This window comes from Enterobacter sp. MGH 24, from assembly GCF_000493015.1.
Classification (GTDB): domain Bacteria; phylum Pseudomonadota; class Gammaproteobacteria; order Enterobacterales; family Enterobacteriaceae; genus Enterobacter.
In genome coordinates this window covers 4000387-4231072 of the sequence record NZ_KI535657.1, presented here as the reverse complement: position 1 = coordinate 4231072, position 230686 = coordinate 4000387, and the positions used below count along the sequence as shown (strand labels likewise).

Genomic DNA, 230686 nt, shown 5'->3' with positions numbered 1-230686 from the left:
GCGGTAATGGCGCTGGCGGAGGATTATCTCTCCCGTCGCCAGTACGGCCTGCGGTTTCGCAATCTGGACACCGGCAACTGGTATCCGGAAATGCTGGAAAACGTCTCCCCGGATTTTGTCTGGGCGAATGATTCCGAGACGGTTTACTACGTCAAAAAGCACGCGTCGACGCTGCTGCCTTACCAGGTGTGGCGACACACCGTGGGAACGGACTCCGCTGACGACGAGCTGGTTTATGAAGAGAAAGACGAAACGTTTTATGTCAGCCTGCATAAAACCTCCTCACGCCACTATGTGATTATCTTCCTTTCCAGCGCGACGACCTCGGAAGTTCTGCTGCTGGATGCCGAATTGCCCGATGCCCAGCCGCTCTGTTTCCTGCCGCGCCGCAAGGATCACGAGTACAGCCTGGATCACTTCCAGCACAGCTTTTATTTGCGCTCCAATCGCGAGGGCAAAAACTTTGGTCTCTATAAAACCAAAGTGCGCGATGAGCGCAAGTGGGAGGTGCTTATCCCCGCGCGGGATCAGGTGATGCTCGAAGGATTCACCCTGTTTACCGACTGGCTGGTGGTGGAAGAGCGTCAGCGCGGGCTGACCAGTATCCGGCAAATCAACCGTAAAACCCGGGAGGTGGTGGGGATTGCGTTCGACGACCCGGCCTATGTGACGTGGATTGGTTTCAACCCTGAACCCGAATCGTCGCGGTTGCGCTACGGCTATTCATCTATGACCACACCGGACACCCTGTTTGAGCTGGATATGGATACCGGGCAGCGTCAGGTGATTAAACAGACCGAGGTAAAAGGGTTTGAGTCCGAAAACTACCGCAGCGAGCACCTGTGGGTTACCGCGCGTGATGGCGTCGAGGTGCCGGTCTCTCTCGTTTACCATCGGGCGCATTTCCAGAAAGGCAAAAATCCGATCCTGGTGTACGGCTACGGCTCGTATGGCTCAAGCATGGACGCCGATTTCAGCAGCAGCCGATTAAGCCTGCTCGATCGCGGTTTTGTTTTCGCCATCGCCCATATTCGCGGCGGTGGTGAACTGGGACAGCACTGGTATGAGGACGGTAAATTCCTGAAAAAGAAAAACACCTTTAATGACTACCTCGACGTCTGCGATGCGCTGATTGAGCAGGGCTACGGGGATCCGCAGCTTTGCTTTGGGATGGGCGGCAGCGCGGGCGGAATGCTGATGGGGGCGGTGATTAACCAGCGTCCCGACCGCTTTAAGGGGATTGTCGCGCAGGTTCCGTTTGTCGATGTGGTCACGACCATGCTCGACGAATCCATTCCGCTTACCACCGGAGAGTTTGAAGAGTGGGGGAATCCGCAGGACGAGACATACTACCGCTATATGAAAGCGTACAGCCCGTACGATAACGTGGAGGCGAAAGCCTATCCCCACATGCTGGTCACCACCGGTTTGCATGACTCTCAGGTGCAGTACTGGGAGCCGGCAAAATGGGTGGCAAAACTGCGGGAGCTGAAAACCGACGACAATCTGCTGCTGCTGTGTACCGATATGGATTCCGGACACGGGGGGAAATCGGGTCGATTTAAGTCGTACGAAGGGGTTGCCCTCGAATATGCCTTCCTGATAGGCCTGGCGCAGGACACGCTGCCAGGCCGTGCGGAGCGTTAAGCGTCGCCCAGATAATGTTTCAGGGTTAAGCGCAGTTCCGGGCTCATTCTGTCGAGGTTGTTGTATAGCCAGCGCAAATAGCCCGGGTCTTTATCCGCCACCTCGGACACCGGTTTACCGCGATATTTTCCAAAGGTAAATGTGGTCAGCAGCGCGGGACGGCCGGTGATTGTCGCCATATCATCCGGCGTCCAGCCAGAGATATTCATAATATCAATCAGTAACGCGGCGGTGATATAGCAGTCATACAGGGCGCGGTGATGGTGAAGCCCCTCGGGGGTACGGACGTTGAGCTTACGGGACTTGTACAGCGCCATATTACTGTATTTAATCCCCGGCCACAGCCGACGCGCCAGCTTCATGGTACAAATCCACTCGCCCGGCATTTCAGGCAGCACCCGGCGGTCAAAACTGGCGTTATGCGCGACGTACCATGGGCTACCGTAGTAATGCGGAATGATCTCTTCGATCCACGGCTTATCTGCCACCATCGATTCGGTAATGCGATGGATAGCCATCGCCTGAGGGCTGATGGGGCGATCGGGACGCACCAGATGGCTCATTGGGTTGACGATCTTTCCGTCAACGACATCGACAGAGGCCACTTCTACAATTCCGCCCTGAAGATCGCAAGTTTCGGTATCGATGACGCGCAGCATTGAAAACTCCTGAGCTTAAAACGCCTAGCCTAAAGGAATGATATCGCCTTGCCAACCCTCTCCGCCGAGCGTACCGGTCACCAGAAGCTCGCCCGTATCCGCGCGCACGATCAGCTGGCCTTTTTCATCCCACAGTGCGCTACCGCCGCAGGCGTTTGCCATCAGCACCGCAATCGCATATTTATGCGCGAAGCGCTGCAGGGTACTGATGGACTGCCGCCAGCGGTTATCCCTTACTGACTGGCAGCTGGTAACAAGCGTTGCTCGGGGATCGAGATTGGGGGAATCGGCATGCGCATCAATGATGGTAAGGTGTTTATCCCCCGGCATCAGGCTGGCTCCGTGGCCTTGCGGGTAGCGTAAGATGCGGTGGCGAGCGGGCGTAAACAGCGCGAGGCCCTTCTGGCGCTGTCCATTCCGCTCCAGGGGGATCCCGGCAATAACGGTAATCCGGTAAAAATGTGCCGCGTTAAGCAGCGGTTCCAGCTGCGCGTCATCGGGTGGGGGAGGTAGCGTCGGTGCGGCTGAGCCCGTTAATGAGAGTTCAGGGAAGACCAGTAAATCACACCGTTGCCGTGCTGCTTCGGCGATGAAGCGCAGGTGGTGCGTAACATGGTCATCTACAGTCTGATGCAGCCCGCCATACTGGGCTGCCGCTATATTCCAATGTGACATCGTGACTTCCTTATACACTGAGTCGCAGAGATTTAAGAATACACCTAAATTAATCAGGGTTTTCTTATCCTGCCAGATTCCGCGTAAGGAAGTGTAACGACTCGTTAAGCTTATTTAACTTTTGGCTCGTACGGTAAACGGGAAAGGTTAACCGAGGCGAGACGGTGGGCAATTAATCTTTCGCGAAACCAGTCGCGCAGATGGGCGGGTTGTTCCCGTTCAACAACTTCAGCCACGATGGGCATGTTGTAACGCTCTTTAAACGCGACGCCAGCGGCAGCGAGATCGACATTCACTTTATCCATTTCGTCCTGCGGAAGGGCGGCCAGATTGATCTTCATTACCATCTCCTTTTTATGCGGCGGCAACGTTACCGCGAATGCACGATGATGACAAGCGGAGGCAGGATGATCCTCGACTCGTTTATTATACAGCGTTATTCTTTAGCATACAGACATAACAAAAAGGAATGATTGTGATGGGTTTCTCCGCCTCCCGCGCGGTATGCGCACTGGTTTTTGTGGCCTCGACAATGATGACGCCCTCCGTGATGGCACATGCACATCTTAAACAGCAGACCCCGCCAGCAGACAGCGTGGTGACCGCACCGCAGGCGCTAACGCTGAATTTTTCGGAAGGTATCGAACCTGGTTTTAGCGGCGTGGTGGTAACGGATGCGCAAAAGCAGGTCATCAAAACGGGCACCGCTACGCGAGACGAAAAGAATAAGGCTCAGCTCACCGTTCCGCTGGAACAAACGCTGGGGTCCGGAACTTACCAGGTGGACTGGCATGTGGTCTCCGTAGACGGCCATAAAACCAAAGGCAGCTATCATTTTAGCGTGAAATAGCATGCTGGCGCTGTGTTATATCGGGGTACGCTTTATCCATTTTGGGGCGCTGATGCTGGTTTTTGGCAATGCGCTTTACAGCGTCTGGTTTGCGCCTTCTTCTCTCCACCGTCTGATGTCCCGGCGATTCCAGTCGCAGCAGAAAGTGGCGGCCTTAGTGGGCCTGGCGGCAGCACTTCTGATGTATATGCTGCAGGGCGGATTAATGGGTGACGGCTGGGGAGATGTGTTTGCTCCGCAGATCTGGTTCAGCGTGATGGGGACCCGGTTTGGTGGCGTCTGGCTGTGGCAAATGATCCTCGCGGCGATGATGGTCGGTGCGGCATGGCTTGCGCCGCTGAAAGGTTCGCGGCTGCTGCTGCTCGCAATGGGCCAGCTTATCCTGCTGGCTGGGGTAGGGCACGCGGCGATGAACGACGATCCGATGGGGGCGTTGCAGCGTCTTAATTATGCTTTTCACCTGATCTGTGCCGCAACCTGGCTTGGTGGATTATTGCCTCTGCTGTTCTGCATGCGTCTGGCGAAAGGGCGGTGGCAGAATGCCGCTATCTTTACCATGATGCGCTTCTCACGCGTGGGGCATTACGCCGTCGCGGGAGTCCTGCTCACCGGCGTGATAAATACGCTCATGATACTGGGCGTCCATATTCCCTGGCAGGCTGGCTACGTGCGGTTTTTGTTGTTCAAATGTGCGCTGGTGGCGTTGATGGTGGTAATTGCGCTGGCAAATCGGTATTTTCTGGTGCCACGGTTTCGTCCGGAGACCGGGCGAGCACAACAGATTTTTATCAGGATGACACAGGCAGAAGTGGTGCTGGGAGCGCTGGTACTGGCAACGGTCAGTCTGTTCGCCACCTGGGAACCCTTCTGACAAGGTTAAATATCATATGAAAAAGACAGTACTTTCTCTCCTGTTACTGGCCTGCACCGGGAGTTCGCTTGCCGCGCCGCAGGTTATCACCGTCAGCCGTTTTGAAGTGGGTAAGGACAAATGGGCGTTCAATCGCGAAGAGGTGATGCTGACCTGCCGTCCGGGTCATGCGCTTTACGCGATCAACCCGAGCACGCTGGTGCAATACCCGTTAAATGATACCGCCGAGCAGCAGGTGGCCAGCGGCAAGAGCAGCGGCCAGCCGATTAGCGTGATTCAGATCGATGACCCTGCCCATCCGGGGCAGAAAATGAGCCTGGCACCGTTTATCGAGCGTGCCGACAAGCTCTGCTAACGTTCAGGTTTCCAATAAAAAACCGCAGATGCTTGCGAAAGCACTGCGGTTTTTCAGTTTTAATGATGCTCAGACGCTTTTTTTCAGGCCACTTTTGCTGTGGACTGGAAAACCTGGCGTCGTCATCTATTCTTAAAAGGCAAGGCGACTTAGCCTGCATTAATGCCAACTTTTAGCGCACGGCTCTCTCCCAAGAGCCATTTCCCTGGACCGAATACAGGAATCGTATTCGGTCTCTTTTTATCTGTATGTTTTTCAAAGCGTTGTTCAGTGATGACTCGAAATCACCCGCAACTTTCTCGAACTTTCCATATCCTGTCTAAACCATAACATACTCAGGACCGCGTGCGTCCAGGGTTTTTTGGGATCTTTGTTAAAATTTTGTGGCCGAGCGTACGCCTTCTATGAGCAAGAGGGCAACCCGTAAGTTAAATAATGAACGCGCTGAATTTATCTTTGTGGCGGACAATGTACTCCGGGAAGTTTTCAACCGTCAGCTCTTGCTTGATTAACGTCCTGTCGCGTCCCCAGATATCTTCCGCATTTTTAATGACCTTCATGATGTGTTCCGGGTTGTTAAACTCAGGAAGATCGTATTCAGTATGGGAAATGGTAGACATTTTTTCGGAGATGCGCTCAGGTGTCATCACCCATGAGAAATGCCAGCCACCATTTTCGATGATGCTGTTGTTAACCTTGAACCAGTTCCATTTTAGCCACGACCAGTTTTTGACGCTTCGGGTGCGTTTAAGATTCCTGAATGATTCAGGTTCACCGCCAAAGAAATTAACGAGATTTTTATATTGGGTCGCTCTCGGTAATTTACATTTTCTTGGCGTGTTGTCAGTATTAAAAACCTGCAGGTTAAACTGATAATTGTAGAAATTCTGATAAATAGTGGTGCAGAGTTTTTTGGGATTTATTGATGCGACCACCTGAGGTGAAAATATCTCGTCCACATCGGAAATTAAAATTAAATCATCATCGTTGGCCTGCGTTAAACCCTGCATGATGGCATTCCTCTGCGCGGCTTCATTTGCCCACGCATCTACCACCATTCCCTCTGGCAGTCCCGGAATCACCTCCCGAGCAGGATGTGATCCTTCCGCAGCTTTCGTAATCGGTTCTTTGTCATGAACAACGTAGATAATTTTATCTTTAAATTGACTATATTTATTTACGTCAAAGTGCAGCTGTCTCTTTTTACCGGTAAAGGTATGCGTTGACTCAACGATAACGAAGCGATCGACTACGTCCGCTAGCGTGTTAAGCCTGATTTCGAGAAGCATATCTTCATCGTAATATAAGAAGCAGTCATAAATCATTACCGAAGTCCCTCATTTTTGCGCCTACATTGCGCTTTTCCCAACGCATTCGTCAGTTTCATTTTGCACAATGCTAACTGAGCGCCCTCGCCCTGTGCAATAGTGCACTGCTTTATCATTCCTCTTTTAAACAGAATGGATCCACTATGCAGTGAGCGAAAACGCCAGCAAGGCTTAAAAGTGGGACTTAACGGACGCCTCTATTTCATCGAGCAGCGCAAAGCGACGGCGATATTCGGCTCGTTTTTTACTGGCAATCTCTTCCAGGGATTTACGCTCCATCTGAAGCGGCAGCTGCCAGCAGAAGGCCGAGAGCTTTTTGCCGTCCAGCGATCCCCAAAATTCATCGTAGCTGGCGTGGAAATGGCGGCCTTTGCTCAGGCGATATCGCAACGCGCGGAAAACGTGTCCCTCATCGCTGACGGCAAAAATAGCCCGGACAGATGATTGCGCGGCAAGCTGGAAGAGGACTTCCATCAACACCCGTTTAGGGAACAGGCCGTGGCAGGCGCGGGTGGCTTGTTTAATGACGTCTCGCGATACGCAGCGACGGGGTCCCTGAAGCCCGCCGATGACCATGACCTGCTGGCCATTGCTGCGCGCGACGCTGAAGGTCAGGCTGGCCAGCAGCGTATCCTCGTTGTCGCGAAGCCACAAGGTGCTTTCGCCTTCGCGTTCGGCTTTCCCCGCAGAGGAAGCATTGACCGTATAGGTTACACCGTCTTTAGCATGGAACTGCGCAACGGTTTGCTCCTGCGGGCTGGTCAGAGCCTGAGCGAGACCGCTCTCTTTCAGGCTATCAATCCAGTAATAATGGCTAACGATTGCGTCGGCGCGATCGTTAGCCGTCAGGCCACGCATCAGATACTGCCGGTGGGTCTTGCTGGGTAACGTGATCTGTGAGGCAAGGAGCCTGTCGAAATCGTCGCGCCCGGAAAGGGCTTCCAGCATGCGATGGGTAGAGGACCAGAACAGAAGCGATCGGAAAAGGAACTTCAGGCGATATTCGCGCTTGCGCCAGATTGGCCCCGGCACGCGTTTGCCGTTCACCAGCTCGGAAATAATATTTGTGCGATGCGGATAAAAAACATCGTTATGCAGGTGCGTATTAGACACGTGAAGACCCCTCTTTTTTTTCTACCCTTATTGTAAGGAGCCATGAAAAAGGGATTAATAGCGCGAGGATCTTTATTTCTGTTTGGTTTACCGTTTGTTTGACTTCGTGATGTCCGCGCCTGTCAGTTGGCTTTTCCACGGCGGCTATACTGTTAAAAGGAGGTCCTATGTATCAGCGAATTGAAGGTGGAATGTGGCGTCACGTCTGGGTTGTCAGCGATATACATGGGTGTTACCAGAGGCTTATGGATGAGCTTAAACGCCGTCACTTTAACCCGTATGAGGATTTGCTTATATCCGTTGGGGATATGATCGATCGTGGTCCTGACAGCGTGAAATGCCTTCAGCTCATTCATGAAAAATGGTTCCGTGCCGTGCGGGGAAACCATGAGCAAATGGCTCTCGACAGTCTGGATAATAACGATTTTTCTCTCTGGACGATAAATGGCGGAATGTGGTTTGCCCATCTTGAACGCGACCAGCAACAGCTTGCGCGGGAGTTGCTTAACGACTGTCGCCATTTACCGCATATTATTGAGATTACCTGTGCTAACGGTCTGAATGTGATAGCCCATGCCGATTATCCAGCAGCAGAATATCTCTGGCAAAAACCGGTCAGCACTCATCGCGTTTTATGGGACCGCGATCGGTTGATGGGATTCATGGTAGGCAAAGGGCAGGGCATCAGCGGCGCGGATCATTTCTGGTTTGGACATACGCCCGTCGACAGAAGGTATGATTTTGATAATCTGCACTACATAGATACGGGGGCGGTTTTTGACGGTTACTTTACGCTGGTGCAGCTGCAGTAATAAATAACCCGCCTTCGGGCGGGTTCTCTTTAGGTCAGGCAAGACGCATGACCCAGGCATCGGTTTTACTATCGTAATGCTCACGGTAAAGGACAGAATGTTCGCCATCAAGTATTGCCGGGACGCTGGTGTCTGCGTCCCATGCATCAAGCTGCATGCACAAATCCGGGTCGGATTTGCAGGGAATACTTAACGTTCGATCGCCTTGCGCTTCGCCGCGCAGCTCTGCGTCGTCGATCTCAAAAGCGCCAATACGCACGCTGGTTTTCGTCATAGTGCTCTCCGGGTCGGTTGTCAAAATCTGGTATGACCAGTGCGATCACCCATTTTTGATCGTAGACAAGGAGAGCAAAATCGCCAGTAAAAAAATGCGCTTTTTTCAGTCCGTGCGATCGTTACCGGTAAAGAGTCGGCCGTCCCGAACCAGCTCGCGCGGATAGCTGTTTTTCAGCCTTGAGCCGACCTTTTTTGCCAGTCCCAGCGGGTATCCCTGATACGTCACTATCATTTCATCACCTGATGGCGTGCTGTCCGGATAGACATCGCGACCACGGTACCACTCTTCGGCTTCCTGATGCGTCAGAGCAAAGGTATTCTCCCGTCCGGCAAGGGCGATAACGGCCTCATGCTGCCAGCGATAGCCTTTATTATGGGCTTCCGCCAGGCGGATCCCGATTCGCGAAAAACGGACCTTTCCGATGAGCGGCTCGATCTCAGCCGGGAAGAGCCATATCTCTTTATCACGCATCCAGAGACGCAGGCTCTCATCCCAGACTAGCCCAACCTTTTTGGCCGCGGCTTCAAGCTGTGCTGCATCGCGACCTTTAAGGGGAGCAAACGGGAAGTTGCCGACCTTGAATTTAGGTGCGGGCAGGGGAGCAACCGCCTGCGTTTTACGCAGACGGGCCACAAAGAACCCTTCGCAGTCGTAAATCTGCGGGAACACGTGGAGGAAACCCTCGGGGGTGACCGCCTCCTGTGCCGAGGCAAATAGATCGTTAAGCGGCAGGAATTTGACTGCGTCCGGGTAGTTCGCTTTCAGCCACAGACAGACGTCTTCGTTTTCATCGCGGTTTAGGGTGCACGTTGAATAGACCAGCGTGCCGCCAGGGCGCAAGGCGTGAAATGCGCTCTCGATCAGCTCTCGCTGCGTGGCGGCGATCTCAAGGTTGCTTTCCACGGACCAGTTTTTTAACGCATCGGGATCTTTACGCACCACCCCTTCACCGGAGCAGGGGGCGTCCAGCAGAATGGCATCAAAGGCTTCCGGTAGGGCGGCGCCAAACACGCGTCCGTCGAAGTGCGTCAGGGCGACGTTATGAATGCCGCAGCGGCTGATGTTGGCATGCAACACCTTCACGCGGCTGGCGGAAAACTCGTTGGCGAGGATTGCTCCCTGGTTACCCATCCTGGCGGCAATTTGCGTGGTTTTCGAGCCGGGCGCCGCGGCAACATCCATCACGCGCTCAGGCGCATTGCCATCGGCAAACAGGGCGGCAACCGGGAGCATTGAGCTCGCTTCCTGAATATAGAACAGACCGCTCAGATGTTCAGCGGTACTGCCCAGCGGCACGGCGTCTTCATCATCGCGTTCGATCCAGAACCCCTCCGCACACCACGGGACTGGCGTCAGCTGCCAGCCGTAAGGCGCGACCAGCGTCAGAAAATCTTCGACGCTGATTTTCAGCGTATTGACGCGAATACTCCGGCGCAGCGGGCGCTGGCAGGCGGCAATAAAATCGTCTAAAGACAGGTGAGAAGGAAGCGCCTCGCGCATCTGCGCCAGGAATTGTTCAGGAAGAAATACGGAGTTTTGAGCCACGGGCACACCACAGGGAAAAGTTCAGGTGCGCAGTGTAACATAAAGGCTCCGGTGCGTTGACACCGGAGCCTCTCGGATTAACGCGGCAGGGCGGTTCCCCATTCGCGCCACTCTTTCGGTTCGCTTTCGAGCAGCAGGAAGTGTTTACCCGGCTGCGCTTTTGGCGCCAGCGGCGTGCCCGGCGGCGTGGCAAACGCGATACCGCCGCGAATGAACTGGTTGAAGGTGCCGGTTTTCACCACGCCTCCCGTCAGGCCGAAGTCCAGCGAATAGCCGGATGCCAGCCAGAATACCGAGTTATTACGAACCAGATGCTGGTAGCGTTCGCTGATGCGTAACGCCACCATCACGCGGTCGGAGAGCGTACCGAGCGTCAGGCCCGTGACCGTACCCACCTCAATGCCGCGGAACAGGACCGGAGTACCGATGTTCAGCGAGCCCGCTTCCGGCACTTCCACCACGATACTCAGGCCGCCAAGGTAGCGCGAGTCGGTGATCGTGGCCTCCTGCAGCTCGAAATCACGACGGGCATTGCCCTGGCCTGGCTCAACGTTGATGTACGGCTGCAAAATGGTGTCGAGATGCTCAACGCCCGCGGCCGAGATCTGCGGTGTAACCACCGAGAAGCGCGAACCCATGCGGGCGAAGGTCTGCATATATTCCGGGTAAAGCACGGCGGTAGCCTGCACCTCGTTACGCGAGGTAATCAGCGTTAGCTTCTGGATCTGCCCGATATCAATTCCCAGGTAGCGGATTGGCATACCTTCCGCCAGCTTACCGGCATCAAACGCGTGCAGGGTAATCTGTCCTCCCACGGCGCGTGCGGCGGTTTCGGACGGGAAGAGAATACGCTTATCGCCTTTACGCAGATTCGCCCCCGCGCCGCTGAGGTTATCGAAGCTAATCGCCCCGCGCAGCGCGCGTGAGAGCGGGGAGGCCTGTACGGTCAGCCCGTTACCGTTAAGCTGAACTTTCGCGCCGCCTTCGGCCCAGAAGACGCTGTTTGGCGTCAGCAGCTTGCGATACTCCGGCTTGATATGCAGTTCGATATCAAACGCGTCCGCACGCGGGCGAACGGTGATCACTTCCCCGACTTCAAACTTGCGATACAGCACTACGGATCCCGCCTGTACGTCCGGCAGCGTCTCGGCGCTCAGCGTCAGCGTGGTGGTAGGCAGATCGCTCAGGCTGTTTTCAATCGCTTTCTCCAGGTTGGCATACAGCGGATAGCTGTCGCGCACGGGGCCTTTATCGCCGGGCAAAATACGGATACCGCCGTTAACCCATTCGCTGGCGCTGGCGCCGAGGAACTCCACGCCGTCCAGACCCACCTTCACGTCGACGCGACTGTTCACCACGAATTTACTGTCGCTATGCACCAGGTCGCTGTACTGCGGATCGATGGCGACCGAGAACGTCACGCCATCCGCAGAGAGCGTACGTTCCAGCACCTGTCCGACCTGCACACCGTGTAAAATTAACGGCTGTCCGGCTTCGATACCGTAGCTTTCTGGCGCCTTCAGCCTGACGGTTACCACGCCCGGTTTTTGCAGCAGGGCTTTATCTGCCGGAGCAATCACAAAGCTATTGCTGGGTTGTCCTTCACCGGGGATCAGCTCAAACGTATTGCCGGTCAACAGCGTGCTGAGGCTGGCATCGTTCAGAGAAAGCTTTGGACTGCGCATTTCGATGCGCGTTTTCTCGCGCAGGAGATCGACCACACTCGGATCGACCGTCATTTCGCCGGTAACCGAGCCACCCGGGTTGAGCGTCATTTTGGTGAGCTGGCCAACCTGCAACCCCTGATACATCAGCGGCGTCGAACCGGCTTTTAGCCCCTTAGCATCGGGCAGGGCGAGTTTGACGATCACGCCGCGCTGGCTGTGCGCCAGGTCAGCGTAGAGCCCGAACGTGTCATCAGCGGTGGCAGGGCTTGAGTTTTCAGGGGAATCAAAGGCAATGGCGCCATTCACCAGCGCGGCCAGACTCTCCAGCTTCACTTTTGCACCGCTCAGGCTGAGGTCTGCATCCACGCCGGAGACGTTCCAGAAGCGGCTGCCTTTTTTCACCAGGTTAGTGAAGCGACGCTCGATCAGAACATCAATGGTGACGCCCTGTTTATTCGGGTTGATCGCGTAATCGTACACGCGGCCAACCGGGATTTTACGGAAATAGACCAACGAACCGCTGTTCAGAGAGCCGAGATCCGGGGCCTGGAGATGGATCATCAAATCGCCGTTATTAAGACGATACTTTGGCTGGGTATCCAGGGCGACAAAATGATCCTGCGGCTCGCCTTTGCCCGGCATCATGCCAATATAGTTACCACCCACGAGCGCATCCAGCCCGGACACGCCGGCCAGAGAGGCTTTCGGCGTCACCAGCCAGAACTGCGTTTCGCTGCGCAGGGCATCCTGCATGTCAGATTTAATACTGACCCGCACCTGAATCTTGTTCAGCCCTTTTCCCAGGGAGATGTCCTGAACCGTACCCACTTCAACCCCCTGGAAGCGAACGGGCGTTCGCCCGGCGACGATGCCGTCGGCGGTCTGGAAATCAATGGTGACGGTACTCCCGCGATCTTCATAGCTCGTCCAGATAAGCCAGCCTGCAATCATCAGGGCGATGACGGGCAGCAACCAGAATGGCGAAATGCGGCGTTTTGTTTTAATTCTCGCTTCAGTCGGCGAAGCGGGGGTTTCCTGACTCATGTGCATCCCAAAGTAAGCGGCTATCCAGCCATTCCACAGCAAGAATAGTCAATATCACCGCAGAGCCGAAATAAAAAGCCGCGGGTCCCATTGTAAAAGCAAGTAGCTGATCGCGATTGATGAGCGACATCATCAGCGAAATCACAAACAGATCTAACATTGACCAGCGGCCAATCCAGGTAACAAATCGCAGAAGCAGAATACGGGTACGTAAGCCTTGTTCACACTTCAAATGAATGCTGATAAGCAGGGTAATCATCACCACCACTTTGGTAAAGGGAACCAGGATACTGGCAATAAAGACGATCGCCGCCACCCCGACGTTACTGTGTGCAAGGGAGATAATCCCGGAGAGGATAGTATCCTCCTGACGCCCGCCATTCACGTAAATGATAGATATCGGCAGCATATTGGCTGGGATCAGAAACACCAGGGAGGCGATGAGCGCGGCCCAGCATTTTTGCAGGCTATTGTTGCGCCGCAGCCTTAATGGAATATGGCACCTTGGGCAGCGGCCACGCGCGTCGGGCAACCCGGTATAGTGGCATCCCAGACAGACGCGGAGATTTTCATCAGGACGCGTGGCGGGACGCTGAGGGTAAAATCGCTCCCAGAGCTGTTCAACGTTCAGGTGGATCAGCGTCAGGATGCTCAGCAATACCAGGCAAATGAAAGCAAAGAGTCCGATGCCGGGCTGCAAAAAGGCATAGTCTTGTACCTTTATTGACGCAACGCCTACGCCCACCAGATAAATATCCAGCATCACCCACTCTTTGAGCTTATCCAGCATCAGCAGCACCGGGCGAAGGTTCATGCCAAGAATATTGCCAAACCAAAGATAGGCAATAGCGGCGACCAGCACCAGCGGCGCGCCAACGGTGCAGAACAGCACCATGGCAGCGGTGATGGGATCGCCCTGGCGGGTCATCTGCCAGATCCCCTGCAGCACGTTGGCGTCAATACGCACGCCAAGCAGGTAGAGTTTCAGCAGCGGTTCGCTCCAGGCGAAGGGCATCAGCAGCAGCATGGTGACGGCCATGGCGGCGAGGCGGGTTAACGACCAGTCGCGACCGTCACGAATTTTGGCATCGCAGCGGGGACAAAAGGCACTTTGGTGCGATTTCATCTTCGGCAACATAAAAAGCGTATCGCACTGGGGGCAACGCTGATAATGTGCACGTGGCAAAGCTTCGCTTACCGTATGGACAGTTATCTTTCTTGTCGGCGTAATTTTGGTTGTTTTTAAGGCCATCAGCTGCGCACAAATAAGTATTGTTGAAAGTTATAATAACTCATGAACGGATTCATCTTGAGCATGAGCGCATTTAATGCTTATTTTAATAGGCTATGCGGTAAATTTGTAAGACAACTAAGTGATTGAATAATGAACAAAACAGAATTCTACGCGGATCTGAACCGCGATTTTAAGGCATTGATGGCGGGTGAGACCAGCTTCTTAGCCACTCTGGCAAATACTAGCGCATTGCTGTTTGAACGTCTCTCTGACGTGAACTGGGCCGGCTTTTACCTTCTGGAAGGTGAAACGCTGGTGCTCGGCCCGTTCCAGGGCAAACTGGCCTGCGTGCGTATTCCGGTAGGGCGCGGCGTATGCGGTACGGCGGTGGCCGAGAATCAGGTCCAGCGCGTTGAAGATGTTCATGCGTTTGACGGGCACATTGCCTGTGATGCCGCCAGTAACTCTGAAATCGTTCTGCCGCTGGTGGTCAAAAATCAGATTATTGGCGTTCTGGATATCGACAGTACGGTCTTCAGTCGCTTTACAACCGAGGACGAACAGGGGCTGCGCGAGCTGGTGGCGAATCTGGAAAACGTACTCGCTGCAACCGATTATCAAAAATTCTTTGCGAGCGTCGCAGGATAATCAACGGATAACGTAGCATTTACTGATAGCGTCATTATAATGACGCCTGTTCATGCCTGCGCTTGTTGGCAACGTCCGTTGTAATCAGGAAATTTCATGGAAAATCAACCTAAGTTGAATAGCAGTAAAGAAGTTATCGCATTTCTGGCCGAGCGTTTCCCGCAGTGCTTCAGCGCGGAAGGTGAAGCTCGTCCCCTGAAAGTCGGTATTTTTCAGGATCTGGTGGCACGCGTTGAGGGGGAAATGAACCTCAGCAAAACTCAGCTGCGTTCCGCCTTACGTCTTTATACTTCGAGCTGGCGTTACCTGTACGGTATCAAAGCTGGCGCGACCCGCGTGGATCTCGACGGCAACCCGTGTGGTGAGCTGGACGAGCAGCATGTTGAGCACGCGCGCAAGCAGCTTGAAGAAGCCAAAGCACGCGTTCAGGCACAACGTGCAGAACAGCAGGCGAAAAAACGCGAAGCCGCAGCGGCAAACGGCCAGGAAGAAGCGCCTCGTCGTGAGCGTAAACCACGCCCTGCGCCGCGCCGTCACGATAATAACGATCGCAAACCGCGTGCAGACAAACCAGCAGCAAAAGCCCCGCGAGCCCCTCGTGAAGAGCCGCGCCATACCCCAGTTTCTGACATCAACGCCCTGAGCGTAGGTCAGGCGCTGAAGGTAAAAGCGGGTAACAATGCTATGGACGCCACCGTACTGGAAATCACCAAAGATGGCGTTCGTGTACAGCTGACTTCTGGTATGTCAATGATTGTACGCGCAGAACACTTGTTGTTCTGAAACGGAGGCCAAGCCTGGCATGAACACTTTTTTTAAGCTCACCGCGCTGGCGGGCCTGTTTGCCATAACAGGTCACGCTTTTGCAGTGGACGATATCACGCGTGTTGATCAAATTCCGGTACTCAAGGAAGAGACGCAGCATGCGACGGTGAGCGAGCGCGTGACCTCACGTTTTACCCGCTCGCACTATCGTCAGTTCGATCTCGATCAGGCCTTTTCGGCCAAAATCTTTGACCGCTATCTGAACTTGCTGGATTACAGCCATAACGTTTTGCTCGCCAGCGATGTCGAGCAGTTCGCTAAGCGCAAATCCGAGGTGGGTGATGAGTTGCGTTCAGGCAAGCTGGATCTGTTCTACGATCTCTATAACCTGTCGCAAAAGCGCCGTTTTGAACGCTATCAGTACGCGCTGAAAGTGCTGGAACGTCCGATGGACTTCACCGGCACTGACACCTTTAACCTGGATCGCAGTAAAGCACCCTGGCCGAAAGATGAAGCCGAGTTGAATGCGCTGTGGGACGGTAAAGTTAAATACGACGAACTGAGCCTCAAGCTGACCGGCAAAGACGAAAAAGAGATCCGTGACACGCTGACGCGTCGTTACAAATTCGCCATTCGTCGTCTGGCGCAGACCAACAGTGAGGATGTCTTCTCGCTGGCCATGACGGCCTTTGCTCACGAAATCGATCCGCACACCAACTATCTCTCTCCACGCAACACCGAACAGTTCAATACCGAGATGAGCCTGTCTCTGGAAGGTATCGGCGCGGTGCTGCAGATGGACGATGATTACACGGTGATCAATTCGATGGTCGCGGGTGGCCCTGCATCCAAAAGCAAAGCGATTAGCGTTGGCGATCGTATTGTGGGTGTAGGACAAACTGGCCAGAACATGGTCGACGTGATCGGCTGGCGTCTCGATGACGTGGTTGCGCTGATCAAAGGTCCGAAAGGCAGCAAGGTTCGTCTGGAAATTCTACCTGCCGGTAAAGGCACTAAAACCCGTATCGTTACCCTGACCCGCGAGCGTATCCGTCTGGAAGACCGCGCGGTGAAAATGTCGGTGAAAACCGTGGGTAAAGAGAAGGTCGGTGTCCTGGATATTCCTGGCTTCTACGTAGGGCTGACTGACGATGTGAAAGTTCAGCTGCAGAAGCTTGAGAAGCAGAACGTCAGCAGCATTATCATCGACCTGCGCAGTAACGGCGGCGGGGCGCTGACGGAAGCGGTTTCACTCTCTGGTTTGTTCATTCCATCGGGTCCTGTGGTTCAGGTGCGGGATAACAACGGCAAAGTGCGTGAAGATGCCGACAACGACGGGGTGGTCTACTATAAAGGCCCGCTGGTGGTCCTGGTTGACCGCTTCAGTGCTTCCGCGTCTGAAATCTTTGCCGCTGCAATGCAGGACTATGGCCGCGCGCTGATCGTCGGTGAGCCAACCTTCGGGAAAGGCACCGTACAGCAGTATCGCTCTCTGAATCGCATTTACGATCAGATGCTGCGTCCGGAATGGCCTGCACTGGGCTCGGTTCAGTACACCATTCAGAAATTCTACCGCGTGAACGGCGGCAGTACGCAGCGTAAGGGCGTAACGCCGGACATCATCATGCCGACAGGCACGGAAGAGACGGAAACCGGCGAGAAGTTTGAAGATAACGCGTTGCCGTGGGACAGCATCAATGCCGCGACCTACGTGAAAGCGGGTGATATGACGCAATTTGGTCCTGAACTGCTGAAAGCGCATAACGACCGCATCGCGAAAGATCCGGAGTTCCAGTACATCATGAAGGACATTGCCCGGTTCAATGCTCTGAAGGATAAGCGGAATATTGTTTCTCTGAACTACGCTCAGCGTGAGAAAGAGAACAACGAAGACGATGCAACCCGCCTGGCGCGTATCAACGATCGCTTCAAGCGAGAAGGTAAGCCTCTGCTCAAGAAACTGGACGATCTGCCAAAAGATTACCAGGAGCCGGATCCGTATCTGGACGAGACGGTGCATATCGCTCTTGACCTGGCGAATCAGGAAAAAGAGAAACCTGCCGTACAGCCCGCTCCGGCAAAATAATCTCCCAACAGGCACAAGAAATTGTGCCTGTTTCTTTTTGTTCTTCATCCTTCCGTCAGCCAGATTTCCAATTGTGTAAAGTTGTGTCTTTCTGGTGACTTACGCCCGCCGGATGCTTGAAAATAGCCGCAATACCCATACGATGTGGGTAATCGCATAGTGCGTTTTGTTAAACTGAGGTAAAAAGAAAATTATGATGCGAATCGCGCTCTTCCTGCTCACCAACCTGGCGGTCATGGTGGTTTTCGGGCTCGTGCTAAGCCTGACGGGAATTCAGTCGAGCAGCGTTCAGGGTCTGTTGATTATGGCGCTGCTGTTTGGTTTTGGTGGCTCGTTCATCTCCCTGCTGATGTCAAAGTGGATGGCGCTGAAATCGGTGGGTGGTGAGGTTATTGAACAGCCTCGTAACGATATGGAACAGTGGCTGATGAATACGGTGGCTCAGCAATCCCGCCAGGCCGGGATCGCCATGCCGCAGGTGGCGATTTATCATGCCCCGGACATCAACGCTTTCGCCACGGGCGCCCGTCGTGATGCGTCACTGGTTGCCGTCAGCACCGGGTTGCTGCAGAACATGAGCCGTGACGAAGCCGAAGCGGTTATTGCCCATGAAATCAGCCATATCGCCAACGGTGACATGGTGACCATGACCCTGATTCAGGGTGTGGTGAACACCTTCGTGATCTTCATCTCCCGTATTCTGGCGCAGATTGCGGCAGGCTTTATGGGCGGCAACCGAGACGAAGGTGAAGAGAGCAACGGCAACCCGCTGATCTACTTTGCCGTTTCGATGGTTCTGGAACTGGTATTCGGTATTCTGGCCAGCATCATCACCATGTGGTTCTCCCGCCACCGTGAATTCCACGCGGATGCTGGCTCGGCGAAACTGGTTGGTCGTGAGAAGATGATTGCTGCGCTGCAGCGTCTGAAAACCAGCTACGAGCCGCAGGAAGCGAACAGCATGATGGCCTTCTGCATTAACGGTAAATCCAAATCGCTGAGCGAGCTGTTTATGTCTCACCCGCCGCTGGATAAACGTATCGAAGCGCTGCGCAGTGGGGAATACCTGAAGTAACGCAAAGAACCTTAGTAAGCCGGGCAGGAGAACACTCCGCCCGGCTTTTTTTATGCCTGAGCTTTGGGCTGGGTCACCCGCAGGCCGCTGACGACCGCCGCGAGGGAGGCAAGGGCTCCCGCGGTGAGAAGCGCAACATGGTTGCCGTTTTGTCCGGCGAGGTTAAACATCAGGGCAACCAGTGCAGCACCGGTGCTTTGACCCAGAAGGCGCGCGGTCCCCAGCATGCCGCTGGCACCTCCGCTGCGATGACGCGGCGCGGAGGTGATGATGGTGTGGTTGTTAGGGGACTGGAACAGGCCAAAACCTGCGCCGCACAGAATCATGCGCCAGATGATGTCCAGATCGGTTGGCGATGACGGTAGCAGAGCCAGCGCAAATAGGCCTGTTGCCATCACCGCCAGCCCCAACGCTCCCAATAAACCGGCATGGACGCGTTCAATCAGATAGCCTGCCAACGGTGCCATTACCATTGTTGCCAGCGGCCAGGGGGTTAACAGCAGGCCAGTCTCCACTTCTGAACGGCCTATCACGCTCTGCAGAAAGAAGGGCAGAGAAACCAGGGCCAGCATCTGTGCGCAAAATGAGCAGACTGACGTGCACATGGAGAGGGAAAAGAGGGGAATACGCAGCAGATCGACCGGCAGTAAAGGCACCGGGAGAGTGAGCTGGCGGCGAACAAAGAAAAAGCCGATCGCCAGCAGGGCGATAATCTCCGCGCCGGTAAGCATCAGAGACTGCCCTTGTGCAAAGCCGCTCAGCGCCGTAATCAGCAGGCCAAAAGTCAGGGCATTCATCACCGCACTCGCCACGTCGAAGCGCGGCATAGTGCTTTTGGGACCGTTAGCGGGGAGAAAGCGCAGGGCGAAGAATATAGCGACGATACCGAGCGGCACGTTAATGGCGAACAGCCATTGCCATGACGCAACGGAAAGGATCGCTGCTGCAATGGTGGGTCCCGCGGCGGAAGAGACGGCGACAATAAACGAGTTTATCCCCATGCCGCGCCCCAGATGACGCTGCGGATAAATTAAGCGGATCAACGCCGTGTTTACGCTCATCAGTGCCGCGCCGCCAAAACCCTGCGCAATGCGGGCGAGCGTCAGGGTATGCAGTGAATCTGAAAGGGCGCATAACAAGGACGTGAAGGTGAAAACCACCAGACCGCACTGATACACGCGACGGTAACCGAACATATCGCCCAGGAAAGAGAACGAGAGCAGGGAAACCACAATCGCTATCTGATAGGCGTTAACAATCCATATTGAACTGGCGGGAGAGGCGTGCAGATCGCTGGCGATGGTTGGCAGAGCAACGTTCGCGATTGCGCCGTCAAGGACGGCCATTGAGATGCCGATAATGATGGTCGCTATAGCGCCATACCGCTGGGGTAACGGCAGGCCATCGGAAAGGGTCTTTTCCATTAGGATTTAAAAAGCTCAGCGTGAAATTATTCTCAGGGTAACTATTTTAGCATTGTTACAGCCGCGATATGTCGCAGATTTGTCACGAAGTAAACGCGGATTGATTGCAGGTGACATGACGGGAACTTATAATAAAAACCGGTTCTGATTTTTATAAAACACTCTCTATGAGGTGGTAAATGGCTATTGCGGATTTGGATAAACAGCCAGATTCTGTTTCTTCCGTGCTGAAGGTGTTTGGCATCTTACAGGCGCTGGGAGAAGAGCGTGAAATAGGTATTACAGAGTTGTCGCAGCGCGTGATGATGTCAAAAAGCACCGTTTATCGTTTTTTGCAAACCATGAAGTCGCTGGGCTACGTTGCCCAGGAAGGCGAATCTGAAAAATACTCTCTGACGCTGAAGTTGTTTGAGCTGGGTGCCCGCGCGCTACAAAATGTTGACCTGATCCGCAGCGCCGATATTCAGATGCGTGAAATCTCCCGACTGACCAAAGAGACCATCCATCTCGGTGCACTGGATGAGGACAGCATTGTTTACATCCATAAAATCGACTCCATGTACAATCTGCGCATGTATTCGCGCATTGGGCGTCGCAACCCCCTCTACAGTACCGCGATTGGTAAGGTTTTGCTGGCGTGGCGCGATCGTGAGGAAGTGAAGCAGATCCTCGAAGGCGTGGAATACAAGCAAAGTACTGCACGAACCATTACCAGCACTGACGCGCTGCTAACGGTGCTCGACCACGTTCGCGAGCAAGGGTATGGCGAAGATAACGAAGAGCAGGAAGAGGGGCTGCGCTGTATCGGCGTTCCGGTGTTTGACCGCTTTGGCGTCGTGATTGCGGGTTTAAGTATCTCCTTCCCAACCTTGCGCTTCTCCGAAGAGCGTCTGCATGAGTATGTAGCTATTCTGCACACTGCCGCACGCAAGATTTCTGAACAGATGGGCTATCACGACTACCCGTTCTAATCTCTGCTTGCATAAAAAACGCCGCAACAGATGCGGCGTTTTTGTCAGTGTCATTTACCCGGCTGATTAGCCATTATCAATCACGACGGATGTTTTACGCAGTACGGGGCAGTTCGTTAAACCAATAAACCCGCTGTCAGAATGCAGGTATTGCGCACTGCTCAATCCTTGTGCGGTTACATATTTACACTTAATGCCTAACCCAGCTGCGTTCTCGGTGCTTCCCACAAGCACACCATAACCCGTCAGCAGAAGGCCAATCCAGAGGATAGCCAGTGCAATAATTGTTCGAATGATTAAGCGCATCATTACCTCTTTTATCGTTGTTATCATAATGCTAGCGTAAACGGTTTACGCGATGAGACAAGTGCAGGATTCTGAAAAAGCGCGATGGAGGCACAGTTAGTCCTTGTTTAAGATAAGCGTGATAACCTCATTGCATCAGGTCTTTAGACGGAGTGTGGAGTGAAAAAAATACGCTGGGTAATTCTGATTATCGTGCTGATAGCGTGCGTGGTGTTATGGACGCAGACGATCAATGTGATGTGCGATCAGGATGTACAGTTTTTTAGCGGCGTTTGCGCAATCAATAAGTTTATTCCGTGGTAACACGCATTTTTTCTCAAGGTGATTTCCTTCCTTCGCGCCAGTGGTAAAATAGACGTTTTTATTGAGGTGGTGAAATGGGTGAGTTACTGAATTCAGGGCTGCTGAATATAGCATCCCTGATGATTTCTTTGGTTATTCTGCTTGTGGGACTGGTCATCTGGTTTTTCGTGAACCGCGCCAGTTCCCGTACTAACGAGCAGATCGAACTGCTGGAAGCGCTGCTCGATCAGCAAAAACGTCAGAATGCATTGCTACGCCGTTTGTGTGAGGCTAACGAACCGGAAGAGAAAGACGCGCCGAAAAACGCGGTCGCTGAAGATAACAAAGACGAAGAAGACTTTATCCGCCTGGTGGCTGAGCGTTAATCTTTTTGTCCTGGGAGGTGGCTGTGGTCTGGAAAAATCCCTGGTATGACCCCTCCCTGAAACATCACACCCCGAACGGTTTTCGTAATACCGCTCCTGTCGGACATCAACCGGGCGACCTTGACCGTTGGCGTAAAGCGCGTAAAGAGGCCGGTTTACCGAAGCCGCCCGCGCTGGGTTATGAAGACTTTATGCACCGGTGGTGGCAACCGGTTGAGCTTACGCAACCTCATGAAGATGGGGTGTGGTGGCTCGGACACGCGAGCGTGTTGCTGCAGCTGGACGGCAATATTCTCCTTACCGATCCGGTGTTTTCACGGCGCGCTTCTCCGCTCCCTTTCCTGGGTCCACAGCGTAGAACGCCTCCCGCGCTGTCAGTCGAACAACTTCATCAGCTTGATGCGGTCGTCATCTCCCATAATCATTACGATCATCTTGATGATGCGACCATTCGCCGTATCCTCAAACGCTTTCCCGACGTCAGTTTTTTTGTTCCGCTGGGGCTTGCCGACTGGTTTCGCCGTCGGGGAGCAAAACGCGTGGTTGAGCTCGACTGGTGGCAGAGCTTCACCTGGCAGGGGATGACGCTGACCGCCGTACCGGCACAGCACTGGAGTATGCGCACACCATGGAACCGCAATCGCTCATTGTGGTGCGGCTGGGTTATGGAGGGGCGACATCATCGTTTCTGGTTCAGCGGTGACACGGGGTATTCGCCCGAGCTGCTGTTGATACCTGAACGTCTGGGCCATATTGATGCTGCTGCGTTACCGATTGGTGCCTACGCCCCGCGATGGTTCATGGCTGTCCATCATATGGATCCGCAATCTGCGGTGGCATTGTGGCAGCAGTTGGGCTGTCCTCTGGCGTTTCCCATTCACTGGGGCGTGTTTGAACTGGCAGATGAAGCCCTGGATGAACCTGTGCGGGAGTTAACTGATGCGCTAGACAATTTAGCACCAGTTAATCATTCTTTCAGGATACTGAAAATTGGTGAATATTTATCCTTATAAACGAAGCGATAAAATCGTGCATATATTCTGTATGTAAACCCGTGCAGGAATGTTTTATTTTAATCGAAACGTTTTGCTTGCCTTCTTTTGATGCAGAGTCATAAAAATTTCATTATTTTGGTGCATAACACTGTTTATTAACTGGTGCATTTTAATACAGTTGGAGGCGGGTTATTAACGGTGTTTTTTCTCTGAAACAATTTGGTCGCGTTACAATGATTTAAGCATAAGTTTTCACAAATTGTTCTAACTCAATCAAGACGTAAGATTTCTTTAGCCGGTTGCTGGACGCTTCGTAATGAATGAGCTATGTTAAAAAAGTCTTAGATTACAGCGGTTGTGAAGGTAACGCTGGGTCTTTGTTACGCAGCAGAGCTGTCTGTACGTGATGCGCATAATTGTGCAAAACTTGACAGGCACTGTTCGAATTTGTGCGGCGGATCGAGACATGTTTAAAAATGGCTTGCCATATTAAACATAGTGTGTGATAACACGTTTTGGGTCAAACGAGGTACAGTTCTGTTTATGTGTGGCATTTTCAGTAAAGAAGTCCTGAGTAAACACGTTGTCGTTGAATACCGCTTCTCTGCCGAACCTTATATTAGTGCCTCATGCAGTAATGTCTCAGTTTTATCTCAGTTAATGCCTGCGGGCTAAGAAAACACTCTAAGGAATTTTGCAAAATGGCAAAGATTAAAGGTCAAGTTAAGTGGTTCAACGAGTCTAAAGGTTTTGGTTTCATTACTCCTGCTGACGGCAGCAAAGATGTGTTCGTACACTTCTCTGCAATCCAGGGTAACGGCTTCAAAACTCTGGCTGAAGGCCAGAACGTTGAGTTCGAAATTCAGGACGGCCAGAAAGGCCCAGCTGCAGTTAACGTAACTGCTATCTGATCGAACCGCTGCTGACTGAAGCGCTTAGCACTTCAATCTCAGACATAAAGCCTCGCATAACGCGGGGCTTTTTTATGCCCCTTATCTTTCAAAATATTACGATCTGCGGCCTTGTTAGTAACTTGTTGCAAAGCTGCGAGGTTAGTAGCACTGTTTTGCCTCCCTAAACCCCTCTTTTCCCGTTAAATCAGGGCGTTGTTTAACAGCCCTGGGGTTCAGGTGAAGAAGAAATTGATAGCAGCAACTGGAAATTTCACGCCGGCGCGTTTTGTGCTGCTCTGTTTAGCTATTTTTTGTAGTCTGGCTTTTTTGCTGGGCCGCGTTGCCTGGCTACAAATCATCAAGCCTGACAATCTGGTAAAGCAGGAAGATATGCGCTCCCTCCGCCAGCTGGCGATTGATGCGCCGCGCGGCATGATAATGGATCGCGAAGGTCGTCCCCTGGCCGTGAGCGTGCCTGTCCGGGCCGTATGGGCCGATCCTAAAACGGTGCTGGCAAAAGGGGGCGTTGGCGTTGACGAACGCTGGCAGGCGCTGGCAAATGCGCTGCATCTCTCCCTGGGTACTCTCTCGGCGCGAATCAACGCTAACCCGCAGGGCCGTTTTATTTATCTTGCCCGTCAGGTCGATCCTGCACAGGCAAAGTGGATCGATAAACTGAATCTGCCCGGCATCAACTTACGTGATGAGTCCCGCCGCTTTTATCCTGCAGGCCATGTGGCAGCGAATCTTATTGGCTTCACCAATATTGACGGGCAGGGCATTGAAGGCGTGGAAAAGAGCTTCAACGCGCAGCTGACCGGCAAAGCGGGAGTGCGGCAGGTAAGGGAAGACCGCTACGGACGCGTGGTTGAAAACCTGACGGAAGTGGCGCCCGCACCGGCGCATAACATTCAGTTAAGTATCGACGAGCGTCTGCAAACCATCACCGAAGATGCGCTCGATAATGCCGTGGCCTGGAACAAGGCCGAGTCCGGGGCATCGGTCTTAATTAATATCCCAACCGGGGAAATCCTCGCCATGGCGAGCTATCCGGACTTCAACCCCAATAACCGGGAAGGCGCGACGATAAATGATTTTCGCAACCGTGCGATCAGCGATACGTTCGAACCCGGTTCGACCGTCAAGCCGCTGGTGCTGATGACGGCCCTGCAGCAGGGGCTGGTCCAGCCGGACAGCGTGATTGACACCCACCCGTATACCCTTGACGGGCATCGTATCCGGGATGTGGGCTACTATCCTGAACTGACGATGACCGGGATCCTGCAAAAATCGAGCGACACCGGCGTGTCCCGACTGTCCCTGGCAATGCCTGTGCAGCATCTTATTGATACCTATCGAAACTTTGGATTTGGCACCAATACGGGGCTTGGCTTAACGGGCGAGAGCGCGGGGCTGTTGCCAAATCGTAAATACTGGAGCCAGCTCGATCGCGCGACCTTTGCCTTCGGCTACGGGCTGATGGTGACGCCGCTTCAGCTGGCGCACGTCTACGCCACGATTGGCGGCTTCGGTCTTGAACGTCCCCTTTCCATCACCCGTATCGATCCCCCGGTCATCGGGCACCGCGTCATGCCGGAAGAGATTGCGCACGAGGTGGAGCACATGATGGAGAGCGTTGCGCTGCCCGGCGGTGGGGGCGTTAAGGCCGCCGTTCGTGACTACCGGGTGGCGGTGAAAACCGGTACGGCGAAGAAAATTGACGATAGCGGGAAGTACGTCGATAAATACGTCGCGTATACTGCCGGCGTTGCGCCTGCCAGCGATCCGCGCTTTGCCCTGGTGGTGGTCATTAACGAGCCGCAGAATGGCGCCTACTACGGCGGTGCCGTTTCCGCGCCTGTCTTCAGCGAGATTATGGGCAACGTGCTGCGTCTGGAGAATGTGAAACCTGACGGCTTACCGGCGGGCTCCGATCACCTTATCGTTATGCGTTAACCGGGCGTTTATAACCAGGGCGAATAGCGGTACACTTCGCCCTTTGAATATGCTCCGGAGTCACCATGTCCTTCAGCTGTCCCCTTTGCCACGCCCCCCTGACACACTCAGATAAAAGTTATACCTGTCCGCAGGGGCACCAGTTTGATATGGCAAAAGAAGGCTACGTGAATCTTCTGCCGGTGCAGCATAAGCGCTCCCGCGATCCCGGCGACAGTGCAGAGATGATGCAGGCGCGTCGCGCGTTTCTGGATGCCGGGCACTATCTGCCGCTGCGGGAGACCGTCGCGCAGCGGCTGAATGACATTCTGCCGGTTTCTGCCACCGCCATGCTTGATATCGGCTGCGGGGAAGGGTACTACACCGCACGGTTTGCCGGGATTGCCCGTGAGAAGGGCGCGCAGACATTCGGTCTGGACGTGTCGAAAGTGGCCATTCGAGCGGCTGCAAGGCGTTACGCGGACGTGACGTTCTGCGTGGCATCCAGCCACCGTCTGCCGTTTGACGATGCCAGTATGGACGCTGTTATCCGCATTTACGCGCCCTGCAAGGCGGAAGAGCTGGCTCGCGTGGTGAAGCCGGGTGGATGGGTCGTCACCGTGACGCCGGGCCCGCGTCATCTGATGGAGCTGAAAGGGCTGATCTACGACGAAGTGCGTCTCCATGCCCCTCATTCTGAACAGCTGGCCGGTTTTAGCCTGAAGCAGGAGCAAAGCGTGGCGTATGAAATGACGCTGAAAGGGGAAGAGGCCACCGCGCTGCTGCAGATGACGCCGTTCGCGTGGCGGGCAAAACCGGAAGTATGGGAAGCGCTAGCTGCACGCTCAACATTTCGCTGCCAGACGGATTTCAGTATCCATGTCTGGCAGCGCGAAGATTAACCGGAGAAGTGTGCCCAGAGGATCTGGGCGCCAATGCCAATCAACACAATTCCCCCCAGGATCTCGGCGCGTTTACCCAGCAGCGGGCCGATAAACCGTCCGACCATCATGCCTAGCGTGGACATAATCAGCGTTGCACAGCCGATGGCCAGCGCGGTGGCGATAATATTAACCTGCAGGAAAGCCAGACCGACACCGACGGCCATCGCATCAAGGCTGGTGGCAATGGCCGTGGTGACCAGCAGCCAGAACCCGTGGCGATGCTGAGGCTCCTCGTCTTCTTCATCGCCGCCGCGAAAACCTTCAATCACCATTCGACCACCGAGAAAGACCAGCAGTACGAAGGCAATCCAGTGGTTCCACTCCAGCACGAACTGGCTGGCGAGCATGCCAAGTCCCCAGCCGATAAGCGGCGTCAGCGTTTCGATAGCACCAAAAATGAGGCCGGTACGCAAGGCTTCTGAGAACTTAGGTTTGTGTAGCGTGGCGCCTTTTCCGATGGAAGCCGCAAATGCGTCCATGGACATGCCAAAAGCGAGGAGGATCGTAGCAGAGATATTCATAACAGCGTCCAGACCGGGGATATCCATATGACACATCACTGCCCCCAGTAAACAGCAGTTGATGTATCTATGGTCTCGCCTGATCGCACCGCACATAAGATGTGCTGTCAGCGATCCGTACGTGCCACGTTTTTCAACGAGTATGTTGACACGTACATTTCCTGCGAACAGGAAATCGGCTACTCCCCAACGACGGGCGCAACCTTAACATATTTTTAGAATATAAAACAACAATGAAGAGGCATTATTTAAAATGCTTGTTGATAACGATTTTCATTTGTCTTTAAGCGTAAAGATATCGTTAACAAATAGAGAACAAATTAATGAAGGGGATATAGCTTTGGCTATATTTCTTGCGCAAGATAAACGCAGTATATAGCCATTGCTATATATATAACTTATTGAGTTTTAACAAGTAACTTGTATATCTTTTCCAGGTCGTCAATATTCTTCACCCGAATAAGCAGGCGACGTTGTTCTAATTGCATTACCAGCACACCGTCTTCGGATAAATTCATCTCTTTAATACGGTTATATTCTATCCACACATTGGCAAAGAAAAATCCGCGGGATTTAAAAATGATTTTCGGCGTGCGGATCCAGAACAGATAAACAGCCATTAATGCCAGCGCACATAATAACCATGTGGTTAATATTGCACCATGGCCGGTGACGTTATTGTAAATAAGAATGGCGATGAGACCCGCGAAGATAAACGCATCCACGCGCCCGCGCCGCAGTAGGGGAAGGGAGAGCAGCGTCTCGCCGTGGCGGCGGGGCATGATGAACTCGTCATAGATAGCGTAAGCCAGAAGGGCAGCAATAAATAAAACCAGTACGATGTCCGTGACAGTCATTCATCCTCCAGATAAAAAAAACCGGGGGCAAGCCCCCGGCCTATAGCATTGAAACTTACAGACCCAGCAGGCCGACAGCATAGCCCGCGATACCGATGACGAAGAAGCCAACGATAATCCACAGCGGGTTAACTTTCTTACGCAGCAGCCACATGCAGGCGAAGGTCAACAGCAGCGGTACCAGGCCAGGCATCAGCTGGTCCAGAATCGTCTGCACGGTGGTGACGCGAGTCTGACCATCCTGCCCGGTGATGGTTGATACCACCAGCGGGATGTTCACGTGCGTCCACTTGTTAACCAGCGCTCCCATGACAAACAGGCCGAGGATTGACGCCCCCTCAGTCAGTTTCTGCAGGAAGCCGCCGCCCATGTCCTTAACGATATCCACCCCTTTACGGTAGCCGTAGGCCACACCGTAATAACGGGTCAGCAGACGCACGGCGTTAAACAGGATGAAGAACAGCAGCGGGCCAAGCAGGCTGCCGCTCATTGCGATACCGGCACCCAGCGCCGCGAAGACCGGACGCACGGTACCCCAGAAGATAGGGTCACCAACGCCGGCCAGCGGCCCCATCAGGCCGACTTTGATACCGTTGATAGCACCATCGTCAATTTCTGCGCCGTTCGCACGCTGTTCTTCCATCGCCAGCGTTACGCCCAGTACGGGGGCCGCAACGTAAGGATGGGTGTTAAAGAATTCCAGGTGACGCTTGATCGCCTGACGGCGCGCCTCGTTGTTTTCCGGGTACAGGCGTTTGATTGCCGGTACCATGGAGAAGCAGAAGCCCAGCGCCTGCATACGTTCGAAGTTCCATGAACCCTGAAACAGGTTAGAACGGATGAACACGCCACGAATATCACCCGGAGTGAGTTTTTTCTCGGTGGTAGTTTTTGTCATATCAACCATTTCGCTCACCTGTTAGTCCAGTTCGTTATCGAGATCGTTGTTACCAGCAGCCTGCGCTGGGGCACCCGCGACGCGGTTATATTTCGGGCTGAGCTGGATGTAGAGAATCGCCATTACCGCACCAATCACACCCAGTGCAACCAGGTTAAAGTTGGTGAAGGCAGCGGTCACGAAGCCGAGGTAGAAGAATGGCATCAGGTAGCCTGCGCGCATCATGTTGATGACCATCGCATAACCGACAACCACGATCATACCGCCCGCGATGTTCAGACCGCCGGTGACCACTTCTGGAATGGCGTTCAGCATGCTCTGCACTTCACTGGTACCGACAGAGATCGCAACGATTACGGCCGGGATCGCGATACGCATCGCCTGCAGGAACAGGGATGAAACGTGGATCCACGACAGTGCCGTGAGGTTGCCGTTTTCGGCTGCCTTATCCGCCGCGTGCTGGAAGGCCACGGTGATAGTACGAACGATGATGGTCAGAACCTGGCCTGCTGCTGCCAGCGGGATCGCCAGGGCGATACCGGCACCGATACTCTGGTGACCGGCTATAACCAGAACGGTCGAGATGATAGAGGCCAGCGCGGCATCGGGCGCAACCGCCGCGCCGATGTTCATCCAGCCCAGGGCGATCATTTCCAGGGTACCACCGATGATGATACCGGTTTTCATGTCACCCAGGACGGCCCCAATCAGCGTACAGGCCACCAGAGGGCGGTGGAACTGAAATTCATCAAGTACGGATTCCATACCCGCAATACATGCGACGACGAACACCAGCACAATCTGAAGAGTGGTAATCTCCATTGCACTTCTCCTATTACTTAAACTTTATATGAGAACCGGCGCGGGCTTATTTCCCAACTTTGCCGATCAAATCCATCATTTTCAGTTTCTGATCCGTGGAAACCTTACGGGCTTCCAGCTCAATACCGCGCGCATTCAGCTTGTTGAATGCCTCGATATCTTTCGCATCGACTGAAATGGCGTTGTTGACCTGCGTTTTGCCCTGACGGAATGCCATACCACCAATGTTCACGGAGGTGATTTTCACGCCGCCTTCAACAATGCGCTCAACGTCTGTCGGGTTAGTGAACAGGAGCATCACGCGTTCACCCGCGTATTTCGGGTTGTTGTAAACGCGGATCATCTTGGCGACATCCACGACGTGCGCGGTAACGCCAGGAGGAGCAACCTGAGTCAGAAGGGTTTTACGTACGGTATCGGCGGCAACTTCGTCGCTGACCACGATAATGCGTCGAACGTTGGTCTCTTTGGTCCAGCGCGTTGCAACCTGACCGTGGATTAAGCGGTCATCAATACGCGCAAGGCCGATAACCATGTAATCGTTCGGGCCCATGGGTTTTGCCGGTGCTGCCGCTTTTGGTGCCACTGCAGGCGCAGGGGCAGGTTTTTCAACCGGCTGCGCTTTCAGGGCTTTTACCCCTTCGCGACCGGTTTCAACGGCCAGTGCCACCAGCTCATCGAACGACGGATTGTCGTCGCGCGCCATGAAGGTTTCCACCAGCATGGGAATATTCACCCCGGCGACAACTTCATAGTGCTCTTTATCGACGACAATGCGGCTGGCGGCATTGAACGGGCTGCCGCCCCATGTATCAACGAGAAACAGCACGCCTTTGCTGGTATCCAGCTTCGCGAGTTGAGCGTTGTACTTCTCTATCAGCGTCTCGGCATTTTCACCGGGAACGAAATCGATCCAGCCGACGTTTTCCTGCTCGCCCAACAGCATCTCTGCCGTTTTGAGTAGCTGCTCAGCAGCCCAACCATGTGTGCCTATGACAATAGCAATGGTCACTTGCTACCTCCTTTTATTATCATTAATACGCCTGCCAGGCAGTCGTACTGAGAATCGTATTGGCGAACCGAATCGATTCAGATAAGGGTTAGAGTTCAAAAAAACTAAGACTTCCGCGAATTATTTTAGATAGTGAAAAAATAATTTATGTGATGAAGATCCGTAATTTAGCCATGCGCTACAGATTTATCTGTAGAGTAAAGCCGCTGTGTTACAGAACTTTGCAAAGGAACGTAAATCTTTGCTAAAAACACAGTGTCTCTGATATGTTTAGCCTCCGTTTAATTGTTCAGGAGTATAGGGCTACAGCCCACTATATGGACCGTCACCGACGTCAGTCATCTGCCAGGCCATTTCGCGCCTTATTCACCGGCGATCCTCGCCACGTACCGACTCTGTTTACCTCTGTTTTGCCCACGTTGAGTGGGGCACCGTTTCGTCATTCCTTTAGCAGGAGCTTGTCATGGAATTCTTAATGGACCCGTCAATCTGGGTGGGATTGCTCACGCTGGTGGTGCTGGAGATTGTTCTCGGCATTGATAACCTGGTGTTTATCGCCATCCTTGCGGACAAACTGCCGCCAAAACAGCGTGATAAAGCGCGTCTGATTGGTCTCTCGCTGGCGCTGGTTATGCGACTGGCGCTGCTCTCCGTCATCTCCTGGATGGTCACGCTGACCAAACCGCTGTTCTCCGTCATGGATTACACCTTCTCCGGGCGTGATTTAATCATGCTGATCGGGGGGATATTCCTGCTTTTCAAAGCGACGACAGAGCTACATGAGCGGCTGGAAAACCGTCAGCACGATGATGGGCACGGTAAAGGCTATGCCAGCTTCTGGGTGGTAGTGCTGCAGATCGTGGTGCTTGATGCGGTCTTCTCGCTGGATGCTGTGATCACGGCGGTCGGCATGGTGAATCATCTGCCGGTAATGATGGCGGCTGTGGTTATTGCGATGGCGGTCATGCTGCTGGCCTCGAAGCCGCTGACGCGCTTCGTCAACCAGCATCCGACGGTGGTCGTGCTATGTCTGAGCTTCCTGCTGATGATTGGTCTGAGCCTCGTGGCGGAAGGGTTTGGCTTCCATATTCCGAAAGGCTACCTGTACGCCGCGATTGGCTTCTCGATCCTGATCGAGCTGTTCAACCAGATTGCGCGCCGTAACTTTATTAAGCAGCAGTCGAATCAGCCGCTGCGCGCCCGTACCGCAGATGCCATTCTGCGCCTGATGGGCGGTCGTCGTCAGGTGAACGTCCAGTCTGATTCCGACAACCATAACCCGGTTCCGGTCCCGGAAGGGGCATTTGTGGAACAAGAGCGCTACATGATCAACGGCGTGCTCTCCCTGGCCTCCCGTTCGCTGCGCGGCATCATGACGCCGCGCGGGGAAATTAGCTGGGTCGATGCTAACCTGAGCGTGGATGAAATTCGCCAGCAGCTGCTCTCTTCACCGCACAGCCTGTTCCCGGTGTGTCGCGGTGAGCTGGATGAAATCATCGGCGTCGTGCGGGCGAAAGAGATGCTGGTGGCCCTGGAAGAGGGCGTCAACGTGGAAGCCGTTGCCGCCGCGTCGCCTGCGATTGTCGTGCCGGAAACGCTGGATCCTATCAACCTGCTCGGGGTGCTGCGTCGCGCTCGCGGTAGCTTTGTTATCGTCACTAACGAGTTTGGCGTGGTGCAGGGGCTGGTCACGCCGCTGGACGTGCTGGAAGCGATTGCCGGTGAATTCCCGGATGCCGACGAAACGCCAGAGATTGTTGCCGACGGTGATGGATGGCTGGTTAAAGGTACCACCGACCTGCACGCGCTCTCGCACACGCTGGGGCTGGAAAATGTGATCAACGATGAAGAAGACATCGCGACCGTTGCCGGTCTGGTGATCGCCGTTAACGGACAAATCCCGCGCGTCGGAGATGTGATCGAGCTGGCGCCGCTGCACATTACGATCGTTGAAGCCAACGACTATCGCGTTGATATGGTTCGCATTGTTAAAGAACAATCTGCCCACGACGAAGATGAATAAGCCGGCTTAGCGCAGCGGCATTAAGGGCACGATGTGCCCGTTATGATGCGCTGGCGGGGATGCGCTTCCCGCCAGCCACTTCGGAAAATCCCGTAGCGGCATGGGCCGCGCATAGAAAAACCCCTGCAGGACATGCACGCCATGGCGGCGCAAGTAGCGCGCCTGCTCCTCTGTCTCGACCCCCTCAGCAACCAGTTCAATATTCAGCCGCTGACCCAGCGCAATAATCATATCCGTCACCGTGGAGTTCACGGCGTCGGTACCAATGGCGGTGGTAAACGACTGGTCGATTTTCAGCACGTCCGGGTGCAGCTTTTCAAGCCAGGAGAGGGAGCTGTTCCCGGTACCAAAATCGTCGATGGCCAGCTTCACCCCTTTGCGATGCAGTTCGCGCACGATGCGATAATCCGCATCCAGCAGCGCATCCCGTTCCGTGAGTTCAATCACCAACTGCTGGCGCGGACAGGCGCTGAACCAGAGGCGGTTCAGGTCCTGTATCAATACCGCGTGACGGAAATGGCTGGCAGCGACGTTAATACCGATGTGAAAACCGGCGCTGGCGGGGAAGTAGCCTATCTGGCGCACCGTTTCGGCGATGACGTAGCGGGTCAGGGGGACAATCTGGTTATGCTCTTCTGCCAGCGGGATAAACACCTCCGGGGTGATCCACCCCTGACGCGGATTGTTCCAGCGCAGCAGGATCTCCACGCCGGTGCACGCCTGGGTGCGGGCATTCACCAGCGGCTGGCAGAAAAGCTCAAATTCCCGCGCCGCAATGCCCATATCGATCTCCCACGTAAAGCTCATCCGGTTTGCCGTTGCCAGCCAGGCGAGATAGCCCAGCAGCAGGCTGAGCATCAGACCCAGGGGCAACTGGGCTGGCAGGCTTTTTAAGGCTAACTCTCCAGGGCCTGGCCCGCTGACCGTAATGGTGAAAGGATTTCGGGTTGATGACTGCTGGAAAAGAGAGCCCTCCTCATCAAACGTCAGGCTGTCACTGACGCGTTGTCCATAGCGCAGAAAGCGATCCCCCACGGTTAGCGCTACGTCATTAATAAGCGGGCGCTGGGGCTCGAGGATCATTTTGGCGATCAGATCGATATTGATGATCTCAATAACGCCAGCTTCACCGTCCTGAGAGACGGGATACCACTGGATCAATATCGGGCTACCTTTAAGCAGCCACTGGTCGGTCGATAAAATCAGCTTCGCCGTGCTGGCGGGTAATTCTTTCAGGAAGTCACGTACGGGCACGTTGCGGCTCCCGAAAATACTCGAGCAGTACAGGATACCCTCGTTAATCAGGGCGATGGAGCGCACCGTCTGCAAAATAGCGGCCTGCTTTCGCAGCGCCAGGTGCGCCTGCGGGCAGGGCTGCCCTACCAGGGGCTGCAGCACGCTGCGGCGGTTCTCTAAAGACAGCAGGACGTTATCAAGGGCGCGAACGGTGTGGCTGGTAAAATCGAGGATCCGCTGTTGGTTAACATTGCGCTGTGAAATAAAGCGAATGCCTAACGTCAGGATGAGCGTGAGGAGCGCAACCGTGACACAGACGATAACGCGTTTTCGGCGATAGTTTTTAATGATCGTTTGTGCAGTTTGCATGAACGGTCGCCTGATAAGCCACCAGCCACAAAAGCCGGACGCAACAGTGAAAGTGTAGTGGGGAAAGCAGCAGGAGACGAGGAAGAAGAGGGAAATTCGCCCATCCGTTGCAGATGGGCGAAAGGCAGTATTAGTCGCACTGCACCTTAATGGCCAGGCCACCGCGGGACGTCTCGCGGTATTTCGCGTTCATGTCCTTGCCGGTTTCGTACATGGTTTCAATCACCTTATCCAGCGATACGCGAGGTTCGCTGGTACGGCGCATCGCCATACGTGAGGCGTTGATGGCTTTCACCGAGGCAATCGCGTTACGCTCGATGCACGGCACCTGCACCTGGCCCGCAACCGGGTCACAGGTCAGACCGAGGTTGTGTTCCATTCCGATTTCGGCCGCCACGCAGACCTGCTCAGGGCTTGCGCCAAGCAGCTCTGCCAGACCCGCCGCCGCCATGGAACAGGCAACGCCGACTTCACCCTGACAGCCCACTTCAGCACCGGAGATGGAGGCGTTCATTTTGTAAAGCGCACCGATGGCACCTGCCGCCAGGAAATAGCGGATATAGATGTCCGGCGTCACGGGCTCAATAAAGTGATCGTAGTAGGCCAGCACTGCCGGAACGATACCGCAGGCACCGTTGGTTGGCGCCGTCACGACGCGGCCACCGGCGGCGTTCTCTTCGTTAACCGCCAGGGCAAACATGTTTACCCAGTCAACCACGTTCATCGGGTCGTTGGAGAACTTGTCCGTGGTCACCAGCATACGGCGCAGGGCAGAGGCACGGCGCGGTACGCGCAGTGGACCCGGCAGAACGCCTTCGGTATTCATCCCGCGATCGATACAGGCGCGCATGGTTTGCCAGACGTTCGCAAAATAGTCTTCAATCTCTTTTTTGCTGTGCAGGGCCAGTTCGTTCTGCATCACCATACCGGACAGGGAAAGACCGGTCTCTTTGCAGTAGCCCAGCATCTCGGTAGCCGATTTGAACGGGTACGGTACGTTGACGTCGCCGACGCTGTCTTTGCCGAAATGCTCCTCATCCACGATGAAGCCACCGCCGATGGAGTAGTACGTTTTGCTGTAAATCTCTTTTTCACCGCTATAAGCGTGAATGGTCATGCCGTTTTCATGCAGCGGCAGGTTGTCGCTACGGAAACGCATGCCGTCATCCTGCGGGAAATCGACTTCCTGCTGGCCGTTTGCCAGCAGCAGGCGGCCGCGTGTTTCCACGTCGCGGATGAATGCCGGGATGGCATCAATATCTACGGTATCCGGCATATTGCCTGCCAGACCCATAATAATGGCGATATCGGTGTGGTGGCCTTTACCCGTTAATGACAGCGAGCCGTAAACATCCACGGCGACACGGGTAACGCTTTCCAGTAATCCTTTTTCGACCAGATCATCGACGAACTGTTTACCGGCCTTCATCGGGCCAACAGTATGGGAAGACGAAGGGCCAATTCCCACTTTGAACATGTCGAATATACTAATCACTTTCACACTCCTGACAGGGTTACCGGGGTTCCAGTAACGATGTTATAACTGCGCATAGTGTAAGAGGGAACACCGACCTCGGCTTAACTATTCACATGAATTAAACTAATGGTTAACGATGGGTTTTGCTAATAGCGCGACGCAGATCGCAAACCTGGCAGAAGAGGGCGGAATGTAAAGTATAGTCAAGGCTTCAGGCCGATTTGCAACGCCAGCTCACGAATAATGCCCGCCGTCATGCCCCAGACAAAATAATGCTGATACCAGGACAACCAGACCCGATGGTCATGCCCGCGACGCTGAATATCCAGCGGGTGATAACGACTCAACCGAAGGGCCTCTTCCAGCGGCATTTCAAACACCGCCGAGACTTCATCGACGCTGGCGTGATACTGAAGATCGGGGGGAATAATGCCGACCACCGGGGTGACCTGAAAACCGGTGACGCTGTCAACGGGCGGCAGCACGCCGATGACCTCCACAACCTCCGGCGGAATGGCAACCTCTTCCTGCGCTTCCCGCAGCGCGGCGGCAATCAGCGAGGCGTCGGAGCTGTCTACGGCGCCCCCCGGAAAGGCGACCTGACCCGCGTGCTTGCGTAAATGGGGAGAACGCTGGGTGAGCAGCAGGCCCGGCTGCGCGCGACGCACGACCGGGATCAGCACGGCCGCCTGTCGCTGATTCAGCGCCTCGCGGTTGACCTGCGGTCGTAATAGCTGAAAGCGAGATAAAAAGTCATCCAGCGTCAGGTTCTCTTTTTCCACCCGTGATTACTCCAGTTGTTTCAGGATACGGTTAACTTTATCAAAGGTTTCCTGATATTCCGCATCGACCTGGCTATCGGCAACAATGCCGCCCCCGGCCGAACAGTAAAGATTTCCGTTGCAGGCGGTCAGCGTGCGAATGGTAATGCTGGTATCCAGCGTGCCGCACAGGCTGATATAGCCGATGCTGCCGCACCAGGCGTTGCGGCGGTGCGGCTCCAGCTCATCAATGATCTCCATCGCCCGTACCTTTGGCGCGCCGGTGATGGAGCCGCCCGGAAACGCCGCGCGCAGAAGATCGCAGGCCGTGCGTGATGCCGGCAGCGTCGCGGTGATGGTACTGACCAGATGATGCACCGCCGGGAAAGGCTCGACGACAAACAGTTCCGGCACGCGCACGCTGCCCGGAACGGCCACCCGGCCGATGTCGTTACGCATCAGATCGACAATCATCAGGTTCTCGGCACGGTCTTTCGGCGAGGTGGCCAGCTTTTCCGCCTGAAGGCGATCGGCGTCGGGATCGACAAGACGCGGCAGGGTGCCTTTGATCGGACGGGTTTGAATCGTGCCCTCGGCCAGATGGATAAAGCGCTCGGGTGACAGGCTGAGTATGGCCCCCCGTTCCAGACGGACAAACGCGCTGAACGGCGCCTTGTTGCTGGCATTAAGACGGGTAAACGCCTGCCACTCATCTCCCCGGTATGTCGCCTGGAAGCGCTGGGCGAGGTTAACCTGGTAGCAGTCACCGCTTTGCAGATACGCCTGAACGCGCGTGAATTTTTCGGCATACTCCGCCGCGCTCATATTTGAGCGCCAGCCGGAGGTCAGCGTGAACGTCTGTGCCGGTGCAGGCTGCTGCGCCTCAAGCCATGCCAGGCGCGCCTGCACGTTATGATGGCTCAGCAGGGAAACCGTTTTTTTCTGGTGATCAACGATTAACGCCCAGTCATACAGACCCACGGCCATGTCTGGCAGGGAAATATCAGCCTGCGCATGCTCCGGCAGCGTTTCGAAACGGCGACCCAGATCGTAACCAAACAGGCCCAGCGCGCCCCCCTGAAAGGGGAGGTCCGGGTTTGGCGTGGCAGATAAGCCCAGCGCGTTAATGGCGTGCTGAAGCTGCACCAGCGGATCGTCCGTTAACGACAGGTCATCGGTTGTCAGCGTCTTTAGCGGATCGGCCACCAGGATATCGAAGCGGCTATAGGGATGGTCCGCATGGCCGGAATGCAGCAGCATCGCAAACGGAAGATGGCTCAGGCGGGCAAACCAGAATTCAGCGGCGTCTGCACGCCAGGGCAAGGTAATAACAGTAGGGAAGCGCTTGTTCATGTGTGGCATACTACCGGGCAGCGTGAAATAATTAGCGCGAATAATTTAGCAGGAGTTGACAATGTTTGCAGGTTTACCTTCTCTGAGCCATGAACAGCAGCAGAAAGCGGTTGAGCGAATTCAGGAACTGATGTCCCAGGGGATGAGCAGCGGACAGGCGATTACCGTAGTCGCTCAGGAGATTCGCGCCAGTCATTCCGGCGAGCGGATTGTGGCGCGATTCGAAGATGAAGATGAAGATCCAGAAGAGTAATCGGGCTTACACCGCCGCGATAATTTTGATCTCAACCTTATACTCCGGTTTCATCAGCGTGGCCTGTACGGTGCAGCGTACAGGCGCGTGACCCGCCACTACCCACGCATCCCAGGCTTTGTTCATCGCCGCGAAATCGTCTTTGTTTGCCAGGAAAATCGTCGCATCCAGAATGCGGGATTTGTCGCTGCCCTGTTTTTCCAGCACCGCATCAATCTGCGCCAGGGTATTTGCCGTCTGCTCGAACGCATCCGCGTCCAGGTTAGCGGGTACGCCGGTGTAGTACAGCGTCTGGTTATGGATCACCACATCAGACCAGCGGGCTTCGGCATCAATGCGCACAATTGTCATAAACGTTTCCTCGTTATTTTTCGTCGTCAGGCGGCAAGACTGCCATATTGTTCTCCTGTCGTCACTATTTGGGGTGGCACAGGAGTGGATGGGCTGACATAATCCCTGTGCAAAAATACAGTGAGAGAGCACCGTGGCAGACGATTTTTCCCCTGAAGGTCAATTAGCGCAGGCTATCCCCGGCTTTAAACCCCGTGAGCCGCAGCGACAGATGGCGCACGCCGTGGCACGCGCCATCGATAAGGCTCAGCCGCTGGTGGTCGAAGCCGGAACCGGCACGGGTAAAACGTATGCTTACCTTGCTCCGGCGCTGCGTGCGAAAAAGAAGGTGATTATTTCCACCGGCTCGAAGGCGCTGCAGGATCAGCTCTACAGCCGAGATTTACCCACGGTGGCGAAAGCGCTGAAATACAAGGGGCGTCTGGCCCTGCTGAAGGGGCGCTCTAACTATCTCTGTCTGGAACGTCTTGAGCAGCAGGCGCTGGCGGGCGGCGATCTGCCGGTACAAACCCTGAGCGACGTCATTATCCTTCGCGCCTGGGCGAACCAGACCGAAGAGGGGGATATCAGCACCTGCGCGAGCGTGCCGGAAGATTCCCCGGCCTGGCCGCTGGTGACCAGCACCAACGACAACTGCCTCGGCAGCGACTGTCCGCTGTATAAAGACTGCTTTGTGGTGAAAGCGCGCAAAACGGCGATGGACGCGGATGTGGTGGTGGTGAACCACCATCTGTTCCTCGCGGATATGGTCGTCAAGGATAGCGGTTTCGGCGAGCTGATCCCGGAGGCGGACGTGATGATCTTCGACGAAGCCCACCAGCTTCCGGACATCGCCAGCCAGTATTTCGGCCAGTCGCTTTCCAGCCGCCAGCTGCAGGATCTGGCGAAAGATTTCACCATCGCTTACCGGACCGAACTCAAAGATACCCAGCAGCTGCAGAAATGCGCTGACCGTCTGGCCCAAAGCGCGCAGGATTTCCGCTTACAGCTCGGCGAACCGGGCTATCGCGGTAACCTGCGCGAGCTGCTGGCGGACAAAAACATCCAGCGCGCGCTGCTGCTGCTCGATGACGCCCTCGAACTCTGCTACGACGTGGCGAAACTGTCCCTCGGCCGTTCCGCGCTGCTGGATGCGGCCTTCGAACGCGCCACGCTCTATCGCGGGCGTCTCAAACGGCTGAAAGAGATTAACCAGCCGGGGTTCAGCTACTGGTACGAGTGCACCTCGCGGCACTTCACGCTGGCGCTCACGCCGCTGACGGTGGCGGATAAGTTTAAAGAGGTAATGGCGGAAAAACCGGGAAGCTGGATCTTCACCTCGGCAACCCTGTCGGTAAATGACGATCTGCATCACTTTACGGAACGTCTCGGCATCGAGGAGGCGGAATCGCTGCTCCTGCCCAGCCCGTTCGATTACGAAAAACAGGCGCTGCTGTGCGTGCCGCGCAATCTTCCGCTGCCGAACCAGCCGGGTGCGGCGCGCCATCTGGCCGCGATGTTAAAACCGATGATCGAGGCCAACAACGGCCGCTGCTTTATGCTCTGCACCTCTCACGCCATGATGCGTGACCTCGCTGAGCAGTTCCGCGCCACCATGACCTTACCGGTGCTGCTGCAGGGAGAAACCAGCAAAGGCCAGCTATTACAGCAGTTTGTCAGCGCCGGTAATGCCCTGCTGGTGGCGACCAGCAGCTTCTGGGAAGGGGTCGACGTGCGGGGCGATACGCTCTCGCTGGTGATCATTGATAAGCTGCCGTTTACCTCTCCGGACGATCCGCTGCTGAAGGCGCGCATGGAAGACTGCCGCCTGCGCGGAGGGGATCCGTTTGACGAGGTACAGCTGCCGGACGCGGTGATTACCCTCAAGCAGGGGGTAGGGCGATTGATCCGCGACGTTACCGATCGCGGGGTGCTGGTCATTTGCGATAACCGGCTGGTGATGCGTCCCTACGGCGCAACCTTCCTCGCCAGCCTGCCGCCCGCGCCGCGGACGCGGGACATAAAACGCGCGGTGCGCTTCCTGGCAAACCCAACGGCGGAGTAATTTACCCCGGAGTGTGCTAAGATGCGCGCCATTTTGTGACTGACCCTTGCGAGAGCGCGACGACCCATGCGAATTCTGGCTATAGATACCGCAACAGAGGCATGCTCTGTTGCTCTGTTGAACAGCGATGCTGTTACTGCTCATTTCGAAGAGTGCCCACGGGAACACACCCAGCGCATTCTGCCCCTGGTAAAAGAGATCTTAACCCGTAGCGACACCTCGTTAACCGACCTCGACGCGCTGGCCTTTGGCCGCGGCCCCGGCAGCTTTACGGGCGTACGCATTGGAATTGGCATTGCGCAGGGGCTGGCCCTGGGCGCCGAACTGCCGATGATCGGCGTCTCTACCCTCGCCACCATGGCGCAGGGCGCATGGCGCATGACCGGGGCAACGCGCGTCCTGGCCGCGATTGACGCCCGCATGGGCGAAGTCTACTGGGCCGAATATACCCGCGACGAGCAGGGCGTGTGGCACGGTGAAGAGACGGAAGCCGTGCTTAAGCCAGAAGCGGTCACTGAACGACTGCAACAGCTCTCCGGCGAATGGGCGACCGTCGGCACCGGCTGGCCGGCGTGGCCTGATATGGCGAGCGGTACCGGGGTGACGCTGGTGGACGGCAACATGCTGCTGCCGGCTGCGGAAGATATGCTTCCGATTGCCTGCCAGCTGTTCGCAGCAGGAAAAACCGTTGCCGTTGAACACGCGGAGCCGGTTTATTTGCGAAACACCGTCGCGTGGAAGAAACTTCCGGGCCGCGAGTGAATCTCAGTAACAGGAACTGAGAAAAAGGAGTCGCATCATGGCGGTTCAGACTAAAGTAGTACGCCTTATTATGGCAGGCGCCGTTGCCATAGCATTGAGCGGATGCGTTTCCGTTCCTGATGCGATTAAGGGCACCAGCCCGACGCCACAGCAGGATCTGGTTCGGGTGATGAATGCGCCTGAGCTATACGTCGGCCAGGAAGCGCGTTTTGGCGGTAAGGTGGTCGACGTGCAAAACCAGCAGGGGAAAACCCGCCTGGAGATCGCAACCGTTCCGCTGGACAGCGGCGCGCGGCCGGTACTGGGTGAGGCCTCCCGGGGACGTATCTATGCGGACGTCAGTGGTTTCCTCGATCCGGTCGATTTTCGCGGACAGCTGGTGACCGTCGTCGGGCCGATTACCGGTGCCGTGCAGGGAAAAATCGGCAGCACGCCGTATAAATTTATGACCATGCAGGTCAACGGGTATAAACGCTGGCGGCTGGCACAGCAGGTGATCATGCCGCCTCAGCCGATGGATCCGTGGATGTGGGGTCCACATCCTTATCGTTACGGCTACCCGGGCTGGGGTTGGTATAACCCGGGTCCTGCACAGGTTCAGACGATCGTTACTGAGTAACTTGTTGTTATTTTTATAAAAGAGACAGCGGCTCAGCCGCTGTCTCTGTTTTTTTACGGATAAAACGAAAAAAAAGAGTGACGCGCTTCGCAACCTTAAATCTGAACAATTAATAAACTGGTACGCTGAGTTAATATAATGTTAACAAACTGTTTATTATCGGGGTTGTGATGACGACGAACACTCATTTCAGAGGTGATGCATTGAAGAAGGTTTGGCTTAACCGTTATCCCGCAGATGTTCCTGCTGAGATCAATCCTGACCGTTATCAATCCCTGGTGGAATTATTTGAACACTCGGTAAGGCGCTACGCCGACCAGCCTGCGTTTGTGAACATGGGCGAGGTCATGACGTTCCGTAAGCTTGAGGAGCGTAGCCGGGCATTTGCGGCATATCTTCAGGAAGGGCTGGGGCTGCAAAAAGGGGACCGCGTCGCGCTGATGATGCCGAACCTGCTGCAATACCCGGTGGCGTTGTTCGGTATCCTGCGAGCCGGGATGATTGTCGTCAACGTCAACCCCTTGTATACCCCGCGCGAGCTGGAGCACCAGCTGAACGACAGCGGCGCGGCCGCGATTGTCATTGTGTCCAACTTCGCCCATACGCTGGAAAAAGTGGTCGACAAAACCCAGGTTAAACACGTCATCCTGACGCGCATGGGGGATCAACTCTCCACTGCTAAAGGCACGCTGGTTAACTTTGTCGTCAAATATGTCAAACGTCTGGTGCCAAAATACCACCTGCCGGACGCCATCTCCTTCCGCCGCGCGCTGCACGCGGGCTACCGTATGCAGTATGTGAAACCCGACGTGGTGGCGGAAGATCTTGCGTTTCTGCAATACACAGGCGGGACCACCGGCGTCGCCAAAGGGGCCATGCTTACCCACCGTAATATGCTGGCAAACCTTGAACAGGTGAACGCCACTTACGGGCCGCTGCTGCATCCGGGCAAAGAGGTGGTGATCACCGCGCTTCCGCTGTATCACATCTTTGCCCTGACCATGAACTGCCTGCTGTTTATTGAGCTGGGTGGTCAGAACATCCTCATCACCAACCCGCGCGATATCCCGGGCCTGGTGAAAGAGCTGGCGAAATATCCGTTCACCGCCATGACCGGGGTAAACACCCTGTTTAACGCGCTGCTTAATAACAAAGAGTTCCAGCAGCTGGATTTTTCCACGCTGCATCTTTCTGCGGGCGGCGGCATGCCGGTTCAGCAGGCGGTCGCCGAGCGCTGGGTGAAGCTCACCGGTCAGTATTTGCTGGAGGGCTACGGCCTGACGGAATGTGCTCCGCTGGTCAGCGTTAACCCGCATGATATCGACTATCACAGTGGAAGCATTGGTTTGCCGGTTCCTTCCACCGAGGCCAAACTGGTCGATGATAACGATAACGAAGTCGCGCCGGGCGAGCCGGGTGAGCTGTGCGTTAAAGGCCCTCAGGTAATGCTGGGCTACTGGCAGCGTCCCGATGCGACCGACGAAATCATCAAAGACGGCTGGCTGCACACCGGTGATATTGCGGTAATGGATGACGAGGGCTTCCTGCGCATCGTCGATCGTAAGAAAGACATGATCCTGGTCTCCGGCTTCAACGTCTATCCGAACGAAATCGAAGACGTGGTCATGCAGCACAGCGGCGTACTCGAAGTGGCAGCAGTCGGTGTGCCTTCCGGCAGCAGCGGTGAAGCGGTGAAGATATTTGTGGTCAAGAAAGATCCTTCCCTGACCGAGGACGCGCTGGTAACGTTTTGTCGTCGTCAGTTGACGGGCTACAAGGTGCCGAAGCTGGTGGAATTCCGCGACGAGCTGCCGAAATCCAACGTAGGGAAGATATTACGACGAGAATTACGTGACGAAGCCCGTGGCAAAGTAGACAATAAGGCCTGAGCTTCACGCTAATCGCCCAGACGCCGGTTAAGCCGGCGTTTTTTATGGGCGCAAACAAAAGAGAACCCGTTTTGAATTACCAGATGATCACGACCAACGACGAGCTGGCTTCGCTGTGCGAAGTGACGCGCGACTTTCCTGCCATTGCCCTGGATACCGAGTTTGTCCGGACCCGGACCTATTATCCGCAGCTGGGTTTGATTCAGATGTACGACGGTAAACACGTGTCGCTGATTGATCCTCTCGGCATTACCGACTGGACGCCGATGCGTGACCTGCTGCTCGATACCGCCGTGACGAAATACCTGCACGCAGGCAGTGAAGATCTGGAAGTCTTTCTGAACACCTTTGGCATCATGCCCCAGCCGCTGATTGACACGCAGATCCTCGCGGCATTCAGCAATCGTCCGCTCTCGTGGGGCTTTGCCGCCATGGTGGAGGAGTATACGGGCCTGGCGCTGGATAAAAGCGAATCCCGTACCGACTGGCTGGCGCGTCCGCTTACCGAGCGTCAGCTGGAGTATGCGGCAGCTGACGTGTTTTATCTGCTGCCAATTGCCGGACAGCTGATGAAAGAGGCAGAAGCCTCCGGCTGGCTCTCTGCGGCGCTGGACGAGTGTCGTATGACCCAGCAGCGCCGCCAGGAAGTGGTCGACCCGAAAGAGGCCTGGCGCGATATCAGCAACGCCTGGCAGCTGCGTACGCGTCAGCTGGCGTGCCTGCAGCTGTTGGCGGACTGGCGTCTGCGTAAAGCGCGCGAGCGCGATCTGGCCGTTAACTTCGTGGTTCGCGAAGAGCATCTCTGGGCGGTCGCGCGCTATATGCCGGGCAGCCTCGGCGAGCTGGACAGCATTGGGCTTTCGGGCAGCGAGATCCGTTTCCACGGCAAAACCCTGCTGGCGCTGGTCGCAAAAGCGCAGGAGCTGCCGGAAGATGCGCTGCCGGAACCGCTGCTGAACCTGATGGATATGCCGGGCTATCGCAAAGCGTTTAAGGATATCAAAGCGCTGGTGCAGGACGTTGCAGCGGAAAGCAAGCTGAGCGCGGAGCTGCTCGCTTCACGTCGTCAGATAAACCAGCTGCTGAACTGGCACTGGAAGCTGAAGCCGCAGAATGGCGTGCCGGAAATGATGGCGGGATGGCGCGGGAAATTGATGGCCGATCGCCTGAATACGCTGCTGGAAGGTTATCCGCGATAAAAAAATATGCCGGGCGATTTACCCGGCATATTCCCCCGGTGGCGCTGCGCTTACCGGGGCTACGAAATCACAAACCTACGGACGCGACTCTTCCGCTTCCGGGAGCGTCACGTTCAGCTCCAGAATCGAAATATCCCCGTCTTTTTGTTCCAGCTGCACCGTGACCATCTCCGGGTCAATCTGCACATACTTACAGATCACTTCCAGGATGTCCTTACGCAGCTGCGGCAGGTAGTGAGGCTCGGCGTCGCTACGACGACGCTCCGCAACGATAATTTGCAGACGTTCTTTTGCGATGTTGGCGGTGTTCTTTTTCCGCGAGAGAAAAAAGTCCAGTAATGCCATAACTTATCCTCCGAACAGGCGTTTGAGGAAACCTTTCTTCTCTTCTTCAATGAAGCGGAAAGGACGTTCTTCTCCCAGCAGACGGTCAACGGTATCGGCGTAAGCTTTACCTGCATCTGCCATTGTATCAAGAATCACTGGCTCACCCTGGTTAGAGGCGCGTAACACGGACTGATCTTCCGGGATAACGCCAACCAGCTTAATGCGCAGGATCTCCAGCACGTCTTCCATGCTCAGCATGTCACCTTTGTTCACGCGGCCCGGATTGTAGCGGGTGAGCAGCAGGTGTTCTTTAATCGGGTCTTCGCCATTTTCCGCACGACGGGATTTAGAGGCGAGGATCCCCAGAATGCGGTCTGAGTCACGCACGGATGAAACTTCAGGGTTGGTGGTGATGATCGCTTCATCAGCGAAGTAGAGCGCCATCAGGGCACCGGTTTCGATGCCGGCAGGGGAGTCGCAGACAATGAAGTCGAAATCCATTTTTTTCAGATCGTCGAGCACCTTTTCCACCCCTTCACGGGTCAGGGCGTCTTTGTCACGCGTCTGAGAGGCCGGAAGAATGTAGAGGTTCTCGGTGCGCTTGTCTTTAATCATCGCCTGGTTCAGCGTGGCATCGCCCTGAATGACGTTCACGAAGTCATACACGACGCGACGCTCACATCCCATGATGAGGTCGAGGTTACGCAGACCGATATCGAAGTCGATAACGATGGTTTTCTTTCCCTTCTGGGCCAAACCAGTAGCGATGGCCGCGCTGGAGGTGGTCTTGCCAACGCCTCCTTTACCCGAAGTAACAACAATAATGCGTGCCATAGAAATTCCTTGTTAAAAAGGGATCAATTCAACGGTTGAACGGTCAACGCGTCGTCTGCCAGAAGCAGGCGAGCCGCTTTGCCATAAAATTCGGCTGGGATCTTATCGCTCAGCCAATATTCACCTGCGATGGACACCAGTTCCGCCGTCAGGTGAGTACAAAATATTTGCGCATCTCGATCGCCACTTGCACCTGCGAGCGCACGTCCACGCATCATACCGTATACGTGAATATTGCCATCTGCAATCAGCTCAGCGCCAGCACTGACGTGGCTTGTAACAATCAGATCACAGTTTGGTGCATAAATGCGCTGACCGGAACGAACCGGCACATCAATCATTCGCGTTTTTGTGACGGTAGTAACGTTTTGCACCGCAGGAGGGGGCGTTTGCACGGCTACGGGTGCCGCACGTGGGGCTTTTTCTTTGCCCTCACTTAGAAGAGGCAGCCCCGCACGTTCAATTTCCGCTTTCAGCTCAGTATCTTTGCAGCCGCTGATGCCCACAATACGCAGTCCGGTCGAGGAGACGGCCTGCTGGAGACGTTTCCAGTTAACCGGAGCCTCAAGGCCGCTGACGTTGATAACAACAGGGGCGTGCTTCAGAAAGGCGGGAGCCTGGGCGATTTTGTCTTCTAACGCCTGACGAATAACCTCGGGTTTTGCATCATGCAAATGTACCACTGATAAGGTGAAGCTACTGCCTTTAAGCTCGATGGGCGTGTTTGACATCCTGGCCTTACTCAATTTGCTATTAACCGCAACCACTCGCTGCGATATTCCGAAGAGTATCAGGCATGTTATAGTCAGGAGTATATTGAGGCAAGCAACCACCCATTAATTCAGAGTAAAAACATGTTTTGTGTGATCTACAGAAGTACAAGCCGTGACCAGACCTATCTTTATGTCGAAAAGAAAGACGATTTTTCACGCGTGCCTGAAGAATTAATGAAGAACTTTGGCCGACCACAGCTGGCGATGCTGCTGCCGCTTGATGGTCGTAAGAAACTGGTTAATGCCGATCTGGAAAAAGTGAAAACGGCGTTAGCCGAGCAGGGCTATTATTTACAGCTTCCACCGCCGCCCGAGAATTTATTAAAACAGCATCTTGAGGCGACCGGAAAAAAATAGTCTCAGCTGTTTTCGGGCATAACACATCAACCGTTTAGGGGTCGACCATGTATCAACATCATAACTGGCAAGGTGCATTACTGGATTATCCCGTCAGCAAAGTGGTTTGCGTGGGCAGCAACTATGCAAAACATATTCAGGAGATGGGCAGCGCGACGCCAGAAGAGCCGGTCCTGTTTATTAAGCCTGAAACGGCGCTTTGCGATATCCGCCAGCCGCTGGCGCTGCCGCAGGGGCTGGGCTCGGTGCATCACGAAGTTGAACTCGCCGTGCTGATCGGCGCGACGCTGCGCCAGGCCTCAGAAGCACATGTTCAGAAAGCGATTGCCGGTTACGGCGTGGCGCTGGATCTCACGCTGCGTGACGTGCAGGGCAAAATGAAGAAAGCAGGGCAGCCGTGGGAAAAGGCCAAAGGCTTCGATAATTCCTGCCCCATCTCGGCGTTTGTACCGGTGAGCGAATTTACCGGCGATCCGCAGGACACCCCGCTTAGCCTGAAGGTTAACGGCGAGATCCGCCAGCAGGGCACCACCGCGGACATGATCCACAAGATTGTGCCCCTGATCACCTACATGAGCCGCTTCTTTACCCTGAAACCGGGTGATGTGATCCTGACCGGAACCCCAGAGGGTGTTGGCCCGCTACTCAGCGGTGACGAGCTTGAGGTCGGTTTTAACGGCCTGTCGCTGAAAACCCGCGTGCTGTAACCCCATCTTGCCGCCTGAAGAGGGCGGCAAAACTTGCAACAACGTGCCAGACTCGTTATAAGGTGCGCTTTCTTTTGACGTGTGGACATCCTGATGAACGACATCCCTTTCTGGCAAAGCAAAACTCTCGACGACATGACTGACGCGGAATGGGAATCATTGTGCGACGGCTGCGGGCAGTGCTGCCTGCACAAGCTGATGGATGAGGACTCCGACGAGATCTATTTCACCAACGTCGCCTGCAAGCAGCTGAACATCAAAACCTGCCAGTGCCGCAACTACGAACGCCGCTTCGAGTACGAGCCGGACTGCATCAAATTAACCCGTGAAAATTTGCCGACCTTTGAGTGGTTACCGCACACCTGCGCGTATCGCCTGCTGGCGGAAGGAAAAGATCTGCCGAAATGGCATCCGCTGCTGACCGGCTCTAAAGCGGCTATGCACGGCGAACGCATTTCCGTGCGCCATATTGCGGTGAAAGAGTCTGAAGTGCGGGACTGGGAAGACCACATCATGAATCACCCTAATCGGTGATAATAAAAAACCCGCCTTGGCGGGTTTTTTATTATGCGCTGTTGTGTCGGGTGGCGCTGCGCTTACCCGACCTACAAAACCGTAGGCCCGCGCAAGCGAAGCGCCGCCGGGCAACTTAGCGCCCGAACAGATCGCGTTTCTTCGGTTTGAACGGCTGGGCAATCAGCACCAGCAGCGCCACGACGAAGTAGGCGGCAAAAATACCCACCAGCCACTGCGGCATCTCCAGCGTCAGGAATTCCCACTGACGTACGGAGCAGTCACCGGATGCGACAAACACCTGCGGCAGCCATTTGTCCAGCGGCAGCCAGCTCGGGAAGCGGGCGGCGAAATCACAGGTCATAAACGGTGACGGATGCAATTGCATCATGGTGTGCTGCCAGGAGAGTTCAAGCCCTTTCCAGGCGCTGTAGATCCAGATGGCAATACCGGCATAGCGAAGCGGCGATTTTGGGGCAATCGCGCCGACCAGGCCCGCCCCCATAATGCCGAACAGCGCGCAGCGTTCATAAATACAAAGCACGCAAGGCTTGAGTCCCATTACGTGCTGGAACCACAGCGCGACCATTTCCAGCGCAAAGGCGGTCAGGGCCATTAACAACCACGCTCCGCGACCGCGGGAGCACTGGTTTAAAAATCTCAACATAATCATTTCCCTGGAACATGCTTAGAAAGCGCAGTGTAAACGAATTCGTTTTTCGCGCCACCTGTACCTGACGAATTAAAACGTAATTGGATGTTTATCGTGCGAAAAGGCAAACGGGCAGCGAACTGCCCGAGATGCATAGTTTACTGCGCCGCAAGTATACCCGCTTGTATCAACCATTGCGTACAGGGAATGAGGGTAATTTTGACGCAAAGCAATCCCACGATCGTGAGCACCAGCGTGTAGGGCAGCGCCATCCACACCATCCTGCCATAAGAAAGACGTATGAGCGGCGCGAGGGCGGAGGTCAGCAGAAACAGGAAGGCGGCCTGGCCATTTGGCGTCGCCACCGACGGCAGGTTGGTGCCGGTATTGATCGCCACGGCGAGCAGCTCAAACTGTCCGGCGCTGATAACGCCTTGCTCCATGGCGGCTTTGGCCTCGTTGATGTAGACCGTCCCAACGAAGACGTTATCTGAGATCGACGAGAGCAGGCCGTTAAACAGGTAAAACAGCGAGAGCTGAGCATCCGGTGACGCCTGTAATACAAAGGCTATAATCGGCGCGAACAGATGCTGGTCGATAATCACCGCCACGACGGCAAAGAACACCGCCAGCAGGGCGGTAAACGGCAGGGCTTCGGTAAACGCTTTGCCGATGGCATGTTCGTCCGTCACGCCGGTAAAGGTGGTGGCGAGAATAATGACCGACAGGCCAATCAGCCCCACTTCGGCAAGATGGAGCGCCAGCGCCGCGATAAGCCAGATGCCGATGATCCCCTGAGCAAACAGCCGTAGCGTCTCCTGGCGCGTGCGCTGGCTTCGGCTCTGCAGATCGAATTTATGCAGTTCCTGACGTACCGGCTCCGGCAGCTGCGCCCCGTAGCCGAAGAGGCGAAACTTCTCCACCAGCAGACAGGTCGCCAGACCGCAGATCAGCACCGGTACGCTCACCGGCGCCATTCTCAGGAAGAACTCACCGAAGTGCCAGCCCGCCGCTTTGGCAATGATCAGGTTTTGCGGCTCGCCCACCATGGTCATCACGCCGCCCAGGGCGGTGCCGACGCCGGCATGCATCATCAGGCTGCGCAGAAACGCGCGGAACTGTTCCAGCACGTCACGGTTATGCGCCTCAACGTGGCTGTCATCCTGCAGGTCCTCATTTGGGCGAGAGGAGGCCACGCGGTGATAAATTCCGTAAAACCCAACCGCTACGCTTATCACCACCGCGACGACCGTCAGCGCATCCAGGAAGGCCGACAGGAAGGCGGCGGCAAGGCAAAACGCCAGCGAGAGGAACATTTTCGACGGAATGCTGAGCAGCAGGCGCGTGAAGATAAACAGCAGCAGCTGTTTCATGAAGTAAATGCCCGCCACCATAAAGATCAGCAGCAGAAGCACTTCGAGATTAGACGCCAGCTCGGCTTTGACATGCTCGGCGCTGGTCATACCGATGACGACGGCTTCAAACGCCAGTAAACCGCCCGGCAGCAGGGGATAACATTTCAGCGCCATGGCCAGGGTGAAGATAAATTCCGCCACCAGCAGCCAGCCGGCGATAAAGGGATTCACGCTAAAAATGATGGGATTAACGACCAGGAAAACCAGCAGTACCAGTTTGTACCAGTCCGGAGACTGGCCTAAAAAATTGCGCCACAGTGCGCGCCCAAAAGAAATTTCCACAACAGACGTCCTTCCCGTCAAGTAAGACAAAACATTAGTATACGCAAAAATCGCGGCCTGGAGGCGGATAAGGCTGCATTGTAAATTTCACAAAAATGAAACGGCGATCCCTCTTTTCTCTCTTTGCCGCGCTACCTGCCACTGCGTGCCTCTGGTATGATGAGTCCAATTTGCTAAAGCTGTGTAATGGAAATCTCACTATGGTCATTAAGGCGCAGAGCCCGGCGGGTTTCGCGGAAGAGTACATCATTGAAAGCATCTGGAATAATCGTTTCCCTGCGGGGTCCATTCTTCCGGCTGAACGCGAACTCTCTGAACTGATTGGCGTCACTCGCACCACGCTGCGTGAAGTGCTCCAGCGGCTGGCGCGCGATGGCTGGCTGACGATCCAGCACGGTAAGCCGACGAAAGTGAACAACTTCTGGGAAACGTCCGGGCTGAACATTCTTGAAACGCTGGCGCGTCTCGATCATGAAAGCGTACCGCAGCTCATTGATAACCTGCTCTCTGTTCGCACCAACATCGCGACGATCTTTATTCGTACCGCTTTCCGTCAGCATCCGGAGGACGCACTTGCGGTGCTGGCCAGCGCGAACGAGGTGGAAGATCATGCGGATGCTTTTGCCACCCTCGATTACAACGTGTTTCGCGGCCTGGCGTTTGCCTCCGGCAACCCGGTGTACGGCCTGATCCTCAACGGTATGAAAGGGCTTTACACCCGCATCGGCCGCCACTACTTTGCCAATCCGGAAGCGCGTAGCCTGGCGCTGGGCTTCTACCATAAGCTGAGCAAGCTCTGTACCGAAGGTCTGCACGATCAGGTTTATGAGACGGTGCGCCGCTACGGTCACGATTCCGGTGAAATCTGGCACCGTATGCAGAAAACGCTGCCGGGTGATTTAGCGATTCAGACCCGCTAAAAGAAAAAACCTCTCATATGAGAGGTTTTTTTTCGTCGGGTGGCGGCTGCGCCTTACCCGACCTACGGGTTTTGTAGGCCCGGTAAGCGTAGCGCCACCGGGCAAAAAAAGCTGCACTACAGCGTATTCAACCGCGCCGGGCAGCGTTCCAGCAGCTCGACGCTGCCGTCTTCATTCTGCTGCTCCAGCTGCACGTCGAAACCCCACAGGCGATGCACATGCTTCAGCACCTCTTTACGCCCTTTATCCAGCGGCGCGCGGTTGTGCGGGATATAGCGCAGCGTCAGGGAGCGGTCACCGCGCAAATCGACGTTCCACACCTGAATATTCGGCTCAAGATTGCTCAGGTTGTACTGGGAAGAGAGGCGAGAGCGGATCTCACGGTACCCCTCTTCGTTATGGATCGCGGAAATCTCCAGATAGTTGTTGCGGTCGTCGTCCAGCACGGTGAAGAAGCGGAAGTCACGCATGATCTTCGGCGACATAAACTGGCTGATGAAGCTCTCATCCTTAAAGTCGCGCATCGCAAAGTGCAGCGTTTCCAGCCAGTCAGAACCGGCGATATCCGGGAACCAGTACTTGTCTTCTTCCGTCGGCGACTGGCAGATACGCTTAATGTCCTGGAACATGGCAAAACCAAGCGCATACGGGTTAATCCCGCTGTACCACGGGCTGTTGTAGGGCGGCTGGAACACCACGTTGGTATGGCTGTGGAGAAATTCCATCATGAACCGCTCGGTCACTTTCCCCTCGTCGTACAGATGGTTGAGGATGGTGTAGTGCCAGAAGGTCGCCCAGCCTTCGTTCATCACCTGCGTCTGCTTTTGCGGGTAAAAATACTGGCTCACCTTGCGCACGATGCGCAGGATCTCACGCTGCCACGGCTCCAGCAGCGGGGCGTTCTTCTCCATAAAATAGAGCAGGTTTTCCTGCGGCTCGGACGGATAGCGACGCGCTTCGGCGATCGTTTTTTCCTCCTCACGCTTCGGCAGGGTACGCCACAGCATGTTCACCTGGCTTTGCAGGTACTCTTCGCGGCTCTTCTGCCGGGCCTTCTCCTCCTGCAGGGAGATTTTCTGCGGGCGTTTATAGCGGTCTACGCCGTAGTTCATCAGTGCATGGCAGGAGTCGAGCAGTTTTTCCACTTCGTCCACGCCGTAGCGCTCTTCGCAGTCGGTAATGTATTTACGGGCGAAGATCAGGTAATCGACGATGGAGCTGGCATCCGTCCAGCTGCGGAACAGGTAGTTATTCTTGAAAAAGGAGTTGTGCCCGTAACAGGCATGCGCCATCACCAGCGCCTGCATGGTAATGGTGTTCTCTTCCATTAAATAGGCAATGCACGGATTGGAGTTAATGACAATCTCATACGCCAGCCCCTGCTGGCCGTGCTTATACAGCCGCTCGGTTTCAATAAATTTTTTACCAAACGACCAGTGCGGATAGTTGATCGGCATCCCGACGCTGGAGTAGGCATCCATCATCTGTTCGGACGTAATGACTTCAATCTGATGGGGATAGGTATCCAGACGATACAGCTTTGCGACCCGGTCGATTTCGGCGAGGTAAACATCCAGCAGCTCGAAGGTCCAGTCGGGTCCATCGCTCAGACGTGTGTTGTCCTTGTTCAGGGAATCAATAGTAGCCATTAGCGCGCCCTCGTTGTGGGTGCTCTCTCTGTCTGGAGAGCCTCCTTTCAAGCATAGATCAACGTGTTAAAAAGCGTGCTGGGGCAGAAATTTTTTCTTTGCGATTTCGCGTTTTTGATACGGCAAAAAAACGGTATGTCTCAGCATATTATGCTGGTTAAAAATAACGCGCAGCAGGAGATCCCAAATTAGCACTATCCCCTGATGCTGGGGGATGTGTGAGGTAAGTCACCATAAAAAAGTCGTATGTTGAATAATATTTTCAACTAGGTTATCAATCTGTAATTAGAAGATTGTTCTTTTGCACATAATGGAGTGGCTATGCGTGTTGTCATACTGGGAAGTGGTGTCGTTGGGGTAACCAGCGCCTGGTATTTAAGTCAGGCGGGACATGACGTAACCGTTATCGATCGTGAATCCGGTCCCGCGCTTGAAACCAGCGCGGCGAACGCCGGACAAATCTCTCCGGGGTATGCGGCGCCGTGGGCTGCGCCGGGCGTTCCGCTGAAAGCGATTAAATGGATGTTCCAGCGCCATGCGCCGCTGGCTATCAGCCTTGACGGCACGCAGTTCCAGCTGAAGTGGATGTGGCAGATGCTGCGCAACTGCGACACCCGCCACTACATGGAGAACAAAGGGCGCATGGTGCGCCTGGCGGAGTACAGCCGCGACTGCCTGAAAGCGCTGCGCGCGTCGACGGGTATTGAGTATGAAGGTCGTCAGGGCGGGACGCTGCAGCTGTTCCGCACCGCGCAACAGTACGAAAATGCCACCCGCGATATCGCCGTACTGGAAGATGCTGGCGTACCGTACCAGCTGCTGGAAGCCAGCCAGTTAGGCCAGGTTGAACCGGCGCTGGCGGAAGTGGCGCATAAGCTGACGGGTGGCCTGCGCCTGCCGAATGACGAAACCGGCGACTGCCAGCTCTTTACGCAACGTCTGGCGCAAATGTGCGAGCAGGCGGGGGTGAAGTTCCGCTTCAACACCGCTGTCGACAAGCTGCTGTCGGAAGGGGAAAAAATTTACGGCGTGAAGTGCGGCGACGAGGTGATCAAAGCCGATGCCTACGTGATGGCGTTTGGTTCGTACTCCACCGCCATGCTGAAAGGCATTCTCGACATTCCGGTCTACCCGCTGAAGGGCTACTCGCTGACCATTCCGGTGAAAGAAGAGAGCGGCGCGCCGGTGTCGACCATTCTGGATGAGACCTACAAAATTGCCATTACCCGCTTCGATAACCGTATTCGCGTGGGCGGCATGGCGGAGATTGTCGGCTTCAACACCGAACTGCTGCAGCCGCGTCGTGAAACGCTGGAGATGGTGGTGGGCGATCTCTTCCCGCGCGGCGGCTTTGTTGAGCAGGCGACGTTCTGGACCGGCCTGCGCCCAATGACGCCAGACGGCACGCCGATTGTCGGACGCACGCCGTATAAAAACCTGTGGACCAATACCGGACACGGCACGCTCGGCTGGACGATGGCCTGCGGATCGGGCCAACTGCTGAGCGACCTGATTTCCGGGCGCACGCCGGCAATTCCGTTTGACGATTTAAGCGCCGCGCGCTATCAATCGGGGTTTACGCCTTCGCGTCCACAGCATCTGCACGGCGCGCATAACTAAGGAGCTGTCATGTCCCGTCCTGTTCTGGCCCAGCTGAACCTGCAGGCCCTGAAGGATAATCTGCAAATTGTTCGTCGGGCGGCACCGGGTTCGCGCGTCTGGTCGGTGGTAAAAGCGAATGCCTACGGCCACGGTATCGATCGTATCTGGAGCGCGCTGAGCGCGACCGACGGCTTTGCGCTCCTGAATCTGGAAGAGGCCATTCTGCTGCGCGAGCGCGGCTGGAAAGGGCCCATCCTGCTGCTGGAGGGCTTCTTCCACGCGGACGATCTGCCGCTGCTGGACAAGTACCGTCTGACCACCAGCGTTCACAGCAACTGGCAGATTAAGGCGCTTCAGGATGCGAAGCTCCATGCTCCGCTGGATATCTACCTCAAGGTGAACAGCGGCATGAACCGCCTGGGCTTCCAGCCTGAGCGGGTGCATACGGTCTGGCAGCAGCTGCGCGCCCTGAAGAACGTGGGTGAAATGACGCTGATGGCGCATTTTGCCGATGCGGAAAAACCGGACGGTATTGCCGATGCAATGGTCCGGATCGAGCAGGCGGCAGAAGGGCTGGATTGCCCGCGCTCGCTGTCGAACTCGGCGGCCACGCTGTGGCATCCCGAGGCGCACTACAACTGGGTGCGTCCGGGGATCGTTCTGTACGGTGCGTCTCCCTCGGGCCAGTGGCAGGACATCGCCAACAGCGGCCTGAAGCCGGTCATGACCCTGCGCAGTGAAATCATTGGCGTGCAGACGCTGAAGGCCGGTGACGCGGTGGGCTACGGCAGCCGCTACCGGGCAAAGGGCGAGCAGCGGATTGGCATCGTGGCGGGCGGTTATGCCGACGGCTACCCGCGCATCGCACCGACCGGCACGCCGGTGTGGGTGGATGGGGTGCGCACGGGAACGGTGGGCACCGTATCAATGGATATGCTGGCCGTTGACCTGACGCCATGCCCGCAGGCAGGGATCGGTTCACCGGTCGAGCTGTGGGGTAACGAAATTAAGATTGATGACGTCGCTGCCGCGGCGGGCACGGTGGGGTACGAATTGATGTGCGCGCTGGCACCGAGAGTGCCGGTTGTGACGGTGTAACGAATGGTTGTGTCGGGTGGCGGCTTCGCCTTACCCGACCTACAAACCCTCGAACGTAGGCCGGGTAAGGCGAAGCCGCCACCCGGCAAAAAACCGCTACTCGGTTTCCTCTTCCATCGGCCTGACGCCGACTTTTCTGACCGCGTTATCTTCTTTCTCCGCAACCGTCCAGATCATCCCGGCGAACTCCACCTGGTCGCCGACGACGGGGGCAGCCCCCAGCAGTTGCTGAATGATTTCCCCTAACGTTTGCTGCTTGTCGCGGTACTCCAGCCCTTCATCCAGGCCGTAAATCAGTGCCACATCGGCAAACTTGGCGCTGGCTTCCAGAATAAAATCGCCGAAGAAACGCTGGTCCAGCGCCACCGGAGGCGACTGGCTGAACAGCTTGCCCAGCGCGGGCAGGTCGCGCTCGCGGCCAATGACGCAGAGAATATCCCCTTCGCGCAGGCGGGTGCTGCCGGTAGGGTGCAGCAGGACATTATCGCGGAAAAGGGCGGCAATGCGCGTTTCGGCCGGCATGTGCAAATCGCGCAGCGAGGCCCCCACGCACCATTTGTCGGCGCTCAGCTGATAGACGAACTGTTCCCACGGGTTCTCCGGATGAATGTCGAGCCCCACGCGGGAGACCGGCCAGCCCACGGGAGGCACCACCACTTTGGCTTTTTTCGCCGCCCACCCGAGCGAGGTGCCCTGGAACAGCAGCGAAATCAGCACCACGAAGAACGCCACGTTAAAGAACAGCCGCGCGTTATCCAGACCGGCCATCATCGGGAAAACCGCAAGGATAATCGGCACCGCGCCGCGCAGGCCCACCCAGCTGATAAACACCCGCTCGCGCAGGTTGAAGCCGCGAAACGGCAGCAAACCTGCAAATACCGACAGCGGACGGGCGAAAAAGATCATCCACGCGGACAGCAGCAGCGCCGGAACGGCGATCGGCAGCAGGTCCGATGGCGTGACCAGCAGGCCCAGCACCAGAAACATGCCGATCTGCGCCAGCCAGGCCAGACCGTCGAAGTTCTGCAAGATGGCATGGCGGTTGCGAATAGGCCGGTTGCCCATCAGGAACCCGCAGAGGTAGACAGCGAGAATGCCGCTGCCGTCCAGCGCGGTGGTGACGGCAAAAATCAGAATGCCGCCGCTCAGCGCCAGCAGGGGGTAAAGCCCCGCGGGCAGCGAGATGCGGTTGATCATCTGCTGTAACAGGTATCCCCCCGCCAGGCCGATAACAATCCCCAGCCCGAACTGCTGCAGGATATGCCAGACGAACATCCAGCTCAGGCCCGTCTCGTGTTGCTGGATCATCTCAATCAGGGTGATGGTGAGGAACACCGCCATCGGATCGTTACTGCCGGATTCAATCTCAAGCGTCGAGCCGACGCGTTCGTTAAGCCCTTTTCCGCCGAGCAGGGAAAACACCGCTGCCGCATCGGTTGAACCCACGATGGCGCCAATCAGCAAACCTTCCATGATATTGAGATGGAAAAGCCACGCGGCCATCATTCCGGTGAGGCCAGAGGTAATCAACACGCCGACCGTGGCGAGCGACAGCGCAGGCCCTAAGGCCACGCGGAAGGAGCTCGCCTGGGTGCGCATCCCGCCGTCCAGCAGGATCACCGCCAGCGCGAGGTTACTCACCATGTAGGCGAAGGGGTAGTTATCGAATGGGATACCGCCAATGCCATCAATGCCGGCCAGCATGCCGATGGCGAGGAAAATGACAAGAATAGGTATGCCGAGACGCGATGAAAATGAACTTAATAAAATACTGCTGGTTACAAGGACGGAACCCAAAATGAAAAGGCTGATTATCGCTGCGGCATCCAATGTTCTCTTACTCCCACCTCAATGTTAACGCTGTTACTAAAACCCTAACATATTAACAACGGCAACAGCGTTTTATTAAGGGGGTATAACGGCTTTTTTATGCCTTTATGACAGGATGACCGCTGATGGTCAGCCGACTGCCGGAATCATTGTGGAGCAGGGAAGCATGCGCCCCCAGCGCCAGGGTCACGGTCTGCTGCTCATGGCCGAAATCGAGACCGGTGATGACCGGAATATCTAGCCGCGAGCGAACGAAGTCGACCATAGTCTCCAGGGAGTAACCCGCGTCATAGTCATTCGGGGCAGAGCCGCTGAAGCTGCCCAGCACAATCGCGGACTGGCGTTCAAGAATACCGGCATGATAAAGCTGCAAGAGCATGCGTTCGACGCGGAACGGATGTTCGTTGATGTCTTCCAGCACCAGAATGCCGTCCTCGATTTGCGGCATCCACGGCGTGCCGATGAGCGAGACCAGCATCGCCAGATTGCCGCCCCAGAGCTGGCCTTCACACTCCCAGTGCGGTCCATTGCCTTGCCACTCCACGCTGTAGGTGGAATTGCGCAGCGCGCGCCAGAAATGCTCTACGGTAAACGCATCCAGCTCCGGCGCGCCGAAGTTACCGGCCAGCATCGGACCGCTGAAGGTGATGACGTTATGCAGGGCCAGCAGCCCGAGCTGGATGACGGTGAAATCGCTGTGGCCGCAGATCAGCAGCGGATCCTGCTGCTGGCGCAGCGCCAGCCCCTGCCAGTCAATGCTCTCCAGCAGCCGGCTCGCACCGTATCCGCCGCGCACCGCAAGCACAATCCGGTTTTCGCCCGTCAGGTTCACCAGGCTATTGATATCATTCAGCCTCTGCGCTTCGGTACCGGCAAAACGCTGCTGGCGGCGGGGGATAATTGTCTGATTTTCTACCCGATGACCCGACTCCAGCAAACGCTGAACGCCCCGCTGCGCCGCGTCCTGGTTAATGCAGTAGCCCGACGGCGCGATGAGATGAAACTGAGACATGGCAATTCCTTGCTGAATGAGAAACTAATTGTCTATATCATGCCGCTTAAACGCCGCCTGCTTCAAGAGGCGGCGCACCGCGATGACCGGCTATAAGGATAGATGACGTGAAATTGAGATGGTTTGCTTTTTTGATTGTGTTGCTCGCTGGCTGTAGTTCAAAACATGATTATCAAAACCCACCCTGGAACCCGGAAGTACCGGTGAAACGGGCCATGCAGTGGATGCCGATCAGTGAACAAGCCGGGAAGGCCTGGGGCGTCAGTCCGCGCCTTATTACGGCGATTATTGCGGTGGAGTCCGGCGGTAATCCTGCGCTTGTCAGTAAGTCCAACGCGGTGGGCCTGATGCAGCTTAAAGCGTCAACGGCGGGGAGAGAGGTTTACCGCTATATGGGCTGGAGCGGTCAGCCGTCGACCAGCGAGCTGAAGAATCCGGAACGCAATATTTCAATGGGCACGGCCTATCTGAGCATTATGGAGCACGGCGTGCTGAAGGGCATTAAGGATCCGGAGGTGATGCAGTACGCGCTGGTGGTGTCTTACGTTAACGGTGCCGGCGCGTTGCTCAGAACCTTCTCCTCTGACCGCAAAGAGGCGATAGAAGAGATCAACGGCCTGGACAAAGATGAATTCTTTGAGCATGTGGCGAAAAATCACCCGGCACCACAGGCACCTCGTTATATCTGGAAAGTACAGAAAGCGATGGATGCCATGTAATGCCGCAGACGGGCGGCGGTCACGCTGCCCGATTTTCCTTACAGAACTTTATTTGCGCGTTCGCGCGCTTCCCGCTCCAGCGAATAGATGATGCGCTGCAGCTCACGCTCTGCACCGGGCCCGACGTTCAGGAAACGGAAGCTCAGGCGCGGCGTGGTGATGGTTTCATTTTTGCTGTCCACAACGGTACGGTCGCTGATGGCAATCAGCTGTGCATCGAAATAAAAGCGACCCCAGCCACCCATATCCAGCTCAATTTGCGAAAACCGCATGCCCTCGACCAGTCCGTCGGGTTTCGGCGTATCCATCAGTGCGCCCATGCCGCCCAGCGACAGGTCGAAGAGGCGGAAGCGGATCTCTTTTTTGTCCGGCATTTTGGCCTTACAAAAATAGGCGGGATGGAGCGGGGCGCTGATGCGGAAATATTCACGACGCTGGACAAACCAGAGATTGGTGGGAAGCGGGGTAGCAAAAGCAGGGAGTCCCTGGAATTCTCTCATTTCCAGCCGCGACAGGACAAACTCCACTTTGGCACCCTGCGTTTCGGCCATCACCGCGACATTTTCCGCTTTCAGCGCCGCGCGGTTTTCATACTCCTGACTGCCTAAATCAATCACCAGCCGCTCCTGCGAGGCGTCAAGGATCTTGCTGATGAACTGATTATTCGACCAGCTGATGCGCAGCGGCACTTCACCTTTTTGCAGGTCGCGTAATACCCCTAATACAGCCAGCGGATTTTGCTTGAGGAACTGCTCACTGTAATGACTCACGCCGGATGGCTCCTTGATTGATGACAGACTGTCTTAGCGTTATCGGCAATCTGCAATGAAACTTAATACAAACCGGTGAGTTTTTTTTGCCTCTTTACGCAAAGATAAGTCGGTGAGATGAAAATGGTTTTTCGGCGATGACCTATACTTACGTTAGCTGTGCAGAAGGTTTTCTGCGCACGCGTTAAACCTGCAAGAGGGCATCGCTATGGGTATCATCGCCTGGATTATCTTTGGTCTTATTGCCGGGGCTATCGCTAAACTGATCATGCCGGGAAACGATGGCGGCGGCTTTATTTTGACCTGTGTACTCGGGGTCGTTGGTGCGGTTGTGGGCGGCTGGCTGGCGACGATGTTTGGTTTTGGAGGCAACATAAGTGGTTTCGACCTGCACAGTTTTCTGGTCGCTGTCGTGGGTGCCATTGTGGTGCTGGGCATATTCAGGTTGCTGCGACGAGCATAAATTGACGTAAACGGCTCTCTGCGGAGGGCCGTTTTTTTGCCTGAGTATTGATTTGTTAATCTAAATGATAATAATTGTCGTTCCGTATTGCATCTCACAACAAGACGACATTATGAATAGCTCACGCTTTACGCTTTGCGCCCTGGCAGGCGCCGTCACGCTGGCATTGCAGGGCCCGGCATTCGCCGAAGAATCCACCATCGTCGTCACGGGCTCAGAGCAGGGCAACGCGCTGCCGGCCTGGACGAACAGCGCCACGAAATCGGCCGTTGCTGAAAGTAAAACGCCGCAGGTCATCACGACCCTCTCTGCGCCGGAAATTGAAAAGCGCCATGCGAATTCCGTGAATGAAATCCTGCGCTATGCACCGGGCGTCTCAGCCGAGGTGAGGGGGAATACCTCCTACATGAGCGAATATAAAATTCGTGGCTTTACCGTCGACCAGGAGTTCTATAACGGGCTGCAGCTGCCCTATAACGTCACCGGCAATACCAAAGCGCGTATCGATCCGCTGTTGATTGACAGCGTGGATATCCTGAAAGGCCCGTCATCGGTTCTTTACGGCGGCGGTTCGCCGGGCGGGCTGGTGAATATTCAAAGTAAAAAACCGCAGCGGGAAGCCCGAACCGAGGTCGGCGTTAACACCGGAAACCGTAATCTGAAAGAGGGCTATCTTGATTCAACCGGGCAGATAGCCGACAGCGACTGGAACTACCGACTGCTGGGCAAAGCCACGGAAAACGACGATCAGCCCCACACCACCCGGTATGAAAACTACCTTGTTGCGCCGTCCGTCACCTGGCAACCGGACAGCAAAACCCACCTCACCCTGGACGCGCTGGCGCAAAACACCCCGAGCCTGACGCCGTCTAACCCGCTGCCGCTCGCCTACCTGCGCTCTAAATATGCGGGCAAGCGCGATTACGCAGGAGACGAATGGAGCGGGTTTAAGCAGCGTCAGTGGATGCTGGGCTACAGCTTTGAACATGAGTTTGACAGCGGCTGGGGCTTTAATCAGAAAGCGCGCTATTTCGACGTCGATACCCACCAGCGCAGCGTCTACGCGACAGGGACGGGAAGCGAGGTGTATCAGCTCAACCGCTTTGCTTACACCACCGATGAAGATCTTAAGAGCTTCAACATCGACAACCAGGTGACCAAAACCGTTGCGCTGGGCGACTGGAAACACCATCTGCTGGCCGGGTTTGACTACCAGAAGCTGAACTCCCACTTCCACTATCGCTACGCGTCAGCCACGCCGGGCATTGATATGCGCCATCCTGACTATTCGCAGATCCAGGAAAGCGCGCTGGGGCTCTATACCGCCCAGAAAAACCGTCTCAGCTACCAGCAAAACGGCTATTACCTGCAGGACCAAGTGGAATTTGGCGGCCTCAACCTGCTGGGCAGCCTGCGCTACGATGATTACCGCTCCGTCACCACCAACTACCTGCAAAACGGCGATAAAGCCTGGGTATCGCAGGATCGCGTCACCAAACGCCTGGGTACGCTTTACGCCTTCGATAACGGGATTTCGCCGTTTATCAGCTATTCAGAAGGTTTTGCGCCGGTGTCACCGCAGGGAACGCTAGTGGCGAAAGACGTTAAGCCGACTACCAGCAAGCAGGTGGAAGGCGGGGTGAAATATCTGCTGGCCGACTACGCCACCACCTTTACCGCCTCGGTGTTTAACATCCGTCAGAAAAATGTCGTCACCTCCGATCCGGGCTTCCTGAACTATCGTCAGACCGGCGAAGTGGAATCTAAAGGGGCAGAGCTGTCCGCCATCAGCCGTCCGACGGACAACCTGACGCTGATTGCCAACTATGCCTACACCCACGCGATCAACAGGGAAGATGACAAGTACAAAGGTAAACGTCCTACGCAGGTCCCTGAGAATGCCTTCAACCTCTGGGGGGATTACACCTTTGAGAACACGCCGCTGAAAGGACTGATGCTGGGAGCGGGCGCACGCTACACCGGGCCGATGGAAATCTCTCCGGCAAACGATGCGGGAAAACTGGGCGGCACTACGCAGTACGATCTGGCGGCTTCCTACCGGATGGGCGAAATCCTGCCTTCGCTGGCAGGGCTGACGCTTAAGGCCAGTGCGCAGAACATCACCAATAAAGAGACGTTGACCTGCTACGACGCGACCAACTGCTGGATCGGGCGTGACAGGACGTATCAGCTAGGGGCGAGTTACAGTTTCTAAGTAACTCCCTGTGGGTTCAAAATGTAGGCCGGGTAAGGCGAAGCCGCCACCCGGCAATACTCCCTTACTGCGCCGCCGCTTTCACCGGCGCAGCCTCATCATTCGCCGCAGGCTGATTCTCCGGCACGCTGTCGCACGGTTTCGCTTTCGGGCAGACCCGATCCAGCATCTTGAGCGTCACGCCGTTACTCCAGCCGAAGCCGTCCTGCAGCGGATACTCGCCGCCGCCGCCGCCCGTACCGGTGGTCGACACGTCGTACTTCTCGACCAGTTTCTTTTCCCGGTCATAAGTATGCTGAACGTTCTTCAGGAAGCGCCAGGTCACATCCATCGAGACCTTCTCCTGGCCGTAATTCTGCAGCCCTTCCGCCGCCACCCACTGCAGCGGGGCCCAGCCGTTTGGCGCATCCCACTGCTGGCCGCTGTTGACGGTGGTGGTCGAAATACCGCCCGGTTTCAACAGGCGCGACGAGGTTGCCGCGGCGACTTTATCGGCACGATCCTGCGCCGCTGCCTTCACGTAAAGCGGGAACAGGGCTGCCGCCGTGAGCTGATTGCGTACCTTCTTGCTCTTCAGATCGTAATCCGCGTACCAGCCTTCTTTATCATTCCACAGGTGGCTCTCGATGGCTTTCTGACGCGCCGTTGCCAGCGCCTCATATTTGGTTGCGCTGGCGGTGTCGCCACTCTCCTGGCTTGCTCGCGCCAGCAGTTTTTCCATCCTGAACATCAGGGCGTTCAGGTCCACGGGGACAATGCTGGTGGTCCGGATGGTGCCAAGCTTTTGCGGGTCGTCCATCCAGCGGGAGCTAAAGTCCCAGCCTGAGGCGGCAGCGGAACGCAAATCGCGGTAGATCTCGGTTGCAGGTCGGTTAGGGTTACTTTTGGCGGTATTCACATCGTCAAGCCAGGACTCCGGGCGCGGGGTATCGCGGTCGTCCCAGTAGCGGTTGAGGATAGCGCCGTCATCCAGCTTCACCACGCGCTTGTTAGCCTGCCCCGGCTGAAGGGCGTCGACGCCGTCCATCCAGTAGGCATACTCTTTCTCCATCTGCGGACGATACTTCTTCAGCGCATCGCTGTCGTGCGTGGCCAGCAGTTCCACCATCAGCGAGAAGAACGGCGGCTGGGATCGGCTCAGGTAATAGCTGCGGTTGCCGTTGGGAATGTGGCCGAAGGTGTCAATCTCATAGGCAAAGTTATCCACCATGTCGCTGATTTTGTCCCAGTGATTGCTCTCTGCCAGGCCCAGCATGGTGAAATAGCTGTCCCAGTAGTAGACCTCGCGGAAACGTCCGCCGGGCACAACGTAAGGTTTGGGTAACGGCAGCAGGGAATCCCATTTATTGCTGGCTTTGTCCGTGGTGCGCGTCAGTACGGGCCAGAGATCGTCAATGTGCTCACGTAAACTTTGTCCAGCAGGCGGAACATATTTTTCCCCTTCCGCAGGGAGCGTAAAGTTCATCTCGACAAAGTGGCGTAAGTCAAAGCTGGACTGCGTGTGCTGCATCCGATAGTCCGCCAGAATCATCAGCGGGTCGCTTTTGGGGACGGCATCTGCGAAGGTTTTCTGATCGGGGAACAGTTTGGCGCTTTGCACATCATTAAACAGAGGGCCCAGCAAAATATCGGGTGAGGTGGTCTGGGCCGTGGGGCTATCGTCGGCATAGCCGAATGTCGTTACGCCGAGCAGCGCGCCTCCTAATGCAAGGGGCAAGAACGCGGGGCGTAGTGTACGAGGTCTTATCATTAGTTCGTCTCCTGTCTTCACTAAACAGCGTAACCGCTGTTGTCAATCACCTGAAAACCTTAGACGAATATTGCCCGCTTCGCGTTAAATATTGCTGGCCAGTCAGACCTCTTCCGGCGTCTGGCTGGCTTCCCGCAGCGTGCCCGGCGCATGTCCAATAATGCGCTTAAATGCCCGGCTAAATGCCGCCAGAGAGCCGTACCCCAGCCGCAGCGCGACGGTTTCAATCGGCTGATTTTCGTGGCGAATGTACTGAATAGCCAGCCGCATTCTCAGCTCGCTGAGATATTTTGCCGGGGTGGTTCCCGTCGCGGCCAGAAACCGTTCGGCAAACACGGAACGTGAGGTGCCCGCTTCTTTTGCCAGGTCCGCCACGCTCCAGTTCATGCCGGGCTGCTGGTGCATAGCGTAGATGGCCCGGCTCAGGCGCGGGTCGCGCAGAACCTGCACCCAGCCGGTGGCTTTACCACAGCCGCCTTCAACCCATCCGCGCACGATTAACGCCGCCACCACGTCGGCCAGGCGCGCAAGGATCCCGGCGTACCCGGCCTGACGTGCCACCGATTCCCGCTCCATCGCCGCCAGCAGCGGGTGGATCTCCGGCCAGGTGGACATCAACCGGCTGACCATCATCACTTCCGGCATCGCCTTGATCAGCGGCTGCATCCCGCCCAGCTCAAAATCCATGAACCCGCTAAAGATGATGGTGTTCTCGCTTTCCGGGCAGGGCTCGCAGGTGATGGCACACACCGAGCTGCAGATGGGCTCGCTGGGAAAGGCATTGATGGGCGTAATGGTTGCCTGCTCGTCGGAGAGCAGGGCATGGGAATTACCGCCTGGAATAAACAGGGCGTCCCCGCTGCTCAGTTCGAACGTCGCGCCGCTTTCCATTCGCAACAGGGCGCTGCCGTGGCTCACAAAATGAAACTGCGCTTTACCGGGCGCCTGATGAAACGCAACGCCAAACGGCGAGCTGGCTTCAATCCGTCGGTATTTCACCCCTGAAAGGCGCATGCCGCGTAAAAGTTCGCTGATCAAATCGGGTGACTGTACGGTCATGGCGCAACTCCGGACGAATAATCAATAAGTGGAGATTATATGTCATAGATCGTCCAGGGTGAACCTTCTATGCTTTTGCGACAGTTGTCACTTTTTTATAACGGGAGAAAAACAGATGAATTCATGTGTCGCGGCGAGCGAGGCGGTAGCGCCTGCAAAACCCGCCTGGCGGGCCGTCTATTCACTGGGGCTGGGGGTGTTTGGTTTGATTACGGCAGAGTTTCTGCCCGCCAGTCTGTTAACGCCGATGGCCGCGAGCCTGGGCGTGAGTGAGGGAATGGCGGGACAGGCCGTCACCGCCACCGCGCTGGTGGCGCTGGTGACCGGACTGCTGATTACCCCAGCGACCAAAAGTATCGACCGCCGCTGGGTGCTGATGTTTTTCTCGGTGCTGCAAATTATCTCCAGCCTGCTGGTGGCCTTTGCGCCGACGCTGCACGTGTTGCTGATGGGGCGTCTGCTGCTGGGGGTAGCCATCGGGGGATTCTGGGCGATGTCGACGGCGACCACGATGCGTCTGGTTCCTGCGGATAAAGTGCCGAAGGCGCTGGCGGTGATCTTCTCCAGCGTATCGATTGCCACGGTGGTCGCGGCACCGCTCGGCAGCTATCTGGGCAGCCTGATCGGCTGGCGCAACGTCTTTGTTCTCTGCATTCTGCCGAGCATGCTGGCGCTGCTGTGGCAGCTCTGGGTACTGCCGTCCATGAAGCCCGAGAGCAGCGGCAGCCTGAGTACGCTGTTCCGCGTGCTGCGTCGTCCGGGGATGATCGGCGGCATGCTGGCAACCATCCTGATCTTCAGCGGCCATTTCGCCTTCTTTACCTACCTGCGCCCGTTCCTGGAAACGGTGGGTCAGGCGAGCGTTGAGACCATTTCGCTGATCCTGCTCGGCTTTGGGCTGGCCAACTTTGTCGGCACCTCCGTTGCCGGGCATCTGCTGGCACGCAATTTGCGCCTGACGCTGGCGCTGGTGCCGTTCGCGATGGGCGTTCTCGCGCTCACGATGGTGGCGTTTGGTCATCTGGCGATGCTGGACGGGTTCCTGGTTGCGCTGTGGGGCTTTGCATTTGGTCTGGTTCCGGTGGGCTGGTCAACATGGCTTGCTACCACCGTTCCGGATGAAGCGGAAAGTGCAGGCGGGCTGCTGGTGGCCTCAATTCAGCTGGCCATCAGTGCCGGTGCGGCAGGTGGCGGCGCGGTATTTGATCTCAATGGCGCCAGCGGCGTATTTGCGGGAAGCGGTTTCCTGCTGGTGATGGCGATGGTGATTGTGTTTATGGGTGTGAAAGTAAAAGCGGAGTGAATTATTTGCCGGGTGAACGCATGCGCCACCCGGCTTCAGGCTTACAGTCCTTTCTTATCCATCCACACCGCCAGATCCACCAGGCGGCTAGAGAAGCCCCACTCGTTGTCGTACTACGCCAGGATCTTCACCATGTTCCCGTCAATCACCAGCGTCGCGCCGCCGCAGATGGAGGCAATACGCCGCGCATGGGACGCAGCAGGATGCAGCCAGTCTACCACGGCGGTGCTCTCCAGCTCATTCATGCTGCGTGGATCACCTGATGGGGCTGCGTGGTGGCGATGATGATGCGGTAACACGCCTGAGGCAGACCTTCCGGGTGCAGCCGGTTGGCTTGCATCAGAATGTCGGCTATACCGGCGGCTTCAAACAGCATACTACCGTCAGGAACGATAATCAGGATTTCTTCATGTCCTGAAAAGTAGCGTCATTACAAAATAAGTCATGAGGAAACAGTTGCGTAAACGCAATTTCTGGTTCCAGTTGTTCGCTTTAAGTAAGTAAGAGGATTGTTATAGAATAGGCAGTGTTTAGAAGAGGGGGCTGTTAAGCCCCAATGACAGATTATGCTACCGTATCAAGGATCTCCCTTAAGAAATCAGAGAAGTTATCAAACGAACCAAATAACTTTTCTGTACCTACATTGTCTCTAATTTGATACACATTTTCCTTGAGATCATATGTGAAAAAAGAAATGTTATCCTGACCAATAACAACGCGTTCAGATAAATCAGTATTAACAAAGATGTCATTATTTCTAAAGTTATCGTTGTAAAGGAAAATATTATTGACAGGTACATTATTCTCTTCAAGCTGAAGTGCAAAACTATAAAGTATTACCCCATCGAACTCAAAGCCATCCATTTTATTCAAAAAATAAAAATAATCCGGTTGCTTTTTCAAAAAAAACAAAATGTCATTATTTATATCCTCAAGAACGGGCGGTAAATCAGTGCTTGAAGAATTAGCTTTGGTCATTGATTCCAAAAAATTAGTGCTAACTGGCGGATAGATTCTATATCCATAATCTTCCATGAGTTTAGAAAGCTCATTCACCATCATGTCTATAACATTTTCCATAATATCACCCTCACTTTGGATAAATTGTACCTTGAGGTTTAACCCATGGGACTATTCTACTTTCACCGACAATCATGTCTCTTGTCATATTAAATTGATAATTAGTCAATGCTTGGTGATATGGATCATTTTTCATTAGTATTAAGTTATGAAAAGTATTTGTGCCGCTATCATCTAAAGGTAGCTTATGATGTACTTGCCATCCATCTGGATTTCTACCGATACTCATCCGTTCAAGCATTTCGGGGGGGGAATTTATTCATTGCCTCAGGGGTATTAGATAGATCTTTAAGAAAAGACTTCTTTACCGTGCCATTGAACTCCTTTCTTAATATTGCAGTTTCTTCTGCCGTTCTTTTAACATAATTAATTTGGGTTACTTCAACATTCTGTAGTAATACAGAATCCCCTCGAACTTTTCCTACAAATTTAGTTATATCTTGAACATCACCAAGCTTAATAGGTCGTTTAGATAACAGAATTGATGCCACTGCAATAGCTGTACCTGCTGTTTGTTCATTCAATACTTGATCATAACCCTGTACAGCTTCACTACCTAATTGTTCTGCTGTTTTCCTGAATCCTTCAATGTTTCCATTATAAATCCCGCCAGCGGCTAATAAACGTCCTGCTGCTTTGTTATTGATGGTTTTAGCTGATTGAGCATGTTGTATAGGGGCGTTTGAATAATGAGTTTTTTGTGTAGGTGCTGGTTTCCTGCCCGGATGATCATTTAAACACTTTTTGTATGCTTCCCTAACTTCCATTTCAAACCATGAATGCCAATGTTCCATAAAACAATCATAAACAAGATCACCGTTTTCATCAAAATAAAATGGATGCTTAAAATAATCCCATTGTTCAGATTCATCTATTCCAATAAACCAGCCAATGTCTATATTATGCTGCGTATGATCATAGGCACCGTCGTACATACCATTACATTTACGATCATACTTAGCTGAAAAGGGGTTGATAAATCCATTCTTTCTATTTGGCATTTGCTGGAGGCTAAAATAAGAATAGTTGTCAGAATCAAGATCGTAGTAAATTCTTGTTCTTTCAAAAGCGACTTCTGGCCTCAGTATGTATTGAAAATCTTCGGGGTTAAGCTCTCTTGCTGCATCCCATATCATTATCAATCTGAAATCGTGCATGTAGATCCCTCACAATATAAAAGGTTTATGTTACCACCAAATATTACATAATTAATAATTTATGCAGTGAATAGTTCTTGAAAATTCATTCATTGGATTGATGTGAAACGCAAGCTATAAGTAATTATAAAAGAATTCAATATAATGGAAGAGCATAAAAAAACAATAACGGAAAAGATGATTATCTACTTCTAAATTTCTCCGAGCATGGAGCTGCAAAAGTGTAGCGCTATTCGGCACAGTTATTTAAATATTCTATGACACTATCCTTTACCCCCGCAGTGGCGCGATCAAGCCTCAACGCGGGTTCTTTATTGGAACCTGGTTTTTCTAAAATTGATTTGCTGTAATACATAGCATATCCCTGTGGTATCCAGGGCTTGTCATGGTTTTTGTCACCGCCTAAAGACAGTGACCGTACCCGCACTTTTAAAAAAGTAAAATAAAGAAGAACCACTAATTTATTATCTAAATAAATCGGTGCTGTTATATAATTGATACGATGAATTTAAAGACGTTGAATAGAATTAAGATTATCTTGAATTATATATTCTGCGAGGGGTGGGGAGATATTACTTAATGAAGACAAAATTTGTAGGCCGGGTAAGCGCAAGCGCCACCCGGCATCACGGTAAAACTTACAGCCCTTTCTTATCCATAAATACCGCCAAATCCACCAGGCGGTTAGAGAAGCCCCACTCGTTGTCGTACCACGCCAGGATCTTCACCATATTACCGCCAATCACCAGCGTGGAAAGCCCGTCGATAATCGAGGAGCGCGGGTCGCCCTGGTAATCGCTGGAGACCAGCGGTTCATCGCTATAGCCCAGAATACCTTTCAGGGGCCCGTTGGCGGCCGCGTTGCGGAACGCGTTATTCACCTCTTCGGCGGTTACGTTACGGCTCAGCGTTACCGTTAAATCCACAATCGACACCACCGGCACCGGCACGCGCAGGGAGTACCCGGTCAGTTTGCCGTCCAGAGAGGGGATCACTTTCCCCAGCGCTTTTGCCGCGCCGCTGGAGTAAGGCACAATCGACAGCGCCGCCGCGCGCGCGCCGCGCAGATCTTTCTCCGGCTGGTCGTGCAGCGCCTGGCTGTTGGTGTAGGCGTGGGTGGTATTCATCAGGCCATGCTCAATCCCGAACTGCTGATGCAGCACCTGAGCGGCCGGTGCCAGACCGTTCGTGGTGCAGCTCCCGTTACTCACCACCGCGTGTCGGGCGGGATCGTACTGCTCGTGATTAACCCCCATCACAATCGTCAGGTCATCGTTCTTCCCGGGGGCGGAAATGATGACGCGCTTAGCGCCGCCGTGGGTGATATGTACCGCCGCTTTTTCCCGTTCGGTAAAGAAGCCGGTGGCCTCAATCACCACGTCAACGCTAACATCGCGCCACGGGATATTCGCCGGATCGCGTTCGCTAAATACGGCGATCCGCTGCCCGTCTACCTGCAGCGCGCCGTCTGCCGCTTCAACGGGTGCGGGCAGCTTGCCCAGAAGGGAATCATGCTTCAGCAGGTGGGCGAGGGTTTTACTGTCCGTCAGATCGTTAATGGCCACAATCTGCAGATCCGGGTTACCCAGCGCCGCGCGCAGGAAATTACGTCCGATACGGCCGAAACCGTTAATACCGACCTTAACCATGGTGCACTCCTTATCTTTCGTTGTCTGGAGTCACTGTAGGCGTCAGGGAGAATGGCGTAAATGACAAAAAAGGATCAGATTACGCCATCTTGCGGCAGTGGAATCGCTGGCGGTACTCGCCGGGCGTGAGGTGAAGCTGTTTCTCGAACACGCGTCGCAAATTAATACTGGTACCAAACCCGCTTTGCTCGGCAATGCGCTCAAGGGAATCGCTGGTCTGCTCAAGCAGCTGGCGAGCGGCGGCCAGACGCGCTTCGGTCACGTAGCGGGCAGGGGAGACGCCGGTTTCACGGGTAAACACGCGGGTAAAATTACGCGGGCTCATCGCTGCTTTCTCGGCCAGATTTTCCACGCACAGGTCGGCGGTGAGGTTCTGCAGGATCCAGGCTTGCAGCTCGCTTAACGGACCGGATGTGCCGGGCTGCTGCAGGCTGTAACGGCTGAACTGCAGCTGACCGCCGGGACGGCGCAGATACATCACCATATCCTGCGCCACGTCGCGGGCGAGGGTAAATCCGTAGTCGTCTTCCACCAGCGCCAGTGTCAGATCGAACCCGGAGCTCACGCCGCCGGAGGTCCAGATGGGGCCATCCTGAATATACAGCGGACCGCCTTCGACGTGGATAGCCGGATACTGGCTTTGCATCGTCTCCAGCAGCCGCCAGTGGGTGGTCGCACGGCGACCGTCCAGCAAGCCGGTCTGGGCCAGCAGCATCGCGCCGCCGCAGATAGAGGCTACCCGGCGGGCATGCGGCGCAGCGAGGTGCAGCCAGTCAACCACCGCCGTGCTCTCCTGCTCGTTCATGCCGCGTCCGGTGATGATAATGGTGTCCAGCGGTTCACGCGGATCCAGCTCCGGCAGGCGATAGTCCGCCAGCAGATTCAGGCCGGACTGGCCGTGGATCACCTGGTGAGGCTGCGTGGTGGCGATGATAATCCGGTAGCGCGGCTGCGCAAGCCCTTCCGGATGCAGCCGGTTGGCCTGCATCAGAATGTCGGCGATACCGGCGGCTTCAAACAGCATGCCGCCGTCGGGAACAATAATCAGGATCTTCTTCATGTCCTGAAAAGTACCTTTATCACAGAATAAGTCAAGCGACGCGTGCGTCCCACGTTTCTGGCAAAGCAATGCGATTTAAGTTCTTTGTTATTTCGGGCGTTATCCCCGATCGTCAGAGAATTATCTCTGGCGAAACGGCGTCTGAAGGAATGAGTCAACGAAGCACCCTCTATTTACATCCGCAACAACGCGAACACATCCGCCATCTTGCATCGGGTTTTTTATGGCGAAGCGAATTGCCCACGTGGCTGTTGATTATCACTATTTATGCCGGCTGGTTTGCCACGCTGGCGTTCTGGCAAACGCTCGGCCTGCTGCCCGCCACGCTGCTGCTGATCGGGTTCACCGCCTGGTACATGTCCCTGCAGCATGAGCTGATCCACGGGCACCCCACGCGTTTTGCCTGGCTTAACCAGCTGTTCGGCACGCTCCCGCTGGCGGTCTGGTATCCATATGGCCTGTATCGGGACTCCCATCTTGCCCATCATCGCCACCATAGCCTGACACATCCGGTGGATGACCCGGAGTCGTACTATTTTACCGACGAGAGCTGGGCGCGATTTTCGCCGTGGCAGAAACGCGCGATCCGCGCCCGGAATACCTTCGCCGGGCGGCTGATGCTGGCGCCGCTGCTGGATATCCTGCAGACGCTGGGCAGCGCCGCGGCGGCGTTTCGTCACCTTCACCTGCGGGCAATGGCGATGTGGCTGGTTCACGCATTGCTGCTGGTGGCACTCTTCGCCTGGATGACGCATGCCGGTTTTTCACCCGTCTGGTTCGTGCTGGCGGTCAGCTATCCGGCGCTGGCGCTGACCAAGGTCCGATCGTTTTTCGAACATCGGGCGGCGGACGATCCGCTGGCGCGCTCCGTTATTAATGAGGCGGGGCTGTTCTGGCGGGTGCTGTTTTTGAATCTCAACTACCATTCAGTACATCACGATCTGCCGGGCGTTCCCTGGTACGGGCTGAAGGCGATCTACGAGCAAAACCGGGAGGCGTACCAGCAGCGAAACCACGGTTTTCTCGTCAGGGGCTACGGTGAATGGCTGCGTCAGTTCTGGGTCAGACCCGTCGACGTCACCGTTCACCCCACAAAACGACAGGGAGAAGGGTATGAGTAAGCTGCTGGCATTTCCCATGTATGCCGTGGATCGCGCCGATACGCGCGCGCTCTGGCTGGCGGTAAAGGGGCTGCTGGCCGCGCGCGGTGTGTCCGTCGATCGCGATCCCGGCTGGCCGGAGTCCGATCTGCTGACCCACTGGCAGCACCCTGCGCTTATCCTTAGCCAGACCTGCGGTTATCCGCTGGTCACGCAGCTCCCGGACGTGCAGGTGGTCGGCTGTTTTCACTACACGGCACCGGGCTGCGAAGGGAGCCTGTACCGCAGCTTTCTGGCGGTGCGCGAGGAGGATCGGCACCTCACGCTGGCGGATTTTCGCGGACGTCGCGCGGTCTGTAATTCACCGGACTCGCAGTCCGGCTACAATGCGCTGCGAAAAAAAGTGGCTCCCCTGTTGAGTGGCGGTCCATTTTTCGCGCAAACGTCCTTTAGCGGCAGCCATCGCCAGTCGCTGATTGATGTGAAACGCGGTGCAGGGGATATCGCAGCCATCGACTGCGTGACCTGGGCACTGCTGCAGCGCCATGAGCCTGAACAGCTTGCGGGGCTGGCGGTCATTGACCGTACCCCGCTGACGCCGGGACTGCCGCTGATTACCTCGCATGACACCTCACCCGAAACGCTTAACGCCATTCGCGATGCGCTCCGCGCGCTGGTGAGTTCACCGGAATATCGGGAGATTTGCGACGCGGTGCTGATCGGCGGTTTTAGCGTGGTGACGCGCGAGGCCTACGCTTCACTGTCCGCGTGATAAATCTCCTGCGCGTCGGTAAAACAGCGCAGCGCCAGCGAGGAGACGGGCTTTTGCCTGCGCATAATCAGTCCGACGGGAGCCTCAATGTTCGCGTCGGCGATGGGGACAATCCTGAAATTGCCGTTCAGTGCCTCCAGCCCGTTGTTCAGCGGCATGACGGCGCAGCACACGCCGCTCTGAACGGCCTGAATGATCTGGAACGTGGAGTCGCTCTCGAAAACGGAGGTAGGTTGGATGCCGGCCGCGTTAAAACTGGCCTCCATATGCGCCCGGTAGTGCATCCCCTTGGTCAGAAACCCCAGCGGAAAATCCGTCAGATCGTGCCAGGTCAGCGTGGCCTGGCCGAGCTGGAAGTGGCGGACGTCGTGCAGCAGGCCCATCTTCGTGGTTGGCAGCTGAATAATGTCAAAGAGGCCGGTGTCGATGCTGTTGAGGTAGCAAATTCCCAGCTCAAGCTGGTTGCGGCTGACGCCGTCGGCAATCTGCGCTGAGGACATGGAATAGAGGCTATAGGTCAGCTCCGGGTATTTTTGCGTCAGCAGGCGAATAAAAATCATCGGATCCACGCTCGCCAGCGGCACCATCCCCAGACGTAATTCGCCTACCACCTGGCCTTTGCACAGCGCGGCTTCCGCCTGCAGCCCGTCGTGCGCGGCCAGCAGGGCGCGGGCCCACGCGAGGATGCGTTCACCCTCCGGCGTAAACCCTTCAAAGCGCTGTCCGCGGACAATCAGCACCAGCCCCAGCTCCTCTTCCAGGCTGCGGATGCGCATGGAGAGGGTCGGCTGGGTAACGTTGCACTGCGAGGCCGCTTTACTAAAGTGCCGGGTCTCGTCGAGTGCGATTAAATATTTTAACTGTTTAATATCCATCATATTCTCTGCGCGAGCAGCCTTACAGCATGCGGATCTCTTTTGAGCGCAGGGTGATGCGAACCGGAACGGATTTATACGACGGCGTTCCGCTGTCCTTGTCCAGATAGTCGAGCGGTACCAGCACGTTGGCCTCCGGGTAGTAGGCGCCGACGGTGCCCGGCGCGATGTTGTACGCCACCACGGTGATATCTTCCAGACGCTGAACGCTGTCGGGGAGGGCGGTTTCGATATCCACGCGGTCGCCGTGTTCCAGGCCTGACTGCGCCATATCGTCTTCGTTCATAAACAGCACGTCGCGGCGGCCAAACACGCCGCGGTAGCGGTCGTCCAGGGCGTAAATGGTGGTGTTGTACTGGTCGTGGCTGCGCAGGGTGATCAGGCGCAGAACGTGCTCACCTTCGCCGCTGGCGTTCTCGTGAACACCGTCGAACACCGAGAACATCGCTTTCCCCGTCGCCGTTGGCCAGATACGCTGCGTTGGCGGCAGCGGCATGCGGAAGCCGCCGGGAACGCGGATCCGCGCGTTGTAGTTCTCAAAGCCCGGAATGGTCTGCTCGATTAGATCGCGGATACGGTCGTAATCCTCAACCAGCGTCAGCCAGTCCACGCGGGTTTCCGGCAGCGTGGCTTTCGCCATGCCGGCGACGATAGCGGGTTCTGAACGGAGTAACGGCGAGGCGGGCTTCAACTTGCCGGATGAGGCATGCACCATCGACATGGAGTCTTCGACGGTAATGGACTGACGGCCGGTGGCCTGGAGATCCAGCTCCGTACGGCCGAGGCACGGAAAAATAAAGGTCTCTTTGCCCACCAGCAGATGGGTACGGTTGAGCTTGGTCCCGACGTGCACGCTCAAATCCAGGTTACCCATCGCCGGAAAACCCCGCTCGTGATCGGGCATCGCGACGGCAAAATTACCGCCGAGGCAGATGAGCGCTTTCGCACGGCCGTCGATCATCGCCTGCGTGGCCTGCACCGCATCGTGTCCGTGGTGAGACGGCGGCTCAAAGCCGAATACGTCCTTCAGACGGTTCAGGAAGGCCGGCGTGGGTTTCTCGCTAATGCCGACGGTACGGTTCCCCTGCACGTTTGAGTGGCCGCGCAGGGGACATATTCCCGCGCCGGGCTTGCCGATATTCCCGCGCAGCAGCAGCAGGTCAGCAATCAGGCGGACGTTCGCCGTGCCTTTATTGTGCTGGGTAATGCCCATCCCGTAGGTAATGATGGTGGCATTTGATTTCGCATAGGCGTCGGCCACCTTCCCGAGCGCCGCCCGGTTCAGGCCCGACTCGCGCTCGATCTCGTCCCAGCGGGTTTGCGCGATATCGGCGGCGAAGTCCTCAATGCCATGGGTGTGTTCGGCAATAAACGCGCGATCGAGCACGTCACCGCGTTCGGCCTCCATTTCCAGCAGGTGTTTAGCAATCCCTTTCAGCGCGGCGGCATCGCCCCCGGCCTTCACCTGGAAATAGGTCGAGGCGATATCCGTTGAGCCGTAGGTCGCCATTTCAATCACGCTTTGCGGGTCGGCGAAACGTTCGAGGGCGCGCTCGCGCAGCGGGTTAAAGACGATAATCGGCACGTTGCGGCGGGCCAGCTCATGGAGAGTACCCATCATTCGCGGATGGTTGGTGCCGGGGTTGTGGCCGATGGAGATCACCAGCTCGGTCTTATCGAAGTCGTCCAGCGAGACGGTGCCTTTCCCGATGCCAATCGAACGGGGCAAACCGACGCTGGTGGCCTCGTGACACATATTGGAGCAGTCGGGGAAGTTATTGGTACCGTATTCGCGAGCGAACAGCTGGAACAGATACGCCGCTTCGTTAGAGGCGCGTCCGGAGGTATAAAACTCGACCTGGTCCGGTTCGAGCCCGCGCAATACTTCGCCGATGCGTCGAAATGCCTCGTCCCAGTCGACGGGGCGGAAGGTATCGCTTGCCTGGTCATAGCGCAGAGGATGCGTGAGTCGACCGTAGCCTTCCAGCTCAAAGTCTGATTTTGCCAGCAGCGAGGAGACGCTGTTTTCTGCCAGAAACGCGGGGGTAAAGCGTTTGCTGGTCGCTTCCCAGGTTACCGCTTTGGCGCCGTTCTCGCAGAACTGGAACGTTGATTTGTGTTCTTTATCGGGCCACGCGCAGCCCGGGCAGTCAAAACCGTCAGGCTGGTTTGTGCGCAGCAGCGTCGCGGGGGCATCAAAGGTATCCATCTGGGTACGTACCGCGATGGCCGTGGCTTTTAACGCGCCCCAGCCTCCGGCAGGACCATCATAGTGTCTGATACCGGGCACTGCGCGTCTTTTACTGTTCATACCAACTCCTGATTCGTTCGGTCTTACGGCGCCTGAGCCAATAAATCCCTGAAGAAAACAATAAGCGAAAGCAATGACGGCCGGAGGGAGGCACCCATACGGCATAGCAAAATGCCTTATCTTAAATTGTTTTTATTACAGTGATTTATGATCTATGACGGGTAAATATTTAAAGAAATTATAACGAAATTTTATCATTTTAATAATAAATCTTATCTATCACACGGTAGGTGGGGTAGATGGTGGCAAGCACGGAAGAATGTAGCACCCGTTAAACTTCGAATGAAGCTTACGAGCGGCGAAAAAGACAATATCCGCGCCTGGCAGGCGGTCTGGCGCATTGGGCAACGCAAGAGTGACAGGAATGTTTACTCAGGCTTAATGATTAATGGATGTAATTTATGTCCTGGAAGGTAATTATCACAACGTGAAATATAAAGTTATTTTGTGGCGTGAAATTAACGCCGGGCTGCGTAAGTGAAATATTCCCATTTTGACTATTCATTACGACGACTATTAAAGATAACCTGTTAGTGCAACAAATAATTCATCGTTGATATATTCTGCTGACCTCACCAATACGCGAATTCTACTAATTATGGTAGTGGCGATAATAGCGTTATTGCGTTAATGAAAGTGGTTCTCTTTTGTGTTTTATGCTTTTAAAACAGCGTGTTATATCTTGTTGGGGCGGGGGAATAAGAAGGTGTAGGCCGTGTCGGCTTTTTTCATCAGATTAATCCTATAATTTTCCGAATGCTTCATTTACCATCAGTTGCGCAGCGGTAAATATTGAATTGATACGAAGCTCATGTAAACTTGTTTACCGTTTGTCAAAATATGTCAGGAAGACGCTGGGCCTTATTCTGAAGGGCTCGTGCGGTAGCTATGCCCTTAAAATAGTAACGCCCCGAAAATATCCTGGCTATTTTAACAATAGCACTTAAGTCAAACTTCACTCCCTTATCTTCATCATCGAAATATCGCTACGGAAAAGCATATGAAAATGCGCGTACTGTTTTCACTTCTGTTTGTAATGGCGGTGGCGGGCTGTAAAGCGCCGCAGAAACCTGTGATCAACGACGATACGATCGAGACCAGCCAGGTCAACGGCGTGACCTTAACCCACCGTCACGCCGTTACGCCGCCGGCGGAGTTCAACCCGGTCAACGAGCCGTACCGTGCCATGTATCCGGCCTCCCTGATGAGCCGTCCTGACTTCGGCGGCAAAGTTATCCGTAATCTCGACACCGGGAAAACGTACGTGGTGCTGGGTCAGGTTGAACACTACTGGATGGCGCTTGCCGATGAAGGTAACGATCAGCTGATTGGTTACGTCCCGATGCGCGCCGTGATCAAGGCCGACCAGTATGACGCCGCCGTGCGTAAACAGGCCATTCGTCCGAAGGCGCGTAAAAAAGCGACCTGTGTCGATGTCGATGGCAACAGCAAAGCCTGCAAAGACAGCGCTAACGGTACCTGGATCCTGAACTAAACGGCTTTCATGAGCGCATTTTTATGAATCATAAAAATTTTCATAAGCTGTGGTTATTCTTTTACGCGGTGGTTTTCGCCCTCGTCAGTGGTTGTACGTCGTCTTCACACAGCGACCCCTCCCGCTACAATCTGCAGTTTCAGGCTCATCCACAAATCAATGAATCTGCGCCGCTTAAGGTTCGGGTGCTGCTGCTGAAATCCGATGCGGATTTCATGTCCAGCGACTTCTACTCCCTGCAGAACAACGCGTCAGCCACGCTTGGCGCGAATCTGCTGAACAGCGACGTGTTCTTCCTGATGCCGGGACAGCTGTCCAAAACCCTCAGCGGGCAAAGCTCTCCGGAGGCCCGCTACATCGGCGTGATGGCGGAGTATCAGGTGCTGGATGGCAAAAAATGGCGCGTTTCACTCCCTCTGCCCGTGCCTGGCGAAAATCATATCTACCAGTTCTGGAAAGGGTCCGCAGATGAACTTCAGGCCAACGTTTTTCTCGACGTGAACGGCATTCGGGTCATCAGCCAGTAACGCGCTTTAACACAGGAAACACATCATCATGACGAAAGCAGAAAAGGTCGTCTGGACCGAAGGCATGTTCCTGCGTCCACACCATTTTCAGCGGACTGAAAGCTATCTGCTCAACCATGTTCGTGAATGGGGCGCGCTACAGCGATCGTATCTCTGGGGCTTTCTTGACGTTGAACTGGATGAAGCGATGCTTCGTCAGGGATGCATTGCCCTGAGCTACTGCAGCGGCTTGCTGCCGGACGGCACCTTTTTCCAGGTGCGTAACGGGCGCAACGGTCCTGCACCGCTGAAAATTCCTGACAATCTCACCAACGAAAAGGTGGTGCTCGCACTGCCGGTCCGTCGTGGCGAGAGAGAAGAGGTGATTTTTAGCGAAGAGCCGGCCTCGCTGGCGCGCTTCATCGCTTTCGAGCAAGAGGTGGAAGATGACAACGCCATGTCGGTGGGGGATGCCACCGTCCAGTTTGGCCGTCTGCGTCTGACCCTGATGCTGGAAAAAGACCTCACGGCAGAATGGACCGCTATCGGCGTGGCGTTTGTGACGGAGAAACGTAACGACAACCACGTGCGGCTCGACAACAGCTACATCCCGCCGATGCTCAACGCCAACAACAGCCCGCAGATCTACAGCATGATCAACGATCTGCACGGTCTGCTGGTGCAGCGCAGCCAGCAGATTGGCGGCCGTTTGCGCCAGCCCGGCCGCTTTAACACCTCCGAACTGATTGAGTTCACGCTGCTGTCGCTGGTTAACCGTCATCTGGGCGAGGTGTCTCATTTAAAAACCCTCCCGCTGCTGCATCCGGAAACGCTCTGGCGCAGCTGGCTGCCGTTTGCCACCGAGCTCGCCACCTGGACGTCGCAGCGTAACGCTGAGAGCGTGCTGCCGATTTACGATCATGACGATCTGGCAAACTGCTTTAGCAAGCTGATGCTGATGCTGCGCCAGGGGCTGTCGCTGGTGATGGAAGACCACGCGATCCAGCTGCCGCTTAACGAACGCTCTCACGGCCTGAACATCGCCACGGTGCCTGAAACCAGCATGGTACGTGAGTTCGGCTTCGTGCTGGCGGTCAAAGCCAATGTGCCAGGCGAACACCTGCAAACCCATTTCCCGGCGCAGATGAAGGTCGCGCCGGTCTCGAAAATCCGCGATCTGGTTCAGCTTCAGCTGCCGGGCATTATGCTGCGCGCCATGCCCGTTGCGCCGCCGCAGATCCCGTGGCATGCCGGCTACAGCTACTTTGAACTGGAGAAGGGCAGCGAGCTCTGGCACGAGATGGATAAGTCCGGCGCATTCGCCCTGCATCTTGCAGGGGAGTTCCCGGGGCTGGATATGGAGTTTTGGGCCATCCGTAGCCCGACAGAATAATAAAGCGAGCGCTTAATATGCAGGAACGACAGGACACCGGCAGCGATGCCGGGTTTACCGGAGCCAGTAGTAACAATCAGCTGGTGGCGGCCGCCAATCCGCTGCTCAATGCGATTCCGCAGATCCGTCATTCGGTCTCCCATGACGATCAGGTGGCGTTACGCCAGCGCCTGATCGATGAGATTCGCCGTTTCGAAGTCCGCTGCCAGCAGGCGGGGCTGCCTTACGAAGTGATCGTCGGGGCGCGTTACTGCCTGTGTACGGCGCTCGATGAGGCGGCCGCGCTCACCCCCTGGGGCAGCAGCGGCGTCTGGTCAAGCAACGGTCTGCTGGTGACGTTCCACAACGAAACCTGGGGCGGCGAGAAGTTCTTCCAGCTGCTGGCGCGCCTGTCGCAGAACCCGCGCGAGCACATTCTGCTGCTGGAGATGATCAACTACTGCCTGCTGCTGGGCTTCGAAGGACGCTATCGGGTGCTGGATAATGGCCGCACCCAGCTTGAAACCATCAAGCAACGCCTGTGGCAGATGATCCGCGGGGTGCGCGGCAGCTATCCGCCACCGCTTTCTCCCCATCCGGAAGATCGTCCGGTGCTGCGCAAGCTCTGGCGGCCGATGGTTCCCCTGTGGGCCTGCGTGGCGCTGGCCGGGTTTATCGCCTGTCTGTTTTATATCGTACTTAACTGGCGTCTTGGCGATAACACCAGCCCGGTGCTGGCGAAGATTTATCAGTCTCAGCTGCCGGAAACCACTATTCAGCAACCGGCCCGTCAGCTACCGGCGGTGCTGAACCTGCGCGGCTTCCTGAAGCCTGAAATCGAGGCTGGCCTGGTCGCGGTGAAAGACGAAGCGGATCGCAGCGTCGTTATCCTGAAGGGCGACGGGCTGTTTGCCTCTGCCTCTACCGTCGTGCGCGACCGCTATGAACCGGTCATCAACCGCATTGCGCAGGCGATGAATAACGTCAGCGGCAAAATTCTGGTGGTGGGCTACAGCGACAACGTGCCAATTCGCAGCGCGCGCTTTGCCTCTAACTATGAACTCTCTCTGGAACGCGCCCGCTCGGTACAGAAAATGCTGCAGGGAAGCCTCTCTCAGCCTGGCCGCGTGAAAGCGGAAGGGCGGGGCGAGATTAACCCGGTGGCACCGAACACGACGCCTGAAAATCGCGCCCGTAACCGCCGTGTGGAAATTACTCTGCTGGTGTCGCCTGAAAACACTCAGGCCGAGCTGAACGGATTGCCGCAAGGAAACTAAGGAATGCTGACTACACTTCTTTCCATTTTGACCAACCGCATTCTGTGGAGCTTCCTCGGCGTAACGGCGCTTGCGGCGGTGATCTGGATGATTGGTCCCCTGTTGTCCATCGTGGACACCCGACCGCTTGAGTCTGAACAGAACCGTATTATCAGCATCGCCGTGGTCTATCTGCTCTGGGCACAGGGCCACATTCTGCCGCGCCTGTACAATGCCTGGCTGAACCGCAAGCTGATGGACAAGCTCAAAGAGAATACCGCCAGCCCGGAAGCCGCAGATCCGCAGAAGCGGCTGAACAGCGAGGAGCAGATCCTCGCCAGCCGCTTTGATGAAGCCGCGCAGATGCTTAAAAAAGCGCACTTCAGCAAAGCGGGCCAGGGCGCCCAGTGGACGCAGCGCTTCAGCACGCAATATCTCTATCAGCTGCCGTGGTACGTCATTATCGGCGCGCCGGGATCCGGTAAAACCACGGCGCTGGTTAACTCCGGGCTGCAGTTCCCGCTGGCCGATCGCTTCGGTAAAACCGCGCTGCGGGGCATCGGCGGCACGCGCAACTGCGACTGGTGGTTCACTAACGAGGCGGTGCTGCTGGACACGGCGGGCCGCTATACCACCCAGGAAAGCGAGCAGGTGCAGGACGCCGGCGAATGGCTGGAGTTCATGGGGTTACTGCGTAAGTATCGCCGCCGCCAGCCGATCAACGGCGTCATCATCACCATCAGCATTTCAGACCTGCTCACCCAGTCCGCCGAGGCGTCCCGCCAGCAGGCGGTGAACCTGCGCCAGCGTCTGTCCGAGCTGCATGAACAGCTGGGTATCCGCTTCCCGGTGTACGTGATGGTGACCAAGGCCGACCTGCTTAAAGGCTTCCGCGCCTGGTTTGCCGACTACGATAAAGCGCAGCGCGACCAGATCTGGGGCTTTACGCTGCCGTGGGAGCAAACAAAACACGCCGATTACGACCTGATGGGCAACTTCCAGCAGGAGTTTTCTCTGCTCCAGCAGCGCCTCGACGCCGGGCTGCCGGAAACCATGCTGAAAGAGCACGACGCGAAAACCCGCGCCGAAGCGTATCTCTTCCCGCAGGAGTTCGCCGCGCTGCGTCCACTGCTGGCGGACTACCTGAGCACGGTCTTCGCCCGCTCTAACTTCGAAACCGAATTCTCTCCGCGCGGGATCTACTTCGCCAGCGGGACGCAGGAAGGCATGCCGTTCGACCGCGTAATGGGCGAACTGAACCGCGCGCTGTCGCTGCCGGAAGGGGGAGAGGCGGATAACTGGGATTCGGTCAGCAAAGAAGCGCCTATTCCGGGCGCTAAAGGTCAGAGTTTCTTCATTAAGAACTTGCTGCAAAACGTCATCTTCCAGGAAGCCGGGATCGCGGGTGAAAACCGCTGGTGGGAACTGCGCAACCGGGCGGTGATCTGGTCCGGCTACGCGGCGCTGCTGGCCCTGCTGGCGATCCTCGGCGGGCTGTGGCTGACCAGCTATGCCAAAAACAAGGCCTATCTGGAAGAGGTGGATGCGAAGGTGCCGCTGATCGACCAGCAGAGCAAGGCGTTGCAGAACCAGACCCAGCGTGACCTGTTCGATCTGCTGCCGCTGCTGAACGGTCTGGTTGACCTGCCGAAAAGCGACGCGTTTGATGTGAAGGATCCGCCCGTAACCCGCCGTATGGGGCTCTATCGCGGGGATGACGTCAGCGATGCCTCGCAGTCTCTGTACCAGAAAGCGCTGGATCAGATGCTGCTGCCTGCCGTCGCCATGCACATTACCACCTGGCTTCGTAACGACAACGGTAGCGATGTGGAATACAGCTATGAAGCGCTGAAAGCCTATCAGATGCTGTATCAGCCGAAGCACTACGACGGTAAATTCCTGCATTCGTGGGTGATGCTCAACCTGCAGCGCAACCTGCCGCAGAACGTCACGAAGGCGCAGCTGGAGCAGCTTGAATGGCACCTGACGCAGCTTCTGGAGCCGAAAATTCAGGCCTCGCCGTATGCCCAGGATGAATCGCTGGTTGCCCGCGAAAGAGCGTTGATCGGCCAGCAGCCGCTCTCCACGCGCGTGTACGGTCGTCTCAAGCGCCTGCTGGAACATGATGACAACCTGAAGCCGGTCTCCCTTTCCGACCTGGGCGGACCGCAGAGCGAGCTGGTGTTTTCCCGCAAAAGCGGCAAGCCGGTGAGCGAAGGCGTGCCGGGGCTGTATACCCCGGACGGTTACTGGAAAAGCTTTAACGGCCAGATTGACAGCGTAACCACCGCCCTGCACGAGGACGACGCCTGGGTGCTGGGGGCTGCTACGGCGCAGGAGGATAAACAGCAGATCGATAACGCCGTGCGCCAGCTCTACATGCGCGACTTTATCGCTAACTGGGATCGCTTCCTCGCCGACATTCAGCTCAATAACAGCGCCGATCTTTCCCAGCGCATCAACACCGCGCGCCTGCTCTCCGGCGCAAACTCGCCGCTGCGCCGTCTGGTGCAGAACCTGAGCCAGGTCCTGACGCTGTCACGCAATACGCCAGCCCCGGAAGATGCGGATAAAGCGCAGGCGCAGAGCAACCGCGCCACCCGTACGCTGGAGGCGCTGTTCAGCAACAATGACGCTGCGCCGACGCAGGCCGCCGTGATCACCCAGGCGCCGGAGCAGCTGGTCACCGACCACTATGCGCCGATGATCGAGCTGGCGCAGCCGCTGGAGAAGGGCGGGAAGACCATCGTGTTTGATGATTTTCTCAAGCAGGTGGATGAGCTCTATCGCTACCTGACCGCCGTCCAGGACGCCGCCAACAGCGGCATGCCGGCACCGGGCGGCGAGGCGATCAGCCGTCTGCAGGCCAGCGCCGGTCGTCTGCCGGGCGGTCTGCAAACTATGTTCAGCAATATGGCGGTGGGCGCCAGCAGCGATACCCAGCGCCGTGACCTGGAAAACGTGCGTAAGCGGATTAACGTTGAGGTGGGCGGTTTCTGCCGTCAGGCGATTGCCGGTCGCTACCCGCTGGTGCGCAGCGCCAGCACCGAGGTCACCCCAGACGATCTCGCGCGTATGTTTGCGCCAGGGACCGGTCTGATGGACGCTTTCTTCCGCGACAATCTGACCAATAAAGTGGATACCACGCAGGCAAACTGGCGCTTTATGCCGGGCATCGACGGTAAAACGCTGCCGGGAAGTGAAGGACTGCTGAGACCGTTCCAGCAGGCCCAGTCGATTCGCGACGCCTTCTTTGCTAATGGCGCAACCACGCCGTCCTTCAAGGTGACGGTACGCACCGTGCGAATGGATAACACCATTCTGAACCTGACGCTGGACGTTGACGGCCAGCTGCTGCGCTACAGCCACGGTCCGCAGGCCGTACAGATCATGAACTGGCCGGGGCCGGGCGGCACCAACCAGGTACGCATGCAGCTGGGGCTGGCTAACGGCAGCACGGCGACGCTGGTCACCAACGGCGCCTGGGCGCTCAACCGCTTCTTCGATAAAGCGAGCACCAGCCCGGGCGCGGGGAGCCTGAGCCGTCAGGCCACCTTCAACGTCGACGGACATCAGGTCACGCTGGAGTTTGCGCCAAACAGCATTCGTAACCCGTTCCAGCTTCCCCGTTTCTCATGCCCATAACCGCAAGGACAGCCGTATGACGAATACCCCTGCGATGAACCGCTACAGCTGGTATGGCAAATTACCCAGCGCCGGAGATTTTTTGCAGCGTCGCTTTCCTGACACTTTACAGCGCCAGTGGTCACACTGGTTCCAGGTTGGTCTGCTGGCCTGGCAGCAGGAAGAGCAGCGCAGCGGCGAGCGCCAGTTTCACAAAGCGCCAGTGTGGAATTTTGTGGTACCGCCGATGCTGGGCAGCCAGATGATCCAGATGGGCTGTCTGCTGCCTGGCCGCGACAGCGTTGGCCGACAATACCCGGTTTGCCTTCAGCTGAGCTTCACCCCGTCAGAGTGGTCGACCAGCCTGCTCAGCCAGGCCGAAAGCTGGTATCAGCAGATTGGGCGCCTGGGGCTGCACGCGGTGCGCAACAGTTTTTCCGCCTCGCAGCTCGATGAGATGCTGATGACCATTCCGGCGCCGCAGCCCATCGAGCCGCAAAAGCGTTCCGACATCCTTGATGTAATTGGCTATGACGAGGACGGCCAGAGCACGCTGGGCTGGCCTCAGGCGGCGGAGTGTTTTGATCCGCTGCGTCAGACCAGCTACTGGTGGACCAACCGCTGCGACGGCTACCCGCTGTACACCCACGTGCACAGCGGTAACTTTACCGGGCAGCTTTTCACCCTGCTGTTCGACCCGGCAGGGGGCGCCCGTCCGGGGCGTCACGGTCTCTATCCGCCCATGTTTGATTAAGCAGGGATCTCATGAATATTGAAGAATTTCTTGCGCCAATAAGCCCCGAAAAACCCTGCGGCGAAAACCTGGAGTACGACGCCGACTTCCAGATCATGAATCAGGCCAGTCAGGGGAAAGCGGAACAGCAGTTTGGCGACACCATTATCCCGGCAGAGCCTGCTGACTGGAACACGGTAGAAAAATACGCCACCAGCCTGCTGACCCGCACCAAAGACCTTCGCGTACTGCTGGCGTTAACCCATGCCTGGACGCGCCGCCGCGGGCTTGCGGGCTACGCGGACGGATTATTGCTGGTGCAGGAGGCGATCGCCCGTTACTGGGAGCCGCTCTATCCGCTGCTGGAAGAGTATGGCGAAACCGACCCGTTCTATCGCATTAACGCTCTGGCAGGGCTGAGCGATAAATCTGACCTCACCGTCGCCGTGCGAAACGCCTCGCTTCTGCGTTCCAACGGCGATGAAATTTCGCTCCGGGATGCCCAGGCCCTGCTGGACGGCAGCAAGACGGAATGTCCGGACTATCCCGGCGGCCGTCCTCGGCTGATTGACGAGCTGGCCCGCGGCGACCAGCCGGGAACCGCAGCGGTTATCGTAATCAACGAACGTCTGCTGGCGATTCGCGAACTGCTCACCGGGCATCTCGGTGAAAGCGGCGTGCCCGAGATGGAACAGCTGCTGAAAACCGTGGGGCTGGTGGCCAGCGCCTGTCAGGTGACCGACATCAGCAAGCTGCTGCCGAACCGCGAGGCGCAGGCAGAACCACAGGCCGAGCAGCAGTCGGCGGCAGCGCAGCCCGTTCAGCCGGTCACCGACTGGCGCAGCGTGCAGGTCACCAGCCGCGCCGACGCGCAGCTGATGCTGGAAAAAGCGAAGCAGTATTTTGCGCAGTACGAACCGAGCCACCCCGCACCGCTGATGATTGAACGGGTGCAGCGGCTGTCAGAACTTAACTTTATGGACATTATTCGCGACCTGGCGCCAGACGGCGTTAACCAACTTGAAAACATCTTTGGGCGCCGCGAATAACGCGTCCAGGCATTATGACGACAGGCATGGAGCCTGCCGTTTCACCTTCACCGCGCATCTTTGATGGAGAACATCATGGCAATGAGTAACAGTGGGCAGAAATTCATCGCACGTAACCGTGCCCCCCGCGTGCAGATCGAGTACGACGTAGAGATCTACGGTGCAGAACGTAAGATTCAGCTGCCGTTTGTGATGGGCGTCATGGCCGATCTGGTCGGCAAACCGGTTGAAAACCTGCCGGCCGTCGACGAGCGTAAATTCCTCGAAATCGACATCGACAACTTTGACGAACGCATGAAGGCGCTGAAGCCGCGCGTGGCGTTCCAGGTGGATAACACCCTGACCGGCGAAGGTAAGCTCAACGTCGATCTGACCTTTGACAGCATGGACGACTTCCTGCCGGATGCGGTGGCCCGCAAGGTTGAGCCGCTGAACAAGCTGCTGGAGGCGCGTACCCAGCTTTCCAACCTGCTGACCTATATGGACGGCAAAAACGGTGCGGAAGAGCTGATCGCTAAAATTCTGCAGGATCCGACGCTGCTCAAATCCCTGAGCCAGTTGCCGAAAAATGACGAAAGTGCGAAAGGTAGCGAGGAATAATCAATGAGCAACCAGACTCAACAACATGAGCAGCAGGCGGGTCAGGCGTTCAGCCAGGATGAATTCAGCGCGCTGCTGAACAAAGAGTTCCGCCCGAAAACCGATCAGGCGCGTTCAGCCGTAGAGAGCGCGGTCAAAACCCTGGCGCAGCAGGCGCTGGAAAATACCGTCACCTTCTCCAACGACACCTACCGCACCATTCAGAACCTGATCGCCGGTATTGACGAGCAGCTGTCGCAGCAGGTGAACCAGATCATTCACCACGACGAGTTTCAGAAGCTGGAGAGCGCCTGGCGTGGTCTGAGCTACCTGGTGAACAACACTGAAACTGACGAGATGCTGAAGATCCGCTTTATGAGCATCTCCAAGCAGGAGCTGGGCCGCACCCTGAAGCGCTTCAAGGGCGTGGGCTGGGACCAGAGCCCGATCTTCAAGAAAATCTACGAGCAGGAGTACGGTCAGTTCGGCGGCGAGCCGTTTGGCTGCATCGTGGGCGACTACTACTTCGACCACAGCCCGCAGGACGTTGAGCTGCTGGGTGAAATGGCGCGCATCGGCTCTGCGGCGCACTGTCCGTTTATCACCGGTACCGCACCGGGCGTGATGCAGATGGAGTCATGGCAGGAGCTGGCTAACCCGCGCGACCTGACCAAGATCTTCCAGAACACCGAATACGCGGCCTGGCGTTCACTGCGTGAATCCGAAGATGCCCGCTATCTGGGTCTGGTGATGCCGCGCTTCCTGTCGCGTCTGCCGTACGGCATTCGCACCAACCCGGTGGACAGCTTTGACTTTGAAGAGCAGACCGACGGCGCGAACCACAACAGCTACTCCTGGGCGAACGCTGCGTATGCGATGGCCGCCAACATCAACCGCTCCTTCAAAGAGTACGGCTGGTGCACCTCGATTCGCGGCGTGGAGTCCGGCGGGGCGGTGGAAAACCTGCCGTGCCACACCTTCCCGAGCGATGACGGCGGCGTGGACATGAAATGCCCGACCGAGATCGCCATTAGCGATCGTCGTGAAGCCGAGCTGGCGAAAAACGGCTTTATGCCGCTGGTTCACCGCAAAAACTCCGACTTTGCCGCCTTCATCGGCGCGCAGTCGCTGCAAAAACCGGCGGAGTATCACGACCCGGATGCGACCGCCAACGCGCGTCTGGCCTCTCGCCTGCCGTACCTGTTCGCCTGCTGCCGTTTTGCCCACTACCTGAAGTGCATCGTGCGCGACAAAATCGGCTCCTTCCGCGAGCGCGAAGAGATGGAGCGCTGGCTGAACGACTGGGTGATGAACTACGTGGACGGTGACCCGGCTAACTCCTCTCAGGAGACCAAGTCCCGCAAACCGCTGGCGGCTGCGGAAGTGCAGGTGCAGGAGATTGAAGATAACCCGGGCTACTACGCCGCGAAGTTCTTCCTGCGTCCACACTACCAGCTGGAAGGTCTGACCGTTTCCCTGCGTCTGGTTTCTAAACTGCCGTCGCTGAAGACGAAAGACGCGTAATTAAGGCTCATGCACAGACGGCCCCCTTTCCAGATGATTGGCATAATGCTGACAAAGTGCATTTTGTGAGTTTCGCCCGGCGGGGCTACGCTTGCACGGGCCTACAATACAACGTGCAATATATTAATATCGTTGCACAATGTAGGCCGGGTAAGCAAAGCGCCACCCGGCAATAAAGACGGCTAAATTGTTTATGACCGGGGTTGTCATCAATTTCATGACTGTATTAATTCAAAAAAGAACTCCTGATAATGCTGGTCCTGACAGGTTCCAGAATAACGCTCGGTAGTAAAAGACTTCACATTCTTTCCGTTTATTCAGGGGGAATGTAAGACTGTCAAATGACACGGGTCATTTGATGTGAGGCAGAGGTAAAATATGGACGGTTTTATTCAGCCCCATGCTTTCCTGTTTGCCATATAAGGGCTTTTTCGAAAGCAATATTGTTCATCCACGAAGAGTAGATATTATGGCTATTGATATGTTTCTGAAGGTCGAGGGTGTTACGGGCGAATCTAAAGATTCTAACCACACCGGCTGGACTGATATTACCTCCTTCTCCTGGGGCGCTTCCCAGCCGGGTAATATGAGCGTTGGCGGTGGCGGCGGTGCCGGTAAAGTAAACTTTAACGACCTGCACGTTAACGCGCTGATCGACAAATCCACCACCGCTATCCTGAAACACTGCGCAAGCGGTAAACACCTGACTAAGGTTGAACTGTCCGTTTGTAAAGCCGGCGGCCAGCAGGTGGAATATACCCGTATCACGCTGGAAGATGTGCTGGTCACTTCTGTTCAGTACACCGGTGCCGACAATGGCGATACCGTTGGTGTGACCTATGCCTTCCAGGCTGCGAAAGTGAAACAGCAGTACTGGGAGCAGACCACTGCTGGTGGTAAAGGTGCTGAAAGCAGCGCTGGCTGGAACATCAAAGAGAACAAAGAAGCATAATATTAGTGGGCCCGAAAGGGCTCACTTTATCCTGAGCATCTTACCAAGGAGAACTTGATGTCTCATATGCGTCCTGCTTTTGGTGCCGCCTGGAACCGATTCAGAGAAGTGAACGTAAACGTAGAACAGGTTGGCAAGTTATTGGGTGGAAAAGTTCAGCATAATATCGACGCCGGTATTTTTAAAAATGCCTGTCCAATTCGTATGAGCTACGTTTTAAATTACTGCGGCATTCCGGTTCCTTCTAATAGCAAATATGCAACAGTGACCGGAAACGATAAAAAACGCTATATGTTCCGCGTTAAAGATATGATTGCATTTCTACCTACGGTACTGGGCAATGCCGATATGTCTGTCTCTTCTCCCACTCCTGCGCAATTTGCAGGCAAACAAGGCATTATCATCTTTACCGGGCACGGCTGGAGCGACGCAACCGGGCATGTCACACTCTGGAATGGAAATATTTGCTCTGATGATTGCCATTTTCTGGGCTCACCGGGTAATGGTTCGTTTATTCCGACCAACGCAACATTCTGGAGCCTGAAATGAAACGTTTATTAATGCTGGTATTGGCTATAAATGCCTCTGCTGTTTATGCCCAAACCCTGCCTGATGTCAGCACTTTTTCTCAGCAACAAATCTTTGAAAACTGGGTGCAAAATCGATGCATCAGTAAGATTGCGGACAGTAAAAGTCTGAAAGACGATGCAGAGGCCAGCGCGGCCGCATGGCTGGAAGCAAGCAATCTCCCTGCTGAGAATTTTGAAAAAGCTGACAAGGTGATTGTTTCTTTACTGCAAGAGAAAGTAGGCGGTACTGAACCGGGTCAATATCAAGTTTTAAAGTGCAGCTTAATCGCCAACAGCGACGCGATGCGTCCGCTCAAAACCGCAAAATAGAAGCCATGGAATCAGGCCCCAAACGCCGCCGTTCTCGCCCCGAGAGCGGCAGCGTTTGAGCGCTAATCATACCAGCAGGAATACGCCATGCGATTCACGATTATTTCTACGAAACCCGGTCATCAGCCGCCGCAAAGCAGCTGTGATTTTTACGCCCCGGGCGGCACCATTGGGCGCGGTACGGATAACAATCTGGTGTTGCCGGATAATGACCGCACCATCTCTCGGCTGCAGGCCATTGTTCACGTGGACGCCCAGGGCGAATGCCGCGTGACCAACCGTGGCAGCGTCACCCGCGTGGTATTAAATGATATTCCGCTGGAGCGAGGGCGTCAGGTTGAGCTGCAGGACGGCGACATTCTCGGTATTGATGATTACCGCATCGAAGTGACCGAACTGATCCACGACACCCAGCCCGTGAGCCGTATGGCCGCCAGCATGCATCAACAGGCGCGTCCGGCAGCCGCGCCTGCGGCCGCTCCACAACCGAAACCTGCGAGTGCCGCACCGCGCGGGAAAGCCGAGCCGACCGCCGTGCCAACGGAGATCTGGGATAGCCTGATGCAGGAGTTCTCCATCTCCGACAGCATCTCCAGCAACCGTACAAAACCGCAGCCTGCTGCATCGCACGACCCATTCTCCCAGCCTGCGGCCCCGGAGCGTAACGCTGAAGATCCGCTGGCGATGTTCAACGACAGCGATCCAAAGCTCGAGCGTAAGAATGTTGACCCGGACACGCTGTTCAGCGACGAAGCTTTGTTCAAAAAAGAGAGTATTTTTGACGACGTCACCCCGTCAACGCTGGTGCCGCCGGGCGAGAATACCCCCGTCAAGCCAGAAGACGAGGCGACGGACGAGCTCGATCCGCTGGCCCTGTTTGGCGGTAAGGCCAGCGCGCCAGCCGCGCGTAATGACGACCCGCTCGGGCTGATGGGCGGCGCGCCATTAACCCATCCGGAAGACATGATTGACGAAAAGCCTGCGCCAGTGCCGGAACCTGAGCAGGAAGAGGACGTGCTGGCCGATTCTCCGCTGTTCGCCCCCGAGCCGCAGGAAGAACCGCGTGCTGAAGAAGAGCCCGCGCGACCGGATTACGCAGGCTTCACCATGCCAACGCCGCAGGCCGTTGCGCGCAGCAGCGCTCAGGCCCCGAAGGGCCGCCTGCGCATCGACCCGGTCAATAACGCCGCCGCCCCAACCGCCACGGCGAACAGCGGTGAGAAGGGCGACGTATTGCAGGGCGAGCTGCTGGAGGCGCTGCTGGAAGGCATGGGCCTGAGTGAAATGCAGCCCGTCCCGCAGTTTGACCGGGAAAATATGCGTCAGCTGGGGCAAATCCTCGGCATGTTCTCTCAGGGGACCGTGGCGCTGCTCTCCTCGCGCTCCATCCTCAAGCGTGGCGTAAAAGCCGATATGACCATGGTGCTGGACGATGCCAACAACCCGTTCAAGCTGCTGCCGACCGGTAAAACCGTGCTGATCCAGATGTTCGGCACCCCGATGCCAGGCTTTATGCCGCCAACAAAATCCGTGCGCGACGCGCTGATCGATCTGCAGGCGCACCAGCTGGGCATGATCTCCGGTATCCGCGCCATTATTGCCGCGATGCTGCAATCCTTTAACCCGGAACAGCTGGAAGAGCAGGCGAAGCAGAACGGGATGACCTCTCGTCTGGCGCTGCCGGGCAGCCGCAAAGCCGCCCTGTGGGACTATTTTGTTCGCAGCTATGGCGAGACGGCTGGCGAGATTGAGGATGACTTCCACACCCTCTTCGGCGAGGCGTTCCTTCATGCGTATGACATGGAGGTGAATCAGTACAAAGACTCACAGAGCGGATCGGAAGACAAATGAATATCGCAACGGCTTCTCTCTCCCGCCAGGGGACGCGCGCCAGCAACCAGGATCAGACGGGAGAAACCATAGGGGAACGTTCGGCCTGCTTTGTCGTCTGCGACGGCATCGCGGGCCTGCCGGGCGGTGAGGTGGCTGCAGAACTGGCCCGCAACAGCATTATCTCCCGCTTCGATGGCGACAAACACCTTAATGCGCAGCATATCCGCGACTACGTGCAGACGGCGAACCGCACCATCCTCAGCGAACAGCAGGCCGTGCAGGACTATCGCCGGATGGGCACGACGCTGGTCAGCCTGTTCATTGACCGTGATTACGGGCTGGCCTACTGGGCGCACGCCGGAGACAGCCGCCTGTACCTGTTTCGCCGGGGATGGCTGTGGCATGTGACCACCGACCACAGCCTGGTGCAGCAGATGAAAGACGCCGGGCACCAGACCGACGATCTCAACAGCAACCTGCTGTACCTCGCGCTGGGGATTGAAAACGGCGGGCCGGAAGCGAGCTACAGCGACGTGGTGCAGGTTGAAGACGGCGATGCATTCTTACTTTGTACCGACGGGTTCTGGCACGGCGTCAGCGAAGAGCAAATGAAGCAGTCGCTGCATATGGTCAATACGCCGCAGGAGTGGCTGACCTTAATGAACCAAATCATTCAAAAGAATGGCGAACAGGAGGGGAATGCTCAGGATAACTATACTGCCCTGGCGGTATGGATGGGCAACCCTCAGGACACCACTTTGCTGCACACCCTCTCTGATGCAGCACAATTTCTTCCCTGCGGAACTGATTAGACACACAAGGAACGATATGAAACTTTGGCTATCGGGTTTGGCACTTCTGGCGGTCACCTCCACCGCGCAGGCTGAGAATTTCCGCATCGTGCAGTCTCCTGCGCAGAAGCTGGATATCTGGATCGACAACATCAAAGACAACACGCCGCAGAGCTGGTGTAAGCCTGAGGTGGCGCTGCGTATTGTGGCGAACGGCAAGAAAGACGTCTCCGTGCTGGAGAACTTTGTGCCGCGTCTTGGCTCCCTGCTGGAACACCAGTGCAGCAAAGTGAATAAGCTTAGCTGGACGCTCAACGATCCGGCGGGTACCACGCTGGCGCAGGGCACTGCAGGCAAAGCGCAGGACTGGGCGCTGGTGGTGAAGCAGGAGGAGGCCGCGCCTGCTGCGACCGTCACCGCAACTCCAGCCAGCGGCGCGTTACTGCCGCCGGACCAGAACGTGGCTTCCCGCACGGTTGCCGCTGACCGCACGCCGTGGCAGGAATTTACCCTGCAGGACGGCTGCCATCTTCGCACCTTCTGGGAAGGGGGCGCTTCCGCTCCGGCGCTCTTTATTCCGGATTCTGACACCACCCGCTGCGGTAACGGCAGCTGGCTGAGCGGACACACCGTTGTTTCGCAGTCCCGCAACGGTGAACAGAAAGAGATGGCGGTGACCTACATCCATGGCTTCCCGGTGACGGGGCTGAATCAAAGCGCCGATCCTGAAAACGCGCTGATCACCTCCGTCAACAAAGAGCGCATGGTATTCAGCACGCCAAACAGCGACCAGAGCTGGATGATCCTGCCTTACGATAACGCCCTGAACAGCTGGAAAAGCAACGGTACCGTAGCGGTGGAGATTTCCCGTGAAATCGCCAGCGATGACGCAAAACTGCAGGCGCGTATCGCGGCGGTGAAAAAAACGTGGAGCGCCTGGGTCGCACCCGGCACGCCGCTGAATATCGTTCTGATTGATACCCTGCGTCCTCAGCTGCGCGATCCGGCCGTCGGCGCATGGCGCGCGGCGAATTAAGGAGTGGCTATGAATACGCTCTATCAACACCTGGCGGGCGAGTCGCTCAACGACGCCCTGGCGCGCCTTGAAGCTGAAATCAAAGCCCGTCCGGCGGATGCCGACCTTCGCGCCGCGTTCGTGCAGTTTTTAACCCTCAGCGGCAACTGGACGCGTGCGCTGACCCAGCTGAAAAGCTGGCTGGCGCTCAAGCCCCAGGCGAAGCCCACCGTCACGCTGCTGGAGCAATCCATTCAGGGCGAGCTGCAGCGCGCGCAGGTGATGGCGGGACAGGCGCGTCCGTCCATGCCTGAAACCCAGTGGCCGTGGCTGACTGCCCTGGCCGCGGCGCTGGGCGAGGAGGGCGAGCGCGCGCAGGCGCTGCGTCTTGAAGCCCTTGAACAGGCTCACGCAAACCCAGGCCGCATCGCCCTCGAAAACGAGGAGACGCAGGCCTTTGACTGGCTGATGGATGGCGATGCCCGTCTCGGCCCGGTCTGCGAAACCATCGTCAACGGCCGCTATTTCTGGCTGCCGTTTAGCGCTATCGCGGAGATCCGTTTCCAGGCCCCTGCCAGCGTGACCGATCTGGTCTGGCGTCACGCGCTGGTGCGCCTGACCGACGGAACGGAGCAGGTGTGTCAGATCCCGGCGCGTTATCCGTTTGCTGCCGATGCCCCTGATGCGCTTAAATTGGGCCGCGTCACCGAATGGCAGCCGCTCGACGAAGACGGCACCCTTTACGAAGGTGTGGGCCAGAAAGCCTGGCTGAGCGAGGAAAGCGAAAGCCCGCTGCTGTCCTTAAGCCTCGTGACGTTTGCGACGGATGGAGCCGATGAGTAATCCCGCTGGCGAAGGCGATCTGCTGCGCAGCGGCTGGCAAGCCCGCAGCAAGCAGGAGAAGGTGGGGGCGCGCGACAAAATGCAGCCCTCGCTGCTGGATCGCCTCACCGATAATGACCCGGAAAAAAAACGCGAGTCGGCCAACAGCAATCTGATTACCCACGCCGCCCTGCGCCGCAACGTGCTGCGCGATCTGCAGTGGCTGTTTAACACCATTAACCACGATGCCTCCGGCGATTTGAGCGCCTTGCCGCACGTGAACCGCTCGGTGGTCAACTTCGGCGTCGCGCCGCTGGCCGGGAAAAGAATGTCGGATATCGAATGGCACGATATTCAGCGCAAGCTCACCGAGGCCATCATCAATTTCGAACCGCGCATTTTGCCGCAGGGGCTGCAGGTCCGCTGCGTCTCGGATACCTCCTCGCTGGATCTGCACAACGTGCTCTCCATCGAGATCAAAGGGCGTTTATGGTGTGTGCCGTACCCGCTGGAGTTTCTGTTTCGTACCGATGTCGATCTGGAAAACGGCCATTTTGAACTGAAAGATGCGGGGTAATCATGGAAAGTAAACTGCTCGAATATTACAACCGCGAGCTGGCCTACCTGCGCGAAATGGGGGCCGAGTTTGCCGAACGCTACCCAAAAGTCGCCGGACGGCTGGGCATGCGCGGCATCGAAGTAGCGGACCCGTATACCGAACGTCTGATGGAGGGCTTCGCCTTCCTGACCTCCCGCGTGCAGATGAAAATGGACGCGGAGTTTCCGCGCTTCTCCCAGCGTCTGCTGGAGATGATTGCGCCTAACTATCTTGCGCCCACGCCGTCGATGGCGATCGCGGAGATTGAGCCGGACAGCAGCCGGGGCGACCTGAGCAAGGGCTTCATTGTGCCGCGCGGCACCATGATGGACAGCCTGGCGCTGAAAAAAACCGGCGTGACCTGCAGCTATACCACGGCGCACGAGGTCAACCTGCTGCCGCTGAAAATCGACAAGGTCGAGCTGGGCGGCGTGCCCGCCGATCTGCCGCTGGCGCAGCTGGGGCTGAGCCAGCGTGGGATCGGCAGCGCCTTGCGGATCCGCATCGCCTGCGACGGCCCGCAAAACCTCGGGCACCTGGATTTCGACCGTCTGGAATTTTTCCTCGGCGGTCCTGACATTGAAGCGCTGAAGCTGCTGGAGCTGGTGATGGAGCACCACGCCGGGATCGTCTGTCAGACGGTCAGCCAGCAGCCGCAGCGACAGCTGCTGGCGTCTGACGCGCTGCGCCAGGAGGGCTTTGAGCCAGACCAGGCGCTGCTCCCGGACGATCTGCGCAACTTTGACGGCTACCGCCTGCTGCAGGAGTATTTCGCGTTTCCGGCCCGCTTCCGCTTCATTAGCCTGAGCGGCCTGAGCACGCTCATCCAGCGCTGTGAAGGCGAAAAAGCCTTCGACATCTTTATTCTGCTGGATAAATCGGACGAACAGCTGGAGCGCGTGGTCGATGCCAGCCATCTGGCGCTGCACTGCACGCCGGTCATCAACCTGTTCCCTAAGGTCGCGGCGCGTCAGAAGCTGAACGAAGGCCAGCATGAATACCATCTGGTGGTGGATAACATCCGTCCGCTGGATTATGAAATTTATGCGGTCAAAAAAATCTATGGCAGCGCCGACGGCCAGCGTGATGACCAGACGTTTCGTCCGTTCTGGAGCACCTGGAGCGGCGATGCGGGCAACTACGGGGCCTATTTTTCCCTGCGCCGCGAACAGCGCGTGCTGTCCGAGCACGCCCTGCGCTACGGCACCCGTACCGGTTACATCGGCTCAGAGGTGTTTGTCTCGCTGGTAGATGAACAGCACGCCCCCTGGCAGGAAAACCTGCGCTATATCTCTGCCGAGGTGCTGTGCACCAGCCGCGACCTGCCGCTGATGCTGCAGCAGGAGCTCGGGCAGTTCATTATGGCCGATTCCATGCCGGTGAAATCTCTCACGCTGCGCAAAGGCCCGACGCCGCCGCGTCCCGCGCTGGCAGAAGGGTTCAGCACCTGGCGGCTCATCAGCCAGCTGCAGATGAACTACCTCAGCCTGATGGACAGCGAAAACGAAGACGGTGCGGCCGCGCTGCGCCAGCTGTTAGGGCTGTACGCCAACCTGGCAGAAACGCCCGTTGCGCGTCAGGTGGAGGGGGTACGCCACTGCGTGCTGGAGCCGGTTCACCGCCGCGTGCCTGAACCCGGCCCGGTTGTTTTCGCCCGCGGGATCGGCATTACCCTGACGGTCGATGAGCGAGCCTTTTCCGGCGCCAGTCCGTGGCTCTTCGGCAGCGTGATGGAGCGTCTCTTTGCCCGTCTGGTGTCCATCAACAGCTTTACGGAGTTCACCCTGAAAAGTCAGCAGCGCGGCGAGATTGGCTACTGGGCGCCGCGGATGGGTAAAAGGGCGCTGATATGAGTGAGGCTGCCACTGCACCGCTGCGCGTGCATCGTCTGACCCGGCTGCCGGATACGTTCTGGAGCGGCGTCCGCGAGACGCCCTGGCGCTACGATCTGTTTCAGCTGTTAAGGCGCATCGATGCCCAGGGCAGCGAGCGCTACCCGCTGGGACGCGCGCCGCTGCCGAAATTCGAACCGCTGCGCATCGGCCAGCAGCCGTCGATGAGTTTTGCACCGTCGACGCTGGCTCAGGTCCGCCAGCGGGAGGAGAGCGGGCTGCATGAGGTGTCTATCCTCAGCTTCGGCCTGTTTGGCCCGAACGGCCCGCTGCCGGTCCACATGACCGAATACGCCCGCGAGCGTATTTATCATCATCAGGACACCAGCCTGAGCGCGTTTGCCGACCTGTTCCATCATCGCCTGGCGCTGCTGTTTTACCGCGCCTGGGCGGATGCGCAGCCGGCTGTCTCTCTGGATCGCGCCGATAACCGGCGCTTTGAGGGCTACCTGGCCTCGCTGATTGGGATGGGGCAGCCGGGTCAGATGAACAAAGGCAGCCTGAGCCCGCATGCCCGCTTTACCCACGCCGGACACCTGACCCGTCACGGGCGGGATCCGGAGGGCCTGGAGAAGATCCTGCGCAACTATTTTAAAGCACCGGTCAAACTGGTGAGCAACGTACCGCAGTGGATGCCGCTTTCCACGCGCGAGCAGGCGCAGCTTGGCGCAGGACGCCGCATGCCGCGCATGGGTGAGTCCGCTTTTCTCGGCGTTGCGGTGCGAGACGTGCAGCACAAGTTTCGCATCGAAATTGGCCCGCTGAGCGCGGAGGAGTACAACCGTTTTCTGCCGGGGGAAGCGTGGGTCACCGAGCTGCGCGACTGGGTGCGTCAGTACGCCGGGGTGGAGTTTGAATGGGAAACGCGGGTTATCCTGCGTGAAGACGCGGTGCAGGGCACCACGCTCGGCAGCAATGGGCGGTTAGGCTACAACACCTGGCTGGGCCTTCAGCCGCGGCCTGTCCCGCGTGGCGAACTGGTGTATCGCGCAGAGCGGTAATCCTTCCGTATACCGAATCATTGTTAATGGAAACTAACATGTCAGAAATTAGCCGTGCCGTGCTTTTCGGCAAACTGGATACGCTGTTATTTACCTCTCTGGAAAGCGCGACTGCGTTCTGCAAGCTGCGCGGCAACCCCTATGTTGAGCTGGTGCACTGGCTGCATCAGCTGATGCAGCAGCAGGATGGCGATCTGCAGCAGGTCATCCGCCACTTTGCCCTCGATGAACAGCAGCTGACGCGCGATATTGTTGCGGCACTGGATGTCCTTCCACGGGGTGCCAGTTCCGTTTCCGATCTCTCCGAGCATATCGACAGCGCCGTGGAGCGCGCCTGGGTCTTCGGCTCGCTGAAGTTTGGCGTCAGCCGTATTCGCGGCGGCCATTTGCTGATCGGCATGCTGAAAACCTGGAATCTGGCCAACGTGCTGAAAAGCATTTCGGCGCAGTTTACCCGCCTTAACGTCGAGGTGCTGATTGAGCAGTTCGACGCGATTTGCGCCAACAGCAAAGAGACCCAGCAGGCCGCTGCCGCCGTCGACGCACCGGCGGGTGCGGTACCGGCGGCGCAGGGGACGCTGGCCCAGTACGGCCAGGACCTGACCGCCCGCGCCCGCGAAGGGAAGATTGACCCGGTTGTCGGGCGCGACGAGGAGATCCGCCAGATGGTGGATATCCTGATGCGCCGCCGCCAGAACAACCCGCTGTTGACCGGGGAAGCCGGGGTCGGCAAAACGGCGGTGGTGGAAGGGCTGGCGCTGCGTATCGCCGACGGCGACGTCCCGGAGCCGCTGCAAAATATTCAGCTGTGGCTGCTGGATATCGGCATGCTGCAGGCTGGCGCAGGCATGAAAGGCGAGTTTGAGGCCCGTCTGCAGGCGCTCATTAATGAAGTCCAGTCCAGCGCCACGCCAATCATTCTGTTTATCGATGAGATCCACACCCTGATTGGCGCAGGCGGCCAGCAGGGGACCGGCGATGCGGCGAACCTGCTGAAGCCTGCGCTGGCGCGCGGACAGCTGCGCACCATTGGGGCTACCACCTGGGCGGAATACAAAAAATACATCGAGAAAGACCCGGCGCTGACCCGTCGTTTCCAGACGGTGCAGGTGCACGAGCCGGACGAAGCGAAAGCCATTCTGATGCTGCGCAGCACCGTGTCGCCGCTTGAGACGCACCACCAGGTGCTGCTGCTCGACGAAGCGGTCAGCGCGGCGGTGAAGCTGTCGCATCGCTACATTCCGGCGCGTCAGCTGCCGGATAAAGCCGTTGCGCTGCTCGACACCGCCTGCGCCCGCGTCGCGGTCAGCCAGAGCGCGCCGCCTGCGCAGCTGGAAGACTGCCTGCGCCACCTTGCCGCGCTGGACGTGGAAATTGAGATCGCTGAACGCGAAGCGCGCGTCGGCGCCGGTGATGCCGATCGCGTGACGGCCTTAATCGCCGAACGCGACGCGTATGAAACAAAACGCGAAGCCCTGTCCCGGCGCTGGGAAGAAGAGCGCAGCCTGGTGCAGGAGATTATTCGCCTGCGCGCGGCGCTGTTCGCGGCGGGCGATGAAGATAGCGCTGAGCTGCGCGCCCAGCTGGCGGAACAGCAGCAGGCGCTGAACGCCTTACAGGGTGATGAACCGCTGCTGTTTGCGGCGGTGGATGAAAACGTGGTCGCCGCCGTGGTCTCTGACTGGACCGGGATCCCGCTGGGCCGGATGGTAAAAAACGAGATCGACGCGGTGCTCAACCTCGCCGACACGCTGAACCAGCGCGTTATCGGCCAGCGTCACGGTCTGGATCTCATTGCCCGCCGGGTGAAAACCTCGCGAGCGAAGCTGGACGACCCGAACAAACCGGTGGGCGTCTTTATGCTGTGCGGCCCGTCCGGGGTCGGTAAAACCGAAACCGCGCTGGCGCTGGCGGAATCCCTGTACGGCGGCGAGCAGAACGTTATCACCATTAACATGAGCGAGTTCCAGGAAGCGCACACCGTTTCCACCTTAAAAGGTGCGCCTCCGGGATACGTAGGGTATGGTGAAGGCGGCGTGTTAACCGAGGCCGTTCGCCGCCGTCCGTACAGCGTGGTGCTGCTGGACGAAATTGAAAAAGCGCACCCGGACGTTCACGAGATCTTCTTCCAGGTCTTCGACAAAGGCTGGATGGAAGACGGCGAGGGGCGACACATTGATTTCCGTAACACCATAATTATTCTGACCTCCAACGTTGGCACCGACCTTATCAGCGCCATGTGCGCCGATCCGGAGCTGATGCCGGAGCCGGACGCCCTGAGCGGCGCCCTGCGCCAGCCGCTGCTGGAGGTGTTCCCACCGGCGCTGCTGGGCCGTCTGCTGGTGGTGCCGTACTACCCGCTCAGCGACGAGATGCTGGGGCAGATAGTTCGCCTGCAGCTTAAGCGCATCCAGCGTCGTCTGGAAGAGAATCACAGCATCATTTCTGAGTTTGACGACAGCGTAGTGGAACAGATTGTTCAGCGCTGTACCGAGGTGGAGTCCGGCGGCCGCATGGTGGACGCTATTCTGACTAACACCTTGCTGCCTCAGATGAGCCAGATCTTACTTACCGCCAGCCGCAGCGACGAGCAGTACCGACGTCTGCACGTCACCTGCGAGCAGGGCGAGTTTCACTGTCAGTTTGCCGCGTAATAATCATCAAGAGAACTGTAAAAGATGACGGATAATGATAACAATCGGACTGTCCCAAACGCGCTCCCGGTCGGGTACCGCTTCAACGAGTTTGAAATCAAAGAGGTGATCGGCGGCGGCGGTTTTGGCATCGTCTATCGCGCGTGGGATCACCAGCTCGAACGCACTATCGCTATCAAAGAATTTATGCCTTCCTCGCTCGCCGTGCGCGGCGACGACATGACCCTGGTGCTGCGCAGCGAGCGCTTTGGCAAAGCGTTTTCCGCCGGTCTCAACAGCTTTATTCAGGAAGCCCGTCTGCTGGCGCGCTTTAACCACCCGAACCTGCTGCACGTCCTGCGTTTCTGGGTGCAAAACGACACGGCCTACATGGGGACGCTGTTCTACAGCGGAACCACGCTTTCGCGCCTGCGCGAAGAAAAGCCGGAGCTGATCAACGAAGCCTGGATCCGCCGCACGCTGCCGATGCTGTTTGGCGCGATCAAGACCATTCACGACGAAGGCTACCTGCACCGCGATATTTCTCTGGATAACATTCAGATCCAGGATAACGGCCTGCCGGTACTGCTCGATTTTGGCTCTGCGCGCCGCACCATCGGTAACCTCTCTGACGAAACGGAAACCATGCTGCGCCCGGGCTTTGCGCCGATTGAGCAGTACACCGACGACAACGAAAGCGAGCAGGGTCCGTGGACGGATATTTACGCCCTGGGCGCCGTGCTCCGTACCCTGATTGTGGGGTCGCCGCCGCCGGTCAGCGTGGTGCGCTCCATTCAGGACACCTGTAAACCGCTGGTCGAGCTGATGCCGCAGGGCTATTCCATTCCGCTGCTTCAGGCCATCGACCGCGCGCTGGCGCTGCACATGGAGGACCGTCCGCAGTCAATCGACGAGTTCGCCGCGCTGATAGAGATGCCGGTCGCCGGTATCAACGACGTGCTGACGGCGAAAAAGCCCGGCACGATGCTGGTTCCGGTTGAAGACGAGAAACCGGCTTCACTGCTCGACTGGCGCCGCTACAAGATCCCGGGCATGGTTGCCGCGGGCCTTCTGGTGGGTGTTGTCGCCGGGGCGATGCTGTTCAGCGGCGGTAATGATGCTCCTGAGCAGGCTGCACAAGCACCGGCAGAGACGCGTCCGACTGAAACCGTCGCGAACGCGCCGGACGCGAAGCCGGAAACGGTGAAGGTTAACGAGCAGGCGACGGCGGAACAGACTCCACCGCCTGTCGAGGCCAGCCCCGTTGCGTTGGTCTATATCCGCATCCTCGAAGGCGAAACGCTGAAAGTGAACGGCGAGCCAAAAGCGCTGCGCCCGGCGACCAACGGCTATGCATCGCTCAAGCTGCCAGCCGGTGAAGTGAAGATTGAACTACAGGGCAACGGAAGAACGCGTGGCCAGACGCTGGATATCACCAAGCCGGGCACCTGGCTGGTGAATCCGTAAATACGATAAACAGGGATCCTTATGGAAGTGTACGATCTTCGAAGCCAAAGGCTTCGTCCAAAGGAATTCGAAAAGATTGTCTCTCCTGTTTATGCACGGAGCGATATAGGGCGTGAATTTGTCGTTGTGCGCGGAGCATCAAATCCGTTTCACAGCATCGATGGATTGACGTTACGACATCGCTTCGAATTTAACCCTAACGCGGTGTTTGATCCGCTTTACGCGCAGAATCTTAATAAGATTGAACGCTTAATTGATTCAGGCGAAGTTGTGTTAATCGATCGTCGCCAACGAACGAAAGCCATCTACCCCTTTTATATCTCTGAATCAGGAGAGTTATTTTGTGTAGATGAGGCTATGTATCGTCCGGCTTTTGTAAACTATGTCCTCGAAAGATACCGACATAATGTTGCGCTGTTTGGAAAACCCGCGCCAACGAGAGATGCTTTTGTCCCCTCCACGGCTAAATATGGCCCGGGATACTGGAAGACGGTAGATAATGATTATCATGGCACGAAAAATGTCGTGATTATGGCGATTAACCGGCTGACGAGTATGGGGGATGAGGGGCGAGTATTTGGTTCTGATGGTAAAGATTATATGAATACCTCGCGGGACAAAATCCAACACTGGACTCCTTTACCCGGCGATTTAGATGGCGATTCGCGCGCATTATTATCTGAAAAGTCGGTCATCAGGCGATTTGGGGAGCAGCGATCGATTTATCAAAAGTATCAGGAAGGGGATGATGCCTGGGCTGTAAGCGGTAAATCCTGGCAATGGATACCTGGAGTCAGAGAAGAGGATTATGAATTTAAAAAGTAAATTATGGTATTTCTGGGGATGCATGGATGTACTGGCTCTTTTGCTTTATTGTGTAAATTCGCTTCGCCAAGACAGGATTCCCTTCATTTCAGATATAATCGCGTTCACAGAAACCTCGGGTGTGGTTTCCGGAGGCGGTTACAACTTTATCGTAACACTCTTTTTTATATGTGATTTGCTCTTGTTGCTTTCACTTTTTGGTTCGTCCTGGCTCTTTTTTAAAAGAAAAGACGTTGCGATTAAATTTGCCCTTGTTCAGGAAATATTTCGTCTAATTTCGTTCAGATGTTCGGTTTCTATTTTCCCACTGCTGATAAGTGTATTTGGTATTTCAAGTGTCTGGGTAAGTTTAGGATTGTTTGTTATCTCGGAACTGCTGAAAGTATATTCTCTTGTTTACTTAATGGGCAAAAGAGAAAGAACTCATTCACTTTGATATATAAATGACGCTCATGCATAGATGCGAACCTCTTTTCTGAATCGCATAAGCTATATGGAATACAGATTATGCTCAACCGAATTACCGTTCAGCTCCCGGTCGAGGGGCTGCTCTTCTGGAAACTCTCCGGCCGTGAGGCGATGTCCGAGTCGTTCGCGCTGACGCTGACCCTGCTTGGCACCGACGCGCGCATCGACCGCAGCAAATTGCTCGGTCAGCCGGTCACGGTGACCATCCCGACGCAGAACCTGCTCACCTCCCGCTATATCAACGGCAAAGTCACGCGCGTGGCGGTGAGCGCCGTTGAGCTGACGGGCACCCGCTACGCGGTGTACCAGCTGACGGTGGAGCCGGACCTGTGGCCGATGAAGCGCGACCGTAACCTGCGTATCTTCCAGGGGCAGACGGTGCCGCAGATTGTAAAAACCCTGCTGGGTGAGCATCAGGTTAACGTTGAGGATAAGCTCACCGGCAGCTACCGGGTGTGGGACTACTGCGTGCAGTATCAGGAGTCGAGCCTGGACTTCATCAGCCGCCTGATGGAGCTGGAGGGGATTGCCTATCACTTCCGCCACGAGGCCGACAAACACACCCTGGTGCTGACCGACGCCGCGACGCAGCATCAGCCGTTCAGCGGCTATGAGGTCATTCCTTACCACCAGACGCCGTCCGGCGGCAGTACGGATGAGGAGGGCATCAGCCAGTGGGCGCTGGAGGACAGCGTGACGCCGGGGATTTACAGCCTCGACGACTATGACTTCCGCAAGCCGAACGCGTGGCTGTTCCAGGCCCAGCAGAACCCGGCGTCGCCGAAGCCGGGGAGCATCGACGTGTACGACTGGCCGGGTCGCTTTGTGGATAAGGGGCACGGGGAGTTCTATGCCCGTATCCGTCAGGAGCGCTGGCAGGTGGAGCACCAGCAGATTCAGGCCACCGCCACGGCGGCGGGGATTGCGCCGGGACACACCTTCACGTTAACCAACGCGCCGTTCTTCAGCGACAACGGTGAGTATCTGGTCACGGCGGCGGGCTACCACTTCGAGGAGAACCGCTACGCGAGCGGTGAGGGGGAAACCATTCACCGCACCGATTTCACCGTTATCCCGGCGTCGGTGTCCTACCGTCCGGCGCAGAGCACGGCGTGGCCGCGCACCTACGGCCCGCAGACGGCGAAAGTCGTGGGACCGCAGGGGGAGAGTATCTGGACGGACAAATATGGCCGCGTGAAGGTGAAGTTCCACTGGGACCGTCTGGCGAAGGGCGATGACACCAGCTCCTGCTGGGTGCGCGTGTCGAGCGCCTGGGCGGGCCAGGGCTACGGCGGGGTGCAAATCCCGCGCGTCGGCGATGAGGTGGTGGTGGACTTTATCAACGGCGACCCGGACCGTCCGATTATCACCGGCCGCGTATACAACGAAGCAAGCATGCCGCCGTGGGCGCTGCCGGCTGCCGCGACGCAGATGGGCTTTATGAGCCGCACGAAAGACGGTTCAGTCGACAATGCCAACGCCCTGCGCTTTGAGGACAAGGCGGGTGCAGAGCAGGTGTGGATCCAGGCCGAGCGGAATCTGGATATTAACGTCAAAAACGACGAGTCGCATTCTACTGAAAAAAATCGTACCCAGTTTGTTGGTGAAGATGAAACGTTACGGGTAGCGAAAAACCAGAAATCAGGAATTAAAGGCGATGTGATATGCCTGACGGGTAAGAGTCGAACCGATAAAGTCGTTAACAACTTTATACTTTCCGCAGGGAATACACTGAGACTGGAATGTGGTGAGAGTGCCCTTGAGCTATCCAAAGACGGTAGCGTTCATATCATTGGTAATAACTTTAACTTTACTGCAAAACAGACTGCACAAATTAATACACTTTCCGGCGAGTTGCACCTGAACCCTGATGATGGACGAAACGTCATCGTTCCGCCTGGCGCATCCCTTCAGGGTGAAATCCAGCAGGAAGTAGATGGTTTTTTTGTAATTAATGCCAATAAGTAAGAGTGATCAGAATGGCCGAATATATTCTTCAGGAAGCAACTCTCGCCTTACCCGATGTATTTAAAGACAGAACAATGAATTTATTTACCCTGAGTGATAATGGAGCAAGCGAGTTTACTTTTGTTGTTTCTCGTGCGAGTGCTAAACATGAAGATAAAGTTCATGATGCGGCAACTCGCCTGGTACGAGAGCTGGAAATCACGGTGCCCGATTTTCGTCTTGAATCCTCTCAGATGACTTCTGTTGATGGTCACCCGGCGGTAGAGCTTTTTTATCAATTTAAAAATGATAACTCAGCCATCTTTCAGAAGCAGACGGTGATTTTGCTCGGTGACCATCCTGGCGGACAAAAGCTGGTGTGTTATATTGGCACATGTCCGGGCGAATTTAGCGATTATTATCATAATCAATACCGGGAAATTATTCGCAGTATTAAATTCCACAAACCAGCTCTGACCGAAACTAAAGAAATGCTCGCTGCCGACAGCCTGGGGCCATTTTTTGCGCTTGATGTTGAGAGTAAGGTACTTAGTGTTTTTGAAAATATTCAGGAACTTTATGGACATCTTTCGCTTCAGCGGGCGAAAGAGGGGCAGTATTTGCTTTTTGAAAAACAGGGTAAACCGCTCAGTATTGCACCCGTTCCGGGCAGCCAACCCCTTCGTTACGCGCTGTGGACGACTTTCGCAGACGAGTCACATCACTTACATTCACAGCTTTCCGTATGCCGCCAGGTCTCTGGTTCTGACCAACTTAATACACCCGATCGGATACGTGGGTATCTGATGGCACAGCGAGCCGAATAGTTATGTCAGAATGTCTGGCCGCACGCGTAGATGATGAGATTGCTCATACAGCCTCAAAAGGTTGGATGATCGCAGGGTTGGTTGGTGGGGCAATTCTGGGCGCAGCTGCCGTTGTCGTGACCGGAGGGACCGCGCTGGTTGCTGTTTCTGCCGTTGCGGCTGGGGCATGTGCTGCGGGTGGGTTGGGTGAGCTCCTCGGCAGTATGTCATGGGCTCCACGCCATACTACCGGTGCGCTAAAAGAAGGTTCACCCAATGTCTTTATCAACAGCCGAAAGGCTATCCGCGCGCATCTGTCAGCCGGAGAGTGTGATGAGCACAGCGGTAGCCTGCAACGGGTTGCGGAAGGATCGATAAAAGTTTACATCAACAACTTTCCCGCCTCCCGCATTGGCGATAAGTTGACTTGCAGCGCCGAGATTAGTCAGGGATCGCGTAATGTTATTATTGGTGGAAGCAAAGTTCAGACCGATGAAATAAGTCCTGAAATCCCTGAATGGGTAAACTGGACGATGCTCGCCGTTGGTGCAGGAGCGATGGCGGTGCTGGCCAGTCCGGCAATCGCACTTCTGAGTACCCTCGGTGCGATGGGCGGTGGCACTGTTGGTAGCTATGCGGGGGGAATGCTGTTTGGCGAAGGTAGCGACGGTCAGAAATGGGGGATGCTGATCGGCTCTGTTATCGGCGGCGGGGCTGGCATTAAAGGCGGGGCACGGTTTGATGCGTGGCGGGCTGGTAAAATACCGGCAGTTAGACCTGTCGAAGCAAGTCCATTAGGCGCTACAGCTTTAAATAAACCGAAGATGAGTTTATCCGAGGCTGTAGGTAAAGACCTGGCGAATACATGGGTAACGAAGGGAAGACAACTGGCTGAACAAGGGGATAAACGACTCTCCTCTCTGCTAACCGATGATGAGGTAGGGGCTCTTTACGGTTATACTACGAATGAAGGCTATCCGATGGTTAACAATGCGCTAAGAGGCCAGACTGAACTTACACCAGAAATTCAAGCTTTTGCGGATCACGCTACTAGCGCTCTTGATAAGCTTCCTTCCTATGAGGGGTTAACATATCGAGGCGCGACGTTACCTGAAAACGTACTAATGGAAAATCAGGTGGGTAGTATTGTTTCTGACCCAGCATTTATGAGCACCGATCAGAAAGTTCCTTTTTCAGGAGATACCACCATTACGATAAATGGTAAAACGGGTAAGCCTATTGATTTTCTTTCTGAATATAAAGGAACTGAAACTGAAGTGCTTTTCAAACCAGGTACCAAATTTGAAGTTGTTGAGCGTGTTGATGCTGGTGGTAAAACCGCGCTTACATATAAGGAATTATAATGATCGATCTGCACAGTGATTTAAATACGTTACTAAAGTATGTGGACAAATATCGACAATACTTACCCGTTAGCAGCCCTTTGGTTCAGCGAAGGATGCAGTATACTTATGATAATAAGCCCTTAGAATCATCCTCGAATAGTAATGTACAAGAACAATGGGACTTAACACCACAATGTAACATCTCACTCGCGGAATCACGCGATCGTGCTGTCGGTGCGCTTATAGGTCTTGCTGTTGGAGATGCTATTGGTACGACGCTCGAATTTTTACCTCGTGACAAAGCACATGTCAAAGATATGACAGGTGGTGGGCCATTTCGACTCCGCGCAGGTGAATGGACGGATGATACATCCATGGCATTATGTCTTGCGGAAACGCTTCTTGAGAAAGGTGATGCTGATACTATATGCTTCAGGAATAAACTACTGGAATGGTATCAGCATGGTTATAATAGTTCAAATGGCGTCTGTTTTGATATAGGCAATACAACTCGGTATGCTTTAGAGCAATATTTAACTGTTGGTCCTGGATGGAGCGGTAATACTGCGCCAGAAACTGCAGGTAATGCTTCCATTATCAGACAAGCACCTGTCTCTATTTTTTTTAGAAAGTCATTAAGTAAAGCGTTTTATGAGGCTAAAAAACAAAGTATAGCAACGCACGGAGCCGCGGAAGCAATAAATAGCACACAGTATTTAAGTTATTTACTTGTGCATATGATTAACGGTAGCAATAAGGATTTTGTTTTTTCTCCTCACGTCATGCCGCTACAGCCACGTGTAATGATTATCAACGTGGGTGAATATAAGCAAAAAACTCGCGATCAGATTCGTTCAAGTGGTTATGTTATCGATACGCTTGAGGCCGCGATGTGGTCCGTATGGAATACTGATAACTTTCGGGATGCGATTCTGCTGGCCGCCAATCTTGCTGATGATGCTGACAGCGTTGCGGCGACAGCGGGACAAATCGCAGGAGCATTATATGGTTATTCCGGTATTCCGCAGGAGTGGAAAAGCAAACTCGTACAGCACGAACGTATCGCCAAAATGGCAGGTGAACTGTTCGATAGAGCTCCATAGGATAATTTTTTATAATTATATTAGTCATCGGGCACGGGTATTGTACCGTGCCTCTTTCTATGTCTGTACCTAATGTTTTGTTAGCCGAACACGTGGCTTTTCCAGGCGCAGCAGAACCCGGCGTCCCCGAAACCGGGCAGCATCGACGTGTACGACTGGCCGGGCCGCTTTGTGGAGACAGGCCACGGCGGCGGGCTACCACTTCGAGGAGAACCGCTATGCGAGCGGTGAGGGGGAAACCATTCACCGCACCGATTTCACCGTTATCCCGGCGTCAGTGTCGTACCATTTGGACGTACGGGCGATCTTAATAGAGATATTAATATCCGTGCAAATCAAAAAATTGTTGATGATTTTATGCGTTCTCAGGTTGTGGAAGTAAGTAAAATACCAGCTTATCGCACCGGTATAGATCTTGAGCAGAGTGTGACAATTGAAACAATCAATAAAGATAAAATAGCCTATCAGAATCAATCCCCAGATAATTGGCAAGGAAACTGGTATTCTCTTGACGAATCGACCCCTGCCATAAAACTTGGCATTAACCCAGAAGGACAGGTCAGGGATACGGGGTTAATTGTTCCTAAAGAAGTAAAAGCTTATCAGGCGCAACAAAAAGTAGAAATGCTTCGAAGTAGTGCCACACCAGCCTTGGACACCTGGTCTGTACCAGACAAACCTTTCCAGACAGAAGGTGGTGGGACATAATGGTTTACCACTAAGCGTGATATTTTTCCTCCATATAATGAATGAAATGACAGCTCTAAATTATGTTGATAAAGCATTAATATTAGCAAAAAAGAGATATGCTGAGGTAAAAAATCTCAATCCCCATGCCCCTCTTTTACAAATGTACGACTCTATTGTACAACAATTATTATTTCTACGGGATTTAATCGAAGGCAAGGAAAAGGACAAGGCGAAATTATGGAAAATGACTTTCGGTATGTATGCAGTGAAGGAGTTTGATAATTGTGATGAGTTGTTTTTTGAAAGGTTGTCTGATGCCTGGTTTATTGTGGATCAAATCCGCCGAGGGTTAAAGGTTAGGCTGCCGCATGAGGTTGAGGCCAATTACAAAATAAAGCAACAAAATCTCAAGATGAAATACCCCAATGAATTTTAAGGTTTAATGTTAAATATATTTTCATGATGGGGATGTTGATTGATTTACATGCTAATTTGAAAGTATTGTTAAAATACTTAGGTGATGTTGTTTTCCTGAATCTGACATTGGGTCGGTCAAAAAACGAGCTTGCCAGCAAATAAGGTGGAAGGATAGCGTATTTTTCAAGATAAAAATCGGTGTAAGGATTGCACATGAATAAAGAAAACTATACTGGTCTGGATTACATTAATGATGCCATTGATATAACCAATCAACGATTGGAAATAAAACCTGATTCTTCACTATATGTTATGGTGAAGTGCCAGTTGGATTATATTAAATCGCTCTTAATCGGTGCTGAAAAAGATAAAAGTAAATTACATGCATTGAATCTTGGAGTACTCGCGTCCAAAGAATTTGATACAACATATGCCGAGCTTGCTGAACATTTATCTAATGCTAACTATATAGCTTCGCAGATGGGACAAGGATTAAAGATTATTCTTCCGCATGAACAAGCTTTGGAATATTTGAAAAGACAAAAAAGATATCGCAAGTGATCAAGGGTTTTCGTTTTAATATCTGATAAGATGTGAATGTCATGGCTCCGGCTGATTTTATTTTATTGTTTGTATGGTGACGAACAATAAGAGTGGAGAATGAATGGTGAAATGGATTGGTTGTATATTTTTCATTCTTATCACTTTGGTTCATATCTGGAATGGAAAAGATCTGTTCAATAAAAAACAATGGTTCCTGGCCGGGTTGATGTTTGTTCTGGTGCTGGTGGCTACGGTTGTTATTGGTTTTACGTTGAAATGGTTAGCTCTGTCAATGTCATTGTTCTCCGTCGCCACGGCGAAACAGTATTCGATTATCTTTTCCATGTCTTTGCTCTGCGTATGGGGACTAAAAGTTACCGTTGTGCTGCTCTGCACGATCTTTTCCGGGATTATAGGGAGGCACAAAAAATACAATGCTAAAAATTATGAAGCAATATCGTCTATAACACGCGTCGTTGCGCCTGGCTTACTTATCGTTGCTAAATGCCTGGTTTCCCTGGGTAGCGTCCTTATGTTTTCAGGTTTATGGCTTAAATAAGCACGATATTTAATAAAAAATATCTCAATGAAAACTGAGATGAGTCCATAGTGGAATAAAGATTATGCTCAACCGAATTACCGTCCAGCTCCCGGTTGAGGGGCTGCTCTTCTGGAAACTCTCCGGCCGCGAGGCGATGTCCGAGTCGTTCGCGCTGACGCTGACCCTTCTCGGCACAGACGCGCGCATTGACCGCAGCAAGCTGCTGGGCCAGCCGGTCACGGTGACCATCCCCACGCAGAACCTGCTCACCCCCCGCTATATCAACGGCAAGGTGACGCGCGTGGCGGTGAGCGCCGTGGAGCTGACGGGCACCCGCTACGCGGTGTACCAGCTGACGGTGGAGCCGGACCTGTGGCCGATGAAGCGCGACCGTAACCTGCGTATCTTCCAGGGGCAGACGGTACCGCAGATTGTCAAAACTCTGCTGGGTGAGCATCAGGTTAACCTCGAAGACAAACTTACCGGCAGCTACCGGGTGTGGGACTACTGCGTGCAGTATCAGGAATCGAGCCTGGACTTTATCAGCCGCCTGATGGAGCTGGAGGGGATTGCCTATCACTTCCGCCACGAGGCCGACAAACACACCCTGGTGCTGACCGACGCCGCGACGCAGCATCAGCCGTTCAGCGGCTATGAGGTCATTCCTTACCACCAGACGCCGTCCGGCGGCAGTACGGATGAGGAGGGCATCAGCCAGTGGGCGCTGGAGGACAGCGTGACGCCGGGGATTTACAGCCTCGACGACTATGACTTCCGCAAGCCGAACGCGTGGCTGTTCCAGGCACAGCAGAACCCGGCGTCGCCGAAGCCGGGGAGCATCGACGTGTACGACTGGCCGGGTCGCTTTGTGGACAAGGGGCACGGGGAGTTCTATGCCCGTATCCGTCAGGAGCGCTGGCAGGTGGAGCACCAGCAGATTCAGGCCACCGCCACGGCGGCGGGGATTGCGCCGGGGCACACCTTCACGTTAACCAACGCGCCCTTCTTCAGCGACAACGGGGAGTATCTGGTGACGGCGGCGGGCTATCACTTCGAAGAGAACCGCTACGCCAGCGGCGAGGGGGAGACCATTCACCGCACCGATTTCACGGTGATCCCGTCGGCGGTGGTGTACCGTCCGGCACAGAGCACGGCGTGGCCGCGCACCTACGGCCCGCAGACCGCGAAAGTGGTGGGGCCGCAGGGCGAAAGTATCTGGACGGACAAATACGGCCGGGTGAAGGTGAAGTTCCACTGGGACCGCCTGGCGAAGGGGGATGACACCAGCTCCTGCTGGGTGCGCGTGTCGAGCGCGTGGGCGGGCCAGGGCTACGGCGGGGTGCAGATCCCGCGCGTCGGCGATGAGGTGGTGGTGGACTTTATCAACGGCGACCCGGACCGTCCGATTATTACCGGTCGCGTGTACAACGACGCGAGCATGCCGCCGTGGGCGCTGCCGGCTGCGGCGACGCAGATGGGCTTTATGAGCCGCACGAAAGACGGTTCCGTCGACAACGCCAACGCCCTGCGGTTTGAGGACAAGGCGGGCGCAGAGCAGGTGTGGATCCAGGCCGAGCGCAACATGGACACCAGCGTTAAGAATGATGAAACGCACAGCGTCGGCGGCGAGCGCAGCCATTACGTGAAGAAAAATGAACTGCATCGCGTGGAAGCGAATCAGACCCAGGCCGTGAAAGGCGGAACTGAGATCCTGACGGGGAAAGGCAAGCTGGATGCGGCGGTAGAGCAGTACGTTATTGCTTCCGGAACGAAGCTGCGGCTGGTCTCAGGGGAAAGCGCCATTGAGCTGAATGCTAACGGCAAGATTAATTTGATCGGCAAAGAGTTTAACTTCTTCGTGGAAGGGGATGGCTATATTACCACGGGCGGTAAGCTGCACCTGAATACCTCTGGCACCAAGCCGGGCACAACGGCACCGGGATCGGGGCATAAAGGGGATATTGATGCGGCGGTGCAGGCGAAATTTACGGCCAAAGATGAGTAAAGCAGGTGCGGTGCTTATCGCGTTACTAACGACGGGAATGGCTGGAGGAGACGCGCAGAAAAAGGATCTTTGGATGTTTATTTCCGGGATGAGTGCATCGCTTAAGACGTTATCCGTTACAACCCTTAGTAACGCGCCGTTATCGTTTAAGATGACCAGGCAAAATGAATATATCAATTTCTACAATGCCGACGATATCAAACTCGCTGATGGAACGAACATAAACGCAATTGGGTTACGTTTAAGCAAACAAAACGACGGCATGGCGCCTTTACTGAATTTTTCACCTTCCTCAGGTCAATGCATAACGCTTGATACCGTTAAAAAGCGCTATCCGCAGCTCAGGTTAACTGATTATCCACGAGGCCGCTCTGAGAACGAAGTGACCAGCTATACAGCGCCAAAAGATATGAATGGACAAAAGGTGAGCTTCAGTTTCACCGTGAAAAATCCTGACTGTCTGGGTTCAGTCGTCATAAGCGCCGAATAAGAAACGCTGCTTCCATGTCCTGGCGGTGTTTCCAGCGGTGAGAAGCGCAATAAATATTCATTAAATGATAATTAATGTGAAAAAACATACTCCGACATTTCTTTGTTCTGCCCTGATGTTTACCTGTCTGAGCAGCAATGTGGTTTTGGCGCGGGTTAGTCCGCCTGTTCTGACAAAACAGGATTTTTCCGTCAAGGTTAAAGGCCAGCCCGTCGCATTAGGCGACAGATGGACGCCTGATATTGCCCGTAAAATTGCCGTGCCGCTTGAAGGCCATTTTGTCGGTAAGGTTCCTTTTGACGGTACGAACTATAAATTCTACCAGCATCAAAAGGATGGTTTAGCAATATTCACTTCAAATCTCTGGTGGGATAAAGCAGAAAGAAGCGTTGATGATTATATCGTCTCCCAGATTACGCTGACTGCCTCAGATATTTTAACGCCGCGTGGAGTTCATGTGGGTTCAACAATCAGAGCACTGAACAATGCATACGGCGATGGCCAGGTTGAAAATGATTCCGGGGAGCAGTGGATTTCCTATGAATTGGGTAAGAAATTGCTCTCTTTTGAGGTTAAAGACAGTAAGGTTGTGAAAATTACAATGAATTACGAAAATGGTTCTGCAGAATAATTTATGACCAAAAAGTATCTGGCAGCCGTATTGTTCACCGCTTTATTGGCTGGCGTCGTTGAAGCGTCATCGGCGCTTGAATTATCGCAATACAATAAGCTCGATACGGTTAGCCGCATCGTTAACGACAGCGAAGTGACAGACAATCTCAAGGCGTTGCTGGGAAATCATTACCAGACCTTTATTGATAACTTTGATGTCTTAGGTGAACCGCATACCACCGCAGGTGGCGGATTGTTTGTTGAAGGCTGGCTAAAGGATCTCTATCTGGAGAACGCGTCAGCGCTGGTCATCGATCCTGACGGCAAAATCTTTGCGGCATGGGTGGTTCCGGAGTCGGACGTTATACAATATCGGTCATCTGATAATAGCCCAGTTATTAATGCCGATATTCAGCAATGGGCCGCCAGATTCAATGCGATGCATTTAGCAACGAACAGCCAATCAGAACTTGCGTTTGACGGGGAGTGGGCTGGCGAATTCGGGAACGACTCGACGTTAACCCTGCGGTTAGCTGAATCAGGCAACCGTATCACCGGGTCTTATTGCTATATATCCCAGAAAGGAAACCGCATAGATTGCCCGGAAGATGATGAGCGTAATCTTACCGGTACGATCGCTGGCAATCGTGCCAGCGTTGAGTTCAACTCATCGTTTGGCGGCCCAGGCGGACGTGCTGTTCTGGAAATAAAGGGGAGTGAAATGGAATGGCGTTTAGCTACTCCTCCTCAAAATGGAAATTATTATGCCCCGCAGCGTTATACGTTACGTAAAGCCGCTTCGGTTCATAACGCTGAAATCAGAAAACTGGATACCGAAAAGTTCGCTATTTCGCTGATAAACAGGTGCGGTCATTTCGATAGCGAATGTGGCCAGATGGTTTATCTCGGCGTGCGCAAAAGTGATAACAGTACGATCTCCTTAAAGGGAAAAACATTGCACGACTCCGCAGGTAAAATAATCGACTCAACGTACAAGAATGGCGAGATCGTTTATACCGTGACGTATGCACCCGCGAAATTGGTTGTCAGCAAAGGCAACCATGTTTTAGTCGAACAGTCAGGTCAATGGCGTAAATAATAAAACAGCCAGCCAGAGGGCCAGCATGGATTGGCTTTTTGTTTCTCACAATATTAATCATCCCGAGTTCACTTATGAAATACACCCTCCAGGAAGGTTCGTTTTCCCTTTTTCCTGCTGCCTGGCAGGATAACAGCATGAACATTATTCGCGATGACGAAAGCGGGCTGTCCGTGGTGGTCAGCCGCGGCGTTATCCCCGATGGCAGCGACTATGAACAAGAGTTCCATCGCCAGTGGGATGTGCTGCGTCCTCAGATGGGCGAAATTGCCCAGAGTGAATTCCGGAACGTAAAAGCCGGGCCTGACGGAAAAATTAACGGGCTGGAAGTTGAAACGACGTTTGACCGTAACGGGCAGCGCCTCTGGCAAAAACAGCTGGCCGTTCAGACGCCGGGCAAACCGGTTTTGATGATTTTTACCCTCTCGGCGCTCAGGGCATTCACCGAAGAGGACGAAGTGCGCTGGAGCGCGCTTAAGCAGAGTCTGACGCTAAACGACAACCGGAATGTGTAAGGCATGAGCGATAACAACGCGGCCCGTAAGGGCGACGAGATTATTCACTCCAGCATTTTTGCTGACATCACCAGCATTGTGGCGGAAGGTGCCGCCTATGCGGTGATCGGCGCGGCAGTCGGCGCTGCAGCAACGGTGGCGGCACCATTGCTGGGGGCGGGTGCCGCGGCAGCGGGCGTGGCGGCAATTGGATCCAGCTGTCTGTTAAGCGGCATCATTGGCGGCGTGCTGGCGAACGTGGCGGGGATCACCGACGATATCAGCAACGCCGCTGAGGGGTTAGGCAATGCGCTTTTCCCGCCATCGCCTGCGGGTAAAATCACTACCGGTTCCAGTAACGTTCTCACCAACGCAATCCCCGCCGCGCGGGCGGCAGGCACGCTGACGCCAGCCGATACCCCGTCTCCTGAGCCGCAGTCGCCGGGCAGCTTTGCCGATTACGCGGGCATGCTGCTATCCGCTGCCGGTCAGTTTGGTAGCGAAATGTGGCAGCCGAGCGTGGCCTCTGCCGCCGCGGGAACCTCGCCGCTGGAAGAAGACAAGGTGGCGTGCGAAAAGCACTCCGGGCCGCAGTATCTGGCGGAAGGTTCTAAAAGCGTCTTTATCAACGGACAGCCAGCGGTGCGTGCGAAAGATCGCACCACCTGCGAAGGCACCGTTTCCGACGACGTCTCTCCGAACGTGATCATCGGCGGCGACACGCTCACGGTTCGCGATATCAAAAGCGGTAAAACGCCGGGGCTGGCGCTGGGGATGATTGCGCTCTCGCTGCTGCGCGGGCGTCCGGGCAAGATCCTGAAAAACATGCCCTGTGCGCTGGCGGCGGCCGGCGGAGGGATGCTGGCCGATATGGCGGTGAATGCGGTGTTTGGCTCCTCACACCCGGTTCACGCCGCCACCGGCGTGAAGGTGCTGAATGACGACGACGAACTCGACTTCTCGCTGCCGGGGCGATTCCCGCTTCGCTGGCAGCGTAGCTACAACAGCCTGACCACCCGCGAAGGGCTATTTGGTCTGGGCTGGGCAACCACCTTTGACAGCTATCTGGCGCTGGACGATAACAATGCCACCTGGTTCGACGAAACCGGGCGCGAGCTGAGCTTCGAGCTGCCGCCTGTCGACCACGCGTTTTACAGCATCAGCGAAGGCATCATTATCCGCCGCAATGAGAGCGGCGACGTGGCGATTGCCGACGATGACGGTGCGGTGTGGCGTCTGTATAAACCGACCCGGGCGAATCCATCCATCCTGCGTCTGGCCTCCCTCAGCGATGAATACGGCAACGCGCTGCTGACGGAGTGGGACGAGCACGGCAGGCTGGTTGGTCTTCACGACGAGCCGCGGGCGATAGACGTCACCCTGCGCTATGAAGATGAACGATTCCCGCAGCGCGCTACCGCTGCCAGCCATTTCGACGGCAGCCAGACATGGCCGCTGATGCAGTGGGGCTACGACGCGCGCGGCCAGCTGGCGAGTGCGACGGATGCCTCCGGCGTGGTGACGCGTGAATACCGCTATAACGAGCACGGGCTGATGGTCTGGCACCGGTTGCCGGGCGGTCTGGAGAGCGAATACCGCTGGAAAAAATTCGATCACTGGCGCGTGGTGGAAAACCGCACCAGCACCGGCGACGGGTGCCGCTTTAGCTACGATTTAGCCGCCGGGCTGACGACCGTCGAGCACTACGACGGCCAGACGCGCCGCCACTACTGGAACGCGCAAAACCTAATTGTCCGCTACGTTGACGAGCGCGGTGAAAACTGGCTCTACGAGTGGGACGAGAACGAGCTTCTGACGCGTCGCATCGATCCGCTCGGCAATGCCGTTACCTTCGTCTACGACGACATGGGCAACCGGGTTCAGGAGATCGACGCCGACGGCAATACCCGCACCACCGCCTGGCTGGAGCACCGCGCGCTTCCTGCGGCTATTATCGAAGCCGACGGCAGCGCCACCCGGTTCTGGTACGACGAACATCACGGGCTTAAGCGCGTGGTGGACCCGATGGGGCAGACTACGCAGCTGCGCCGGGACGCGTTCGGCCAGGTCGTTGAAGAGATCGATGCCGCCGGAAACAGCCGCTACCAGGAGTACAACGAGGCCGGGCAGATTGTTCGTTCGACAGACTGTTCCGGGCGTATTACCCGCTACCGCTACCATCCGCTGGGCTGGCTGGTGGCCGAGACTGGCGCCGACGGGGAAGAGACGCGATATCGCTACGACGCCGCAGGGCGTCCGGTGCAGCTCGATCGCCCGGAAGGCTGGACGGAATCGCTCAAATGGAACGAACGTGGCCTGCCGGTGAAGCATGCGGGCGCCGACGGTAAAGAGAGTGAGTTCAGATACGATGAGGCAGGGCGCTTAACCGCGACGCGTAATACCCAGGGTGAAGAGGTTCGCCGCCGCTGGGACAGCCGCGGGCGTCTGATTGCCCTGGAAAACGAAAACGGCGAAGCGTATCAGTTCCGCTGGGGCGCGGACTCGCTGCTGCTGGAAGAGGTGGGGCTGGATGGCGTAGCCTCGCAGTATCGCTATGACGCCTGCGGACGCACGATAGCACGCACGTTTGCCGCCGGTCATCCGGAGGCCATCACCCACGCCTTCGCCTGGAGCGCGAGCGGCCAGCTGGTCGCCCGCACCACGCCGGAGGGGCAGACCCGCTATCACTACACGCCGTCCGGACTGTTAAGCCGGATAGGGCTGCATCCTGCGCTTTCAGCCGACGCGTGGACCACCGAGGCAGAGCAGGAGCTCGCCTTTGACTATGACGCGCTTGGTCGCGTGACCCGCGAGGCGGGCGAGCACGGCGAGCTGGCGTGGGAGTATGACGCGCTGGGCAACCGCACCTCCGTCACGCTGCCCGATGGCCGCGAGCTGAAGCAGTTTTACTACGGCAGCGGGCATCTGCTCAGCATTGCTCTCGATAAGCTGTCGGTCTCCGATTTTACCCGCGACGAACTCCACCGGGAGACCAGCCGCACTCAGGGGCTGCTGACCACCCGCAGCGAATACGATCGTCTTGGGCGACTGCATCGCCGGGACGTCTTTACCGGCAACGTCCAGCGCCCGTCGCCGCGCCGGTGGTCCCGCCGCTGGGATTACGACTACCGTAATAACCTGGTGCGGGAAGAGCGGGACGATAACCCGTTTAGCTGGTACCGCTGGCAGTACGACAGCGCCGGGCGTCTGCTGGTCCAGGACGGTACGTTGCCCGGACAGGAACAGTGGCGCTGGGACGCTGCCGGTAACCCGCTCGAAGGTTCTGCTGAGAAGATCACGCACAACCGCCTGACGCAGCTGAACGGCATTCGCTGGCGCTATGACATCCACGGCCGCACCGTGGAAAAAGATAACGGCCAGACCCGCTGGCACTACCGCTACGACGGTGAACACCGCCTGACGGAGGTCATTAGCCAGCCGCGGGACCGCAATAAACCTCAGACGCAGGTCAGCTTCCGCTACGATCCGCTCGGGCGACGCATCAGCAAAACGCGACGCCAGATGCTGGGCGGACAGCCAACCGGCAAGCCGGTCACCACCCGGTTTGTCTGGGAAGGGTTCCGCCTGCTGCAGGAGGTGCACGGGGACGTGCCGCTGACCTACGTCTACAGCGATCAGGACAGCTACGATCCGCTGGCGCGTATTGACGGCGTGGAAGCGCCGGAGATTTTCTGGTTCCACTGCCAGCCGAACGGCACGCCGGAGCGGATGACGGATATCGAAGGGCAGGTGCGCTGGGAAGGGGTAAACAGCGCCTGGGGCAAGCTGCTGCGGGAAAGCGAGACGAAGTTATCAGGATATTCCCAGAACCTGCGCATGCAGGGGCAATACCTGGACCGTGAGACAGGGCTGCACTACAATCTGTTCCGGTATTATGACCCGGACTGCGGACGGTTTACGCAGCAGGACCCGATAGGGCTGGCGGGGGGGATAAACCTTTACCAGTATGCGCCGAATGCGCTGGGGTGGGTGGATCCGTGGGGGTTGAGTTGCCGTAAAAAATTTATGGGAAGAACCCCGGGAAAAAATAGTAAAACTGGACGTGAAGTAATCGCACGAATGCGAGGAGAAGGACGTATTCGTGGTACGGGCGATAGGATGCAATTTAAAAGCTCAACTGATGGTAAATGGTACCGTATTCAGGATGCGGACATGGCTCATTTAACAGATGCAGTTAAATACTGGAATCAGAAGGGTGGCTACTATGGTCCTAAATCTCGTGAGGTCAGAGCCTTTATGAGAGATTCCAGAAATTATGAGCTTGAATATTATGGCCACAATCGGTCTCAGGGAGCGCTGCTACCTGATAGATATAAAGATTCCGCTGATTTTATTGGCCCACAGGAAAAATCCCAATATTTCCAATGAAGGAGCATTGTTCCATGAAAGATCTTGAAGACCCAAAAATTGAATCCGAAATTAACTCCTTTGTTGAAAAAGGAAACGAGTTTCACGATGACAAAAAATACGCTGAGGCTTTAGAGCAATACCAAAAAGCATGGCAAGCTCTCCCTGAACCAAAGCTTGAATGGGAACTTGCCAACTGGATCTCTGCGTGCATGTACAGCGCATATTTTGATCTCGCCGATTACGATGAGGCGAAGAAATGGGGAGAGACGACGTTGCGCACTCGTGGATCGGATATAGACACTGCACCATCAATCGACCTCGGCATGGTCTGTTACGAGTTGAATCAATTCGATGAAGCGTATAAATATTTCAACGATGCTTATAACTACGGCAAAGAGCGTGCGTTTCAGGATAGACCTAAAAAATACCTTGAGTTCTATCTGCGCAAGAGGGCATAAAATCGGTAATTAATGAAAAAAATCCACGCCTTGGCGTGGATTTTTTTCATTCAAGGCGAATCAGACGTTAAACAGGAAGTTCATTACGTCGCCATCTTTAACGATATAATCTTTCCCTTCCGCACGCATCTTGCCTGCTTCTTTCGCGCCTTGCTCACCCTTGTAGGTGATGAAGTCTTCAAACGCGATTGTCTGCGCACGAATAAAGCCTTTCTCGAAGTCAGTGTGGATTTTACCAGCCGCCTGAGGCGCAGTTGCACCTACAGGGATGGTCCACGCACGCACTTCTTTCACGCCAGCGGTGAAGTAGGTCTGCAGGTTCAGCAGCTCATAGCCAGCGCGAATTACGCGGTTCAGGCCCGGCTCTTCCAGACCCAGCTCGGCCATGAACTCTTCACGGTCGGCGTCGTCCAGCTCGGCGATGTCGGATTCAACGGCAGCGCAAACTGCCACAACCACAGAACCTTCAGCTGCTGCGATTTCGCGCACTTTGTCCAGGTACGGGTTGTTCTCGAAACCGTCTTCGTTAACGTTGGCGATGTACATGGTTGGCTTCAGGGTCAGGAAGCTCAGGTATTTGATTGCCGCTTTGTCTTCTTCAGTCAGGTTTTTCAGCGCGCGCAGCATGCCCGCGTTTTCCAGCTGCGGCAGACATTTTTCCAGCGCGGCCAGTTCCGCTTTCGCGTCTTTGTCGCCGCCTTTGGCTTTCTTCTGCACGCGGTGAATCGCGCGTTCGCAGGTGTCGAGGTCAGAGAGCGCCAGCTCGGTGTTGATGACGTCGATGTCGTCAGCCGGATCCACTTTGTTGTTTACGTGGATAATGTTGTCGTTCTCGAAGCAGCGCACAACGTGGCCGATTGCTTCGGTTTCACGAATGTTGGTCAGGAACTGGTTGCCCAGGCCTTCACCTTTGGATGCGCCTTTTACCAGGCCCGCGATGTCCACGAATTCCATGGTGGTTGGCAGAATGCGCTGCGGCTTCACGATTTCCGCGAGCTGGTCCAGACGCGGGTCCGGCATTGGCACAACGCCGGTGTTAGGTTCGATGGTACAGAACGGGAAGTTCGCCGCTTCGATACCCGCTTTGGTAAGCGCGTTAAACAGGGTGGATTTGCCCACGTTTGGCAGACCGACGATACCGCATTTGAATCCCATTTCTAAATCACCTTAATATCTTGATAATCAATCCGTTAACGATAACCGACTGATGAAAAGTAAATAACTACGCCTATTATACACGTAACCCGCATGACGCGCGGTAAAAATGCCGTACCGGGCGGATTATTGCGCTTTGAAAGCGTGTAAGCGGTTTGTCGCTTTGGTTAAGCCGTCTTTCAGCCAGATTTCGGTGCAGCGCGCCGCTTCGTCTACCGCCTCGTCAATCAGTTTCTGCTCAGAAACCGGGGGCTTACCGAGTACGAAACCGACAACTTTGTTTTTATCGCCCGGATGGCCGATTCCCACGCGCAAACGGTGGAAATTCGGGTTATTACCCAGCTTGCTGATGATGTCTTTAAGACCGTTGTGGCCGCCGTGCCCGCCGCCCAGCTTGAATTTTGCCACGCCGGGCGGAAGGTCCAGCTCATCGTGAGCCACCAGAATTTCATCCGGATTGATGCGATAAAACGTTGCCATTGCCGCCACGGCTTTACCGCTCAGGTTCATAAAGGTGGTGGGCACCAGTAAGCGAACATCCGCGCCTGCAAGATTGATACGTGAGGTATATCCGAAGAATTTAGGTTCTTCACGCAGGGGAGCACGTAAGCGCTCGGCCAGCAGATCGACGTACCATGCCCCAGCGTTGTGGCGGGTGGCCGCATACTCTGCGCCCGGGTTGGCGAGGCCGACAATCAGTTTAATCGTCACGATTCAATTCCTAATGGGTTCCAGATCTGGCGCGTAGTTTACTGTCTGGCGCGCCGCTTGACAAAATTCTGCGATCTTCTCGGCGAAATACGAATAATTTCTGATTTGAACAATTAGAATTTCAAGCTGTTCAAAGCCTTATTTGTAAACTTTTGTTTGGGACTTATCTGTAATTGTGATCATTCACGCAACTCATAAAAGTGGCGTTGTCTATACTTTACACACAAGGATTAGGGGCTTTTCCCCTGACAACCCAAAGTTCCGGAGGTGACACATGAAACGCAAAAACGCTTCGTTACTCGGTAACGTGCTGATGGGATTGGGGCTGTTCGTGATGGTAGCCGGCGTGGGTTATTCAATTTTAAACCAGTTGCCGCAGCTTGATCTTCCGCAATACTTCGCCCATGGCGCGATACTGAGCATCTTCCTCGGTGCGGTATTGTGGCTCGCCGGGGCGCGCATGAGCGGACATGAGGAAGTGTGCGATAAATACTGGTGGGTGCGCCACTACGACAAACGCTGTCGTCGCGACCAGCATAAGCACAGCTAGTGCTACGATAAAGAACACCGAAACGGCTCCTGAGGGAGTCGTTTTTTTTTGCATCAAGGGTTGACCCTCACGTAACGTAAGGCTCCAGAGTGATGCCACTGGCAAAGAAAAAGGAGCAGTTATGTTGATTCAGGTGGGTGAGCTGGCGAAACGTGCCGGGATCACCGTGCGGACATTGCACCACTATGAGCAAACAGGGTTGTTGCTGCCTTCTGCCAGAAGCGCGGCAGGTTATCGGCTTTACAACCTGGCGGATGTCCAGCGTCTGCACATGATTCAGGCGCTGGCAAAAGCGGGGCTGGAACTTGCTGAAATCAGGGATTTCCTGGAACAGGAGTCGCTGTCGTTAACCGAGTTACTCGATGCGCAAATCACGCTGCTGGATAAACAGCTGCGCAGCATACATACGCTGCGCGACCGGCTGGTGGAGCTGCGGACCGGGCTTCTCGACGATGCGACGCCGGATCTGGAATCCTGGCTACAGACTCTGGAGTTAATGAATATGTACGATCGCTGGTTTAGCAAAGAAGAGTTACAGCAGCTGCCGTTTGCGGTGCAGAAGGATGCGCTGGCGGCTATCTGGTCAGGGCTGGTTGCAGAGGCCAACACGCTGCTGGAGCACCATATATCCGTTACGGACGCGCGGGCGATGGACCTGGCGACGCGCTGGATGGAACGCCTGGAGCAGGACACGGCGGGCAAGCCGGAGTTTCTCACCCGGCTGAATGAGATGCACAGCGTTGAACCGCAGATGCAGGCGCAGACAGGCATCACGCCGGAGATGACGGATTACATCACGCGCGCGTTTGCTGAGTCTAAGCTCAGCATATGGGAGAACTATCTCACTGTCGAAGAGATGGCTTTTACCCGTAAACACTACTTTGACCGCATGATGGAGTGGCCGCCGCTGGTGGCGAAGCTGCACCAGGCGCAGCGGGAAAATCTCGATCCCGCCTCGGACGATGCGCAAAAGCTGGCCGAAAACTGGCTGGCGCTGTTCCAGTCTTACGCGGGCACGAACCCGGAGACCCAGCAAAAGTTTCGCGTGGCCATGCAGCAGGAGCCGCACCTGATGAAGGGAACTTGGATGACGCCTGCCGTGCTTGCATGGCTCCAGCAGGCGATTGGGGTGATGATGCAGAGACGTTTCTCTGCATCAGGTCACTCACAGATCCGCTAACGCGGCCTCACGGTTAGGGTAGAAGGAAAGTCGGCCAGGGATAGGCTGCATGCCCGCGCGCGCCATGGTGCGCAGGGGCTGAAATTCCAGGTTACTCACCCGCAGCTCGCAGCCTTCCGGCAGACGTTTCACAAAGCGCTGGAAGGCATCCAGGCCGCCTGCATCCAGTACAGGTACGGCATCCCACTTCAGTACCACAACCCGTTTGCCCGCGATGCGGGATTCCAGATCGCTGAAGAGACCTTCCGCCGCAGCGAAGAACAGCGGGCCAATCACGCGCAGCACCAGCACATCGTCAGGCACCTCCACGTTAACCGGGGAGAGGCGCGTCATCTGCGCAATACGGCGCATAAACAGCAGGGACGCCAGCACGATCCCGACGCTGATGGCGATAACCATATCGAACAGCACGGTCAGCGACATGCAGATCAGCATCACGATGATGTCGTCTTTCGGCGCGCGACGCAGCAGGTTCACCACCTTATGCGCCTCACTCATGTTCCAGGCCACCATTAGCAGCAGGGCGGCCATGGCGGAAAGCGGCAGCCAGGAGAGCAGCGGAGCGAGGATCAGCAGGGCGAGGATCACCAGCAGGGAGTGGATGACCGCCGAAACCGGTGACGTCGCCCCTGCGCGGACGTTTGCCGCAGAACGGGCGATGGCTGCCGTTGCGGTAATACCGCCGAAGAATGGCGCCACGAGGTTGCCCAATCCCTGACCGACCAGTTCGCTGTTGGCTTTATGTTTGGTGCCGGTCATGCCGTCGAGCACCACGGCACAGAGCAGGGACTCAATCGCCCCCAGCATCGCCATAGAGAACGCGGCGGGAAGCAGGGCACGCAGGGAATCCCAGCTTAGCGTAAAGCTGGAGCCGGGCATGTCCCACGGCAGCACCAGCTGCGGTAGCAGTTGCGGAATGCCTTTACCCTGTGAACCGTCCGCCAGAACATAGTGGAACTGCGAGCCGATAGTCGCGACGTGACCACCGAGCATATTGACGATCGCCATCACCGCGCAGCCCAGCAGCAGCGCGGGCAGATGGCCCGGCAGACGAATACCGAGGCGAGGCCAGACGATCAGCGTGCCCAGCGTCACAATCCCGATGGCGGCGTCGCCCAGATTGGCCGTAGGCAGCGCCATAAACAGCGCCCCCACTTTTTGCAGGTAGTGCTCCGGTACGTGGGGCATCTGCAGGCCGAGGAAGTCCTTGATCTGCATGGTTCCGATGGTAATACCAATCCCCGAGGTGAACCCCAGCGTCACGGAAAGGGGAATATATTCAATCAGGCGACCAAAGCGGGCCAGACCAAACAGAATCAAAAAGACGCCGGACATCAGGGTGGCGACCAGCAGTCCTGCCAGACCAAACTGCTGCGAAACCGGGTAGAGGATCACCACGAAGGCGGCGGTCGGGCCGGAGACGCTGAAGCGCGAGCCGCCCGTCAGGGCAATGACAATCCCGGCAACGGCCGAGGTGTACAGGCCGTACTGTGGCGCAACGCCGCTGCCAATTGCCAGCGCCATCGCCAGCGGGATGGCGATAATGCCGACGGTGATCCCGGCAATCAGGTCACGGACAAAGCGTGACGAGGTGTACTTCTCTTTCCAGCAGGCGTCGATGAGGGCGCGAAAGGGCAGAACATGTGAGGAGGCTACGTTTTTCACAATTATCTATCATCCGTATGCGCATCATCTGTCATGTGAATGGCAGGTGAAGGAGGCATTAATCATACAAATAAAACCCGGAGACAAAAAAACCCGCCGCAGCGGGTTTTTCGGCCGTGTTCGATTAGTGTTCGAACATTGCTGAGATCGATTCTTCGTTGCTGATACGACGAATCGCTTCGGCCAGCATCCCGGACAGGGTCAGCGTACGCACGTTTGGCAGTGCTTTGATCTCGTCGCTCAGTGGGATGGTATCGCATACCACCACTTCGTCAATGACGGAGTTGCGCAGGTTGTTTACCGCGTTACCGGAGAAGATCGGGTGGGTCGCGTAAGCGAACACGCGCTTGGCACCACGCTCTTTCAGCGCTTCAGCGGCTTTACACAGCGTACCGCCGGTATCGATCATGTCGTCAACCAGCACGCAGTCGCGGCCAGCCACGTCACCGATGATGTGCATCACCTGAGAAACGTTAGCGCGCGGACGACGTTTGTCGATGATCGCCATGTCGGTATCGTTCAGCAGCTTAGCGATGGCACGGGCACGTACCACGCCGCCGATGTCCGGAGAAACCACGATTGGGTTATCCAGGTTCAGCTGCAGCATGTCTTCCAGCAGAATTGGGCTGCCGAATACGTTATCAACCGGAACGTCGAAGAAGCCCTGGATCTGCTCTGCGTGCAGGTCAACGGTCAGTACGCGGTCAACGCCGACGCTGGACAGGAAGTCAGCGACAACTTTAGCGGTAATTGGCACACGTGCGGAACGGACGCGACGGTCCTGGCGGGCATAGCCGAAGTAAGGGATTACAGCAGTGATACGGCCTGCTGAAGCGCGACGCAGGGCGTCGACCATAACAACCAGTTCCATCAGGTTGTCGTTCGTTGGAGCACAGGTGGACTGGATGATGAAAATATCACCACCGCGTACATTTTCGTTAATTTGTACGCTGACTTCGCCGTCGCTAAAGCGACCTACGGCGGCGTCGCCGAGGGAAGTGTACAGGCGGTTGGCAATACGTTGTGCTAGTTCCGGGGTGGCGTTACCAGCAAAAAGCTTCATATCAGGCACGAGAAGAACCTCAGGCATGCGTCCAGTGGTGGATAGCGTTCGCCGCAAACTGTGCGGGCCAGGCGAAGGCTATCCAGGCGGTGTATTAAAGAGCGCGATGCAACGTCTGGAACAGGGTGACGTTGTCACCGAAACTCAGTCTGCGCCAGAATGGCCTGCTGTAGGGGGGAGGTGTTCATCCCGCGCGCTACAAAACCATGCAGCCAAACCGGCGCTTGCTCAAGCACCTGACGAGCGGCGGATTCGGTGTCAAATTCAGCAAAGACACAGGCCCCTGTACCAGTCAGGCGCGACGGCGCGTATTCTAACAGCCAGGAAAGCACCGCATCAACCTCGCGAAAACGTTTTCTTGCGATATCCTCGCAATCGTTGCTGAATTCACAATTTAATAACGTTTCTATTGACCGAACCGGGGTATTCCTTTTCAGGTCAGGATCTTTAAAGATGACCGGGGTCGGAATGCTCACGCCAGGATGGGCAACCAGATACCATTTCTCCGGCGGTTCAGCCGGGGAGAGGATCTCACCCACGCCCTCGGCAAAGGCCGCATGACCGCGCACAAACACCGGGACATCCGCCCCCAGCGTCAGGCCTAAGGCTGCCAGTTCGTCCTGCGACAGCCCGCAGCCCCAGAGGTGGTTCAGCGCAACCAGCACGGTGGCGGCGTTGGATGAGCCACCGCCCAGACCGCCGCCCATCGGCAGGCGCTTCTCAATACGGATATCCGCACCGCTTCCTGCCGGCAATCGTCCGGCGTCTGCCGCGGCTTTCATCAGCAGACGCGCGGCGCGTACGATCAGGTTGTCCTCATGCGCCACGCCGTCGACCGGCGTGAGCAGGCAAATCTGCCCGTCCTGGCGCAGCTCGATAGAGATCGTATCGCCATAGTCAATGAACTGAAACAGCGTCTGCAGGGTGTGATACCCGTCAGCACGCTGGCCGGTAATGTATAAAAACAGGTTCAGCTTTGCCGGAGAGGGCCAGTGGGTCATCATTTAACGATCCAGTTGTCCATTTTCAGCTTGATACGCTGGCTGCCCTGGGTCAGTTCCATATTCGACGGCAGCGACGGTTTACTCTTACTGTCATAGGCGCTGTACACCACTTTCCAGGTTTTGCCGTTCTGGGTGTAGTTCACCTGGCTCAGACGGTACTGGTCGTCAAGGCTGTAGTCAGTTGCCTCTCCCGGCAGGCCAAGGATCCACTGACGCAGGCTGTTGAGCGGGATAGGCATCCCGGTCAGCTTGCCAATCATCTCTTCGGCATCGGTCGCGGTATAGTGCTGGCCTTTGTTATCGGTGATCTGCGCTTCACCCGGTTTGGCGATAAGCTCCAGCTCGGTGCTGCCCAGCGGGTTCAGCAGCAGCAGGCGATAGTTGTCCTGACCCGTCTGCTGCCAGAAGAAGCGGGCATAAACCTTTTGTTCGTCAGAGAGATAAGCGAAAGCGCCGCGGGTCTGGTACTGGTTCAAATTACGGACGTCCTGCTGGTGCTGACGCCACTGTGGTGAATCAGGGCTTTTGCCCGGGCCTTTTGGTTGGGTGACGGTACAGGCGGTCAGAACCAGTGCTGCCAGCGGCAGCAGGCGAATCAGTCGGGTCATAATGAGGACAAATCCTTGAGATACGTTGCAGTTATAACTGTTAATGCTAGCGTCGAAGGGGGCTACCGTCTACGTTCAAATTATCTCAAAGGGTTGTGTAACCTATTACTCCGAAAGGAGGCAGTCCCTTTTATTGATCTCGCGCATCCTGTATGATGCGTTCTGCTAACCTTATTAACGCTGGTACTACTCCCGCTCAACATGACCCTATTAGCACTCGGCATCAACCACAAAACGGCCCCGGTTTCGCTGCGAGAACGCGTAACGTTTTCGCCGGATACGCTTGACCTGGCGCTGGACAGCCTGCTTGCACAGCCGATGGTGCAAGGTGGCGTGGTGCTCTCGACGTGCAACCGTACTGAGCTGTATTTAAGCGTGGAAGAGCAGGACAACCTGCACGAAGCGCTGATCCGCTGGCTATGTGACTACCACAACCTCAATGAAGACGAGCTGCGCAACAGCCTGTACTGGCATCAGGACAACGATGCGGTCAGCCATCTGATGCGCGTCGCCAGCGGGCTGGATTCGCTGGTGCTGGGCGAGCCGCAGATCCTGGGTCAGGTTAAAAAAGCCTTCGCGGACTCGCAAAAAGGGCATCTTAAAGCCAGCGAGCTGGAGCGCATGTTCCAGAAGTCGTTCTCCGTGGCGAAGCGTGTGCGAACCGAAACCGACATTGGCGCCAGTGCGGTTTCAGTTGCTTTCGCGGCCTGCACCCTTGCGCGCCAAATCTTTGAGTCCCTGTCTACCGTCACCGTGATGCTGGTGGGCGCGGGCGAAACCATCGAACTTGTGGCGCGCCATCTGCGCGAGCATAAGGTGAAAAAGATGATCATCGCCAACCGCACCCGCGAACGCGCGCAGGTGCTGGCGGATGAAGTGGGCGCAGAGGTGGTTGCCCTGAGCGACATCGATGAACGCCTGAAAGAGGCGGACATTATTATTAGCTCTACCGCCAGCCCGCTGCCGATTATCGGAAAAGGGATGGTGGAGCGTGCGCTGAAGTCCCGGCGTAATCAGCCGATGCTGCTGGTGGATATCGCCGTCCCGCGCGATGTTGAGCCGGAAGTGGGCAAGCTGCCTAACGCCTACCTCTACAGCGTGGATGACCTGCAAAGCATCATTTCGCACAACCTCGCCCAGCGTAAAGCGGCGGCGGTTCAGGCGGAAACCATCGTTGAGCAGGAAACCAGCGAGTTTATGGCCTGGCTGCGCGCGCAAAGCGTCAGCGAGACCATCCGCGAGTACCGCGGGCAGGCGGAGCAGGTGCGTGATGACCTGACTGCCAAAGCGTTAGCAGCCCTTGAGCAGGGCGGCGACGCAAATGCGATTATGCAGGATCTGGCATGGAAACTGACCAACCGCCTGATCCATGCGCCAACCAAATCTCTTCAGCAGGCCGCCCGTGACGGGGATGATGAACGCCTGACTATTCTGCGCAACAGCCTCGGGCTGGAATAGCGCCCTCTACCCATTTTCTAAGACAAGGTGCACTTACGCCTATGAAGCCTTCTATCGTCGCTAAACTGGAAGCTCTGCACGAGCGCCATGAAGAAGTACAGGCGCTGCTCGGGGATGCCGGGACCATTGCGGACCAGGAACGTTTTCGCGCGCTCTCGCGTGAATACGCGCAGTTAAGTGATGTTTCTAAATGCTTTACCGACTGGCGACAGGTTCAGGAAGATATCGAAACCGCGCAGATGATGCTCGACGATCCTGAAATGCGCGAGATGGCGCAGGAAGAGTTGCAGGATGCGAAAGCGCGTTCTGAAGAGATGGAGCAGCAGCTTCAGGTGCTTCTGCTGCCGAAAGATCCGGACGATGAGCGTAACGCGTTTGTAGAAGTGCGCGCCGGTACCGGCGGTGACGAAGCGGCCCTGTTTGCCGGGGATCTGTTCCGCATGTACAGCCGCTACGCCGAATCGCGTCGCTGGCGCGTGGAGATCATGAGCGCCAACGAAGGCGAACATGGCGGCTACAAAGAGGTTATCGCCAAGATCAGCGGCGACGGCGTGTACGGTCGTCTCAAGTTTGAATCCGGTGGCCATCGCGTGCAGCGCGTACCGGCCACCGAATCTCAGGGGCGTATTCACACCTCAGCCTGTACGGTAGCGGTGATGCCGGAGCTGCCGGAAGCAGAACTGCCGGACATCAATCCGGCGGACCTGCGTATTGATACATTCCGCTCCTCTGGCGCGGGCGGTCAGCACGTTAACACCACCGACTCCGCCATCCGTATTACCCACCTGCCAACCGGCATCGTCGTCGAATGTCAGGACGAGCGTTCACAGCACAAAAACAAAGCCAAAGCGTTGTCCGTGCTGGGCGCGCGTATCCACGCAGCGGAAATGGCGAAACGCCAGCAGGCGGAAGCGTCTACGCGTCGTAACCTGCTGGGCAGCGGCGATCGCAGCGATCGTAACCGCACCTATAACTTCCCGCAGGGCCGCGTGACCGACCACCGCATCAACCTGACGCTGTACCGTCTGGACGAGGTGATGGAAGGAAAGCTGGATATGCTGATTGAGCCTATCGTGCAGGAATACCAGGCCGACCAGCTGGCGGCGCTGTCCGAGCAGGACTAATGGATTTTCAGCGCTGGTTACGTGAGGCGGCCGGAGAGCTTTCAGAAAGCGAAAGCCCGAAGCGCGATGCCGAAATTTTGCTTGGGTACGTGACGGGCAAAGCCCGCACGTATCTGCTGGCCTTCGGTGAAACCGAACTGACTGCGGACCAGGAAACGCAGCTCGCCGCGCTGCTTGTCCGTCGTAAAAGCGGCGAGCCGGTGGCGCACCTTGTCGGTGAGCGTGAGTTCTGGTCGTTACCGCTGTACGTCTCGGCGGCGACGCTGATCCCGCGTCCGGACACCGAGTGTCTGGTCGAGCAGGCGCTGGCGCGTTTACCGGCGGCGGCCTGCAGCATTCTCGATCTCGGGACGGGGACAGGTGCTATCGCGCTGGCGCTGGCCACCGAGCGGCCCGACTGCGCGGTAACGGCGGTGGATGTTATGCCCGATGCGGTAGCGCTGGCGCAGCGTAACGTGGAACGACTGGGCGTAACTAACGTGACGGTGCTGCAGAGCAGCTGGTTTTCCGCGCTTGGGAATCGCACGTACGCAATGATTGTCAGCAACCCTCCTTATATTGACGAGCATGACCCGCACCTTGCACAGGGAGATGTTCGCTTCGAACCGCTGACGGCGCTCGTGGCCGCCAACGCGGGATTAGCCGATCTTGATCACATTGTGACAACGTCACGTAAACATTTACTTCCCGGCGGCTGGCTGCTCGTGGAGCATGGCTGGACGCAGGGAGAAGCCGTGCGGGCACTGTTTACGCAAGCAGGTTACGCCGCAGTCGAAACCTGCCGCGACTACGGCGGCAACGACCGCCTGACGCTGGGGCAATGTTCTTGAGTTCCGGGTATCTGCCATTTACTGATAAAGGCGTAAGGCTGACTGAAAGGCAGTTTGGCGTTATCATCTACATCGTTTTGAGTTTTATCGCGCCTGAGCGTCATTGTTCGCTCAGTCGTTACTGGGGTAAGTCATGAGGTCCTTAGCCGATTTCGAATTTAACAAAGTGCCGCTTTGCGATGGCATGATCCTGATTTCTGAGATGATTCGCGACGATTTTACGTCGCAGTTTGTCTACGATGAGCTGGAGAATCTGGTCAGCCTGGCGCGTGAAGAGATTAATCAGGCTCGCCCGCAAGACTGGCAATTAGAGAAGCTGCTGGAGCTTTTCTACGGCGAATGGGGTTTCTGCGACACGCGGGGCGTATATCGCCTGTCTGACGCGTTATGGCTGGACCAGGTCTTAAAAAATCGTCAGGGCAGCGCCGTGGCGCTGGGTTCTATTTTGCTGTGGGTTGCGCATCGTCTGGATATTCCCCTGGTGCCGGTCATTTTCCCGACGCAGATGATTCTGCGTGCAGAGTGGCTGGACGGCGAAATGTGGCTCATCAATCCCTTCAACGGCGACACGCTGGATGAACATACGCTGGACGTGTGGCTGAAAGGCAATATCAGCCCGGTGGCTGAGCTCTTCAACGAAGATCTCGACGAGGCGGATAACGCAGAGGTCATTCGCAAGCTGCTGGATACGCTGAAATCCGCGTTAATGGAAGAGCGTCAGATGGAGCTGGCGTTGCGCGCCAGTGAAGTGCTGCTGCAGTTCAACCCGGAAGACCCGTACGAAATTCGCGATCGCGGGCTGATCTATGCGCAGCTCGACTGTGAGCACGTGGCGCTGAATGATCTGAATTATTTCGTCGAGCAGTGTCCGGAAGACCCGATTAGCGAAATGATTCGTGCTCAGATCAACGCGATCTCGCACAAACAAATTACACTGCATTAATCTTAATTCCGATTCACACCTGAATAAGGCGATCCTATGAAACAAAAAGTGGTTAGCATTGGTGATATCAAGGTAGCAAACGACCTGCCGTTCGTACTGTTCGGCGGCATGAACGTGCTGGAATCCCGCGACCTCGCCATGCGTATCTGCGAACACTACGTGACCGTGACCCAGAAGCTGGGCATCCCGTACGTGTTTAAGGCCTCTTTTGACAAAGCCAACCGCTCCTCCATCAACTCTTACCGTGGCCCGGGCCTGGAAGAGGGGATGAAGATTTTCCAGGAGCTGAAGCAGACCTTTGGCGTGAAAGTGATCACCGACGTGCATGAAGCCTCACAGGCGCAGCCGGTGGCAGACGTGGTGGACGTGATTCAGCTCCCGGCGTTCCTCGCTCGCCAGACCGACCTGGTTGCGGCGATGGCGAAAACCGGTGCCGTGATTAACGTGAAAAAACCGCAGTTCGTCAGCCCAGGCCAGATGGGTAACATCGTCGATAAGTTCATCGAAGGCGGCAACGATCAGGTCATCCTGTGTGACCGTGGTGCAAACTTCGGTTACGACAACCTGGTTGTCGACATGCTGGGCTTCAGCGTGATGAAAAATGTCTCCGGCCAGTCTCCGGTGATTTTCGACGTGACCCACGCCCTGCAGTGCCGCGACCCGTTCGGTGCCGCGTCCGGCGGCCGTCGCGCTCAGGTGACCGAGCTGGCACGTGCCGGTATGGCAACCGGTCTGGCCGGTCTGTTTATTGAAGCGCACCCGGATCCGGCTAACGCGAAATGCGACGGCCCATCTGCGCTGCCGCTGGATAAACTGGAGCCGTTCCTGAAACAGATCAAAGCGATTGACGATCTGGTGAAGAGCTTCGACGAGCTGGATACCAGCAACTAATAAAAAAACCCGCTTCGGCGGGTTTTTTTATGGGGCATATTGCCGGGTGGCGCTGCGCTTACCCGGCCTACAAACCCGTAAAGGCTACGCAAAAATCGTCATCAGATACGCAATAAACAACGCCATATGCGCCGCGCCGTTCAGCACGTTGGTGCGTCCGGTTGAGAACGAAATCTGGCACAGCAGCAACGAGGCAACCATCACGATCATCTCCGGCGCACCCAGCGCAAACTGCAGCTCGTTGCCGGTCATAAAGGCAATCAGCGTCACCACCGGTACGGTAAGTGAAATGGTCGCCAGTACGGAGCCGAAGAACAGGTTCATTGCGCGCTGTACCTGATTATTCAACACCGCTTTCAGCGCGCCCAGCCCTTCAGGGGACAGGATCAGCAGGGCCACCAGGAAGCCGGTAAACGCCACGGGCGCGTTCAGCTCGGTTAACAGCGTTTCCAGCGGGTTGGCGTTCATCTTGGTGACGGCAATCACCGCAATCAGATGTACGATCAGCCAAACCGTATGCCACGCGCTGCTGTGGGCCGACGGCTTGCCGTGGTGCGGGTCATCGTCGTCGCCGTCATCTTCATGCTCGTACACAAACAGGCTCTGGTGCGTTTTGGTCTGAATCAACAGGAATACGCCGTACATGGCGGCGGAAATCAGAGCGACCAGCAGCGCCTGCCCGGTGGAAAAGTTTGCACCCGGCAGCGCCATCGGGAAGACCAGCACGATAATCGCCAGCGGGAAGAGGGCAATCAGATACTGTTTGATGCCGAACAGGTTCATATACTGGGTCGCGAACTTGCGGCCGCCCAGCAGCAGAGAGAAGCCCACCAGGCCGCCCGTCACAATCATAATGATCGAGTAGAGCGTGTCGCGCATCAGCGTCGGCGCGGCATCGCCGGTTGCCATGAGCGCGGAAATCAGGCTGACTTCGAGAATCACGACGGAAAGGCTGAGAATTAACGATCCGTACGGCTCACCGAGACGGTGGGCCAGGACGTCCGCATGGCGAACGACGCTAAATGCGCTGGTTAAGATGCCGACCAGGGCCAGAATATTGATACCAACCACCACTGGCAGTGACTGACTGCTTCCCCAGAAGAGCAGCACAGCCAGTGCCAGAACCGGGAAAATGAGAGACGTCTCCTTGTGGCGGGTCTTTACCGCCTCGTGTGTTGCTGTCATGTGCTTCTCCATCAATGCAGGTGCTTGTAATTATAGATAGATTTTTGAGGTCATTAAATTAACAGATCTCTGTTAAATACCCTCTATTTTTTACTTAATTTTACCCTTTGTCATTATTTTCATTGATGATGGGTATAATTCAGATTCTTTGTTGATTACTCATTAAATAACAATAAATTAAAAATGTAATTTATTCATAAACTATTGCCGGGTGGCACCATGGTGTATCGTCGTCCACACTTATCTCTTTAACCAAAAGAGAGGTCAGTGATGCCCTATAAAACGAAACGCGAATTACCCGATAACGTGCAAAACGTGCTGCCCGCCCACGCGCAGGATATCTACAAAGAGGCGTTTAACAGCGCCTGGGATCAGTACAAAGACAAGGACGATCGCCGGGATGATGCCAGCCGTGAAGAGACGGCGCACAAAGTCGCCTGGGCCGCCGTAAAACATGAATATGAGAAAGGAGACGACGATAAATGGCATAAAAAGAAATAGCCGTGAAATAATTCGCTGACTTCATTTTGACTTTTCAGGCGGTTGAACTTCCGTTGTATTGCAACTGGTCCGCTAATTGCTTATCGTTATTTGACTGCTGGCAAAATGACCAGCACATATACCCGTCATACTTCAAGTTGCAGATGCGTTGGCTGCGCTCGTTCACCCCAGTCACTTACTTATGTAAGCTCCTGGGGATTCGCTCTCTTGCCGCCTTCCTGCAACTCGAATTATTTAGGGTAAAATGCCGGGAAGGCGAATTACAGATGTCGCAAGGAAGCATGCAGTGGCGGAGGTGGAAAGTGTTAACGCGTGATTTCTTAATGAAGGCAGATTGTAAGACGGCATTTGGTGCTATTGAGGAATCGCTTCTCTGGTCAGCTGAACAACGTGCGGCGTCGCTCGCTGCCACGCTTGCCTGCCGCCCGGATGATGGCCCGGTATGGATTTTTGGCTACGGCTCCCTGATGTGGAACCCGGCTCTGGAATTTGTCGAATCGGCAACGGGAACGCTGCCCGGCTGGCATCGCGCATTTTGCCTGCGACTGACGGCCGGACGCGGCAGCGCGTGCCAGCCGGGGCGCATGCTTGCCCTGAAAGAGGGCGGGCGCACCACGGGCGTGGCGTATCGCCTCCCGGATGCCACGCTGGAAGAGGAGCTCACGCTGCTCTGGAAGCGCGAGATGATCACCGGCTGCTATATGCCGAGCTGGTGCAAGCTGGAACTGGACGACGGTCGTACCGTCAACGCGCTGGTGTTTATTATGGATCCGCGCCATCCGCTGTATGAAGCGGATACCCGTACGCAGGTGATTGCCCCGTTGATAGCCGCCGCGAGCGGGCCGCTGGGCACCAACGCGCAGTATCTCTTCTCCCTCGACCAGGAGCTAACCCGCCTCGGCATGAAGGACGACTGTCTGAATGAGCTGGTGGTGAAGGTGAAGGCGCTGCTGGAAGGGAACCCGCTCAACGGCACGCTGCGAGCAGGCTTTGCCTGATAATACGCCCGGCTTGCCGGGCGTTTAATTTTATGCGGCAACGTAGCTGACGGAATGCTCCAGCGACTGACTGTGGCTGTCGATCAGCACATCCCACGTGCCGGTATACGGCACGGTAAGCCATGCTTTATCATCCTGCACGGTCAGAATATCCGCCTGGGATTGTTTTTGTGCTTTCGCACTCATCAGATGAATACGACAGCGCTCTGAGCAACGCACCACTACCGTATCCCCGCCAAACAGTTTCAAACTTGTTTTTACCAGTGCCATTTTTTTACCCCGTCGATTTTGCCCATCCCGAGCGTGATATTGTTCACAAATTACTCATTGCATAACACCAAAGCGGGGGGCGAGGGATGATGATTTTGATCAAAAAATGGCATAACGTTTAAACAAAAATGACAAAATGCCTGAAAGCATTCAGCTGGCGCGGGTTTTACCCGGAAAACCCGCGCCGGAATAAAATTAAATGCGGAAATGGCCGGCGGTTTCAGCAAGGTCGCCCGCCTGGCTCTGCAGGGCACCCGCGGCGGCGGCGGATTCCACCACCAGCTCGGCGTTCTGCTGAACCATTCTGTCGAGATGGGTTACCGCGTGGTTGATCTCATGAATGCCTTTCATCTGCTCGCTGGTGGCGATGGAGATTTCGCGCATGATGCCGGAGACGCTGCCGATGCTGGAGCGGATCTCGTCCATGCTTTCCCCGGCCAGATGCACGTAGCGGGAGCCGGTTGCCACGCTGTTGGTGGTGGAATCAATCAGCGATTTGATCTCTTTCGCCGCCTGGGCGCTGCGGCTCGCCAGGTTACGCACTTCGCCTGCGACGACGGCAAACCCGCGCCCCTGCTCACCGGCACGCGCCGCCTCGACGGAGGCGTTCAGCGCCAGAATGTTGGTCTGGAAAGCAATGCCGTCAATCACGCTGGTGATATCGCCAATTTTAGCCGACGCGACTTCAATGGACTGCATGGTGCTGATCGCCTGCGATACCACCTCGCCGCCGCGCGCCGCGGCCGCTGAGGCTTTGCTCGCCTGATCGTTGGCTTCTGCCGCCGATTCATTCGACTGCGTCACGGAGGCGGTGATCTGCTCCACGGCGCTGGCCGTCTCGCGCAGGCTGGATGCCGCCTGCTCGGTACGTCCGGAAAGGTCCTGGTTACCTGCGGCAATCTCCTGCGCGGCATTTTTTACCGATTCGCTGGCGTCGCGGAGCTGCACCATCACCACCGACAGCTTATCGCTGAAGGCGTTAAAGGCCTGGGCAATCTGCGCGACCTCGTCCTCGCCGCTGTCCGGCAGGCGCTGGGAGAGATCGTTAGTGCCGTTAGCAATGTTGTGCATCGCGTCGCGAATGTCGGACAAGCGCTTGAGTAGGCGGGCAATCAGGAAGTGAACAATGGCCGCGCTCAGGAGAGCCAGGATCACCAGCGAAATTGCCGATGCTTTGAGCATGGAACGCATCCCGGAGGTGGCGTCGCCGCTGTCGAGCGCCACGACTAATAGCCAGTTAGTGCCCGGCACCGCTGTCGCCACGAAGGTTTTTTCAGCGTCGTTCAGCGTTCCGTCGACGAGGTTACCGCTTTTCAGCGCAGCAAAATCAATGCCTTTGATCGTCTCACCAAACGGTTTCAGCGTCAGAGCCGGATCGTTAGCGGCAATCACGCTGCCGTCGCTGTTCAGAAGCAACCCGCTGCTGGCCGGGGTTGGATGGATCCCGCGCACGTTAGCCACCACGCTGTCCATCGCCACATCGCCCGCCACGACCGCTTTTAGCGTGCCATTTTCTTTCACCGGCACGGCGAAGGTCACCACCAGTTTACCGGTACCCGCGTCGACGTAGGGTGCGGTGACAACCGGACCGTCCGTGCTGACCACCTGCTGATACCACGGGCGAATAGTCGGGTCATAGTCCGCCGGAACGCCCGCCGGTTCAGAGAATTTGGCAGTTTTGCTGGCGTAGCCAACATAGACGTTGGTGAATCCACCCGCCTGCGCAAGCTGTTTAAACACCGGAACCGGGTCGTCGCTCAGCGCAACGGTCTGCGCGGAGGCGATCACCGCCATCTTGCTTTTTACCCAGTCGGCAATCGCCATGTTATGGCTGGCGCTGGTGCTGGTCAGAATATCGCGCTGGGACTGCTGGTTATCCTGGCGCGTGACCTGGAAGTTGATAACGGTGTTAAGGAGAAGGGCGACGACCAGACAGCCTGCCGTCGCCACGATGATGCGTGCACGAATCGATCTGAACATAAGTGAAATACCTGCTGTGTTGTTTCCATGCCTATCGGCAACCCCGCAGGTAAACTTGATGCTGAAACCGCGTCCATAAGAAAATAATATTTTTACGGGTTTATTATTAAAAAGTTAATACTTTATCGGCGGACAGCGTCCACTCGGCCAGCTCAACCAGCGTACCAATCTCTACGCCATCAATCAGCGGCAGACCGGTAATGCCGCGGCCGTCGGTGCAGGTCTTGCACAGCTTCACCGGCACGTTTTGCGCGGTCAGAATTTCAAGCATCTGCTGAATGTTATAGCCCTCTGCCGGTTTTTGACCCTTCAGCCCCGCGGTGACCGCGTCCGACATTAAAAAGAGCCGTAACGCCAGGTCGCTCTCTTTTTCACGCAGCGCAATCGCCAGGCGCAGGCTGTTAAAAAGGGATTCGCTGCCGTAGGCCGCACCGTTGGCGACGATCACAATCTTTTGCATGTTGACTCCTGTTCTTATAAAGGCACGAATAATATAGGGTTTACCGAGTTTACGCTGCTTGCAGCCGACAATAAACTTCAGGATATTCCTGAAATGTCCCGTAAGGCTGCAATTCTTTCCTAATGACGTTAAGGTAAGAGAGTCTTTTACAAAACTCAGGCGCAAATCCCGACGTTGATGGCTGTATCGTCCCGCATTCTTTTTCTGTTATTACTCCCCCTTGTTACGGCCGGAGCCGTTCACGGTGCGCCGAATTCCTTTACGCATCAGGCGCAAAATCCCTTCGATAATAATGGGGATAGTTTGCCTGACCTCGGCATGGCGGCACCAACGGGCGAGGGGGAAAAACACCTGGCCGAAATGGCGAAAGCGTTTGGTGAAGCCAGCATGACCGACAACGGCCTGACAACGGGCGAGCAGGCGCGTCAGTTTGCGTTTGGTCAGGTGCGCGACGCCTTGAGCGGCGAAGTGAACCAGCAGATAGAATCCTGGCTGTCGCCCTGGGGTAACGCCAGCGTGAACTTGCTGGTAGATAACGATGGCAAATTTAACGGCAGCAGCGGGAGCTGGTTTATCCCCTGGAACGATAACAACCGCTATCTGAGCTGGAGCCAGCTTGGCCTGACCCAGCAGACGGATGGCCTGGTGAGTAACGCTGGGCTCGGTCAGCGCTGGGTCGCCGGAAAATGGCTGCTGGGTTACAACACGTTTTACGATAACCTTCTGGATGAAAACCTGCAGCGTGCCGGGCTGGGCGCGGAAGCGTGGGGGGAAAATCTGCGCCTGTCGGCCAACTATTATCAGCCCTTTGCCGGCTGGCGCGATCGCTCCGACGTCCAGGAGCAGCGCATGGCGCGCGGATATGACGTCACCGCTAAAGCCTGGCTGCCGTGGTTCCATCATCTGAATACCAGCGTCAGCTTCGAGCAATACTTTGGCGATAACGTCGACCTCTTCAACAGCGGAACCGGCTATCACAACCCGGTGGCGGTGAATCTGGGGCTTAACTATACCCCCGTTCCGCTGGTCACCCTGACCGCCGCGCATAAGCAGGGAGAAAGTGGCGCGAGTCAGAATAACCTCGGACTGAAGCTCAACTACCGCTTTGGCGTGCCGCTGGTTAAGCAGATTTCCGCCGGTGAAGTTGCCGCCACGCGCTCCCTGCGCGGAAGCCGCTACGACTCTCCGGAGCGCAATAGCCTGCCGGTGATGGAGTTCCGCCAGCGTAAAACGCTGTCCGTGTGGCTGGCAACGCCGCCGTGGGATCTGAAAGGAGGCGAGACCGTTATGCTGAAGCTTCAGGTTCGCAGTACACACGGCATTCGTCAGATCCACTGGCAGGGGGATACGCAGGTACTGAGCCTGACGTCGCCGGCGAAAAGCAACAGCAGCGACGGCTGGAGCGTGATTATGCCTGCCTGGGATGACCGTGAAGGGGCGACAAACCGCTGGCACCTGTCGGCGGTGGTGGAAGATGAGAAGGGCCAGCGCGTCTCGTCCAATGAGATCGTGCTGACCGTCGTGCAGCCGCTGGTCGCGTTGCCTGATAACGACCCGCGCTGGAAGCTTCTGCCGGAGGAGTAATCCTTAAAAAATGCGTTCCTGATGCACCCACACGGCGGCTTCAACGCGGGATTTGAGCTTCATTTTCTTCAGCATATGCTTCACGTGCACTTTGACCGTGCTTTCGGTGATGTCCAGACGGCGGGCAATCATTTTGTTCGGCAGGCCCTGAGCAATCAGCTTCAGAATATCGCGCTCGCGCGGAGTTAACTGGCTGACGTCACGGTCAGAGGTGGCGCGGTTGGCGCGCAGGCTGGCGGCCAGCACCGGCGTTAAGGCTTCGCTGAGCACCATCTCGCCCGCCGCGGCCTGCTGCAGCGCCTTAAGCAAGTCTTCCGGCTCCATATCCTTCAGCAGATAACCATCCGCCCCGCGCTTCAGCGCCGTGACCACATCCTCTTCATGGTTTGACACGCTAAAGACGACGATGCGCCCGGAAAGCGATTTTTCCCGCAGCTTGTCGAGGGTTTCCAGCCCGTTCATGCCGGGCATATTCAGATCGAGCAGGATCAGATCGGGATCGAGGGATTCGGCAAGCTCAATGCCCTGTTCACCGTTGCTGGCTTCGCCAACCACGGTGATATCGGGTGCCATGCTGACCAGCTGTTTCACGCCAGTACGCAGCATCGGATGGTCGTCGATCAACAGGATAGATGCCGGTTCCTGATTAGTCATGGGTTTCTCCTTGAGCAGTTGTAAGCGGTTTTTCGGGAACAAAGGTGACGACTACTTCCGTGCCGCCCGTCTCTCTCCGGCGAACCTGGCAATCACCGCGCAGGCTTTGGGCGCGGTCTCGCATAATAATTAAACCATAGTGGTTAGTGCGTTCGGCATTTTCCGGCACGCCGCGGCCGTTGTCGTGAACCGTGAGCTTCACCTGACTGCCGTGCTGGCTGACGGTGACCGTTACCGCCGTCGCGCCGGAATGCTTGAGCACGTTACTCAACGCTTCACGGGCGATCTGCAGTAAATGGATGGCCTGGTGGGAGGGGACAAACCGCGGCGGCAGCTGGTAGTCCAGCTTCACCGGGAAACCCAGCCGGGCGCTAAATTCCTGGCAGCTGGCTTCCAGCGCCGGGCGCAGGCCCGGCTCGGTCAGCTGCAGACGGAAGGTGGTCAGCAGCTCGCGAAGCTGTATCCAGGAGGTGTTCAGCTCGTTGCGGATCTGGCTGAGCAGCTGCTTGTTGCTTTCCGGCATCTCCGCATCCTGCATCTGCAGGCAACTCACCTGCATTTTCATACAGGAGAGCGACTGGGCGATAGAGTCGTGAAGCTCGCGGGCGATGGTTGCGCGCTCTTCCATGACGATCAGCTGCTGCTGCTTTTCCTGATGCCTGTCGAGCGCCAGCGTGGCCGTTAGCTGTTCGACCAGCGTGTCAACCAGCTGCTGCTGGTCGTGGCTCAGGTGGCGCCCGGCAGGCAGCGTTGCCAGCAGAATACCGTACTGGGTGTGGCTGTCGGTCAGGCGCCACTTCAGGGTGGTGCCGCCGGACGTCAGCGGCGGCAGGCCGCGAGGGCAAAGATGGCAGCCTTTGTCATCGCAGGACATGTCGGACTGACAGGTAAATTCCTGATGGTTATCTTCGTCTTCCACATCGTAGACCCGCAGCTCAAGGTCGTGAAGCAGGGTCAGATTTTGCAGACCGTTCAGCACCGGCGAGAGGCGTTCGCATAGCGGCACCTGCATGTGCAGACGACGGTTGGCCTGCCACAGGAAGGAGAGGATCTCGTTTTTCTGCTCCAGCCCGGCCGTTTTTTCCTGCACGCGCTGCTCCAGCACCGCGTAGCTTTCGGACAGCTCTGCTGACATGGTATTCAGCGCCTGACCGAGCATGGCCATCTCGTTGCGTCCGCTGATGTGCGTGCGCTGGGTAAAATCGCGTGCGGTGACCGCGCGGGCCATTGCCAGCAGCTGTTTCCACGGATTCAGCAGCCGCGCGCGGAGCCAGACGATGGTGAAGATCAGCAGCAGACCCATAAACAGCGCCATCGCGCGGTGCACCATCACCACCCGGTCAATGCGTAATTCGGTGGTTTGGTCAAAAGAGGAGACCAGCGCATCAATGCGCGAGACGAACCCCGCGACGTCCTGCGCAACGGTTTCTGTGCTGCGCGCCTGCTTCAGCCCGGGCGCCAGCTGGGTGTGCCAGTAGCCCTGAAGGGCGTTAAGCTGGGACTGCTGACCGGCGCGGATGGCGGCGTTTTCCAGCTCGGGGCTGGAGACCGTGCGCTCCATTTCATCAATCAGGGGACGATCGTCCTGCGTCAGGGGAACCGATGCCAGCAGGCGATAACTCTGCATGCGTAGCGAGCCTGCCTCGTTGATGGCATGCGCATTACCCTGTACTCCCTGTACCAGCCAGCCGGAGATCGCCATGCCGGTCACGCCGATGGCGGTGGACAGCAAAACAATCAGAGCGAGCTGATTCACGAGCGTCAGCGGAGATAAACATCTTTTTAACATAGAGGTGGCGTGCTCCTGACGTGGCCTGCTTGCAGGAATGGCGCTATTCTGGTGCATACCCTGGAGTATACCCATACCAATAAAGGATTACCCCTAAATTGCCAACGGAGTAGGGGGAAGGAGGTGGGGGTAGCCAGGAACCGTCAGTGCCGTGAAAAACCACGTCTTTTTTACCGAATTAGCCTACTCACTAAGGGTAAGGCCTTATTTTGCGCCGCAAATCCTCCCACTTTTCCTTTGATTTATATCAACTTACCGCCGCCCTAAAACCCTAATGTTTGCAGCATCATTCGAGAATCAGAGGTGTCTATGAGTCACTCATCCGCTCCCGAAAGGGAAAATGGTGCCGTTATTACAGACTGGCGTCCAGAGGATCCGGCGTTCTGGCAACAGCGCGGCCATCGTGTAGCAAGCCGGAATCTATGGATTTCCGTGCCGTGTTTATTATTAGCGTTTTGCGTATGGATGTTGTTTAGCGCGGTGGCGGTCAATCTGCCGAAAGTTGGGTTTACGTTTACGACCGATCAGCTGTTCATGCTGACCGCGCTGCCGTCGCTGTCAGGCGCGCTGCTGCGGGTCCCTTACGCGTTTATGGTGCCGGTGTTTGGCGGTCGTCGCTGGACGGCATTTAGTACGGGCATCATGATCGTCCCTTGCGTGTGGCTCGGCTTCGCGGTGCAGGATACCTCTACGCCGTTTAGCGTGTTCGTGATTATCTCCCTGCTGTGCGGTTTTGCGGGGGCGAACTTCGCCTCCAGCATGGCGAACATCAGCTTCTTCTTCCCAAAAGCGAAGCAGGGCGGCGCGCTGGGGATTAACGGTGGTCTGGGCAATATGGGCGTGAGCGTGATGCAGCTCATTGCCCCGCTGGCGATCTCGGTGTCCATTTTTGCGGCCTTTGGCGGCGGTGGCGTTGAGCAGGCGGATGGTTCGTCCCTCTATCTGCAAAACGCCGCCTGGATCTGGGTCCCTTTCCTGGTGGTCTTTACCCTCGCGGCCTGGTTCTTTATGAATGACCTGTCCGCGTCGAAGGCATCGCTGAGCGAACAGCTGCCGGTGCTGAAGCGTGGGCATCTCTGGGTGATGGCCCTGCTGTATCTGGCCACCTTCGGCTCGTTTATCGGCTTCTCTGCGGGCTTCGCGATGCTGTCGAAAACGCAGTTCCCGGAGATTCAGATCCTGCAATTTGCCTTCTTCGGGCCGTTCATTGGTGCTCTGGCGCGTTCGCTGGGCGGCATGGTGTCTGACCGCCTCGGCGGTACCCGCGTGACGCTGGTTAACTTCGTCGTGATGGCGGTCTTCTGCGCGCTGCTGTTCCTTACGCTGCCAGCCGACGGGCAGGGCGGTAACTTCATCGCCTTCTTCGGCGTGTTTATGGTGCTGTTCCTGACGGCCGGGCTGGGGAGTGCGTCTACCTTCCAGATGATATCCGTGATCTTCCGCAAGCTGACCATGGACCGCGTGAAAGCGCAGGGGGGGAGCGAAGAGCAGGCAATGCGTGAAGCGGCGACGGATACGGCTGCGGCGCTGGGCTTTATCTCTGCCATCGGCGCGATTGGCGGCTTCTTTATCCCGAAAGCGTTCGGTATCTCTCTGGACCTGACCGGCTCTCCGGCCGGTGCCATGAAAGTTTTCCTCGTCTTCTATATCGCCTGCGTTGTGATTACGTGGCTGGTATATGGCCGTAATACCAAGAAAAATAAGTAAGTGTGATTATCCGTTTACGCGGCCTTCGGGCCGCGTTTTTTTTTGTGCACTGAAAACCCCCAGCCAGGCTGGGGGGCCGGAAAGCTTTCAGCTTTAAGTCAGTTATAAAAACCCCTTTTGATTTGTTAAAACAACTTGCGGTCTGGCAACTGCAGGAAAGAAACAAGAAATCAAAAGGGGGGGCAATGAATGACTGAATGAAACTAAGTAATTTATTTCAGTTACTTAGGTATGCATAATGCATCGCAACCACGAGTTTACTCATCATGCGAGAACTTTGTGAGATATGAAGTTAGAATTGATCACATTCTAATACAAATGTTTGATATCTGAGCACAATCAGTAGAAAATCCATGTGGTCATCATGGATAAAAAGGATATTCGATGCTCAGACTCTACACGTTATGGGAGCTGGAAAAAGAAGTATCTCCCGAGGAATATCAGCACATACTGACCCCAGATTCAGCGATGGAAAAAGCGCTATGCTGTTACGATCTGGATTATCGGAATTATATTGCTCCACCATTTGGCGAAGTACCTAAAAAGCTCAGTGTTTTTGCGAGCAAATCATACACACGCGCAGACAGGTCTATTTATGATCCGGTTTATGACGATCTGGAAATGAACATGGCTGAAGGCTGGATCGTAGGGTTAGATACTGATGAAGACTGGAGCAATACAGTTAATCCATTCTACATTGATGACAAGGGTGAATTGATTTTTGACTGCCATGACAGTTTTTGCTGGGTGGTCAGTGATTTTCAAAGCGCATACAAGAAAGCAATAAACAACCAGAATGGCAGAAAGCCCGCTTCAACAATTAAATTTATGACCTCCGGGGAAGCAGTGCAACACGCGCAGTCTGCAAAAACCATCAATAGCAAAGCTGCGGGGCGGCTGCTGGCTGCGGGAGGTGTCTACAATGGCAACATTGAAGATTTTCATAATACGGCTAAACAACTCGGCGGTGATGCCCCGGCGGGATATGATCACATAATGAATGACCAGACCAAGGGCTCTATTATTGCGGCGGCATCCGTTGCCACCGCTTTTGGGCTCGGTCGGTTTGGTTCTGCGTCAGAGATTAGTGAGCTTTCAAAGGTATCAACGGCTGATGTAGGTTCATACTTCCCAACAGGGCGTTCGGGCTATCCGATGAACGTGTTAGGAAATAATGCTTCAACTGTCATCGGTGATTATAGCTATTCGGCCCACGCCATCGACCGTATGCAAGGTCGAGGTGTTCCGCCGTCTGCGATAGAGAGTACAATCAAGTCAGGGGAGTTATTTCCTACGAAGGTGGGAACGACTGGCTACTATGATTCGATTAACAACCTGCGTGTAATTGTAAATTCAAATACTGGGAATGTTGTGACAGTTATCCCTGGAGCGCCTAAATGATGGATAAAACAATGCTGCATGAAACCGTAAAATCAATTCTGTTAAACGAATGGGATCCTATAGGTATCAATGAGTTTGAAGAGGCCAATGACGAATACGATGCATACGTTGCTCCTATTTGTCATATGATCGCCGAGGGCAGGAGTGTCTCTGAATTTCATAGATTTCTCTGTTCGGCTATTGATGCAATGGGCCTTGATGGCGACGGTCAATCCGAACAGATCATTGCTGAAAAGCTGGCGACTCTCGTTCCGGCTCATCTAAGCCAGCAAATCAACAGGCTCAAAGATTGAAGCCCCACATTTAGGGGCTTAAATGAGACTGTGTGTAACCTTGTTGATTAACCATGCCGCCATCGCTTTACAGGGCGCTCTACCCCTTAATACCTAAGATGTTAGATTTCACCCTGCCTTTTGTACGATAAAATAAAAATAACGATATATTTCATATTGATACGGAATTTGTAAAGATACCGCTTTGGTGGTATTTGGTGTAGCCCCTCCCCGAAAAGTCCCTCCTCGTCTTGATCGTTATCAATTCTCCCCCTCTTTCAGGGCGTTACCTTCGCTGCAAATCAGCAATGTCGATTTAGAGAGCCACAGGCTCCACACAGGAGATACCCGATGAGCAAATTTTTGGACCGGTTTCGCTACTTCAAACAGAAGGGTGAAACTTTTGCCGATGGGCACGGCCAGGTTCTGGATACCAACCGGGACTGGGAAGACGGTTACCGTCAGCGCTGGCAGCATGACAAAGTCGTCCGTTCGACCCACGGCGTGAACTGTACTGGCTCATGTAGCTGGAAGATTTTCGTTAAAAACGGTCTGGTGACCTGGGAAATGCAGCAGACCGACTATCCGCGCACCCGCCCGGATATGCCAAACCACGAACCGCGCGGCTGCCCGCGTGGCGCCAGCTACTCCTGGTATCTCTACAGCGCTAACCGTCTGAAATACCCGCTGATGCGCAAGCGCCTGATGAAGATGTGGCGTGAAGCGAAAGTGCAGCACAGCGATCCGGTGGATGCCTGGGCGTCCATTATCGAAGACGCGGACAAAGCTAAAAGCTTCAAGCAGGCTCGCGGTCGCGGTGGTTTCGTTCGCTCCTCATGGAAAGAAGTGAACGAGCTGATTGCCGCTTCCAACGTCTACACCGTCAAAACCTACGGTCCTGACCGCGTGGCGGGCTTTTCGCCCATCCCGGCGATGTCGATGGTCTCTTACGCCTCCGGCGCGCGTTACCTGTCTCTTATCGGCGGTACCTGCCTGAGCTTCTACGACTGGTACTGCGACCTGCCGCCTGCATCTCCGCAGACCTGGGGCGAGCAGACCGACGTGCCGGAATCTGCCGACTGGTACAACTCCAGCTATATCATCGCCTGGGGCTCAAACGTTCCTCAGACCCGTACGCCGGACGCGCACTTCTTTACTGAAGTCCGTTACAAAGGCACCAAAACCGTGGCGGTGACCCCTGACTACGCGGAAATCGCCAAGCTTTGCGATCTGTGGCTGGCGCCGAAACAGGGTACCGACGCCGCGATGGCAATGGCGATGGGCCACGTCATGCTGCGTGAATTCCACCTTGATAAGCCAAGCCAGTACTTCACCGACTACGTTCGCCGCTACACCGACATGCCGATGCTGGTCATGCTGGAAGCGCGTGAGGGCTACTATGCCGCGGGCCGCACGCTGCGCGCCGCCGATCTGGTGGACTCGCTGGGCCAGGAAAACAACCCTGAGTGGAAAACCGTTGCCTATAACAGCAACGGCGAGCTGGTGGCGCCAAACGGCTCTATCGGCTTCCGCTGGGGCGAGAAGGGCAAGTGGAACCTGGAGCAACGCAACGGCACCACCGGCGAAGAGACGGAGCTGCGCCTGAGCATGCTGGGCAGCCAGGACGAGATCGCTGAAGTCGGGTTCCCGTACTTCGGCGGTGAAGGTTCAGAGCACTTCAACAAGGTTGAACTGAAAAACGTTCTGATGCACAAACTGCCGGTTAAACGCCTGCAGCTGGCCGACGGTTCTACCGCACTGGTCACCACCGTTTATGACCTGACCATGGCGAACTACGGTCTGGAACGCGGTCTGGGCGATGAAAACTGCGCAACCGGCTATGACGACGTGAAAGCCTACACCCCGGCCTGGGCGGAACAGATCACTGGCGTGCCACGCGCGCACATTACCCGTATCGCACGTGAGTTTGCAGAAAACGCGGACAAAACGCACGGTCGTTCGATGATCATCGTCGGCGCGGGTCTGAACCACTGGTATCACCTCGATATGAACTATCGCGGTCTGATCAACATGCTGATCTTCTGCGGCTGCGTTGGCCAGAGCGGTGGCGGCTGGGCACACTACGTCGGCCAGGAAAAACTGCGTCCGCAGACCGGCTGGCAGCCTCTGGCGTTTGCCCTCGACTGGCAGCGTCCGGCACGCCACATGAACAGCACCTCCTACTTCTATAACCACTCCAGCCAGTGGCGCTACGAAACGGTTACCGCGCAGGAGCTGCTTTCGCCAATGGCGGATAAATCCCGCTACAGCGGCCACCTGATTGACTTCAACGTGCGTGCTGAACGCATGGGCTGGCTGCCGTCTGCGCCGCAGCTGGGCACTAACCCGCTGCGCATTGCGGAAGCGGCGAAGCAGGCGGGTATGTCACCGGTGGATTACACCGTGAAATCCCTCAAAGACGGCTCTATCCGCTTCGCGGCAGAACAGCCGGAGAACGGTAAAAACCACCCGCGTAACCTGTTCATCTGGCGCTCCAACCTACTGGGCTCGTCCGGTAAAGGCCACGAGTACATGCTGAAATACCTGCTCGGTACCGAAAACGGTATTCAGGGGAAAGATCTCGGCAAGCAGGGCGGCGTGAAGCCGGAAGAGGTGGAGTGGAAAGACAACGGTCTCGACGGCAAGCTGGATCTGGTGGTGACGCTGGACTTCCGTCTGTCCAGCACCTGCCTGTACTCCGACATCGTGCTGCCTACTGCCACCTGGTACGAAAAAGACGACATGAATACCTCGGATATGCATCCGTTTATTCATCCGCTGTCTGCGGCCGTTGACCCGGCGTGGGAATCAAAAAGCGACTGGGATATCTACAAGGACATCGCGAAGAAATTCTCTGAAGTTTGCGTAGGCCACCTGGGCAAAGAGACCGACGTGGTGACGCTGCCCATCCAGCACGACTCCGCCGCCGAACTGGCGCAGCCGCTGGACGTGAAGGACTGGAAAAAAGGCGAGTGCGACCTGATCCCGGGCGTGACCGCGCCGCACATTATTCCGGTCGAACGTGATTACCCGGCAACCTATGAGCGCTTTACCTCTATCGGCCCGCTGATGGAGAAAATCGGTAACGGCGGGAAGGGGATCGCCTGGAATACCCAGAGCGAAATGGATCTGCTGCGCAAGCTCAACTACACCAAAGCGGACGGCCCGGCCAAGGGCCAGCCGATGCTGAACACGGCGATTGATGCGGCAGAGATGATCCTGACCCTGGCCCCGGAAACCAACGGCCACGTGGCGGTGAAAGCCTGGGCGGCGCTGAGCGAGTTCACCGGTCGCGACCATACGCACCTGGCGACGAATAAAGAGGAAGAGAAAATCCGCTTCCGCGATATTCAGGCCCAGCCGCGCAAGATTATCTCCAGCCCGACCTGGTCTGGCCTCGAAGATGAACACGTCTCTTATAACGCGGGCTACACCAACGTTCATGAGCTGATCCCATGGCGCACCCTGTCAGGCCGTCAGTCGCTGTATCAGGATCACCAGTGGATGCGCGACTTCGGTGAAAGCCTGCTGGTCTACCGTCCGCCAATCGACACCCGCTCCGTGAAAGCCGTGATGGGCGCGAAATCGAACGGTAACCCTGAGAAGGCGCTGAACTTCCTGACGCCGCACCAGAAGTGGGGTATCCACTCCACCTACAGCGACAACCTGCTGATGCTGACCCTGTCGCGCGGCGGTCCGATTGTCTGGATGAGCGAAGCGGACGCCAAAGATCTGGGTATCGAAGATAACGACTGGATCGAAGTGTTCAACAGCAACGGTGCCCTGACGGCGCGTGCGGTGGTGAGCCAGCGCGTACCGGCCGGGATGACCATGATGTACCACGCGCAGGAACGTATCGTTAACCTGCCGGGGTCTGAGATCACCGAGCAGCGCGGCGGTATTCACAACTCCGTGACCCGCATTACGCCGAAGCCGACCCACATGATCGGTGGTTATGCCCAGCTGGCCTACGGCTTTAACTACTACGGCACCGTAGGATCGAACCGCGATGAGTTCGTGGTGGTACGTAAGATGAAGAATATTAACTGGTTAGACGGCGAAGGTAATGACCAGGTACAGGAGAGCGTAAAATGAAAATTCGTTCACAAGTCGGCATGGTGCTGAATCTGGATAAATGCATCGGCTGTCATACCTGCTCGGTCACCTGTAAAAACGTCTGGACCAGCCGTGAAGGTATGGAGTATGCCTGGTTCAACAACGTGGAAAGCAAGCCGGGCACCGGCTTTCCGACCGACTGGGAAAACCAGGAGAAGTGGAAGGGCGGCTGGATCCGTAAAATCAACGGCAAGCTGCAGCCGCGCATGGGCAACCGCGCGATGCTGCTGGGTAAAATCTTCGCTAACCCGCACCTGCCGGGCATCGACGATTACTACGAGCCGTTTGACTACGACTACCAGAACCTGCACAACGCGCCGGAAAGCAAACACCAGCCGATCGCCCGTCCGCGCTCGCTGATCACCGGTCAGCGCATGGACAAAATTACCAGCGGTCCAAACTGGGAAGAGATTCTGGGCGGCGAGTTCGAGAAACGCGCCAAAGACCAGAACTTCGAGAACATGCAGAAGGCGATGTACGGCCAGTTCGAAAATACCTTCATGATGTATCTGCCGCGCCTGTGCGAGCACTGCCTCAACCCGGCGTGCGTGGCGACCTGCCCAAGCGGCGCCATCTACAAGCGTGAAGAAGACGGCATCGTGCTGATCGACCAGGACAAGTGCCGCGGCTGGCGCATGTGTATTACCGGCTGCCCGTACAAAAAAATCTACTTCAACTGGAAGAGCGGCAAGTCTGAGAAGTGCATCTTCTGCTACCCGCGTATCGAAGCCGGGATGCCAACCGTCTGCTCAGAAAGCTGCGTAGGGCGTATTCGCTACCTCGGCGTGCTGCTGTACGACGCGGACGCGATTGAAAATGCCGCGAGCACCGAGCACGAGAAAGATCTGTATCAGCGTCAGCTGGACGTGTTCCTCGATCCGAACGATCCGAAGGTGATTGAGCAGGCGCTGAAGGATGGCATCCCGCAGAGCGTGATTGACGCGGCGCAGCAGTCACCGGTGTACAAAATGGCGATGGACTGGAAGCTCGCGCTGCCGCTGCACCCGGAATACCGCACCCTGCCGATGGTCTGGTACGTGCCGCCGCTGTCGCCGATTCAGTCCGCGGCTGACGCGGGCGAACTGGGCAGCAACGGCATCCTGCCGGACGTTGAAAGCCTGCGAATCCCGGTTCAGTACCTGGCAAACCTGTTGACCGCAGGGGACACCCAGCCGGTCCTGCTCGCGCTGAAGCGTATGCTGGCGATGCGTCACTTTAAACGTGCGGAAACCGTAGACGGTGTGACCGATACCCGCGCGCTGGAAGAGGTCGGTCTGACCGAAGCGCAGGCGCAAGAGATGTACCGCTATCTGGCGATTGCCAACTACGAAGACCGTTTCGTGGTGCCGAGCAGCCACCGTGAGCTGGCCCGCGAAGCCTTCCCGGAGAAAAACGGCTGTGGCTTTACCTTTGGCGACGGCTGCCACGGGTCAGACAGCAAATTCAACCTGTTCAACAGCCGCCGCATCGACGCCATGGATGTGACCAGCAAAACGGAGCCGCACTCATGATTGAACTCGTCATTGTTTCGCGTCTGCTCGAGTACCCGGATGCTGCGCTTGCGCAGCATCAGCAGGAACTCTTTGATGCACTCGCGTCATCTGAAAACCTGGATAAAGAGGATGCCCACAAGCTGGGCGTTTTCCTCCGCGATCTGCTTGCGCGCGATCTTCTGGACGCGCAGTCGGACTACAGCCAGCTGTTTGACCGCGGTCGTGCGACCTCGCTGCTGCTGTTCGAACACGTGCACGGTGAATCCCGCGACCGCGGTCAGGCGATGGTTGACCTGATGGCGCAGTACGAGCAGCACGGCCTGCAGCTCGACAGCCGCGAGCTGCCGGACCATCTGCCGCTCTATCTGGAATATCTGGCGCAGCTGCCAAAAGAGGAGGCGCTGGGCGGTCTGCAGGACATCGCGCCGATCCTGGCGCTGCTCGGCGCGCGTCTTCAGCAGCGCGAGAGCCGCTACGCGGTGCTGTTCGATCTGCTGGTGAAGCTGGCCAACGCGTCGGTCGACAGTGAAAAAGTGGCGGAGAAAATTGCGGATGAAGCCCGCGATGACACGCCACAGGCGCTGGATGCGGTCTGGGAAGAAGAGCAGGTGAAGTTCTTTGCTGACCAGAACTGCGGCGAGTCTGAAATCTCCGCTCACCAGCGTCGTTTTGCCGGCGCGGTTGCCCCGCAATATTTGAATATCTCTAACGGAGGACGGCACTAATGCACTTCCTGAATATGTTCTTCTTTGACATTTACCCGTATATCGCGGGCACCGTGTTCCTGGTGGGAAGCTGGCTGCGTTACGACTACGGCCAGTACACCTGGCGTGCTGCCTCCAGCCAGATGCTGGATCGTAAAGGGATGCATGTGGGCTCTAACCTGTTCCACATCGGTATTCTGGGGATTTTTGCCGGTCACTTCCTCGGGATGCTGACCCCGCACTGGATGTATGAAGCGTGGCTACCGATTGAGGTGAAGCAGAAGATGGCGATGATCGCTGGCGGTGCCTGCGGCGTGATGACTCTGGTCGGTGGCCTGCTGCTGCTGAAACGCCGTCTGTTCAGCCCGCGCGTGCGTGCGACCACGACCGCAGCGGACATCCTGATCCTCTCCCTGCTGATGGTGCAGTGCGCGCTGGGCCTGCTGACCATTCCATTCTCGGCGCAGCACATGGACGGCAGCGAAATGATGAAGCTGGTCGGCTGGGCGCAGTCCGTGGTGACATTCCACGGCGGAGCCTCCGCGCACCTGGACGGCGTGGCGTTTATCTTCCGCGTTCACCTGGTGCTGGGGATGACGCTGTTTGTGCTGTTCCCGTTCTCTCGTCTGGTGCATATCTGGAGCGCGCCGGTAGAGTACCTGACGCGCAAATACCAGATTGTGCGCGCCCGTCGCTAATTCGCCGTTTTGATACCAACCCCGCACTCGCGGGGTTTTTTTTCGCCCCAGCCCAGGTTGTTGCCCGCGGCAGCAAACAGGATCAGCGCGCCGCCCGCCAGCTGCGTCAGGTTCAGGGAGTGTCCAAACACCAGATTATCGACAACGATCGCCACTACCGGATAGATAAACGACAGGGAGCCGGTAATGGGCGTAGGCAGCTTCTGAATCGCGCTGTAGAGCAGCTGGTACATAATGCCGGTATGGACGATGCCCAGCGTCAGCAGGATCGGCCAGGGGAAATCACCGGAAAAAGACGGCATGCTGGCAAACGGTAAAAGCATCACGACGCCCGTCAGCACCTGGATAAAGGCAATATGCTGCGGCGCAACGGATCTGAGCTTGCGGGCAATAATGGCCGTGACCGCATAGAAGAAAGCCGCGGCCATCGCCAGACCGATCCCGGCGAGCCATTCACTGCCATGCGCGCCGGTCAGCTCGCTGGAGAGCAAGATCACCACGCCGCCAAAGGCGAGAAACAGCCAGCCCCATTTCACTACGCTGACGCGTTCACCTAAAAACATCCCCATCAGGACCAGCATAAACGGCTGGGTGTTATAGACCACGGTCGAAAGACCAATCGAGATCCGCTCATAGGCTGCGAAGAGCAGCAGCCAGTTCACCACTAATGCCACGCCGCCGAAAATGGCCAGCAGCAGCGTGGTGCGGGTGAGGGGACTAAAGGGCTTTGGACTTACCCGGATAAAAATAAAAAGCGCTATTGCCCCGATAAGACAGCGCCAGAACACCACTTCCGTTACCGGCAGACCGCTGAGTAAAACAAACGCACCGATAGAGCCGGAAATTAACATCGCCAGGCTCATTTGCCAGACGCCTTTATGTAAATCACGCATCACCCACCTCCTGATTAATGACGCTATTGTCGAAAATTGCTGTCGGGTTTTACAGGGGTGATATAAGGTTGAATACGTTAATGACTTTTTAAAATTAGGTGAAAGCGATGGAATACCTTCTCGATGATATCGACCGACACATTTTAGCCTGTCTGGTCGAGGATGCGCGCATGTCTTTGAAGGTGCTCAGCGGGCGTATCGGTCTGACGTCACCCAGCACGGCAGAACGCCTGAAAAGGCTGGAAGAGCGCGGTGTGATTCAGGGGTATGGCGCACGGGTGAATCTGGCGGCGCTGGGGTATACGCTGCAGGCACTGGTGCGCGTGCGGCCTTTGCCCGGGTTGTTGCATAAGGTGGACAAGTACATTCAGGCGATGCCGGAGTGTATTGAGAGCGACAAGGTGACCGGGGAAGACTGTTTTGTTATCCGGCTGGTGGTGCGGTCAATTGAGCAGCTGGATGTGCTGCTGGACGGCCTGGCGGAACATGCCCAGTGCAATACGTCGATTGTGAAGAGCTCGCCGGTGAAGAGACGGTTGCCACCGATGTAGGGTTCTGGCTTCTGTCGCCGGGTGGCGGCTGCGCCTTACCCGGCCTACAACGACGGATTCGGTTCAGTTTTATAATGATTTTTTTGGATTATTCTGGAAGTGATGGTGGTGGGGGAAGGATTCGAACCTTCGAAGTCGATGACGGCAGATTTACAGTCTGCTCCCTTTGGCCGCTCGGGAACCCCACCACGGGGTAATGCTTTTTTACTGGCCTGCTTCCTGCTGGAAGCGGGGCGCATCATATCAAATGAGACGCCCCTGTAAAGCATTCCTTTAGGTAAATGAAGCTGTTTGCCTGCTTTTTATCCGTAAAGGCGCAAAGCTAATCAATTCATTTTCCGAAAGATTAAAGAATGATGGTTCTGTTGCCGTACACGAAGACCCGCTGCGCCAGCACCTGATACAGCGCACGGCTAAGCACGTTCTTCTCGACGTCACGCCCGGCGCGCATCATATCCTCGGCGGTGTAGGTGTGGTCCACATGAATCACGTCCTGCATGATGATTGGGCCTTCATCCAGGTTATCGTTCACGTAGTGTGCGGTCGCACCGATGATCTTCACGCCGCGCTCGTACGCCTGATGATATGGGCGAGCACCGATAAAGGCCGGCAGGAACGAGTGGTGAATGTTGATAATTTTGTTCGGGAAACGCGCCACGAAGGATGGCGTTAACACGCGCATGTATTTCGCGAGCACTACGTAGTCCGGGTTATGCGCTTCAATGGCCTGTGCCATCAGATCGTCGTGTTCTTCGCGGGTATGGCCTTCGTGGCTCACCAGCTCGAACGGAATATCAAAACGTTCGACCAGCGTGCGCAGCGTCTCATGGTTGCCAATAACGGCAGCAATTTCAACGTCCAGACCGCCATAGTTGGCTTTCATCAGGAGGTCGCCCAGACAGTGTGCTTCTTTGGTCACCAGAATCACAACACGGCGTCGACCCGCTGGGGTCAGTTCACGCACGGAACCTTCCGGAAGCGCGCTGTCCAGATCGGCAAGCAGGGTGGTGTCGTTGAAAATACCTTCCAGTTCGGTACGCATAAAGAAGCGGCCGGTTCGGTGGTCAACGAACTCGTTGTTCTGCACGATATTCAGTTCGTGTTTGTAGCAAATGTTGGTAATTCGTGCGATCAGCCCTTTTTGATCGGGGCAGATAGTGCGCAGAACTTTACGTTGTAATGATTGCATCGCCGGGAAATCCTGTTTGTATTTGCGAAGTCTGGGTTGTCAGGCGTTACTGCCCGCAACACTTTTTAAATTTTTTACCTGAACCACAAGGGCAGGGATCGTTACGACCAAACTGTGGGCGCGTACCGTCAATATAATACCACTGCCCGCTTTCCTTTAAGAACCGGGAACGCTCGATAATGGCACCAGGTTTATTATTCTCGGTAAAGCGGGCAACAAAGCTGACGTAACCCTCATCGACATGACTGCCTGTTGAGGATTCATAGACGGTAAGGCCGAGCCACTGCGTGTTCGTAAACCCGGCTTCGATGTCCTGTCTGAATTCGGCAGCGCGGCAGGAGGGATGCCAGGTTTTAATCAGATAGTCTGCGTCTTTGATCACAAAAGCAGTGTACCGTGAACGCATAAGGTGTGACGGGTCTGGTGCAACCTGATCGCCAGACAGATATCGCTGGCAACATAGGCTATACTCCAGAGCGCTACCACAAGGGCAGAGTTGAGACACGATTCTCTTCCTGGAACAAAATATAAAGGCGTAAAACGCTTCGGGTAGCACTATGTTAACTGAGGCGTTGCGTTGACGCTATGTCAGGAATCCAGGGGAAGTAAAACAGGACTAATGAGAAAGGTTAAAATTGGGCTGGCGCTGGGTTCAGGTGCCGCCCGGGGATGGTCACACATCGGCGTAATTAATGCCTTAAACAAGATGGGCATTGACGTTGATATCGTCGCAGGGTGTTCAATCGGATCGCTTGTCGGCTCCGCTTACGCGTGCGGGAAGCTTCCGGAACTCGAGACCTGGGTGCGCTCCTTCAGCTACTGGGACGTCCTGCGTCTGATGGACCTTTCATGGCAGCGTGGCGGGCTGTTGCGCGGGGAACGTGTCTTTAACCAGTTCCGCCAGGTTATGCCTCTCGAAGACTTCACTGATTGTCAGATGCCTTTCGGCGCCGTCGCGACGAACCTCAGCACAGGACGCGAACTCTGGCTAACCGAAGGGGATATTCACCTTGCGGTGCGCGCCTCCTGCAGTATGCCGGGGCTCATGGCGCCTGTCCCACACAACGGTTACTGGCTTGTCGATGGTGGCGTCGTGAATCCGGTTCCCATCTCTCTGACTCGTGCTATGGGGGCGGATATCGTGATTGCCGTTGACCTGCAGCACGACGCCCACCTGATGCAACAGGACCTCATGCCGGTCAATCTTCAGAGTGAAGAGGCCGAGGGCGAGAAGCTGGCCTGGCATGAACGCCTGCGAGGACGAATCGGGCGTATGGCTGCACGTCGCTCGGTTGCCGCGCCGACGGCGATAGAAATCATGACCACGTCAATCCAGGTGCTGGAGAATCGCCTTAAGCGCAATCGTATGGCAGGCGACCCGCCAGATATTCTTATTCAGCCTTACTGTCCGCAAATATCTACCCTTGATTTCCATCGGGCTGAGGCCGCCATCGCAGCGGGCTCGTTAGCCGTCGAAAAGAAAATGGACGAATTGTTGCCTTTTGTGCAAACAGCACGTTAAGCACCTTTTTTTGATTACTTCAGCAAAATCTGACAGGCGATAGTGCCGATCGCATGCCACTATTTAGTTACTGTCAGCCAGGGGAGGAACCATGACGCAGCCATTGGCCGGAAAACACATTTTGATTGTTGAAGACGAGCCCGTTTTCCGATCGCTACTGGATTCGTGGTTATCCTCGCTGGGAGCAATCACTTCACTGGCTGAAGATGGCATCGACGCTCTGGAGAAAATGATCAGCATTACCCCCGATTTGATGATTTGCGACATTGCGATGCCGCGCATGAATGGGCTGAAGCTGGTTGAACATCTGCGCAATGAAGGCAATCAGACGCCGATTCTGGTGATCTCTGCCACAGAGAACATGGCGGATATCGCCAAAGCATTACGCCTTGGGGTGCAGGATATTCTGCTTAAACCGGTCAAGGATCTGAACCGGCTACGAGAAACGGTTTTAGCATGCCTATATCCGAATATGTTTAATTCCCGGGTAGAGGAAGAGGAGCGTCTTTTCCAGGACTGGGACGCTCTGGTGAGTAATCCACCTGCCGCAGCGAAACTGTTGCAAGAACTCCAGCCGCCCGTACAGCAAACTATTTCGCACTGTCGTGTAAATTATCGCCAGCTGGTGGCGGCCGATCAGCCAGGACTGGTGCTGGATATTGCACCACTGTCTGATTCCGACCTTGCGTTTTATTCTCTGGATGTCACCCGAGCGGGGGATAATGGCGTATTAGCCGCGTTACTTCTTCGCGCGCTATTTAATGGTTTGCTGCAGGAACAGTTATCGCATCAGGGGCAACGGCTGCCGGAGTTGGGCAGTCTACTCAAACAGGTAAACCAGCTTTTTCGGCAGGCCAATTTGCCCGGACAGTTTCCGCTGCTGGTCGGCTATTACCACAGCGGTTTAAAGAATTTGATTCTGGTTTCAGCAGGTCTCAACGCTTCACTGAATACCGGTGAACACCATATTGAGGTGAGTAACGGTGTGCCGCTTGGGACATTGGGAACGGCGTATCTTAATCAAATTAGCCACCGCTGTTCCTCCTGGCAGTGCCAAATTTGGGGCGCCGGGGGACGGCTACGCCTAATGTTGTCCACAGAATAAGCAATCGGATCTTAATTTTAAGATTGCTTTACCTGTGTTTTACGGGGAGTGCTACTATCGCTGCCCAGTTTCATGCGTATTTATCCTAATTGATCGGCAACGCGTTCTTTTCAGACCCGGACTGCGGGGCGAGACTGATATACTCAACGCGTTATTTATTGCATAAAAGTTCAAAACTTGAACAGCTCAGGAGAATTTGAATGGCTGCCCTAAATTCGAAAGTCAGAAAGGCCGTCATCCCGGTAGCGGGATTGGGGACCAGGATGTTACCAGCAACTAAGGCAATTCCTAAAGAGATGCTGCCTCTGGTTGATAAGCCATTAATCCAGTATGTCGTTAATGAATGTATCGCTGCCGGCATCACTGAAATTGTGCTGGTTACGCATTCATCAAAGAACTCTATCGAAAACCATTTCGATACAAGCTTTGAACTTGAAGCCATGCTGGAAAAACGTGTTAAGCGCCAGCTGTTAGAAGAAGTTCAGTCTATTTGCCCTCCACACGTCACCATTATGCAGGTTCGTCAGGGCCTGGCTAAAGGTCTGGGCCACGCGGTCATGTGTGCACATCCTGTTGTGGGTGACGAGCCTGTAGCGGTAATTCTGCCAGACGTTATTCTGGACGAATACGAATCCGATCTTTCTCAGGATAACCTTGCTGAGATGATCAAACGTTTTGACGAAACCGGCAGCAGCCAGATCATGGTTGAGCCTGTTGAAGACGTGACGGCATACGGTGTGGTTGACTGCAAAGGTGTTAACCTAGAGCCGGGCGAAAGCGTGCCAATGGTTGGCGTGGTAGAGAAGCCTAAAGCCGACGTAGCGCCTTCAAACCTGGCCGTTGTGGGTCGCTATGTCCTGAGCGCTGAAATCTGGCCTCTGCTGGCGAAAACGCCTCCAGGAGCGGGGGATGAGATCCAGCTGACGGATGCCATCGATATGCTGATCGAGAAAGAGACCGTTGAGGCTTACCATATGAAAGGTAAGAGCCACGACTGCGGTAATAAGCTCGGTTATATGCAGGCGTTTGTTGAATATGGTATTCGCCACAATACCCTTGGTGAAGAATTTAAAGCCTGGCTCAAAGAGAGCGCAGGTATTAAGAAATAAGTCAGGGCTGCAAATGTTCGAAACCGGTGAGGCGCTGCCCACCGGTTTTTTTTATGCCCAAACCCCCCGCAACGAGCAGGGTTGTAAGCGTGGTGAAATAGCCCAGCAACGCTTTATGACAGAATGTAAGGGGATGTTTGCGACAAATTTTGGTTAAAAAAAATCCCGCATTATGCGGGATTTTTCTGAATGTGGCGGGATTAATCCTTGATCAGGAAATCATCCAGCTGTTTACCTTGCTCATCCATGGCTTTCTTGATAACAGCAGGAGTACGACCCTGGCCAGTCCAGGTTTTAGTTTCGCCGTTCTCGTCAACGTAGCTATATTTAGCAGGACGAGCAGCACGCTTGGCTTTGGTACCGGTTTTAGCAGCAGCCATGCTGTTCAGCAATTCATTTGGATCGATACCATCAGCAATCAGCATTTCACGATATTGCTGCAGTTTACGAGTGCGCTCTTCGATTTCAGCAGCTGCAGCGCTTTCTTCTTCGCGACGTTCATTAACTACAACTTCTAATTTTTCCAGCATTTCTTCAAGCGTTTCGAGGGTGCATTCTCTTGCCTGCGCACGAAGAGTACGGATGTTGTTCAGAATTTTAAGTGCTTCGCTCATTGTAGTAATCTCAAACTTATAATGGGGGGTGGTTTGTTGTCCTAATAATAGAGCCATAAATTCAGATGTGCAATAGCCAGGAATGTAAGGAATTCAAAAAATACTAAATAATGCCGCTATTATTAATTACGCTAACTTAAATTTCATCACCCGACAGTCTCGCTTGTTATCACGTAAACCTGCTTAACCCGGCCGATTGCATCTTTTTTTTGTGACATTTACCGCAGGAATTATAGTTGCGGCGGATAAATATCAGCCTTTTGTATTAGTTCCCACCCGTGATGTTAAGACTGAAATAGTTAATAAATAGTGAATTTTAATGAACGGTGATTCCACTATAAAAAGAAGTGTTATGTTTGGCTGAGCTTATAACATATTGGCTTTGCTGAATGCGTTTACTTCATGTTTTAACGGGTTATTTTCGAAAACAGAAGGTTCTGAACTCAGCGTTGAACCGCGTCCTCTGTGCGCTGTATCGCTGATGACCAGACAAAATATGGTACAATGACTCATCGGGAATATTACACATTGATTAGGGTTTTACGGCCAATGGCACAACTTTATTTCTACTATTCGGCGATGAATGCCGGTAAATCCACCGCGTTGCTGCAATCCTCGTACAATTACCAGGAGCGTGGGATGCGTACCGTTGTTTATACGGCTGAAATTGACGATCGCTTTGGCGCAGGGAAGGTGAGCTCCAGAATAGGGCTCTCGTCGCCTGCCAGACTGTTTAATCCGAAAACCGATCTGTTTGAAGACATTCGCACAGAACATGCTGCTCAGCCCATTCACTGCGTCCTGGTAGATGAGAGCCAGTTTCTGACGCGTGAACAGGTTCACGCCCTTTCAGAGGTGGTTGATGAGCTCGATATCCCGGTGCTTTGTTACGGGCTGCGCACGGATTTCCGTGGGGAGCTCTTTGCAGGGAGTCAGTATTTGCTTGCCTGGTCGGATAAACTCGTCGAGCTAAAAACTATCTGCTTCTGCGGTCGCAAAGCCAGCATGGTGCTTCGTCTCGACCAGGCTGGAAAACCTTATGCGGATGGTGAGCAGGTAGTGATAGGCGGTAATGAACGCTATGTATCGGTCTGCCGTAAGCATTATAAAGAAGCGTTGTCTGTAGGCTCGCTGACGGCGATTCAGCACGACAACAGGAAATAACGTAAGCCTTGTTATCCAGACATAAAAAAACCCGCCATAAAGGCGGGTTTTTCATTTGCTGTCAGTTAAGCGCTTTTCTTCGCTTTCTTGTCAGCTTTGATGACAGGAACGTCTGTTTTCACAGCAGTAACGTCATTTTCTTTGAACTCACGACCGTAGAAGGTATCCAGCAGAATCTGTTTCAGCTCGGAGATCAGTGGGTAGCGCGGGTTAGCACCAGTACACTGGTCATCAAATGCGTCTTCAGACAGCTTATCTACGTGAGCGAGGAAGTCAGCTTCCTGAACGCCCGCTTCACGGATGGATTTAGGAATACCCAGTTCAGCTTTCAGGCTTTCCAGCCATGCCAGCAGTTTCTCAATCTTCGCAGCAGTACGGTCGCCCGGTGCGCTCAGACCAAGGTGGTCTGCAATTTCAGCATAACGACGACGTGCTTGCGGACGGTCGTACTGGCTGAAAGCAGTCTGCTTGGTTGGGTTGTCGTTAGCGTTATAACGGATAACGTTGCTGATCAACAGGGCGTTCGCCAGACCGTGAGGAATGTGGAACTGAGAACCCAGCTTGTGCGCCATAGAGTGGCAAACACCCAGGAAGGCGTTCGCAAACGCGATACCGGCGATGGTTGCTGCACTGTGAACGCGTTCACGTGCTACCGGGTTTTTAGACCCTTCGTTGTAGGACGCTGGCAGGTTTTCTTTCAGCAGTTTCAGAGCCTGCAGAGCCTGACCGTCAGAGAACTCAGACGCCAGTACAGAAACGTAGGCTTCCAGGGCGTGAGTTACCGCATCCAGACCACCGAACGCACACAGTGACTTCGGCATTTCCATGACCAGGTTCGCATCAACGATAGCCATGTCTGGGGTCAGAGCATAGTCAGCCAGTGGGTATTTCTGACCTGTTGCATCGTCTGTTACAACCGCGAATGGTGTTACTTCTGAACCGGTACCGGAAGTGGTGGTGACCGCGATCATTTTCGCTTTTACGCCCATTTTCGGGAACTTGTAGATACGTTTACGGATGTCCATAAAGCGCAGCGCCAGTTCTTCGAAGTGGGTTTCAGGATGCTCGTACATGACCCACATGATTTTCGCGGCGTCCATTGGGGAACCACCACCCAGTGCGATAATCACATCTGGTTTGAAGGAGTTAGCCAGCTCAGCACCTTTACGCACAACGCTCAGGGTAGGGTCAGCTTCAACTTCAAAGAACACTTCAGTCTCAACGCCAGCCGCTTTCAGCACAGAGGTGATCTGGTCAGCGTAGCCGTTGTTGAACAGGAAACGGTCAGTCACGATGAGCGCACGTTTGTGGCCATCAGTAATCACTTCATCCAGCGCGATTGGCAGTGAGCCACGGCGGAAGTAGATAGATTTCGGAAGTTTGTGCCACAACATGTTTTCAGCTCGCTTAGCAACGGTTTTCTTGTTGATCAGGTGTTTTGGACCAACGTTTTCAGAGATGGAGTTACCACCCCAGGAACCACAACCCAGAGTCAGGGAAGGTGCGAGTTTAAAGTTGTACAGGTCACCGATACCACCCTGAGAAGCAGGGGTGTTAATCAGGATACGTGCAGTTTTCATCATCTGACCGAAGTGAGCAACACGCTCTGGCTGGTTATCCTGGTCGGTGTACAGACAAGAGGTGTGACCGATACCGCCCATAGCAACCAGCTTCTCGGCTTTCTCTACCGCGTCTTCGAAATCTTTCGCACGGTACATGGCAAGCGTTGGAGACAGTTTTTCGTGTGCAAACGGCTCGCTTTCGTCGACAACTTTTACTTCACCGATCAGAATTTTGGTTGTTGCCGGAACGGTAAAGCCTGCGAGTTCAGCAATTTTGTACGCTGGCTGACCCACGATAGCGGCGTTCAGCGCGCCATTTTTCAGGATGATGTCCTGAACCGCTTTCAGCTCTTTGCCCTGCAGCAGGTAGCCGCCGTGGCTGGCGAAACGTTCGCGAACCGCATCGTACACGGAATCGACAACAACAACAGACTGTTCAGATGCACAGATCACGCCGTTATCGAAGGTTTTAGACATCAGTACAGACGCAACGGCACGTTTGATGTCAGCGGTTTCGTCGATAACAACAGGGGTGTTACCCGCACCCACACCGATAGCTGGTTTACCGGAGCTGTATGCGGCTTTAACCATGCCAGGACCACCGGTCGCCAGGATCAGGTTAATGTCTGGGTGATGCATCAGCGCATTGGAAAGCTCAACGGAAGGTTGGTCGATCCAGCCAATCAGATCTTTTGGTGCGCCAGCCGCGATCGCCGCCTGCAGGACAATATCCGCAGCTTTGTTAGTCGCGTCTTTCGCACGTGGATGTGGAGAGAAGATGATTGCGTTACGGGTCTTCAGGCTAATCAGTGATTTGAAGATAGCAGTAGACGTTGGGTTAGTTGTCGGAACAATACCGCAGATGATGCCGATAGGTTCAGCGATGGTGATGGTACCGAAGGTGTCGTCTTCGGACAGCACGCCACAGGTTTTCTCATCTTTATAGGCGTTGTAGATATACTCGGAAGCGAAGTGGTTTTTAATCACTTTATCTTCCACGATACCCATGCCGGATTCGGCAACGGCCATTTTAGCGAGAGGGATTCGAGCATCTGCAGCAGCCAGTGCGGCCGCGCGGAAGATTTTATCAACCTGTTCTTGGGTGAAATTGGCATATTCACGCTGGGCTTTTTTAACGCGCTCGACGAGGGCGTTCAGTTCAGCGATATTAGTAACAGCCATAATGCTCTCCTGATAATGTTTAAACTCTTTTAGTAAACCAGCGCTCGATACGTCAGACAGTATAGACAGAGCCGATACGACTTGCGTAACACAAAGTAAAACAAAGAGTTACTTTCTGCGTCAGCACACTAATTTACTAAAAGAGCCTTACCTTAGCATCATCCCTTTTTGTCAGGCGATCTCCCTGGGGGCGTAACCAAGATTACTCACTTCTGAGTACGGAAATCATGATCTGTGTCAATTTTCTCCTAAGCTGATACCTTTCAGCAGGGTTATTTTGTGCTGATTTTTCCAGTGTTAAATAATTACGTAAGTATTGGAAGCGACGCTATCATTGATTATACATATGTTTAACATCCTGAAATGATAACGTTTTGGTACAGATTTCAAGTGAAGTATGCTGATAAAAAGGGTATCTTCAGCGCGATTTCTCACAACAAATTGTCAGTCCCGGGCATGTGTATAAGCGGAGCAAAACGTGATCCAAACGCTCTTTGATTTTCCAACGTATTTTAAATTTTTTATTGGTTTGTTTGCCCTGGTCAACCCGGTGGGGATCATTCCTGTTTTCATTAGTATGACGAGTTACCAGACGGCGGCGGCCAGGAATAAGACCAACCTCACCGCTAACCTGTCAGTGGCTATCATATTGCTCACCTCCCTTTTTTTGGGTGATGCCATTCTCCAGCTCTTCGGAATTTCGATTGACTCTTTCCGCATTGCGGGTGGGATCCTGGTCGTGACCATCGCGATGTCCATGATCAGCGGTAAGCTGGGCGAGGATAAACAGAACAAGCAGGAGAAGTCAGAAACCGCCATCCGCGAAAGTATTGGCGTAGTACCGCTGGCCTTACCGCTGATGGCTGGCCCTGGCGCAATCAGTTCAACGATTGTCTGGGGCACGCGTTACCATAGCCTGATGCACCTGATTGGTTTTTCCATCGCCATTGCGCTTTTCGCGCTCTGCTGTTGGGGCGTATTCCGCATGGCACCCTGGCTGGTGCGCCTGTTGGGGCAGACGGGCATTAACGTCATAACGCGTATCATGGGCCTGCTGTTGATGGCGTTGGGGATTGAATTCATCGTCACGGGTATTAAAAGCATTTTCCCCGGTTTGCTGCATTGATATTTCGTATGAAAGAACGGAGCAACGGCTCCGTTTTTTTACATCATTATCAGTAAATCCTATAACTAAAGTTGAAATGCTCACATATCATAATAAATTCTACTAATAATGTTCATTGCTTGTATTTCAACAAGTTATTAATTCCCGCCAAACCCGCCTGCGCAGAAAACCTTCGATCGAACTGTTATTTTACTCACATGATACTCTGGGGCTTGCTGAGAGATAACCGAAATGATATTAGTAAATTCAACATTCCCCTAGATGAATGTGCTAAATAATAACCAGTTGTTAAATTTTTGTACAAAATCACTCGATGATAGCGCAGCGACGCGCTTGTAGAGAAAAAAATCTCTATCTTATTGAATATCATGTTTTTTTAGTGATGTTCAATGTCCGGCAGGGCTGCCCTCAACGATACGATACTCACCGTAAAAGAGAATTGCTTAACAAATTTGCAAAATGTATTGGCGCGGGTTTACGCCATTTGATACTTTCCGGCCTAATATTTTGCAGCATAAAACAATCAGATGAGAATTATTTTCATATGGTTCTCTTCTCAGATATCCAGTGCAGGTCTCAAACAGGGGAGGCCTGTAAAGAATCGACGCAAGACGGCCATACGAGCGGTCAGTAATAAAAAAGTCGGTGATAGCAAGCAGTAAAAGAAGAACCTGACAGCAGCAAAAAAAACTCCTGCGCTGTACAGGCCCCAACAGGGGATTACACAGCTGGCGAAGGCCAGTCATTATAATGAGTGGAGTACCAACACAATGTCCATCATCACAAAAAAAAATCTGGTAGCGGCGGGGATTTTAACTGCGCTAATCGCGGGAAACGCTGCAATGGCTGCGGACGTTCCTGCTGGTGTTCAACTGGCGGAGAAGCAGACGCTGGTGCGTAACAACGGTGCGGAAGTTCAGTCTCTTGACCCGCACAAAATTGAAGGTGTTCCTGAGTCTAACGTTAACCGCGACCTGTTCGAAGGCCTGCTGGTGACAGACGTAGACGGCCACCCGGCGCCGGGTGTGGCAGAAAAATGGGAAAACAAAGATTTCAAAGTCTGGACCTTCCATCTGCGTAAAGATGCGAAATGGTCCGACGGTACGCCGGTCACGGCCGAAGATTTCGTTTATAGCTGGCAGCGTCTTGCGAATCCAACGACCGCCTCTCCGTATGCGAGCTACCTGCAATATGGCCACATCGCCAATATTGATGACATCATCGCGGGCAAAAAACCGATCACCGATCTGGGCGTTAAAGCGATCGATGCCAATACCTTCGAAGTCACGTTGAGCGAACCTGTTCCGTACTTCTATAAGCTGCTGGTTCACCCGTCCGTCTCCCCGGTACCAAAATCTGCCGTGGAAAAATTTGGTGAGAAATGGACGCAGCCTGCCAATATCGTCACCAACGGTGCCTATAAGCTGAAAGACTGGGTGGTCAACGAACGTATGGTGCTTGACCGTAACCCACAGTATTGGGATAACGCGAAAACCGTCATTGACCAGGTGACCTACCTGCCAATTTCGTCCGAAGTGACGGATGTTAACCGCTACCGCAGCGGTGAAATCGACATGACCTATAACAACATGCCGATTGAACTGTTCCAGAAACTGAAAAAAGAGATCCCTAAAGAAGTTCACGTCGATCCGTACCTGTGCACCTATTACTATGAAATCAACAACCAGAAAGCACCGTTCACCGACGTACGTGTCCGTACCGCGCTGAAGCTGGCACTGGATCGCGATATCATCGTGAACAAAGTGAAAAACCAGGGCGATCTGCCGGCGTACAGCTATACCCCGCCGTACACCGATGGCGCAAAACTGACCGAGCCAGACTGGTTCAAACAGACTCAAGAACAGCGTAACGCAGAAGCGAAGAAACTGCTGGCCGAAGCGGGCTACACCGCTGATAAGCCGCTGACCTTCAGCCTGCTGTACAACACTTCCGATCTGCACAAAAAACTGGCTATCGCCGTCGCCTCCATCTGGAAAAAGAACCTGGGCGCGAATGTGAAGCTGGAGAACCAGGAGTGGAAAACCTTCCTCGACAGCCGTCATCAGGGCACCTTTGACGTGGCGCGTGCAGGCTGGTGTGCGGACTATAACGAACCGACCTCCTTCCTGAACACCATGCTGAGCGACAGCTCGAACAACACCGCGCACTATAAGAGCCCGGCGTTCGACAAGCTGATTGGCGACACGCTGAAAACGACTGACGAAGCGCAGCGTACAGAACTGTACTCTAAGGCCGAGCAGCAGCTGGATAAAGATTCCGCGATCGTTCCGGTTTACTACTACGTTAACGCCCGTCTGGTGAAACCGTGGGTAGGTGGATATACCGGTAAAGACCCGATGGATAATATCTACGTTAAAAACTTGTATATTATCAAGCATTAATGGCAATGAGTGGGGCGGGCGAGCTCGCCCCACGGTGTCTAACCAACGTCACATAATATAGGCACACGCCAGAAGGTACGGGCAATGTTGAAATTTATCCTACGTCGCTGTCTTGAAGCGATTCCAACGCTATTTATTCTCATCACGATTTCCTTCTTCATGATGCGCCTTGCGCCGGGTAGTCCATTTACCGGTGAGCGTACGCTGCCGCCTGAAGTCATGGCGAATATCGAAGCGAAATACCACTTAAACGATCCTATCTCCACCCAGTACTTCAATTATCTGAAGCAGCTGGCTCACGGCGATTTTGGACCGTCATTTAAATATAAAGACTATTCCGTTAACGACCTGGTTGCGTCCAGCTTCCCGGTTTCGGCTAAGTTGGGTGCTGCGGCATTCATTCTGGCCATCGTTTTCGGCGTCACCGCAGGCGTTATCGCCGCGCTCAGACAAAATACCAAATGGGATTATGCCGTAATGGGGGTGGCAATGACCGGGGTAGTCATACCCAGCTTCGTTGTCGCGCCATTACTGGTGATGATATTTGCCATCACGCTGAAGTGGCTGCCTGGCGGCGGCTGGAACGGCGGGGCATTGAAGTTCATGATTTTGCCGATGGTGGCATTATCTCTGGCGTACATCGCAAGTATCGCGCGTATCACCCGTGGTTCAATGATCGAAGTGCTGCACTCAAACTTCATTCGTACCGCGCGCGCTAAAGGGCTGCCGATGCGTCGGATTATCTTCCGCCATGCGCTCAAACCGGCGCTGTTGCCTGTGCTCTCCTATATGGGACCGGCTTTTGTCGGGATCATCACCGGCTCTATGGTTATCGAAACAATCTACGGCCTGCCTGGCATTGGTCAGCTGTTCGTTAACGGCGCGCTCAACCGCGACTATTCGCTGGTACTGAGCCTGACGATTCTCGTCGGTGCGCTGACCATTCTCTTTAACGCTATCGTCGATGTGCTGTATGCCGTCATCGATCCGAAAATCCGTTACTAACGCTGGAGCACGCCATGATGTTGAGTAAGAAAAACAGCGAGGCGCTGGAAAACTTCAGTGAAAAACTGGAAGTAGAAGGTCGTAGCCTCTGGCAGGATGCGCGCCGTCGCTTTATGCACAACCGTGCAGCGGTTGCCAGTCTGGTTGTTCTGGTGATCATCGCGCTGTTTGTGACCCTGGCGCCGATGCTGTCGCAATTTACCTATTTCGACACCGACTGGGGCATGATGTCCAGCGCGCCGGATATGGAATCAGGCCACTATTTTGGCACGGACTCCTCAGGACGCGATCTGCTGGTGCGTGTCGCTATCGGAGGTCGTATCTCGCTGATGGTTGGTATTGCTGCCGCGCTGGTGGCGGTGATCGTGGGTACGCTCTACGGTTCACTTTCCGGCTATCTTGGCGGCAAAATTGATTCGGTAATGATGCGTCTGCTGGAAATCCTGAACTCCTTCCCGTTCATGTTCTTCGTCATCCTGCTGGTGACCTTCTTCGGCCAGAATATCCTGTTGATCTTCGTGGCCATCGGGATGGTGTCCTGGCTGGATATGGCGCGTATTGTTCGCGGCCAGACGCTGAGCCTTAAACGCAAAGAGTTTATCGAAGCCGCGCAGGTAGGCGGTGTATCCACCGGGAATATCGTGGTTCGCCATATCGTTCCTAACGTGCTGGGCGTGGTGGTGGTCTATGCCTCACTGCTGGTGCCAAGCATGATCCTCTTTGAATCTTTCCTGAGCTTCCTGGGGCTGGGTACACAAGAGCCACTGAGCAGCTGGGGCGCACTGCTGAGCGATGGCGCAAACTCGATGGAAGTTTCACCGTGGCTGCTGCTTTATCCGGCGGGTTTCCTGGTCGTCACCCTGTTTTGTTTTAACTTTATCGGCGATGGCCTGCGTGATGCCCTCGATCCGAAAGACCGTTAAGGAGCGCCGTCATGACAATTATTGAAACGGCCACTGCGCCACAGGTTCAACAGCAGAACAATCTTCTGCTGGATGTAAAAGACCTCCGCGTGACCTTTAAAACGCCGGACGGGGATGTTACCGCCGTCAACGATCTCAACTTCAACCTGCGCGCGGGTGAAACGCTGGGGATCGTAGGGGAATCCGGTTCCGGAAAATCCCAGACGGCCTTTGCGCTGATGGGGTTGCTGGCCGCTAACGGCGTGATTGGCGGCTCCGCTAAATTCAACGGTCGCGAAATCCTCAATCTGCCTGAGCACGAGCTGAACAAGCTGCGTGCCGAGCAGATCTCGATGATTTTCCAGGATCCGATGACCTCGCTGAACCCGTACATGCGCGTCGGCGAGCAGCTGATGGAAGTCCTGATGCTGCATAAAGGCCTGGGCAAAGCGGAAGCCTTTGAAGAGTCGGTCAAAATGCTGGATGCGGTGAAAATGCCGGAGGCGCGTAAGCGTATGCGCATGTTCCCGCACGAGTTTTCTGGCGGTATGCGTCAGCGCGTGATGATTGCGATGGCGCTGCTGTGTCGGCCAAAGCTGCTGATTGCCGATGAACCTACCACCGCGCTGGACGTTACCGTGCAGGCGCAAATCATGACCCTGTTGAACGAGCTGAAGCGTGAGTTCAACACGGCGATTATCATGATCACCCACGACCTGGGCGTGGTGGCCGGCATCTGTGACAAAGTGCTGGTGATGTACGCTGGTCGTACCATGGAATACGGCAAAGCGCGCGATGTCTTCTATCAGCCTGCGCACCCGTACTCCATTGGTCTGTTGAATGCGGTGCCGCGTCTGGATGCGGAAGGGGAATCTCTTCTCACCATTCCGGGCAACCCGCCAAACCTGCTGCGTCTGCCGAAAGGCTGTCCGTTCCAGCCGCGCTGCCCGCACGCGATGGAAATCTGCAACAGCGCTCCGCCGCTGGAAGAGTTTGCACCAGGCCGTCTGCGCGCCTGCTTTAAGCCGCAGGAGGAGCTGGTATGAACGCATTAGATGAAAAACGCAACGTGCTGCTCGAAATCGCTGACCTTAAAGTGCATTTCGACATCAAAGACGGCAAACAGTGGTTCTGGCAGCCGCCAAAGACCCTCAAAGCGGTGGACGGCGTCACGCTGCGCCTGTACGAAGGGGAAACTCTGGGCGTGGTGGGAGAGTCCGGCTGCGGTAAATCGACCTTCGCGCGAGCCATTATTGGTCTGGTAAAAGCCACCGACGGAAAAGTGGCCTGGCTGGGCAAAGATCTGCTGGGCATGAAACCCGACGAGTGGCGCGCGGTGCGCAGCGATATCCAGATGATTTTCCAGGATCCGCTGGCGTCACTTAACCCGCGTATGACCATCGGCGAGATTATTGCCGAGCCGCTGCGGACCTATCATCCGAAGATGTCTCGTCAGGAAGTGCGCGATCGCGTTAAGGCGATGATGATGAAAGTCGGTCTGTTGCCTAACCTCATCAACCGCTATCCGCATGAATTCTCAGGCGGTCAGTGCCAGCGTATTGGTATTGCCCGTGCGCTGATCCTCGAACCGAAGCTGATTATCTGCGATGAGCCGGTTTCCGCGCTGGACGTCTCCATTCAGGCGCAGGTGGTTAACCTGCTGCAGAAGCTGCAGCGCGAAATGGGGCTGTCGCTGATCTTCATCGCGCATGACCTGGCCGTGGTGAAACACATCTCTGACCGCGTGCTGGTAATGTACCTGGGTCATGCGGTGGAGTTGGGCACCTATGACGAGGTGTACCACAATCCATTGCACCCATACACCAGAGCGCTGATGTCCGCAGTGCCGATCCCCGATCCCGATCTGGAGAAAAATAAAACCATCCAGCTTCTGGAAGGGGAATTACCCTCACCGATTAACCCGCCGTCGGGCTGCGTCTTCCGCACCCGCTGCCCAATGGCCGGGCCGGAATGTGCAAAAACGCGACCGGTTCTTGAAGGTAGTTTCCGACATGCGGTTTCCTGCCTGAAAGTAGACCCGTTATAATCGCAAGGGCTGACATGATGTCAGCCCTTATTTTTTGCGAGGTTACTGTGTCGCGTGTATTCACGTTAGCCCGTCGGCGGCTATATCATTTTTTATTCGATCCTGAAACGGTATCCGGGCGACGCTTCGAAGGTCTTTGCGGTTTATTTGCGCTCCTCAGCGTGGTTGTCATCTTTATTGAATCCGGTGCCGGGACGCAATACCACCTGACGTTTGACGAATGGCATATCTTTGTCTGGCTTGAACTGGCGATTACCCTGGTCTTTACCGCCGAATATCTCCTCAGAGTAATAGCCTGGCCCAACCCGGCCAGATATGTTTTCAGCTTCTGGGGATGTATTGATTTAGCCACCATCCTGCCGCTCTACGTGATGTGGCTGTGGCCGGAGATCAGCCTGAGCTATGTCTTTGCCTGGCGAGCGATGCGCGTGATTCGGGTATTACGTATTCTGAAATTACTGCGCTTTATGCCGTCATTACGCGTGTTCTGGAGTGCGATCGTCAGCGCGCGGCATCAGCTTATTTTGTTCTACTCGTTTATTGCCATCGTCATGATCGTTTTTGGCGCGCTGATGTATTTAATAGAAGGGTCCAAATATGGCTTCACGACGCTGAATGCCTCCGTTTACTGGGCGATAGTGACCGTGACGACCGTGGGGTATGGCGATATCACGCCCCACACGCCGCTGGGACGCATAGTTGCATCAGTATTGATTCTGATTGGTTATTCGGTGATTGCGATCCCGACGGGGCTGATAACCACGCACATGAGTAGTGCCTTTCAGAGTCGCAAGCAGCAGCGCAAATGTCCTCATTGCCAGCAGGGCGAGCATGAACACAGCGCGCGGTTTTGTTACCGCTGCGGCAGTGAATTGCCGGAGTAAATAAAAAAGGCTGCAATCGCAGCCTTTTCTATTATTCGCGCCAGAGTATATGACACAGCTTGTGGTCTTTCTCACGACACAGCAGGACGCGAGCGAAGATATCGTTAATTTCGCCGCCGTCTTCATCGGCCAGCCCAATCACCACTTCGGCAAAGAAGTCCGGATTCAGGTCGAAATCCACATGCTCAGCCCAGTCTTCTGAAGGGTCGAACAGTTCAGCGCCGCCGCGCTCTTCGAACTGCAGATTGAAGAGGATCACGTCTGCGGGATCGAGGTTATCAACCGCCAGTTCGAGAAAAATGTCATAGGCCTGCTCGAGCGTTTCGTCTTCGGTCAGGCGATTGTTCAGATCCATTTCCATGATGACTACCTGTTTAACATCGTTGGGCACGTTTTACAGCAACGGACTAAAGAAGTAAAACAGTCGTTCGGCAATTCTCTGCCACAGCGGACGTTTTACCCACAGTCTGGCATCCAGCAGCCGCGAGCGGGAGATATAGTCATCCTGCACCGCGGCGAGATCGCCGCCAAAGCCGGCATCGTCAATGACCAGCGTAATTTCAAAGTTTAGCCACAGGCTGCGCATATCCAGGTTGACCGTTCCCACAAGGCTCAGTTCACCGTCGACGAGAACGCTCTTGGTGTGGAGTAATCCGCCCTCAAACTGGTAAATTTTCACCCCGGCGGCCAGCAGTTCGCTAAAGAATGCCCGGCTGGCCCAGCCTACCAGTAGGGAGTCATTTTTGCGCGGCAAAATGATGCTCACATCGACACCGCGCTGCGCTGCGGTACAGATCGCGTGGAGGAGGTCGTCGCTGGGGACAAAGTAGGGCGTCGTCATGATCAGATATTCACGCGCTGAGTAGGTTGCCGTCAGCAGCGCCTGATGAATTAAGTCCTCCGGGAAGCCCGGCCCGGAAGCAATGGTATGAATAGTGTGACCACTGGCCTCTTCAAACGGCATTATATTGCCGTCCGGTGGAGGCGGCAGGATACGCTTGCCGGTTTCAATCTCCCAGTCGCAGGAATACACGATGCCCATCGAGGTGGCAATCGGCCCCTCCATTCGCGCCATCAAATCAACCCATTGACCTACCCCCGAGTCCTGTTTAAAGAAGCGCGGGTCAACCATATTCATGCTGCCGGTATAGGCAATATAGTTATCGATCATGATCATTTTGCGGTGCTGGCGGAGATCCATTCGGCGCAGAAACACGCGAAGGAGATTTACCTTCAATGCCTCAACCACCTCAATACCGGCATTGCGCATCATGCCCGCCCAGGGGCTGCGGAAAAATGCCACGCTGCCTGCAGAATCAAGCATCAGGCGGCAATGTATACCGCGACGCGCGGCGGCCATCAGCGACTCAGCGACCTGGTCAGCCATCCCGCCGGGCTGCCAGATATAAAAAACCATCTCGATATTATGACGAGCCAGCTGGATATCGCGGATTAACGCCTGCATGACGTCATCGGACGAGGTCAGCAGCTGCAGTTGATTGCCCTTAACGCCGCCAATCCCCTGACGGCGCTCGCACAGCTTAAACAGGGATGAGGCGACGCTGCTGTTCTCCTCGGCAAAGATATGTTTGCAGGCTTTAAGGTCGTGGAGCCACTTCGCGGTAGAGGGCCACATGGCACGGGCCCGTTCGGCGCGGCGTTTACCCAGATGTAGCTCGCCGAAAGAGAGATAGGCAATAATTCCCACCAGAGGGAGGATGTAGATTATCAGAAGCCAGGCCATGGCAGAGGGTACGGCTCTGCGCTTCATCAGGATGCGTAATGTCACACCCGCGATTAACAGCCAGTATCCCAAAATGACCAGCCAACTCACCACGGTGTAGAAGGTTGTCATAGGTAAAAAAATCCTTTTGAAAGCGTATTGTTATGAGTGTACGCATCAGGATTCATCTGGCAAATAAAAACGCCAGGTAAAAGCGCTGGTTTGCTGCCGGGTTGGGTTTATAATGGCCTCTCTTTTAGAGAAAAAGTGTTAGAGAAAGAGTTGTAGACATGAAGCGCAGTAGAACTGAAGTAGGGCGCTGGCGCATGTTGCGACAGGTGAGTCGTCGCAAAGCTCGTTGGCTGGAAGCACAATCCCGCCGCAATATGCGTATTCACGCCATCAGAAAATGTGGATTGACCAGGCACCGCAATGCGTTGCTGTTCGCAGTCCAGGATATCTGAAACCATGAGGGCACCGTAATGGTGCCCGCTGATTTTATAGCGTCTGATTTTTTGGGAATAGCGTATTTGCAGCGTTGTTCCAGTTGCGTTTAGCAAAAGGAGGGAGAAGTGTTTGCGGAGTTTGGCGTACTGAATTTCTGGACGTATGTTGTTGGCGCATTTTTTATCGTGCTGGTGCCAGGACCGAATACCCTGTTTGTGTTAAAAACCGGGATCGGACACGGCGTTAAAAAAGGGTATCTCGCCGCCACGGGCGTATTCATCGGCGATGCGGTGCTGATGTTTCTGGCCTGGGCGGGCGTCGCGGCATTAATTCAGACTACGCCGGTACTGTTTAATATCGTGCGCTATCTCGGGGCCTTCTATCTGCTCTGGCTGGGGGGCAAAATGCTCTGGTCGGTGGTGAACCGCCAGAAAAATGCCCATGAGAGCGGCCCTGAACCTGCCAGTATGATCATGAAACGTTCGCTGGTGTTAAGCCTGACCAACCCCAAAGCGATTCTTTTCTACGTATCGTTTTTCGTTCAGTTCATTGACGTGAATGCACAAAGTACCGGCACTTCTTTCCTGATCCTCGCGACGACGCTGGAGTTAATAAGCTTTACGTACATGAGCTTCCTGATTTTCTCAGGCGCCTTTGTCACACGTTATCTGAAAACCAAAAAGAAACTGGCAAAGGTGGGGAACGGTCTGATTGGGCTACTGTTTGTCGGGTTTGCGGCGAGGTTAGCGTCGCTGCATTGATGGTTAAAAAAGGCTCCTGAGGGAGCCTTTTTTATTATGTTTGACAATCCCTCATCATTTGGTTGTATAGTACAACTAAATGATGAGGACAGAACATGCACAGCGAAACCCCGGTAGTCAGTGTTATTCGACGTTCCTCGCGCCTGATGGTGCGAGAGTTAGGTTTTATGGCCTCGACCCTGGCCTCAACGAACTATTCGCCTTCGGCCGTCCATACCCTGGTCGAAATAGCCCTGCGCAAAGAGATGACGGCAAGCCAGCTGGTGCAGCTGCTGGGCCTGGAAAAGTCCAGCGTCAGCCGGATGCTGGCTCGCCTGATTGCCGCGGGTGAACTCGAGGAGGTGACTTCAACTGAAGATGCGAGAGCGAAGAGCCTCAGGCTGACCGCGAAAGGTCATGAGACCGTCAGTAAAATCAATACCTTTAGCAACGAGCGCGTGGTCTCAGCAATAAAGAGTCTTGCTCCTGCCCAACAGCAGACCATTTCTGAGGGACTCTCTCTTTACGCCAACGCGCTGCTGGCGTGCCGTGAAAAGACCAACGACACGCGCCCCGACGAGCTCACGATAGTGCAGGGGTACATTCCTGGGATGATTGGCCGTATCGCGGAGATGCACGGGGTCTATTACGCGCGCGAGCATCATTTTGGCCGTTTTTTTGAGGCCAAAGTGGCTACAGGGGTTACAGAATTTAGTGAGCGGTTGGATAAACCGTGCAATCAGATCTGGCTGGCGGTGATGAACGGCAGGATAGTGGGATCGGTGGCGATAGATGGCGAGGATTTAGCGCCGGGTGAAGCCCATCTTCGCTGGTTTATTCTTGACGATGGCTGCCGGGGACACGGGGTGGGGAAAAAACTGCTGACCGAAGCGATGCGCTTTTGTGACAGCGTTGGTTTCTCTGCCGTGCATCTCTGGACATTCAATAAGCTGACCGCCGCCCGGCGTCTGTACGAGTCGTTTGGGTTTAGGTTGGTAAAAGAGTGGGAAGGTGACCAGTGGGGAAGCCTGATTACAGAGCAGCAGTTTACCCGGCATAGAGACGCATAACCGCCGCAATAAAAAGGCTCCTTTCGGAGCCGCTTTGGTATCAGAACACTTTCTTATACGGTCTGACCGTCACTTTTGCATACACCCCCGCTGCAACGTAAGGGTCTGCGTCAGCCCAGGCCTGAGCGGCTTCCTGGGATTCAAACTCAGCAATCACAGTGGAACCGGCAAAACCGGCGGCGCCCGGATCGTTGCTGTCTACTGCTGGCATTGGGCCGGCGGTCAGTAAACGGCCTTCATCCTGGAGCAGCTGCAAACGTGCCAGATGCGCAGGGCGCACAGACTGGCGTTTTTCGAGCGAATCAGCAACATCTTCAGAGTAAATCACGTAAAACACGGCGAAGCTCCTTAACCGGTAAAAGTGTCAGTTACGTTATGTGAAAGGTCAAATGACTGCAATGTAAAATAAAAACAATGTTAATACCCTGATCTGACTGCGCCTTTTTTGGCCTCTCATGTGCGAAAGTTGCGCCAGAACAAAGTGTCTTATTGAATATGATTGCTATTTGCATTTAAAATCAGTGTTCGGTTTTTTAACGTTGATGATTATGACTTCGATGACCCTTGATTTACCTCGCCGCTTTCCCTGGCCGACGCTGCTTTCCGTCGTGATTCACGGTGCTGTTGTGGCGGGCTTGCTGTATACCTCGGTTCATCAGGTTATTGAAATGCCCGCGCCCGCGCAGCCGATTTCGGTGACGATGGTCTCGCCAGCGGATCTCGAACCGCCGCAGGCTGCACCTCCGCCACCGCAGCCGGTAGCTGAACCTGAGCCAGAGCCCGTTCCGGCGCCACCGAAGGAAGCGCCGGTGGTGATCCACAAGCCTGAACCGAAGCCAAAACCTAAGCCGAAGCCAAAGCCGGTGAAGAAGGTCGAGGAGCGTCCAAAACGCGAAGAACGTCCGGTTGAACCGCGCGCGACCCAGACGGTGGAGAATGCGGCGCCTTCGCGTCCGGTAATGAATAACACCGCAACAGCGCCTAAGCCGACAGTAAGTGCCCCTGCGGGCCCGCGCGCGCTGAGTCGCAATCAGCCTCAGTATCCGGCGCGAGCTCAGGCCTTGCGTATTGAAGGCCGCGTAAGGGTGAAATTTGACGTGACCGCGGATGGCCGCGTGGATAACGTGGAGATCTTGTCCGCTCAGCCTTCGAATATGTTTGAGCGCGAAGTGAAATCGGCGATGCGCAGATGGCGCTATGAAGCCGGAAAACCGGGCAGCGGTCTGATTGTGAATATTGTTTTCCGCCTGAATGGCGGGGCGCAGATGGAATAAAAAAAGCCTCCTGATGGAGGCTTTTTTTTTGCCTGTCGATCAGGCCTGCGGAAGTTGACGAGGTTTACCCTCGCTGTCCACGGCGACATAAATAAACAGCGCTTCGGTGGCCTTATAACGCTGTCCAATAGGTTCAGAAGAGACTTTCTTAACCCATACTTCGATGTTGATTGAAATAGAGGTGTTGCCGCGCTTTACGCAGCGCGCGTAACAGCAAACCACATCTCCCACCGCAACCGGGCGCAGGAAGGTCATGCCGTCAACCCTCACGGTGACCACGCGCCCGTGGGCAATCTCTTTTGCCAGAATTGCGCCGCCCATATCCATTTGCGACATCAGCCAGCCGCCAAAAATATCGCCATTGGCATTGGTGTCAGCGGGCATTGCCAGTGTGCGTAAAACCAGTTCGCCCTGAGGGGCGTTATTTGTTGTCATTGTTTTAACTCGTAACGGAAGACTTCAGGCGGGATGCTACTATGATTTCACAGCGGAGAGAATAGACCAGAACGCCTGTCGTTGACGTTCTGGTCAGTCATTAATCAGTGCTTGTCGTCTTGCGGCATGTGGCGATAGATGTATACGCCGCTTAACAGCGTGAAGATAAGCGTCAGCGCGGTCAGGCCGAAGACCTTAAAATTGACCCAGATATTCTGCGGCAGCCAGAAGGCAATATAGATATTGGCAAGACCACAGAGAATAAAGAAGACCGCCCAGGCGATATTCAGACGGGACCAGACTTCCTGAGGCAGCGTTAGCTCTTTGCCCAGCATGCGCTGGATAAGCGGCTTCTTCATGACCCACTGGCTAATTAACAATGCGCCCGCAAACAGCGCGTAAATAACCGTCACTTTCCACTTAATAAATTCATCATTGTGGAAGAACAGCGTAAGCCCGCCGAATACGGCGACCAGGACAAACGTTATCAGCGCCATTTTTTCGACTTTACGGTAGCGAACCCAGCTGTAGATCAGGACTACGGCGGTCGCAACGATCAGCGCAGTGGTCGCGGCATAAATGTCGTACAGCTTATAAAAAGCAAAAAAGACCACGAGCGGTAAAAAATCAAGAAACTGCTTCATTCTGTGATTCCATCTTCTGAGCGGGGCGGGGGACGGTGAAGTCCTCCGCCTCAGGATTACTGACGAATTAACATAAACAGGCGGAACAGATAGACCAGCAGTACCGCTGAAATTAGATTGCTCAGCGTATTCGCTACCACCGCGCCAACATTAGGCGTTAATACCGCAAAATTCGGTGCAAACAACAGCAGGAGCGTTTTGGCGAGCAGCCAGCCGATCACGGCGGGCGCTACCAGACGCATATTAGCCCATGCCAGTCTGATGCTGCTGCGCATCGCGGTAAAAATCCCCATTTTTTCCTGTACAACCATAACAGGCGCAAATGAGAGCACGATAGCCAGTAATACGCCCGGCACCACGACCAGCATAATCCCCATTTGCACCAGCAGGGTGGTTAAAAAGATCAGGATAAACAGCTTAGGTAGGACTGGCGCACTGGCACCAATCGCCCGTAAGGCGCTGACCCGGTGACCCGCCGAGACCAGTTGAATCATCAGCAAAACGCCGCCCGCCAGAACCGCATTACCAATCAGGCCTGAGAACGTTGACGCGGCAGACGCCCGCAGCAGAATTTGCTGCTGCTCCGGCGTCATGTTTTGCACCAGCTCAAATAGCCCCACGCTACCCGCAAGATGATCGCCCTGGCTCAGGCTGGCAATCTGTTCATCACTCGGTGAGAAGGCATGGCCCAGCACCACCGTGATAAAGGCACATAGCAACGCGATCAGTAAAAAGGTTATGAACTGATTGCGGAAAAAGTTTCCCGTGTCACGGTAGACAGACTTCGCCGTGATAGACATGCACTCTCCTTGAGTATTGCAGGTGTTAATTAGCCGGCAATTGTACACCGGATGCGCCTGCTGTGGCAGCATCAAGGCTTGTATGGAAAAGCATATCTTTGTAAAGCGGCGGTAATCCAACGCGCGCCCGGGCGCGATTGCAGGCTTCGTTGACCTGCCCATCTTCCCCGGACATGGCAAATTCCCGGCACGGGCTGGGCCGGTCCTCATAGATGGAACATCGGGTAGAGACCCCGGGCTCACCCTGTAGCGCCACGCAGCGAGCCTGTTTTTGGTTCGTGCCGCTCATGCAGCGCAAAAAGGGGGTTAACGGCTCAGTAAGATGAACCGGAACGGTACCGCCGCCATCGCTGGCTTCGGCCCAGTAGAAAGAGACTCGAAAATACGCACAACAGGCTCCGCACGTCATGCACGGGTTCATATCACTCATGGCACACCTGCAAAAGAAGAACGCATCAAATCAACTTGTGAGAGCGATAAATTATCCAGCCGCCAGAGGAAGAGCAAGAGGGGGAAAACGGAAAATTTTGTAACCGTGAAATGCCAAAAATTGACATGGAAACAACTTATCGCTTTTGAATGCGTAACAAAAAATTAATCCAGATCAATGAATGTTAAGTTACTGGTTTTAATGTGATCTGTGGCAGATCACTTATTACTCTTTTGTGAGTATATTCTCACCCGCGATTAAAACCACAACGATGGAGCGGATATGAAAAAATTAGCGGTGGCAGCCCTTGTATTAAGCAGTCTCTCTGGCGGCGCGTATGCGCATGAAGCAGGCGAATTCTTTATTCGTGCCGGTTCGGCTACGGTTCGCCCAACTGAAGGATCGGATAACGTGCTGGGAATGGGCGGGTTTAACGTCAGTAATAACACCCAGTTAGGTTTAACCTTTACCTATATGGCGACGGATAACGTTGGTGTTGAGCTTCTGGCTGCAACGCCATTCCGTCATCGTGTCGGTTTAGGGCCAACCGGCGATATCGCCACGGTTCACCATTTACCGCCAACGCTGATGGCGCAATGGTACTTTGGCGACTCAAGCAGCAAGGTGCGTCCTTATATTGGCGCCGGTGTGAACTACACCACCTTCTTTGACGAGAAGTTTAACGATACCGGTAAAGAGGCCGGTCTGACTGACCTCAGCCTGAAAGATTCGTGGGGTATGGCGGGGCAGGTCGGTCTGGATTATCTGATTAACCGCGACTGGCTGATCAACGCCTCGGTCTGGTACATGGATATTGATACGGACGTACGCTTCAAGGCGGGCGGTCAGCAGCAAAGTATCAATACGCGCCTGGATCCGTGGGTGTTTATGTTCTCTGCGGGTTATCGCTTCTGATCCGCCGTCAAACTGGCCACAGGGTGGCCAGTTTGCTTTGCTCACTTCAAAACGACGGATAAACCGGCCGCTCATCAAGCTTTACGCAGTGCCTCAGGATCTTTTCCCCATCATATAAATAGCTGAAAGCGTCGCTGGACAGGGAATGGAAGAGAATATCGCCGTTGGCAAACGGGATAATTTCGGTATCACCCGCACGTTTATGTCCCGCGCCGGTTTCAAAATGACCGCGCCATCGTTCCTGGGTATGGTCATAAACGTGCAGAATGACCTCTACAAGTCCTCTTTGCGGACAATTAAGGCGCAGGAAGGTAGAAGAGAAATTCAGGGACAGCGCATGGAAAGGAATTAATAAGGCGAAAACCAGTAAAGCTCGTAAATACATCAAACCGCGAAAACCTCCTTCAAAAGGGAAGTGAGATTTTACTTAAGTCAAAAATCGCGTTTTTGCCGTGGATCAAGATGTCTTATAATTCAATACGATAAAGGCCCCTGATGAGGCCCTTAGCGATCATTTTTGAATCAGATAGCGAATGGTTGGGCCATCCTGCTGGATATCCAGCACCGTGTAGCCGTGGTTTTTCGCATCCAGCGGTATGTTGTTGATAGACTGCGGGCAATCGCTGACCACTTCCAGTATTTCCCCTTTTTTGAGCTGTGGCAGCGCTTCAAGCGTGGCAACAGCCGGATAAGGACAGGGCTCACCAACCATATCCAGACGGTAATCGGGCACGATATCTTTCATACAGCATTCTCCTGGGTTTCTGTCTTAACACTCGCACGACGGAAGAAGCGTTTCTCCTGCGCGACAACTAGTAAAAAAGCGACCAGCAGCAGGGCATAGGTGACCAGCAGGCCGCCGAGGGGGCCGAAGGTGTTCAGCAGATTAACCTTGTCCCAGCTGGTGGCCAGAACAGGAGACACGTCATCCCAGTAGTACGCCAGGATCGTCGAGCCAATCACATTTCCCAGACCCACCCACCAGTAGTGCACCTGGCCTTCGACGGCACGATACATCCAGCCGGTTTCACACCCGCCAGCCAGTACGATCCCGAAGCCGAACAGCAGGCCGCCAATGACCGCGTTAGGACCGGCCCACATAATTTTCGGTTCGACGCCCAGCTGGACATAGCTGAAGATGCCGATGGCGCTGACCGCCATCCCGGCGATAATCGCTTTCGCCATCATCGTGCGCCCGGTGATCCACATATCACGAAAGGCGGAGGTGAAGCAGATCTGCGCGCGTTCAATGAGCAGACCAAAACCCACGCCGAACAGCATGGCCAGTCCGAGTTTGGGCTGATTCATTGCAGTGCAAAGTGCCCAGGCGACCATCGCAAAAAAGACCAGCATACCGAGGCGGAAACGGCGACGCGCCTGGTCTGGCTTCTGGGTTAACGGAGATGCTGCACTGACTTTTGTCATTTTCACCGGAATGCGGAACAGCGGCAGCAGGGTGAATTTTGCGCCAAAGTAAGAGCCGATGGCCGTGGCGACGGCAAAGAACCAGGCGTGAAGTGAAAACTGAGGAATACCCGTAAAGAAAGCGGCCAGGTTACAGCCCATCGCCAGACGGGCCCCAAACCCGGCAATGATACCGCCGACCACCGCCTGCATAATACGAATACGACTTTTGGGCATCCGCAGCTTAACGTTGTTTGCCCACAGCGCCGCCGCGAAACAGCCGCCGAACATGCCGATGATCATCATCCCGTCGATGCGGGTGAGCGGGGTGCCGTCCAGATGAATGAGCTTAAAGTATCCCCACTCTTCGGTATGCACGCCTGCGAGTTGCAACAATTGACCACCCCAGCGGGTGAACTCGCCGGTCACGGCCCAGAAGGTGCCGGTAATGCCGAAATAATAAGTAGAGAGAATGCCTGCCGCGATAACGGCCGGAACGGGTGACCAGAACTTAACCAGGTAAGTCTGTTTGAAGGAGTGCCATGACATGAATAAGCCTCTGAACTCAGAAGGTGTAAGTGAATTTAACAGACTGGAATATATATCTTTTTCGGTGATCTCAAAACCTCTCCAAATCTTTTCTCCAAAATACCACCTCTTTTTATGACCTCAGTCATTAAACCGTGCTGCGTTTTGATTTTTCCAGCGGCTGCGGAATTCAGAGAAGCAAGAGCCGTTGATATAACTGATGCTCTGACAGGTATAAAAATTTCACTTTAAGAACACAGCACTAAGAGGATTCCCGCAATATGAGTCAAATATAGACAAAAGGGGTTGCTTGAAAGCCGACTTTTATCAGTACCGCTGCTTAAAAACGACTTTTATATGTATCTGGTTTTTCAGAATATCCTCATGCTAATTGCCTTCGCTAAATTAGAATATTCACATATGGGTTGTTTAGTCTTTGATTTTGTTACTTTCGGTTATTAAGCGATATCAGACATAGGTGTTGGTAACCCTAAAATTTTTGTGAATGGACGCCTCTGTTCGTATTATGTACGTTTAAGGCCAGGTAAGGAGAGAGTGATATGGAAGATGTTGTTTATGTTATTGATGATGATGATGCATATAGGCTGTTTGTTGTTCAATTGTTAATGGCGAAAGGCTATCAGACTTTTGACTTCAAAAATGCCGCAGAATTTCTCTCCTGCCCCATAGCCGATCAACCTTCATGCTTAATACTTGAAATCAACACGCCAGACACTAACGGATTCAATGTGATAGATGCCCTGAAGGAACGTGGCTGTACAATACCGATAATTATCCTGACTAAGGCCAGTTCAATCCCACTCTGTGTACGAGCGATGAAAGCAGGTGTTCGGGATTTTTTGACGAAGCCAGCCGAACCTGAACACCTTATAAATGTCGTGAAAGATGTGCTAATCGAAGCGACTAATAATTTTTTAGAGCAGCAAAGAATATTCGAACTTTGTAAAAACTATCAGGCATTGACACGGCGTGAGAAGCAGACTTTTGAGTTGGCGATTAATGGCCTGCAAAATAAACAAATTGCGTCTGAACTGGGCATATCAGAAATTACCGTGAAGGCCCATCGACGTCGGGTTATGGATAAAATGCAGGTTCGTACTTTAGCTGATTTGGTCCATGCTGCCGGCACTTTACAAATTGGTAAGTCCCGATGTCCGCCCCGGAAACGCTATTAATAAAGCACAATTGAATCAGTCGTCATTATTGGCCTGTCTATTACGTTCTTAAATAGCGGCCCGCACGTCAGCAGTATGAAGAGTGATAACCAGGAAGGATAACCGTCTGGCACGGAGCCAGACGGCAGAGAGGTTATGCTTTGCGCGTTGCGGCTTTCATGCTGCTGACGAACGCTTTCAGTTCGGCCAGCATCTGCTCTGGCTTGTCGACGTTCCTCTCAATGATTTTGACGATAGCAGAGCCGGAAATCGCACCTGCCGCCTTCGCGTCAATCGCTGCGCTGACCTGATCGGGAGATGAAATCCCGAAGCCCTGCAGCGGAGGTGCGGCGTGGTATTCAGCCAGCTTTTCCACCAGATGATGCAGCGGCAGCGCCGCCTTGTTCTCGGCACCGGTCACGCCCGCGCGGGAGAGCAGGTAGGTGTAACCGCGCCCGTAAGAGGCTATCTGGCGCAGCAGTTCGTCGTCCGCGTTCGGTGGGCAGATAAAAATAGGGGCGACGTTATGGCGCATCGCAGCCTGGCGGAATGGCGCAGACTCCTCAACCGGCACGTCTGCCACCAGAACGGAGTCGACGCCCACGCGCGCGCACTCGGCATAGAACTCATCAATACCGCGGTTGAACACCAGGTTGGCATACATCAGCAGGCCGATCGGAATGGTGGGGTGCTTCTGGCGAATCGCCGCCAGCATCTCGAAGCACTGGGTTGGCGTCACACCGGAGGCAAATGCGCGCAGCGTCGCATTCTGAATGGTCGGGCCATCCGCCAGCGGGTCAGAGAACGGAATACCCAGCTCCAGCGCGTCGGCACCGGCTTCAATCAGGGTGTCGATAATCTTCAGCGACTGCTCCGGGCCAGGATCGCCCAGGGTGACGAAGGGAACGAACGCGCCTTCCTGGCGGGATTTCAGTTCTGCAAATACGTTATCGTAGCGTTCCATCAGATTTCCCCTCGTGCTTTCAGAATATCGTGAACGGTGAAGATATCTTTGTCACCGCGGCCGGAAAGGTTCACCACCAGCAACTGCTCTTTTTCCGGGTTCTCTTTCATCATTTTCAGCGCGTGCGCCAGGGCGTGAGACGACTCCAGCGCCGGGATGATCCCTTCGCTGCGGCACAGCGTTTTAAAGGCTTCCAGCGCTTCGTCATCGGTAATGGAGACATAGTCTGCACGACCGGTGCTGTTCAGATACGCATGCTGTGGACCGACGGACGGGAAGTCGAGGCCAGCAGAGATAGAGTAAGACTCTTCAATCTGGCCCTCCTCGGTTTGCATCATCGGGGATTTCATCCCGAAGTAGATGCCCACGCGGCCATGCTTCAGCGGCGCGCCGTGTTCACCCGATTCAATGCCGTGACCGGCAGGTTCGACGCCAATCAGACCCACGCTGGTGTCGTCGATAAAGTCTGCGAACATGCCGATGGCGTTAGATCCGCCGCCAACGCAGGCGATCACCGCATCCGGCAGGCGACCTTCTTTTTCGAGGATTTGCGCTTTGGTCTCTTCACCGATCATGCGCTGGAATTCGCGCACGATAGTCGGGAACGGGTGCGGGCCCGCCGCGGTACCAAGCATATAGTGTGCGGTTTCATAGCTGCCGGACCAGTCGCGAAGCGCTTCGTTACAGGCATCCTTCAGCGTCGCGGAGCCGCTGTGTACCGGGATCACTTCTGCGCCCATCAGACGCATACGGAAAACGTTCGGAGACTGACGCTCAACGTCTTTCGCCCCCATATAGATGCGGCATTTCAGACCGAGCAGGGCGCTGGCAAGCGCAGAGGCCACGCCGTGCTGACCCGCACCGGTTTCGGCGATGATTTCGGTTTTACCCATACGTTTCGCGAGCAGCGCCTGGCCCAGCACCTGGTTAGTTTTATGCGCGCCGCCGTGCAGCAGGTCTTCACGCTTCAGATACAGCGTGGTTTTAGTGCCTTCCGTCAGATTGCGGCATTTGGTCAGCGCGGTCGGACGACCGGCGTAATTCTTCAGCAGGTCGGTAAATTCCGCCTGAAACGCCGGATCTTTCTGCGCGCTGACAAACGCTTCTTCCAGCTGGCGCAGCGCGGGCATCAGGATTTGCGGGACGTACATCCCGCCGAATTCTCCAAAATACGGATTAAGTAATGTCGTCATCTTCTCTTCCTTAATATGCACGCAGAGTTTTAAAAACCGAGGCCAGCTTGCTGGCATCTTTAATACCCGGTTCTGACTCTACGCCTGAATTGAAATCGAGGCCTGCGCAGCCCGTTTTGGCGGCTTCTACGCAGTTATCCGGGCTTAATCCGCCCGCCAGCAGGACGTTGTCCAGTTTTTCGCCGTTCAGCAGCGACCAGTCAAAACGCTGGCCGGTGCCGCCCTGGCCGTTATCAAGGACGTATCTGTCCACATGGTTCAGGTTACGCGAGGGCAACGTATCGCCAACGCTTTGCGCTTTCCAGATTTGCACCTGTGGTGGCAGCGCGGCGCGCAGGGCATCGATGTAGCTCTGGTCTTCATCGCCGTGGAGCTGCACCGCGCTCAGGGATAACGCCTCGGCTTTGGCCGCAACGTCTGCAATATCTGTATTGCGGAAAACGCCCACGTAGCTGAGCGGAGCCGCTGCGATGACCTTACGCGCCTGCTCTTCGCTGACCGCGCGTGGAGAGGAGTCCACAAAGATCAGCCCGCCATAAATCGCCCCGGCTTCATACGCGGCCTGGGCATCCTGTTCGCGGGTCAGGCCGCAGACTTTGTTCTCACCCAACAGCACGCGGCGCACGGCCGCATTGAGATCGTCATGCTCCATCATCGCGGAACCAATCAGGAAACCGTTGGCGAAGTGGCTCAGCTCGCGCACCTGGGCGTAGCTGTTAATGCCGGATTCGCTGATCACCGTGACGCCTGACCCCAGGCGCGGTGCCAGCTGGCGCGTACGGTTCAGGTCAATGGACAGGTCACGCAGATCGCGGTTGTTAATGCCAACCACTTTGGCTTCCAGCGCAATTGCGCGCTCCAGCTCCTCTTCGTTACTCACTTCGGTCAGCACGCCCATGTTCAGGCTGTGCGCCACGGCGGAAAGCTGGCGATACTGCTCGTCGTCGAGCACCGAGAGCATCAGCAGGCAGGCGTCGGCCTGGTAAAAGCGCGCCAGCCAGATCTGATACGGGTCGATAATAAAGTCTTTGCACAGGATCGGCTGCGGCGCGATGCCGCTGACGATCGGCAGAAAATCGAAGCTGCCCTGAAAATATTTCTCATCCGTCAGCACGGAGATGGCTGACGCATGATGCTTATAAATGCCGGCAATACGCGCCGGGTCGAAATCGTCACGAATAACGCCTTTAGAAGGGGACGCCTTTTTGCACTCAAGAATAAACGCGGTGCCCGCACCCTGCAGGGCATCATAGAAACGACGTTGGCTTGGTACGACGTCATTCTGGAAACTGGCAAGCGGCTGCTGTTGCTTGCGGGCTTCCACCCAGATGGCCTTATCGGCAACGATTTTCGCTAAAACGGTCTGCATTCTTTACCCTCTTGCCGCAAGTGCGGTAACGCGATCGTAAGCTGCACCGGAGCGCAGTACATCCAGAACTTTTTGAACGTTGGCCTTCAGGTCTTCCTCACCGTGCAAACGCATCAGCATGGCGACGTTGGCAGCAACGGCGGCCTCATGGGCGACCTCTCCCTTACCTTGTAATAAGCGCGTGAGAATGTCACGGTTTTCTTCCGGCGTACCGCCAGCCAGCGCTTCCTGGTGGTATGGCGCAAGGCCGAAGTCGGCAGCCTCCAGCTGATAGCTCAGGATTTCACCGTCGCGCAGTTCGGCCACCAGCGTCGGCGCATGAAGAGAAACCTCATCCATACCGCCGCTGTGCACCACGGCGGCACGTCGATAACCCAGCACGCGCAGCGTCTCGGCAATCGGCAGGACCAGCTCAGGGCTGTAAACGCCAATCAGCGCCAGCGGCGGGTGCGCCGGGTTGATCAGCGGGCCGAGCACGTTAAACAGCGTACGGGTTTTAAGCTGCTGACGAACCGGCATCGCGTGGCGGAAACCGGTGTGATACTTCGGCGCAAACAGGAAGCAGACGCCCAGATCGTCCAGCGCTTCACGGGAACGCTCGGCGTTCATATCGAGATTAATACCGAATGCGGCGAGCAAATCGGAAGAACCTGACCGGCTGGAAACGCTGCGGTTACCGTGTTTCGCGACCTTCAAACCGCACGCCGCCGCCACGAAGGCGCTGGCGGTGGAGATATTGATGCTGTTACTGCCGTCTCCCCCGGTGCCGACAATATCGGCAAACTGATAGTCCGGGCGCGGGAACGGGGCGGCATTTTCCAGCAGGGCCGTAGCGGCACCGGCAATCTCCTGCGGGCTTTCGCCGCGCACCTTCATGCTCACCAGCGCGGCCGCCAGCTGTTCAGGCTTCAGCTCGCCGCGAACCACGGCTGAGAAGAGCTGATGGCTCTCCTGCTGGCTCAGGGTCTGCGCCTGGTACAGTTTCTCGAGGATCGGTTGCAGGGTGTTGGTCTGCTCCAGCTTCTGTAATGCCCAGTCGAGCGTCTGCTCCAGCAGGCGGGCGCCGTGGGAGGTCAGGATCGATTCCGGGTGGAACTGCAGGCCGCATACGCGATCCGTATCATGGCGCACCGCCATCACCATCCCTTCAAACGAGGCGTTGATGGTCAGCCCGGCGGGAATATTGCTGCCAACCAGCGAGTGATAGCGCGCGACCGGGAGCGGGTTTGGCAGCCCGGCAAACATCGCCTGGCCGTCATGTTCAATGCTGGACGCTTTACCGTGCAGGATCTCACCCGCCTGGCCAACGTAGCCGCCGTAGGCTTCCACAATGGCCTGATGACCGAGGCAGATGCCGACGATCGGCAGTTTGCCGCGCATGCGGGTCAGCAGCTCCGGCATACAGCCCGCTTCGCTCGGTGCGCCTGGTCCAGGGGAGAGCATCAGCACCGGGTTTTGCATGGTGGCCAGACGGTCAATCAGGGTCTGCGCCGGAACGTGGTTGCGGTAGATAACGACGTTGTGGCCATTCGCACGAAGCTGATCTGCCAGGTTATAGGTAAAGGAGTCGATATTATCGAGCAGCAGAATGTCAGCCATCAGAAAATCTCCTGTGCATGGTGTGCGGTTGCAATGGCGCGAAGGACCGCACGGGCTTTGCTGCGCGTTTCGTCAGCTTCAGACTGCGGAACAGAATCAAGGACAATCCCGGCACCCGCCTGTACGGTGGCAATGCCGTCTTCAACATAGGCGGAGCGGATCACGATGCAGGTGTCGAGATCTCCGTGGGCGGTGAAGTAGCCCACCGCGCCGCCGTAGCTGCCGCGACGGCGTCCTTCGGCGGCGGCAATCAGCTGCATGGCGCGCACTTTCGGCGCACCACTTAGGGTGCCCATGTTCATGCAGGCGCGGTAGGCGTGCAGCACGTCGAGGTCGTGGCGCAGCTCGCCGACCACGCGGGAGACCAGGTGCATCACGAACGAATAGCGGTCAACTTTGGTCAGGTCAGCCACGTAGCGGCTGCCGGGGGTGCAAATGCGTGCCAGATCGTTACGCGCCAGGTCAACCAGCATCAGGTGCTCGGAGAGTTCTTTCTGGTCGGTACGCATCTCCAGTTCGATGCGGCTGTCCAGATCGCGATCCAGGGAACCGTCGGCGCGACGCCCGCGCGGACGGGTACCGGCAATCGGGTAGATCTCAATCTGACGGCTGGTGGCGTCGTATTTCAGCGAGCTTTCCGGCGAGGCGCCGAACAGCGTGAATTCGTTGTCCTGCATGAAGAACATGTACGGGCTTGGGTTACTCTTTTTCAGCACGTCATAGGCTGCGAGCGGCGACGGGCAGGGCAGCGAGAAGCGACGGGACGGCACGACCTGGAAAATTTCCCCGGCGCGAATCGCCTTTTGCATCTGGCGAACCACGGCGCCGTACTGGTCGTCGGTCTGGTTAACGTCGCACGTCATTTTCTCCACGCGCTGCACAGGCAGCGCAGGTGGCTCTTCTGTCATCTGCTGCTGAAGCTGAGCGATGCGGTGCTCAAGACGGTTTTTCTCAGCGGTCGATGGAGTGAACAGGCTGGCCTGAACGCGGGTGTATTTTTTCTGATGGTCGATCACCAGCAGGGTTTCAGCCAGATAGAAGCAGTAATCCGGGCAGCGGTTACCCTGTTCCGTTTCCGGCAAATCTTCGAAACCGGCAACCAGGTCGTAAGCAAACAGCCCGCCAAAGAACATCGCCTCACGCTCGTCTTCCGGCACGGTGACCAGGTTCTGCAGCAGGCGGAAGGCATCAAAAACGGACAGGGAGCAGAGGCGCGCGTCTTCGTCCAGCAGCTGGCTCACCGGCGGGAAATACAGAATGCGCATTTCTGGATGACGTTCATTTTCAATGCCTGAAGGCAGGGCGGCATCCAGCAGCGGCAGCAGCGATGCGCCATTGTCTGACAGCGCCTTGATGGTGACGGTGTCACCTAAAGCGGTAATGCGCAGCGCGCTGTCGACCAGCAGCAGGCTCTTGAGATCGTCTTTGCTGTCGATGTCCGCAGATTCCAGCAGCAGCGTTGCCGGGCGAGCCCCGCACACCTGATGAAACAGCGCGGTGGGGTTGTGGCGATAGGCCGCCTCGCAGGTCAGCAGTTCGAGATGAGGTTTGGCTGTTTGCATGTTGTTGTTCTCATATTTTGTTCAAAAAAAAGCCCGCTTAGTCGCGGGCTGGGTATCTGTTTGCATTTCGCAGACGCGTGACACGGCCCGAGGATCAGGAAGTACGCCACCAGCCGTGCAGAGTGAAATGTGCTGTCATTTTCAGATACCTTTCTCGTGTGAACTTGTGTACTAGTTAACTAGTTCGATGGCAAGTTGTCAACCCTTGATTTCAGAATTTCGCGTTAAGTCGGTATCATGGTGTTTTCGGATGTCTCCAACCTGTTATGGGAAGTGCTTTGAGCGATACCACCTACGCCATTATTTATGATTTACACAGCCATACTCAGGCCTCTGATGGCCTGCTGACACCCGAAGCCCTGGTTCATCGCGCCGTTGAAATGCGCGTCGGTACGCTGGCGATTACCGATCACGATACGACAGATGCCATTCCGGCGGCCCGCGCTGAGATCGCCCGCAGCGGGCTGGCGCTGAATCTGGTGTCCGGCGTTGAGATTTCAACCGTCTGGGAAAACCATGAGATTCATATTGTTGGCCTGACTATCGATATAGACCATCCGGCACTGACGGCATTTTTGCAAGAACAAAAAACGCGGCGTAACCAGCGTGCAGAGATGATCGGCGAGCGTCTCGAAAAGGCGCATATTCCGGGCGCGCTGGAAGGCGCGCAAAAGATGGCAAACGGTGGGGCGGTCACTCGCGGTCATTTCGCCCGTTTTCTGGTCGAAGCAGGCAAAGCGACGACCATGGCGGATGTCTTTAAAAAGTATCTGGCACGCGGTAAAACCGGATACGTTCCGCCACAGTGGTGTACAATAAAACAAGCTATTGATGTGATTCATCATTCTGGCGGTAAGGCCGTGCTGGCCCATCCGGGGCGGTATAATCTTTCTGCTAAATGGCTGAAAAGGCTGCTGGCGCACTTTGCCGAATGCGGCGGTGAGGCGATGGAAGTCGCCCAGTGTCAGCAGGCGCCCAACGAGCGCGCGCAGCTCGCGACCTATGCCCGCCAGTTCGGCCTGCTTGGGTCACAGGGGTCTGATTTCCATCAGCCCTGCGCCTGGATCGAACTGGGGCGCAAGCTCTGGTTGCCCGCTGGCGTTGAGCCTGTCTGGCAGCTCTGGGAACAGCCGCAGCAAATTGAAGAGAGGGAAGTATGAGTCAGTTTTTCTATATCCATCCGGATAACCCGCAGCCACGTCTGATCAACCAGGCCGTGGAGATCGTCCGCAAAGGCGGCGTCATTGTCTACCCGACCGATTCCGGCTACGCGCTGGGCTGCAAAATTGAAGATAAAGGGGCAATGGAACGCATTTGCCGTATTCGCCAGCTGCCTGACGGCCATAACTTTACCCTGATGTGCCGCGATCTCTCTGAGCTGTCGACCTATGCGTATGTCGATAACGTGGCGTTTCGCCTGATTAAGAACAACACGCCGGGTAACTACACCTTCATCCTGAAGGGCACAAAGGAAGTACCGCGTCGTCTGCTGCAGGAGAAACGCAAAACCATCGGTATGCGCGTGCCGTCGAACCCGATTGCGCAGGCGCTGCTGGAAACCCTCGGCGAACCGATGCTCTCTACCTCGCTGATGCTGCCGGGAAGTGAGTTTACCGAGTCCGATCCGGAAGAGATTAAAGATCGTCTGGAGAAGGTGGTCGAGCTGATTATTCACGGCGGCTATCTCGGCCAGCAGCCCACAACCGTGGTCGACTTAACCGAAGATGCGCCGGAAGTGATTCGTGAAGGCGCGGGTGATGTAAAGCCTTTCTTGTAAAGGTATAAGCAGATATACTACGCGGCCATCAAAGCAGGGCTCAGCCCTCTTTTGACCTGATTCGACGCCTGTGAAGGCGACACCTGAGGAAGCTCAATGAGCGAGAAGTTACAGAAAGTGCTGGCGCGTGCCGGCCACGGCTCACGCCGTGAAATCGAAGCCATTATTGAAGCGGGCCGCGTGAGTGTGGACGGTAAAATCGCCACGCTGGGTGACCGCGTTGAAATCGTACCGGGGCTGAAGATCCGCATCGACGGTCATCTTATCTCCGTAAAAGAATCCGCTGAGCAGATCTGCCGCGTGCTGGCTTACTACAAGCCGGAAGGCGAGCTGTGTACCCGCAACGACCCGGAAGGTCGCCCGACGGTGTTTGACCGTCTGCCTAAACTGCGTGGCGCTCGCTGGATTGCCGTCGGTCGTCTGGACGTGAACACCTGCGGTCTGCTGCTGTTTACCACTGATGGTGAACTGGCAAACCGTCTGATGCACCCAAGCCGTGAAGTGGAACGTGAATACGCGGTGCGCGTATTTGGCCAGGTTGATGAGAATAAACTGCGCGATCTGTCGCGTGGCGTTCAGCTGGAAGACGGTCCTGCGGCGTTCAAAACCATCAAGTTTACCGGTGGGGAAGGTATTAACCAGTGGTACAACGTGACCCTGACCGAAGGCCGTAACCGCGAGGTGCGTCGTCTCTGGGAAGCGGTAGGCGTCCAGGTAAGCCGTCTTATCCGTGTCCGTTACGGCGACATTCTGCTGCCGAAAGGTCTGCCGCGTGGTGGTTATACCGAACTGGATCTGACTCAAACCAACTACCTGCGCGAGCTTGTCGGCCTGACGCCGGAAACCACCTCAAAAGTGGCGGTGGAGAAAGATCGTCGTCGCATGAAGGCGAATCAGATTCGCCGCGCGGTGAAGCGACACAGCCAGGTGAGCAGCAGTCGCCGCTCCGGCAGCCGTAACAACAACGGTTAATGTAAAAGCCCGGTCAACACACCGGGCTTTTTTCTTTAGTAATCAATTCCAATTTGCGCTTTGATGCCTGCATCAAACGCATGCTTGACCGGACGCAACTCGCTGACGGTATCGGCCATCTCCAGAATATCCCGATGACACCCGCGCCCCGTGACGATAACCGTCTGGTGTACAGGACGATTCTTCAGAGCATCCAGCACGGCGTCCAGCGGCAGGTAGTCGTAGGCGACCATATAGGTGATCTCATCCAGCAGAACCATATTCAGCGAGGGATCGGCCAGCATTCTCTTTGCATGCTCCCAGACGGCGAGACAGGCTGCAGTATCCGTTTCCCGGTTCTGCGTATCCCACGTAAACCCGGTCGCCATCACCTGAAACTCAACGCCGTGTGGTTCAAGCAAATTCCGCTCGCCGTTGGGCCATTCGCCTTTAATAAACTGGATCACGCCCACTTTTTGCCCGTGACCGACGGCGCGTGTCGCCGTGCCGAATGCGGCGGTGGTTTTACCTTTTCCGTTGCCGGTAAAGACGATGACGATTCCACGCTCGTCCTGTGCCGCCGCGACGCGCGCATCGACCTGTTCTTTCAGACGCTGCTGGCGCTGCTGATGACGTTCTTCACTCATTGCGAAATTCCTGGTTTACGGCCCGGCTGGGCGTCAAAGGTCATCCCGGTTTTACGGCGGCTGTCGTCGCCCATCAGCCAGAGATAGAGCGGCATAATGTCTGCAGGGGTTTTCAGCTTCTGCGGATCTTCGCTCGGGAACGCGCTGGCGCGCATTTTGGTGCGCGTACCGCCCGGGTTAATGCAGTTTACGCGCAGATGGCGGTTCTGATACTCCTCCGCCAGCACCTGCATCATACCTTCGGTCGCGAATTTTGATACGGCATAGGCTCCCCAGTTTGCGCGTCCTTCACGTCCAACGCTGGAAGAGGTAAAGACCAGGGACCCTGACTCGGATTTCAGTAATAAAGGAAGCAATGCCTGTGTAAGGAAAAACGTGCCGTTGACGTTGACCTGCATCACCTGCTGCCAGATATCAGGATCCTGTTCATCCATCGGACGCACTTCGCCTAACAAGCCGGCGTTATGCAGCACGCCGTCGAGTCTCGGATAGTGGGCGCTGATGCGCTGGGCTAACTCCTGGCACACCGCGGGCGTGCAGGTCAGCAAATCCAGTGTATACCACGGGGCCGGCGTGCCGCATACGGCCTCAATCTCCTGAGCGACGTTTTTCAGTTTTTCTTCGTTGCGCCCGATCAGAATGACGTTCGCGCCGTATTCGGCGTATGTCAGGGCCGCTTCGCGGCCAATCCCGTCGCTGGCACCGGTGACAAGAATGATCCGGTTTTGCAGCAGATTTTTTTGCGGTTGATAATGCACGGTGACTCCTCAGGCGACTGGTGACGCAATGGCGCCTTTATGATGACTTTTCGGCTTTATGCCCGAATTCGCCTGATAATTCAATCAGTCTACAGGACGCATTACTGTAAAATTAACAATTTGCAAATATTTAAACCCCAGACCGGGGATTCCTGAAGGCGGCTCGCAGAGGTAATGTCACGAGCGAGACGCATGGGCAGGGCTGTTGTACACTGCCGTGAAAGATTCGTGGTTAAATCAAGGTGGAACGCGTGGAATTACTTTCTCAATATGGGTTGTTTTTGGCCAAAATCGCGACGGTGGTGATTGCCATCGCGGTGGTTGCCGTTCTGATTGTCAACCTGACGCAGCGCAAGCGTCAGCGAGGGGAGTTACGCATCACCCGCCTGAGCGAGCAGTATAAAGAGATGCAGGAAGAGATGTCTCTGGCGCTGCTTGATAGTCATCGACAGAAACTCTGGCTGAAAGCGCAGAAGAAAAAGCATAAACAGGAAGCCAAAGCGGCAAAGGCAAAAGCAAAGCTCAATGCGCCGCAGGACAAGGCCACGCCACGCGTCTATGTGCTCGATTTTAAAGGCAGTATGGATGCGCATGAGGTTTCCTCTCTGCGGGAGGAAGTGACTGCCGTTCTGGCCGTGGCGACGCCGCAGGATCAGGTTGTCGTGCGTCTTGAAAGCCCGGGCGGGGTGGTTCACGGTTACGGACTGGCCGCCTCACAGCTGCAGCGCCTGCGTGAAAAACAGATCCCGCTGACCGTGGCGGTGGATAAAGTGGCAGCGAGCGGTGGCTACATGATGGCCTGCGTGGCGGACAAAATTGTTGCCGCGCCGTTCTCCATTATTGGCTCGATCGGCGTGGTCGCGCAAATTCCGAACTTTAACCGCTTCCTGAAAAATAAAGAGATTGATATCGAACTTCACACGGCGGGTCAGTACAAACGTACCCTGACGCTGCTTGGTGAAAATACGGAAGAAGGGCGTCAAAAATTCCGTGAAGATCTCAACGAAACGCATCACCTCTTTAAAGATTTTGTGCACCGTATGCGCCCGACGCTCGATATTGAACAGGTCGCGACGGGTGAGCACTGGTACGGCGTTCAGGCGCAGGAGAAAGGGCTGGTGGATGAAGTCGGAACCAGCGACGATCTGCTGCTCAACCTGATGGAAGGGCGGGAGCTGGTGGGCGTGCGCTTTACCCAGCGCAAGCGACTCCTTGATCGCGTTACCAACAGCGCGGCAGAAAGCGCGGACCGCCTGCTGTTGCGCTGGCTACAGCGCGGACAAAAACCGCTGCTGTAAACAAAAACGCGAGGCACATGCCTCGCGTTTTGCATTAATCGACCAGGTGATATTTCTCGGAAAGCGTATGCGCCAGGTATTTGAACATGTTAAACACGGCGGTGCTTTTCGGGGTCGGTAAGCCCTGTTCGTCAAGGAAGTATTCGCCGCTGAAAATCAGCACGCCATTACGCTGCTCGACGCCGGTGGCTTCAATACCCGCCAGCGTATCTTCGTGGTCACGGATAAGCTTGTTTGCTTCGATAAGCAGAGAGGCTCGGTCAATAGGTTGGGTCGTATTCTGCATAATCCACTCCTTAAACAGTGACAATAGTCTACGCCGAGGGCGCTTTGGGGGCAAATTTTCCCTGTAATGTGAGGGGATAAGGTGCAGGGGCCTGGCTGGCGGGATTTGCTTTTGCATGCTAATAAAGTTGCGTAACGAATTTTATCAGGTAGAGTGTGCGCTTTCGTCATTCTGGCAACAGAATTGCTTGACATTCAACCGGGAATTCGTCACGAATTACACGAGATGTGAGAAAAATACCCGAAAACTCAATCACCTGGGCGTCTTTTCATTAACGCCCGGTAAGACAAAAGGGTTGATATCTCCTGCCGCAGTCGCAATATCATTGGCTCGTCGTCAGCGGAAGGGAAATCAACGTGCGGCGTATTCCTGGAAGAATTAAATTAGGTAAAGGTGAATATGGGTAAAGCTCTCGTCATCGTTGAGTCCCCGGCAAAAGCCAAAACGATCAATAAGTATCTGGGTAATGACTACGTGGTTAAGTCCAGCGTGGGTCATATCCGCGATTTGCCGACCAGTGGCTCAGCCAGCAAAAAGAGCGCAGACTCTACCTCCACCAAAGGGGCTAAAAAGCCTAAAAAGGATGAACGTAGCGCGCTTGTCAACCGCATGGGTGTTAACCCATGGCATAACTGGGACGCACAATATGAAGTGCTGCCCGGGAAAGAAAAAGTCGTTAACGAGCTGAAGCAGCTTGCTGAAAAAGCAGACCACATCTATCTCGCAACCGACCTTGACCGCGAAGGGGAAGCCATTGCGTGGCACCTGCGGGAAGTGATCGGTGGTGATGACAAACGCTACAGCCGTGTAGTGTTTAACGAAATTACGAAGAATGCGATTCGTCAGGCGTTTGAAAAGCCGGGCGAACTGAATATTGACCGTGTAAACGCACAGCAGGCGCGTCGCTTTATGGACCGCGTTGTGGGCTACATGGTTTCTCCACTGCTGTGGAAAAAAATTGCCCGTGGTCTGTCCGCAGGTCGTGTGCAATCCGTCGCCGTGCGTCTGGTCGTTGAGCGTGAGCGCGAAATTAAAGCCTTCGTGCCGGAAGAGTTCTGGGAAGTTGACGCCAATGTGACCACGCCGGGCGGTGACGCTCTGCCGCTGCAGGTAAGCCATCACAACGATAAGCCTTTCCGTCCAGAAAACCGCGACCAGACCATGGCCGCCGTAGCGCTGCTGGAAAAAGCACGCTATCAGGTGCTGGAACGTGAAGACAAACCGACCAGCAGCAAGCCGGGTGCGCCGTTTATTACCTCTACGCTGCAACAGGCTGCAAGCACGCGTCTGGGTTATGGCGTGAAGAAAACCATGATGATGGCCCAGCGCCTGTATGAAGCGGGCTACATCACTTACATGCGTACCGACTCCACCAACCTGAGCCAGGACGCTGTTAATATGGTTCGCGGCTACATCAGCGATAATTTCGGCAAAAAATACCTGCCGGAAAGCGCTAACCAGTTCGCCAGTAAAGAGAATTCCCAGGAAGCACACGAAGCGATTCGTCCTTCTGATGTCTCGGTGTTAGCGGAATCGCTGAAAGACATGGAAGCCGATGCCCAGAAGCTGTATCAGCTGATCTGGCGCCAGTTCGTGGCGTGCCAGATGACCCCAGCAAAGTACGACTCTACTACGCTGACCGTTGGTGCCGGTGAGTTCCGTCTCAGAGCACGCGGTCGTATCCTGCGTTTCGACGGCTGGACAAAAGTGATGCCTGCGCTGCGTAAAGGTGACGAAGACAGAACGCTGCCTGCGGTAAACAAAGGTGACGAGCTGTCGCTTGTCGATCTGGTTCCGGCACAGCACTTCACCAAGCCGCCTGCGCGCTTTAGCGAAGCGTCCCTGGTGAAAGAGCTGGAAAAACGCGGTATTGGCCGTCCGTCGACCTACGCGTCCATTATCTCGACGATTCAGGACCGTGGCTACGTACGCGTTGAAAACCGCCGTTTCTATGCGGAAAAGATGGGTGAGATCGTCACCGACCGTCTGGAAGCTAACTTCCGCGAGTTGATGAACTACGATTTCACCGCGCAAATGGAAGACAGCCTCGACCAGGTTGCCAGCCATCAGGCGGAATGGAAAAAGGTACTCGACAGCTTCTTCAGCGATTTTACCGACCAGCTTGAAAAAGCCGAGAAGGATCCTGAAGAGGGCGGCATGCTGCCTAACCAGATGGTACTGACCAGCATCGACTGCCCAACCTGCGGCCGCAAGATGGGGATCCGCACCGCAACCACGGGCGTATTCCTTGGCTGCTCTGGCTATGCACTGTCACCAAAAGAGCGCTGCAAAACCACCATCAACCTGGTGCCTGAGAACGAAGTTCTCAACGTGCTGGAAGGTGATGATGCGGAAACTAACGCTCTGCGTGCCAAACGCCGCTGCAAAAAATGCGGCACGGCAATGGACAGCTACCTGATCGATCCAAAACGTAAGCTGCACGTCTGCGGTAACAACCCAACGTGTGACGGGTATGAGATCGAAGAGGGCGAGTTCCGCATCAAAGGCTATGACGGCCCGATTGTGGAGTGCGAGAAGTGTGGCTCTGAAATGCACCTGAAAATGGGGCGTTTCGGTAAGTACATGGCCTGTACCAACGACGAGTGTAAAAACACGCGTAAAATCCTGCGTAATGGTGAAGTCGCTCCGCCGAAGGAAGATCCGGTTCCGCTGCCAGAGCTGCCGTGCGAGAAATCCGACGCGTACTTCGTGCTGCGTGACGGCGCTGCGGGTGTCTTCCTGGCCGCCAACACCTTCCCGAAATCGCGTGAAACCCGTGCGCCTCTGGTGGAAGAGTTGCATCGCTTCCGCGATCGTCTGCCTGAGAAACTGCGTTATCTGGCCGATGCGCCACAGCAGGATCCTGAAGGCAACAAAACCGTGGTACGGTTCAGCCGTAAAACCAAGCAGCAGTATGTTGCGGCCGAGAAAGAAGGTAAAGCGACCGGATGGTCAGCCTTCTTTGTCGATGGCAAATGGGTTGAAGGCAAGAAATAATCTTCCCTTACCGTAACTTACCTGTAAAAGGGCCGGATTTCCGGCCCTTTTTTATTGCCTTGTTATTATTTTTTGTTCCGTACTATACAGTCAGGCTATAAATGATATAGTGGTTATAGTTAACCTTTTTCTTATTATTAAATCGTCTTAAGCGATTGACCGCGTGCGCTAAATCGGATGGTCTGGCATGAAATTACAGCAGCTTCGTTATATCGTTGAGGTGGTGAATCATAACCTTAACGTCTCTTCTACCGCCGAGGGGTTATATACCTCGCAACCGGGCATCAGCAAACAAGTTCGTATGCTGGAGGACGAGTTAGGTATCCAGATATTTGCCCGCAGCGGTAAGCATCTCACTCAGGTGACGCCTGCGGGGCAGGAAATTATCCGCATTGCGCGGGAAGTCCTATCCAAAGTCGATGCGATTAAGTCTGTGGCGGGGGAGCACACCTGGCCGGATAAAGGCTCGCTGTATATTGCCACGACGCATACCCAGGCGCGCTATGCGCTACCCGGTGTTATCAAAGGCTTTATCGAGCGTTATCCTCGCGTCTCTTTGCACATGCACCAGGGCTCGCCAACGCAAATTGCTGAAGCCGTTTCCAAGGGTAATGCAGACTTCGCCATCGCCACCGAAGCGCTTCATCTGTATGACGATCTGGTGATGCTTCCATGCTATCACTGGAACCGTTCAATTGTGGTGACCCCCGATCACCCTCTGGCGGGTAAAGGGTCAGTCACTATCGAAGAGCTGGCGCAGTATCCATTGGTGACGTATACGTTTGGCTTTACCGGCCGGTCGGAGCTTGATACGGCCTTTAACCGGGCAGGGCTAACGCCGCGCATTGTCTTTACCGCGACGGATGCCGACGTGATTAAAACCTATGTGCGGCTTGGGCTGGGAGTAGGCGTCATTGCCAGCATGGCGGTGGATCCGGTGTCAGACCCTGACCTGGTGCGTCTTGATGCACATGATGTTTTCAGCCATAGCACCACAAAGATTGGATTCCGTCGCAGCACCTTCCTGCGCAGCTATATGTATGATTTTATTCAGCGCTTTGCCCCTCATTTAACGCGTGACGTGGTTGATACCGCCGTTGCATTACGCTCAAATGAAGATATTGAAGAGATGTTTAAAGACATTAAACTTCCCGAAAAATAATCACACCCGGTATCTTTCCCTTAGGGAAAGATACCGAAATAACGCCTCAAAGCTAAATTAGAATTATCATCATCTACGCGTTCCCTGTCATATAATGTCATTATCCATTTAATCCGTAAGGTTATAATGTCGCGAATTGGCGACAAAAGTAGAAACTAATTTACGGCTTCGCAAATTTTTCTTTTCAATTATTTATTTCTGGTCAAAAGATTGAATATTTCATACCTCCCGGTGCGTAAATTCACTGGCTTTTCGGCTAAAGTTTCTTTAGGATTTATCTCAACAGATGATTAATTGTACCAATTGTTTGGTCCTAAATGATAAGCGATGTCGATTGTATGAGGTTAGCAATGCCTTCAGGAAGTGAAGAACCGCAAAGGGATCCTGCGCTCAAGCGTAAAGCCTGGCTGGCGGTCTTTCTCGTCTCTACCCTGTTTTGGGTGGTGGTTGCTCTCCTGGCCTGGAGATATTGGGGTTAAATATGGCAGTGACGGTACGTACAGAAACGGTTAAACAGATGTGTCAGCATCGTGACAACGGCCACCGAGGGCGTAAAGCACCTGCGACTGTTGTTCCCGCATCCTGGAAACTGACGCCGCAGCAGCAAGCGTTTATTGATGTGTTCGCAGAAGACGAACCCAAAAAACAATAATTTAGTTAATTGCGTAATGATGCAAATAGTCTGAATATCGACTCTGCACTTTTGTACTCTTTAATAAATACACATCAGCAATATAGCACTGAGGACAAACCTCGGAACTTCTTATAAATAATGCCTGGTGTCCCTATGATGAATAACATGACGTCTCACAAATACTGGTCATGGATCGGCGTTTTTACCGTGTCGATTCTGTTCTGGAGTCAGCTCATCTGGTTGGCCCTCCACTAAATTGAAAACCTCGCTGCGGCGGGGTTTTTTGTTTTCCCCTTCTGGACCAATCCTAAATTTATCAATTTGGGTTGTTATCAAAACGTTACAGCATCTTTGTGTTATCTTTAATTACGGCCCTGATGATTGTCGGGACATCTCTGTGATTAAGGAGGAGCTTATGTCGTTAACCCTACGCGAAGCCAGTAAGGACACATTACAGGCAGAAAATAAAACCTGGCATTACTACAGCCTGCCGCTGGCTGCCAGAACGCTTGGGGACATTTCGCGTTTACCCAAGTCATTGAAAGTTTTACTGGAAAATTTATTGCGCTGGCAGGACGGTGACTCTGTCACCCTCGATGATATCCAGGCGCTGGCAGGGTGGCTTGGAAATGCCCATGCTGACAGAGAAATCGCCTACCGCCCGGCCAGGGTGCTGATGCAGGACTTCACCGGTGTCCCTGCCGTCGTTGATTTAGCCGCGATGCGCGAGGCCGTTAAGCGTCTCGGCGGAGATACGGCCAAAGTGAATCCGCTTTCCCCCGTTGACCTCGTCATTGACCACTCCGTAACCGTTGATCGCTTTGGTGATGACGACGCCTTTGGCGAGAACGTGCGTCTGGAGATGGAACGTAACCACGAGCGCTACGTGTTCCTGAAGTGGGGGCAGCAGGCGTTTAGCCGGTTTAGCGTGGTCCCGCCGGGAACCGGTATTTGTCACCAGGTTAACCTTGAATATCTGGGTAAAGCCGTCTGGAGTGAATTACAGGATAAAGAGTGGGTTGCCTATCCGGATACGCTGGTGGGCACGGACTCCCATACCACCATGATAAACGGTCTGGGCGTGCTGGGCTGGGGTGTCGGGGGTATCGAAGCGGAAGCAGCCATGCTCGGCCAGCCGGTGTCCATGCTTATTCCGGATGTGGTGGGCTTCAAGCTCACCGGCAAACTGTCTGAAGGCATTACCGCCACCGATCTGGTGCTCACCGTCACCCAGATGCTGCGTAAGCATGGCGTGGTAGGCAAGTTTGTAGAATTCTACGGTGACGGACTCGATTCGCTGCCGCTGGCCGACCGTGCCACTATTGCCAATATGGCGCCGGAATACGGTGCCACCTGCGGCTTTTTCCCCATCGATGATGTGACGCTGGAATACATGCGCCTGAGCGGGCGCAGCGAAGAGCAGGTCGCGCTGGTAGAGGCCTATACCAAAGCGCAGGGCATGTGGCGTAATCCGGGCGATGAACCGGTCTTCACCAGCACGCTTGAATTGGATATGGGAAGCGTCGAGGCGAGCCTCGCCGGGCCGAAACGCCCGCAGGATAGGGTTTCGCTGAGCGACGTGCCAAAAGCCTTTGCCGCCAGCAATGCGCTGGAAGTGAACGTGGCGCAGAAAGACCATCGTCCAGTCGACTATGTTCTGAACGGACATCAGTATCAGCTCCCGGATGGCGCGGTGGTTATTGCCGCCATCACCTCCTGCACCAACACCTCGAACCCCAGCGTATTGATGGCGGCCGGTTTGTTGGCGAAAAAAGCGGTAGAGCTTGGGCTAAAACCTCAGCCATGGGTTAAGGCTTCGCTGGCACCGGGTTCTAAAGTGGTGTCGGATTACCTGGCGAAGGCCAAACTGACGCCGTACCTTGACGAACTGGGCTTTAACCTTGTGGGCTACGGCTGTACAACCTGTATTGGTAACTCCGGCCCGCTGCCTGAACCTATTGAAACGGCGATCAAGCAGGGCGACCTGACGGTAGGCGCGGTCCTGTCCGGCAACCGTAACTTTGAAGGGCGTATCCACCCGCTGGTGAAAACCAACTGGCTGGCCTCGCCGCCGCTGGTGGTCGCTTATGCCCTGGCAGGGAACATGAATATCAACCTGGTGACCGACCCGATTGGCCACGATCGCAAGAATGACCCTGTCTACCTGAAAGATATCTGGCCATCTTCGCGTGAAATCGCGCTGGCCGTTGAAAAGGTCTCAACCGAGATGTTCCGCAAAGAGTATGCGGAGGTCTTTGAAGGCACGCCGGAATGGAAAACCATCAACGTTATTGGCTCGGATACCTATGACTGGCAGGATGACTCGACCTATATCCGTCTGTCGCCGTTCTTTGATGAGATGCTTGCCGAGCCGGCGCCGCTTAAGGATATCCACGGCGCGCGCATACTGGCGATGCTGGGGGATTCTGTCACAACTGACCATATTTCTCCGGCGGGGAGTATCAAAGCCGATAGCCCGGCGGGTCGCTATCTGCAAAGCCGGGGCGTCGAACGCCGTGATTTTAACTCCTACGGATCGCGTCGCGGTAATCATGAAGTCATGATGCGCGGGACGTTTGCCAACATCCGCATTCGTAACGAAATGGTGCCGGGCGTGGAAGGCGGCATGACGCGCCATCTGCCGGGTACGGAAGTCGTTTCGATTTATGATGCGGCGGTCAAATATCAACAGGAAGGTACGCCGCTGGCGGTGATCGCCGGGAAAGAGTACGGTTCCGGCTCCAGCCGCGACTGGGCGGCGAAAGGTCCGCGTCTGCTTGGCGTTCGCGTGGTCATCGCCGAATCGTTCGAACGTATTCACCGCTCGAATCTGATCGGTATGGGGATCCTGCCGCTCGAGTTCCCGCAGGGCGTGACGCGTAAAACGCTGGGACTGACCGGGGAAGAGCAGATTGACATTAGCGGTCTGCAAAACCTGCAGCCGGGTAAAACGGTGCCGGTGAAGTTAACGCGGGCAGACGGGAAAACCGAGGTGCTGGATTGCCGGTGCCGTATTGATACGGCAACCGAGCTGACCTATTACCAGAACGACGGCATTTTGCATTATGTGATTCGTAAGATGCTGGACTGATGAAACGAGCCCGGCACGCGTGCCGGGCTTTTTAGCATTACTCTTTCAACAGATGGCCCATTTTGGCGGCCTTGGTATCAAGGTAATGGGCGTTTTTCGGGTTACGGCCGACAATCAGCGGTACGCGCTCGACGATGTTGATCCCCGCTTCGGTCAGGATCTCCACTTTTTTCGGGTTATTGGTCAGCAGGCGAACTTCGTCCACGCCCAGCAGCTTGAACATATCTGCACACAAGGTGAAATCACGTTCGTCAGCAGCAAAGCCAAGCTGATGGTTTGCTTCAACCGTATCGTAGCCCTGGTCCTGAAGCGCGTAAGCGCGGATTTTATTCAGCAGACCGATATTACGACCTTCCTGGCGGTGATAAAGCAGCACCCCGCGACCTTCCTCTGCAATATGAGACAGGGCGGCTTCCAGCTGGAAACCACAATCACAGCGCAGGCTGAACAGCGCGTCGCCGGTAAGACACTCTGAATGGACGCGGGACAACACCGGCGTCTGCCCTGAAATGTCGCCATACACCAGCGCGACATGATCCTGTCCGGTTGCCAGTTCTTCAAAACCCACCATCAGGAAATCGCCCCATGGGGTTGGCAGTTTGGCTTCTGCCACACGTTTAAGCTGCATGTGATTCTCCAGAGTAGGCTGACACGTTTCGTGTCTTTGCCCTGTTTTGCTTTCTGTATCAGTTCATTTTGCCACAAGCTCAGCAGGTTCGCCTAATGGGCACCATGCTATATGAACGTTAAACGCACGATCCGACATCTCCACCCAAAGGATTAATTTCAGTTATGATTGTGACGCTTAGCGAAAAAGGAGAAGACATGCTTTCAATCGGCAGACGTACGGCAGCAGGCGCGGCCATTTTACTGATTATGCCCCTGGCCGTATGGCTTTCAGGCTGGATGTGGCAGCCAGGGCAGAACGCCCTGTGGCTGAAAACGTTATACTGGATAACGGAAACGGTGACCCAGCCGTGGGGAATTATTACCCACGTCATCCTCTGCGGCTGGTTTCTGTGGTGCCTGCGCTTTCGTCTGCGCGCGGCGCTGATGCTCTTTGCGATCCTCGGTGGCGCTATCCTTGTCGGTCAGGGCGTGAAGTCCTGGGTTAAAGATCGCGTACAGGAGCCGCGTCCTTTTGTCGTCTGGCTGGAAAAAACGCACCATGTTCCGGTGGATGAGTTCTACAATTTAAAGCGTAAAGATCGCGGCGCGCTGGTGAAAGAACAGCTTGCGGAACAGCAGGATATCCCGAAATTCTTGCGTAAACACTGGCAGAAAGAGACCGGGTTCGCGTTTCCTTCAGGTCATACCATGTTTGCGGCCAGCTGGGCGTTGCTGGGGGTTGGGCTGCTTTGGCCAAGGCGTCGTACGATCACTATCGTGATATTACTGGTCTGGGCGACGGGAGTCATGGGCAGCCGCTTGCTGCTGGGGATGCACTGGCCGCGGGACCTGGTCGTCGCCACGCTCATCTCATGGCTGCTGATCGTGCTGGCGACCTGGCTCACTGAACGATTCTGCGGCCCGCTAACGCCACCGCCAGAAGAGAAAGAAGAAATAGCCGAAAGGGACGAAACAGACGCCTGACGGTTGATATTCCGCATTTTGCCCATAGATCCATGACCTGCGCGTCACTTTTTCCGTTTCGCGCTCGTCGCTAAAATGGTAGTTTATAAGGCTGATTGCGGTGAGTTGAACACACTTTATTCGCTTGAACCACATAACGGGAAGTAATGTGAAATATTTACTCATTTTCTTACTGGTATTGGCGATTTTTGTCATTTCAGTCACGTTGGGTGCACAAAACGATCAGCAGGTGACGTTTAACTATCTGCTGGCTCAGGGTGAGTATCGCGTCTCGAGCCTGCTGGCGGTCTTATTTGCTGCTGGCTTTGCCATTGGCTGGCTGGTTTGCGGTCTGTTCTGGCTTAAAGTCCGTGTTTCTCTTGCGCGCGCTGAACGTAAAATTAAGCGACTCGAAAATAACATTGCCCCTGCGTCTGACATCCCGGAAAACTCTGGTGTGCCGGTCGTGAAGGAATAATCGACTATGCTGGAGTTGTTGTTTCTGCTTTTGCCTGTAGCCGCAGCCTATGGCTGGTATATGGGCCGCAGAAGTGCGCAACAAACAAAACAGGACGAGGCCAACCGGCTCTCCCGCGACTACGTTGCGGGCGTGAACTTCCTCCTGAGCAATCAGCAGGACAAAGCGGTAGACCTGTTCCTCGATATGCTGAAAGAGGATACGGGGACGGTTGAAGCCCATCTCACCCTGGGTAACCTGTTCCGCTCGCGCGGTGAGGTCGATCGCGCCATTCGTATTCACCAGACTCTGATGGAAAGCGCCTCGCTGACCTACGATCAACGTCTCCTTGCGGTGCAACAGCTGGGGCGTGATTACATGGCTGCGGGCTTGTACGATCGCGCTGAAGATATGTTCGCGCAGCTGGTGGACGAAACAGATTTCCGCATCGGCGCGCTGCAGCAGCTCCTGCAGATTTATCAGGCCACCAGCGACTGGCAGAAAGCCATTGATACCGCTGAGCGTCTGGTGAAGCTGGGTAAAGATAAGCAGCGCGTTGAGATAGCCCATTTCTACTGTGAGCTTGCGCTTCAGCAGATGGGCAACGACGACATGGATAAAGCCATGGCGCTGCTGAAGAAAGGCGCCGCCGCGGACCGCAACAGCGCGCGAATATCCATCATGATGGGGCGCGTCTTTATGGCGAATGGCGACTACGCCAAAGCCGTTGAAAGCCTGCTGCGGGTTATCGACCAGGACAAAGAGCTGGTCAGTGAAACGCTGGAAATGCTGCAAACCTGCTATCAACAGCTCGACAAGCAGGAAGAGTGGGTAGCATTCCTGCGGCGTTGCGTGGAAGAAAATACCGGTGCCACCGCTGAGCTGATGCTCTCAGACGTTGTTGAGCAGTATGAAGGAAGTGACACCGCGCAGGTTTATATTACGCGTCAGCTGCAGCGTCATCCGACCATGCGGGTGTTCCATAAGCTGATGGATTACCATCTGAACGACGCTGAAGAGGGGCGCGCCAAAGAGAGCCTGATGGTGCTGCGCGATATGGTTGGCGAGCAGGTGCGCAGCAAGCCGCGCTATCGCTGCCAGAAGTGTGGTTTTACCGCGTATACGCTCTACTGGCACTGTCCTTCCTGCCGCGCCTGGTCCACCATCAAGCCAATTCGTGGCCTGGACGGGCAGTAATTTTTTAAAACACTCCACTTTAGTTACAACATACTAATGGCTTTTACTACATGTCATACATCGTGCGGTTTGCTGGCCTGGCAGGCGCGTAAATGGATCCTGTTAATTTGCGGCGTCGGCAGGTAGAATGCTGGCCGTTTATCTGTTCCGCGCCGCTGTGCGCCCATAGACGAAAAGGGCTGGTCATGACGTCTGTTACATCCTCCACTTCCCGCGTAATTACGGATTCTCCTGTTGTTGTTGCGCTTGATTACAATAAGCGTGACGCCGCACTGGCGTTTGTCGACGGCATTGACCCTCGCGACTGCCGTCTGAAAGTTGGCAAAGAGATGTTCACGCTGTTTGGACCGCAAATCGTACGCGATCTGCAGCAGCGCGGCTTTGACGTTTTCCTCGACCTGAAATTCCACGATATCCCGAATACCACGGCGCACGCCGTTGCCGCAGCCGCAGAGCTGGGCGTATGGATGGTCAACGTCCATGCATCGGGTGGGGCAAGAATGATGACGGCCGCCCGTGAGGCGCTCCTGCCGTTCGGTAAAGATGCACCGTTGCTGATTGCGGTCACCGTGTTGACCAGTATGGACGAAAATGATTTACGCGACCTGGGCGTGACGTTGTCACCCGCCGAGCACGCGGAACGCCTTGCGCGGCTGACGCAGCATTGCGGCCTGGATGGCGTTGTTTGCTCCGCGCAGGAAGCGGTACGTTTCAAATCAGCACTGGGCAAGGATTTTAAACTGGTCACGCCGGGGATCCGCCCTGCAGGCAGCGACGTGGGCGATCAGCGCCGCATTATGACGCCTGAGCAAGCGCTGGCTGCTGGCGTTGACTACATGGTCATCGGGCGTCCGGTGACGCAGTCTGCAAACCCGGCAGAGACGCTTAAGGCTATCAACGCATCGCTGAAAAAGGGGGCGTAATGACCGATTCCAACAGCCGTCTGGTCTATTCAACCGATAGCGGGCGTATAGATGAACCGAAAGCGAAAGCGGAACGTCCCAAGGGCGACGGTATCGTTCGGATCCAGCGCCAGACCAGTGGACGAAAAGGGAAAGGGGTTTGCCTTATCTCCGGCATTGACTTGGACGATGCGGAACTGGCAAAGCTGGCGGCCGAGTTGAAAAAGAAATGCGGCTGCGGCGGTGCCGTGAAAGACGGCATTATTGAAATCCAGGGGGATAAGCGCGATTTAATAAAATCTCTGCTGGAAGCCAAAGGGATGAAAGTCAAACTCGCAGGCGGCTAAAATAAATGAGCCACGGCAAATGCCGTGGCTCGTGTTATATACGTGCGTATGTCAGACCTGAAATGCGTTCAAATATCGCAATACCGGGGAAGGCTTAGATAATAATTATTTGCCAACCTGGTGACCGATAATACCACCGACAGCAGCGCCACCTAATGTACCCAGCGTACTACCATCCGTTAATACTGCACCACCGAGAGCACCGGCACCGGCACCAATAGCGGTGTTACGGTCACGTTTAGACCAGTTAGAGCACGCGCTCAGGGACATTGCTACAGTGATTGCCAGAACAGCGGCGGCTAATTTTTTGCTGGTTAAGGTCATAATACTTTCTCCTGAATTATCGATTCACGGAAAGATGTACACGTTAAGTATAGACGAATCGAATACTTAATTCTGTTCTCCGTGAAAGCTGGTCGCGCAGGCGTTACGTAATCACGCAGGTGATAGTCACTTCCTGTTATATCGCTAACATTAATTTTACGACTTTAATGCAGGTTAAACAGGTAAAAACTCTTAAAGAAGTACCAGGAATCATCTCAGAGAAAGAAGGGCGTATGCGCCCGATATTCGGGCGCGAAGGGGACTCAGGCGGTTGTTTTAATAATATTGACGATCAGTCCGTCATCTTCCAGTTTATTACGGTGCGCGTCGCTCAACCGTTCATCGGTAATCACGCGGCTAAAGCGTGAAACGGGGCCCATCGTATAAGGGTGAACGGCGCCAAACTTAGAGCTGTCGGTGAGCACAATGGCTTCACACTCTTTTTCCAGCACGGCATTCACAACGTCAGAGCGCATCATATCCCGGCCGGTAAAACCTGTCTCCGGCTGCCAGCCGTCAATCCCGATAAAGGCCTTGCTGAAATGGACCTGCTGGACATACTGACGGGTCAGCGGGCCTACCATGCTTTCACTTTTTTTCTGGTAAATACCGCCGAGCAGAATGACCTCGCAGCGCGTCTCTTTGAGCAAATGCGCGATATAGCTGCTGACGGTGATGATGGTCACGTCCTTTTGATCGGCAAGCGTGCGCGCCAGAAGGGCATTACTGCTGCCGTTTTCAATAAAGACGGTCTCACCGTTGTTCACCAGGGACGCGGCAAACTCCGCCAGTTCACGTTTGAGCGCGTAGTTATTCATCATGCGCGTCTCAACGTCATCGCTGTCCAGCGGGACAGCATATCCGTGCGCGCGACGCAGGTAGCTCTGTTTTTCCAGCAGATTAAGATCCTGACGGATTGTGACTTCAGACACACCGGTGGTTTTAGCGAGATCGACTACGCTTACGCGTCCCTGATCGATGACCATCTGCAAAATGAGTTGTTGTCGGGAATTCATAGCATCCATTTAATAAAGCGAAACGAGGTCGGAGACGGTGGGGTTAAACTTCCCACGGCGCTTTTGGCTGTCTGTTTTCAGGCGCGTTGTCAGCACCATTCTGAGCAAGAAGTTCAGACTTCAGGATCTCGAGATTACGGATAGCAGAGTGATAATCGCCCGCCACCAGGATATCCAGCACGGTATCAATTCGTTGTGCTACAGCTTGTGCGTCAATAGTCGACATAATCTCACCCCAGGCGCGAAAAGTTAATATTTTCAATGATGCAGAAATTAGGATCAAAAGAGAAGGGAAAAAATGCAATAACTAAATTACATAAACGTAAGTGATAAATTTATTCCCCCTCATACAGCGGGCCTATTGAGTGGATTAGTCTAAAACTGCGCGCAAGGCGCTTTTTTATAAGAGGAATTAGACTATGACAGTTATCAATCAGCCTACCTGCACACTGTTTACCGATACTGAACGGTTCACGCAGCTGTCAGGGTATTACGAGGCGGAGCGTCACACGGTGTGGATGATGCTGCGGGCTCAACCACGTCCTTGCTTTAACCATGCATTAATCGAGGAGATCATGAACTTTTCATGGCTGGTTCGCCAGTCTGGTTTTGCGGTTGATTTTTGGGTAACCGGATCGCTGGTTCCCGAAATGTATAATGTGGGCGGTGATTTACAGTTCTTCGTCGAGTGCATTCAGAACGGACGTCGGGAGGCGTTACGGGCGTACGCTCGCGCCTGCGTTGATTGCGTCCATGCGGCCTCACGGGGGTTTGACACGGGGGCCATCTCTCTGGCCATGGTCGAAGGCAGTGCGTTAGGGGGCGGGTTTGAGGCCGCTCTGGCGCACCATTTTGTCCTGGCTCAGCGTGATGCCCGCTTAGGTTTCCCGGAGATTGCCTTCAACCTGTTTCCGGGTATGGGGGGATATTCCCTGGTTGCACGCCGTTCAGGCATGAAGCTGGCGGAGGAACTGATCTATAAAGGGGAATCCCATACGGCTGAATGGTACGAGCAGCACGGGCTGGTGGATGTCCTGTTTGAACCCGGACAAAGCTATGTCTCCACCCGAACCTTCATCGATACGCTGCGGCCAAAACTGAATGGCGTAAGGGCGATGCTGCGCGCCCGTACGCGCGTTCTGCAATTGCCCCGCAGTGAACTGATGGACATCACGGAAGACTGGGTAGATGCCGCTTTCTGCCTGGAGCCGAAAGATATCGCTTACATGGAGCGTCTGGTCACGCTGCAAAACCGCCATCATGCGGCGGGCTTGCGTAAAGCCAGTTAACGTTGATTTCGCGCTTGATATCGTTTTAGCCATCGCTCGAATGCGGCAGCGGGCATCGGCTTAGCAAACAGAAAACCCTGCCGTTCGTTGACGCCGTTCTTGGTGAGAAAGGCGTCTTCTTTTGCACTTTCCACACCTTCGGCAATCACCTGCAGATTTAACGCCTGCGCCACCGCGACGATAGCGCGCACCAGAGACTGGGAGATGGACTGCTTATGAATATCCCTGACAAAAGATTGATCGAGTTTAATGGCGTCGATAGGGAAGCGGGCCAGTTGAGAAAGGGAAGAGTAGCCGGTGCCGAAATCATCCAGATGAATTTGCGCCCCGAGTCGGCTGAACTGCTGGATCACGGACAGCGCAAGCTCTTCGTTCTCGATAAGACAGCTTTCGGTTAATTCCACGTCGACCGGGCAGTATTCAAAATTCAGATCCTTCAGCGCCTGCTTTAAGTCGCTAAAGATGGTCTGGTCGGCCAGCTGGCGTGCAGAGACGTTCACCGCCACGCGCAGGTTTATTCCCTTATCGCGCCATTTCGCCACCTGGCGAACCACGTCGAGCATCACCCAGCGGCCCAGGGGCACAATCAACCCCGACTCCTCGGCATAAGAGATAAACTCCAGCGGCGGGATCAGGCCGCGCTCTGGTGATTGCCAGCGGACCAGCGCTTCAAGGCTTCTGACTTCCCCGCGCCAGGTTATTTTCGGCTGATAGTGGATCAAAAGCTGATCGTTATCCAGGGCCTTACGCAGGTTGGTATCCAGCCAAAGATACTCAAAAACGCGCTGGTTCATCTCGGGGGAGAAGACGCAGAACTTGCCCCGGCCATTCTCCTTGGCGGTGTACATGGCGGTATCGGCGTTACGGATGACGCTTTCCCTGTCGTTCCCGTGCTGCGGGGCGAGGGCGATACCCAGTGAGCAACCGGTATAAATTTCAATCAGACCAATTCGGAACGGCTGGCGCAGGCGGGTTAAAATGCGCGATGCCATCGCCTCCAGAGAGCCCTGAGAGGTATTGATAGCCATGACGATAAACTCATCACCGCCAAGTCGCGCCAGCACCTGATTCTCATCCAGACAGCTCAAAATGGCGAGGGCGACAGCCTGTAACAGCTGGTCGCCAAACATATGCCCGTAAGCGTCATTGACCTTTTTAAAGTTATCCAGATCGAGATACACCACGCCCACCTGCGTGTCGCCGCGGTTGTCGATGGCGTCAGAAATCAGGTCGTGGATCGCATTGCGGTTTGGCAAGCCGGTGATGGTATCGGTATTGGCCAGCACCCGCAGTCGCTCCTGAGCGCGGCGCTCCTCGGTAATATCGGTCCCGGAACAGATAAGGAAAATTTCATTTTTACCGCTGCCGCTGTGCACGAATTTGTTTCTGAACAGAAACAGCCGCTGCCCTTTACGCGTTTTGATCCAGCGTTCGACTTCGTAGGAGCTGCCGTTGCGAAAAAAACCGGTAATATTGCGCTTTGAGGCTGCCGCTTCGCTGCGGCTCATAAACAGCTTAAATACGTTCTGGCCAATCACTTCTTGCTCTTTCAGGCCGGTGTACTCTTCGCTAAGCCGGTTAAAACGCTGAATATTGCCGTGCTGATCGAGAATAACAATGACGGAGTTGGCCTCCGAGACAACCTGTTCCGCGAAAGAGAGCCCCTGTGCCAGATCGCGCGCCACGGAGGGCGTATCGTTCCAGGCGGAAGCGGTGCCTGCCCACTCGTTACGGGTAATCTTACGGCCCACAAGATGAACCGGGACATCTTCACCGTACAGGGAGAGCATCATGGAAATGCTGGAGGTAATAACGGTTAAATGACGGATGAGATCGGCCTGTTCATCGTCCAGCGCCACGACCTGAGTGACATCGGTATTTTCGCTGGTGGAAAGGTGCAGTGCGTTGCTGTCAGCTGACAAGCGCCACCACGGGCTGTGAGTCCCCATGTAGCGAAACAGCAAATTCTGCTCCAGATCGTCCATCATGTTTTCTCCCGCAGCTTTTCATTAGCGCACAAATTATTCATTTGCAGTCGACTTTTCCGTTGAGAAACAGCGGCAAAACCGAAGTGAACCTGTTGTTTTTTCCCTGTTTTCTTATAATAAAACGAGTCAGGTTAAAAAGGATACTGAGCGTATATAAATTCACGTAACCGAATATAACAACACTCTTTTACTGTAGATAATTATGGCGCTTTTGGGCGAAGGGATACTGAAAATAGTAAGGAAAAATAATGATTTTGTGGCGGGGATAAAAAGAAAAATTGTCGGCCTTTCCGAAAAGGAAAAGACCGACAATTGAAGCGGTTATCAGGCGACAGGACGCGCGATAATGCTGCGGGTTTCCATGCGAACTTCGGCGATAGTAACGTCAATCACGTCGGTGACTTTGTAAACTGTTTCACCTTTAATTTGCACGGTACCGTTTTCCTGACTACAGACCATTTCGTCGCGAACCGCATGCAGGAACGGCGCAGGTATAAACGCGACAGCACCGTTATCGACCAGGCGCACGCGCATCCCCCCACGGCTGATATCGATGATCTCAGCGGCGAAACGGGTATCCGTACCGGCTTTATCCTGCAGGAAGCGTGCGTACAGCCAGTCACCAACGTCACGTTCCGCCATGCGGTTAAGACGGCGGCGATCGGCCATCTGGAGCGTGGTGTCTTCCTGAGGACGGGCAATGGTTTCACCTTTAATAATCGCTTTCAGCAGACGGTGGTTAACCATATCGCCATACTTACGGATCGGCGACGTCCAGGTGGCATAAGCGTCGAGACCAAGACCAAAGTGCGGGCCCGGTTCGGTGCTGATTTCCGCGAAGGACTGGAAGCGACGAATGCGGCTGTCCAGGAAGCCCGACGGCTGCGCGTCCAGTTCGCGGCGAAGCTTGCAGAAGCCCGGCAGCGTCAGCACTTCTTCCGGGTCAACGTGCACATCGTGGTTCTTCAGCAGGGCCGCCAGCGCTTCGGTATTCGCCGGATCAAATCCGGTGTGGACGTTGTAAATGCCAAAGCCCAGCTTGTCGCGCAGCACGCGTGCGGCACAGATGTTGGCGGAAATCATCGCCTCTTCAACGATGCGGTTCGCAATGCGTCGCGGTTCGGCCACGATGTCCAGCACTTCGCCTTTCTCACCCAGAACAAAGCGATAATCCGGGCGGTCTTTGAACACCAGCGCATGGGTTTTACGCCACTCGCCGCGGTTCAGGCAGATGCGATGCAGCAGACGGATTTGCGCGGCAATGGCGTCCGATTCAGGTTTCCAGCTACCGGTATTTTCCAGCCAGTCGGAGACGTTATCGTAGGCCAGCTTGGCTTTCGACTCGATGGTGGCGGCAAAGAACTCGATATCGTCTTCAATCGCGCCATCTGCGGCGATGGTCATGCGGCAGGCAAGAACCGGGCGCACTTCATTCGGACGCAGCGAGCAGAGATCGTCTGACAATTCGCGCGGCAGCATCGGAATGTTGAAGCCCGGCAGGTAGTTGGTGAAGGCACGGATTTTCGCCGCGTCATCCAGCTTGCTGCCTTCGGCAATCCAGGCGGTGGGATCGGCAATGGCGACGGTCAGATGCAGTTTGCCATCGGCGCTCTCTTCCGCGTACAGCGCGTCATCCATATCTTCTGTGCTGGCGCTGTCGATGGTGACAAACTCCAGTGCGGTGAGATCGCGACGCGTCAAACCTTCGTCCTGCATCTCAGTCGCTACGCCGTTCGGCGCTTCTTTTTCAAGATTGTGGCGTGCCAGCGTGACCCACCATGGCACGAAATGATCGGCGCCGAAGGTGATGAACTGGGTCAACTCGGCATAAAAACCGCGATCGCCTTTCAGAGGATGACGGCGCATTTCTGCTACGGCCCAGTCACCTTCTTTAAAATCATGCTCAACGCCACGGGCGGCGCGGCAGGGAATGGCATCTTTCAGCAGGGGATGATCCGGCACGATAGCAAGACGATCGTCTTTTCTCTGCACCTTACCCACAAAACGGGTCAGGAACGGCTCGATCAGTTCTTCCGGCTCGGCAGACTCTCGGTCCTTCTCGGTATGAATGACGGCCATGACGCGATCGCCATGCATCGCTTTCTTCATCTGCGGTGGCGGAATGAAGTAGCTTTTCTGCGCGTCAACTTCAAGGAAGCCAAAGCCCTTTTCCGTGGCTTTTACGACCCCTTCTGCACGCGGCGTCTGGGAATGCAGTTGCTGTTTAAGCTGCGCTAGCAGCGGGTTGTCCTGAAACATAATGTTCTATTTTCGTAGCCATTGAGCGGCTGACAGTTTTACGCGATTCTCACTGTCTCAGCAAGCGGTCTTTGGGTAATTAGTATGGTTATTCCTCTTTACCAAACGCGACTTTCAGACGATTGAGCCAGCCGTCAAACGCGCTCCGGGTAAGCAGCGTGATGGCATGTTCGCCGGAGAGTCCTTGATCCGTGAGAGGGGTAAACTGCGCGGCGCTGAAGCGGTCCGGAGAGCGTGTCAGCAGCTCGACCGCCGCCGAAAGCGCGGGGGACGTCAGCGGGATCTTTTCGCGGGTGTTTAACAGGATTTCTCCGGTCAGGTCGAGCAGCGACGGCTCATGGCAAAGGACCGGCGTCAGCGCCTCCAGCGCGGGTTCTGCCTGCCAGCGGGACAGCGACTCAAGCTGATGCGCGCTCGCATAGCGCAGCTCGACGACGGGCAAAAGCGGCACCCACGCGGCGTGGCGCGTGGGCAGCGTGTGCGGCTGAATATGATGGCCTGGCAACCAGCGAACGGGGTGTCCCAGCAGCGCCTGAAAAACCGCGACCACGCGCGCCTGAAAACCGATAAACCCGATAATCTGGTTAATCACCACAATGTCATACGTCGACAGGCCAACCTCATCAAGCTGGTTCTGCGCTTTATCATCAATCACGTCAGGAGAGCTGGCGAGCTGGCGGGCATACTGTGTAATTTGCGCCAGACGTCGGTTACTTTCGCGCGAGGAGTCCGGGCCGGGAAGCGGGGCGAGGAGGGCGGCGTAATGGTTACAGAGCCGCTGAACGCCGCATGCCTGTGCGACCGTTAGCGCGGTACTGAGCCGATCGTAGGCGCTGAGCGTATGCAGGCGGTTCACGGGAATCGAGAGCGGAAACAAGAGGTGGCATAGGGCTCTGGCAGGGGAAAGCCAGCCAGAACAGGCGGCGACAATCTCATCAGGCAAGGCTAAATCGAGCAAAAAACGATCGTCGACGTTAGCGGCTTCGGGCACCAGAGGCAGAACATCCGTCTGCGCGTGGTTTGACTGGGTCTCGTGATACCAGTGGCCTTTGCCGGAAAAACGGCGTTGTTCCATGTGCGTTCCTTGATCTCAAAATGGCGATCAATATCCTGGCGTAAGGCAGATAAAGGGAAAAATATTGTTAGGTGATAACAAATAGCAGAACGGAATAACGGAGGGAGGGGGCGGGGGAAAACTCTCTTCCCGTGCGGGAAGAGAGTCACAGCTTATTTAATTTCCAGCTCGTTCATTGCAGCGATGTTGAAGCCGCCGTCAACGTGAACCACTTCGCCGGAGATACCAGCGGAAAGGTCAGAGCACAGGAATGCTGCAGAGTTACCCACATCTTCAATGGTAACGGTACGACGAATCGGGGTAACCGCTTCGCAGTGTGCCAGCATTTTACGGAAATCTTTAATACCGGAAGCGGCCAGGGTGCGGATAGGACCTGCAGAGATGGCGTTAACGCGCACGCCTTCAGGACCCATTGCGTTCGCCATGTAGCGTACGTTCGCTTCCAGAGACGCTTTAGCCAGACCCATAACGTTATAGTTAGGGATAGCACGTTCAGCGCCCAGGTAGGACAGGGTCAGCAGGGCTGCGCCCGGGTTCAGCATCGCACGGCAGGATTTCGCCATCGCAACGAAGCTGTAGGAGCTGATGTCGTGAGCGATTTTGAAGCCATCACGGGTAACCGCGTTCACGTAGTCGCCATCCAGCTGGTCGCCAGGAGCGAAGCCAATGGAGTGAACGAAACCGTCGAATTTCGGCCATGCTTTTGCCAGTTCAGCAAACATGCCGTCGATGCTTTCGTCTTGTGCAACGTCACATTCCAGAACAATGCTGGAACCCAGCTGCGCGGCAAACTCTTCAACACGGCCTTTCAGCTTGTCGTTCTGGTAGGTGAACGCCAGCTCAGCGCCTTCGCGATGCATTGCCTGTGCGATGCCGTATGCGATGGACAGTTTGCTGGCAACGCCAGTCACCAGAATGCGCTTACCGGAAAGAAAACCCATAGCTTTAATCCTTATATTCATTGCTTATTTTGCCTTGTAATTCATAGCGTTACAGGCAGTATTTCAAAATCATTCGAAATTAGCTCGAAATTATAGCCCACTCACAGCCCCTTGTGTCACGATATTTCTCGCACTTCTCCGAAGACGCCTGCCCCGAAGAATGCGCCGAGGACCCGCGGGGGCTCAAAATTTCAGCATTCGTCCAGTATATCACCCGGAAACAGCTTCGCCTCATCCAACCAGAGAGGGAGCGCGATTCCGCCAGGGTATTTACACTTTCCTGATGTTGTCGACGAAACGCGCAATGACGATAAAGAAAACCGGTACGAAGAAGATCGCGAGAAGCGTACCGCTGATCATGCCGCCAAATACGCCGGTACCGATGGCATGCTGCGTACTGTCGCTGGCACCACTGGCCAGCATCAAGGGAACAACCCCTAAGGTGAAGGCTAGCGATGTCATCAGAATGGGACGCAGGCGCTGGCTTGCGGCATGGATAGTTGCCGACAGCAGGGGCTGCCCCTGGCGATGTAGCTGCCTCGCAAATTCAACAATCAGAATAGCGTTCTTGGCCGACAGGCCGATAAGCGTAATCAGGCCGACCTTGAAGAAAACGTCATTCGTCATGCCGGCAACGGACACCGCGATCGCCGCGCCGATAAGACCCAGCGGAACCACCAGCATGACCGCAAAAGGAATAGACCAGCTCTCATACAGGGCGGCGAGTACCATAAATACGACCAGTATCGACAGGACGATAAGGCCCGGAAGCTGAGATTCCGATTTTCTCTCCTGCAATGAACTCCCGGCCCACTCGCCCGCCATGCCCTGAGGCAGGCTCCTGGACACGTCCTCCATAACCTTCATTGCGGTGCCGCTGGACTCTCCCGGCGCCGCATTTCCGGTAATGCGAATCGCAGAATATCCCTGGTAACGCGTCAACTGCTGCGGCGCAACGTTCCACGAAAGCGTGGCAAAGGTCGATACCGGCACCATCTGACCCATCCGGTTTTTCACTGATAAATTCAGTATCTGCGCAGGCTGCATTCGGTATGGCGCATCGGCCTGAATAATCACCTGCTGAACGCGGCCGTTGTTCGTATAGTCATTGACGTAATTTGAGCCCAGGGTGACGGAGAGCGTCTGGTTGATTTCATCAAATGAGACGCCCATCGCTTCCGCCTTTTCTCTGTCTACCTGGAGCGCAAGGCTTGTTCCTTCCGGCAGACCGTCTATGTAAACGTCACTCAGTTCAGGGCGCTGGTTAGCGTGCAGGACCAGCGCGTCGGCAGCGCGCTTTAACGCCTCGTAGCCCAGTCCCGCTCTGTCCTGCACGTACCAGGTGAAGCCCGAGGAGGTGCCCATATCCGAAATGGCCGGCGGGAGCAGGCTCATCGTGACGGCATCAGAGACGTTGGCCATTCTGGCCTGGATATGGTCGGCTTCACCCTGAGCCGTCGAGCCCTGCCGATTTTTCCAGTCCTTAAGCGTGGTGAAGGCCATAGCCGAATTTGGTCCTGAACCTGAGAATCCAAACCCCAGGATCATAATGTTGCTTTCAATATCCGGCCGGGCCGCAATTTCCGCTTCAAACTTTTTAACCACGTTGAGGGTGCGCTGCATCGTGGCGTCAGAAGGCAGCTGGATTGAGGACATAAAGTAGCCCTGATCTTCGTCCGGCAGAAAGGACGACGGTAACGAAGACAATCCCAAAAACAGCGCAGCGCAAAGCGCAACGTACAGAAGCAGCATACGTCCGGTTCGCTTCAGAACGGCACCCAGCCCGGCTTCGTAGCAGACGGTGAGCGAACGGAAGCGCGCGTTAAACCCGGCCGCGAACCGTCCACTTCCGATCTTTCCTGCCTTATGCGGCCTGAGTAACGTTGCGCACAGGGCGGGCGTCAGCGTCAGGGCCAGAAACGCGGACAGCAGTATGGAGACCGCCATGGAAATACAAAATTGTCGGTAGATAATCCCGACGGATCCTTCAGCAAACCCCATGGGGATAAAGACCGCGGTTAGCACCAGCGTGATCCCTATAATCGCCGGGGTGATTTCCTGCATGGCTTGCCGCGTGGCGTCACGCGGGGACAGGCTTTTTTCCTCCATCAGCCGTTCAACGTTTTCTACGACCACGATGGCATCATCAACGATAATCCCGATCGCCAGCACCATGCCGAACATCGTCAGAATATTGATGGAGTAGCCGCTCAGCAGCATCACCGTGAAGGTGCCAAGAAGCGCGACGGGAGCAACAATCGCCGGGATAAGCGTACAGCGTATCTTATGCAGAAACAGCAGCATAACCAGGAAGACGAGGACCATCGCTTCCACAAACGTCTGAACAACCTTCATGATAGAAAGTTTCACAAACGGCGCGGTATCGAAGGGCACCGTAAACGCCATTCCGTCGGGTAATACCCGGGAAAGTTCGTCGATGCGCGCACGCACGCCTGAAGCCGTACTCATTGCGTTGGCGCCTGGCGACAGCTGAATAGCCGCCGCCGTCGCAGGAACCCCGTTTTCGCGGATACCAAAGGCGTAGCTTTGCAGGCCAGATTCAACCCGTGCAATGTCGGACAGTTTCAGGCGGGCGCCGGATGCGTCAGATTTCAGGCTGATATTCCTGAACGCCTCGACCGAGGAGAGTTGTCCCTTCACGGTGATGGGATACGTCACCCCTTGTCCTGCAGCTGCGGGCTCATCTCCCGTTTTACCGGGCGAAACCAGGGCATTTTGTTGGCCAACGGCGGTAAGAACATCACTTACCGAGAGCCCATAGCCGTGGAGCTTCATGGGATCCAGCCAGATGCGCAGCGCTTTTTCGCCGCCAAACAGCTGTACTTTCCCTACGCCGGGCACGCGACGAAGCTCGTCGCTGACGTTTCTGGCAAAATAGTCGCTTAAATCGGCTTCCTCAAATTGACCTGCCGTGGACTTCAGCCCCACCATCATTAAAAAGCCAGAATTAGCGGCCTCGACGTTAATACCGTTTTGCCTTACCGCCTGAGGCAGACGAGGCTCAACGATCTTAATCTGATTCTGCAGGTCCATCTGCGCCAGCTTGATATCCGTGCCCGGTTTAAACGTGACGGTAATCGATGCCGACCCGGTTGTGTCACTGGATGATTCGAAATAGAGCAAGTTATCGACGCCAGAGATTTCGCGCTCGATTAACGACACCACCGACGTATTCATGATATCGGGGCTGGCACCCGGGTAACTGACGGAAATAATGATCCCAGGCGGTGCCACCGCCGGATACTGTGCGACGGGTAAACGGGGAATAGACAGCAGTCCCGCCAGAACAATAAAAAGCGCCACCACCCAGGCGAATATGGGGCGTTCAATAAAAAAATGAGGCATTAAAATAACGTCCAGTTACGTGAATATAAGTCAGTAGAGAGTCTACCGCGAGCCTGTTTAGCGGACATGGGCGGTTTATGGAGGACGTGTGGAGCAGCGGCTCAAATCATTCTCAGAATGAGGTACAGCGGTGCTCCGCCAAAAAATATAATCAAATAACACTCGTAGTAGAAGATCAGATCCTCGATATCGGGCATCGCGTTTAACAGCACGGTGAACGTAATAATGAGATAAACAAAAATCACCATTAGCCAGAAGGCGACGACAAGCAGCTCGGTCAACGCGCCAGCTTTATTTTGGATCATCAGAGAGACCACCGACAATGCGATACAGCCATAGATGATGGGTGAAGAGAGCAGCGTCGAGGCGACTTTTTCATCCATTCTGTGTATTAGCACCAGCCAGGTATAAAGTAATCCCCACGACAGCAGCAGAAACAGGGAATATATACCCAGTTTTTTGGGAGAGAAATATTTAGAAAGTTCCGTGTTCATTATTCCAGCCAGCTTCATAAAGTCTTTAAGTAACAGGATTAATTTGCAACGCTCACTGCAAAAAGGGTTATACCCCAATAGCGATTTTGAACCGACATTGTCGAGTCTTTATTGACGGAATGTGTAGGCTGTATGGAGAAATAACCGCGCAGGTAAATCAGCCGGGAAATTTTCGCGACTACGGCACTTTTTCCCGGAGGCTGTGTCTTATTGTCCTAAAGATATCTGATAGCGAGCTCAAAGGGATTTCACCCGCGGAGATAAAATGCACAAAAATACGCTGATCCTTGTTGTTGAAGATGAAGACGACATCGCCGATATACTGATGAGTTACTTAGAGCGTTCAGGAATGAAAACGCTCAGAGCCATGCAGGGCGAACAGGCCATCGCACTCAATCGCCTGCATAAACCGGATCTCATATTGCTGGACATTCACTTGCCCGTATGTGACGGCTGGAGCGTGCTTACCACGCTTCGTCAGGAAAGTGCTGTCCCCGTCATTATGGTTTCCGCACTCGATCAGGATGTCGATAAGCTCATGGGGCTGAGACTGGGGGCGGATGATTACGTGATCAAACCCTTCAACCCTTCTGAGGTTGTCGCGCGGGTTGAGGCGGTGCTGCGCAGGACAAAACCCGCGCTTCAGCAGGCGGGTTCCCTGCCGCTCAGAACGCCTTTTATTACGGTCTATCCGGATGACTTCTATGTGGAAGTTACCGTTGGCGAAGAGGTTACCTCTCCGGTATTAACGACGACCGAATTTAAATTACTGACCTGGCTGGTGCGATATCCACGAAAGGTTTGTTCCCGCGAGGAGTTACTCAACGCGTGTCTGCCGGAGGGGGATACGCTCGACAGAACGGTCGACAGCCATATGAGCAAGTTGCGTAAAAAACTGGAGCTTGCCGGTCTTTATGGTGTTCCCGAGAGCATCAGAGGGATGGGCTACCGGCTTGGGGAAAAAAAATGAACAAAGAGTCTGTCCTGAGTCGTCAGATCTTAACGTACATGCTGTTGCTGACGTTTACGATAATCGCTATCGCCGTACTGGGCTCGTGGTTTTTTTACTCCTTTATTCTGGATCACCTCCCCGGCGGCCCTGCTGCGGGCGATGACGAGCAGATGACGATGTGGGACTGGGTATGGATTGGGACCGCGACAACGATCAGTCTGATTATTGCCCTCTTTTTCACGGTCAAACTGTCATCGCGAATCCTCACCCCGCTAAACGCGGTAGCGTCCAGCCTGAAAAAGATTTCTCAGGGCGATCTGGACGCCAGGGCATTCTGCGCCAGTTCCAGGCTGGGTGAGATCAATCACCTGGTGACGGATTTCAATGAAATGGCGGAAAAATTACAGACGCTGGATATTCAGAGGAAATCCTGGAATGCCGCTATCGCGCATGAGCTGAGAACCCCGGTCACGATCTTACGCGGACGGCTTCAGGGGTTGGTTGACGGAGTTTTTACCCCTGAGCCGGTGCTGTTTAATAATCTTCTTAAACAGACGGAAGGGTTAACCCGACTGATTGAGGATCTCCGGGTTGTCAGTTCGAATGGCGGAGCGGGATACACGCTGTGCCAGTCAAGAACGGATCTAAAAGGGACAATACAGAACGCACTCGATACGTTCATGCCCGAGTTCAGCCGTAAGGCGTTTACCGTCAATACAGACCTGAGGGAGCAGCAATGCGTATTCGATCCGTTACGCATCAATCAGTGTCTGACCGTTTTATTTGATAATGCCTTACATTATTCAACCTCGCGCACGCTCATCGTGAAAAATGGCGTTTCGGATAAAGGCAATTATATCCTTATTCAGGACGGCGGACCGGGCATACCCAGGGAGTTTCATGATTTCCTGTTTCAGCCCTTTCAGCGCGATAATGGCGCCAGACATGTGAACCCGGAAGGCTGTGGTTTGGGCTTGTCGGTGGTAAAAGCCATCATGCTTGCGCATGGTGGCGATGTTACCTATACCTTATCGACGCAAAACCACTCGATATTTAAACTTACCTGGCCCGACGCGTGAGTTTCAGCGGCAGGTCAAATGCGCCTGCTGGCGATAAATGCCATATTTTTCCTAACTTAGCATCCCATTCCTGCGGGGTAATCGTCAGTTTTCCGCGCCTCGGGCTTAAGGTTATTTCACTGAAATAGATTTCATCTTTCTTTAGCATCAGGTCAACGCGGCAGTAGTCAATTCCATCCGCCAGCTCCTGGGAGGCCAGCAATGCCTGTCGGAACAAAAGCGGTTCGCCAGGCTCTGCTGAAGTATTTGGATATTCCATCCGGAAGGGTTGTAAGTTCCAGTGCCTGTCATAAACGTTGATAAAACCGTTGCCGTTATCATCGGTAAAATCCGCTTCTACATAGTGGGCAACGCCGTGAAAGCAATGGATCCGCAGCATTTCGGGCGTGGTGTTCCTGTCAGCATCGTCGAAGAGATCGACAAACGGCTCGCAAAGAATACTCGGGGTAATGTTTTTGTATTGCCATTCGCGCGTGGTGTAGTACAAATTTTTCCTTAATGCGAGGCTCAGTTTTTTACACGCTTCCCTGACATTAAATTGCGCTTTGTTGGTACATATTATTGTGCTGCCGCTGTCATGGTTGCACTTAAGGACGAATTTGTCAGGGAGTACTGAAAAATCAATCTGCGACGGCCGGGAATAAACGCCAATTAATGGCACCGTCTTCACGCGCGTTGTTCTGGAGGAAACGTATGCCCGAACGGCGAGTTTATCGGCGAGCATCGTGTAGAAGTTATTATGGTCATAGACCAGACGATGACATATTTTTTCACTCAACGTCGTGGGTGATTGAATGTCAGGGGTTTCCCCGGCTGTTTTCTTAAGCCTTACAGTATGAAAGTGCAGGTCCGTCATTAAAAATGAACGGCATTTTCTGATGAGATACTCGGTGTATTTTAGAACGTAAGTGGTGGTGTTCATCTCTTCTCCTCCGTAATGACCGGATATTCTGGAGAAGGACTGTTGGTTTATTTTGCTTAGAATATGGAGCAGGAGTGGAGATGAAAAAATTGAAGGACTAAACAGCGTGTAAAAGCTATTTAATCCTTATTGAACAGTGCAACGTTTATTTAACGGTCTTTGCGCCATGCATCGGCGGTTAATGCTTCACCGAAATGACCGGCAATCAGCCGTTTTGTCAGCTCATGAAGCGGGGAGGCCATCACATCCGCCGTGCTGCCGCGCTCGACAACTTCTCCCTGGTGCATGACCATCACCTGATCGCTGATGTGCTTCATCATTCCCAGATGTTGGGTGACGTAGATATACGAGATCCCCTGTTTTTCCTGCAATTCCAGCATCAGGTTAATCAGCTGTGAGCGCATCGACATATCCAGCGAGGCAAGCGCTTCATCGGCAATGATCACTTTTGGCCGCAAAATCAATGCTCGCGCCAGACCCAGACGCTGTTTCTGGCCGGGGGCCAGCATATGTGGGTAGTAGCTTTCGTGATCCGGTAACAGCCCGACCATACGCAGGGTTTCAAATACGCGCTTACGGCGGGCCTCCGGCTCAAGGTCGGTGTTCAGACGCAGCGGAAAATCGAGGATCTGCGAAATGCGCTGGCGCGGATTAAGCGAGGTAGACGGATCCTGGAAGATCATGCGGATGCGCTGGCTACGGAAAGAGTAATCGCCGAACGTCAGAGGATGATCGTCAATCAACACCTCGCCTGCAGTCGGTTCAACCATGCCGGCGAGCATTTTCGCCAGGGTGGATTTCCCGGAACCGTTCTCGCCGATGATCGCCAGGGTCTGTTTTTCACGCAGCGTAAAGCTCAGCGGCTTCACCGCGTCGACAGTCTGGCGATGAAACAGCCCCGTGCGGTAGCGAAAGGTCTTACTCAGGTTGCGGACTTCCAGTAAGGTTTCGACCATTTCACTCTCTCTCCATGTTCAGGGGGAAATGACAGGCGTATAAATGATTTTTGGCCCCGGTCAGGCGCGGCGTCTCGATACATTTACGCTGAGCATAGGGGCACCGCGGACCCAGACGACAGCCTATCGGCAGGGATTCCAGCAGCGGAATCGCCCCCGGCAGGGTATTCAGGCGGCTTTTATGCGGCATGGCGCTGCCAAAATCCGGAATGGCGCGGATAAGCGCCTGCGTATACGGATGATGCGGGGCGTTAATCAGATCTTCACTCGGCGCGGTTTCGACCGTTTGCCCGCAGTACATCACGTCAATTTTATCCGCCCATTTGCTGAGCATTTGCAGGTCATGGCTGATCAGCAAGATGGTGGTGTTGTTATTCTGGTTAAGACGCGACAGCAGGCGGAAAATTTGCGCCTGCGTGGTGGGTTCCATCGCGTTGGTGGGCTCATCCGCAATCAGCAAACGCGGCTGATTTGCCAGCGCGATGGCAATCATCACTTTCTGACATTCGCCGTCGGTCAGCTCATAAGGGAAGCTGCGCATCGCGTCTTTGTGATCTTTTATCCCGACGCGGTGTAAAAGCTCGATGGCACGACGCTTGCGCCAGCCAACGCGTTGCCACCAGCGGCCTTTATAGGTCCAGCCGGGAATGTTCTGCATCAGCTGTTTCCCCACGCGTTCGGACGGGTCGAGACAGGACTGCGGCTCCTGGAAAATCATCGAGACGTTATGCCCGACCAGCTTACGCCGCTCGCGGGGGGAGAGGCGCAGCAGGTCGATATCATCAAAACGCATACGGTCTGCGGTCACGCGCCAGTTGTCTTTCGCCACGCCGCAGATAGCTTTGGCAATCAGGCTTTTTCCCGAGCCGGATTCCCCCACCAGCCCGCGAATTTCACCCTCCGCAAGGGTGATACTGATGCGATCGACGGCTTTAACCCAGCCTTCACCGGTTTTGAATTCGATGGTGAGGTTGCGAATATCAAGAAGCGGCATTATTGCACCCCCGCGTTAATTGCACGGCGAATACCGTCGCCCAGCAGGTTGATGAGCAGCACGCTCACCATAATGGCCGCCCCCGGCAGCATGACCGTCCAGGGCGCAACGTAGATTAACTCCAGCGCGTCGCCGAGCATCGCACCCCATTCAGGCGACGGCAGCTGTGCACCGAGGTCGAGGAAGCCGAGCGCCGCGATGTCCAGGATCGCCATGGACAGGGCGCGGGTGATCTCCGTGACCAGCCCGGCGGCGATGTTTGGCAGCACGGCAAACCACAGAATGTTGAAGGTCGTCGCGCCGTCCAGACGCGCGGCGACGACGTACTCTTTTTCCAGCTCATCATGCACCATACTGTAAACCGAGCGCACGATGCGGGGCAGGATAGCCAGCCAGACCGCGAACATGGCATGCGACAGGTGCGGACCGGCAAAGGCAACAACGATGATCGCCAGCAGCAGGGACGGAATCGACAGCAGCGTATCCAGAATGTGGTTAAGCACCGCCGAACGCAGGCCGTGCGTGGATCCTGCAAAAATACCAAGCGCCAGCCCACAGATCGTGGCCGCCAGCGTCACCACAAATGCGCCGCCCACCGTCGGGGCTGCACCGCTCAGCAGACGGCTCAACACGTCACGTCCGAGGTCGTCCGTTCCCAGGAAGAAAGAGACTTCGCCGTAGCGCGACCAGGACGGCGGCAGCAGCTGATAGCCAAGGAACTGCTGGTCAATGCCATAGGGCGCAAACCACGAGCCAAAGACGCAAAGCAACGCCAGGCCGGCACAGCCGTAAAGGCCGATCATTGCCGTGGTATCACCATAGAATTTTCGCCACACGGTGCGCAGCACACCGGGCGTGCGCTTTTCACTGTATACGCTATCGTAAGGCATACCATTCCTTATGCTTCAATGGGTTGGCCATGGCACCCAAAATATCGGACAACACGTTAACAATAATCACCAGCGAACCAATCACCATCACACCCGCAGAAATAGCGGCGTAATCCTGCTGGCGGATGGCGTTAATCAGCCATCGCCCCAGACCCGGCCAGCTAAAGACCATCTCGGTGATCATGGCCAGCGTCAGCATGGTGGAAAACTGTAATCCCAGACGCGGAATAACCGGCGGCAGCGCGTTGTGCAGGACGTTGCGGCGCAGTATGGTCAGGCGGGACAGCCCTCGCGTAGCGGCGGCTTTGACGTAGTTCTGGTCAAACACCTCAATGGTGCTCAGGCGCATCAGGCGGATCACTTCGGTGGTCGGCGCAACCGCCAGCGTCAGCACCGGCAATACCATATGGCGCAGGGCGCTGACGATCATCTCATGGCGCCACACCGAATCGGAGAGCCATGCATCAATGATGGCAAAACCCGTCACCGTTTTCACCGTATAGAGCAGGTCAAAGCGACCCGAAACCGGCAGCCAGCCCATCGTCAGCGAGAAGAACAGCGTCAGCAGCAGCGCCAGCCAGAATACCGGGATAGAGAAGCCGAGCAGGGCGAGGGCGCTGATAAACTTGTCCTGCCATTTGTTGCGATAGATCCCGGCCAGCATGCCTACGGGGATCCCGACCATCAGGGCAAAGCCGAAGGCCAGAATGCACAGCTCCATCGTGGCCGGGAACACCTCTTTCAGCTGCTCGGAAATGAGCTGCCCGTTAATGCTGGACACGCCGAAATCCCAGTGCAGCAGTCCGTTAAACCAGAAGAGCCAGGCATCCCACAGCGACGACCCCTGGAGCGGGGCGTGGGGCGTGAAATAGCTCAGGCTAAAGCCGACAAAGTTCAGGAAAAAAAGCGTCACCAGCAGCAAAAGGAGCCGACGTAAGGTAAAAATAATCATGGTTTTTTCACCTCTTGATCTTTCTCACGCGACACGCCGGCGAACGAGGCGTTGCCGAACGGACTCAGCACCAGACCTTTAATATCATAACGATAGGCCTGAAGACGCAGGGAAGAGGCCAGCGGCAGCACCGGCAGTTCCTGGGCGAGGATCTTCTGCGCTTCATCATAGGCGTCAATACGCGAGGCCAGTTGCTGGGAAGCCAGCGCTTTTTGCAGCACGGCGTCAAACTCCCGGTTACACCAGTGGGCGTAGTTGGTCTGCGAGTTTATGGCCGCACAGCTCAGCAGCGGCCTAAAGAAGCTGTCCGGGTCGTTACTGTCGGTCGCCCAGCCGGTCAGGGTTAAATCATGATTCATGTCCATCAGGCGCGCCTCCTGGAAACGGCCCTCAACCGGTACGATGACCACCTTGACACCCACCTGCGCCATGTCCGCCTGCAGCAGTTCGGCGGTCTTGAGCGGGCTTGGGTTCCACGCTTGGGAACTGGTTGGCACCCAAAGCTGCAGCGTCAGGTTTTCCGCCCTCAGCGCTTTTAGCTGCTCACGCGCTTTTGCCGGATTGTATTCCGTAATTTTAGCTTCACCGTCATAGGCCCACGAGGCGCGCGGTAAAATTGAGGCGGCGGTTTCCGCCGTGCCGTAGTAGATCGACTGCATCAAACGCTGGTTGTTAATCGCCAGCGCCAGAGCGTGACGTACGGCAGGGTTATTCAGCGGCGGCTTATCCGTGTTAAAGGCCAGATAAGCGATATTCATGCCGGGGCGTAACGTCAGGCGCAGGCGCGGATCGTCGCGCAGGATGGTGAGCTGGCTGGCCGCGGGCCAGGCGAGCACGTCGCATTCCC

Annotated in this window: 217 protein-coding genes, 1 tRNA gene, 5 pseudogenes, 1 riboswitch and 1 other annotated feature (2 of these 225 running past the window's edge); of the genes and pseudogenes, 130 read left to right on the top strand and 93 right to left on the bottom strand. The window is 55.1% G+C overall.

Features of this window, described 5'->3' with window-relative positions; translation table 11 throughout:
- Positions 1–1647, top strand: partial view of an oligopeptidase B gene (gene ptrB, locus L370_RS02210; protein WP_023336097.1) — the 3' portion only. Its footprint begins 414 nt before the window's first position; only the last 1647 of its 2061 coding nucleotides appear in the window; its start codon lies beyond the left edge, outside the window; its stop codon occupies positions 1645–1647.
- Here the strand turns inward: ptrB and exoX are convergent.
- From exoX to L370_RS02225, 3 genes are all read right to left on the bottom strand, one after another.
- A complete protein-coding gene (gene exoX / locus L370_RS02215) occupies positions 1644–2306 on the bottom strand; it encodes an exodeoxyribonuclease X (protein ID WP_023336096.1) in 663 nt (220 codons plus the stop codon). The genes ptrB and exoX overlap by 4 nt on opposite strands.
- 24 nt (positions 2307–2330) lie before the next feature.
- Positions 2331–2981: a carbon-nitrogen hydrolase family protein gene (locus L370_RS02220; protein WP_023336095.1), complete on the bottom strand. Its 651-nt coding sequence runs from the start codon at positions 2979–2981 to the stop codon at positions 2331–2333.
- Positions 2982–3091: 110 nt separating this feature from the next.
- Positions 3092–3322, bottom strand: a complete 231-nt coding sequence (locus L370_RS02225; RefSeq protein ID WP_013096102.1) for a DNA polymerase III subunit theta — start codon at positions 3320–3322, stop codon at positions 3092–3094.
- Between the two features lie 137 nt (positions 3323–3459).
- Here L370_RS02225 and yobA point away from each other — a divergent pair, with 137 nt between their 5' ends.
- The 3 genes from yobA to L370_RS02240 are packed head-to-tail and all read left to right on the top strand — an operon-like array spanning position 3460 to position 5057.
- A complete protein-coding gene (gene yobA / locus L370_RS02230) occupies positions 3460–3831 on the top strand; it encodes a CopC domain-containing protein YobA (RefSeq protein ID WP_023336094.1) in 372 nt (123 codons plus the stop codon).
- Between the two features lies 1 nt (position 3832).
- Positions 3833–4702: a copper homeostasis membrane protein CopD gene (copD, locus tag L370_RS02235; RefSeq protein WP_023336093.1), complete on the top strand. Its 870-nt coding sequence runs from the start codon at positions 3833–3835 to the stop codon at positions 4700–4702.
- A 16-nt stretch (positions 4703–4718) separates the two neighbouring features.
- Complete coding sequence (locus L370_RS02240; RefSeq protein ID WP_023336092.1) at positions 4719–5057, top strand: YebY family protein; 339 nt, start codon at positions 4719–4721, stop codon at positions 5055–5057.
- Positions 5058–5485: 428 nt separating this feature from the next.
- On the opposite strand, the gene L370_RS02245 is transcribed toward L370_RS02240, so the two are convergent.
- Positions 5486–6382, bottom strand: coding sequence for a glycosyltransferase family 17 protein (locus L370_RS02245; RefSeq protein ID WP_023336091.1), 897 nt, complete (start codon positions 6380–6382; stop codon positions 5486–5488).
- Positions 6383–6556: 174 nt separating this feature from the next.
- Positions 6557–7498, bottom strand: a complete 942-nt coding sequence (locus L370_RS02250; RefSeq protein ID WP_023336090.1) for a VirK/YbjX family protein — start codon at positions 7496–7498, stop codon at positions 6557–6559.
- A 167-nt stretch (positions 7499–7665) separates the two neighbouring features.
- On the opposite strand from L370_RS02250, the gene pphA reads away from it, so the two are divergent.
- Positions 7666–8310, top strand: a complete 645-nt coding sequence (gene pphA, locus L370_RS02255) for a protein-serine/threonine phosphatase (RefSeq protein ID WP_023336089.1) — start codon at positions 7666–7668, stop codon at positions 8308–8310.
- A gap of 34 nt (positions 8311–8344) precedes the next feature.
- Here pphA and L370_RS02260 read toward each other — a convergent pair whose 3' ends face one another.
- From L370_RS02260 to yebS, 4 genes are all read right to left on the bottom strand, one after another.
- Positions 8345–8584 (bottom strand): YebV family protein, encoded by a 240-nt coding sequence (locus L370_RS02260; protein WP_008500472.1) that lies wholly within the window; start codon positions 8582–8584, stop codon positions 8345–8347.
- A gap of 105 nt (positions 8585–8689) precedes the next feature.
- A complete protein-coding gene (gene rsmF / locus L370_RS02265) occupies positions 8690–10132 on the bottom strand; it encodes a 16S rRNA (cytosine(1407)-C(5))-methyltransferase RsmF (protein ID WP_032666627.1) in 1443 nt (480 codons plus the stop codon).
- A gap of 77 nt (positions 10133–10209) precedes the next feature.
- On the bottom strand, positions 10210–12843 hold the full coding sequence (locus tag L370_RS02270; RefSeq protein WP_023336087.1) for a PqiB family protein: 2634 nt from the start codon (positions 12841–12843) through the stop codon (positions 10210–10212).
- Positions 12812–14095: a membrane integrity lipid transport subunit YebS gene (yebS, locus tag L370_RS02275; RefSeq protein WP_023336086.1), complete on the bottom strand. Its 1284-nt coding sequence runs from the start codon at positions 14093–14095 to the stop codon at positions 12812–12814. The genes L370_RS02270 and yebS overlap by 32 nt, the downstream gene beginning before the upstream one ends.
- Before the next feature lie 132 nt (positions 14096–14227).
- On the opposite strand from yebS, the gene L370_RS02280 reads away from it, so the two are divergent.
- The 4 genes from L370_RS02280 to htpX all read left to right on the top strand — a co-directional run bounded on the left by L370_RS02280 (position 14228) and on the right by htpX (position 18651).
- The gene (locus tag L370_RS02280; RefSeq protein WP_008500476.1) at positions 14228–14725 is read left to right on the top strand and encodes a GAF domain-containing protein; all 498 of its coding nucleotides are present in this window, start codon (positions 14228–14230) and stop codon (positions 14723–14725) included.
- A 96-nt stretch (positions 14726–14821) separates the two neighbouring features.
- Positions 14822–15508, top strand: a complete 687-nt coding sequence (proQ, locus tag L370_RS02285; protein WP_023336085.1) for an RNA chaperone ProQ — start codon at positions 14822–14824, stop codon at positions 15506–15508.
- A gap of 19 nt (positions 15509–15527) precedes the next feature.
- Complete coding sequence (prc, locus tag L370_RS02290; protein WP_023336084.1) at positions 15528–17576, top strand: carboxy terminal-processing peptidase; 2049 nt, start codon at positions 15528–15530, stop codon at positions 17574–17576.
- Between the two features lie 193 nt (positions 17577–17769).
- On the top strand, positions 17770–18651 hold the full coding sequence (htpX, locus tag L370_RS02295) for a protease HtpX (RefSeq protein WP_014884290.1): 882 nt from the start codon (positions 17770–17772) through the stop codon (positions 18649–18651).
- Between the two features lie 50 nt (positions 18652–18701).
- On the opposite strand, the gene L370_RS02300 is transcribed toward htpX, so the two are convergent.
- Entirely contained in the window at positions 18702–20075 is a 1374-nt protein-coding gene (locus L370_RS02300) for an MFS transporter (RefSeq protein ID WP_023336083.1), read from the bottom strand.
- Positions 20076–20254: 179 nt separating this feature from the next.
- Between L370_RS02300 and kdgR the strand changes: the two genes are divergently transcribed.
- Positions 20255–21046 carry a DNA-binding transcriptional regulator KdgR gene (kdgR, locus tag L370_RS02305; RefSeq protein ID WP_023336082.1) on the top strand — a complete coding sequence of 264 codons (792 nt, stop codon included), beginning with the start codon at positions 20255–20257 and terminating at the stop codon, positions 21044–21046.
- Positions 21047–21112: 66 nt separating this feature from the next.
- Here kdgR and L370_RS02310 read toward each other — a convergent pair whose 3' ends face one another.
- On the bottom strand, positions 21113–21352 hold the full coding sequence (locus tag L370_RS02310) for a YobH family protein (RefSeq protein ID WP_023336081.1): 240 nt from the start codon (positions 21350–21352) through the stop codon (positions 21113–21115).
- 159 nt (positions 21353–21511) lie between these two features.
- Here L370_RS02310 and mgrB point away from each other — a divergent pair, with 159 nt between their 5' ends.
- The 7 genes and pseudogenes from mgrB (at position 21512) to rlmA (ending at position 26745) form a co-directional block, all read left to right on the top strand.
- On the top strand, positions 21512–21655 hold the full coding sequence (gene mgrB / locus L370_RS0122215; RefSeq protein ID WP_006175995.1) for a PhoP/PhoQ regulatory lipoprotein MgrB: 144 nt from the start codon (positions 21512–21514) through the stop codon (positions 21653–21655).
- 74 nt (positions 21656–21729) lie between these two features.
- Positions 21730–22020: a YebO family protein gene (locus L370_RS02315; protein ID WP_023336080.1), complete on the top strand. Its 291-nt coding sequence runs from the start codon at positions 21730–21732 to the stop codon at positions 22018–22020.
- Positions 22021–22043: 23 nt separating this feature from the next.
- Positions 22044–23033 carry an MBL fold metallo-hydrolase gene (locus tag L370_RS02320; protein ID WP_023336079.1) on the top strand — a complete coding sequence of 330 codons (990 nt, stop codon included), beginning with the start codon at positions 22044–22046 and terminating at the stop codon, positions 23031–23033.
- A 525-nt stretch (positions 23034–23558) separates the two neighbouring features.
- Positions 23559–23703 (top strand): annotated as a pseudogene (locus tag L370_RS0122210) (DUF2627 domain-containing protein).
- Between the two features lie 13 nt (positions 23704–23716).
- Complete coding sequence (gene cspE, locus L370_RS02325; RefSeq protein WP_001062678.1) at positions 23717–23926, top strand: transcription antiterminator/RNA stability regulator CspE; 210 nt, start codon at positions 23717–23719, stop codon at positions 23924–23926.
- A gap of 219 nt (positions 23927–24145) precedes the next feature.
- Positions 24146–25864: a peptidoglycan glycosyltransferase FtsI gene (gene ftsI / locus L370_RS02330; protein ID WP_032666625.1), complete on the top strand. Its 1719-nt coding sequence runs from the start codon at positions 24146–24148 to the stop codon at positions 25862–25864.
- Between the two features lie 65 nt (positions 25865–25929).
- Positions 25930–26745 (top strand): 23S rRNA (guanine(745)-N(1))-methyltransferase, encoded by an 816-nt coding sequence (gene rlmA / locus L370_RS02335; protein ID WP_023336077.1) that lies wholly within the window; start codon positions 25930–25932, stop codon positions 26743–26745.
- On the opposite strand, the gene mntP is transcribed toward rlmA, so the two are convergent.
- The 5 genes from mntP to manX form a co-directional block, all read right to left on the bottom strand.
- On the bottom strand, positions 26742–27308 hold the full coding sequence (mntP, locus tag L370_RS02340; protein WP_032666739.1) for a manganese efflux pump MntP: 567 nt from the start codon (positions 27306–27308) through the stop codon (positions 26742–26744). The genes rlmA and mntP overlap by 4 nt on opposite strands.
- A gap of 10 nt (positions 27309–27318) precedes the next feature.
- Positions 27319–27508: riboswitch (yybP-ykoY riboswitch) on the bottom strand.
- A 198-nt stretch (positions 27509–27706) separates the two neighbouring features.
- On the bottom strand, positions 27707–28165 hold the full coding sequence (locus L370_RS02345; RefSeq protein WP_023336075.1) for a DUF986 family protein: 459 nt from the start codon (positions 28163–28165) through the stop codon (positions 27707–27709).
- Positions 28166–28220: 55 nt separating this feature from the next.
- Positions 28221–29072 carry a PTS mannose transporter subunit IID gene (locus L370_RS02350; RefSeq protein WP_006810994.1) on the bottom strand — a complete coding sequence of 284 codons (852 nt, stop codon included), beginning with the start codon at positions 29070–29072 and terminating at the stop codon, positions 28221–28223.
- 12 nt (positions 29073–29084) lie between these two features.
- On the bottom strand, positions 29085–29885 hold the full coding sequence (gene manY / locus L370_RS02355) for a PTS mannose transporter subunit IIC (protein ID WP_008500490.1): 801 nt from the start codon (positions 29883–29885) through the stop codon (positions 29085–29087).
- Between the two features lie 46 nt (positions 29886–29931).
- Positions 29932–30897 (bottom strand): PTS mannose transporter subunit IIAB, encoded by a 966-nt coding sequence (manX, locus tag L370_RS02360; protein WP_023336074.1) that lies wholly within the window; start codon positions 30895–30897, stop codon positions 29932–29934.
- Between the two features lie 463 nt (positions 30898–31360).
- On the opposite strand from manX, the gene yoaE reads away from it, so the two are divergent.
- Positions 31361–32920 (top strand): CNNM family cation transport protein YoaE, encoded by a 1560-nt coding sequence (gene yoaE / locus L370_RS02365; protein ID WP_023336073.1) that lies wholly within the window; start codon positions 31361–31363, stop codon positions 32918–32920.
- A 6-nt stretch (positions 32921–32926) separates the two neighbouring features.
- Here yoaE and L370_RS02370 read toward each other — a convergent pair whose 3' ends face one another.
- From L370_RS02370 to pabB, 4 genes are all read right to left on the bottom strand, one after another.
- Entirely contained in the window at positions 32927–34525 is a 1599-nt protein-coding gene (locus L370_RS02370; protein WP_023336072.1) for an EAL domain-containing protein, read from the bottom strand.
- Positions 34526–34655: 130 nt separating this feature from the next.
- A complete protein-coding gene (sdaA, locus tag L370_RS02375; RefSeq protein ID WP_023336071.1) occupies positions 34656–36020 on the bottom strand; it encodes an L-serine ammonia-lyase in 1365 nt (454 codons plus the stop codon).
- Between the two features lie 185 nt (positions 36021–36205).
- Entirely contained in the window at positions 36206–36784 is a 579-nt protein-coding gene (locus L370_RS02380) for a CoA pyrophosphatase (protein ID WP_023336070.1), read from the bottom strand.
- 6 nt (positions 36785–36790) lie between these two features.
- Complete coding sequence (gene pabB / locus L370_RS02385) at positions 36791–38116, bottom strand: aminodeoxychorismate synthase component 1 (protein ID WP_032666622.1); 1326 nt, start codon at positions 38114–38116, stop codon at positions 36791–36793.
- 61 nt (positions 38117–38177) lie between these two features.
- On the opposite strand from pabB, the gene L370_RS02390 reads away from it, so the two are divergent.
- A complete protein-coding gene (locus tag L370_RS02390) occupies positions 38178–38369 on the top strand; it encodes a YoaH family protein (RefSeq protein ID WP_023336068.1) in 192 nt (63 codons plus the stop codon).
- Positions 38370–38375: 6 nt separating this feature from the next.
- Here the strand turns inward: L370_RS02390 and L370_RS02395 are convergent, their stop codons facing one another.
- Positions 38376–38720 (bottom strand): RidA family protein, encoded by a 345-nt coding sequence (locus tag L370_RS02395; RefSeq protein WP_008500498.1) that lies wholly within the window; start codon positions 38718–38720, stop codon positions 38376–38378.
- 133 nt (positions 38721–38853) lie between these two features.
- Here L370_RS02395 and L370_RS02400 point away from each other — a divergent pair, with 133 nt between their 5' ends.
- The 5 genes from L370_RS02400 (at position 38854) to rnd (ending at position 45233) form a co-directional block, all read left to right on the top strand.
- Positions 38854–40764 (top strand): ATP-dependent DNA helicase, encoded by a 1911-nt coding sequence (locus tag L370_RS02400; protein ID WP_023336067.1) that lies wholly within the window; start codon positions 38854–38856, stop codon positions 40762–40764.
- A 66-nt stretch (positions 40765–40830) separates the two neighbouring features.
- A complete protein-coding gene (gene tsaB, locus L370_RS02405) occupies positions 40831–41526 on the top strand; it encodes a tRNA (adenosine(37)-N6)-threonylcarbamoyltransferase complex dimerization subunit type 1 TsaB (protein ID WP_023336066.1) in 696 nt (231 codons plus the stop codon).
- 37 nt (positions 41527–41563) lie between these two features.
- Positions 41564–42145, top strand: a complete 582-nt coding sequence (locus L370_RS02410; protein ID WP_023336065.1) for a Slp family lipoprotein — start codon at positions 41564–41566, stop codon at positions 42143–42145.
- A gap of 203 nt (positions 42146–42348) precedes the next feature.
- Positions 42349–44034 carry a long-chain-fatty-acid--CoA ligase FadD gene (gene fadD, locus L370_RS02415; protein ID WP_155858060.1) on the top strand — a complete coding sequence of 562 codons (1686 nt, stop codon included), beginning with the start codon at positions 42349–42351 and terminating at the stop codon, positions 44032–44034.
- 71 nt (positions 44035–44105) lie between these two features.
- Entirely contained in the window at positions 44106–45233 is a 1128-nt protein-coding gene (gene rnd, locus L370_RS02420; protein WP_155858059.1) for a ribonuclease D, read from the top strand.
- 75 nt (positions 45234–45308) lie between these two features.
- On the opposite strand, the gene minE is transcribed toward rnd, so the two are convergent.
- The 3 genes from minE to minC are packed head-to-tail and all read right to left on the bottom strand — an operon-like array spanning position 45309 to position 47125.
- A complete protein-coding gene (gene minE, locus L370_RS02425) occupies positions 45309–45578 on the bottom strand; it encodes a cell division topological specificity factor MinE (protein ID WP_008500504.1) in 270 nt (89 codons plus the stop codon).
- A 3-nt stretch (positions 45579–45581) separates the two neighbouring features.
- A complete protein-coding gene (gene minD, locus L370_RS02430; protein ID WP_023312187.1) occupies positions 45582–46394 on the bottom strand; it encodes a septum site-determining protein MinD in 813 nt (270 codons plus the stop codon).
- Positions 46395–46417: 23 nt separating this feature from the next.
- Positions 46418–47125: a septum site-determining protein MinC gene (minC, locus tag L370_RS02435; RefSeq protein WP_023336062.1), complete on the bottom strand. Its 708-nt coding sequence runs from the start codon at positions 47123–47125 to the stop codon at positions 46418–46420.
- 123 nt (positions 47126–47248) lie between these two features.
- On the opposite strand from minC, the gene L370_RS02440 reads away from it, so the two are divergent.
- From L370_RS02440 to L370_RS02450, 3 genes are all read left to right on the top strand, one after another.
- Entirely contained in the window at positions 47249–47524 is a 276-nt protein-coding gene (locus tag L370_RS02440; protein WP_023336061.1) for a YcgL domain-containing protein, read from the top strand.
- Between the two features lie 47 nt (positions 47525–47571).
- Positions 47572–48231 carry a fumarylacetoacetate hydrolase family protein gene (locus L370_RS02445; RefSeq protein WP_023336060.1) on the top strand — a complete coding sequence of 220 codons (660 nt, stop codon included), beginning with the start codon at positions 47572–47574 and terminating at the stop codon, positions 48229–48231.
- Between the two features lie 93 nt (positions 48232–48324).
- Positions 48325–48765: a YcgN family cysteine cluster protein gene (locus L370_RS02450; protein ID WP_023336059.1), complete on the top strand. Its 441-nt coding sequence runs from the start codon at positions 48325–48327 to the stop codon at positions 48763–48765.
- 115 nt (positions 48766–48880) lie between these two features.
- On the opposite strand, the gene dsbB is transcribed toward L370_RS02450, so the two are convergent.
- Entirely contained in the window at positions 48881–49411 is a 531-nt protein-coding gene (gene dsbB, locus L370_RS02455; RefSeq protein ID WP_023336058.1) for a disulfide bond formation protein DsbB, read from the bottom strand.
- A gap of 143 nt (positions 49412–49554) precedes the next feature.
- A complete protein-coding gene (gene nhaB / locus L370_RS02460; RefSeq protein WP_023336057.1) occupies positions 49555–51093 on the bottom strand; it encodes a Na(+)/H(+) antiporter NhaB in 1539 nt (512 codons plus the stop codon).
- 200 nt (positions 51094–51293) lie between these two features.
- Here nhaB and fadR point away from each other — a divergent pair, with 200 nt between their 5' ends.
- The gene (gene fadR / locus L370_RS02465) at positions 51294–52013 is read left to right on the top strand and encodes a fatty acid metabolism transcriptional regulator FadR (protein ID WP_023336056.1); all 720 of its coding nucleotides are present in this window, start codon (positions 51294–51296) and stop codon (positions 52011–52013) included.
- Positions 52014–52129: 116 nt separating this feature from the next.
- Here the strand turns inward: fadR and L370_RS02470 are convergent, their stop codons facing one another.
- Positions 52130–53662: a SpoVR family protein gene (locus L370_RS02470; RefSeq protein WP_023293929.1), complete on the bottom strand. Its 1533-nt coding sequence runs from the start codon at positions 53660–53662 to the stop codon at positions 52130–52132.
- A 321-nt stretch (positions 53663–53983) separates the two neighbouring features.
- Here L370_RS02470 and L370_RS02475 point away from each other — a divergent pair, with 321 nt between their 5' ends.
- Together L370_RS02475 and dadX are read left to right on the top strand one after the other, a co-directional pair.
- Positions 53984–55282: a D-amino acid dehydrogenase gene (locus L370_RS02475; protein ID WP_023336055.1), complete on the top strand. Its 1299-nt coding sequence runs from the start codon at positions 53984–53986 to the stop codon at positions 55280–55282.
- A gap of 9 nt (positions 55283–55291) precedes the next feature.
- On the top strand, positions 55292–56362 hold the full coding sequence (gene dadX / locus L370_RS02480) for a catabolic alanine racemase DadX (RefSeq protein ID WP_023336054.1): 1071 nt from the start codon (positions 55292–55294) through the stop codon (positions 56360–56362).
- 96 nt (positions 56363–56458) lie between these two features.
- Here the strand turns inward: dadX and L370_RS02485 are convergent, their stop codons facing one another.
- Together L370_RS02485 and ldcA are read right to left on the bottom strand one after the other, a co-directional pair.
- Positions 56459–58192, bottom strand: a complete 1734-nt coding sequence (locus L370_RS02485) for a potassium/proton antiporter (protein ID WP_023336053.1) — start codon at positions 58190–58192, stop codon at positions 56459–56461.
- 97 nt (positions 58193–58289) lie between these two features.
- Positions 58290–59204 (bottom strand): muramoyltetrapeptide carboxypeptidase, encoded by a 915-nt coding sequence (gene ldcA, locus L370_RS02490; RefSeq protein ID WP_023336052.1) that lies wholly within the window; start codon positions 59202–59204, stop codon positions 58290–58292.
- 107 nt (positions 59205–59311) lie between these two features.
- Between ldcA and emtA the strand changes: the two genes are divergently transcribed.
- Positions 59312–59923, top strand: a complete 612-nt coding sequence (gene emtA / locus L370_RS02495) for a membrane-bound lytic murein transglycosylase EmtA (RefSeq protein WP_023336051.1) — start codon at positions 59312–59314, stop codon at positions 59921–59923.
- 38 nt (positions 59924–59961) lie between these two features.
- Here emtA and L370_RS02500 read toward each other — a convergent pair whose 3' ends face one another.
- Entirely contained in the window at positions 59962–60693 is a 732-nt protein-coding gene (locus L370_RS02500; protein ID WP_023336050.1) for a flagellar brake protein YcgR, read from the bottom strand.
- A gap of 208 nt (positions 60694–60901) precedes the next feature.
- Here L370_RS02500 and L370_RS02505 point away from each other — a divergent pair, with 208 nt between their 5' ends.
- Both L370_RS02505 and L370_RS02510 read left to right on the top strand, forming a co-directional pair.
- Positions 60902–61156, top strand: a complete 255-nt coding sequence (locus L370_RS02505; protein WP_008502662.1) for a GlsB/YeaQ/YmgE family stress response membrane protein — start codon at positions 60902–60904, stop codon at positions 61154–61156.
- Positions 61157–61268: 112 nt separating this feature from the next.
- Positions 61269–63371, top strand: coding sequence for a TonB-dependent siderophore receptor (locus L370_RS02510; protein ID WP_023336049.1), 2103 nt, complete (start codon positions 61269–61271; stop codon positions 63369–63371).
- A 64-nt stretch (positions 63372–63435) separates the two neighbouring features.
- Here the strand turns inward: L370_RS02510 and L370_RS02515 are convergent, their stop codons facing one another.
- Both L370_RS02515 and L370_RS02520 read right to left on the bottom strand, forming a co-directional pair.
- Complete coding sequence (locus L370_RS02515) at positions 63436–65121, bottom strand: alpha,alpha-trehalase (protein ID WP_023336048.1); 1686 nt, start codon at positions 65119–65121, stop codon at positions 63436–63438.
- A 102-nt stretch (positions 65122–65223) separates the two neighbouring features.
- Positions 65224–66180 (bottom strand): AraC family transcriptional regulator, encoded by a 957-nt coding sequence (locus L370_RS02520; protein ID WP_023336047.1) that lies wholly within the window; start codon positions 66178–66180, stop codon positions 65224–65226.
- A 115-nt stretch (positions 66181–66295) separates the two neighbouring features.
- Here L370_RS02520 and L370_RS02525 point away from each other — a divergent pair, with 115 nt between their 5' ends.
- A complete protein-coding gene (locus L370_RS02525; protein WP_023336046.1) occupies positions 66296–67483 on the top strand; it encodes an MFS transporter in 1188 nt (395 codons plus the stop codon).
- Between the two features lie 41 nt (positions 67484–67524).
- On the opposite strand, the pseudogene L370_RS23840 reads toward L370_RS02525, so the two are convergent.
- The 6 genes and pseudogenes from L370_RS23840 to L370_RS02540 all read right to left on the bottom strand — a co-directional run.
- Positions 67525–67647, bottom strand: a pseudogene (locus tag L370_RS23840) (type I glyceraldehyde-3-phosphate dehydrogenase); the annotation flags it as partial.
- Positions 67630–67859: pseudogene (locus L370_RS23280) on the bottom strand (GlxA family transcriptional regulator); the annotation flags it as partial. The pseudogenes L370_RS23280 and L370_RS23840, both read right to left, overlap by 18 nt.
- Before the next feature lie 188 nt (positions 67860–68047).
- Positions 68048–68563, bottom strand: a complete 516-nt coding sequence (locus L370_RS23040; protein WP_023336044.1) for a YrhA family protein — start codon at positions 68561–68563, stop codon at positions 68048–68050.
- 233 nt (positions 68564–68796) lie between these two features.
- Complete coding sequence (locus L370_RS23275; protein WP_023336043.1) at positions 68797–69720, bottom strand: DUF8093 domain-containing protein; 924 nt, start codon at positions 69718–69720, stop codon at positions 68797–68799.
- Between the two features lie 638 nt (positions 69721–70358).
- Positions 70359–71369: a type I glyceraldehyde-3-phosphate dehydrogenase gene (gap, locus tag L370_RS02535; RefSeq protein ID WP_023336042.1), complete on the bottom strand. Its 1011-nt coding sequence runs from the start codon at positions 71367–71369 to the stop codon at positions 70359–70361.
- 79 nt (positions 71370–71448) lie between these two features.
- The gene (locus L370_RS02540) at positions 71449–72429 is read right to left on the bottom strand and encodes a GlxA family transcriptional regulator (RefSeq protein ID WP_023336041.1); all 981 of its coding nucleotides are present in this window, start codon (positions 72427–72429) and stop codon (positions 71449–71451) included.
- Between the two features lie 149 nt (positions 72430–72578).
- On the opposite strand from L370_RS02540, the gene L370_RS02545 reads away from it, so the two are divergent.
- On the top strand, positions 72579–73550 hold the full coding sequence (locus L370_RS02545) for a fatty acid desaturase (protein WP_032666735.1): 972 nt from the start codon (positions 72579–72581) through the stop codon (positions 73548–73550).
- On the top strand, positions 73543–74301 hold the full coding sequence (locus L370_RS02550) for a phosphate/phosphite/phosphonate ABC transporter substrate-binding protein (protein WP_023336039.1): 759 nt from the start codon (positions 73543–73545) through the stop codon (positions 74299–74301). Before L370_RS02545 ends, L370_RS02550 begins: the two co-directional genes overlap by 8 nt.
- Here L370_RS02550 and L370_RS02555 read toward each other — a convergent pair.
- Complete coding sequence (locus L370_RS02555) at positions 74280–75176, bottom strand: LysR family transcriptional regulator (protein ID WP_023336038.1); 897 nt, start codon at positions 75174–75176, stop codon at positions 74280–74282. The two genes, L370_RS02550 and L370_RS02555, sit on opposite strands and share 22 nt — an antisense overlap.
- Before the next feature lie 22 nt (positions 75177–75198).
- Entirely contained in the window at positions 75199–77487 is a 2289-nt protein-coding gene (locus L370_RS02560; protein WP_023336037.1) for an FdhF/YdeP family oxidoreductase, read from the bottom strand.
- Between the two features lie 1000 nt (positions 77488–78487).
- Between L370_RS02560 and L370_RS02565 the strand changes: the two genes are divergently transcribed.
- The 39 genes and pseudogenes from L370_RS02565 (at position 78488) to L370_RS02735 (ending at position 121743) form a co-directional block, all read left to right on the top strand.
- Positions 78488–78982, top strand: a complete 495-nt coding sequence (locus tag L370_RS02565) for a hypothetical protein (protein WP_023336035.1) — start codon at positions 78488–78490, stop codon at positions 78980–78982.
- A gap of 23 nt (positions 78983–79005) precedes the next feature.
- Entirely contained in the window at positions 79006–79509 is a 504-nt protein-coding gene (gene tssJ, locus L370_RS02570; RefSeq protein ID WP_023336034.1) for a type VI secretion system lipoprotein TssJ, read from the top strand.
- Positions 79510–79537: 28 nt separating this feature from the next.
- Positions 79538–80881 (top strand): type VI secretion system baseplate subunit TssK, encoded by a 1344-nt coding sequence (gene tssK, locus L370_RS02575; protein WP_023336033.1) that lies wholly within the window; start codon positions 79538–79540, stop codon positions 80879–80881.
- A gap of 17 nt (positions 80882–80898) precedes the next feature.
- Complete coding sequence (locus L370_RS02580; protein WP_023336032.1) at positions 80899–82137, top strand: DotU family type VI secretion system protein; 1239 nt, start codon at positions 80899–80901, stop codon at positions 82135–82137.
- A 3-nt stretch (positions 82138–82140) separates the two neighbouring features.
- On the top strand, positions 82141–85761 hold the full coding sequence (gene tssM, locus L370_RS02585) for a type VI secretion system membrane subunit TssM (protein WP_023336031.1): 3621 nt from the start codon (positions 82141–82143) through the stop codon (positions 85759–85761).
- A 16-nt stretch (positions 85762–85777) separates the two neighbouring features.
- Entirely contained in the window at positions 85778–86494 is a 717-nt protein-coding gene (tagF, locus tag L370_RS02590) for a type VI secretion system-associated protein TagF (protein ID WP_023336030.1), read from the top strand.
- Positions 86495–86505: 11 nt separating this feature from the next.
- Positions 86506–87522: a type VI secretion system protein TssA gene (gene tssA, locus L370_RS02595; RefSeq protein WP_023336029.1), complete on the top strand. Its 1017-nt coding sequence runs from the start codon at positions 86506–86508 to the stop codon at positions 87520–87522.
- 75 nt (positions 87523–87597) lie between these two features.
- Positions 87598–88122 (top strand): type VI secretion system contractile sheath small subunit, encoded by a 525-nt coding sequence (tssB, locus tag L370_RS02600; RefSeq protein WP_008502644.1) that lies wholly within the window; start codon positions 87598–87600, stop codon positions 88120–88122.
- Positions 88123–88125: 3 nt separating this feature from the next.
- Positions 88126–89625, top strand: coding sequence for a type VI secretion system contractile sheath large subunit (gene tssC, locus L370_RS02605; protein ID WP_023336028.1), 1500 nt, complete (start codon positions 88126–88128; stop codon positions 89623–89625).
- A 469-nt stretch (positions 89626–90094) separates the two neighbouring features.
- Complete coding sequence (locus tag L370_RS02610) at positions 90095–90577, top strand: Hcp family type VI secretion system effector (protein ID WP_014884229.1); 483 nt, start codon at positions 90095–90097, stop codon at positions 90575–90577.
- A 57-nt stretch (positions 90578–90634) separates the two neighbouring features.
- Positions 90635–91126, top strand: coding sequence for a type VI secretion system amidase effector protein Tae4 (locus tag L370_RS02615; RefSeq protein WP_023336027.1), 492 nt, complete (start codon positions 90635–90637; stop codon positions 91124–91126).
- Positions 91123–91476, top strand: a complete 354-nt coding sequence (locus tag L370_RS02620) for a T6SS amidase immunity protein Tai4 family protein (protein ID WP_023336026.1) — start codon at positions 91123–91125, stop codon at positions 91474–91476. Before L370_RS02615 ends, L370_RS02620 begins: the two co-directional genes overlap by 4 nt.
- An 87-nt stretch (positions 91477–91563) precedes the next feature.
- Positions 91564–93327, top strand: a complete 1764-nt coding sequence (tagH, locus tag L370_RS02625; protein ID WP_023336025.1) for a type VI secretion system-associated FHA domain protein TagH — start codon at positions 91564–91566, stop codon at positions 93325–93327.
- Positions 93324–94121 carry a PP2C family protein-serine/threonine phosphatase gene (locus L370_RS02630; protein WP_023336024.1) on the top strand — a complete coding sequence of 266 codons (798 nt, stop codon included), beginning with the start codon at positions 93324–93326 and terminating at the stop codon, positions 94119–94121. The genes tagH and L370_RS02630 overlap by 4 nt, the downstream gene beginning before the upstream one ends.
- Before the next feature lie 16 nt (positions 94122–94137).
- Positions 94138–95136 carry a hypothetical protein gene (locus L370_RS02635; RefSeq protein WP_023336023.1) on the top strand — a complete coding sequence of 333 codons (999 nt, stop codon included), beginning with the start codon at positions 94138–94140 and terminating at the stop codon, positions 95134–95136.
- Positions 95137–95145: 9 nt separating this feature from the next.
- Positions 95146–95958, top strand: a complete 813-nt coding sequence (locus L370_RS02640; RefSeq protein ID WP_023336022.1) for a type VI secretion system accessory protein TagJ — start codon at positions 95146–95148, stop codon at positions 95956–95958.
- Positions 95951–96514, top strand: coding sequence for a type VI secretion system baseplate subunit TssE (tssE, locus tag L370_RS02645; RefSeq protein WP_010432861.1), 564 nt, complete (start codon positions 95951–95953; stop codon positions 96512–96514). The genes L370_RS02640 and tssE overlap by 8 nt, the downstream gene beginning before the upstream one ends.
- Before the next feature lie 2 nt (positions 96515–96516).
- A complete protein-coding gene (gene tssF, locus L370_RS02650; protein WP_023336021.1) occupies positions 96517–98388 on the top strand; it encodes a type VI secretion system baseplate subunit TssF in 1872 nt (623 codons plus the stop codon).
- Positions 98385–99428 (top strand): type VI secretion system baseplate subunit TssG, encoded by a 1044-nt coding sequence (tssG, locus tag L370_RS02655; protein ID WP_023336020.1) that lies wholly within the window; start codon positions 98385–98387, stop codon positions 99426–99428. The genes tssF and tssG overlap by 4 nt, the downstream gene beginning before the upstream one ends.
- A gap of 38 nt (positions 99429–99466) precedes the next feature.
- Complete coding sequence (gene tssH, locus L370_RS02660) at positions 99467–102082, top strand: type VI secretion system ATPase TssH (protein WP_023336019.1); 2616 nt, start codon at positions 99467–99469, stop codon at positions 102080–102082.
- Positions 102083–102106: 24 nt separating this feature from the next.
- Positions 102107–103528, top strand: a complete 1422-nt coding sequence (locus L370_RS02665; protein ID WP_023336018.1) for a serine/threonine protein kinase — start codon at positions 102107–102109, stop codon at positions 103526–103528.
- 21 nt (positions 103529–103549) lie between these two features.
- The gene (locus L370_RS02670; protein WP_023336017.1) at positions 103550–104353 is read left to right on the top strand and encodes a DUF8093 domain-containing protein; all 804 of its coding nucleotides are present in this window, start codon (positions 103550–103552) and stop codon (positions 104351–104353) included.
- On the top strand, positions 104337–104789 hold the full coding sequence (locus L370_RS23030; protein ID WP_071787465.1) for a hypothetical protein: 453 nt from the start codon (positions 104337–104339) through the stop codon (positions 104787–104789). Before L370_RS02670 ends, L370_RS23030 begins: the two co-directional genes overlap by 17 nt.
- Positions 104790–104860: 71 nt before the next feature.
- Positions 104861–106789 (top strand): type VI secretion system Vgr family protein, encoded by a 1929-nt coding sequence (locus L370_RS02675; protein ID WP_023336016.1) that lies wholly within the window; start codon positions 104861–104863, stop codon positions 106787–106789.
- A gap of 11 nt (positions 106790–106800) precedes the next feature.
- Positions 106801–107595 carry a DcrB-related protein gene (locus L370_RS02680; RefSeq protein WP_017384286.1) on the top strand — a complete coding sequence of 265 codons (795 nt, stop codon included), beginning with the start codon at positions 106801–106803 and terminating at the stop codon, positions 107593–107595.
- 2 nt (positions 107596–107597) lie between these two features.
- Entirely contained in the window at positions 107598–108938 is a 1341-nt protein-coding gene (locus tag L370_RS02685) for a PAAR domain-containing protein (protein WP_023336015.1), read from the top strand.
- On the top strand, positions 108938–110023 hold the full coding sequence (gene tri1, locus L370_RS02690; RefSeq protein ID WP_017384284.1) for an ADP-ribosylarginine hydrolase Tri1: 1086 nt from the start codon (positions 108938–108940) through the stop codon (positions 110021–110023). The genes L370_RS02685 and tri1 overlap by 1 nt, the downstream gene beginning before the upstream one ends.
- An 84-nt stretch (positions 110024–110107) precedes the next feature.
- Positions 110108–110309, top strand: a pseudogene (locus tag L370_RS23735) (type VI secretion system tip protein VgrG); the annotation flags it as partial.
- Between the two features lie 32 nt (positions 110310–110341).
- Positions 110342–110731, top strand: coding sequence for a polymorphic toxin type 46 domain-containing protein (locus tag L370_RS23025; protein WP_081706869.1), 390 nt, complete (start codon positions 110342–110344; stop codon positions 110729–110731).
- A gap of 37 nt (positions 110732–110768) precedes the next feature.
- Positions 110769–111149, top strand: a complete 381-nt coding sequence (locus L370_RS0122190; protein WP_032666733.1) for an immunity protein Tsi6 family protein — start codon at positions 110769–110771, stop codon at positions 111147–111149.
- A gap of 194 nt (positions 111150–111343) precedes the next feature.
- Positions 111344–111691 (top strand): immunity protein Tsi6 family protein, encoded by a 348-nt coding sequence (locus L370_RS02695; RefSeq protein ID WP_023336013.1) that lies wholly within the window; start codon positions 111344–111346, stop codon positions 111689–111691.
- A gap of 103 nt (positions 111692–111794) precedes the next feature.
- Positions 111795–112232 (top strand): hypothetical protein, encoded by a 438-nt coding sequence (locus L370_RS02700; protein ID WP_023336012.1) that lies wholly within the window; start codon positions 111795–111797, stop codon positions 112230–112232.
- A gap of 64 nt (positions 112233–112296) precedes the next feature.
- Positions 112297–114219 (top strand): type VI secretion system Vgr family protein, encoded by a 1923-nt coding sequence (locus L370_RS02705; RefSeq protein ID WP_023336011.1) that lies wholly within the window; start codon positions 112297–112299, stop codon positions 114217–114219.
- A complete protein-coding gene (locus L370_RS02710; RefSeq protein WP_255344020.1) occupies positions 114212–114709 on the top strand; it encodes a hypothetical protein in 498 nt (165 codons plus the stop codon). Before L370_RS02705 ends, L370_RS02710 begins: the two co-directional genes overlap by 8 nt.
- Before the next feature lie 76 nt (positions 114710–114785).
- Entirely contained in the window at positions 114786–115340 is a 555-nt protein-coding gene (locus tag L370_RS02715; RefSeq protein WP_255344019.1) for a hypothetical protein, read from the top strand.
- Positions 115341–115343: 3 nt separating this feature from the next.
- Positions 115344–116420, top strand: a complete 1077-nt coding sequence (locus tag L370_RS02720; protein ID WP_023336008.1) for a hypothetical protein — start codon at positions 115344–115346, stop codon at positions 116418–116420.
- A gap of 74 nt (positions 116421–116494) precedes the next feature.
- Entirely contained in the window at positions 116495–116935 is a 441-nt protein-coding gene (locus tag L370_RS02725) for a DcrB-related protein (RefSeq protein ID WP_023330599.1), read from the top strand.
- A gap of 3 nt (positions 116936–116938) precedes the next feature.
- Positions 116939–121303 (top strand): RHS repeat-associated core domain-containing protein, encoded by a 4365-nt coding sequence (locus L370_RS02730; protein ID WP_023336007.1) that lies wholly within the window; start codon positions 116939–116941, stop codon positions 121301–121303.
- 14 nt (positions 121304–121317) lie between these two features.
- The gene (locus L370_RS02735) at positions 121318–121743 is read left to right on the top strand and encodes a hypothetical protein (RefSeq protein ID WP_023336006.1); all 426 of its coding nucleotides are present in this window, start codon (positions 121318–121320) and stop codon (positions 121741–121743) included.
- Positions 121744–121803: 60 nt separating this feature from the next.
- On the opposite strand, the gene ychF is transcribed toward L370_RS02735, so the two are convergent.
- On the bottom strand, positions 121804–122898 hold the full coding sequence (gene ychF / locus L370_RS02740; RefSeq protein WP_010432886.1) for a redox-regulated ATPase YchF: 1095 nt from the start codon (positions 122896–122898) through the stop codon (positions 121804–121806).
- A gap of 126 nt (positions 122899–123024) precedes the next feature.
- Positions 123025–123609: an aminoacyl-tRNA hydrolase gene (gene pth, locus L370_RS02745; protein WP_023336005.1), complete on the bottom strand. Its 585-nt coding sequence runs from the start codon at positions 123607–123609 to the stop codon at positions 123025–123027.
- Between the two features lie 274 nt (positions 123610–123883).
- Here pth and ychH point away from each other — a divergent pair, with 274 nt between their 5' ends.
- Positions 123884–124159, top strand: coding sequence for a stress-induced protein YchH (ychH, locus tag L370_RS02750; protein WP_023336004.1), 276 nt, complete (start codon positions 123884–123886; stop codon positions 124157–124159).
- Positions 124160–124280: 121 nt separating this feature from the next.
- On the top strand, positions 124281–125339 hold the full coding sequence (locus tag L370_RS02755) for a MerR family transcriptional regulator (RefSeq protein ID WP_023336003.1): 1059 nt from the start codon (positions 124281–124283) through the stop codon (positions 125337–125339).
- Here the strand turns inward: L370_RS02755 and dauA are convergent.
- The 4 genes from dauA to lolB form a co-directional block, all read right to left on the bottom strand.
- A complete protein-coding gene (gene dauA, locus L370_RS02760) occupies positions 125325–127004 on the bottom strand; it encodes a C4-dicarboxylic acid transporter DauA (RefSeq protein WP_023336002.1) in 1680 nt (559 codons plus the stop codon). The genes L370_RS02755 and dauA overlap by 15 nt on opposite strands.
- Before the next feature lie 124 nt (positions 127005–127128).
- On the bottom strand, positions 127129–128076 hold the full coding sequence (gene prs, locus L370_RS02765) for a ribose-phosphate diphosphokinase (RefSeq protein WP_003856663.1): 948 nt from the start codon (positions 128074–128076) through the stop codon (positions 127129–127131).
- A gap of 125 nt (positions 128077–128201) precedes the next feature.
- Positions 128202–129071 (bottom strand): 4-(cytidine 5'-diphospho)-2-C-methyl-D-erythritol kinase, encoded by an 870-nt coding sequence (gene ispE, locus L370_RS02770; RefSeq protein ID WP_023336001.1) that lies wholly within the window; start codon positions 129069–129071, stop codon positions 128202–128204.
- The gene (gene lolB, locus L370_RS02775; RefSeq protein ID WP_023336000.1) at positions 129068–129679 is read right to left on the bottom strand and encodes a lipoprotein insertase outer membrane protein LolB; all 612 of its coding nucleotides are present in this window, start codon (positions 129677–129679) and stop codon (positions 129068–129070) included. Before lolB ends, ispE begins: the two co-directional genes overlap by 4 nt.
- Positions 129680–129880: 201 nt before the next feature.
- Here lolB and hemA point away from each other — a divergent pair, with 201 nt between their 5' ends.
- The 6 genes and pseudogenes from hemA to kdsA all read left to right on the top strand — a co-directional run bounded on the left by hemA (position 129881) and on the right by kdsA (position 134925).
- Positions 129881–131137: a glutamyl-tRNA reductase gene (gene hemA, locus L370_RS02780; protein ID WP_023335999.1), complete on the top strand. Its 1257-nt coding sequence runs from the start codon at positions 129881–129883 to the stop codon at positions 131135–131137.
- 41 nt (positions 131138–131178) lie between these two features.
- The gene (gene prfA, locus L370_RS02785; RefSeq protein ID WP_023335998.1) at positions 131179–132261 is read left to right on the top strand and encodes a peptide chain release factor 1; all 1083 of its coding nucleotides are present in this window, start codon (positions 131179–131181) and stop codon (positions 132259–132261) included.
- The gene (gene prmC, locus L370_RS02790) at positions 132261–133091 is read left to right on the top strand and encodes a peptide chain release factor N(5)-glutamine methyltransferase (protein ID WP_023335997.1); all 831 of its coding nucleotides are present in this window, start codon (positions 132261–132263) and stop codon (positions 133089–133091) included. Before prfA ends, prmC begins: the two co-directional genes overlap by 1 nt.
- A pseudogene (locus tag L370_RS23730) lies at positions 133073–133183 on the top strand (siroheme synthase); the annotation flags it as partial. The gene prmC and the pseudogene L370_RS23730, both read left to right, overlap by 19 nt.
- Before the next feature lie 41 nt (positions 133184–133224).
- Positions 133225–134034: an invasion regulator SirB1 gene (sirB1, locus tag L370_RS02795; protein ID WP_023312124.1), complete on the top strand. Its 810-nt coding sequence runs from the start codon at positions 133225–133227 to the stop codon at positions 134032–134034.
- A 36-nt stretch (positions 134035–134070) separates the two neighbouring features.
- The gene (kdsA, locus tag L370_RS02800; protein WP_023335996.1) at positions 134071–134925 is read left to right on the top strand and encodes a 3-deoxy-8-phosphooctulonate synthase; all 855 of its coding nucleotides are present in this window, start codon (positions 134071–134073) and stop codon (positions 134923–134925) included.
- Between the two features lie 84 nt (positions 134926–135009).
- Here the strand turns inward: kdsA and chaA are convergent, their stop codons facing one another.
- Positions 135010–136110, bottom strand: coding sequence for a sodium-potassium/proton antiporter ChaA (gene chaA, locus L370_RS02805; protein WP_023312122.1), 1101 nt, complete (start codon positions 136108–136110; stop codon positions 135010–135012).
- Between the two features lie 270 nt (positions 136111–136380).
- Here chaA and chaB point away from each other — a divergent pair, with 270 nt between their 5' ends.
- Both chaB and L370_RS02815 read left to right on the top strand, forming a co-directional pair.
- A complete protein-coding gene (gene chaB / locus L370_RS02810; RefSeq protein WP_008499518.1) occupies positions 136381–136611 on the top strand; it encodes a putative cation transport regulator ChaB in 231 nt (76 codons plus the stop codon).
- A gap of 302 nt (positions 136612–136913) precedes the next feature.
- On the top strand, positions 136914–137609 hold the full coding sequence (locus L370_RS02815) for a gamma-glutamylcyclotransferase (RefSeq protein ID WP_032642434.1): 696 nt from the start codon (positions 136914–136916) through the stop codon (positions 137607–137609).
- 30 nt (positions 137610–137639) lie between these two features.
- On the opposite strand, the gene L370_RS02820 is transcribed toward L370_RS02815, so the two are convergent.
- From L370_RS02820 to L370_RS02830, 3 genes are all read right to left on the bottom strand, one after another.
- The gene (locus L370_RS02820) at positions 137640–137879 is read right to left on the bottom strand and encodes a DUF1883 domain-containing protein (protein ID WP_013096243.1); all 240 of its coding nucleotides are present in this window, start codon (positions 137877–137879) and stop codon (positions 137640–137642) included.
- 195 nt (positions 137880–138074) lie between these two features.
- Positions 138075–139859, bottom strand: a complete 1785-nt coding sequence (locus L370_RS02825; protein WP_023335994.1) for a methyl-accepting chemotaxis protein — start codon at positions 139857–139859, stop codon at positions 138075–138077.
- Positions 139860–139965: 106 nt separating this feature from the next.
- On the bottom strand, positions 139966–140319 hold the full coding sequence (locus L370_RS02830; protein ID WP_008499522.1) for a DsrE/DsrF/TusD sulfur relay family protein: 354 nt from the start codon (positions 140317–140319) through the stop codon (positions 139966–139968).
- Positions 140320–140496: 177 nt separating this feature from the next.
- On the opposite strand from L370_RS02830, the gene L370_RS02835 reads away from it, so the two are divergent.
- Entirely contained in the window at positions 140497–141903 is a 1407-nt protein-coding gene (locus tag L370_RS02835; protein WP_023335993.1) for a YchO/YchP family invasin, read from the top strand.
- Between the two features lie 3 nt (positions 141904–141906).
- Here L370_RS02835 and narL read toward each other — a convergent pair whose 3' ends face one another.
- Both narL and narX read right to left on the bottom strand, forming a co-directional pair.
- Positions 141907–142557 carry a two-component system response regulator NarL gene (narL, locus tag L370_RS02840; protein ID WP_008499531.1) on the bottom strand — a complete coding sequence of 217 codons (651 nt, stop codon included), beginning with the start codon at positions 142555–142557 and terminating at the stop codon, positions 141907–141909.
- A complete protein-coding gene (gene narX, locus L370_RS02845; RefSeq protein ID WP_023335992.1) occupies positions 142550–144346 on the bottom strand; it encodes a nitrate/nitrite two-component system sensor histidine kinase NarX in 1797 nt (598 codons plus the stop codon). The genes narL and narX overlap by 8 nt, the downstream gene beginning before the upstream one ends.
- Positions 144347–144655: 309 nt before the next feature.
- Between narX and L370_RS02850 the strand changes: the two genes are divergently transcribed.
- The 7 genes from L370_RS02850 to narI all read left to right on the top strand — a co-directional run bounded on the left by L370_RS02850 (position 144656) and on the right by narI (position 154737).
- On the top strand, positions 144656–146053 hold the full coding sequence (locus tag L370_RS02850) for a NarK family nitrate/nitrite MFS transporter (RefSeq protein ID WP_023335991.1): 1398 nt from the start codon (positions 144656–144658) through the stop codon (positions 146051–146053).
- Between the two features lie 384 nt (positions 146054–146437).
- Positions 146438–147454, top strand: coding sequence for a DUF4258 domain-containing protein (locus L370_RS0122185; protein WP_023335990.1), 1017 nt, complete (start codon positions 146438–146440; stop codon positions 147452–147454).
- Entirely contained in the window at positions 147451–147747 is a 297-nt protein-coding gene (locus L370_RS02855; protein ID WP_023335989.1) for a hypothetical protein, read from the top strand. Before L370_RS0122185 ends, L370_RS02855 begins: the two co-directional genes overlap by 4 nt.
- Positions 147748–148077: 330 nt before the next feature.
- The gene (locus L370_RS02860; protein ID WP_023335988.1) at positions 148078–151821 is read left to right on the top strand and encodes a nitrate reductase subunit alpha; all 3744 of its coding nucleotides are present in this window, start codon (positions 148078–148080) and stop codon (positions 151819–151821) included.
- Entirely contained in the window at positions 151818–153353 is a 1536-nt protein-coding gene (gene narH, locus L370_RS02865; protein ID WP_023335987.1) for a nitrate reductase subunit beta, read from the top strand. The genes L370_RS02860 and narH overlap by 4 nt, the downstream gene beginning before the upstream one ends.
- Positions 153350–154060, top strand: a complete 711-nt coding sequence (gene narJ, locus L370_RS02870; RefSeq protein ID WP_023335986.1) for a nitrate reductase molybdenum cofactor assembly chaperone — start codon at positions 153350–153352, stop codon at positions 154058–154060. Before narH ends, narJ begins: the two co-directional genes overlap by 4 nt.
- Positions 154060–154737, top strand: a complete 678-nt coding sequence (gene narI, locus L370_RS02875) for a respiratory nitrate reductase subunit gamma (protein ID WP_023312107.1) — start codon at positions 154060–154062, stop codon at positions 154735–154737. The genes narJ and narI overlap by 1 nt, the downstream gene beginning before the upstream one ends.
- On the opposite strand, the gene L370_RS02880 is transcribed toward narI, so the two are convergent.
- A complete protein-coding gene (locus L370_RS02880; protein ID WP_023335985.1) occupies positions 154734–155630 on the bottom strand; it encodes a DMT family transporter in 897 nt (298 codons plus the stop codon). The two genes, narI and L370_RS02880, sit on opposite strands and share 4 nt — an antisense overlap.
- Before the next feature lie 107 nt (positions 155631–155737).
- Here L370_RS02880 and L370_RS02885 point away from each other — a divergent pair, with 107 nt between their 5' ends.
- Entirely contained in the window at positions 155738–156181 is a 444-nt protein-coding gene (locus tag L370_RS02885) for an Lrp/AsnC family transcriptional regulator (protein WP_023335984.1), read from the top strand.
- Positions 156182–156284: 103 nt separating this feature from the next.
- On the opposite strand, the gene L370_RS02890 is transcribed toward L370_RS02885, so the two are convergent.
- The 3 genes from L370_RS02890 to L370_RS0122180 all read right to left on the bottom strand — a co-directional run bounded on the left by L370_RS02890 (position 156285) and on the right by L370_RS0122180 (position 157875).
- A tRNA-Tyr gene (locus L370_RS02890) sits at positions 156285–156369 on the bottom strand.
- 158 nt (positions 156370–156527) lie between these two features.
- Positions 156528–157370: a formyltetrahydrofolate deformylase gene (purU, locus tag L370_RS02895; RefSeq protein WP_023335983.1), complete on the bottom strand. Its 843-nt coding sequence runs from the start codon at positions 157368–157370 to the stop codon at positions 156528–156530.
- Between the two features lie 46 nt (positions 157371–157416).
- Positions 157417–157875: a YchJ family protein gene (locus tag L370_RS0122180; RefSeq protein ID WP_032642221.1), complete on the bottom strand. Its 459-nt coding sequence runs from the start codon at positions 157873–157875 to the stop codon at positions 157417–157419.
- Between the two features lie 114 nt (positions 157876–157989).
- On the opposite strand from L370_RS0122180, the gene rssA reads away from it, so the two are divergent.
- From rssA to L370_RS23510, 4 genes are all read left to right on the top strand, one after another.
- Positions 157990–158892, top strand: a complete 903-nt coding sequence (gene rssA / locus L370_RS02900; protein WP_023335981.1) for a patatin-like phospholipase RssA — start codon at positions 157990–157992, stop codon at positions 158890–158892.
- Positions 158893–158983: 91 nt separating this feature from the next.
- Positions 158984–159997 carry a two-component system response regulator RssB gene (rssB, locus tag L370_RS02905; protein ID WP_023335980.1) on the top strand — a complete coding sequence of 338 codons (1014 nt, stop codon included), beginning with the start codon at positions 158984–158986 and terminating at the stop codon, positions 159995–159997.
- Positions 159998–160197: 200 nt separating this feature from the next.
- Positions 160198–161106 (top strand): UTP--glucose-1-phosphate uridylyltransferase GalU, encoded by a 909-nt coding sequence (galU, locus tag L370_RS02910; RefSeq protein WP_023335979.1) that lies wholly within the window; start codon positions 160198–160200, stop codon positions 161104–161106.
- Between the two features lie 13 nt (positions 161107–161119).
- Positions 161120–161263: a hypothetical protein gene (locus L370_RS23510; RefSeq protein WP_023335978.1), complete on the top strand. Its 144-nt coding sequence runs from the start codon at positions 161120–161122 to the stop codon at positions 161261–161263.
- A gap of 43 nt (positions 161264–161306) precedes the next feature.
- Here the strand turns inward: L370_RS23510 and hns are convergent, their stop codons facing one another.
- A complete protein-coding gene (gene hns, locus L370_RS02915) occupies positions 161307–161720 on the bottom strand; it encodes a histone-like nucleoid-structuring protein H-NS (protein WP_008502781.1) in 414 nt (137 codons plus the stop codon).
- Positions 161721–162269: 549 nt separating this feature from the next.
- On the opposite strand from hns, the gene tdk reads away from it, so the two are divergent.
- Complete coding sequence (gene tdk, locus L370_RS02920) at positions 162270–162884, top strand: thymidine kinase (protein WP_023335977.1); 615 nt, start codon at positions 162270–162272, stop codon at positions 162882–162884.
- A gap of 65 nt (positions 162885–162949) precedes the next feature.
- Here the strand turns inward: tdk and adhE are convergent, their stop codons facing one another.
- On the bottom strand, positions 162950–165628 hold the full coding sequence (adhE, locus tag L370_RS02925; RefSeq protein ID WP_023335976.1) for a bifunctional acetaldehyde-CoA/alcohol dehydrogenase: 2679 nt from the start codon (positions 165626–165628) through the stop codon (positions 162950–162952).
- 478 nt (positions 165629–166106) lie between these two features.
- Between adhE and L370_RS02930 the strand changes: the two genes are divergently transcribed.
- The 7 genes from L370_RS02930 (at position 166107) to L370_RS02960 (ending at position 173994) form a co-directional block, all read left to right on the top strand.
- A complete protein-coding gene (locus L370_RS02930; RefSeq protein ID WP_023335975.1) occupies positions 166107–166754 on the top strand; it encodes a YchE family NAAT transporter in 648 nt (215 codons plus the stop codon).
- Between the two features lie 770 nt (positions 166755–167524).
- Positions 167525–169156, top strand: a complete 1632-nt coding sequence (oppA, locus tag L370_RS02935) for an oligopeptide ABC transporter substrate-binding protein OppA (RefSeq protein ID WP_023335974.1) — start codon at positions 167525–167527, stop codon at positions 169154–169156.
- A gap of 84 nt (positions 169157–169240) precedes the next feature.
- Complete coding sequence (gene oppB, locus L370_RS02940; RefSeq protein WP_008502786.1) at positions 169241–170161, top strand: oligopeptide ABC transporter permease OppB; 921 nt, start codon at positions 169241–169243, stop codon at positions 170159–170161.
- Positions 170162–170175: 14 nt separating this feature from the next.
- On the top strand, positions 170176–171084 hold the full coding sequence (gene oppC, locus L370_RS02945; RefSeq protein ID WP_023312096.1) for an oligopeptide ABC transporter permease OppC: 909 nt from the start codon (positions 170176–170178) through the stop codon (positions 171082–171084).
- A gap of 11 nt (positions 171085–171095) precedes the next feature.
- Positions 171096–172109 (top strand): ABC transporter ATP-binding protein, encoded by a 1014-nt coding sequence (locus L370_RS02950; RefSeq protein ID WP_023335973.1) that lies wholly within the window; start codon positions 171096–171098, stop codon positions 172107–172109.
- Positions 172106–173110 carry a murein tripeptide/oligopeptide ABC transporter ATP-binding protein OppF gene (gene oppF, locus L370_RS02955; protein ID WP_023335972.1) on the top strand — a complete coding sequence of 335 codons (1005 nt, stop codon included), beginning with the start codon at positions 172106–172108 and terminating at the stop codon, positions 173108–173110. The genes L370_RS02950 and oppF overlap by 4 nt, the downstream gene beginning before the upstream one ends.
- A 14-nt stretch (positions 173111–173124) precedes the next feature.
- Positions 173125–173994 (top strand): ion transporter, encoded by an 870-nt coding sequence (locus L370_RS02960; RefSeq protein ID WP_023335971.1) that lies wholly within the window; start codon positions 173125–173127, stop codon positions 173992–173994.
- A gap of 31 nt (positions 173995–174025) precedes the next feature.
- On the opposite strand, the gene L370_RS02965 is transcribed toward L370_RS02960, so the two are convergent.
- Positions 174026–174355: an HI1450 family dsDNA-mimic protein gene (locus tag L370_RS02965; protein WP_006810881.1), complete on the bottom strand. Its 330-nt coding sequence runs from the start codon at positions 174353–174355 to the stop codon at positions 174026–174028.
- Between the two features lie 33 nt (positions 174356–174388).
- Entirely contained in the window at positions 174389–175849 is a 1461-nt protein-coding gene (gene cls, locus L370_RS02970; RefSeq protein ID WP_023335970.1) for a cardiolipin synthase, read from the bottom strand.
- A gap of 158 nt (positions 175850–176007) precedes the next feature.
- On the opposite strand from cls, the gene L370_RS23505 reads away from it, so the two are divergent.
- From L370_RS23505 to L370_RS02980, 3 genes are all read left to right on the top strand, one after another.
- Positions 176008–176181: a YciY family protein gene (locus tag L370_RS23505; protein ID WP_086379783.1), complete on the top strand. Its 174-nt coding sequence runs from the start codon at positions 176008–176010 to the stop codon at positions 176179–176181.
- Positions 176182–176289: 108 nt separating this feature from the next.
- Positions 176290–176925: a leucine efflux protein LeuE gene (gene leuE / locus L370_RS02975; protein ID WP_023335969.1), complete on the top strand. Its 636-nt coding sequence runs from the start codon at positions 176290–176292 to the stop codon at positions 176923–176925.
- Between the two features lie 95 nt (positions 176926–177020).
- Entirely contained in the window at positions 177021–177974 is a 954-nt protein-coding gene (locus L370_RS02980) for a bifunctional helix-turn-helix transcriptional regulator/GNAT family N-acetyltransferase (RefSeq protein ID WP_023335968.1), read from the top strand.
- Positions 177975–178014: 40 nt separating this feature from the next.
- Here L370_RS02980 and L370_RS02985 read toward each other — a convergent pair whose 3' ends face one another.
- A complete protein-coding gene (locus tag L370_RS02985) occupies positions 178015–178311 on the bottom strand; it encodes a YciI family protein (protein WP_023327637.1) in 297 nt (98 codons plus the stop codon).
- Between the two features lie 220 nt (positions 178312–178531).
- Between L370_RS02985 and tonB the strand changes: the two genes are divergently transcribed.
- Positions 178532–179248 (top strand): TonB system transport protein TonB, encoded by a 717-nt coding sequence (tonB, locus tag L370_RS02990; protein WP_032666618.1) that lies wholly within the window; start codon positions 178532–178534, stop codon positions 179246–179248.
- A 39-nt stretch (positions 179249–179287) separates the two neighbouring features.
- On the opposite strand, the gene yciA is transcribed toward tonB, so the two are convergent.
- The 4 genes from yciA to L370_RS03010 form a co-directional block, all read right to left on the bottom strand.
- Positions 179288–179683, bottom strand: coding sequence for an acyl-CoA thioester hydrolase YciA (gene yciA / locus L370_RS02995; RefSeq protein ID WP_023335966.1), 396 nt, complete (start codon positions 179681–179683; stop codon positions 179288–179290).
- 104 nt (positions 179684–179787) lie between these two features.
- On the bottom strand, positions 179788–180327 hold the full coding sequence (locus L370_RS03000) for a septation protein A (protein ID WP_023312088.1): 540 nt from the start codon (positions 180325–180327) through the stop codon (positions 179788–179790).
- A gap of 56 nt (positions 180328–180383) precedes the next feature.
- The gene (locus L370_RS03005) at positions 180384–181127 is read right to left on the bottom strand and encodes a YciC family protein (RefSeq protein ID WP_023335965.1); all 744 of its coding nucleotides are present in this window, start codon (positions 181125–181127) and stop codon (positions 180384–180386) included.
- A 25-nt stretch (positions 181128–181152) separates the two neighbouring features.
- Positions 181153–181557: a YkgJ family cysteine cluster protein gene (locus tag L370_RS03010; protein WP_023335964.1), complete on the bottom strand. Its 405-nt coding sequence runs from the start codon at positions 181555–181557 to the stop codon at positions 181153–181155.
- Positions 181558–181839: 282 nt separating this feature from the next.
- On the opposite strand from L370_RS03010, the gene ompW reads away from it, so the two are divergent.
- Positions 181840–182472 carry an outer membrane protein OmpW gene (gene ompW / locus L370_RS03015; RefSeq protein WP_023335963.1) on the top strand — a complete coding sequence of 211 codons (633 nt, stop codon included), beginning with the start codon at positions 181840–181842 and terminating at the stop codon, positions 182470–182472.
- A gap of 46 nt (positions 182473–182518) precedes the next feature.
- Here ompW and L370_RS0122175 read toward each other — a convergent pair whose 3' ends face one another.
- From L370_RS0122175 to yedE, 3 genes are all read right to left on the bottom strand, one after another.
- Positions 182519–182857, bottom strand: coding sequence for a hypothetical protein (locus L370_RS0122175; protein WP_032666617.1), 339 nt, complete (start codon positions 182855–182857; stop codon positions 182519–182521).
- A gap of 126 nt (positions 182858–182983) precedes the next feature.
- A complete protein-coding gene (yedF, locus tag L370_RS03020; RefSeq protein ID WP_006175744.1) occupies positions 182984–183217 on the bottom strand; it encodes a sulfurtransferase-like selenium metabolism protein YedF in 234 nt (77 codons plus the stop codon).
- Positions 183214–184425: a selenium metabolism membrane protein YedE/FdhT gene (gene yedE / locus L370_RS03025; protein WP_023335961.1), complete on the bottom strand. Its 1212-nt coding sequence runs from the start codon at positions 184423–184425 to the stop codon at positions 183214–183216. Before yedE ends, yedF begins: the two co-directional genes overlap by 4 nt.
- Positions 184426–184964: 539 nt before the next feature.
- Between yedE and L370_RS03030 the strand changes: the two genes are divergently transcribed.
- Positions 184965–185600 carry a response regulator transcription factor gene (locus L370_RS03030; protein ID WP_023335960.1) on the top strand — a complete coding sequence of 212 codons (636 nt, stop codon included), beginning with the start codon at positions 184965–184967 and terminating at the stop codon, positions 185598–185600.
- Between the two features lie 133 nt (positions 185601–185733).
- Here the strand turns inward: L370_RS03030 and trpA are convergent, their stop codons facing one another.
- The 6 genes from trpA to trpL form a co-directional block, all read right to left on the bottom strand.
- A complete protein-coding gene (trpA, locus tag L370_RS03035; RefSeq protein ID WP_023335959.1) occupies positions 185734–186543 on the bottom strand; it encodes a tryptophan synthase subunit alpha in 810 nt (269 codons plus the stop codon).
- Entirely contained in the window at positions 186543–187736 is a 1194-nt protein-coding gene (gene trpB, locus L370_RS03040) for a tryptophan synthase subunit beta (protein ID WP_023335958.1), read from the bottom strand. The genes trpA and trpB overlap by 1 nt, the downstream gene beginning before the upstream one ends.
- A gap of 10 nt (positions 187737–187746) precedes the next feature.
- Positions 187747–189105: a bifunctional indole-3-glycerol-phosphate synthase TrpC/phosphoribosylanthranilate isomerase TrpF gene (gene trpCF, locus L370_RS03045; protein ID WP_023335957.1), complete on the bottom strand. Its 1359-nt coding sequence runs from the start codon at positions 189103–189105 to the stop codon at positions 187747–187749.
- Between the two features lie 3 nt (positions 189106–189108).
- Positions 189109–190704, bottom strand: a complete 1596-nt coding sequence (gene trpD / locus L370_RS03050) for a bifunctional anthranilate synthase glutamate amidotransferase component TrpG/anthranilate phosphoribosyltransferase TrpD (RefSeq protein WP_023335956.1) — start codon at positions 190702–190704, stop codon at positions 189109–189111.
- Complete coding sequence (locus tag L370_RS03055; protein WP_023335955.1) at positions 190704–192266, bottom strand: anthranilate synthase component 1; 1563 nt, start codon at positions 192264–192266, stop codon at positions 190704–190706. Before L370_RS03055 ends, trpD begins: the two co-directional genes overlap by 1 nt.
- A 23-nt stretch (positions 192267–192289) precedes the next feature.
- Positions 192290–192384, bottom strand: a sequence feature (Trp leader region).
- On the bottom strand, positions 192361–192405 hold the full coding sequence (gene trpL / locus L370_RS23835) for a trp operon leader peptide (RefSeq protein ID WP_106993556.1): 45 nt from the start codon (positions 192403–192405) through the stop codon (positions 192361–192363). (Overlaps the previous feature by 24 nt.)
- 139 nt (positions 192406–192544) lie before the next feature.
- Between trpL and rnm the strand changes: the two genes are divergently transcribed.
- The 3 genes from rnm (at position 192545) to rluB (ending at position 195015) form a co-directional block, all read left to right on the top strand.
- Positions 192545–193426: an RNase RNM gene (gene rnm / locus L370_RS03060; RefSeq protein ID WP_032666616.1), complete on the top strand. Its 882-nt coding sequence runs from the start codon at positions 192545–192547 to the stop codon at positions 193424–193426.
- Positions 193423–194043, top strand: coding sequence for an L-threonylcarbamoyladenylate synthase (locus tag L370_RS03065; protein WP_023335953.1), 621 nt, complete (start codon positions 193423–193425; stop codon positions 194041–194043). Before rnm ends, L370_RS03065 begins: the two co-directional genes overlap by 4 nt.
- A gap of 96 nt (positions 194044–194139) precedes the next feature.
- Positions 194140–195015, top strand: coding sequence for a 23S rRNA pseudouridine(2605) synthase RluB (gene rluB / locus L370_RS03070; RefSeq protein WP_023312076.1), 876 nt, complete (start codon positions 194140–194142; stop codon positions 195013–195015).
- 35 nt (positions 195016–195050) lie between these two features.
- On the opposite strand, the gene cobO is transcribed toward rluB, so the two are convergent.
- Both cobO and L370_RS03080 read right to left on the bottom strand, forming a co-directional pair.
- Positions 195051–195641 (bottom strand): cob(I)yrinic acid a,c-diamide adenosyltransferase, encoded by a 591-nt coding sequence (gene cobO, locus L370_RS03075; RefSeq protein ID WP_023335952.1) that lies wholly within the window; start codon positions 195639–195641, stop codon positions 195051–195053.
- Positions 195638–196399 carry a YciK family oxidoreductase gene (locus tag L370_RS03080; RefSeq protein WP_023335951.1) on the bottom strand — a complete coding sequence of 254 codons (762 nt, stop codon included), beginning with the start codon at positions 196397–196399 and terminating at the stop codon, positions 195638–195640. The genes cobO and L370_RS03080 overlap by 4 nt, the downstream gene beginning before the upstream one ends.
- Positions 196400–196650: 251 nt before the next feature.
- Between L370_RS03080 and sohB the strand changes: the two genes are divergently transcribed.
- Positions 196651–197697, top strand: a complete 1047-nt coding sequence (gene sohB / locus L370_RS03085; RefSeq protein ID WP_023335950.1) for a protease SohB — start codon at positions 196651–196653, stop codon at positions 197695–197697.
- Positions 197698–197731: 34 nt separating this feature from the next.
- Here sohB and L370_RS03090 read toward each other — a convergent pair whose 3' ends face one another.
- Entirely contained in the window at positions 197732–197983 is a 252-nt protein-coding gene (locus tag L370_RS03090) for a YciN family protein (protein ID WP_023312072.1), read from the bottom strand.
- Between the two features lie 399 nt (positions 197984–198382).
- On the opposite strand from L370_RS03090, the gene topA reads away from it, so the two are divergent.
- From topA to acnA, 6 genes are all read left to right on the top strand, one after another.
- Positions 198383–200980: a type I DNA topoisomerase gene (gene topA, locus L370_RS03095; RefSeq protein WP_023335949.1), complete on the top strand. Its 2598-nt coding sequence runs from the start codon at positions 198383–198385 to the stop codon at positions 200978–200980.
- A gap of 187 nt (positions 200981–201167) precedes the next feature.
- Positions 201168–202142: an HTH-type transcriptional regulator CysB gene (cysB, locus tag L370_RS03100; protein WP_008502814.1), complete on the top strand. Its 975-nt coding sequence runs from the start codon at positions 201168–201170 to the stop codon at positions 202140–202142.
- Between the two features lie 338 nt (positions 202143–202480).
- Positions 202481–202621, top strand: coding sequence for a YmiA family putative membrane protein (locus tag L370_RS03105; RefSeq protein ID WP_218307473.1), 141 nt, complete (start codon positions 202481–202483; stop codon positions 202619–202621).
- Between the two features lie 2 nt (positions 202622–202623).
- Positions 202624–202794: a hypothetical protein gene (locus L370_RS23575; RefSeq protein ID WP_032656727.1), complete on the top strand. Its 171-nt coding sequence runs from the start codon at positions 202624–202626 to the stop codon at positions 202792–202794.
- Between the two features lie 138 nt (positions 202795–202932).
- Positions 202933–203031 (top strand): small membrane protein YmiC, encoded by a 99-nt coding sequence (ymiC, locus tag L370_RS23725; RefSeq protein WP_032623144.1) that lies wholly within the window; start codon positions 202933–202935, stop codon positions 203029–203031.
- A 160-nt stretch (positions 203032–203191) separates the two neighbouring features.
- Positions 203192–205867, top strand: coding sequence for an aconitate hydratase AcnA (acnA, locus tag L370_RS03110; protein WP_023335947.1), 2676 nt, complete (start codon positions 203192–203194; stop codon positions 205865–205867).
- Between the two features lie 37 nt (positions 205868–205904).
- On the opposite strand, the gene ribA is transcribed toward acnA, so the two are convergent.
- Positions 205905–206495, bottom strand: a complete 591-nt coding sequence (gene ribA / locus L370_RS03115) for a GTP cyclohydrolase II (protein WP_008501210.1) — start codon at positions 206493–206495, stop codon at positions 205905–205907.
- 197 nt (positions 206496–206692) lie between these two features.
- Between ribA and pgpB the strand changes: the two genes are divergently transcribed.
- The 5 genes from pgpB to yciH all read left to right on the top strand — a co-directional run bounded on the left by pgpB (position 206693) and on the right by yciH (position 210342).
- Complete coding sequence (gene pgpB, locus L370_RS03120) at positions 206693–207460, top strand: phosphatidylglycerophosphatase B (protein ID WP_032666730.1); 768 nt, start codon at positions 206693–206695, stop codon at positions 207458–207460.
- Between the two features lie 148 nt (positions 207461–207608).
- The gene (locus L370_RS03125) at positions 207609–207917 is read left to right on the top strand and encodes a LapA family protein (protein ID WP_023335945.1); all 309 of its coding nucleotides are present in this window, start codon (positions 207609–207611) and stop codon (positions 207915–207917) included.
- A gap of 6 nt (positions 207918–207923) precedes the next feature.
- A complete protein-coding gene (gene lapB, locus L370_RS03130; protein ID WP_023335944.1) occupies positions 207924–209093 on the top strand; it encodes a lipopolysaccharide assembly protein LapB in 1170 nt (389 codons plus the stop codon).
- Between the two features lie 185 nt (positions 209094–209278).
- Positions 209279–210016 (top strand): orotidine-5'-phosphate decarboxylase, encoded by a 738-nt coding sequence (pyrF, locus tag L370_RS03135; protein WP_023335943.1) that lies wholly within the window; start codon positions 209279–209281, stop codon positions 210014–210016.
- Positions 210016–210342 carry a stress response translation initiation inhibitor YciH gene (gene yciH / locus L370_RS03140; RefSeq protein ID WP_023335942.1) on the top strand — a complete coding sequence of 109 codons (327 nt, stop codon included), beginning with the start codon at positions 210016–210018 and terminating at the stop codon, positions 210340–210342. The genes pyrF and yciH overlap by 1 nt, the downstream gene beginning before the upstream one ends.
- A 105-nt stretch (positions 210343–210447) precedes the next feature.
- Here yciH and osmB read toward each other — a convergent pair whose 3' ends face one another.
- The 3 genes from osmB to L370_RS0122160 all read right to left on the bottom strand — a co-directional run bounded on the left by osmB (position 210448) and on the right by L370_RS0122160 (position 211908).
- Positions 210448–210666 (bottom strand): osmotically-inducible lipoprotein OsmB, encoded by a 219-nt coding sequence (gene osmB / locus L370_RS03145; protein WP_008501216.1) that lies wholly within the window; start codon positions 210664–210666, stop codon positions 210448–210450.
- Between the two features lie 263 nt (positions 210667–210929).
- On the bottom strand, positions 210930–211682 hold the full coding sequence (locus L370_RS03150; protein ID WP_023312063.1) for a DNA-binding transcriptional regulator YciT: 753 nt from the start codon (positions 211680–211682) through the stop codon (positions 210930–210932).
- 43 nt (positions 211683–211725) lie between these two features.
- Positions 211726–211908 (bottom strand): YciZ family protein, encoded by a 183-nt coding sequence (locus L370_RS0122160; protein WP_024907126.1) that lies wholly within the window; start codon positions 211906–211908, stop codon positions 211726–211728.
- Positions 211909–212101: 193 nt separating this feature from the next.
- On the opposite strand from L370_RS0122160, the gene L370_RS03155 reads away from it, so the two are divergent.
- Positions 212102–212971, top strand: a complete 870-nt coding sequence (locus L370_RS03155) for a crotonase/enoyl-CoA hydratase family protein (RefSeq protein ID WP_023335940.1) — start codon at positions 212102–212104, stop codon at positions 212969–212971.
- On the opposite strand, the gene pdeR is transcribed toward L370_RS03155, so the two are convergent.
- The 6 genes from pdeR to L370_RS03185 form a co-directional block, all read right to left on the bottom strand.
- Positions 212968–214959, bottom strand: a complete 1992-nt coding sequence (gene pdeR / locus L370_RS03160; RefSeq protein ID WP_023335939.1) for a cyclic di-GMP phosphodiesterase — start codon at positions 214957–214959, stop codon at positions 212968–212970. The genes L370_RS03155 and pdeR overlap by 4 nt on opposite strands.
- 324 nt (positions 214960–215283) lie before the next feature.
- A complete protein-coding gene (locus tag L370_RS03165; RefSeq protein ID WP_023335938.1) occupies positions 215284–217218 on the bottom strand; it encodes an exoribonuclease II in 1935 nt (644 codons plus the stop codon).
- A gap of 88 nt (positions 217219–217306) precedes the next feature.
- On the bottom strand, positions 217307–218293 hold the full coding sequence (locus L370_RS03170; protein ID WP_023335937.1) for a CMD domain-containing protein: 987 nt from the start codon (positions 218291–218293) through the stop codon (positions 217307–217309).
- Positions 218294–218445: 152 nt separating this feature from the next.
- Positions 218446–219234, bottom strand: a complete 789-nt coding sequence (fabI, locus tag L370_RS03175) for an enoyl-ACP reductase FabI (protein ID WP_003856831.1) — start codon at positions 219232–219234, stop codon at positions 218446–218448.
- A 270-nt stretch (positions 219235–219504) separates the two neighbouring features.
- Positions 219505–222600 (bottom strand): multidrug efflux RND transporter permease subunit, encoded by a 3096-nt coding sequence (locus L370_RS03180; protein WP_023335936.1) that lies wholly within the window; start codon positions 222598–222600, stop codon positions 219505–219507.
- A gap of 101 nt (positions 222601–222701) precedes the next feature.
- A complete protein-coding gene (locus L370_RS03185) occupies positions 222702–223094 on the bottom strand; it encodes a colistin resistant protein CrrC (RefSeq protein ID WP_023335935.1) in 393 nt (130 codons plus the stop codon).
- A gap of 265 nt (positions 223095–223359) precedes the next feature.
- Here L370_RS03185 and L370_RS03190 point away from each other — a divergent pair, with 265 nt between their 5' ends.
- The gene (locus L370_RS03190) at positions 223360–224064 is read left to right on the top strand and encodes a response regulator (RefSeq protein ID WP_023335934.1); all 705 of its coding nucleotides are present in this window, start codon (positions 223360–223362) and stop codon (positions 224062–224064) included.
- Positions 224061–225125: an ATP-binding protein gene (locus tag L370_RS03195; protein ID WP_023335933.1), complete on the top strand. Its 1065-nt coding sequence runs from the start codon at positions 224061–224063 to the stop codon at positions 225123–225125. The genes L370_RS03190 and L370_RS03195 overlap by 4 nt, the downstream gene beginning before the upstream one ends.
- Here L370_RS03195 and L370_RS03200 read toward each other — a convergent pair.
- From L370_RS03200 to sapA, 6 genes are all read right to left on the bottom strand, one after another.
- Positions 225106–226047 carry an ATP-grasp fold amidoligase family protein gene (locus tag L370_RS03200; protein ID WP_023335932.1) on the bottom strand — a complete coding sequence of 314 codons (942 nt, stop codon included), beginning with the start codon at positions 226045–226047 and terminating at the stop codon, positions 225106–225108. The genes L370_RS03195 and L370_RS03200 overlap by 20 nt on opposite strands.
- Positions 226048–226196: 149 nt before the next feature.
- Positions 226197–227003, bottom strand: a complete 807-nt coding sequence (gene sapF / locus L370_RS03205) for a putrescine export ABC transporter ATP-binding protein SapF (protein ID WP_023312051.1) — start codon at positions 227001–227003, stop codon at positions 226197–226199.
- 1 nt (position 227004) lies between these two features.
- Complete coding sequence (sapD, locus tag L370_RS03210; protein WP_023335931.1) at positions 227005–227997, bottom strand: putrescine export ABC transporter ATP-binding protein SapD; 993 nt, start codon at positions 227995–227997, stop codon at positions 227005–227007.
- Complete coding sequence (gene sapC / locus L370_RS03215; protein ID WP_023335930.1) at positions 227997–228887, bottom strand: putrescine export ABC transporter permease SapC; 891 nt, start codon at positions 228885–228887, stop codon at positions 227997–227999. Before sapC ends, sapD begins: the two co-directional genes overlap by 1 nt.
- The gene (sapB, locus tag L370_RS03220) at positions 228874–229839 is read right to left on the bottom strand and encodes a putrescine export ABC transporter permease SapB (RefSeq protein WP_023335929.1); all 966 of its coding nucleotides are present in this window, start codon (positions 229837–229839) and stop codon (positions 228874–228876) included. Before sapB ends, sapC begins: the two co-directional genes overlap by 14 nt.
- A protein-coding gene (gene sapA / locus L370_RS03225) for an ABC transporter substrate-binding protein SapA (RefSeq protein WP_023335928.1) crosses the window boundary here: on the bottom strand, positions 229836–230686 show its 3' portion. It continues 790 nt past the right edge of the window; only the last 851 of its 1641 coding nucleotides appear in the window; the start codon falls outside the window, past its right edge; its stop codon occupies positions 229836–229838. The genes sapB and sapA overlap by 4 nt, the downstream gene beginning before the upstream one ends.

Bases quoted from the DNA above. Each gene is read 5' to 3' on its own strand.
- tssH (WP_023336019.1), top strand. From the start codon at position 99,467: ATGTCAGAAATTAGCCGTGCCGTGCTTTTCGGCAAACTGGATACGCTG.
- L370_RS23510 (WP_023335978.1), top strand. From the start codon at position 161,120: ATGTTCGAAACCGGTGAGGCGCTGCCCACCGGTTTTTTTTATGCCCAA.
- trpCF (WP_023335957.1), bottom strand. From the start codon at position 189,105: ATGCAGACCGTTTTAGCGAAAATCGTTGCCGATAAGGCCATCTGGGTG.
- L370_RS02220 (WP_023336095.1), bottom strand. From the start codon at position 2,981: ATGTCACATTGGAATATAGCGGCAGCCCAGTATGGCGGGCTGCATCAG.
- trpD (WP_023335956.1), bottom strand. From the start codon at position 190,704: ATGGCTGACATTCTGCTGCTCGATAATATCGACTCCTTTACCTATAAC.
- exoX (WP_023336096.1), bottom strand. From the start codon at position 2,306: ATGCTGCGCGTCATCGATACCGAAACTTGCGATCTTCAGGGCGGAATT.
- L370_RS03165 (WP_023335938.1), bottom strand. From the start codon at position 217,218: ATGTTTCAGGACAACCCGCTGCTAGCGCAGCTTAAACAGCAACTGCAT.
- yoaE (WP_023336073.1), top strand. From the start codon at position 31,361: ATGGAATTCTTAATGGACCCGTCAATCTGGGTGGGATTGCTCACGCTG.
- mntP (WP_032666739.1), bottom strand. From the start codon at position 27,308: ATGAATATCTCTGCTACGATCCTCCTCGCTTTTGGCATGTCCATGGAC.
- cobO (WP_023335952.1), bottom strand. From the start codon at position 195,641: ATGAGTGAAGAACGTCATCAGCAGCGCCAGCAGCGTCTGAAAGAACAG.
- L370_RS02680 (WP_017384286.1), top strand. From the start codon at position 106,801: ATGGCCGAATATATTCTTCAGGAAGCAACTCTCGCCTTACCCGATGTA.
- narX (WP_023335992.1), bottom strand. From the start codon at position 144,346: ATGTTAAAAAGATGTTTATCTCCGCTGACGCTCGTGAATCAGCTCGCT.
- L370_RS03190 (WP_023335934.1), top strand. From the start codon at position 223,360: ATGCACAAAAATACGCTGATCCTTGTTGTTGAAGATGAAGACGACATC.
- narH (WP_023335987.1), top strand. From the start codon at position 151,818: ATGAAAATTCGTTCACAAGTCGGCATGGTGCTGAATCTGGATAAATGC.
- manY (WP_008500490.1), bottom strand. From the start codon at position 29,885: ATGGAGATTACCACTCTTCAGATTGTGCTGGTGTTCGTCGTCGCATGT.
- osmB (WP_008501216.1), bottom strand. From the start codon at position 210,666: ATGACCTTAACCAGCAAAAAATTAGCCGCCGCTGTTCTGGCAATCACT.
- L370_RS03105 (WP_218307473.1), top strand. From the start codon at position 202,481: ATGAGGTTAGCAATGCCTTCAGGAAGTGAAGAACCGCAAAGGGATCCT.
- L370_RS02850 (WP_023335991.1), top strand. From the start codon at position 144,656: ATGAGTCACTCATCCGCTCCCGAAAGGGAAAATGGTGCCGTTATTACA.
- L370_RS23505 (WP_086379783.1), top strand. From the start codon at position 176,008: ATGAAGCGCAGTAGAACTGAAGTAGGGCGCTGGCGCATGTTGCGACAG.
- tsaB (WP_023336066.1), top strand. From the start codon at position 40,831: ATGCGAATTCTGGCTATAGATACCGCAACAGAGGCATGCTCTGTTGCT.
- acnA (WP_023335947.1), top strand. From the start codon at position 203,192: ATGTCGTTAACCCTACGCGAAGCCAGTAAGGACACATTACAGGCAGAA.
- L370_RS02830 (WP_008499522.1), bottom strand. From the start codon at position 140,319: ATGCAAAAGATTGTGATCGTCGCCAACGGTGCGGCCTACGGCAGCGAA.
- tagH (WP_023336025.1), top strand. From the start codon at position 91,564: ATGCGATTCACGATTATTTCTACGAAACCCGGTCATCAGCCGCCGCAA.
- L370_RS02300 (WP_023336083.1), bottom strand. From the start codon at position 20,075: ATGGAAAAGACCCTTTCCGATGGCCTGCCGTTACCCCAGCGGTATGGC.
- L370_RS02640 (WP_023336022.1), top strand. From the start codon at position 95,146: ATGAATACGCTCTATCAACACCTGGCGGGCGAGTCGCTCAACGACGCC.
- chaA (WP_023312122.1), bottom strand. From the start codon at position 136,110: ATGACAGCAACACACGAGGCGGTAAAGACCCGCCACAAGGAGACGTCT.
- ychH (WP_023336004.1), top strand. From the start codon at position 123,884: ATGAAACGCAAAAACGCTTCGTTACTCGGTAACGTGCTGATGGGATTG.
- trpA (WP_023335959.1), bottom strand. From the start codon at position 186,543: ATGGAACGCTACGATAACGTATTTGCAGAACTGAAATCCCGCCAGGAA.
- L370_RS02615 (WP_023336027.1), top strand. From the start codon at position 90,635: ATGTCTCATATGCGTCCTGCTTTTGGTGCCGCCTGGAACCGATTCAGA.
- L370_RS02670 (WP_023336017.1), top strand. From the start codon at position 103,550: ATGGAAGTGTACGATCTTCGAAGCCAAAGGCTTCGTCCAAAGGAATTC.
- L370_RS02860 (WP_023335988.1), top strand. From the start codon at position 148,078: ATGAGCAAATTTTTGGACCGGTTTCGCTACTTCAAACAGAAGGGTGAA.
- L370_RS03055 (WP_023335955.1), bottom strand. From the start codon at position 192,266: ATGCAAACAGCCAAACCTCATCTCGAACTGCTGACCTGCGAGGCGGCC.
- L370_RS02835 (WP_023335993.1), top strand. From the start codon at position 140,497: ATGGCTGTATCGTCCCGCATTCTTTTTCTGTTATTACTCCCCCTTGTT.
- gap (WP_023336042.1), bottom strand. From the start codon at position 71,369: ATGGTTAAGGTCGGTATTAACGGTTTCGGCCGTATCGGACGTAATTTC.
- L370_RS03090 (WP_023312072.1), bottom strand. From the start codon at position 197,983: ATGCAGAATACGACCCAACCTATTGACCGAGCCTCTCTGCTTATCGAA.
- L370_RS03195 (WP_023335933.1), top strand. From the start codon at position 224,061: ATGAACAAAGAGTCTGTCCTGAGTCGTCAGATCTTAACGTACATGCTG.
- L370_RS02240 (WP_023336092.1), top strand. From the start codon at position 4,719: ATGAAAAAGACAGTACTTTCTCTCCTGTTACTGGCCTGCACCGGGAGT.
- fabI (WP_003856831.1), bottom strand. From the start codon at position 219,234: ATGGGTTTTCTTTCCGGTAAGCGCATTCTGGTGACTGGCGTTGCCAGC.
- L370_RS02965 (WP_006810881.1), bottom strand. From the start codon at position 174,355: ATGGAAATGGATCTGAACAATCGCCTGACCGAAGACGAAACGCTCGAG.
- oppF (WP_023335972.1), top strand. From the start codon at position 172,106: ATGAACGCATTAGATGAAAAACGCAACGTGCTGCTCGAAATCGCTGAC.
- L370_RS0122175 (WP_032666617.1), bottom strand. From the start codon at position 182,857: ATGTATTTACGAGCTTTACTGGTTTTCGCCTTATTAATTCCTTTCCAT.
- L370_RS02980 (WP_023335968.1), top strand. From the start codon at position 177,021: ATGCACAGCGAAACCCCGGTAGTCAGTGTTATTCGACGTTCCTCGCGC.
- sapB (WP_023335929.1), bottom strand. From the start codon at position 229,839: ATGATTATTTTTACCTTACGTCGGCTCCTTTTGCTGCTGGTGACGCTT.
- L370_RS0122160 (WP_024907126.1), bottom strand. From the start codon at position 211,908: ATGTCGACTATTGACGCACAAGCTGTAGCACAACGAATTGATACCGTG.
- L370_RS02665 (WP_023336018.1), top strand. From the start codon at position 102,107: ATGACGGATAATGATAACAATCGGACTGTCCCAAACGCGCTCCCGGTC.
- oppC (WP_023312096.1), top strand. From the start codon at position 170,176: ATGATGTTGAGTAAGAAAAACAGCGAGGCGCTGGAAAACTTCAGTGAA.
- L370_RS23040 (WP_023336044.1), bottom strand. From the start codon at position 68,563: ATGGAAAATGTTATAGACATGATGGTGAATGAGCTTTCTAAACTCATG.
- prc (WP_023336084.1), top strand. From the start codon at position 15,528: ATGAACACTTTTTTTAAGCTCACCGCGCTGGCGGGCCTGTTTGCCATA.
- L370_RS02545 (WP_032666735.1), top strand. From the start codon at position 72,579: ATGAGTCAACGAAGCACCCTCTATTTACATCCGCAACAACGCGAACAC.
- L370_RS0122185 (WP_023335990.1), top strand. From the start codon at position 146,438: ATGCTCAGACTCTACACGTTATGGGAGCTGGAAAAAGAAGTATCTCCC.
- tagF (WP_023336030.1), top strand. From the start codon at position 85,778: ATGACGAATACCCCTGCGATGAACCGCTACAGCTGGTATGGCAAATTA.
- sirB1 (WP_023312124.1), top strand. From the start codon at position 133,225: ATGAGGTCCTTAGCCGATTTCGAATTTAACAAAGTGCCGCTTTGCGAT.
- L370_RS02505 (WP_008502662.1), top strand. From the start codon at position 60,902: ATGGGTATCATCGCCTGGATTATCTTTGGTCTTATTGCCGGGGCTATC.
- L370_RS03180 (WP_023335936.1), bottom strand. From the start codon at position 222,600: ATGCCTCATTTTTTTATTGAACGCCCCATATTCGCCTGGGTGGTGGCG.
- L370_RS02370 (WP_023336072.1), bottom strand. From the start codon at position 34,525: ATGCAAACTGCACAAACGATCATTAAAAACTATCGCCGAAAACGCGTT.
- L370_RS02685 (WP_023336015.1), top strand. From the start codon at position 107,598: ATGTCAGAATGTCTGGCCGCACGCGTAGATGATGAGATTGCTCATACA.
- minC (WP_023336062.1), bottom strand. From the start codon at position 47,125: ATGTCAAACACGCCCATCGAGCTTAAAGGCAGTAGCTTCACCTTATCA.
- L370_RS02730 (WP_023336007.1), top strand. From the start codon at position 116,939: ATGAGCGATAACAACGCGGCCCGTAAGGGCGACGAGATTATTCACTCC.
- L370_RS03170 (WP_023335937.1), bottom strand. From the start codon at position 218,293: ATGGAACAACGCCGTTTTTCCGGCAAAGGCCACTGGTATCACGAGACC.
- L370_RS02755 (WP_023336003.1), top strand. From the start codon at position 124,281: ATGTTGATTCAGGTGGGTGAGCTGGCGAAACGTGCCGGGATCACCGTG.
- tssC (WP_023336028.1), top strand. From the start codon at position 88,126: ATGAGCAACCAGACTCAACAACATGAGCAGCAGGCGGGTCAGGCGTTC.
- L370_RS02510 (WP_023336049.1), top strand. From the start codon at position 61,269: ATGAATAGCTCACGCTTTACGCTTTGCGCCCTGGCAGGCGCCGTCACG.
- tssE (WP_010432861.1), top strand. From the start codon at position 95,951: ATGAGTAATCCCGCTGGCGAAGGCGATCTGCTGCGCAGCGGCTGGCAA.
- kdsA (WP_023335996.1), top strand. From the start codon at position 134,071: ATGAAACAAAAAGTGGTTAGCATTGGTGATATCAAGGTAGCAAACGAC.
- L370_RS02550 (WP_023336039.1), top strand. From the start codon at position 73,543: ATGAGTAAGCTGCTGGCATTTCCCATGTATGCCGTGGATCGCGCCGAT.
- L370_RS02390 (WP_023336068.1), top strand. From the start codon at position 38,178: ATGTTTGCAGGTTTACCTTCTCTGAGCCATGAACAGCAGCAGAAAGCG.
- L370_RS02315 (WP_023336080.1), top strand. From the start codon at position 21,730: ATGGGTGAGTTACTGAATTCAGGGCTGCTGAATATAGCATCCCTGATG.
- lapB (WP_023335944.1), top strand. From the start codon at position 207,924: ATGCTGGAGTTGTTGTTTCTGCTTTTGCCTGTAGCCGCAGCCTATGGC.
- L370_RS23275 (WP_023336043.1), bottom strand. From the start codon at position 69,720: ATGCACGATTTCAGATTGATAATGATATGGGATGCAGCAAGAGAGCTT.
- tonB (WP_032666618.1), top strand. From the start codon at position 178,532: ATGACCCTTGATTTACCTCGCCGCTTTCCCTGGCCGACGCTGCTTTCC.
- L370_RS03005 (WP_023335965.1), bottom strand. From the start codon at position 181,127: ATGTCTATCACGGCGAAGTCTGTCTACCGTGACACGGGAAACTTTTTC.
- kdgR (WP_023336082.1), top strand. From the start codon at position 20,255: ATGGCTATTGCGGATTTGGATAAACAGCCAGATTCTGTTTCTTCCGTG.
- L370_RS02470 (WP_023293929.1), bottom strand. From the start codon at position 53,662: ATGGCTACTATTGATTCCCTGAACAAGGACAACACACGTCTGAGCGAT.
- narL (WP_008499531.1), bottom strand. From the start codon at position 142,557: ATGACTAATCAGGAACCGGCATCTATCCTGTTGATCGACGACCATCCG.
- L370_RS02675 (WP_023336016.1), top strand. From the start codon at position 104,861: ATGCTCAACCGAATTACCGTTCAGCTCCCGGTCGAGGGGCTGCTCTTC.
- L370_RS23030 (WP_071787465.1), top strand. From the start codon at position 104,337: ATGAATTTAAAAAGTAAATTATGGTATTTCTGGGGATGCATGGATGTA.
- L370_RS02350 (WP_006810994.1), bottom strand. From the start codon at position 29,072: ATGGTTGATATGACAAAAACTACCACCGAGAAAAAACTCACTCCGGGT.
- sapD (WP_023335931.1), bottom strand. From the start codon at position 227,997: ATGCCGCTTCTTGATATTCGCAACCTCACCATCGAATTCAAAACCGGT.
- minE (WP_008500504.1), bottom strand. From the start codon at position 45,578: ATGGCATTACTGGACTTTTTTCTCTCGCGGAAAAAGAACACCGCCAAC.
- L370_RS02700 (WP_023336012.1), top strand. From the start codon at position 111,795: ATGGTGAAATGGATTGGTTGTATATTTTTCATTCTTATCACTTTGGTT.
- purU (WP_023335983.1), bottom strand. From the start codon at position 157,370: ATGCAATCATTACAACGTAAAGTTCTGCGCACTATCTGCCCCGATCAA.
- ldcA (WP_023336052.1), bottom strand. From the start codon at position 59,204: ATGTCTCAGTTTCATCTCATCGCGCCGTCGGGCTACTGCATTAACCAG.
- ymiC (WP_032623144.1), top strand. From the start codon at position 202,933: ATGAATAACATGACGTCTCACAAATACTGGTCATGGATCGGCGTTTTT.
- L370_RS03185 (WP_023335935.1), bottom strand. From the start codon at position 223,094: ATGAACACGGAACTTTCTAAATATTTCTCTCCCAAAAAACTGGGTATA.
- pyrF (WP_023335943.1), top strand. From the start codon at position 209,279: ATGACGTCTGTTACATCCTCCACTTCCCGCGTAATTACGGATTCTCCT.
- cspE (WP_001062678.1), top strand. From the start codon at position 23,717: ATGGCAAAGATTAAAGGTCAAGTTAAGTGGTTCAACGAGTCTAAAGGT.
- pgpB (WP_032666730.1), top strand. From the start codon at position 206,693: ATGCTTTCAATCGGCAGACGTACGGCAGCAGGCGCGGCCATTTTACTG.
- narJ (WP_023335986.1), top strand. From the start codon at position 153,350: ATGATTGAACTCGTCATTGTTTCGCGTCTGCTCGAGTACCCGGATGCT.
- hns (WP_008502781.1), bottom strand. From the start codon at position 161,720: ATGAGCGAAGCACTTAAAATTCTGAACAACATCCGTACTCTTCGTGCG.
- L370_RS02720 (WP_023336008.1), top strand. From the start codon at position 115,344: ATGACCAAAAAGTATCTGGCAGCCGTATTGTTCACCGCTTTATTGGCT.
- L370_RS02445 (WP_023336060.1), top strand. From the start codon at position 47,572: ATGTATCAACATCATAACTGGCAAGGTGCATTACTGGATTATCCCGTC.
- L370_RS02580 (WP_023336032.1), top strand. From the start codon at position 80,899: ATGCAGGAACGACAGGACACCGGCAGCGATGCCGGGTTTACCGGAGCC.
- tri1 (WP_017384284.1), top strand. From the start codon at position 108,938: ATGATCGATCTGCACAGTGATTTAAATACGTTACTAAAGTATGTGGAC.
- rssA (WP_023335981.1), top strand. From the start codon at position 157,990: ATGAGAAAGGTTAAAATTGGGCTGGCGCTGGGTTCAGGTGCCGCCCGG.
- oppA (WP_023335974.1), top strand. From the start codon at position 167,525: ATGTCCATCATCACAAAAAAAAATCTGGTAGCGGCGGGGATTTTAACT.
- sapF (WP_023312051.1), bottom strand. From the start codon at position 227,003: ATGGTCGAAACCTTACTGGAAGTCCGCAACCTGAGTAAGACCTTTCGC.
- L370_RS03065 (WP_023335953.1), top strand. From the start codon at position 193,423: ATGAGTCAGTTTTTCTATATCCATCCGGATAACCCGCAGCCACGTCTG.
- L370_RS02245 (WP_023336091.1), bottom strand. From the start codon at position 6,382: ATGATTTATGACTGCTTCTTATATTACGATGAAGATATGCTTCTCGAA.
- galU (WP_023335979.1), top strand. From the start codon at position 160,198: ATGGCTGCCCTAAATTCGAAAGTCAGAAAGGCCGTCATCCCGGTAGCG.
- L370_RS02635 (WP_023336023.1), top strand. From the start codon at position 94,138: ATGAAACTTTGGCTATCGGGTTTGGCACTTCTGGCGGTCACCTCCACC.
- L370_RS02260 (WP_008500472.1), bottom strand. From the start codon at position 8,584: ATGACGAAAACCAGCGTGCGTATTGGCGCTTTTGAGATCGACGACGCA.
- L370_RS02620 (WP_023336026.1), top strand. From the start codon at position 91,123: ATGAAACGTTTATTAATGCTGGTATTGGCTATAAATGCCTCTGCTGTT.
- yciH (WP_023335942.1), top strand. From the start codon at position 210,016: ATGACCGATTCCAACAGCCGTCTGGTCTATTCAACCGATAGCGGGCGT.
- rlmA (WP_023336077.1), top strand. From the start codon at position 25,930: ATGTCCTTCAGCTGTCCCCTTTGCCACGCCCCCCTGACACACTCAGAT.
- pdeR (WP_023335939.1), bottom strand. From the start codon at position 214,959: ATGATGGACGATCTGGAGCAGAATTTGCTGTTTCGCTACATGGGGACT.
- pabB (WP_032666622.1), bottom strand. From the start codon at position 38,116: ATGAACAAGCGCTTCCCTACTGTTATTACCTTGCCCTGGCGTGCAGAC.
- L370_RS02555 (WP_023336038.1), bottom strand. From the start codon at position 75,176: ATGGATATTAAACAGTTAAAATATTTAATCGCACTCGACGAGACCCGG.
- tdk (WP_023335977.1), top strand. From the start codon at position 162,270: ATGGCACAACTTTATTTCTACTATTCGGCGATGAATGCCGGTAAATCC.
- L370_RS02515 (WP_023336048.1), bottom strand. From the start codon at position 65,121: ATGATAAGACCTCGTACACTACGCCCCGCGTTCTTGCCCCTTGCATTA.
- L370_RS03200 (WP_023335932.1), bottom strand. From the start codon at position 226,047: ATGAACACCACCACTTACGTTCTAAAATACACCGAGTATCTCATCAGA.
- L370_RS0122190 (WP_032666733.1), top strand. From the start codon at position 110,769: ATGAATGAAATGACAGCTCTAAATTATGTTGATAAAGCATTAATATTA.
- yebS (WP_023336086.1), bottom strand. From the start codon at position 14,095: ATGGCCTTAAAAACAACCAAAATTACGCCGACAAGAAAGATAACTGTC.
- L370_RS02885 (WP_023335984.1), top strand. From the start codon at position 155,738: ATGGAATACCTTCTCGATGATATCGACCGACACATTTTAGCCTGTCTG.
- L370_RS02695 (WP_023336013.1), top strand. From the start codon at position 111,344: ATGAATAAAGAAAACTATACTGGTCTGGATTACATTAATGATGCCATT.
- minD (WP_023312187.1), bottom strand. From the start codon at position 46,394: ATGGCACGCATTATTGTTGTTACTTCGGGTAAAGGAGGCGTTGGCAAG.
- tssB (WP_008502644.1), top strand. From the start codon at position 87,598: ATGGCAATGAGTAACAGTGGGCAGAAATTCATCGCACGTAACCGTGCC.
- cls (WP_023335970.1), bottom strand. From the start codon at position 175,849: ATGACAACCTTCTACACCGTGGTGAGTTGGCTGGTCATTTTGGGATAC.
- oppB (WP_008502786.1), top strand. From the start codon at position 169,241: ATGTTGAAATTTATCCTACGTCGCTGTCTTGAAGCGATTCCAACGCTA.
- L370_RS02880 (WP_023335985.1), bottom strand. From the start codon at position 155,630: ATGCGTGATTTACATAAAGGCGTCTGGCAAATGAGCCTGGCGATGTTA.
- L370_RS03150 (WP_023312063.1), bottom strand. From the start codon at position 211,682: ATGAATTCCCGACAACAACTCATTTTGCAGATGGTCATCGATCAGGGA.
- L370_RS03000 (WP_023312088.1), bottom strand. From the start codon at position 180,327: ATGAAGCAGTTTCTTGATTTTTTACCGCTCGTGGTCTTTTTTGCTTTT.
- L370_RS02960 (WP_023335971.1), top strand. From the start codon at position 173,125: ATGATGTCAGCCCTTATTTTTTGCGAGGTTACTGTGTCGCGTGTATTC.
- copD (WP_023336093.1), top strand. From the start codon at position 3,833: ATGCTGGCGCTGTGTTATATCGGGGTACGCTTTATCCATTTTGGGGCG.
- L370_RS02270 (WP_023336087.1), bottom strand. From the start codon at position 12,843: ATGAGTCAGGAAACCCCCGCTTCGCCGACTGAAGCGAGAATTAAAACA.
- L370_RS23575 (WP_032656727.1), top strand. From the start codon at position 202,624: ATGGCAGTGACGGTACGTACAGAAACGGTTAAACAGATGTGTCAGCAT.
- proQ (WP_023336085.1), top strand. From the start codon at position 14,822: ATGGAAAATCAACCTAAGTTGAATAGCAGTAAAGAAGTTATCGCATTT.
- trpB (WP_023335958.1), bottom strand. From the start codon at position 187,736: ATGACGACATTACTTAATCCGTATTTTGGAGAATTCGGCGGGATGTAC.
- L370_RS02475 (WP_023336055.1), top strand. From the start codon at position 53,984: ATGCGTGTTGTCATACTGGGAAGTGGTGTCGTTGGGGTAACCAGCGCC.
- L370_RS02705 (WP_023336011.1), top strand. From the start codon at position 112,297: ATGCTCAACCGAATTACCGTCCAGCTCCCGGTTGAGGGGCTGCTCTTC.
- dadX (WP_023336054.1), top strand. From the start codon at position 55,292: ATGTCCCGTCCTGTTCTGGCCCAGCTGAACCTGCAGGCCCTGAAGGAT.
- L370_RS02610 (WP_014884229.1), top strand. From the start codon at position 90,095: ATGGCTATTGATATGTTTCTGAAGGTCGAGGGTGTTACGGGCGAATCT.
- narI (WP_023312107.1), top strand. From the start codon at position 154,060: ATGCACTTCCTGAATATGTTCTTCTTTGACATTTACCCGTATATCGCG.
- htpX (WP_014884290.1), top strand. From the start codon at position 17,770: ATGATGCGAATCGCGCTCTTCCTGCTCACCAACCTGGCGGTCATGGTG.
- L370_RS02560 (WP_023336037.1), bottom strand. From the start codon at position 77,487: ATGAACAGTAAAAGACGCGCAGTGCCCGGTATCAGACACTATGATGGT.
- fadR (WP_023336056.1), top strand. From the start codon at position 51,294: ATGGTCATTAAGGCGCAGAGCCCGGCGGGTTTCGCGGAAGAGTACATC.
- tssF (WP_023336021.1), top strand. From the start codon at position 96,517: ATGGAAAGTAAACTGCTCGAATATTACAACCGCGAGCTGGCCTACCTG.
- L370_RS02525 (WP_023336046.1), top strand. From the start codon at position 66,296: ATGAATTCATGTGTCGCGGCGAGCGAGGCGGTAGCGCCTGCAAAACCC.
- L370_RS02710 (WP_255344020.1), top strand. From the start codon at position 114,212: ATGAGTAAAGCAGGTGCGGTGCTTATCGCGTTACTAACGACGGGAATG.
- dsbB (WP_023336058.1), bottom strand. From the start codon at position 49,411: ATGTTGAGATTTTTAAACCAGTGCTCCCGCGGTCGCGGAGCGTGGTTG.
- tssM (WP_023336031.1), top strand. From the start codon at position 82,141: ATGCTGACTACACTTCTTTCCATTTTGACCAACCGCATTCTGTGGAGC.
- L370_RS02725 (WP_023330599.1), top strand. From the start codon at position 116,495: ATGAAATACACCCTCCAGGAAGGTTCGTTTTCCCTTTTTCCTGCTGCC.
- L370_RS02410 (WP_023336065.1), top strand. From the start codon at position 41,564: ATGGCGGTTCAGACTAAAGTAGTACGCCTTATTATGGCAGGCGCCGTT.
- L370_RS02565 (WP_023336035.1), top strand. From the start codon at position 78,488: ATGAAAATGCGCGTACTGTTTTCACTTCTGTTTGTAATGGCGGTGGCG.
- rssB (WP_023335980.1), top strand. From the start codon at position 158,984: ATGACGCAGCCATTGGCCGGAAAACACATTTTGATTGTTGAAGACGAG.
- L370_RS02630 (WP_023336024.1), top strand. From the start codon at position 93,324: ATGAATATCGCAACGGCTTCTCTCTCCCGCCAGGGGACGCGCGCCAGC.
- L370_RS02820 (WP_013096243.1), bottom strand. From the start codon at position 137,879: ATGGCACTGGTAAAAACAAGTTTGAAACTGTTTGGCGGGGATACGGTA.
- yedE (WP_023335961.1), bottom strand. From the start codon at position 184,425: ATGTCATGGCACTCCTTCAAACAGACTTACCTGGTTAAGTTCTGGTCA.
- L370_RS02440 (WP_023336061.1), top strand. From the start codon at position 47,249: ATGTTTTGTGTGATCTACAGAAGTACAAGCCGTGACCAGACCTATCTT.
- prfA (WP_023335998.1), top strand. From the start codon at position 131,179: ATGAAGCCTTCTATCGTCGCTAAACTGGAAGCTCTGCACGAGCGCCAT.
- rluB (WP_023312076.1), top strand. From the start codon at position 194,140: ATGAGCGAGAAGTTACAGAAAGTGCTGGCGCGTGCCGGCCACGGCTCA.
- L370_RS02520 (WP_023336047.1), bottom strand. From the start codon at position 66,180: ATGACCGTACAGTCACCCGATTTGATCAGCGAACTTTTACGCGGCATG.
- L370_RS03030 (WP_023335960.1), top strand. From the start codon at position 184,965: ATGGAAGATGTTGTTTATGTTATTGATGATGATGATGCATATAGGCTG.
- tssK (WP_023336033.1), top strand. From the start codon at position 79,538: ATGACGAAAGCAGAAAAGGTCGTCTGGACCGAAGGCATGTTCCTGCGT.
- lolB (WP_023336000.1), bottom strand. From the start codon at position 129,679: ATGACCCGACTGATTCGCCTGCTGCCGCTGGCAGCACTGGTTCTGACC.
- L370_RS02395 (WP_008500498.1), bottom strand. From the start codon at position 38,720: ATGACAATTGTGCGCATTGATGCCGAAGCCCGCTGGTCTGATGTGGTG.
- L370_RS02735 (WP_023336006.1), top strand. From the start codon at position 121,318: ATGAAAGATCTTGAAGACCCAAAAATTGAATCCGAAATTAACTCCTTT.
- pphA (WP_023336089.1), top strand. From the start codon at position 7,666: ATGTATCAGCGAATTGAAGGTGGAATGTGGCGTCACGTCTGGGTTGTC.
- tssJ (WP_023336034.1), top strand. From the start codon at position 79,006: ATGAATCATAAAAATTTTCATAAGCTGTGGTTATTCTTTTACGCGGTG.
- L370_RS02825 (WP_023335994.1), bottom strand. From the start codon at position 139,859: ATGTTCAGATCGATTCGTGCACGCATCATCGTGGCGACGGCAGGCTGT.
- ompW (WP_023335963.1), top strand. From the start codon at position 181,840: ATGAAAAAATTAGCGGTGGCAGCCCTTGTATTAAGCAGTCTCTCTGGC.
- prmC (WP_023335997.1), top strand. From the start codon at position 132,261: ATGGATTTTCAGCGCTGGTTACGTGAGGCGGCCGGAGAGCTTTCAGAA.
- adhE (WP_023335976.1), bottom strand. From the start codon at position 165,628: ATGGCTGTTACTAATATCGCTGAACTGAACGCCCTCGTCGAGCGCGTT.
- L370_RS02450 (WP_023336059.1), top strand. From the start codon at position 48,325: ATGAACGACATCCCTTTCTGGCAAAGCAAAACTCTCGACGACATGACT.
- cysB (WP_008502814.1), top strand. From the start codon at position 201,168: ATGAAATTACAGCAGCTTCGTTATATCGTTGAGGTGGTGAATCATAAC.
- hemA (WP_023335999.1), top strand. From the start codon at position 129,881: ATGACCCTATTAGCACTCGGCATCAACCACAAAACGGCCCCGGTTTCG.
- ychF (WP_010432886.1), bottom strand. From the start codon at position 122,898: ATGGGATTCAAATGCGGTATCGTCGGTCTGCCAAACGTGGGCAAATCC.
- sapC (WP_023335930.1), bottom strand. From the start codon at position 228,887: ATGCCTTACGATAGCGTATACAGTGAAAAGCGCACGCCCGGTGTGCTG.
- L370_RS02225 (WP_013096102.1), bottom strand. From the start codon at position 3,322: ATGAAGATCAATCTGGCCGCCCTTCCGCAGGACGAAATGGATAAAGTG.
- L370_RS02950 (WP_023335973.1), top strand. From the start codon at position 171,096: ATGACAATTATTGAAACGGCCACTGCGCCACAGGTTCAACAGCAGAAC.
- L370_RS02280 (WP_008500476.1), top strand. From the start codon at position 14,228: ATGAACAAAACAGAATTCTACGCGGATCTGAACCGCGATTTTAAGGCA.
- chaB (WP_008499518.1), top strand. From the start codon at position 136,381: ATGCCCTATAAAACGAAACGCGAATTACCCGATAACGTGCAAAACGTG.
- L370_RS02310 (WP_023336081.1), bottom strand. From the start codon at position 21,352: ATGCGCTTAATCATTCGAACAATTATTGCACTGGCTATCCTCTGGATT.
- L370_RS02540 (WP_023336041.1), bottom strand. From the start codon at position 72,429: ATGAAGAAGATCCTGATTATTGTTCCCGACGGCGGCATGCTGTTTGAA.
- L370_RS02855 (WP_023335989.1), top strand. From the start codon at position 147,451: ATGATGGATAAAACAATGCTGCATGAAACCGTAAAATCAATTCTGTTA.
- yedF (WP_006175744.1), bottom strand. From the start codon at position 183,217: ATGAAAGATATCGTGCCCGATTACCGTCTGGATATGGTTGGTGAGCCC.
- tssA (WP_023336029.1), top strand. From the start codon at position 86,506: ATGAATATTGAAGAATTTCTTGCGCCAATAAGCCCCGAAAAACCCTGC.
- yobA (WP_023336094.1), top strand. From the start codon at position 3,460: ATGGGTTTCTCCGCCTCCCGCGCGGTATGCGCACTGGTTTTTGTGGCC.
- L370_RS02345 (WP_023336075.1), bottom strand. From the start codon at position 28,165: ATGACTGTCACGGACATCGTACTGGTTTTATTTATTGCTGCCCTTCTG.
- ribA (WP_008501210.1), bottom strand. From the start codon at position 206,495: ATGCAGCTTAAACGTGTGGCAGAAGCCAAACTGCCAACCCCATGGGGC.
- L370_RS03010 (WP_023335964.1), bottom strand. From the start codon at position 181,557: ATGAGTGATATGAACCCGTGCATGACGTGCGGAGCCTGTTGTGCGTAT.
- topA (WP_023335949.1), top strand. From the start codon at position 198,383: ATGGGTAAAGCTCTCGTCATCGTTGAGTCCCCGGCAAAAGCCAAAACG.
- ispE (WP_023336001.1), bottom strand. From the start codon at position 129,071: ATGATGACCCACTGGCCCTCTCCGGCAAAGCTGAACCTGTTTTTATAC.
- tssG (WP_023336020.1), top strand. From the start codon at position 98,385: ATGAGTGAGGCTGCCACTGCACCGCTGCGCGTGCATCGTCTGACCCGG.
- yciA (WP_023335966.1), bottom strand. From the start codon at position 179,683: ATGACAACAAATAACGCCCCTCAGGGCGAACTGGTTTTACGCACACTG.
- L370_RS03155 (WP_023335940.1), top strand. From the start codon at position 212,102: ATGACAGTTATCAATCAGCCTACCTGCACACTGTTTACCGATACTGAA.